Source organism: Cupriavidus sp. 207A1, from assembly GCF_057798955.1.
In genome coordinates, this window is sequence record NZ_JBYOJO010000002.1 from 1 (window position 1) to 224751 (window position 224751).

Sequence of the window (224751 nt, forward strand, 5' to 3'; positions counted from 1 at the left end):
AACTGCGTGCTGCACGGCGACGCCGCTTCCGAGCAGTTCCTCTCCGAGATCGTCGGCGCCGCGGCCTACCCGGACCGCCACATGAGCATGGAGGGCATCTACGAATACGGCTCGCGCGCCGGCGTCTGGCGCATCCTGCGCGAGTTCGAAAAGCGCGGCCTGCCGCTGACCATCTTCGGCGTGTCGATGGCGCTGCAGCGCCATCCCGAACTGACCCGCGCCTTCGTCGAGCTGGGCCACGAGATCGCCTGCCACGGCTGGCGCTGGATCCACTACCAGAACATCGACGAAGCCACCGAGCGCGAGCACATGCGCATCGGCATGCAGATCATCAAGGACCTGACCGGCGCGCTGCCGCTGGGCTGGTACACCGGCCGCGACAGCCCCAACACGCGCCGCCTCGTCGTTGAGCACGGCGGTTTCCTGTACGACTCGGATTACTACGGCGACGACCTGCCGTTCTGGACCGAGGTCGAAGTCAGCGGCGGCGAGAAGAAGCCGCACCTGGTGGTGCCGTACACGCTGGATTCGAACGACATGCGCTTCGCCACGCCGCAGGGCTTCAATACCGGCGAGCAGTTCTTCCAGTACCTCAAGGATGCGTTCGACGTGCTGTATGAAGAAGGCGATCCCGCGGGACAGGACAGCCCCAAGATGCTGTCGGTCGGCATGCACTGCCGCCTGCTCGGCCGCCCGGGCCGCTTCCGCGCGCTGCAGCGCTTCCTCGATTACGTGCAGGGACACGACAAGGTGTGGATCTGCCGCCGTGTCGATATCGCCCGGCACTGGGCCGCCACCCACCCCTACACTCCCCGGAATCAAGCATGAGCCAGACCTACACCATCGCCCAACTCAACACCATGCCGGTCGCCGAATTCGTGCAGGTGCTGGGCGGCATCTACGAACATTCGCCGTGGTTTGCCGAGACCGCCGCCGCGCAACGGCCCTTTGCCGATGGCGCCGCGCTGGCGCAGGCGCTGCGCCAGGCCGTCGATGAAGCCGGCGAAGCGGCGCAGCTGAAGCTGGTGCGCGCCCACCCGGAACTGGCCGGCAAGGCCGCCGTGCGCGGCGAGCTGACCGCCGAGTCGACGCGCGAGCAGAGCGGCGCCGGCCTGAACCAGTGCACGCCCGAGGAGTTCGACCGCCTGCAGTCGCTCAACGCGGCGTACAACCAGAAATTCGGCTTCCCGTTCATCCTGGCGGTGCGCGGCTACGACCGCCACGGCATCATCGCGGAGTTCGCGCGCCGCATTGAAAACACGCCGCAGCAAGAGTTGCAAACTTGCATCAACCAGATCCATCGCATTGCACAGTTCCGCCTCGACGACTTAGTATCCGCCTGAGAAAAAAAGCGTCACCTGTATAACAAAAACGCTGTACCCCGATGCCGCCGGCACCCAATGCAACACCACACCGAGCCCACGCCAGGCGGCACGAATAAAAGCACAAAGACATTACAAGAACCCGTCAGGGACCCAGTACACAACGTTCCAAGCAGGATCAAAACCACGGAGGTCTAACAATGCAGAAGCAGTACAAGCCGGCGCTCAAGCTGGCGGCGGTAGCGGCTACCCTTTTTTCCGGCGCGGCCATGGCCCAGTCCAGCGTCACGCTGTACGGCCAGGCTGACATGTTCGTCGGCGCCGTGAAGAGCCCGGGCTCGGGCGAACGCGCATGGGTGGCCAATTCGGGCGGGATGCAGACGTCTTACTGGGGCATCAAGGGCACCGAAGACCTGGGCGGCGGCACCAAGGCCATCTTCGACCTGAACGGCTTCTTCCGTACCGACAGCGGCAACAGCGGCCGCTTCAACGGCGACTCGATGTTCAGCCGCAATGCCTATGTCGGCCTGCAGAACGACAAGGCCGGCACCATCAAGCTGGGCCGCAACACCACGCCGTACTTCATTTCGACCATCCTGTTCAACCCGCTGGTCGACTCGTACGTGTTCTCGCCGACGATCTTCCACACCTACTTCGGCGCGGTCAGCGGCGCCGTCGCCGATCCCGGCATCATCGGCGACTCGGGCTGGAACAACTCCGTGGTGTACAGCACGCCAAACTTTGGCGGCCTGAGCGCCAACTTCATCTACGGCTTCGGCGAGCAGCCGGGCGCCGCGGGCAAGCAGAAGTTCGGCGGCAACGTCCTGTACTTCAACGGCCCGTTCGCCGCGACCGTGGCCTACCAGCAGGTGCGCTTCAACAACGTGCCGACCGACATGTCCGACCTCGGCCTGTCGCGCCAGGACGCCGCACAGATCGGCCTGTCCTATGACTTCAAGGTGGTCAAGCTGTTCGCGCAGGGCCAGTACATCAAGACCCGCGCCACCACCGCGCCGTCCGGCGACATCAAGCACATCGACGGCCAGTTCGGCGCATCGGTGCCCATCGGCGCCGGCAACCTGCTGGCTTCGTATGCCTATGGCAAGGTCGACAACTCGCTGGGCGACTTCAAGCGCAATACCTTTGCCGTCGCCTACGACTACAACCTGTCCAAGCGCACCGACGTGTACGCCGCCTACTACTACGACAAGATCACCGGCATCGAGCACGGCGACACCTTCGGCGTGGGCGTGCGCCACAAGTTCTGATGCGCTGAGCGCGTCACCGGCAGCACTGGAGCCCGCCTTTCGGCGGGCTTTTTTTATCGTGCGCGGGCGGCGCGCGCGGCACCCACCGTTGCCGCGCAATGCTGCACTGCGCCACGCAGTGCCACATGAGAAACTGCCGCTCCATAGGCGGATTCAATTGGATTGGCCCCGGCGCGCTTCCTAGATTGGTGTTCCAGGCCTCAAAAACCATGACAGCGAGGTGACACATGCGGCGATACGCGAAGACCCGTTCGGAACTGATGGCCATCCTGAACCAGTGCCTCGACAACAACCCCGAGTGCGGCGAATGCGAGCTGCACGCGGTGCGAATGCACCAGCCTGACCATACCGGTTGCAACTGGAGCGCGGAAGTCGATTTCCCGCAGGAGTCCGTCGACAACCTGGGCCACCAGCTCGCGGCGGCAAAATCGATCATCGTGGTCATGCGCGAGCAGTACAACGTGCTGCAATAGCCATCACCCCAAACCGTCCCTGGCCGCACGGATGCGGCGGGGCAACAAACAAAAAGGCCGGGTCATGGACCCGGCCTTTTGCATGGCGAAGGCTTCGCGTCGGATCAGCGCACCGCGTTGCACTCGGCCACGGCGACGGCCGTCATATTGACGATCCGGCGCGTGGTGGCCTGCGGGTTGAGGATGTGCACCGGCTTGGCCGCGCCCAGCAGGATCGGGCCCACCGTCACGCCCTGCCCGCCCGTGATCTTGAGCAGGTTGAAGGCAATGTTGGCGGCGTCCAGCGTCGGCATCACCAGCAGGTTGGCGCTGCCGGCCAGCTTGGTCGACGGCAGGAAGTGGCGGCGCACGTCCTCGACCAGCGCGGCATCGCCCTGCATCTCGCCTTCCACCTCCAGGTGCGGCGCCTCGCGCGCGAGGATCTGCGCGGCCTCGCGCATCTTGCGCGCCGACGGGCGCGTCGACGAGCCGAACATCGAGTGCGACATCAGCGCCACCTTGGGCTGCAGGCCGAAGCGCGCGATTTCTTCCGCAGCCAGCTGGGTGATGGCCGCCAGCTGTTCCGCGCTGGGGTCGTCGTTGACGAAGGTGTCGGTGATGAACAGCGTGTACTTCTCCAGCATCAGCGCGTTCATCGCCGCGAACACATGCGCGCCCGGCGCCAGGCCAATCACGTCGCGCACGTGCTCGAGGTGCGCCTCGAAGCGGCCGACCGTACCGCACAGCAGCGCGTCGGCGTCGCCCATGTGCATCAGCATGGTGCCGATCAGCGTGTTGGAGCGGCGCAGCGCCACCTTGGCCATGTCCGGGGTCACGCCGTCGCGGCCGCGCAGCGCGTGGTAGGCCTCGTGGTAGGCGCGGTAGCGCGGGTCGTCCTCGGGGTTGATCAGCTCGAAGTCCACGCCCGGCTTCAGGCGCAGGCCGGCCTTGTCGATGCGCATCTGGATCACGTGGGGGCGGCCGATCAGGATCGGGCGTGCCAGGCCTTCGTCGACCACCGACTGCACCGCGCGCAGCACGCGCTCTTCCTCGCCCTCGGCATAGGCCACGCGCTTGGGCGCGGCCTTGGCGGCCGAGAACACCGGCTTCATGATCAGGCCGGTGTGGTAGACGTAGGTCGACAGCTGCTGGCGATAGGCTTCCAGGTCCTTGATCGGGCGCGTGGCCACGCCCGACTCTTCGGCCGCCTTGGCCACCGCCGGCGCGATCTTCTCGATCAGGCGCTGGTCGAACGGCGTCGGGATGATGTAGTCGGGGCCGAACTTCAGCTCGCGGCCGCCGTAGGCCGCGGCCACGGCGTCGTTGAGCTCGGCCTCGGCCAGCTCGGCGATAGCCTTGACGCAGGCCAGCTTCATCGCTTCCGTGATCTTGGTGGCGCCGCAATCGAGCGCGCCGCGGAAGATGTACGGGAAGCACAGCACGTTGTTGACCTGGTTCGGGTAGTCCGAACGGCCGGTGGCGATGATGCAGTCCGGGCGCGCGGCCTTGGCCACTTCCGGGCGGATCTCGGGCTCGGGGTTGGCCAGCGCCAGGATGATGGGCCGCTCGGCCATGGTCTTGACCATCTCGGCGGTCAGCACGCCGGCGGTCGAGCAGCCCAGGAAGACGTCGGCGCCGTTGACGATGTCGGCCAGCGTGCGCGCCGAGGTGTCCTGCGCGTAGCGGGCCTTGTTGGCTTCCATGTTGGCGTCGCGGCCGACATAGATCACGCCCTTGGAATCGACCACCGAGACGTTCTCGCGCTTCACGCCGAGGCTGACCATGGTGTCGAGGCAGGCGATCGCGGCCGCGCCGGCGCCCGATACCGCCATCCTGACCTTGGCGATATCCTTGCCGACCACCTTCAGGCCGTTCAGCAGCGCCGCCGCCGAGATGATCGCGGTGCCGTGCTGGTCGTCATGGAAGACGGGGATGTTCATGCGCTCGCGCAGCTTCTGCTCGATGTAGAAGCACTCGGGCGCCTTGATGTCTTCCAGGTTGACGCCGCCCAGCGTGGGCTCCAGCGCGGCGACGATCTCGACGATCTGGTCCGGGTCGCGCGCATCGAGCTCGATGTCGAATACGTCGATGCCGGCGAACTTCTTGAACAGGCAGCCCTTGCCCTCCATCACCGGCTTGCCGGCGAGCGGGCCGATGTCGCCCAGGCCCAGCACGGCGGTGCCGTTGGTGACCACGGCCACCAGGTTGGCGCGCGAGGTGTACTCGGCGGCGGTGGCGGGATCCTTGGCGATTTCCTCGCAGGCGTACGCTACGCCCGGCGAATAGGCCAGCGACAGGTCGCGCTGGTTGGACAGCGCCTTGGTCGCGGTGACCTGGATCTTGCCCTTGGTCGGGCTGCGGTGGTATTCCAGCGCGGCGAGGCGCAGCTGCGCTTCAGGACTGTTCGGGGCATGTTGCGGTGCATCACCGCCGTTCTTGCTGCTCATTGGCTCGTCCGGAAAATGGCCCGGACCGAAGCGCCCCTCTCCCGCCATGGTTCGGCCGGCTCAAGCGACAAGCCGGCAGCGAAGGACAAGCTCTGGCAGCGAAACTGACGACTCCGGCAGCCAGGCCGGAAAAATCGAGCAGCTATTCTAGCCCACGCGCCCGTGCAAAGTACCACCGCGGCACGCCCGCAGGCCGCATTTTGCGCGGATTCTGGCCGTTAAACAGCTTTTACCATTGGGTATGCAATGGCGGTGCAGAAGCATGCTCCTGCATGCATCCGCACGCATGGCGCTGCGCGGCCTGCGAGGGCGGGTGGTAACTGACGGCGGCCGCCCTAGTGGGCGTCCTTCCCCACCTCCAGCGTCACGCGACGCGGACGGCCGCTGTCGGACGGGAAGTCGGTGAAGGCACTGCGGATCAGGTAGGGCATCATCGCCGGCAGGCTACTGTTCTCGGCCTGGTTCTGCGCGGTGACCTGCCAGACCCGCTTGCCGCTGGCCGCATCCTTGAAATACACCCGCAGGCTCGAGAACGTCACCGGCACGTCGCGCACCACCGTCTGCGGCGGCCAGTAGCCCGGCCCCCACGGGCCCCATGGCCCCCAGGGACCCCATGGCCGGTAGTAGCCCGGTCCCCAGTACGGGCCCCAGTACGGGCCCCACGGGCCGTACCACGGATCCGGATAGGCCGTCTCGGCCACGCGCACCAGCCCCGGCACCGAGTCGTAATCCATGCTGACCAGGTAGCGCGCCTGCCGGGCCGGGACCTGCTCGAAGCCGACGCCCGCCAGCGCGGCCGCCAGCCACTGCTCATAGGTCTGCCGGTCGAGCTGGGCCGCCTGCTCGGCGCTATGCTCGAAACTGTAGGTGCGCGGCGCGTCGTTCTGCCAGCCGGGCTGGCGGAACGACGTGACATCGGTGGTCACGGTGCTGGCGCACCCCGTCAGCAGCAGCGCCGTCAGCAGCGCCAGCGCGCCCCGCATCCTGCGCAGCCCGGGCCACCGGCCCGCTGCCCCTTGATTGCCGACACCGCCTGCGCGCTGCCACATAGTGCTACCTCGCTCTTCTGTCTACTGAAACCCTGCGTGTCTCTGAGACCACGCCGGCGCCGGGGAATTCCCGGCACCGCTTGGTGCGGCGCCCGCCAGACCGCGCCCCGACCCCTTGGCTACAATGAGGACTTCAGCGCCATGCTTTGCTTGCACGCGCGTGGCCGCCCCCCTTTTCCTAACGGTCTTCCGAAGACAGGATCCTTCCATGCTGCGCACCGACACGCCCGTTACCGTCTATCGCAAGGACTATACCCCGCCACCGTTCGCCATCGACCACGCTGCACTGGTGCTGGAACTCGATCCCCAGCGCACCGTGGTCACCAGCACGCTGCGCTTCGCGCGCACGGCGGGCGCGCCGGACGCGCCGCTGGTGCTGGCCGGCGAAGAACTCGAACTGATCGGCGTCAGCCTGGACGGCAAACCGGTGGCCAACGCCACCCAGGACGGCGGCACGCTGACGCTGCCCGGCCTGCCGGCGCAGGGCACGCTGGAAATCACCACCGCCTGCCAGCCCGCGGCCAACACCACGCTGTCGGGGCTCTATGTGTCCAACGGCAACTTCTTCACCCAGTGCGAGGCCGAGGGCTTCCGCCGCATCACCTATTTCCTCGACCGCCCCGACGTGATGGCGACCTACCGCGTCACGCTGCGCGCCGACCGCGCCGCCTATCCGGTGCTGCTGTCCAACGGCAACCTGGTGAGCCAGCGCGAACTGCCCGATGGCCGCCACGAAGCCGTGTGGGAAGACCCGTTCCCCAAGCCGTCGTACCTGTTCGCGCTGGTCGCGGGCAAGCTCGAATGCATCGAGCAACGGATCCGGTCCGCCTCCGGCAAGGACAAGCTGCTGCAGGTGTGGGTCGAGCCGCGCGACCTCGACAAGACCCGCCATGCGATGGATTCGCTGGTCCATTCGATCCGCTGGGACGAGCAGCGCTTCGGGCTGGAACTGGACCTGGAGCGCTTCATGATCGTCGCCGTGGGCGACTTCAACATGGGCGCGATGGAAAACAAGGGCCTGAACATCTTCAACACCAAGTATGTGCTGGCCAACGCGCAGACCGCCACCGATACCGACTTCGCCAATATCGAGGCGGTGGTCGGCCACGAGTACTTCCACAACTGGACCGGCAACCGCGTGACCTGCCGCGACTGGTTCCAGCTGTCGCTGAAGGAAGGCCTGACGGTGTTCCGCGACCAGGAGTTCTCGGCCGACATGATGGGTTCGGAATCGGGCCGCGCGGTCAAGCGCATCGAGGACGTGCGCGTGCTGCGCCAGGTGCAGTTCCCCGAGGACGCCGGCCCGATGGCGCATCCGGTGCGCCCCGACAGCTACGAAGAGATCAACAACTTCTACACGGTCACGGTGTACGAGAAAGGCGCCGAGGTCGTGCGCATGTACCAGACCCTGCTCGGCCGCGAAGGCTTCCGCAAGGGCATGGACCTGTACTTCCAGCGCCACGACGGCCAGGCCGTGACCTGCGACGACTTCCGCGCCGCCATGGCCGATGCCAACGGCCGCGACCTGACCCAGTTCGGGCTGTGGTACAGCCAGGCCGGCACGCCGGTGGTGACCGCACGCACCGCGTGGAACGGCGACGATGGCATCCTGACGCTGACGCTGACGCAACGCTGCCCCAAGGTCGGCATCGAGACCCGCGCCGGCACGCCCGACAAGCAGCCGTTCCATATCCCGTTCGCGCTCGGCCTGCTGGGCGCGGACGGCAACGACCTGCCGCTGCAGCTCGAGGGCGAGAGCGCGCCCGCCGGCACCACGCGCGTGCTCGACTTCACGCAGGCCGAGCAGAGCTTCCGCTTCATCAACCTGCCGCGCGGCGCGCAGGCCCCGCTGCCGTCGCTGCTGCGCAATTTTTCCGCGCCGGTGATCGTCGATGCCGAGTACACCGACGCGCAGCTGACCTTCCAGCTGTCGCACGACAGCGACGCCTTCAACCGCTGGGAAGCCGGCCAGCGCCTGGCCACGCGCGCGCTGCTGCAGCTGGTGGCCGACGTGCAGGCCGGGCGCGAGCTCACGCTCGATCCCGCGCTGGTGCGCGCCATGCGCGCGGTGCTGACCGACGACACGCTCAACCCCGCCTTCCGCGAGCAGGCCCTGGTGCTGCCGGCAGAGGCCTACCTGGCCGAGCGCATGGGCGTGGCCGATCCCGCCGCCATCCACCGCGCGCGCCAGTTCATGCGCGAAGGCCTGGCGCGCGCGCTGCAGGCCGACTGGCTGGCCGCCTATGAAGCCAATGCCACGCCGGGCCCGTATTCGCCCGATGCCGCCTCGGCGGCGAAGCGCGCGCTGCGCAACCTCGCGCTCGGCTACCTGGCCGACAGCGGCGACGCCGCGATGCAGGCGCTGGCCGACCAGCAGTACCAGCACGCCGACAACATGACCGACCGCTTCGCCGCGCTGTCGGCGCTGGTCAACAGCTTCGCCCCCGGCCGCGAGCACGCGCTGGCGGACTTCTACCAGCGCTTCGAAGACGACCCGCTGGTGATCGACAAGTGGTTCTCGCTGCAGGGCATGCAGCGCGGCAGCGTCGGCCCGCAGGCCGGTGGCCCGCACGCCGGCAAGCGCACCATCGACACCGTGCGCGCGCTGATGGAGCATCCCGCCTTCAACCTGCGCAACCCCAACCGCGCGCGCTCGCTGATCTTCAGCTTCTGCTCCGGCAACCCCGCGCAGTTCCACGCCGAGGATGGCTCGGGCTACCGCTTCTGGGCCGACCAGGTGCTGGCGCTGGACGCCATCAACCCGCAGGTGGCGGCGCGCCTGGCGCGGGTGATGGACCGCTGGCAGAAATACGAACTGGCGTTGCGCGACCGCATGCGCGCCGAGCTGGAACGCGTCGCCGCCTGCAGCACGCTGTCGCGCGACGTGCGCGAGATCGTTGGCAAGGCGCTGGCCGGCTGAGCGCGCCGGAGACGGGACAGGCAGCCCGGCCCACGCCCCCGATGCCCGGCCCCGCGCGGCCGGGCATGTAGAATTGCGGCCATCCAAGGAGAACCAACCATGACTCGCATCAGCCTGACCCGCTACCTGGTCGAGGAACAGCGCAAGCACAACACGATCCAGCCCGAACTGCGGCTGCTGATCGAAGTGGTCGCGCGAGCCTGCAAGGCCATTTCCAACGCCGTCAGCAAGGGCGCCCTCGCCGGCGTGCTGGGCTCGGCCGGCACCGGCAACGTCCAGGGCGAAACCCAGCAGAAGCTGGACGTGATCGCCAATGAAGTGCTGCTCGACGCCAACGAATGGGGCGGCCACCTGGCCGCGATGGCGTCGGAAGAAATGGAATCGTTCTACGAGATTCCCAACCGCTACCCGAAGGGCGAATACCTGCTGATGTTCGACCCGCTCGACGGCTCGTCGAACATCGACGTCAACGTCTCCATCGGCACCATCTTCTCGGTGCTGCACATGCCCAAGCCCGGCCAGACCGTGACCGAAGCCGACTTCCTGCAGCCCGGCACGCACCAGGTCGCGGCCGGCTACGCCGTGTACGGCCCGCAGACCACGCTGGTGCTGACGGTCGGCAACGGCGTGCACATGTTCACGCTGGACCGCGAGGCCGGCAGCTTCGTGCTGACCCAGTCCAACGTCACGATCCCGGAAGATACCAAGGAATTCGCCATCAACATGTCGAACATGCGCCACTGGGCCCCGCCGGTGCGCAAGTACATCGACGAGTGCCTGGCTGGCGACGAAGGCCCGCGCGGCAAGAACTTCAACATGCGCTGGGTGGCCTCGATGGTCGCCGACGTGCACCGCATCCTGACCCGCGGCGGCATCTTCATGTACCCGTGGGACAAGCGCGAGCCGGAAAAGCCCGGCAAGCTGCGGCTGATGTACGAAGCCAACCCGATGGCGATGCTGGTCGAGCAGGCCGGCGGCGCCGCCACCAACGGCGAGCAGCGCATCCTCGACGTGCAGCCGACCAAACTGCACCAGCGCGTCTCGGTGATCCTGGGCTCGAAGAACGAGGTGGAGCGCGTCACGCGCTACCACCAGGAAGCGCAAGCCAAGGCCTGATTCCGGCCACGGCCAGCCTGAAACGGGGCGCGCCGCGCCCCGTTTTTCGTGCCGGCGCCGGATGGCACCGGCGACACAAAAGGGCTTCACAAGGCCGGAAAACGCTGCTACTATTGCGGGCTGTTCCAGATCGCCGGAACATGTTGCCGAAGTAGCTCAGTCGGTAGAGCAGCTCATTCGTAATGAGAAGGTCGGGGGTTCGATTCCTCTCTTCGGCACCACCAGAATTCCAGGGCCCAGCCCGCGCAAACCCGGACAGCGTCACGCTCTCCGGGTTTTTTGTTGCGCGCGTTCCGGCGATGATGGGGGCGGATCAGGTGGCGGCAATGGCGCCGGCTGGCGCCCCAGCCGTTGCGCCCACCAGTAGCGCAAGGGGTGTTCCAGATCGGGATAGAGCACCGGCTGGCTGAAGCAGCCGGCACGCTTCATCAGGAGATAGGCGGCAAGCATGGCCGCCCAGAAAGCTAGCAGTTCCACGATCACGGCCGCCGCGGATGTCGGGGTGGCCGCTTTCATTATAGGTAGCCGCCTCCGGCATGGGGCCGATGGCGCACCCCGTGGATACCCTAGGCGCGCTGCGCCGCTCAGTACACCTCCGGCACGATCATCTCCTTCGGCACCGGCTGGCGCACGTAATCCTCGTGGCGTTCACGGCCGGGCAGCACCACCGTGGGAGACTCGACTTCGGCATACGGCACCAGGCTCAGCAGGTGATGGATGCAGTTCAGCCGCGCGCGCTTCTTGTAGTCGGCCTGCACCACCCACCACGGCGCCTCGGCGATGTGGGTGCGCTCGAGCATGATCTCCTTGGCCCGCGTGTAGTCTTCCCAGCGACGCTGCGATTCCAGGTCCATCGGGCTGAGCTTCCACTGCTTGAGCGGATCATGGATGCGGCTGAGAAAGCGCAGGCGCTGCTCGTCATGCGTGATCGAGAACCAGTACTTGATTACCTGGATGCCGGAACGCACCAGCATCTTTTCGAATTCGGGCACGGAGCGGAAGAACTCTTCGTACTGGTCGTCGGTACAGAAGCCCATCACGCGCTCGACGCCGGCGCGGTTATACCAGCTGCGGTCGAACAGCACGATCTCGCCGGCGGCGGGCAGGTGCGCGACGTAGCGCTGGAAATACCACTGGGTGCGTTCGCGGTCGTTGGGCGCGGGCAGCGCGGCCACGCGGCAGACCCGCGGGTTCAGCCGCTGGGTGATGCGCTTGATCACGCCGCCCTTGCCGGCGGCGTCGCGCCCCTCGAACAGGATCACGACCTTGTGCCCGGTGGCGGCCACCCAGCTCTGCAGCCGCACCAGTTCGCCCTGCAGCCGGAACAGCTCGCGGAAATAGCGCCGGCGGCTGTCCTGCTCGGCCTGATCGTCCAGGTGCACGGGATCGCCAAAGGCCTCGCTGGCCTCGCGATCGTCCAGTTCCAGTTCGATCTCTTCGTCGTAGTAGTCGGCCACCTCGTTGTGGATGCGCCGCACCAGCTCTGCTTCACCCGGTCTCATCTGCTTGCTCTCCCTGTGGATACAACGCGGTCGCGGCGATGCTGGCATGGCCGTATTGCAGCCGCGTGAAGGCGGAGCAGGCGGCCCTGCCCCCTGCCCCATGCGGCCCGCCACGCGATACGCCGCCTTTCAGCCCGCGGGATTGATGTTGTGGTTATGGCGGAACAGGTTGTCGGGATCGTAGCGCCGCTTCACTGCCACCAGCCGCTCGTAGTTCGGCCCATAGGCAGCGCCGACGCGGTCCACCTCCTCCTGCGTGAGGAAGTTGACATAGACGCTGCCGAGCGCGAACGGCGCGGCCGCGCGGAACACCTCGCGCGCCCAGCCGATGCAGCGGTCGTCGTCCGCGGGACTGTCCCAGCGCCCGTGCAGGTTCATGATGAATTTGGCATCGCGGTTGGCGTAGGCGGTGGCGTCGGGCGCGACGCGGTTGGTCTGCCCGCCCATGGCGCCGATAAAGACCTCGCATTGCGGCGACGGCAGCTTGCCGATCTGCTCGATCAGCATCGCGATCAGCCCGTCGTCCAGCCCGGCGAAGTTATGCGACTTCCAGTAGTTGCGCGCACCCGGCGTCAGCAGCGGATCGAAAGCCTGCTGCCACGCGGTGAGCGGCATCGGCCCCAGGTGCTCGCCATACGGGGTGCCAAGTTGGCGCAGCGGCTCCACCAGTTGCGGCCCCTGGTCCGGGGGACCGATATAGCAGATCGCCAGCGCCGCGACCGGCTTGCCGTGCGCCTCGGGCGGCAGGAACGGCAGCGGCGGCGCCTGGCGCAGCACCACCCACACGGTCAGCTCGTCGGGCATCGATTCATACAGCTCGCGATAGGCCGGCAGCACGCTGGCGGCCTGCTCCAGCGGATAGACGATCAGTCCGCCATAGACCTGCGGCCCGACCGGATGCAGGCGGAACTCGAACATCGTCACCACGCCGAAGTTGCCGCCACCGCCGCGCAGCGCCCAGAACAGATCGGCGTTCTCGTCGCTGCTGGCGCGCACCAGCTTGCCGTCGGCGGTAACGACCTGCGCCGACACCAGGTTGTCGACCGTGGTGCCGAACTTGCGGCTGAGCCAGCCGAAGCCGCCGCCCAGCGTCAGCCCGGCCACGCCGGTGGTGGAATTGATGCCGAGCGGCGTGGCCAGGCCCTGCGCCTGCGCTTCATGGTCGAAGTCGCGCAGCGTGGCGCCCGGCTCCACCCACGCGCGTTGCGCGGGGGGATCGACGCGCACCGAGCGCATCGTCGACAGGTCCAGCACCATGCCGCCCTCGCAGATCGCCAGCCCGCCGATGTTGTGGCCGCCGCCGCGTACCGACAGCAGCACCCCATGCTCGCGCGCGAAGTTCACCGCCGCTGCAACGTCGGCGGCGCCTGCGGCCTGCACGATCCACTGCGGATGGCGGTCGATCATCGCGTTCCAGATCCGGCGCGCGTCGTCATAGCCGCCGTCGCCCGGCTGCAGCAAGCGTCCGCGCAACTGCGCCTTAAGTGCTTCAATATGTTCCTGCGATGGCTGGGCCATGATCTGCCTCCCGATGCTGATTGTGAACATCGGACGACACGCGGCGTCAGGAGCAAAAAAATGGCCACGAGGACCGATGACTTCATCATTTAAGGCAGGCACCGCGCGAATGTAAATGCGCGCTGCGCGCGGCGCATTCCGCGGGTGGGGCCCGGATCCAGCCGTGGCCGCGCGGCCTATCATGGAGGCACGGCGGCACGGTGCCCGCGCGCCGTGCGCCTGCACGATGGACCCTGCCAGCCAACCTCCCCTGTTCCTGTGCGGCGACGTGATGACCGGTCGCGGCATCGACCAGATCCTGGCGCATCCCAGCCAGCCGCTGCTGCATGAATCGTACGTGCATTGCGCGCTCGACTACGTGCGCCTGGCGGAACGCAAGGCCGGCCCGATCGCACGCCCGGCCGGGTCGGACTATCCGTGGGGCGATGCGCTGGCGGAACTGGCAAGCCGCGCCGCGCGGCCGCGCATCGCCAACCTGGAAACCGCCATCACCACCAGCGACGATGCCTGGCCAGGCAAGTCCGTGCACTACCGCATGCATCCGCGCAACGTCGATTGCCTGCAGGCCGCCGGCATCGACTGCGCGGTCCTCGCCAACAACCATGTGCTGGACTGGGGCCGCGCGGGCCTGGCCGATACGCTGGACGCGCTGGACGGCGCGCACATCGCGCACGCCGGGGCCGGCGCCGACGAGGCCAGCGCGGCACGCGCCGCAGTGCTGCCTCGGCCCGGCGGCGGTCGCGTGGTGGTGCTCGCCTTCGCCATGACTAACGCCGGCACGCCGGCGGCGTGGCGCGCCACCGCCGGGCACTCGGGCGTGAACCTGCTGGACGACTGGTCCGCGGCCTCGCAGCAACACATTGCCGCGCAGGCGCGCCAACTGCGGCGCCCAGGCGATGTCATGGTGCTGTCGATCCACTGGGGCCCGAACTGGGGCTACCACATCGACCCCGCGCAGCGCGCCTTCGCCCGCGCGGTGGTCGAGCATGCAGGCATCGACATCGTGCACGGGCATTCCTCGCACCATCCGCTCGGCATCGAGCTGCATGCCGGCAAGCCTATCCTGTATGGCTGCGGCGACTTCATCAACGATTACGAGGGCATTGGCGGATACGATAGCTACCGCCCCGACCTGGCGCTGATGGCATTCGTCAGCTTCGCTGGCGGAGGCAGTGCGGAGCTGCGGCTGGTGCCTTTGCGGCGCAGCCACTTCCGGCTGGCGTATGCGCGCGAAGTCGACATGGCATGGCTGCAAGCCATGTTCGAAGCACAGGGACGCGCGCTTGGCACACGCGTGGCGCGCAGCGGACTGCACGAGTTGCGGCTATGGGCGGCATGAGCCGCAAGCCTACCCTGACACGATTCCGGTACTTGCCGGTGCTTGCCCGCACTTGCAAAAGGGCCGGCGCAAAAACAGAAAGGCCAGCGCGATGGCTGGCCTTCCCGTTCATTCAAGTGCCACGTGTGTCGGTTCGGTGTAACGCTTCCACAGAGTGCTGATCCGCTTCTGCATTCATTGCCCAACGCTAGCTCGGTCGCCCATCCTGCGGCACCCCAGGACATACCTGCAGGATAGTACAAATCCCCGCGGATCAAAGCGGGATCAACGAAGCGCACGCTTCAGCCGACCATGATGCGGTCGTCGACCAGCCGGATCTGGCCACCGGGCTTGTCTTCCATCACTTTGAGCACGCGGCTGCCCACCTGCAGCGTGACCCCGCCATGGATGCGCCGCGGGGCGTCGATGACGGCCTCGGCGGCGGGCTGCATCTGCTGCCCCAGGTCGGTCAGGCGCGCCTCCAGCTCGAACAGGTCGCGCGACAGCTTGAACAGGGTCGCGCGCGCCTTTTCGCGCAGGTCGCCGACGGCGCGCTCCGGGTGCTTGGCAAAGAAGTCCACCAGCTGCCTGACCTTGTTCTGCTCTTCCAGCATGCGCCGGCGCTCGGCCTCGAGCGCGGCGCGCTGGGCGTCGGCATAGGGATTGAGGCCGACCTGGATGCTGGTGGCGGTGCCGGCCGGCGCGCCCAGCACCGCGGCGTGCACCGCCAGCAAGGCGCGGCTGCGGCCGCCGCTGATGCTGCCCTGCACGCCGGTGCCGCCCACCACGATGCGCTGGCCGGCGGCGACATCGCTCTGGCGGATGCCGCTGTCGACGGTGACTTCGGTGCCGGCCTCGACCACCGCATTCTCGATGAAGCGCGCCTTCACCGCGCCCTTGCAGCGCACGCTGGCGCGGCTGATACCGCCTTCGGCATGGGCGCTTTCCGACTTGCCGATAATGCCGCCCTTGACGATGACGTTGCCGCCGGCCTCGACGCTGGCGGCTTCGATGGTGCCTTCGACCACCACGTCGCCGCTGACGTTGACCGACATGCCGGTGCGGATGTCGCCCGACACGCGCAGCGTGCCATCGAACGCCACGTTGCCGGAGTGCAGGTCCACCGATTCCACCTGCACCACGGGACTGACCGAGATGCCGTAGACCCCGACCACCGGCGACCCGGCTATCACCGCGCGCAGCAGCCCGGGGTCGTCCGCATCGGTCGCCGCGCCGGTCAGGCCCTCGGCAAACGGCGGGTCGTCGACCGGATCGGCGGCGATCGGCTGGCCGAACACGTCGACGCCGGCATGGCCCGGCACCGCCGCAATGCGCCGCATCAGCGGCGTGCCGGGACTGACCAGCAGCAGGTTGCCCAGCTCGCGCAGGTCCACCTTGCCGGCATCGTCGTCGCGCTGCGCCGGCTTGCGTGGCTCCAGCAGGTTGATAAAGCGCGCCGGCTCGCCCTGCCGCGGCGCCATGCCGGCGGCAATGGTGCGCAGCTCGCAGCCGCCTTCGGCCAGCGCGGCGTCCAGCGCGAGGGATTGAATCGGCGCCACCACGCCGCGCTCCGCGACGGCGCGGCGGATCTCGTCCGCGCTGACCGGCCGGCCGCCCTCCGGCGGCATCAGCGTCAGCCGCACCGCCAGGCCGTCGGCGGTGATGTCGAGCTCGAACGCGCCGTCGACCAGTGCGCCGATGGTGGCGTCGATCTCATGCTCGGCCCGCTGGCATTGCGCCAGGAACTGCGCCACCGCGCGCGCATCCAGCCGCGCGCCGGACCAGCCCAACCCCTCCAGGCACTGCTGCAGGGTGGCCAGGTCCGGCGGCAGCCGGCCCGGCTGCGGCGTGTAGCGTGCATGCACCTGTTCGCCCGGCTCGGCAAGCTCCAGGCGCAGTCCCGATTCATGCGTCATGCGTCCCCTGAATCGTCTGGCGGCGACGGCGCAAGCCGGCGCTCTGCTTGTTATCGATTCATCACCAACGGCAGGAGCGCCGGGAACTTTAGCGAACAACGGTGCCGCGGCGAGTACCGGGCGACTTTTCGGTAAACTGTCGCCATTCCGGGGGCGCGCCGCGCCCCGCAGCCTGTGCAGTCCCTCTCCATGTCAAACACCCACGAAATCCGCCCCGGCCAGTCCATCGAGCTGCTCAAGGAACTCCATATCCTGACCCGCGACGGCAAGATGAACCAGGACAGCCGGCGCAAGCTCAAGCAGGTCTACCACCTGTTCCAGTTCATCGAACCGCTGCTGCAGGAAGTCAAGGCCGCGCGCGGCCGCGTCACGCTGGTAGACCACGGCGCCGGCAAGTCGTACCTGGGCTTCATCCTGTACGACCTGTTCGTCAAGGCCCTGCAGGACGACTCGCACATCTATGGCATCGAAACCCGCGAAGAACTGGTGAAGACCTCGCAGGCGCTGGCGGCGCGGCTGGGTTTTCCGGGGATGTCGTTCCTGAACCTGTCGGTGGCGGACTCGATCACCTCGCCGCAGCTGCCGCCCACCGTCGACGTGGTCACCGCGCTGCATGCGTGCAATACCGCCACCGACGACGCCATCCGCTTCGCGCTGGCCAAGCGCGCGCAGCACATCGTACTGGTGCCGTGCTGCCAGGCCGAGGTGGCAAGCGTGCTGCGCAAGCACAAGGGCAAGCTGCTGGCGGGCAATCCGCTCACGGAGATCTGGCGCCACCCGCTGCATACGCGCGAGTTCGGCAGCCAGGTGACCAACGTGCTGCGTTGCCTGCAGCTGGAGGCGCACGGCTACCAGGTCAGCGTGACCGAGCTGGTCGGCTGGGAACACTCGATGAAGAACGAGCTGATCATCGCGCAGTACAAGGACCTGCCGCGCCGGCGTCCGGCCGAGCGGCTGGAAGAGGTGCTGGGGCGGCTGGGACTGGAAGAGCTGCGCGAGCGCTTCTTCACCGAGCCGGCAGCGGTGGCGTAACTACGGCTTCCCGGACTCGGAACCTGACTCGGTCCCGGGTTCAGCCTCGCCCGCCATCCAGCGTCGCCAGCCCTCGTGGCCAAGGCGCCGCATGACCGCCTGGTTGCGCTCGTAGATGTCCGCCGCATCTGGAAACGCCGCCGCCGCGCGCGCGATCGAATCCTCGCGCAGCAGGTGCAGGATGGGGTACGGCGCGCGGTTGGTGTAGTTCTCGATATCGTCCGGCTCGGTCCCGGCAAACTGGTAGTGCGGATGGAAGCTGGCGATCTGCAGCGTGCCTTCCAGCCCCAGGCTGGCGAGCAGGCGTTCGGCGAAGTACAGCAGGTCGTTGAAGTCGAGGAAATCGGCCACCGCGTGCGGCAGGATCAGCAGGGTGGTGTCGATCTGCGCCGGATCGGCATCGGCCAGCAGGCGCAGTTCGCGCTCCAGGTCATCCATCACATCGGGCGCCTCGGTGACAGCGCTGACCACATAGCGCACCTGCTCCTTCACGTACACGCTCTTGGCGAACGGGCACAGGTTGAGCCCGATCACCGCGCGTTCCAGCCAATGGCGGGTGGTGGCAATGACGGCATCATCGGGCTGGCTGGCGGAGTGCGTGGCGGAAGACATGATGGCAACGTGCGGCAAACCGTCATTCTAGCGCTGCCGCAGGCTCTATAATCCGCGGCGGAAACACCCCCTGTCCTGCCGAGCCCCGCCGATGCCCTCTGCCGCCACGCCCGCCCCTGACCATGCCACTCCCGACGTTGCCGTCATCGGCGGCGGCCCGGCCGGCCTGATGGCCGCCGAAGTGCTGGCGGCGCAGGGTGCCAGCGTGGCCCTCTATGACGCGATGCCGTCGGTCGGCCGCAAGTTCCTGATGGCCGGCAAGGGCGGCATGAACCTGACCCATGCCGAGCCGGAGCCGGCCTTCCTGGGCCGCTACGGCGCGCGCACCGGGCAACTCGCGCCGATGCTGGCGGACTTCGGCGCGCAGGCGCTGCGCGACTGGGTGCATGGGCTTGGCATCGAGACCTTCGTCGGCAGCTCCGGCCGCGTCTTCCCCACCGACATGAAGGCCGCGCCGATGCTGCGCGCGTGGCTGCACCGGCTGCGCGAGTCGGGCGTGCAGTTCCATATGCGGCATCGCTGGCTGGGTTGGGACGATGGAGACGGCGATGACGGCGCCCGGCATGCGCTGCGCTTTGCCACGCCGCACGGCGACACGGTCGTGCGCGCGCGCGCCGTGGTGCTGGCGCTGGGTGGCGCCAGCTGGGCCAGGCTGGGGTCCGATGGCGCATGGGTGCCGCGCCTGGCCGGGCGCGGCGTCGAGATCGCGCCGCTGCGTCCCGCAAACTGCGGGTTCGACGTGGCATGGAGCGAGGACTTTGCCGCGCGCTTTGGCGGCGCGCCGGTCAAGCCGGTGGCAATCGCGCTGAATGACCGTGACGGACACGCGCACTACCGCCAGGGCGAATTCGTCATCAGCCGCGACGGCATCGAAGGCAGCCTGGTCTATGCACTGTCGGCACCGATCCGTAACCGCATCGAAGCCGATGGCGAGGCCACCATCCATCTCGACCTGCTGCCGTCGCACAGCGCCGAACAGGTCAGTGCGCAGGTCGAGCATCCACGCGGCTCGCGTTCGTTGTCGAGCCACCTGCAGAGCCGGCTCGGCATCACCGGCGTCAAGGCCGGACTGCTGCGCGAATGCCTGTCCCGCGACGCCATGCTCGATCCCGGCACGCTGGCCCTGTCACTGAAGGCGCTGCCATTGCGCGTGCTGCGCCCGCGCCCGATCGACGAAGTCATCAGCAGCGCCGGCGGCGTGCGCTTCGAAGCGATGGATGCCAGCCTGATGCTGCGCGCCGTGCCCGGTGTGTTCTGCGCGGGCGAGATGCTGGACTGGGAAGCGCCCACCGGCGGCTACCTGCTGACGGCATGCTTCGCCAGCGGCCGCACCGCGGCGCTGGGAGCCGCGGCTTATCTCAGGACGCAGGCTTAAACCGCCCTGCCGCCGACGATGCTGAGCGCCACCGCCTCGGCCACTTCGATGCCGTCGATCGCCGCGGAATAGATGCCGCCCGCATAGCCCGCGCCCTCGCCCGCGGGGTACAAGCCCTTGACGTTGATGCTCTGGTAGTCGTCGTGGTTGCGGCGGATGCGCAGCGGCGACGAGGTGCGCGTCTCCACCCCGGTCAGCACCGCGTCATGCAGCGCGAAGCCCGGCAGCTTCTTGTCGATCTCGGGAATGCCTTCGCGGATCGCCTCGATCACGTAGTCGGGCAACGACGTGCTCAGGTCGGTCGGGGTCACGCCCGGCTTGTACGAAGGCTCGACCGAGCCCAGCGACGTCGACGCGCGGCCGGCGATGAAGTCGCCGACCAGCTGGCCCGGCGCATTGTAGTTGCCGCCGCCCAGCTCGAACGCGCGCTCTTCCCACTTGCGCTGGAACTCGATGCCGGCCAGCGGGCCGCCCGGGTAGTCTTCCGGCGTGATGCCGACCACGATGCCGGCGTTGGCATTGCGCTCGGCGCGCTTGTACTGGCTCATGCCGTTGGTCACCACGCGGCCGGGCTCCGATGCCGCCGCCACCACCGTGCCGCCCGGGCACATGCAGAAGCTGTACACCGAACGGCCGTTGCTGCAGTGGTGCACCACCTTGTAGTCGGCCGCGCCCAGCAGCTTGTTGCCCGCGAACTTGCCAAAGCGGCTGCGGTTGATCAGCCCCTGCGGATGCTCGATGCGGAAGCCCAGCGAGAACGGCTTGGCCTCCATGAACACGCCGCGCTCGTGCAGCATCTGGAAGGTATCGCGCGCGCTGTGGCCCACCGCCATGATGACGTGGTCGGCCTCGAGATACTCGCCGTTGGACAGCGTCAGGCCGCGCACCTGGCCGCCATCGATATCGATGTCGTCGACGCGGGTCTCGAAGCGGATCTCGCCGCCCAGCTCGATGATCTCGGCGCGCATCTTTTCGACCATGCTGACCAGGCGAAAGGTACCGATATGCGGGCGCGCCTTGAACAAGATGTCTTCCGGTGCGCCGGCGCGCACGAACTCGTTAAGCACCTTGCGGCCATAGTGCTTCGGGTCCTTGATCTGGCTGTACAGCTTGCCGTCCGAGAAAGTGCCGGCGCCGCCTTCGCCGAACTGCACGTTCGACTCGGGATTGAGCACGCTCTTGCGCCACAGGCCGAAGGTGTCCTTGGTGCGCTCGCGCACTTCCTTGCCGCGCTCCAGGATGATGGGGCGGAAGCCCGACTGCGCCAGGATCAGGCCGGCCAGCAGCCCGCACGGGCCCATGCCGATCACCACCGGGCGCGGATGCGTGCCGCCCTGCGGCGCGCGCGCGACGAAGTGGTACGCCATGTCGGGCGTCACGCTCCAGTTCGGCTTGCCGGCCATGCGGCGGATGGCCGCGGCCTCGTCGCTCACCTCGATATCGATGATGTAGGTCAGCTTGATATCCGAGCGCTTGCGCGCATCGTGGGCACGGCGGAATACGGTATAGCCGATCAGGCCGTCTCCCTTGACACCGATCTGCGCGGCACCGGCGCGCACGGCGGCGTCGAGGTCGCTTTCGGTATGGTCGAGCGGGAGTTTGACTTCACTTAGACGTAGCATGGGGAACCCGGGAACTGCGGCCGGGGGGTTGGGCACACCAATGTGCCAGGCCGGCCGGAGCGCAATTTTATCGTCTTTGGCGCGCCGGGTCGGGAATCCGCAGCGGAGCCGGCCCGGCGGCCGGGCGCGGACGGTGCCAGGGCAATACCAGGCACGCCCGCAACCGAGCCAGCCAACCCGGCGGCACCGTGACCGATAACGCTCCGCCCCGGCTCGCCGACACCGTCAGCCAGCCGCGCGCTGGAACGATCCAGGTGTCGCCCGCGCGCAGACGCCGCTGCGGCATGTGGCAGTGGCCGGCGAGCCATTGCATCGGCCCGGCCAGCGCCATCTCGCCGGCGGTGGCGTGCAGCACGGTGCCGGCCGCCACATGCAGCCGCAGGACCTGGCCGGCCGGCAGTGGCATCACGGTCGGGGTGTAGTCGAGATCGCTTGGCATGGCAGGACTCCGGTAGCTGGCACAGGACTCCAGCCTATCGACCGCCTCGCGCGCGCGGCAGGCACAAGGCCGCATCGCGGCGACCGGAACAGCAGCCAGGATTTCCGCCTGTTACGATACAGCGCCCCCGCCTCTGTATCTGTATCGATGCGGCCCGACACGCCACCATGCCGCCATGGACACCACACCGCTCTATCGCCAGCTTGCCGGCCATTACCGCCGCGCCATCGACTCCGGCACGCTCGCCGCCGGCGACCGCATGCCGTCGGTGCGCGCGCTGATGGCGCTGCACGGCGTAAGCCTGTCGACCGCGCTGCAGGCCTGTCGGCAACTGGAAAGCGACGGCCTGCTCGAAGCGCGGCCGCGTTCCGGCTACTTCGTTGCCGCGCCGCGGCGCGCAGCACTGGCCGCGCTGTCCGAACCCGCCGCCGCGTTGCCCGACCCGGCCCAGTATGTCGGCATCCACCAGCGCATTTCCGGCCTGCTCGCGCGCGGCCAGCACGAGCACGTGCACACCAACCTGGGCGGCGCCTACTGCGCGCCCGCGCTGTACCCGACCGAGGCCCTGCGCAGTGCAGCGGCGCGCGCGCTGCGCCGGCATCCGCAGCTGTTCGGCGAGGGCGTCGAGCCCGACGGCTACCAGCCGCTGCGCGCCGCGATCGCACGGCAGGCGCTGCGCAGCCGGGTGCAGCTGGCCCCGGAAGAGATCGTCATCACCAACGGCTGCACCGAGGCCCTGAACCTGGCCCTGCGCGCGGTGGCGGGCCCCGGCGACGTGATCGCGGTGGAGTCCCCCACCTACTACGGCCTGCTGCAGATCCTGGAAAGCCTGGGCATGCGCGCGCTGGAAATCCCGTGCAGCCCGCAGACCGGCCTCTCGCTCGAGGCGCTGGAGCTGGCGGCGCAGCACTACGACAACATCCGCGCGGTCGCGGTGGTGCCGAACCTGCAGAACCCGCTCGGCTGCATCATGCCCGACGCGCACAAGGCGCGGCTGGTGCAATGGTGCGAGACGCGCGGCATCGCGCTGATCGAGGACGACTGCTTCTCGGCCACCGCCGACAGCGACGCGCCGCCGGCCGCGGCCAAGGCCTGGGATGGCAGCGGCAACGTGATCCACTGCGCGTCGCTGCACAAGGTGCTGGCGCCCGGCATGCGGCTGGGCTGGATCGCCGCGGGCAAGTGGCAGGCGCGCGTCGAGATGCTGAAGTTCGGGCTGTCGCGGCCCAACGAGATGCTGTCGCAGATGGCCGCCGCCGATTTCCTGGCGTCGGGCGCGCATGACCGCCACCTGCGCCGGCTGCGCACGCGGCTGCGCGGGCAGCGCGAATGGTTCACGCAAACCATCGCCGCCAGCTTTCCCGCCGGCACGCGGCTGGGCGCGCCGCGCGGCGGCATGCACCTGTGGGTGGAGCTGCCCGCGCAGGTCTCGTCCGAGGCGGTGTTCGACCAGGCGCTGCAGGCCGGCATCCGCGTGATGCCGGGCGTCATGTTTTCCAACGCGGGGCGCTTCGACCACTGCCTGCGCATCAACTGCGGCGCGCCACGCTCGGCGCAGATCGAGCGCGCGCTCGGCACGCTCGCCACGATCGTGCAGCGGCTGGCGGGCTGAAGCCGAGTTGGCCGGCGCCCGGGCCGGCGCCGTTTTGCAACAACCCTGCCCTTTTACCGGCCGCTCGCCTATCCTAGTGCGCTGGCGCGCACGCGGCTGCCCGGCTGGTCCCCGGCGGCCCCGCTCGCATCGGTTGCCCACGGCCGCCGCGCGCCTGCAACAAGAACAAGGAGAATGGCCTTGACCAGTACATCCGTGGCGCCATCCGCCGGCAAATGTAGCGGCGACCCCACCCGCACCCTTCCCGACGATTACCAGGCCCTGTTCCAGCTGGCACCCGTGTCGCTGTTGCTGGAAGACTTCAGTGCGGTGCGCGAGTGCTTCGCGCAATGGCGGCAGCAGGGCATCACCGACCTGCGCGCGCACCTGCGCGACGATCCGCGGCGGGTGGCGCAGTGTTCCGCGCTGATCCGCGTGATCGCGGTGAACCGGCGCACGCTCGAGTTATTCCGCGCGGCCGACCTCGACGACCTGGTGGCCAACCTCGACACCGTGTTCCGCGACGACATGTTCGAGCAACATGTCGAAGAACTGGGCCAGCTGTGGGACGGCGCCAACGGCTTTGCCAGCCAGACCGTCAACTACGCGCTGGACGGCGCGCGGCTCGACATCCAGCTCGAGGCCACGGTGATGCCGGGGCACGAACAGACCTGGGAGCGCGTGCTGCTGTCGATCAAGGACATCACCCCGCGCCTGCGCAGCGAGCGCGAGCTGCGCCGCAGCGAGCAGTATGCGCTGGGCCTGTTCGAGCATTCGCCGGTGTCGCTGTGGGTCGAGGACTTCAGCGCGGTCAAGGTACTGATCGACGAGGTGCGCGCCGCGGGCATCACTGACTTCCGCACCTTCCTCAACGTCCACCCTGACTTTGTCTCGCGCTGCATGCAGGAAATCCGCGTGCTCGACGTCAACCAGCAGACCCTGCTGATGTTCGGCGCCGACAGCAAGGCCACGCTGCTGTCGCGGCTCGGCGACGTGTTCCGCGACGACATGCGCATCCACTTTGCCGAGCAGCTGATCGACCTGTGGCACGGCCGGCTGTGGCAGCAGCGCGAAGTCATCAACTACGCGCTCGACGGCCGCGCCGTCGACGTGTTCATGCAGTGGTCGGTGTTCCCCGGGCGCGAGGCGGACTGGGACCAGGTGCTGGTGTCGCTGACCGATATCACGGCGCGCAAGAAGGCCGAAGCCTATGTCGAGTTCCTCGGCAAGCACGACGTGCTGACCAAGCTCTACAACCGCGCCTACTATGAGGACGAACTGGCGCGGCTGGGCCGCAAGGGCCCGTGGCCGGTCAGCGTGGTGGCGGTCGACCTGAACGGGCTCAAGGTCGTCAACGACCAGTTCGGCCACGCCGACGGCGACAGCCTGCTGCGCCGCACCGGCGAGGTGCTGAAGAAGGCCGTGGGCGAGCAGGCCTGCGTGGCGCGCACCGGCGGCGACGAGTTCATGGTGCTGCTGCCCGGCCGCGACGAGCGCGGCGCCGCCACCGTGGTCGAGCAGATCGGCAAGGTGGTGGAGCTGAACAACCAGTTCTACCCCGGCACGCGGCTCAGCTTCTCCATCGGCCTCGCCACCTGCCAGGCAGGCGAACGCCTCGGCGACACCGTCAAGCTGGCCGACAGCCGCATGTACCAGGCCAAGCGCGACCACTACGCCGCGCTCGCCAACGAACGCCGCCGCGACTGAAGGCCGGGCGCTACGGCGCGACGCCTCAGCCCGGCGTGCACTCGCCGCGCAGCAGCGCCCATTCCTCGCACTGCTTGCCCGACGGGAAAGTGCAGATGCCGGTCTGGCCCGCCGGCGTCGACACGATCTGCAGCTTGCCGCCGCGCTGCGCGCAGTTGACCGAGGCGGGGTTGGCCATGCCGATGGCGGCACCAGTGCTGGCGGGGCGCTCGGCGGGCGCGGTGGTGCAGGCGGCCGCGGCAAGGCTGGCGGTCAGCCCGAGGGCTACGGGAACAAGGCGCATCGGCATCTCCGGCAGGAGCAAACAGGTCCGCAAAACGAAAGAGCCGGCTGGCGCCGGCTCTCTTGCTGCTTACAGGTAGACGATCAAACCCACGCCCAGCACGATCAGGCCGAACTTGGCCACGTAGTAGAGCTGGCGGTTCCAGGCCTTGAAGCGGCGGCGATACTGGCCGCCCAGCCAGACAAAGCGGAACAGCCGGTTGATCATGCCGGTCTGGTCGTGCTCGTCGTTGGGCGAGCTGGCCGCGGTCATGACCTTGCGGCCCATCCAGTGGTTGAATTTCGCGGCCCAGCCGTAGCGCATCGGGCGCTCGATATCGCAGAACAGGATCAGCCGGTTGGCGTCGCTGCGGTTCTCGGCCCAGTGCAGGTAGGTCTCGTCGAACACCACCCCTTCGCCGTCGCGCCAGCTGTGGCGCTCGCCGTCGACCTCGATAAAGCAGCGGTCGTCGTTGGGCGTGGCCAGCCCCAGGTGATAGCGCAGCGAGCCGGCAAACGGGTCGCGGTGGGGATTGAGCTTGCCGCCGGGCGGCAGCTCGGCGAACATCGCCGCCTTGACCGTGGGCAGCTCGCGCAGCAGCGCCACGGTCTTGGGGCACAGCTGCTCGGCCGACGGATGCTGGGCCTCATACCACTTCAGGTAGAAGCGCTTCCAGCCGTACTTGAAGAAGGAATTGAAGCCGGCGTCGTCGTTCTTGTCGGCAGCCTTGATCTTGCGCATCGCCGCCAGGGCCAGGCCTTCATCGCGGATCTCCGGCCAGGCGGCGCGCAGCTTTTCCAGGTCGGGGAAACTGTCGACCGGGATGTACGGGGTGCGCGGCACGCCCGAGAACGCGTACATGAAGCAGTTGATCGGCGCCACCAGGGCCGAATGGTCCAGCAGTTGGCGCCACAGGCGCAGGCGCACCTTGCCGCGGAAGTGCACATACAGGATGGCACCGAGGTAGCCCGCGACGATTATCCACTTGATCACCGAAATCCTCCTGGTCAGCCGCCTCCGCCGCATGGCACGCCGCGGCCCGGCCGGGTGAAAACCGGTATTTTAGCGAAATGGCTGGACCATCGCACTTTGCGACGGTTGCGGCACACGAGTGGGGCCGGCGACCGCGCCGCGTGGTTGCGCCTGAAAGCAGCGAATCAGACGTCGCCACGCGACTGGCGGGCGATGCGCTCGATCAGCGCGCGCGCGTCGTCGGGCTGGCCCTGCAGCGTCAGCAGGCGCGCGTTGAGCACCAGGTTCTCCAGCACCAGCTTGGCGGTCGAGGCCCACATCGTGGCCAGCAGTGCCTCCACCGGCAGGCCGGACGCTTCCAGCTCGCTGGAGCGCTCGGCGATCAGGCGGCAGGCCAGCCGGCGCAGCGCGGCGTCGTCGAACGGCAGGTCGGCGTAGTCGATCGGGTCTTCCTTCTCGACCTCCGTCATCAGTTGCAGCAGGGTGTCTTCGGTCATGGGCAGACTCCTGGCGAGGGGACGTCACACTCGAAACAAAGCTAAAGCAGCGCGGGCCGCCTTGTCAATCGACAAGCCGGCGCGCGCTGGTCAGGCAGCCAGGAGTGCGGGCGTCAGAGCGCCGGCGGCTGGCGGCGGAAGCCGACGCCGAAGCGGTTCCACGCGTTGATCGCCGAGATCAGCAGCGTCAGGTCGGCCATTTCCTTTTCCGAGAACTGCTCGCGCAGGGCCTGGTAGTCCGCATCCGGCGCCTGGCTTTGCGGCAGCAGCGTCAGCGCCTCGGTCCACGCCAGCGCGGCGCGCTCGCGCGGGGTGAACCAGCCTACTTCCCGCCACGCCGGCAGCAGGCTCAGGCGGCGGTCGCTTTCGCCATGCTTGCGCGCGTCGGTCACGTGCATGTCCAGGCATAAGGCGCAGCCGTTGATCTGCGAGGCGCGGATCTTGACCAGTTCCTTCAGCGTGGTTTCCAGCGAGCAGCGTGCCAGGTAGACCTCGACGCCGATCATTGCCTTGTAGGCATCCGGGGCCACGTCTTGCCAGTTCATCCGTTCTTCCATGATCGATCTCCGTAGACAGTTGGATTCAGGTTCGATTGCAACGGGCGCTGGGACGGCGCCCGACGGAATGAAAGATAGATCCCCACATTGGCCCCGTACACTGCCAATTTCCGGCAGAATCAGTAGACCAATCGTGATAGACCCCACCTACCATGGAACTGCATCTGGCCCTCGACCACGCCGGCGACCTGACCGCGCAGATCGTCCACCACATCCGCGACGCGATCCAGGGCGGCCGCCTCGAAGCCGGCGCGCGCATGCCGCCCTCGCGCCTGCTCGGCACGCAACTGGGAGTGGCGCGCAAGACCGTGACCACGGCCTATGAGCGGCTGGTGGCCGAAGGCTGGCTGCACGCGCGGGTCGGCGACGGCACCTATGTGGCGCAAGGGCTGGCGCGCCCGGCGGTGCGCATCGCCGCGGCGCCGGTGCTGCCGCCGGCGGTGCAGCGCTGGCTGGCCGTGCCCACGCCGTTCCTGGCCGCGACAGGCGGCGCCCGCTATGCCTTCCAGCCCGGGCAGGCCGATACCACCCGCTTTCCGCATGAGGCCTGGTCGCGCTGCGTGCGCGCGGCGCTGGCGGCCGAACGCACGCGCGCGCCCGGCCCGCCCGACGCCGCCGGCGAGATGCCGCTGCGCCACGCCATTGCGCGCCATATCGCCTTCACCCGCGGCGTGCAGAGCGCGCCGACCGATATCCTCGTCACCAGCGGCGCGCAGCAGGGCATCGACCTGCTGGCGCGCCTGCTGCTCGGGCCGGGAGCGGTGGTGGCGATGGAAGATCCCGGCTATCCGATGGCACGCGCCTTGTTCCAGGGCCTGGGCGCGCGGGTCGTGCCGGTACCGGTCGACAACGAAGGCCTGGTGGTGGCGGCGCTGCCCAACGACGCCACCCTGGTCTATGTCACGCCCTCGCACCAGTCGCCGCTGGGCGTGCCGATGAGCCTGGCGCGGCGCCAGGCCCTGCTCGACTGGGCCGCGCGCCGCCATGCGGTGATCCTGGAAGACGACTACGACAGCGAGTTCCGCTACGGCGGCCAGGCGCTGGACGCGCTGCAGACCCTCGACCGGCATGGCCGCGTGGTCTACCTGGGCACGTTCTCCAAGACCCTGGCGGCCAACCTGCGCGGCGGCTATCTGGTGGCGCCGCCGTGGCTGATGCCGGCGGCGCGCAAGGTCAAGCACCTGATGGACTGGTACACGCCGACGCTGCTGCAGCAGGCGCTGGCGCGCTTCCTGTCCGAAGGCCACCTGCTGCGCCATATCCGGCGTTCGCATGCGCGCCATGCCCAGCGCCGCGCGCGCCTGCTGGCGCGGCTGCAGGGCGACCTGTCGCCGTGGCTGGAGCCGCTGCCGGCGGTGGCCGGCTTCCACCTGGCGGCGCGGCTGCGGGTGCCGGTGGCCACCGAGGCGCTGGTGTCGATGGCGCGGCTGGCGGACCTGGAACTGGCCACGCTGGACCCCTGCTATGCCAGTCCGCCACCCAGTTGCGCCGGGCTGCTGCTGGGCTTCGGCGCGATCGACCTGCTGGATATCGACCCTGCCCTGGACCGGCTGGCGATGGTACTCTCTGCCTTGGCTCCCGCCCCGTCGCGCCCCGCGTGATGCGGCCGGCACCGGGAGACGCCAGCCACTCACGGCAAGCAGGTGACACACCTGCGACATGGCGCCTCAGTCATACTTGCCGGGCGAATTTGCTGTGAACAAAACGGATGTACGAAAGTCTCATTCGCTCTTCCAACCAACCCGAGTCGCGTTCATGACCAAGCGTTTGTTGTCCGCCATGCGTCAGTACGCATGGTTTGCAGGGGTGAAGCACCATGTCGTGCAGGGCGTCGAAGCCCTGGCCGAGCTGCTCAAGTCCCCGTCCGCCGCGGCGCGCGCCGTCGCGGCCATCGTTGCCGAAACCGAGCAGGGCGTACAAGTCTGGGTCTCGTATTTCGGCAAGCCGCTGGACCCGCACACCAACTATGTGCTGTGGCCGAACCGGGCGCTGCGTCCGGCGCGGCGGCGCATCCAGCCCTCTCCCATCGAACTGCTGCAGAACCAGCGACGGCGCGACGACTAGTCGCCCTGTCCATCCGCGCCGATCCAGCGCCGCGCGCCCGCCAGGGCGCGCCGGCAGCGCTCAGGCGTCGGCCCAGCGCCGCAGCAGGTTGTGATAGACGCCGGTCAGGCCGATCAAAGATTCGTGCGCCTGGCCGAGTTCCTGCGCCACCTGGCGGATGCGTCCATCCAGCACAGGCCCCGAACAAGATTCATTATTGTTTGATCCCGGGCAGGCGGCGCCTTCACTACAATGGTTCGGGTATGCCGTCATCGACAAGGAGCAGACATGTCCGAACCGCTACACGACGAAGCGCTGGTCAACCTCTACCTGGAACGCATCTCGGCCCTTTCGGTCAGCGCCTTCGATGGTGCCGACGTCAGCGGCGAACTCGATGCGGTGATGCGCGAAGCCGTGACCAAGTGCCAGGCCGCCGGCGGACCGCAGGCACAGGGAACGCTGACGGTGCTCGCCGCGCGCTTGCGCGATCGCGCCGAGGCAGCCGATCGCGAAGACCAGCCGCTGGTGCGCGATACCTTCAGGCTTGCGGCGGAACGCGTGCCGGCATGACATTGCGTGCGAGTCCATGCCCGCACAGGACGCATTGGCACCGATGTCGAAACACTAAGGGGATTTGGCCGGTCGGCCTGAGAAACAACGCTGGAAAGATTGCGGCGGTTGCCGCGGATGGCGAATGCCAGGGTGTTGGTTGCGGGGGCAGGACTTGAACCTGCGACCTTCGGGTTATGAGCCCGACGAGCTGCCAACTGCTCCACCCCGCGTCTGAAGGAGATGAATTATGGGTGATCCGACGGCGCATGGCAAGCACTATTTGCGTCGGCACAGCAAATCGTTCGCCGCCGCGGGCAAGTCGATACATCACAACGTGACATAAACCGCTGCGCGCGCAACGGCTTGCCGCGCTTACTCGGCAGGTCCCAGCAGACGGTCGACCAGCGCATAGCCGGCGCCGAACGCAGCCACCTCGGCCGCATGGCGCGTGGAGAACTGCTGCGGCCCGCTGGCCAGCAGTTCGGTATCGCCGGCATCGGCCGGATCGGCACCTTCCTGCGACACGCGCACCTCGTAACCCCAACGGCCGATGCTGCCCTGCCCCTGCGGCGACACCAGGACGTAGACGTCCATGCCGCGATATGCCTCGACGCGCCAGTCAGCGTTGTCCATGCGAGCGACTCCCGGATCCGTGATGGTTCTTCGAGACTAGGAGGCGGCACGCGCGACCGCAAGGCATAACGCGGGCGCGCGGCAAGACGGTACAGACAAACCGAGCGGCAAAGAAAAAGGGCTTCCGTTTCCGGAAGCCCTCTTCTTTCTGCATAGGTGGCGCGGCTGGCAGGATTCGAACCCACGACCCCTTGGTTCGTAGCCAAGTACTCTATCCAACTGAGCTACAGCCGCACGCGAGAAAAAGATTATAACCCAGTTTTCGTTTTTGTGAAGCCCCCCTCCAACTTTTTTGCGATCTTTATTGGGGTGGGTCGACGCCGCCGCGCCACCGGGGCGGCCCGGCAGCGGGCTTTTCCTATAATGGCAGATTGAAGAAGTGACCCGGACCATGAACAAGGCATTTGTCAAAGAGTCCTCTGGCGACGAGGACGACGATCTCCCCGAAGGCGCAGCACCGCTGCCTCCCGGCACCAAGAACTACATCACCGCTGAAGGCTATGCGCGCCTGCGCAACGAGCTGATGCAGCTGATCGATGTGGAGCGGCCCGACGTGGTACAGATCGTCTCGTGGGCCGCGTCCAACGGCGACCGCTCCGAGAACGGCGACTATCTCTATGGCAAGAAGCGCCTGCGCGAGATCGACCGCCGCATCCGTTTCCTGACGCGCCGCCTCGACAAGGCCGAAGTGGTCGACCCGTCCCTGCAGGGCGACAACGACCAGATCTTCTTTGGCGCCACCGTCACCTACGCGCATGCGTCGGGCGAAGAGACCACCATCACCATCGTCGGCATGGACGAGGTCGATCTCGACCACAACCACGTCAGCTGGATCTCGCCGATTGCCAAGGCGCTGCTCAAGGCGCGCGAAGGCGACACCGTGGCGTTGCGCACGCCGGCCGGCGTCGAGCAGATCGATATCCTGGAAGTCCGCTACCCGGCGCGCAAGCAGTAAGCCGGCGCCCCGGCGCTTCAATTGTCGTTGCGGTCGCGGAAGATGCGGATGACGTCGGGGTTGCGGCGCAGCCCGCGCATCACGTTGGCCAGGTGCAGGCGGTTCTGCACCTGGATGATGAACTGCATGTAGGTGGCTTCCTGCTGGCCGGCGTCCTGCTGTTCCATCGCCACGTGGGCAACGTTGGCGTCGGCGGCGGTCAGGTCCGCCGCCACGCGCGCGACGATGCCCTTGACGTTGCGCACCATCACCTTGATCGACACATCGAAGGCGCGCGTGGTCTTCTTTGCCCACATGACCTCGATCCAGTGCTCCGGATCCTTGCTGTGCAGGCGCTTGGCGATCTTGCAGTCCTGCACGTGGATCTGCAGCCCTTCGCCCTTGCCCAGGTAGCCGACGATTGAATCGCCGGGGATCGGGCGGCAGCACGCCGAGAAGATGATCGACATGCCTTCGTCGCCGGTGATCGGCACCGCAGGCGCTTCCTCGCCGGCAAAGGTCTGCACCGCCGCCAGCAGCGCGCTGTCGACATCGCCGGACAACTCCTGCAGCAGGATCTCCATGCGCTTGGCCACCACCGCCGGCACGCGCCGGCCCAGCGCCAGGTCGGCGAAGATGTCTTCGCGCTGCTTGTTGCCGGTCCACTGGATCATGCGGTCCCACACCGACTGCGGCACCGCCTTCAGCTCGATGCCGAGCTGGCGCGCCGACTGCTCCAGCAGGCGCTCGCCCAGCTGGATCGCCTCGTCCAGCTTGGTGGTCTTGAGGTAGTGGCGGATCGCCGCACGCGCCTTGCCGGTGCGCACGAACGACAGCCAGGCGGGGTTGGGCTTGGAGTACGGCGCCGTCACCACCTCGACGATATCGCCGCTCTTGAGCTCGGTGCGCAGCGGCAGCATCTCGTTGTTGATCTTGACCGCGACGCACTGGTTGCCCAGGTCGCTGTGCACCGCGTAGGCAAAGTCCAGCGCGGTGGCGCCGCGCGGCAGCGCGCGGATATGGCCCTTGGGCGTGAACACGTAGACCGCATCCGGGAACAGGTCGATCTTGACGTGCTCGAGGAATTCCTGCGAATCGCCGGTCTGGCTCTGGATATCGAGCAGCGACTGCAGCCACTGGTGCGCCTGCTGCTGGATATCGTTGGCGTGGTCGGCCTGATGCTTGTACATCCAGTGCGCGGCCACGCCGGCCTCGGCGATCTGGTGCATGTCGCGCGTGCGGATCTGGAACTCCACCGGCGTGCCGAACGGACCCACCAGCGTGGTGTGCAGCGACTGGTAGCCGTTGATCTTGGGGATCGCGATGTAGTCCTTGAACTTCCCTGGCATCGGCTTGTACAGGCCGTGCAGCGCCCCCATCGCCATGTAGCAGTGCATCTGCGTTTCCACCACCACGCGGAAACCGTACACGTCCAGCACCTGCGAGAACGACAGCTGCTTGTCGTGCATCTTGCGGTAGATGCTGTACAGCGTCTTCTCGCGCCCGGACAGTTCAGCGACGATGCCGGCATCGGCCAGCGCCTTCTGCGCGGCCTCGAGGATGCGCTTGACCACCTCACGCCGGTTGCCGCGCGCGGCCTTGACGGCTTTTTCGAGCGTGGCGTAGCGGAACGGCGAGCCGACCTTGAACGACAGTTCCTGCAGCTCGCGGTAGATCGTGTTGAGACCGAGACGGTGCGCGATCGGCGCATAGATCTCCATGGTCTCGAGCGCGATGCGGCGGCGCTTCTCCGGCGGCACGAAGTCGAGCGTGCGCATGTTGTGCGTACGGTCGGCCAGCTTCACCAGGATCACGCGCACGTCGCGCGCCATCGCCAGCAGCATCTTGCGGAAGCTTTCCGCCTGCGCCTGCTCGCGGCTCTGGAATTCGAGCTTGTCCAGCTTGGTCAGGCCATCGACCAGTTCGGCGACCTTGGGACCGAACTTCTCGGCCAGCTCGCTCTTGGTGATGCCCTGGTCTTCCATCACGTCGTGCAGCAGCGCCGCCATGATGGACTGCACGTCCAGCTTCCAGTCCGCGCACAGCTCGGCCACCGCCACCGGATGGGTGATGTAGGGCTCGCCGCTCTGGCGGTACTGGCCGAGGTGGGCCTCGTCGGAAAACTGGAAGGCCTCGCGTACCCGCGCCAGGTCGGGCGCCTTCAGGTACGCGAGCTTTTCCATCAGCCGGGTGATGGAAATGACCTGCTGGCGCGGCGGCACCGCCGGCTGCGAGGTCGGGCCGAAGAAGTGCCGGTATGACTGCGCCAGCACTGCATCGATAAACAGGCTGTCGGCTGCCGGCGGCGCCACTTGCTGCGCCGCGACCAGTTCGTCCTGCACGGGGGTGCCCCGGGTCTTGCCGGGCGCCAGCGCGGGCGCGACGGCGCGCTCGCCGACGACATCGTCGCCGAGCGGATCGGGAAGATTGGGAGCGCCGGTGCGCGCGTTCACGGAAGACTGGCCCGGGATGGTGCGCTTACGCGCCGCGGGCGGGGCCGCATCGCCAGGCGCCGGCACGACCGCGGTCGGCGACGGCTGGGATGGAGGCTTGGAGGGCGGATGCGGCGATGGCATGGCGGCGGCCCGGGGAATCCGGCTGGGGAGCCTGGAACAGTGCTGGCACGATGCAGGGATGAGCCATGGGCCGCCTGGTCGATCAGGTCGGGACCTTTTTCAGCATCTCGATGCCGACCTGGCCCGACGCGATCTCGCGCAGTGCCACCACGGTCGGCTTGTCCTTCGCTTCGACCTTGGGCGTGTGGCCCTGCACCAGCTGGCGCGCACGGTACGTGGCCGCCAGCGCGAGCTCGAAACGATTCGGAATGTGTTTCAGACAATCTTCGACGGTAATACGCGCCATATCAAATCCACCTTGGGACAAAACCTTACGTTGGGTTGCTATTTTACAGCACGCGGCGGGAAACGCCGGCGGCGCCCCGCGCGGCTGTCATCGGCAGGCATCGTTTCAGTGGATGCCAAGCTCGATGAACAGCTCCGCATGCCGCGCCTTCTGCGAGGAAAAGCGCAGCCGCGTGGCGCTGATGACGTTGCGCAACTGCTCCAGCGCGTCGTCGAAGACCTCGTTGATGATGACGTAGTCCGACTCCGAGGCGTGGGCCATTTCGCTGCCCGCGGCCAGCAGGCGGCGCACGATCACGTTGGGCTCGTCCTGGCCGCGCTTTTTCAGGCGCTCTTCCAGCGCGGTCAGCGACGGCGGCAGGATGAAGATCTCCACCGCGTTGGAAAAGCGCTGGTGCACCTGCTGCGCGCCCTGCCAGTCGATCTCGAGCAGCACGTCGTTGCCTTGCGCCATCTGCTGCTCGATCCACACGCGCGAGGTCGCGTAGTAGTTGCCGTGCACCTCGGCCCACTCCAGGAAATCGCCGCGATCGCGCGCGCTGCGGAAGGCATCGACGGTGACGAAGTGGTACTCGCGGCCGTCCTCCTCGCCCGGGCGCGGTGCGCGCGTGGTGTGCGAGATCGACAGGCGGATGGCCGGGTCCTGCGCCAGCAGCGCGTTGACCAGCGTCGACTTGCCCGCGCCCGAGGGCGCCACCACCATGAAGAGGTTGCCGGGGTAGACGGTGTCGATGGCGGTGTGGGAGGACGCGTGGGCGGTCGCGTGGGCGGTCGGATTGGCGGCCGTTGGAGAAGTTGGGCTCATGATGTTTCGGTGACTGTCTTACTCTAGATTCTGGACCTGCTCGCGCATCTGCTCGATCAGCAGCTTGAGCTCCATCGAGGCATCGGCCAGCTCCTTGGCGGCGGCCTTGGAGCCCAGCGTGTTGGCCTCGCGGTTGAGCTCCTGCATCATGAAGTCGAGGCGCTTGCCCACCTGGCCGCCCTTCTTCAGGATATGGCGCGTTTCGTTCAGGTGCGCCTGCAGCCGCGACAGCTCTTCGGCGATGTCGATGCGGATGCCGTAGACGGTGGCTTCCTGGCGGATGCGCTCGGCGATCTCGTCGCGGCTCATCGCCGGCATGCCGTTGGGCGCGGCCAGGTTGAAGGCTTCCTGCAGGCGCTCGGTCAGCTTTTCCTGGTGGTGCGCGATCAGCTGCGGGATGGTCGGGGTCAGGCGCTCGACGATCGCCAGCATGGCGTCGATGCGCTCGGTCAGCGTGGCCTTGAGCGCGTCGCCCTCGCGGCGGCGCGCTTCCAGCAGCTGGTCGAGCGCCTCGCGCGCGGCGCCGAGCACGGCTTCGCGCAGCGACTCCTGCGACAACTCCGGCTCGACCAGCACGCCGGGCCAGCGCAGGATCTCGCCCATGCGCAGGGTGCCGGCGCTGCTGAAGGTGGCGGCCACGGTGGTTTCGAGCGCGCGGATCTGCGCCAGCAGCCCGTCGTTGAGCGCCAGCGTGGCGCCGCCGGCATCGGTGCGCTGCAGGTTGATGCGGCATTCCAGCTTGCCGCGCGACAGCTCGGCCATCAGCATCTCGCGCAAGGCCGGCTCGAACGCGCGGCACTCCTCGGGGGCCCGGAACAACAGGTCGAGGAAACGCGAATTGACAGTGCGGAATTCCACCGAAACGGACGCGGTGCGCCCGCTGGGCTCACCCTGCGCGTTGGTCAATGGCGCCTGGCGCGTCGCCAGGCCGTAGCCTGTCATGCTGTGGATCATTGGTTGTTCTCGTGATTGGCGCCGCACCGTCGCGAAGCGGCCGCGGCCTGCCGGCGGACGCCCGCCCGGCCGGCGCGCGGCGCAGCCTGCGGGGGGCGCCCTCAAAACGTTGAAAGGCGGGCAATAACGCCCGTATTTGTGTTCTTTACAAGTGACCGATTAGCCCGGACAATCCTGAGGCAAATCCGCGGGGGCAACTCCGGTCCTATTCCCATGACAGAGCCAAAGGGCACGCCACAACCGAAGAGTGCACCGCTGCCCGTCGGCACGCTGCTGTCCAACTATCGTATTGTAAAGAAGTTGGCCAGCGGGGGGTTCAGTTTCGTCTACCTGGCCACCGACGAAACCGGCGCGCCGGTCGCCATCAAGGAGTACCTGCCGTCGTCGCTGGCGCGGCGCAACCCCGGCGAACTGATCCCCGTGGTGCCCGAGGAAAACGCCGCGGCGTTCCGGCTGGGCCTGAAGTACTTCTTCGAAGAGGGCCGCTCGCTGGCCCGCATTTCCCATCCCAGCGTGGTGCGCGTGGTGAACTTCTTCCGCGAGAACGCCACCGTCTACATGGTGATGAACTACGAGCTGGGCAAGACGCTGCAGGAACATGTGCTGGCGGCCCGGCAGCAGGGGCGCGCCAAGGTGCTGCGCGAGCATTTCATCCGCAAGGTCTTCCACGACCTGATGAGCGGCCTGCGCGAAGTGCATATCCACAAGCTGCTGCACCTGGACATCAAGCCCGGCAACATCTACCTGCGCGAGGACGAGTCCCCCATCCTGCTGGATTTCGGCGCCGCGCGGCAGACCCTGACCATGGAGGCCGCGCGCTTCCAGCCGATGTACACGCCCGGCTTCGCCGCGCCGGAACTGTACGGCAAGCACACTGACCTGGGCCCGTGGACCGACATCTACAGCCTGGGCGCGACGCTTTACGCCTGCATGGCCGGACTGCCGCCGCAGGAAGCCAACCAGCGCGAGAAGGATGACCGCATGGGCGAGGCGCTGATGCGGCTGCGCAGCAGCTATACCAACGGCCTGGTCGACCTGGTCGAGTGGTGCCTGCGGCTGGAGCCATCGGGCCGCCCGCAGAGCGTATTCCGGCTGCAGAAGGAATTGCGCGAGCAGACCAACGCGCTGGGCGAGCAGGCGCTGGCGCCTGCGACCCAGGCGCCGGCACCCGCCCCCATGCCGCCGGAAAAAGCGCCCGCGACCTCGCGCTTTCTGACGCTGCTGCGCCGGCGTGACGAGCAGGCACCCGGCGCGAGCGTCGACTGAATCACAAACCCGGCTGCGGCGCCCCCGTGCGCGCGGCCGGGCCATCGAACCCCAAGAAAGCCAACCAGCCAACATGCGATTCTCTGTCTACCAGGAAAGCAGGAAAGGCGGCCGCCGCGTCAACCAGGACCGCATGGGCTATTGCTTCACGCGCGATGCGCTGCTGATGGTGCTGGCCGACGGCCTCGGCGGCCACGCCCACGGCGAAGTCGCCGCGCAGCAAGCGCTGCAGACGCTGGCGCGCCAGTTCCAGCTGCAGGCGCGGCCCGCGGTGCGCAACCCGGCCGAGTTCCTGCAGGACACCATCATGCTGGCGCACCGCGAGATCCACCGCTATGCCGAGGCCAACCAGATGGCCGACGTGCCCCGCACCACGGTGGTCTGCTGCCTGGTGCAGCACGGCCAGATCCACTGGGCCCATGCCGGCGATTCGCGCTATTACCTGCTGCGCAAGGGCCGGCTGCTGACGCGCACGCGCGACCACTCCAAGATCGAGAACCTGCTGCAGCAGGAGCGCGTGCTGCCGATGGAGGTGGCCAACCATCCCGAGCGCAACAAGCTCTACAACTGCCTGGGCTCGCCCAACCTGCCGCTGATCGACCTGGGCGGGCCGGTGCGGCTGGAACCGGGCGACGTCGCCCTGCTGTGCTCCGACGGCCTGTGGGGCCCGCTGGACGAGCCGGTGCTGGTGGACAAGCTGTCGCGGCTGTCGGTGGTGCAGGCGGTGCCGGCGTTGATCGACCAGGCGCTGCAGCAGGCCGGCGAAGGTGCGGACAACACCACCGGCATCGCCATGATGTGGGAGCTGGACAACAACACTGCCAGCCAGGACGCGGTGATGACCGATACGCTGCCGCTCAATGCCTTCACCACGTCGATCCTGGAGCGCAACGGCACCGACAGCGACCTGCTGTCCGAGGAAGAGATCGAGCGCTCGATCGCCGAGATCCGCGCCGCCATCGACAAGACCAGCAACCTGATGCGGTGATGGCCCCGCGGGGGTCCGGCCCGCGGTGGCGGGCAGCGCGCAAGGTCCGGCAGCGGTAGAATCGCGGTCTCTCCTCCTCTACCCCTTGCGGACAAACCATCTCATGCGACCCAGCGGCCGCGCAGCCGATGCGCTGCGTTCCATCAGCCTTACCCGCCACTACACCCGCCACGCCGAAGGCTCCGTCCTGTGCGCCTTTGGCGATACCAAGGTGCTGTGCACCGCCAGCGTGCTGGCCAAGGTGCCGCCGCACAAGAAGGGCAGCGGCGAAGGCTGGGTCACGGCCGAATACGGCATGCTGCCGCGCGCCACGCATACGCGTTCCGACCGCGAGGCCGCGCGCGGCAAGCAGACCGGCCGCACCCAGGAAATCCAGCGCCTGATCGGCCGCGCCATGCGCTCGGTGTTCGACCTGGCGGCGCTAGGCGAATACACCCTCCACCTCGACTGCGACGTGCTGCAGGCCGACGGCGGCACCCGCACCGCGGCCATCACCGGCGCTTTCGTCGCCGCCCACGACGCGGTCTCGACCATGCTGCGCGACGGCCTGATCGCCGCCAGCCCGATCCGCGACCATGTCGCGGCAGTCTCGGTCGGCATGGTCGATGGCGTGCCGGTGCTGGACCTGGACTACGCCGAGGACAGCAACTGCGACACCGACATGAACGTGGTCATGACCGGCAGCGGCGGCTTTGTCGAAGTGCAGGGCACCGCCGAGGGCGCGCCCTTCAGCCGCGCCGAGCTCGACGCCATGACGCGCCTGGCCGAAGCCGGCATCGCCCGGCTGGTGCAGTACCAGCGCGAAGCGCTGGGCCTGGCCTGAGCTCCGGAGCCCGCGATGCGACGCCTGGTACTGGCCTCCAACAATCCCGGCAAGCTGCGCGAATTCGGCGCGCTGCTGGCCCCGCTCGGCTTTGACGTGGTGACGCAGGGCGAGCTCGGCATCCCCGAGGCCGAAGAACCCTTCGCCACCTTTGTCGAGAACGCGCTGGCCAAGGCCCGCCACGCCAGCCGGCTGGCCGGGCTGCCCGCGCTGGCCGACGACTCCGGCATCTGCGTGCAGGCTCTGGACGGCGCGCCCGGGGTCTATTCCGCGCGCTATGCGCAAATGGCCGGACAGGCCAAGTCGGACTCGGCCAACAACGCCTACCTGGTCTCGCAACTGGCGGGCAAGCTGAACCGGCACGCGTATTACTACTGCGTGCTGGTGTTCGTGCGCCACGCCGAAGACCCGTGCCCGATCATCGCCGAAGGCGTGTGGCATGGCGAAGTCGTCGACGCGCCGCGCGGCGCGGGCGGCTTCGGCTACGACCCGCACTTCCTGCTGCCGGCGCTGGGCAAGACCGCGGCCGAACTGCCGCCGGAAGAGAAGAACCGCGTCAGCCACCGCGCCCAGGCGCTGCGCGCACTGGTGGCCCGGCTGCAGGCCGAGGCCGCGGAGACTGGCACGCGATGATTCCGATCGTACCGGCCTCCGCGTCCGTGCCTGTCGACAGCAAGCAGCTGTGGCTCAAGCCCGGGCAGATCAGCCTGCCCGGATCGCCGCCGCTGTCGCTGTACGTGCATATCCCGTGGTGCGTGCGCAAGTGCCCGTATTGCGATTTCAACTCGCATGCCGCACCCGGCGCCGACAACCACGAGATTCCGGAAGACCTCTACCTCGACGCGCTGCGCGCGGACCTGGAGCAGTCGCTGCCGCTGGTCTGGGGACGCCCGGTGCATACCGTCTTTATCGGCGGCGGCACCCCGAGCCTGCTGTCGGCGGCGGGCATGGACCGGCTGCTGTCGGATATCCGCGCGCTGCTGCCGCTGGATGCCGATGCCGAGATCACGATGGAGGCCAATCCCGGCACCTTCGAAGCCGACAAGTTCGCCAGCTACCGCGCCAGCGGCATCAACCGGCTGTCGATCGGCATCCAGAGCTTCAATGACCGGCACCTGCAGGCACTGGGCCGCATCCACGGCGGCACCGAAGCGCGCCGCGCCATCGACATCGCCCAGGCCAGCTTCGACAACATCAACCTGGACCTGATGTACGCCCTGCCCGGCCAGACCCTGCAGGAGTGCCAGGCGGACGTCGAAGCCGCGCTGGCCTGCGGCACCACGCACCTGTCGCTGTACCACCTGACGCTGGAGCCGAACACGCTGTTCGCGAAGTATCCGCCGGCATTGCCCGACGACGACACGGCGTACGAGATGCAGGACTGGATCGAAGCGCGCACGGCCGCGGCGGGCTATCGGCACTACGAGACTTCGGCCTATGCAAAGCCGCACCGCGAGGCGCGCCATAACCTCAACTACTGGCGCTTCGGCGACTATCTAGGCATCGGCGCCGGCGCGCACGGCAAGCTGTCGTTCCCGCAGCGCGTGCTGCGCCAGATGCGGCACAAGCACCCGGCCACCTACATGGCGCAGGCCATGGCGGGCAACGCCGTACAGGAAGCGCGCGACGTCGGCGCCGACGAGCTGCCGTTCGAGTTCATGCTCAACGCGCTGCGCCTGACCGACGGCGTGCCGGCCTCGAGCTTCCACGACTACACCGGGCTGCCGCTGCACACCATCAGCAAGCAGCTGGCCGAGGCCGAGAAAAAAGGCTTGCTGGAAGCCGACCTGGCCACGATCCGCCCCACCGAACTGGGCCGGCGCTTCCTCAACGACCTGCAGGAGATGTTCCTGAAGGACTGAGCGGCCCGCACGCCGGCAACGATAAAAAAAGGCCACGCTAGCGCGTGGCCTTTGGCTTCTGGCAAACGTCAGGCTGGCAGGTCAGTACGGCGTGGCCGTGTCGTTGGCCACGCGCGCGCGCATGCCCACTTGCAGGCTGCCCAGGTTGGACTGCGTCACCGTGGCGAGGCGGCCGTCATCGAGCCGCACGTTGACGCGATAGACCGTTTGCGTATTGCTGCCCGCGCGCTTCTCGATCTGATTGCCGGCCACGGCGCCGACCACGGCACCGCCGATGGTCGCCGCGGTCTGGCCGCGCCCGCCACCGATCTGGTGGCCCAGCAGGCCGCCGGCGGCACCGCCGATCACCGTGCCCAGCAGCCCGGAGCTGCCCTGCGTGGTGGTGACCGGCTCGATCGATTCCACGCGGCCGTAGTAGACCGCGCCGGCCGGTGCCTGCGAGGTGTGGGGGTTCTGGTAACCCGGGGGCGGCGCGTTGTAGCCGGTGTTGTAGCCCTGGTCGTAGCCGCTGTTGTACGGCGCCGCACAACCGGCCAGCGCAGCCGCCGCGGCCACCGGAACGATCAGCCATGTCTTGCTTGGGATTCGCATTTTGAGTTCTCCTCTGTTGCCAGGCGAAAGCCGGGGATGCGGCACACACCGCAGTGCCCGGTACGACCATATGAGCGATGGCGCGATATGAAGGTTCCGCCATGTCAGACAGAGCCCGACAGCACAGCGCAAGTTGTGGCCGGAAATTTGCGGCTGCGCCCATGCCGCGAGGCAAGTCCCCATCGGGAAGCGTGGGGCTTGTATAATGCGCGGCCAGACCGTTGCGTCTGCATGCGGCACTGCGCCGGAGGCCCTGCGCTTTCGCGCTACAATGCCCGCACTTTCCGGAAGCGTGGCCGAGTGGTTTAAGGCAGCAGTCTTGAAAACTGCCGATGGGGTGACCCATCCGTGAGTTCGAATCTCACCGCTTCCGCCATTCCTCATTCCACCGCGTTCCGACACCCTCCAGCGAATCAGCCGGAAACCCAATAGAGGCGCGGCTTTGGGGGTATTTTTCTTCTTGCCGCCTCCACACCGCTCCGACACAATCCGACCATCGAACAGGGGTCAGAACGGGGGTGGGAAATGGCAACACGGCAACTGCATCGGCTCACGGCGCTGAAGATCGGCAAGCTGGATGTACCGGGGCATTACCCGGACGGCGGCAACCTCTATTTCCAGATCTCTCAGACTGGCTCGCGCTCCTGGATCTTCAAGTTCACGCTACGCGGCCGGTCGCGCGAAATGGGGCTGGGCCCCCTGGCTTCCGTCTCGCTGGCTGCAGCGCGCGCAGAAGCCTCAAAATGCCGGGACCTTCTTCGGGATGGAGTCGATCCGATTGAGGCGCGGAAGGCCAAGCAGCGGCAACGCATGCTCGAATTGTCAGGACCGCGCCTATTCAAGGCTGCAGCGGCCGACTACATCGCCAAGCATCGTGCCGGGTGGAAGAACAAGAAGCACGCCCAACAGTGGACAAACACGATCGCCACCTACGCAGGCCCAATCCTTGGTGATCAAGACGTGCGCGACGTCGACACGGCCATGATCTTGCAGGTGCTGCAGCCGATCTGGATCAAGAAGCGCGAAACAGCGTTCCGACTACGTGGGCGCCTCGAATGCATACTCGATGCCGAAAAGGCGCTCGGACATCGCGAGGGAGAGAATCCGGCACGCTGGCGCGGCCACCTCGACAAGCTGCTCCCCAAACAAAATCGGCGCAAAAAGATCAAGCATCACCCAGCGCTACCGTGGCAGGAAATTCCGGGCTTTATGAAGGAACTGCGCGAGCAGCGCGGGACTGCCGCTCGCATGCTCGAGCACTTAATCCTGACGGTTGTCCGCACCCAGGAGGTCCAATTTGCGAGACCCGAGGAATTCGACATGCGTTATCGCGTCTGGACTGTACCGGGCGAACGCATGAAGATGGAATTGCCCCTACGTGTGCCAATGACCGATCGCCTCGTCGAGTTGGTTGAGGCAGCATTGCCTGGCGCGCGAGACGGCTGGCTCTATCCGGGCCGGAAGAAGGGGAAGCCGCTTTCCAACATGGCTATGCTGAAGCTGCTTGAGCGAATGGGTTACGGACATGTCACCGTGCATGGCTTCCGCTCGACCTTCCGGGATTGGGTGGCGGACTGCACGGAATATGCGGACTCGCTTGCAGAAATGGCGCTGGCTCACGCCATCCAGAACGAAAGCGAAGCGGCCTACCGTCGGGGCGACATGCTTGAGCGCCGGCGCAAGTTGATGAGGGACTGGGCGCACTACTGCTCCGGCCAAACAGCAGCAGCCATTCCACTGGATCAGAGCGCCACGCCGCAATCGGCGTGCAACTGATGGGGCTGGGAGTTGCTGATTAGCGCCGAGTGAAATCTTGGCGACGGCATAGGGATACAGATGTGGTTGGGCGCTTCCCTACTCTCGAAACTGGTCAACCGATAGAGCTACCGGCACAATTTAGCGAGCACTGCCTTCGGAGTTTTGGTGACAAACCAAGACGCTTTATAAATCAAGGCCTTGCGCAACTCGCAAATTGCAAAACCAAGGTCAACCAAGGTAACCAAAGGCCAACCCAGCCCACCATAGGTGCAATTTAGGTGCAGTCCGGCTTAGGCAACTGAGCGTGAAAAGCGCCCTGGAGGCACCGCGCCCGGCCGCTTCACTGTCAGCCAGTCCCGAGAGCGCTTGCCAGATCGATAGGTGGAGCCGGCACGTTTGCCGACGACGCCCTCCAGCCCCAGCGTTAACGCATGGCCGTACAGCCAGGCGCCGTCCTCGACGCTGTCCACATAGAGCAGCCCCGGCGGCGGCTCGACAGGCTCGCGCGGGATGGTCTTACGCTCGCACAGGAGCATGGCCCGCAGCTCGGCCAGCGTCGGCGCCGGCGGCGGCCGGCTGGCCATGGCATCACCCCTTGATGTTTCGTGGGTCGTGTCCGAAGGAGTTGCGCTCACGGATCTGGCCGTCGCGGCCGTGGATCAGGAGCTCGACCTGCTCGCGCTTGGCTCGCTCAGTGCCGGCGGCAATGGCTTCGTCCTGGGTGGCGAATTTCTGTTGCTGGCCCTCCCAGCCTTCGGCCTCAACGACCCAACTGTCACCGGCGGGCACGACGTGGATGTTCTTGCCTGGCATGGCTGTCTCCTGGATGTTGATGCAGCCAGTCTCTGCTCGACGCTTGGCCGGCGCTATCAGGCGCCGTCCGACAGCAGGCAGGTGGAAGCGCCTAGAACGGCAGCTCTGGGGCGGCCACGGAAGGGGGTTCCTTGGTCTGCCGCACGATGGGCGCCGCCTCGGTGGCCATGGCTTCAGCCGGAAAGAGGGTCATGAAGGTGCGGGCGACTTCCGGGTCGCGGCACGCCAGCCAGTCGTTCCATTGCTGCCGCGGCACGATAACCACCGATCGCTTTTCCTTGCCGGAGGCGTGCATCCGATTCATGACGGGGTGCTTGTCCGCGTTCACAGTCAGCATGGTGAACGAGTAGGCGCCGTCGGGCCAGTCGCGCCAGAGGCCGGCGATGCCAAAGGCCGGCTCGCCAGGGAGCCAGATCTTGTACCGCGTCGACTTGGGCCCGGCCTCGTAGTGGGGTTCGTAGACCGCGGTGGCCGGAATCAGGCAGAGCTGGCCCTTCTTCCATGGGCCGCTGAACGTTTGCTTCTCCCCCACCGTCTCCGACCTGGCGTTCATGGTGTCGTAGGGGCGGACGCCTTGCGGAACGCGTGAGCGCGGCTCCAGGCCAAAGCTGGCCAGCACGCTGTTCCGCCGGCCGCCACCGTCCAGGCGCACGATGGGGGCAGCGTAGTCTGGCCAAGCCTCGGGCTTCCACTCGGCAGGCGGCGGCTCGACTCCGAAGATGTCCCGCAGGATCTGGCGCTGCACTGGGCCGTAGTTGGTACACATCAGCGTCTCCTTGCCAATCATGACCGCCGCCGGCGAGCACCTCGCGCGGCCGCCGTGTCTACGTTGTCGAACACCTCTTCCGCCGCGGCCTCGCCGACACCAGCTTCGCCCTGCATCATCCACGTCTCCTCGGCCAGCTCGCGCCGCAGTGCGGCCAGGATGATGTGGGCAGCCGAGCTGTTCATCATGCTGTCGTAGATCGGAAAGCATGCCGCAAACTGGGCAGCACGCCGCACCGTGCGCTGCAGCCGCGCAATCTCCCACAACAGCGCCCGAACCTCGGGGGTCCGGTTGCGCTGGTACATGGCGCGCATCTCTGTCGGGGTCAACGGCGCGCGAAAGTGATGACCAGCCGCACGCCGCGTCCGCAGCTCTGCCTGATCGCCGTCGACCAGGTCTTGCGCCCGGAATGCTGCTGTGAGCTTCGGGATCTCATCCGTCCGTCAGGAGCTACTACTGTATAAAAACACAGCATATCGAAAAGGGCGCCGCTAAAAGTCGTGGGGGGTCGGGAAAAAGGTAACCTTGGTAACCTCGACGCGGAAATCGTCCGCAAAGCCTTGTCAGATAAGGAATTCCGGGTTTCTGCAAAAAGGTAACATTGGGGTAACTTTAGGGTAACTAAATTACCTTTTCGAAAGGTAACCTCTACAGAAACCGACCTTCAATAAAATCAACGACTTAGCACCAGGTTACCTTTTTGGTTACCTCAGATTACCTTTGCAAGGTAACCACCTCCCCCTTGTAAATCAATGAGTTAGCGCCGCTTTTCGGGGCTGGTTACCGAAGTTACCTTTTTCCTGACCCCTCCCCGCTCCTTAACTTGCCGATCACGCCATATGTGTTGCATAGCGCACAATTGGGGCGGTTCCTGTCACCCTGCCTGGCGACCGCTGCCGCATAGCGAAGGCGCATAAATCCGCGTAAGGCGATGCACCCTGCCGACCGCCCGCCCCCATAGCACTGGCGCGGCTCCGCGGGCTTCATGCAACTGCATAAAAACCACTCGATGAAGCGAGCGGGTGAGGCGGGGTCTCCACCGCGCGCACTACGATGTAGACTCTGGTTCTCTTCATCTTTACTCCACGTCTTGTCCACAGCTATGCCCAATGACGCCACCCCAACGCAGCAGGCCGTCCCAAATCCTCCAGCATTGAGCTTGGAGGACGTTTTCAAGAAATCGGGTGTACCGACGCACACCTTTGTCGAGCCAAGCGAGTTCAACCGTGTCGTTGTTGCATTACGGACCCCGGGCCGCGGCCTTATCGTGGAGGGCCCGTCCGGCATTGGTAAGACTTCGTGTATCAGACGAGCAGTGGAGCGGCTGCAATATGGGGACTCCTGCACCTGGCTATCGGCACGCCGATCGGCCGACGTCGCCCGCATTGCAGGTCTCAAGGGGCAGTCAAACGTAGGCTTGGTCATCATCGACGATTTTCACCGCCTTCCGGACGAGTTGAAGCTGCAGCTGACGGACTTGATGAAGCTTGCGGCAGACGAAGAAGACGTTGGGACCAAAATTGTCTTGATCGGTATCAACAGAGCCGGCCAGTCACTTATTGACGTCGCCCCAGATCTGCTACACCGAATTGAAATTATTCGATTGGCGCGGACCAATATCGAACGGTTGATCGAACTGATCAACCGCGGTCAATATGCGTTGAACTGTGAGATCGCGGCCTGGGAAGACATCGCGGGCGAGGCCGAAGGAAGCTTTGCGATGGCACAGATTCTTTGCCACGAAGCATGTTTGCAAGCTGGCGTGATTGAGCGTTGCCAAGGGACCGTTACGATTGAGACGAGCGTGCCCGCGATGCGTGAGGCCGTAATTCGAGAACTGTCAGCGCGCTTTACCCCAGTCGCGCGGGATTTTGCTACAGGGAACCGACTTCGCCGCGAAGGCCGCGCCCCCTATTTGCATCTACTGAGATGGCTATCAACCACGGAGCAGGGTGTGTTGGATACACGTGACGCCATCGCAGCGAATCCAAAAATGAAGGGAAGTGTTTCTCAAGTGATCGAAAAAGGTCACTTGCGCACACTCATCTCTAACAATACTGAGATCGGCAACCTAATTCACTTCGATGCACAGAGCCAGTTGCTCACTGCGGAAGACCCGAAGTTTCTGTATTTCATTCGCCATCTAATTTGGTCGAATTTTTCGCGACAGATCGGTTATTTCAATCTCGACTTCACAAGCAAGTACGACTTCGCGCTATCGTTTGCGGGGGAAAATCGTGAAATTGCTGAGCGCCTTTGCGAGAAGCTCATGGAAAGAGAAATCCAGGTCTTCTACGACATGCACGAACAGCATCGCATCGTCGCAAATGACGTCGAAGAATACCTGGCACCAATCTATCGAGCGGAAGCCAGGTACGTAGTTGCGATCCTAAGCAAGGACTACCCCCGCAAGATTTGGACGAAGTTTGAATCCGGCGAGTTTGCAGAGCGTTATGGCAGCAATGTAATTTCGATCGTGTGCTCTGACTGGGTCCCAGGCGCCATCGATCCTGTTTCCGCAATTGGCTATCTTTCCTATGATTTGAACGGTGACCGAGAAGCGCAAATCGAGCATATCGCCGATGTTATCGCAGCAAAACTCACCTCGGATCGCACAGAGGAACTCGCTGCTGCAGCGAAGGAAGCGGAGAACGCAGCCAACGACCTTTTTTATGACGGATCGAAGTAGAGTCAATCGGAGAGCCGGTAGCTTGAAAAGCGTACGACCTCCTCCTCCAGCCAGTAGTTGAGTTCTTTGAGCCGCTCTTGCAGCGGCTCAATTTCATTTCGCGCGAAGACCAATGCGGCCTTCTCGGCGTCACCGAACCCGCCCGTGTTGTTCGGGATAATGCCCATCAGTTGCGGCGGCACGCGATGCGCAGCCAACTGGTCGTCGCGGGTCACATTCTTGATGTTCCAGAACTCGTCCTTGGCTGCCACCTCGGAGACCGGCAGCAGTTGGATGCCGTCCTTCTTCCCTCCTGGCGCGTACATAAACAGGTTGCGGAAGTTACCGGGCCCCTTGGACTCCTTGAGCGCTTTCCGCAGGACATCGACGTCTTCCTGCTTTTGCGCGGCATCGGTCATGTACAGGATGAAGCCGGCGTGGCTGCCATTCTTGTAATAACGCCGGCGGAAGAGCGTGGCCGATTCGTTGAGCCAGGTGGCATTGAGCGCCGACAGGTATTCGGGCAGCCCATACACCTCCTGGTTGATGTCCGGCTCCAGCAGGTGAAAGATGCTGCCGCGCTTGAAGGTGTGCTTGTCCTGCCAGTTCTGCACGAAGTGGTAGGTCTCCAGATCCACGCCGCGGCGAACGTACTTTGCCATGGCCGGCTCCAGTGCGATGGGCTGGCCCAGCACGTTGTCACGCCGCTCCAGATAGCCATTGCCGAACACCAAAAAATCCTGCACCCACCTCGCGAAGGCCGAGCGCGACAGCAGCTTGTGGGGAATGAACGTGGAGACCAGGATGTTGCGCTTCACGTAGATCGGAGAGCTGTTGTGCACGGCCGCGCGGAAGCTCCGCGCCAGGCCATCCCAGGGCAGCGGCGGCTCGTACCAGTCGCCGACGCGCATGCACTCCACGTAGTCGAGCAGCTCGCGACGATCTAGGACAGCCACCGGATCGCCGAAGCTGAACGCCTCCACAGACGCAGCGCGCGCCGGCTCGGCCGGCACAGATGCGGCGCCATGGGACGCGCCGCGGTATTTCTTGCGGGTCATGAGAACTCCAGAATGCTGGTATTGGTGGTGGTCACGCCTTCGATCGGCTCGTGCGCTAGCGCGTGCATGCAAGCCCAGGCCAGATCGGCGTGGCTGGTTTCTTCCGAGCGGCCGGCCTGGTAGGTGACCCGGCCGCCCGCAGCGGTGGTGGTCTTGCGGATCGACATGAACGACGCGGCGAAATCCGTCCAGCCGGCGTCAAACTCCAGACGCCCCTTGCTGATGACGTCGGTGGCCTTGAGCACCAGGCCGGTCTTCACGTCGACTGAATAGGTGAAGCCTTGTGCCTCCGGGCGTGTTTTGAGGACGACTTTGTAGACGGCATCGCCGACGCCGGTGCGGTCGATGCCGATGTAGGTCACGTTGTAGCGCTCGCACACCTTCAGGATGGCCGCGGCCTGCTCTTCGTAGTCGATGCCGCGGAACTGGTGTTTCTCCAGCACTCGGAACTTGCCGCCGGGCACCAGCGGCGGCGCGACCACCACTAGTGCGGCGCTGTCGCCGCCGCCACCGTTGGGGTCATAGCCCACCCACACTTCACGGTTGCCCAGCGGCCGCGGCGACCAGTGGCGGAAGTCTTCCCAGACTTCCCAGCTGTCTACCATGCAGCGCATCAGCATCGACAACGGGAAGACGGATGCCGTGTCGTCAATGAAGCCGCACATCAGCAGGTTCTCGAAGTCGGCGTCGCTGTACTCGCGGCGCAGCTGCTCCAGGTCGAACAGGTTGCAGCCGCCGCGCACCGCATCCTCGACGGTCACCACCTGGCGCCACTGCCCGTCCGCGCAGCGCCGGCCTGCCTGAAGATGCGCGTGGCTCACGTCTACCTGCACATGCTGATCTTTCCTGCGTCCGCGGTTGAACAAGGCGCCTGACCAGAAGGGATACGCCTCATGCGCCAGGCTTGATGGCGTCGAGAAATACGTCTGCCGCCACTTCGCATGGATGGCCATGCCGGAAGCCACCTTGCGCAGCTCCTGGAAGCGTTGAATCCAGAAATACTCGTCCAGATACAGGTTGCCGTGGTAGCTCTGGGCCGTGCGCGCATTGGTGCCGAGGAAGTACAGCGTCGCCCCATTGGGCAGCACCAGCGGATCGCCCTTCAACTCCACGCCCGCGGAATCCTTGGCAAACTGGATGATGTAGTGCTTGAAGACGTGGGCCTGCGCCTTGCTGGCCGACAGGAAAACCTGGTTGCGGCCGGTGGTCAGTGCGTCGATGAAGGCTTCGCGGGCGAAGTACCAGGTCGCGCCGATCTGGCGGCTCTTCAGGATGTTGCGGATGCGCTCGACCAGGCCGGCCTCGTACCAGACGCGCTGATAGTCGAACATCGAATCCATGAAGGCGTCGACCAGCTGGTCCTGCTCCTCGTCGCTGATCGCATTGCGCTCCGGCTTCTTGCGCGGGCCTTTGTTGCGGTTGGCCACCTTCGGATTGAGATCGGCCTCGTTGCCGGTGCACTCGTATCGGCGCACGCGCGCCAGGCGCTCGATCTGCCGGCCCAGCAGATCGATCTCCTTGTAATCCTTCCCTTCCTTCTTCTCCTTGGCCACCAGCAGCGCCATGCGCGCTTCGATGCTGGTCCCGATGCGCTCCACGGCATCAGCCTTGTCCCACTCGTCGCGCCGCTTCCAGCTGTGCACGGTCACGGGCTTCACGCGAAGCATTTCCGCGATGCGCGCGACCCGATAGCCCTGCCAGTAGAGCGCGCGCGCGATGCGCCGCGGCTCCATTTCTGGATCGAATGAATGGATGGAAAGAGGCGGAAGCGTAGTCATGCCGCAACGCTACCGGTCGCGCGCGCGCGTGCCACGTGAGCGGTGTTGTGGCGCTGTTTCGCACAACACGATTGCGTTGCCCGCGCGTGGCGGCCCGCCCAACATGGCAGCACGACGTAACCACACGGAACCACGACCGAAGAGGAACCCATGGCCGGCAAGAACCCGAAGTTTTTCCGCATTGCCACCGAAGGCGCGACCAGCGACGGCCGCGTGATTGACCGCGAGATGCTGGTGCAGATGGCGGCGAGCTACGACCCGGACACCTACGGGGCGCGCATCAACCTGGAGCACATCCGCGGCATCGTGCCCGATGGCCCGTTCAAGGCGTACGGTGACGTGCTGGCGCTCAAGACCGAGGAGGAAGGCGGCAAGATGCGCCTCTATGCGCAGCTGGACCCCACCGCCGAGCTGATCGCCTTCAACAAGGCGCGGCAGAAGGTGTTCTGCTCCATGGAAGTGAACCCGGATTTCGCCGACACCGGCGAAGCCTATCTGGTTGGCCTGGCCGTCACCGACAACCCGGCAAGCCTGGGCTGCGAAATGCTTCAGTTCAGCGCCAAGGCGAAGACCAACCCGCTGGCCGAGCGCAAGCAGGATCCGAACAATCTGTTCTCCGAAGCCGTGCCGGTCGAACTGGACTTCTCCGCCGACACACCCAGCGCCGCGCCGGGGGCCGGTTTTGCCGCCAGCATCAAGAAGCTCTTCGCGCGCCAAGACAGGTCCGAAGCCGGCAACGATGCGCGCCACGCCGATACCCAGGAAGCCGTCCAGACCATCGCCAGGGAAGTGCAGTCGCTGGGCGAGACGTTTGCCAAGGCCATCGACGGTATGACACAGCGCCTGGATGCCTTGCAGGCCGACCAGGCCAAGGACAAGGAAGCGTTCAGCGCGCTCAAGGGCGCGCTGGAGAAGAAGGAAGACTTCCGCCGTCGCCCGCCCGCCACCGGCGGCGATGGCAGCGCCATCGAAACCGACTGCTGAGCCTGCCCCCGGACAGCGACACAACAACCCACCGGAGCCAACTCAATGCGCAACGATACCCGCCGCAAGTACGCGGCATACGAAGCCAAAATCGCCGAGATCAACGGCGTCGAGCGCGTGGACCGCAAGTTCAGCGTGCAGCCCAGCGTCCAGCAGAAGCTCGAAACGAAGGTGCAGGAATCCAGCGAATTCCTGGGCAGGATCAACGTCTACGGGGTGACCGAGCAGGAAGGCGAGAAGATCGGCCTCGGCGTGTCGGGTCCGGTGGCCAGCACCACTGACACCGCGGCGCAGGACCGCCAGACCCGCGACATTGCGACGCTGGATGACCGCAACTACCGCTGCGAGCAGACCAACTCGGACACCCACATCACTTACCGCATGCTGGATGCCTGGGCCAAGTTCCCCGACTTCCAGACCCGTATCCGCGACGCCATCCTGCGTCGCCAGGCGCTGGATCGCATCATGATCGGCTTCAACGGCGTGAGCCGCGCCGCCACGTCAAACCGCGCCACCAACCCGATGCTGCAGGACGTCAACAAGGGCTGGCTGCAGCACCTGCGCGAGGAAGCCCCGGAGCGCGTGATGAAGGATGGCAAGGCGGTGGGCAAGATCATCGTCGGCGGCCCGGACACCGATGCCGCGCGCGACTATGCCAGCCTCGACGCCCTGGTGTTCGACCTGTGCAGCCACCTGGTGGCGCCGTGGTACGCCGAAGACCCCGACCTGGTGGTGGTGTGCGGCCGCCAACTGCTGGCCGACAAGTATTTTCCGCTGCTGAACAAGGACCGCGACCCGACGCAGAAGCTGGCGACCGACATCATCATGAGCCAGAAGCGTATCGGAAACCTGCCGGCTGTGCGGGTGCCCTACTTCCCGCCGGCTGCCCTGCTGGTCACGCGCCTGGACAACCTGTCGATCTACTACCAGGAAGGCTCGCGCCGGCGCACGATCGTCGACAACGCCAAGCGCGACCGCATCGAGAACTACGAGTCCAGTAACGACGCGTACGTCATCGAAGACCTGGCGTGCGCCGCCATGGCCGAGAACATCGAGGTGGCCGCCGAATGACGAGCCCCGCCCGAAATCATTTCCTGCGCGTGAGCGCGCAGCGGGCGGCAGCCGCCGCCGAGGCCGACAACCCGCTGCACCACGCTTCGGGCCATGAGCTGATGCTGGCGCAGCTGGCGGAGCACAAGCGCCAGCTCAAGCAGATCCAGTCGATCGAGCGCAAGGCCGATGCCAAGCGCGCCATGCTGCCCGCCTATGCGGCCTGGGTGCAGGGTGTGCTGGACGCCGACACTGGCGTGCAGGACGAGGTCTTCATGCACGTGATGGTCTGGCACATCGACGTGGGCGACTTCGCCGGCGCCCTGCCGCTGGCCAGCTACGCCATCCGCCACGGCCTGGTGATGCCTGACCAGTACCAGCGCACCACGGCGTGCCTGATCGCCGAGGAGTATTCGGCCATGACGATCAAGGCCGTGGAAGCCGGACAGCCGGTCGACGTCGACGCCCTAGGCGAGGTCGGCATGCTGGTCAACGACCAGGACATGCCCGACGAAGTGCGCGCCAAGCTGCACAAGGCGGTCGGCTACGCCCATGCCGCACTGGTCGACACCACGCCGGCCGAGCGCCAGCAGGAGCGCCGCGAGTTCGCGCTGCGCAACCTGCGCCGTGCACTGGAGCTGCACGACAAGGTCGGCGTCAAAAAGGATATCGAGCGCCTCGAGCGCGAAATCAAGAACGCAGCAGCAGCCGGCGCCAAGGAGGGCGACGGCCGCAGCTGACACCGAGCGTGACCCCGCGCATCAGGCGGCACGGGGCATCCCATGGGCGCACCGGCCACATGCCGGCCAACCCTGACGATTGCCCCGTCCACCGCCTCCACGACCAGCGAACCCATGTCATCTTTCATCGCCACCGCTGCGGCAGCCGCCGGCCAGAACCTGATCGCCAACGATGGATTCTTCCCGGACATCGACGTCGACCAGGCTTCGGCCGCCATGCGTCAGGACGGCACCGTGACACCGGATCGCCTGCGCGCGGCGCTGATCGAGGCCGCCTTGTCGGTCAACGCCGAACTGGCTGGCTGGAAGGCAGCCCAGCAAGCCTTTGGCCATGCCTCCCTGGAGTCGGTACCCGCCGGACAGGTCGACGGCAGGTCTGCCAATCTGCACCGCTACCTGCGCGCGCTGTATTGCCAGGCCCGTGCCGGGCTGATTGAGCGATACCGCGACTACGACGCCACGGCGGCCGGCAACAAGACGGCCGAGGCGCTGCTGCAAGCGGTGGAAGACCTGCGGCGCGACGCGCGGTGGGCCATCAGCGACCTGCTGGGCATCACCCGTACCACTGTGGAGCTGATCTGATGCGCGTGCGAACCCTCCAAGGTGACACCGTCGACGCGGTCTGCCAACGCGTCTACGGGCGCACCGCCGGCGTTACCGAGGCCGTACTTGCGGCCAATCCCGGCCTGGCCGATCTCGGTCCGGTTCTACCCCACGGCACGGTCATCGACCTGCCCGACACCTCTCCACAGCCAGCCGTCCAGCGCGTGCAGCTGTGGGACTGATCCAAGGATTCGACCATGGCTGAACCCATTTCCACCGGCACCACCACCGCCATTGCCGTGACCGGCGTTGGGGCCATCACCCTGCTGCCGGGCGTGGACGCGGCGACGGTGCTGGGCGCCTTTGCCGGCGCCGCGGTATTCGCGCTCAATTCCGACGACATGTCGACAGCCAAGAAGCTCGCTTTCCTGGTGCTGTCCATCGTGGCGGGCTGCCTGGCCGCACCGTTGGCTGCTGCGCTGATCGCCAAGGCGCTGCCCACCGACGCAGAGGTGAGCCACGGCGTCGGCGCGCTGGTGGCCTCCGCGGTGATCGTCAAGCTGCTGTTGGTGCTGATCCGCGTGGCCGGCAATGGAGACCGCCTCGTCGGCTACTTCCGCGGTAACGGACAAGGAGGCAACAAGTGACGATACTCTTCTTCATCCAGGCAGCGCTGTGCGCGCTGATCGCCATGCGCCTGCTGCTCTTCCGACGCGCAGGCGCCGCTCACCGGCCTTGGGCCGCGCGTCTGGCCTATGTGCTGATCGTGCTGGCGGGCGCCGTGACCATCGGCGTGCTTTTCGGCCGCTACGAGTGGGCCATGCTCGCTCAGAACGGTATCACCGCGGTGCTGTGCCTCGCCTTGTATGCCGTGCGGGGCAACGTGGTGGAGCTGTTCCGCATGGCGGAGGCCGACGGTGGCGGCTCTTGGCTCGTTCGCTTCCTACGGAGTTCCTGCGATGACCATCCTGCGAGCCGGTGACGTTGGCGCGGATGTACGCGAGCTGCAGCGCCTGCTGCGCGAGCGTGGCGCCCAACTGGAGATGACTGGCGACTTTGACGCCGCGACACTCGCAGCCGTGCGGGCCGCGCAGGCACGATACGGCCTGGTGGTCGATGGTATCGCCGGGCCAAAAACGCTCCTGGCCCTGCAGCGCGACACGCGGCAACCGGCGCATCTGAGCGCCGCCGATCTGCAGCGTGCCGCCGACGTGCTGGAGGTGCCCCTGGCGGCATTGCGGGCGGTGAATGAGGTGGAAAGCCGCGGTTCCGGCTTCCTGGCGGATGGCCGCCCGGTGATCCTGTTCGAGCGGCACATCATGTTCCGGCAACTAAAGGTGGCTGGCCGTGACGCTGACGCGCTGGCACGCCAGTACCCGAACCTGATCAACGCCGCACGGGGCGGCTATGCAGGCGGTGCCGCGGAGCACATGCGGCTCGCCCGAGCCGCTGACATCGATGAAGCGTGCGCGCTGGCTGCGGCCAGCTGGGGACTCTTCCAGGTGATGGGCTATCACTGGGAGCGCCTGGGCTACCCCAGCGTGCAGGCGTTTTCAGCTTGCATGCGCGACAGCGAAGCCGCCCAGCTCGACGCGTTCGTCCGGTTCATCCTCGCGGATCCGGCACTGCACAAGGCGCTCAAGGCTCGCCGCTGGCCAACGTTCGCCAGCCTTTACAACGGCCCGGCATACCGCGAGAACCTCTATGACGTGAAGCTGGCACGCGCCTTCGCGCGCTATGACGCCGAAGAAAAGGAGCCGGCATGAATCGCACCCTGGCCCTCTTCCTCGCCGTCGGCGTGCTGCTGCTGGGTGTCGCCGGCACCGGCGCCTGGATGACGGATCGCTACCAGGCCGCGCAGAAGCGCGCCAGCGACGCCGAAGCAATGACGGCCAGTCTAAGGTCACAACTCGACAGCACCGAGGCCGGCGTCATCAAGGTGACCGAGTATGTCGACCGAGTGCATACGGTCTATGTCAAGGGCGACACCATCATCAAGGAGATCCCGCGCTATGTCCCTGCTCAAGCTGACGCCTCTTGCACTATTCCCATTGGCTTTGTGCGCCTGCATGACGCCGCCGCTGCCGGCACCGTGCTCGGTCCGGGTGCCGGAGATACTGATGCGGCCAGCTCGGGAATTGCACTCTCTGCCGTCTCCCGCGCCATTGCCGGCAACTACACCGTCTGCCACGCAAACGCCGAGCAACTGAACGCCCTGCAGCAGCTGCTCCGTGACCAGGGCGCGATCATCATCGGGGAGGCCCCCGCGCCATGATGAAGCCCAACAGCCTGCGCGAAGCGCTGACGGCGGCGGTGCCGGATCTGGCCCGCCATCCGGAGAAGCTCCATGTGTTCGTGGACGAAGGCCGCCTGGTGGCTACTGGCGCCAGGTCGCTATCCTTCGAGTACCGGTACACGCTGACACTGATCGTGACTGACTTCGCGGCCGGATCCGACGAAATCATGGTGCCGGTTCTGGCCTGGCTGCGCGTCAATCAGCCCGAGTTATTCTTCAGCCCGGCACAGCGAGAGGACGGTGTGAAGTTCGAGGCCGATATCCTGAACCACACCACCGTGGATCTGGCCCTGAAGCTGCCGCTGACCGAGCGCGTCACGGTGCGTGTCAACGGGACCGGATACCAGGTAGAGCACCATCCGGAACCTGTCAACGAAGACGACGATCCGTCTACGTGGCGGCCGGCAGCGCCATGAGCGACTTGCGCGCCCTGGAGGCGTGGGCAGGCGTCCTGCTGGCGAACCTGGGCGCACCAGCCCAGCGCGCGCTGGCGCGGGCCGTGGCCACGGAGATGCGCCGCCGCCAGGGTGCGCGCATCGCCGAGCAGCGCAATCCCGACGGGTCGGCCTATGAGCCGCGCAAGCCTCAGCTGCGGCTACGGCCGGGGCGCGTGCGCCGCGCGATGTTCGCGCGCCTGCGCACTACCCGCTTTCTCAAGATGGAGACGAGTCCGGACGCCGCCGTGGTGACCTTTGTCGGCCGCGCGCAGCGCATCGCCGCAGTCCACCAGTTCGGGCTGCGTGATCGGGTCAACCGGGCCGGCCTCGAGGTCACGTACCCACAGCGCGTGCTGCTCGGCTTTGACGACGCCGACGTGGACCGCATCACCGATCTCGTGCTCGCACACCTCACCGCCTGAGACTGGCTGTTGTACAGCCGGATCTCACAACACCCGCCGCGTGACCGGTTCGCGCGCGCACGGCACGCTGGCGGGCATGGACTCCACCACCGAACTCGCCCGCCTGATCGAGAATCTAATCCGCCTCGGCACCGTTGCCGAGGTTGATACGGCCACCCCGCCGCGCGTGCGCATTGCCACGGGCGGCATCACCACCGATTGGCTGCCTTGGCTTGAGCGGCGCGCTGGCGCCACCCGCACCTGGAACCCACCGACCGTAGGCGAACAGGTGGTGATGCTGTGTCCAAGCGGTGAGCCGCGCAACGGCGTCATCCTGACGGGTCTGCCGTCCGACGCACGAGATGTGCCCAGCCACAGCGCCGACGAAACCGTCACCCTCTACCCGGACGGCGCCATCACGCGCTACAACCACGTCGCCGGCGCGCTAGAGGTGTCCGATGTCAAGACCGTGCTGCTCCGGGCCGGGCAGCAGGTGGTGGTGGAGTGCCCGCAGACCACCTTCAAGGGCAAAGTCACCGTCGAAGGTCTGTTCAGCTACCAGGGCGGTATGTCCGGTGAGGATGGCAGTGGTGGCGCGGGCACGCAAATCCGCGGCAACATCACGCACACCGGCGGCAGCCTGTCGTCCAACGGCGTGGTCCTGGACAGCCACGACCACGGCGGCGTCCTGCGGGGCGGCGACTGGACGGAGCGCATCCAGTGAGCTACCGCGGCATGAACGCCGGCACCGGTCGGACGCTGACCGACCGCGAGCACATCGCGCAATCGGTGCGCGACATCCTCACCACGCCGATCGGCACGCGTGTCATGCGGCGCGACTACGGCTCCCTGCTGCCGCAGCTGGTCGACCAGCCACTGCACCGCGGCACGCTTCTGCGCGCCATGTCGGCGTCGGTCATGGCCTTGGTCCGGTGGGAACCCCGACTGCGTGTCACCCGGGTGGCATTCGAGGCCGGGGCAAATGGCGCCCTATCCATCGACATCGAGGCCGAGCGAGTGGACGGACCGCGCGCTGAGGCAACCCGCCTGCACATCCCCCTGCGCGGAGGCACCCCATGACCACCACGCCCATCGACCTGTCCCGCCTGCCTGCGCCGAACGTGGTCGAGGTGATCGACTACGAATCCCTGCTGGCCGAACGCAAGGCGCATTTCGTTTCGCTGCATCCCGTGGCCGAACGTGCGGCGGTCGAGGAAACGCTCAAGCTCGAATCCGAACCGATCGTCAAAGCGCTGCAGGAATCGGCCTATCGCGAGATGGTGCTGCGCCAGCGCGTGAACGACGCGGCGCGCGCCGTCATGCTGGCCTACGCCGAGGATGCCGACCTGGACCACCTTGGTGCGCTGTTCGGCGTCAGGCGCTTGACCCTGACCCCTGCGGATCCCGAAAACGGCATTGCCGCGGTGATGGAGAGCAACTCGGACTTCCGCAAGCGCATCCAACTGGCGCCGCAAGGCTTTTCGGTAGCAGGCCCGGCCGGCGCCTACCGCTCGCATGCGCTCGGCGCCGACGGCCGCGTTCTCGACGCACTGGCCACCAGCCCGGCGCCCTGCGAGGTGGTGGTGACGATCCTTTCGCGTGAAGGCAACGGCCAGGCGCCACAGGACTTGATCGACGCGGTGGCCGGCGTGCTGGGCGCGGATGACGTGAGGCCGCTCACTGATCTGGTCACAGTTCAATCGGCGGAGATCGTGCCCTACCGGGTACGCGCGAAAATTTACACCTTTCCCGGTCCGGATTCGGGTGTGGTGCTGACCGAGGCCAATGCACGCCTGGCAGCCTATACCGCGGAGACGCACCGCATCGGCCGTGAAGTCACGCTGTCGGGCCTGTACGCGGCCCTGCATGTGGACGGGGTCGAGCGCGTAGAGCTGCTGGAGCCCCTAGCCAACGTCAACGCGTCGCAGACCCAGGCAACCTACTGCAGCGGCACCGATGTTCAGCATGGTGGCATCTATGGCTAACCTGCTGCCCCCCAACACGACGCCGCTCGAGCGCTACCTGGCCGAGGCCAACACCCGGCTGGGCGCCGTCCCGTCTCCCCTTCGCACGTTGATGCGGCCGGACGAAGTCCCGGCGTCCGTCCTGCCCTGGCTCGCCTGGCACATGGGCGTGGACGCCTGGAAAGCCTATTGGCCCGACCAAGTCAAGCGCGCCCGTGTCAAGGCCGCGATCCCGATTGCACGCAAGAACGGCACCGCCGCAGCCGTCCGGGAGGTCGTTGCTGCCTTCGGCGCCAACATCGCTCTGCGCGAGTGGTGGCAGGAGACCCCGAAGGGCACGCCCGGCACGTTCTCGCTGGTTCTGACCATCAGCGGCCGCGACGGCCAGGCCGCGACCGCGGCATTCGTCGCTGACGTGATCGCGGAAATCGACCGTACCAAGCCAGTACGCGCGCACTACACCGTCACCCAGGGCCTGCAGGCGCAGGGTGGCCTCGCATTCGGCGGTGGGGCGCGCGCCGCCATCTACACCCGCCTCTCTCTTTCGGACGCCTGAGACATGCCAGGACTACTTTTCAAGCTCACCAGCGCTGGCCGCGCCGCCCTGGTCAACTCGGAGAACACCGGCACCGTATCGCGCCAGGTGGTGTCGGTCGGCATCGCAACCGCACCGTTTGCGCACAATGATGGCCTGACCGCGTTGCCCAACGAGCGCGCGCCGCGCTTGACCACCGTGGCGGGCGATACCGTCGCGGACGACACGATTCACGTGACCATGACGGACAACTCGGCCGACCAGTACACCATGTACGGGTTCGGCCTGTACCTGGACAACGGCGTGCTGCTCGGCACCTACGGCCAGGACACGCCCATCGTGGAGAAGTCGCCGGCGGCGATGATGCTGCTGGCGACCGATATCCTGCTGACCACGGTCGACACCGCGGCGCTGACGTTCGGCAACACATCGTTCCTCAATCCGCCCGCCACCACCACGGTAAAGGGTGTGGTCGAGCTCGCCGACAACACCGAAACGCAAATCGGCACGGACGCAACGCGGTCCGTCACGCCGGCAGGCCTCTCGTCGCGCACCGCAACCGATACGCGCACCGGCCTAGTCGAGCTGGCCACCAACAGCGAAACCCAAGCCGGCACGGACGCAACGCGGTCCGTCACGCCGGCCTGCCTCTCGTCGCGCACCGCGACCGAAACGCGCACCGGGCTCTTGGAAATTGCCACGCAGACGGAGGTAGACCAGGGAACCGATGATGCTCGCGCCGTGACCGCCAAGAAGCTGCTCGCGCGACTAAAGCTGCTGGGATTCGGCGGGGTCGGCACCGAGGGCGCCATCACCGATATGGATGACGCCAGCGTGCCCGGCGGTTTGCTCTATGTTCCCGGCGCAGCAATCAATGTCCCGCTGAACCTCGGGCCAGGTGTGGCGCTGCATCGCCCGTACGGAACCGCTGGCTTTCAGCTCTTCTCTCCCTATAGCTCCGACCGCATCGTATTTCGCCGTCGCACCAGCAATGCGTGGCAGGCTTGGAAGGAACTCGCCCTTCTCGATAGCCCAACCTTTGTCGGCACTCCGCTGGTCCCGACTGCAGCCAAGGGCACAACCACCAAGCAAGCCGCGAGCACTGAATTCGTGATGGCGGCTATCGCCGACCTGGTCGCCTCGTCTCCGGGCACCCTCGACACGCTCAAGGAGCTGGCCGAGGCGCTGGGGAACGACCCGAATTTTGCGACCACCGTCACGACGCAGCTCGGCAACAAGTTCGACAAGGCCGGCGGCGTGATCGGCCTGCAAACGTCCGGCTGGCCCGCCATCAACGCGCCGACCGCTCGAATCATCGACGGGGGGAATACGCAAGCTGCGAACGGGCCCAGTGGCGGCTTGGCTATCGAGTCATACGGGCCTGGCGTGCAGCTCATTGACCGGTCCGCAGGCGCTCGCAATGCTCGGTTGATGGCGGACGGCAGCATTCTGTCAGTGTCCTTCGACACCACTGCCGCGCCTGGCAGCTACGCATACCAGTTCCTGTTCAGCGCCGATGGATACATGGCAGTCGGCGGGCCGCTTTCGTCCGCTGCAGCCATTCGTATGGGGCTGCCGATACCTGGCGGAGCCGTTTCGCAGCATGGCATCTACAACAACGTGGAGTTCAACGAAACGGCCACGAGCACCGGAGCCACCTATTCGTCGATCCCGAGGGTCAAGGACGCCGCCTTCACGATGGCAAACCTTGTCGGCTTCTTCGCACCCACGCCAGTGGTTGGCGACAGTGCGACCGTGACAGAGTACGCCGGTCTTATGGCAAATGACGTGACGGTGCCGAACATTCTGCGCAAGATCGGCGCGCGGCTTCGCATGGGCGCAGGCCCTGACAAGTGGAACCTGTATGGGGACGGTACCGCATCGAACCACCTCGCAGGCAAGCTGCTGCTCGGCACTACTGCGGACAACGGCAATCTGCTGCAAGTCGCTGGGTCGGCCAGCATCGCTACCCGCCTATACCGCGGCCTGGACGCTGACCTTGCGGTCGGGGCAACCTCCATTGCAGGAATCCAGAATGCTGCCACCGGCAACGACAGCTACATCAACACGGCCCGGTTTTCGAACGACACGCAACCGGCCGGCATCAACATTGGCAAGTCGCGCGGCGTCACCGTAACGACCCAGGGCGCCGTCCTGTCCGGCGACCCGCTCGGCCATGTCAATTTCTGTGGCTCGGATGGCACCGCCATGAACGTCGCTGCCCAGGTCGAGGTTGTCGCGAGCGAGAACTACACGACCACGGCCCGCGGCGCGCATATGGATTTCCGCACCACCGCGCCGGGGACCACTGCGCGGGCCGTGAAGATGCGCCTTGCAGACAACGGCGAGCTGCGCATCGGCAACACCGCGACCGATGGAAGCGGCGCGAAACTGCAGGTAACCGGCTACGCGACGGCTGACACCCCGCCGGCCGGCGACAGCACGCGCAAGCTGGCGACGACCGCTTGGGTCATGTCGACTCTGCTAACCGCCTCTGTTGGGCAAATCATCATCGAGCCGCGCACCACCGCGCGCGCAGGCTGCTTGAAGCTGAACGGCGCGCTACTTAAGCGTGCGGACTACCCCGAGCTGTGGGCCTACGCTCAGGCAAGCGGCGCAATCGTGACGGATGCCGCATGGCTCGCCGGCTCCTGGGGATGCTTCTCCCACGGCGATGGCAACACGACGTTCCGCATCCCTGAGTATCGCGGCGAATACCTGCGGTTTTGGGACGACGCACGCGGCGCGGACGCTGGCCGGGGCATCGGTGTGTTCCAGGACAGCCAGAACAAGACGCACGCGCACGCCGCGTCCGCTACACCAGTCGGCGACCACAACCACGGTGCCTGGACCGATGCGCAAGGCTGGCACGGTCACGGCGTCAACGATCCCGGCCATGCCCACAGCTTCCAGACCTGGACCGGCGGAGGGGCCACCGGCGCGGGACGCGTCTCTGGTTCTTACGTAACGAACGCCGACGCGTGGGCCGGTACATCCGCCTCATATACCGGCATCTCGATCGCCGGCGATGGCTCGCACGCACACAACGTAGGGATCGGCTACGCCGGCAATCACAGCCACACCATCACGGTCAATGCAGACGGCGGCGCAGAAGTTCGGGTTCGCAATATCTCCGCGCTCGCCATGATCCGTGCCTTCTAAGGAGATTTCCGCAAATGATGATCCACCACTACGACAGCCATACCGGCCAGTACATCAGCAGCGCGCTCGCCGACCCGGACCCGCGCAACCCCACCGCCTGGCTGCAGCCGGCCTTTACCACGCTCGTACCGCTGCCGGAGCGCAATCGCTACGAATGGCCATTTTTCCACGATGGCGCATGGGTCATGCTGCCGGATTACCGGGGGGTCATTCTGTACCGCACTGAAAGCGGCGAGCCGGCCGAGCTGGGCGTCCCAGGCGTTACGCCCCAGGAGGCGGGCCTTACTCCGGATCCGCGGCCGTCCGAGCTGCACCGCTGGACCGCCGAAGGCTGGGCGCTCGACGCTGCCCTCGTCGCCGAGCGCACCCGTGCTTCCGCGATGGCCGAGTTCGACCGCCTGATGGCGATCGCCAGGGAAGCAAACGCTGGCAAGGCAGACGCCTACGCGGCGGGCTTGCTGGACGCCGTAGGGACCGCCCTGTTCAAAGCGTGGTCCGCCTATCAGCTGGACCTGGTGCGCGTGGTCAATTCGACTGACTTCCCCGTCGTGGCCGACTGGCCCGAGGCGCCGAACGTCGAAGCCATCACGGCAGCCATTGAGGCAGAGGAAGCGGCAAAGGCTGCAGCCCGCGCCGAGTATGACGCCCTTCTGGCCCTGGCAAACGAAGCGACGGCAGGCAAAGCGGAGCCCTACGCGGCAGGGCAACTCGACGCCGTGCAGAAGGCGATCTACGAGGCCTGGGTGTCCTTCCTGCTGCAGCTGCAGCACGTCGCGTTGGCGCCGACATTCCCCCTCGGTGTCACGTGGCCCACGCAACCAGATGAGGCAGCCATCGAGGCAGGGGTTCATGCCAAGGACGGTGCGGCCAGTGCCGACGAGGGCTCGTAACCACTGACCGCCGGGGCGCCAAGGCGTAGCGCCCTCAACTATTCGTTGTGCGGCTTCTGCCTACAACAGGAACCGCACGACAACCTCGCGCGTGCGCAGCATCCTGCCGGGACGATGCTTTCCATCGTCTGCCAATCTCCCGGAGGACTGCATGGCAACCGACTACCACCACGGCGTACGCGTCATCGAGGTCAACGATGGCACCCGCCCAATCCGCACTATCGCCACGGCCATTCCGGGCCTGGTGACCGTCGCCGAGGACGCCGATGCCACGGCGTTCCCCCTCGACACCCCCGTATTGCTGACGAACCCGCAGGCAGCCATCGGCAAGGCCGGCACCAAAGGCACGCTGCGCGCGAGCCTCGAGGCCATCACCGACCAGGCCAACCCGATGACGGTGGTCGTTCGTGTCGCCGAGGGCGCCACCGAAGCAGAGACCACCAGCAACCTGATCGGTACCACCAACGCCGCCGGCCGCTACACCGGCATGAAGGCCCTGCTGGCGGCGAAGACGCGTTTCGGCGTGACGCCGCGCATTCTGGCCGTGCCTGGGCTCGATAAGCTGGAGGTCGCCACGGCGCTCGCTTCGATCTGCCAGAAGCTGCGGGCCTTCGGCTATGTCAGCGCGCATGGCTGCGCCACCAAGGAAGAGGCGGTGGCCTACCGCGAGAACTTCGGCCAGCGCGAGCTGATGCTGCTGTGGCCAGACTTCGTGGGCTGGGACACAGCCAACAACGCCGAGCGCAACCTGTGGGCAACCGCCCGGGCGCTGGGCTTGCGCGCAAAGCTGGACGAGACGGTCGGGTGGCACAAGACAATCTCCAACGTCCCGGTCAACGGCGTCACCGGCGTCTCGAAGGACATCTACTGGGATCTGCAGGATCCGGCGACCGATGCCGGCTACCTCAACAGCAACGAGGTCACCACGCTGATCAATTTCGAGGGCTTCCGCTTCTGGGGCTCGCGCACCTGCAGTTCCGAGCCGCTGTTCGCCTTCGAGAGCGCCACCCGCACCGCGCAGATCCTGGCAGACACCATGGCCGATGCCCACGCCTGGGCCATCGACCTGCCGCTCACGGCTTCGCTGGCCCGCGACATCGTCGAGGGCCTCAATGCAAAGTTCCGCGAGTGGACGCGTCTTGGCTACCTGATGGGCGGCACCGCTTGGCTGGATGGCGGCATCAACACCAAGGACACGCTCAAGGACGGCAAGCTGTGGATCGACTACGACTACACGCCGGTCCCGCCGCTGGAAAACCTGCAGCTGCGCCAGCGCATCACCGACCGCTACCTGATGGACTTCGCCGCGTCGGTGAACGGCTGATAGCGGGCATTCAAGAGAGGAAACCACCATGGCAATGCCACGCAAACTCAAGAACTTCAACGTCTTCGCCGACGGCGTGAGCCACGTCGGCGAATGCGAGGAGATCATCCTGCCGAAGCTGACGCGCAAGCTCGAGGAATACCGCGCGGGGGGCATGAACGGCCCCATCGACCTGGACTTCGGTAACGAGAAGCTGGAGCTGGAAACCACCTACGGCAGCATCATGCGCGAGATCCTGAAGCAGTACGGGGTGACGCGAGCCTCTGCCGCGATGGTGCGCTTCGCCGGCGCCTACCAGCGCGACGACACGGGCGACATGGACGCGGTCGAAGTCGTCGTGCGCGGTCGCCACACCGAGCTTGACTTCGGCACCGGCAAGGTCGGTGACAGCAGCCAGTTCAAGGTCAAGTCGTCGCTCGCCTACTACAAGCTGACGATCAACGGCGAAGTATGGGTCGAGATCGACCACGAGAACTTCATCGAGGTCGTGTTCGGCGTAGACCGTCTGGCCGAGCAGCGCCGCGCGATGGGCCTGTAACGCCAGCCTGCTGACAGTCCGCTGGCCCGCTCTGGGCCAACTAGCCAACCTTTTCGAGAGCCATCATGAACGAAGTGAAATCCGAAACCATCACCCTGGATACCCCGATCAGCCGCGGCAAGGAACTCATCACCGCCATCACCGTGCGCAAGCCTGCTGCAGGCGAGCTGCGCGGCTGCAGCCTGGTCGACCTGATGCGCATGGAGGTCACCGCGCTGCACACGGTGCTGCCCCGCATCACCACGCCGACCCTGACCGCCCATGACGTGAGCCAGCTGGATCCGGCGGACATGACGCAGCTGGCCACGGCGGTGAGCGGTTTTTTGCTGCCGAAGGCGGCGAAGGCCGAGGCCTACCCGCCCGAGTCGAAGACGCCATCGCCGACGTTGCAGTGATTTTTCATTGGCCGCCTGACCGTCTGTTTGAGATGGGGGTGGCCGAACTGATGGAGTGGCGCGAGCGCGCCAGGCAACGAAGCGGATCCGACGAATGAGCGTGCCACGCAACCTGAGACTGGAGGTCGTCCTGCAGGCGGTGGACCGCCTCACCCGACCTTTCCGCAATGCCATGGGCAGCAGCACCGAGCTGGCCCGCACGGTGCGCGCCGCGCGCGACCAGCTGAAGGAGCTGAACCGGACCCAGGCCAACATCGACAGCTTCCGCAAGCTGTCCAAGGACGCTGCGATCGCGGGCAACCAGCTGCGTGCCGCGCAGGCCCACGTCAAAGCGCTGGCACAGGAAATGGACAGCGCGGAGCGGCCCTCGGCCGCCATGACGCGCAACTTCAACGCGGCGGTCCGCGAAGCCCAGATGCTCAAGCAGCGTGGCGTCGAGCTGCAGCAGAGCCTGGAAGGGGTGCGCGGCCGGCTGCAGGCTGCCGGCATCAGCACCACCTCGCTGCGGCAGGCCCAGGGCGACCTGCGCAGCCAGATCGCCCTGGCCACCCAGGCGCTGACGCAGCAGGAGGCGCGGCTGAAGGCAGTCGGGGAGCACCAGCGCCGTCTGGCCGCCGCCCAAGCGGGCTATGTGAAGGGAATGGCTACCCGCAATGCCATGCTGGGTGCCGGCGTTTCGGTGTCCGCGGCAGGCGGCGTGGCCCTGACGCCAATCGCCAAGGCGGTGAAGGACTATGTGTCCTTCGAGGACGCCATGCTTGGCATTGCCCGGCAGGTCCAGGGCGCGCGTGACGAAGGTGGCAACCTGACCGCCGTGTACTACGACATGGCCAGGCAGATCAAGCTGTTGGGCGAGGAGCTGCCCATTCCCACCACGGCCATCGCCGAGATGGTAACCGCCGGAGCGCGCATGGAAGTGCCTCGCGAGGAGCTGGTCGCCTACACCCGAACCGTCGCCATGATGGCCACCGCCTTCGACGCGGTGCCGGACGAGATTGCCGAGAGCATGGGCAAGGTGGCGAAGAACTTCCGCATCCCGATCAACCAGGTCCAGGCGCTCGCCGATTCGATCAACTACCTGGACGACAACGCCATCAGCAAGGGCGGGGACATCATCGATGTGCTGAATCGGATCTCCGGCGTCGTGTCGACGGTCAAGATGTCCTCGTCGGACGCCGCCGCGCTGGCCTCGACGCTGTTGACGCTGGGCGAGCGCCCGGAGACCGCCGCCACCGCCGTCAACGCCATTGTCCAGAAGTTCGCCGCGGCCGAGAAGGGCACCAAGAAGTTCCAGGCGGCGATGAAGGAAATCGGGCTGTCCAGCGCCGCCGTTCAGCAGGGCATGGCCACCGATGCCACCGGCACCCTCTTCCAGGTGATCCAGGCGGTGCAGAAGTTGCCAAAGGACAAGCGCATCGGCGTGATGGTGGAGCTGGTCGGCATGGAGCATTCCGACACGCTGGCCAAGCTGGTCGACAAGCCGGACGAGTTTCGCCGCCAGCTGGAGCTGGCCAACGGCCGCGGCGCCGAAGCATCCATGTCGCGCGAGTTCGCCGCGCGCCAGGAGACCATCTCAGCCCGCTGGCAGCGGCTGCAGAACCAGCTGTTCAACGGCAGCAGCGCTGCCGGAGAGGCGATGCGCTCGACCATAGTCGGGCTGATGGACACCGTGGGAGAGCTGGTCAGCCGCTTCAACGCCTTCGCCCAGGCAAATCCGACGCTGGTCGGGTGGTTGATGAAGGGCGCCGCGGCGGCAGGCGTGCTGCTGGCCGCCATGGGCGCACTGACGCTCGCGATGGCTGCGACATTGGGGCCGCTGGTGATGACGCGCTATGGGCTGCAGATGCTGGGTATTCGGCTCTCCACGCTGGTGCCATCGCTTGCGCGCGCCTCGGCGGCCTCCTCCCTGCTGGCGCGTGGCGCACAGGTGCTGGGAAGCGTTGGCGGCCGGCTGGCGCCGGTGTTTAGCGCCGCCACCAGCGCGGCCGGCCGCTTCGGCGCACTGCTGGCCGGCGCAACGAGCCGGGCCGGGGCACTCTTCAACGTCCTGCGAGGGCTGGCACTCCTGCCGTTTGCCTGGCCGATTCTGGCCACAGTGGCGGCATTGGCCGCGGGCGCCGCGCTGGTCTACAGGTATTGGGCACCCATTCGCGCCTTCTTCACCGGCCTGGGCAGCGGCATCGCCAGCGCCTTGGGCCCGACGGCCGCCGGCTTCGCTGACGCTTTCATGCGCTCGGTGGCGGCGGCGTGGCGGCTGGTGACCGCCATTGGAAGCGTGGTCATGGCCATTCCGGGCGTCAGCGCTGCGTTCGGCCTGGTGCGGCAGGTCGTTGGGCCGCTGCTCTCCAACCTGTGGGGCTGGCTGACGCGCCTCATCGCGCCGGTGCAAGACATTGGCGGCGCCGCACAGTCCATGGGACAAAAGATCGGCCAGGCCATCGGCACGGTGCTCGGCATGCCGCTGCGTCTGGCGACGGCCTTCTATGACGCCGGGGCGCAGGTCATGGCTGGCTTTGCCAATGGCATCACCAGCGGGCTCGCCCGCGTGCGCGACGCCGTATCCAGCGCAGCCGGCGCGGCGGTGACCTGGTTCAAGAAGAAGCTGGGGATCCACTCCCCCAGCCGCGTCTTCGCCGAGCTGGGCGGCTTCACCATGGCGGGGCTCGAGCGCGGGATCAACCAAGGCCAAGGCGGGCCCATGAGCGCCATTGCCCGGATCACACAGGCACTGGCCAGCGTTGGCGCTGGCGTGGCGGTGGGGACCACCCCCGCGGTGGCCGCCGTGAAGTTCGATACGCGGCCGCCCGTGTCGGCGATGGCGGGCACCGCGGCGCCGGCCCCGGTGCAGCAGGCCGCGCCCATCACCATCAATGTCTACGCGGCACCGGGCATGGACGAACGGGAGATTGCGCGCCTGGTGGACGAGAAGCTGCGGCAGGCCGAGACTCAGCGCGCCGCCCGCGACCGCTCCCGACTTACCGACAGGGATTGACACCATGATGATGGCCCTCGGGCAATTCGTGTTCAGCCTGGACACCGCGCCCTACCAGGACTTCCAGCAGCAGATCGGGTGGCGGCATCCGGCAAACAGCCGCACCGGCCGCCGGCCGGCCCGCCAGTTCCTCGGTCCGGACGACGAGACGATCACCCTTGCCGGCGTGCTGGCGCCGGAACTGACAGGCGGCGACGACTCGATCGATGACCTGCGCAAGCTTGGCGACAGCGGCGAGGCCCACGTGCTCATCGAGGGCACCGGGCGGTACTACGGCCTTTTCGTGGTGGAGACCATGCAGGTCACGCGTACCTACTTCTTCCAGGACGGCAAGGCCCGACGCATCGAGTTCACCCTCAAGCTGACCCGGGTGGACGACGAGGCCGAAGCGCTGATCGGCAGCGGCCTGGGCGAGGAGGCGGAATGATGTTCTCAGCCGTCCGAGCCGAGCCGCGCACAGCCACCGGTCGGGAGCCGCGCCCGGTCTACCAGCTGGTCCACAACGGGACGAACATCACCTCTCGCTTCCAGGGGCGGCTGATGTCCCTCACCCTGGCGGACAACCGCGGCTTCGAGGCTGACCAGCTCGACATCGAGCTGGACGACCACGACGGCATGCTGGACCTGCCCGAGAAGGGTGTGCGGCTGGCGCTCGCGCTTGGCTGGAGCGACGCGGGGGTGGTCGACAAGGGCATCTTCAAGGTGGACGAGATCGAGCACAGCGGCCCGCCCGACCGGCTCACCATTCGCGCGCGCAGCGCCGACCTGGGCAGCGACCTGACGACGCGCAAGGAGCGCAGCTTTCGCGACAAGACCATCGGCGCCCTGGTGCGCGCCATCGCCAGCCGCAACCAGCTCGCGGCAGTGGTGGCGCAGCAGCTGGCCGACCAAGTCATCGAGCACCTGGATCAGACTGGCGAGTCGGATGCCAATCTGCTGTCCCGGCTGGCGAAGGACTACGACGCGATCGCGACGGTGAAGCAGGGAAAGCTGCTCTTCATAAAGGCCGGCGAGGCATTGAGCGCGTCCGGTATTGCCCTGCCGATGGTCACCATCACGCGATCGTCCGGGGACACCCATTCGTTTGGCATTGCCGACCGTGACAACTACAACGGCGTCAAGGCGTTCTACCAGGACACACGCGGCGCGAAGAAGGGTGAGGTGGTCATCGACGCGTCGAATGCCGCAGCGGTCAGTGAGAAGCCGGCCAAAGGCAAAAGGGAGCAGTCCGTTGCTACGGCGCCCAACCCGGACAACGTGAAGGTGCTGCGGCATACCTACGCCTCGAAAGCCAACGCAGAACGGGCGGCGCGAGCGGAATGGGAGCGGATTCAGCGGGGCATGGCGACCTTCACGGTCACGCTCGCCCGCGGGCGGCCGGATCTGTTTCCCGAGCTGCCCGCTGCCGTGCGCGGTTGGAAGCCGCAGATTGATAACACCAGATGGGTCATCACCAAGGTCACGCATCAGCTCACAGACCGGGGATACACGACTGCGTTGGAATTGGAAATCAAGCCGTCGTCGCTCGCCGAGGCAGATCAGGGATAGAGGGAACGCCGCCTCGTTCGAGGTGAGCCGAATAACACCAGGCTGAGGTGCTTCACGGGCGTGCGACGCATCATTGCAACGCCTTATCTGGAAGCAACGACGTAGGACCGTTGTCGGCCAGTTTGAGCCAATCAGCCTCAGAATTCGATGACTGAAACGAGCGCTTGAGCGGCCATTGACACCACCATCCGTCGAATATCGGCCGCAATCGGAATATGGCGGAAAGGAGACGCCGCGTGCTTCCTTCACCGGAGCGGCCTGGGTTTCGCGAAGCGGGCGACCGTTAGGAGCGGCAGCAGATCATTGATGACTTGAGCTGTCTCGACATGATGTCTCCTCTCTCTTTCGTTCAGACCCTGCGGCATGAACGCCGAGCCTACCTCGCCTTGACGAAGGTGGACAAGCCGTCGATCACGTCCCTGGCCGATGACAAGGCCAATGCAATGGCAGTGTGCGGCGCGCTGGCGAAATGCTGGATCATGGGTGGCAGCCGCCTGCGGGAACCCATTCCTGTACTGACTCGCGTGATCGTTACGGTAGCGAGGAAGCGCGGGTGGACCAGGTCGCCGCCGGGGTCTGCACCGGATACGTGACGCACCCTCGCAGATACCCTGAAGCCTTTGTAGATTGCGTTGTTCTGAGACATGTTCGGTCTCCGTTTATCACCGGGCATACGCGGATATCCCGGGAGGTGTCCGATTTGCTTTCGGCGTCAAGGTAGCGATGTCATCGCGAGCCTTTGCCTCTCCATAGTCAAACGCCGCATCGAGGCTGTGAAAGTAGCCGGTACCATCCATGAGCTCGTAGGAATGTACGCTGAGAAGATTGCCTCTGACGGGCCGGCGGTCCGTACGAGCAATCGAGTAGCGTACGACGTAACCGATCGTTCCAACCAACTGGGTGGGACCGAGGTGTTGCTCAACTTCGATCAACACTTCGTATTCACCGATCGTGACGCGTCTTTGCATATCTGACCTCCGCTCTCGGCCTCCGTTCATTCATCCGGACCAAGAATAACGTCCACGGCGGCGCGCCCTGCCAGTTCCGCCACGAGGTAAGCCCAACGCCTGGAATACGGTCCGCCAAAGACTTTGATTCGCCTACCAATCGCCGCGACGCCCGGCGGCCTCATGGGTCCCTCGACCTGGAACCAGATATCGAACATGTCCTTGGATGACATATGGAGATCGACATGGATATCGAACCCACGATACTCGGTCACGCGCTCCATAGCCATCTTCAATATTCCTGGAGTGAATTTGTCAACGTAATGCTCTACCCAGTAGCAATCAAAGCTGATCTGAGTCCGGAGCAGCAGGATCGAACCATAGGCACCTGCCCACTAGGTCGCCAAACTTCCCGGAGACAGTTTGGCTTCGCTGAGTAACATACGTTTCCGGGAGGGCATTGGCACGGCCGAACCGAAGCGGCAATCATACCCACCTGAAGTTCGGCATCACGTCACGATGCTCGTCTACCCCGACTCCGCCCAATTCGTTGATGACCTGCTTCAAGGCCTCCTTAGATTTCGAATCGCAGCTGGCTATCATCAGGAAGTGGCCGGGTGTCGTTTGCGCATTCTGCCGCCACAGCCCAAGGCGGCCGATCCTGACGCCGACCAATCCGCCGGCCCACCAGCCGATGATCGCGCCAAGCATGACAGCACCAACATACGCAACGGCCGTGGCACCGGCGCCCACGGAGACTCCATATCGCAAGATGACAAGCGCGCCCACAACCGCGCCGACGAATATTCCGGCGAGCGCCGCCTCTTCGCGGTACGTAGTCTGGCCGATGTCGGTCGCAGGAAAACCCTCAACTGGCTGATTGTCGCGCTGGACAAACCACGGCCCTTTGACGCGGGCCGGGGTACCGGCCAAATCGCCGCATCGCACTTGTGCCAGTCGTGCCGTGGCGGTGTCTTTCAGACTGAAATACAACAGCGTACGCATGAAGTCACCTCAATCTCGGTTTCCATTTCTAGCGAGCCGGCGGATGCCAGCCTGACTACCGCGACCGATGCTCCTGATGGCCCTGGTTCGAGTACAGGACGGTGAGCGCAGGTCTGGCCAGCCTTCGTTGACAGCGCGATCCCAGTCAATCAGCAGCGTGATGGCCTGATGCCATCTTGACGCTGCCAATCGCATGACGCCGAATCGCTGGGTGTTGCTTCCCTTCTGCGGCCTGCCTTCCAGGCGGTCGCGTAGAAGGCGCGTGACATGGATCGTCCGGTAAGTGGTCTCGGTGGATTCTCTCGGCACGATATCTTCCTTCATTGCCTGCCAGGGTGGCATGGGAACGGCAGTGTTGAACAGCTGTCACCGTTGTGGGCGCTGATCTTCCAGTGCCGACGGGTAATCATTTCCACCCATAGCGCATTGCTCAGGATCGTTACGGCATCTTCATTACGATGAGAGCACGGCTGCGCCAACCTGAAACGCGGAAGCGCAGCAACGAAGGCGGACACCAGCTTTTCGATCGGACTTGCGGAGAGGCGTCTCTCTCGCCAGACCTCGATTGCACCGATCCTGGCGAAAGATTGTCTTGCGTGGCTAATGGGGGATTGGGCGAACGGCGGTCGCCTCGTGGCATCTTGCATGAATGTTCCCGGAATCCCCATGAGTGACTTCAGGAGTCACCAGTCCTAAGACGTCATCGAGGGGGAGAGCCCGGAAACGAGTGCTTGGCAGACCAGAAGCACTTCGCTTCTGAAACGCTGCACCTAGTAGTATAGAGGGGTGATGCACATCGCCCTAACCCGCTTACAAATTGGCCAGGCTGGAGGCGCTGCGTCACGCACCTGCGGTGCCTGCTGGCGCGGACCGTTCGCCCGCTTCTGACGCTACACTGAATTGAATGGCCAGAGCCGTTGCCCCGGACGACATCGTCTCCGCCTCCATGTAGCCACAAGGTCCGAAATGAACCGCCTTCGGTACTCGGTGAACCTGTCCTATGAGATCCTGGATCCCACGGCAGACTTTCTGTTGCTTGTCGAAGCGGCAAAAACTGCAAGACAGTTCGTCGTCTCCGAGCATCTGGCGCTCACGCCACCGTTGCACGCCGCTCGCCACACGGGCCCACTCTGCAACCGCCTGCTCAGAATACGTGCGAATACGGGCCCGCTGGCCATCCGCTATGAAGCGGTGGTGGACATCGACCATCGCCTGGACGACGGCATGTCATTGACAGAGGTACCCGTCGCCGAACTCCCCTTCGAGGTACTTTCCTACCTGGCCCCGAGCCGGTATTGCGAATCCGACCGCATGATGGAATTCGCCATGCGCGAGTTTGGCGCCATGCGCCCCGGCTATTTGCGTGTGTACGCGATCCGGGAGTGGGTGCGCAACCATGTGCGCTTTCTTTCGCGATGCACCAATGAGCGCACCTCGGCGATCGATACGATTGTCGAGCGCACCGGCGTATGCCGGGATTTTTCTCACCTGATGATCGCGATCTGCCGCGCCCTGAGTATTCCCGCCCGTATGTCCAGCAGCGTGGACTATGGCGCCGATCCTGCCTTGGGCGCGCCGGACTTTCACGCCGTGGTCGAGGTGTTCCTGTCGGGCGGCTGGTACCTGCTCGATCCCTCGGGAGTGTCCATTCCGACTGGCCTGCTGCGCATCGGCACCGGCCGGGATGCCGCCGACATTCCGTTTGCCGCCATATTCGGCAAGGTCGCGTCGGAGCGGCCTTTTATCGAGATCCAGCCAATAGCTGACCCGGCTGCCGGCATTGGCCTGCCACTCGCAACGACAAGCGCCATCTCCACCTGGTGACCGGCATTAGCGCGCTTCGCCTTTATCCCCTCGATCTCCATGGCGGCGTTCCAGTCTTCGTATGCTTCAATCGGTTCCATGGCCTCGTCGACGAACGATGCCGCACGTTCCGCGGCAGCGGTCGGTCCCAGAAGAACATCTTCCCGACCGCCATCCTCCGTCTTCGGCGGCAGCAACATGTCTTCGAGAATGCCGCGAAGTTCCGAGGTATCCCATGACTTGCCAAGCCTCGTTTTTCTGTGCTGATAGTGGCGAACTTCCGAGTCTTGCTCGGCGGTAAGTGGCAAGCCTGGGAACGTCTGGCCTGAGTCAGGGTGGATCATGGTGCGCCTCCCTATCGGTCGGCTTACGTGGAATGAAGAGGTATCACCTTGCCGTGATATCGCGACTTGCCAGGCCCTTGCCCGGCTTACGACTTCCTCTTGGCGAGACCGTCGGTCCGCACCCGCGACTGAACAGTGCTAAACGGCGTTGCCGGTGCGACAGGCTTCTTCGGTTGCTTTGGTTTTTTCGCTTCGCGGTTGCCGCGTAGTTGGCTTTTTGCCATGAGAACTCCTATTGTGTTGCTTGCCGGTTGGCAACCCCAGCATACGCGCATAATCCTTGGCAAAGGGAATTACTTCGTCGAACTTCGTATGGCGCCAAGGCGTGAGAGTCCCTGTCCCTCGCGTCGCGACTGAACCCTTCCGCCTCGACCCAGTTGAGTACCCACCATCAGCAAAGTTTTGCTGGTTGTTCCTGCCCGAGGCTTCGCGCAGCCTTCGCCAGGTGCTCAGCTTGCGAGCTCATTGAGCGCGCATGAGGATCCGCGAGTGATAGCTGCAGAGGCTGCCCCGTCAATACCGGTCATTGCTTCTGGCCCCCGTGGGCGACCGAATAGGGTCGAGAGGCGTCTCCGGCGCCAAGCCGCCGGCAACAGGAGATGCCGGCGGCCGAGACCGGTTATCAAGAGCCACTGAGCAACCCAGCGGCAGGTCATCCCCGCGGTATTCCCGCACCGCCGAGATTGCGCGCAGGGGCCCAGTATGGGTCTCCGGCGCTTTCTGTCATGCACTCATACACATCCGACGTGGCCATGGTTGCGAGGGAGCCCACCGAGAATTCCTTGCCGCTCCACCGGCAAACGGCTGGAGGATTCGGTTGCAGCAGCCAGGCTGCCAGCACCACGCTCGCGAAGAGGGTCAGGATGATGGCGAATTGGGCAAATAGCAGCATGTGACACGCCGTGCCACTGCTTTGCCTGCAATCTGGCAATTGCCGTTGACCGGACCGCGATGCAGGCCTGATGTTCGGGCCGTTGAGATGGTCTAGCCATTCATCGAGATCGCGCACGATGCTGCGATAGTGGGCGCGTGAGATGTCGCTGGGAATTTGGCCGCCATAGTCCTCCAGCAAAACACGATAAATCGCCGCGGTTTCAACGCCTTCTGCAGCGGCAATGCGCTCGACGCGTCGTCCGATATTGAAACGTTGGCGTAGCAGCAACGGTCGGTCGTCTGGCGCCTCCGCGCTCAGTGTCACATGGTTGGTTTGATTAAACGTTGGTGCGGCAAACGTTGCACTGCCGCCGATGACCTGGCCTACGTTCCCGAGAAATTTGAAGCGCGATTCCATGCTCTTTTGAGACGGTCGCGCAGGTGCCAGTGAGGCGTGTCGCCACGCCACCGCCCTGGTGGTTGAAGCGAGAACCGCTATTTGACGGCATGTTGCACGCAGCATGTGTGCCACCAAAGTAGGGGGTGCGGCAGCACTTCCTACTTTGTGCGCTTCTTCTTTCCGCCGACATTGATAGTCACCGGCTCGTTCTGCTGGTAGTCGCCCTCGATGTTCTTCACTTCGCCAACTTGGCCATGGAACACCATGCCAGTGCGGCCCGGCGTAGCAACTGGCGGTTGCATGCCGCTGATCAGCGCTAGTACGCCAGTCCGGCCTCGGGCGTCGAGCATTCGATACCCAGCAATTACAGCCTCTTCCTCTGCTGCCAGGCTGGACATGTTGCGGCGGCCGGTCACAACGTAAAGAACGTCCACGCCAACTGACGCTGCGATGTGCAGGAATTCCGCATTAGGCATAGCCGAGCCCTTCTCCCAAGCCAACTGGGAACCCTTCGAAGCGCCGCCCAGAGCGGCAAAGGCAGGTTGAGAGTAGCCAAGACGCTCACGTTCCTCTTTTAGTCGAGCGCCGATGCCGACTCTAATTTCTGTACCATCGCCGTTGACCATATCAGTTTTCTGTACCATAATCGGCGTGTAGTGCATCACTATCCCGCACAAGTATATCCGCCATGCACCGCGCCAAAGTCCCTGTCTCCCGTGCCCCGCGGGGCGTTGATTCAAAGAATCGGGTCACTGTCAGCCTGATGCCCGACGAATTGGAACGCCTCGCGAAGCGGGCAAAGCTGGAAAACCGCTCCGCATCGAGCCTGGCCCGTCTCTTCATCGTGGCAGGCATGGACGCCGAAGACGGCCGCGCTCCCAGCGCGTCGTGACCATTCCCCTTTCTGTCGAGGACAGCATGTATCCCGATCCGAAACGAGTGCGCGACAACCGCATCACCCTCCGCCTCGATGATTACGAGTTCGCCTTGGTCACCGCGCTGGCCAACTATGTCGGCGAGCAACCCGCGACGCTGGTCCGTGAAACGTTGCTTAACCAAGCGCGGCTTCTACTGCCCGTCGAGGCCAATGTAGAGCCTCGCCGCGCCTGACCCAAGACGACGAAGAGCCGCTCAAAAGATGCCGGAAATCGACCTGCACTTCACCGACCAGGAACTGGCCGCGTTGGAGCGCCTGCGTCAGCAGCAAGGGCTGGCGTCCCTGCAGCAAGCTGCCGAATGGCTTGCGAAGACATCCATCCGGCACGCCGCCGAGCGTATGACGGGCAAACGACGTGCTTTCAAATTGGTAGTACCTCCGGGGAAAACGCTGTGAAACTGACCTGCCCACATTGCGAATCGCGCATGAAGATCCGCACTAGCCGCGTGATATCGCTGCTCTCGAAAGAGAGCTACTGGCAATGCCCCAACATCGAGTGCGCCTACACCTGCAAGGCCATCACCTCGGTGATCTCTACCATCGCGCCCAGCATGCGCCCCAACCCCAAGGCGTACCTGCCCGTCGGCAAGGTACGTCCGGGGCTGATGGACGAGCGGCAGATGGACCTGCTGCCGACCTGACCCCGGCCTAGCCCCTCTCCCTGTTGATTCCTGGCTTCATGCCCCTACCCCCGGGGCGTGTGGGACTCTTTTTGCCTGAAGATTCATGAACCCATCCCTGCACAGCGAAGTCACCGGTCGCCTGCTGCGCGACTATGCCTTCAAGTCGAAGCGCGGCGGCGAGAAGCTGGAGGACGGCAAATGCCCGGCCTGCGGCAAGAAAACGCTGTGGGCGTTCGGCAATGCACCGTGGGTCGTGCGCTGCAACCGCCTGAACCATTGCGGCGCCGAGCTGCACATCAAGGAGCTCTATCCCGACCTGTTCGAGAGCTGGAGCGACCGCTTCCAGTCCACGCCCGAGAACCCCAAGGCCGCCGCCGACGCCTATATGCGCGACAGCCGCGGCTTCGACCTCGCCAAGGTACGCGACTGGTACGCCCAAGAGAGCTACTACAGCCACGAGCTGAGGATCGGCAGCGCCACCGTGCGCTTCGCGCTGGGCGCCGGCATCTACTGGGAACGCATCATCGACCAGGCGTACCGCTTCGGCTCGCGCAAGGCCACGTTCCAGGGCAGCTACAGCGGTATGTGGTGGCAGCCGCCGGTGCTGCAAACATCCAGCGCCGACGAGCTGTGGATCGTGGAAGGCGTGTTCGACGCGATCGCCCTCTGGCACCACGACGTGCCGGCAGTGGCGGCCCTGTCCTGTGTCAACTACCCGGGCACGGCGCTGGCCGCGCTGGCCGAGCAATGCGCCGCAGCTGGCCGGGCCCGTCCGAAGCTGGTCTGGGCTCTCGATGCCGACCCCGCTGGCACCCGCTACGGCAAGCAGTGGCTCAAGCGCAGCCGCGAGGCCGGCTGGGAAGCCTCGATCGCGCTGCCCAAGCAGATCGGCGCGAAGAAGCGCGACTGGAACGACCTGCACCAGCTCGGCAAGCTGTCCGCACAGGACCTGGATGAGTACCGCCACCTGGGCGCGCTGGTGGCCGCGCCGAGCGCGGCGGAGAAGGCACGGCTCATCTATGGGCGCACCGGCGTGAGCCAGTTCCCCTTCGACTTCGACAGCAAGCTGTACTGGTTCAAGATGGATCTGGAAGCGCTCAACCGCGAGATGGATGCCGTGCGCAGCGCGCACGACGACATGGATGAGTCGGAGATCCGCGACGAGGCCATGCTCAAGGCCGGCGTGGTGACGAACATCGCCACCTGTCTGCCCACCGTTCTGTACTACCAGGCCAACGCCGCCACCGACGAGGCCTGGTACTACTTCCGCGTCGCCTTCCCCCACGAATCGGAGCCGGTCAAGAACACCTTCACCAGCTCGCAGATCGCCTCGGCGCCCGAGTTCAAGAAGCGGCTGCTGGCCGTCGCGCCGGGCGCCTTCTACACCGGCACCGGCGGGCAGCTGGACGCCTACCTCAAGGAACAGATGCACCGCATCAAGAGCGTGCAGACGATCGACTTCGTGGGGTACAGCAAAGAGCACGGCTGCTATGTGTACGCGGATGTCGCAGTCAAGGACGGCAAGCTGTACACACTCAACGACGAGGATTTCTTCGACGTGGGGCGCCTGTCGATCAAGACTATCGGCGGCTCCGCCGGGCTCTCGCTGAACTCGGACCTGAAGGGATTCCGTCATGACTGGCTGGAGCTGATCTGGCGCGCCTTCGGCGCCAAGGCGATCGTGGCGCTGGCCTTCTGGCTGGGCAGCCTGTTCGCCGAGCAGATCCGCGAGGGCGAAGGGGTCAAGCAGAAGAGCTTCCCGTTCCTCGAGGTGGTTGGCGAGCCCGGCGCCGGCAAATCCACGCTAATCGAGTTCCTGTGGAAGCTGTGCGGCCGCCGCGACTACGAGGGCTTCGACCCGTCCAAGTCCTCGCTGGCGGCGCGCGCGCGCAACTTTGCCCAGGTGTCCAACCTGCCGGTGGTGCTGATCGAAGGCGACCGTGGCGAGGATGGCGCCAAGGTCAAGGGCTTCGACTGGAACGAGCTGAAAACCGCCTACAACGGCCGCAGCACGCGAGCCCGTGGCGTCAAGAACGCCGGCAACGAGACCTACGAGCCGCCCTTCCGCGGCGCGGTAGTCATCAGCCAGAACGCCGAGGTCAACGCCAGCGAGGCCGTGCTGCAGCGGATCGTTCACCTGTACTTCGACCGGGCCGGCCAGAACCCGGACACCTTTGCCGCGGCGCGGGCGCTGGAGCAGATGCCGGTGGAAGACGTCTCCGGCTTCCTGCTCACCGCGATCCTCAAGGAGCGCGAGATCCTCGCCTCCTACGTCGAGCGCATGCCGGTCTACCAGGACCACCTGGTCAAGCACCCCGACGTCAAGCACCAGCGCCTGGTCAAAAACCACGCCCAGGTGATGGCGCTGGTCGACTGCCTCGGACACGTGGTGCCGCTGCCCAAGGAATACCGCGATGCGGCGATCAAGCAACTGGTGACCATGGCGGTGGAGCGCCAGCAAGCTATCGGCGCCGACCACCCGCTGGTGCAGGAATTCTGGGAACTGTACGACCACATCGAATCGGCGGAGGAAGACCACGCCGTTCTCAATCACGCCCGGGGGGATGGCGGAACCATCGCCATCAGCCTGCGGCACTTCGAACAGGTGGCGAACGACCGTCGCCTCAACATGCCTCCGCTCACTGAGCTGAAGCGGGTGCTGCGCACCTCGCGGCAACGCAAGTTCATCGAGCTGAGGGTTGTCAACAGCGCGATCAATGCGCGCCACAACGCCGAGTATCCCGCCGCGCCAAAGCGGCCGACCACGGTCAAGTGCTGGGTCTTCGAGGATCGCTCGGGCAATAAAGGAGCTTGAGCATGAATGCCTTTCTCGTCTATGTCGTCTCGCACAGCGGCGTGCGCATGCAGTTCGCCGCAATCGCGCGCAGCCGCCTTGATGCGCAGCTCGGCGCGCTGGACCGCCTGACCGAGCCGCCCCGCTTCTGCTGCGCGCGCGCTATCGGGAGGGTCGCCTGATGCTCCCGCTTCTCAATCTCTGGATGATTGCTACAGCGATCGGCTCGATCTACCTGCTCAACGCGGGTGCCAAGCGCGCCCGCTGGGGCTCCCTGGTAGGACTGCTGGGCCAGCCGGCCTGGCTGTACCTGACGGCCGCGACCGGCGAGCCCGGCATGTTCTGGGTGAGCCTGTTCTTTACCGTGTGCTACGGCCGCGGCGTGTGGGATGGCTTCGTTCGCCGCGGAGCCCTCCATGGATAAGCCAGCCATCACCGATGCCGACCTGCGCCGCGCCCATCGCGCCATGCGAATCGCTACGCCGTTCGACGCCATGTCCGACCTGCTGCGCACCGCCCTGGCGGCGGCGGCTCGAGCCATGGCCAGCCGCGAACGGCAGCGGACGACACGCTGCTCCGCAGGGCGCATTTCTGACCTGAAGTGCCGCGCCGCCGGCGACTTCGACGATTGACCCAGCACTGGAGACACCATGCCAGCCAGCAAACACCGCAAGTCTCGCCGGCCGCGCCCCGCGCGCACCTGCGGCTTGCCTGTGATGTTCCGCTTCAGCCGCAACGCCGAGGTGGACCTGCAGCTCATCCCGCATGTCGAGCTGAGCAAGATCCTCGACGGTACTGCCACCGAGGCCGCATGGCACACGCTCGCCTTCCGCATCAATGTCGGGCAGGTGGTGGCTTCCCTCTATTACGCCGACAACCAGGCGCTGCGCGATGCCATGGATGCTGCCGTGATGGCGGTGTCCGCAGTGGGCAAACGGTTGGCGAGCCGTGGCGCGCTTGGCGTCACTGGCGACGAGTTCCGCGCGATCGGCCAGGGCCTGAACCTGACCGACGACATGCAGCGCGCCTGCACCCGCCGCCAATTGCTGGCGGCAACGCTGCGGGCAGAACGCCGCGCAACCGCCCAAGGCCCGGTAGCAGCCGGCCAGATCATTCACCTCGCAGAAGCAGCATGACCGACATCACGACCTCCCCCAAACCTGTGCCCTATGTCCAGCGCGTGGCGCAAATTATCTGCACCGGCCTGTACCCCGAGGCCGACGCGGCCGGCAAGACGCTGGCGGATTTCCCGAAATCGACCCGCGAAAACCTGTTGACCATCGCCGAGGCGATCCTGCTGGAAACCGCCACGGAAGCGCAGTCGGCGCAGCGCTACGCCTGGTGGGTGACGGCCCGCGACGAACTCGACGGCTTGGCGCCAGCGCAGCTAATCATTGGCGGGGCGCTCGACACGACTGAAGGCACGCCGCTGGCGATCGATGCCCACCAGCGCAAGCACTTCCTGAAGCCATGGCGCGAGAGACTTGCCATGCTGCTGCAGTTGCTGGTGTTGCCGCAGCATGAGGCTGGCGCCTTGGCCGCCTTCGCGCCGTCGCGTTCGTGGAGCGGCGCCGGACTGGAAGCGGCCCTGGGCTTGACCCAGTGCATCGGGGGGTCGAAATGAGAGCAATTCGCATCAAAGACGTAATCCAAAAGGTCAGCCTGAGCCAGTCGACGATCTACGCGATGATCGCCAAGGGACACTTCCCAAAGCCTTTTGAGTTGACTGCGGGACGTGTCGCATGGCTTGAAGAAGATATCGACGCGTGGCTGGCAGAAAAGGCTGGCCGCGCGGCGGCAGCGGCTGGTCCGCAGCGGATTTCCGGGATGGCGCAGGCACAACTGGGGTGAAAACTGGGGTTGGGGTAGGCTGACGATGCGAGACCCAAACCAGATAAGGTTTGGCGGGAGGTGTTAGACCCCCACCGCTTCCGCCAGACGAAGAAAACGGCCCGCACCAGCGACTGGTGCGGGCCGTTTTCATTCGGCCTCGTCGTGCAGGCCTTGCTTCAGCAGCCGGTAGGCCTCGGCCTCCGATATCCGGAGCCGGTACTTGGTGGCCAGCACACGCGCCAGCCCGCGCGCCGCGCCCGGAGGGCTGTGGCGCAGCTGCTCGCGGTAAGCCTCGACCTCATAGCGCAGACGCCAGCGCCGGCTGGCCAGGTAGAGCACGCCCATCAGGCCCCAGCTGCGCCAGAACTGGCGCACGTGGACCTTCTCATGTTCGATCAGCGCCTGGCTGGCGCCGGGGCGCAGCAGGATCAGCGGGCCGGGCGTGAAGCCGTCAAACCCGCGCGGGATCAGCCAGCGGGTTTCGATGACCAGGCACAGGGGTGAGCGGCAGCAGCGGAGCATGCTTCTAGCATAGCGCGCCGGCCGCGCTCGCGCCGTGGCGTGGTGACGCGATCAGGCGGCTGCGCGCAGCGGCGCGGCCGGGGTCGCCGGCGCGCCGGCCTGGCCGCGCGAACGGCCGGAACTGAGATAGCCCGCGATCGATTCCTGCGTGACCTCGCCCAGGTAGTCGCCGTCGGCGCCCATCACCGGCAGCCAGCTGGTGTTGTGCTGGTACATGCGCGACAGCACGATGCGCAGGTGCTCGTCGAACGCCGCGGTCACCGCGAACGGGCGCATCACCTCGCTGCACAGGCCCTTGCCCGCGCGCGCGTCGCGGCGCGTGACATAGCCCAACGCGCGCTGCGCGTCGTCCACCACCGGCAGGTGGCGCACGTCGGCATCGTCCATCACGCCCAGTGCCTCGGCCAGCGGCATGTCCGGGCGGCAGCTCGGCGGCATGGTGGCGGCGTCGCCGGCGCGCACCAGCAGCAGGCGCTTGAGCGTGTTGTCGTGGCCGACGAAGGCCTGCACGAACTCATCGGCCGGGTGCGCCAGCAGCGCGTCGGGGTGGTCGAACTGCACCAGCTTGCCGCGGCGGAACACCGCGACCTTGTCGGCCAGCTTGATCGCCTCGTCGATATCGTGCGAGACCATGATCACGGTCTTGCCGAGCTGGCGCTGCATCTGCAGGAATTCGTTCTGGATGCTCTCGCGGTTGATCGGGTCGACCGCGCCGAAGGGCTCGTCCATCAGCAGCAGCGGCGCGTCGGCCGCCAGCGCGCGGATCACGCCGATGCGCTGCTGCTGGCCGCCGGACAGCTCGCGCGGATAGCGCGACAGCAGCCGGTTGGGGTCGAGCTGCACCATCGCCATCAGCTCGCGGGCGCGCTCGCGGCACTGCTTCCGGTCCCAGCCCAGCAGGCGCGGCACCACCATGATGTTCTCTTCGATGGTCATGTTGGGGAACAGGCCGATCTGCTGGATCACGTAGCCGATCTTGCGGCGCAGCGTCACGCCGTCGAGGCCGCGCGTATCCTCGCCTTCGATGCGCACCGTGCCCGAGGTCGGCTCGATCAGCCGGTTGATCATCTTCAGCGTGGTGGTCTTGCCGCAGCCCGACGGGCCCAGGAAGACGCAGATCTCGCCGCGCGGCACCGTCAGCGACACGGCGTCGACGGCGCGCATCTCGGTGCCGTCTTTCTGCGGGAAGGACTTGGTGAGTTGGTCGAGTTCGATCATAGACGGATCCCCTTCGGCGTCAGCGCCCGCTGCAACCACTGCAGGAAGGCGTCCGCCACGATGGCGAGCAGGCTGACCAGGACCGCGCCCACCGCCAGCTTGCTCATGTTGCTCTGGCTGATCGCCTGCAGGATCAGCACCCCAAGGCCACCCGCGCCGATGATGGCGGCAATGGTGGCAACCCCGATATTCATCACCACGGCGGTGCGCACCCCGCCGAGGATCACCGGCACCGCCAGCGGCAGGTCGACCAGCCGCATGCGTTGCCAGGTGGTCATGCCGATGCCGCGGCCCGCTTCCTGGATGCCGGGGTCGACATTGGCCAGCGCGGTATAGGTGTTGCGCATGATCGGCAGCAGCGAGTACAGGAACACCGCCGTCACCGCGGGCACGTAGCCGAGCGCATGGCCGAAGCGCGCGAAGATGGGGATCATCAGCCCGAACAGCGCGATCGACGGCAGCGTCAGCACGATCGTCGCCAGCGCCAGCAGCGGCGTGGCCAGCGCGCGGAAGCGCGTGATCAGGATGCCCAGCGGCACCCCGATCAGGATCGCCAGCCCCACCGCCGAGCCCACCAGCGCGAGGTGCTCGCCGGTCATTTTCAGCAGCGTGGGCCAGCTGTGCTGCAGGTATGCGAACAAGTCCATGCGACCCTCCTCAGATCAGTCCGTGGCCGCGCAGGAAGTCCTCCGCCACCTTGTCCACCGGCTGCTGGCCGATGTCCACCTTGTAGTTCATCTCGGTCATGCTCTGGTTGTCGAGCTTCGCCGCGAGCGCGTTGAGCAGGCCCGCCAGTTCCGGATGCTGGTCGAGCACCGGCTTGCGCACCACCGGCGCCGCGTTGTACGGCGGGAAGAAGTGCTGGTCATCCTCGAGCAGCACCAGGTCGAAGCCCTTGACGCGGCCGTCGGTGGCGTACACCAGCCCCAGTTCCACCTGGTTGTTCTTCAGCGCGGTGTAGACCAGGCCCGGATCGAGCTGGATCACGTCGCGGCGCGAGAACGGCAGCTGGTACAGCGCCTTGAGCGGCTCCAGCCCGTCCGGGCGCGCGGCGAATTCCATGTCGACGGCGAACGGGTGGCTGGCGTCGGCGCCGGCCTTGCGCATCTGCTCGGCAAAGGCCGACAGCGTGGTCGCGCCGCTGGCGGCGGCGCGCTCCTTCGGCATGGCCAGCGCGTAGGTATTGTTGATGCCCGAGGCATCGAGCCACACCAGCCCTCGCGCACCGTCCATCTGCTTGACGCGCGCATAGCTTTCCCGGGCATCGAGCTTTTCTTCGACCTTGTTGAACACGATCAGCGCGGTGCCGGTGTAGTCCCACACCACGTCGAGCTGGTCGTTCTCCATGGCCTGGCGCATCAGCGTGCTGCCCAGGCCGGCGGTCAGCTCGGCGTCGAAGCCCTTGGCGCGCAGGTACCTGGTGGTCATCGACGACAGCAGCAGCTGTTCGGTGAAGTTCTTGCCGCCCACGCGGATGGCGGCGCCCGCGGCCCGGGCCTCGGGCGCGGTGGCCAGCGCCAGGCCGGCGGCGAAGGCGGTGACCGCCGCCACCAACAGCACCGCCCGGCGGGCGCGGCGGCGGAGGTATTGCATCTGCTTTTCCATTTCGGTCTCCCCAGTTCAGCGCGCCAGGCCGCGGCGGCGCAGGTACAGCTGACCGGCGGCGGCGAACAGCGCATCGAGCGCCAGCGCCAGCAGCGCCGTGGCGGCGGCACCCAGCAGCAGCAGCGGCTGGTTGTTCAGGTAGATGCCCGGGAAGATCAGCTCGCCCAGGCTGTTGGCGCCGATCAGAAACGACAGCGGCACGGTGCCGACGTTGATCACCAGCGCGATGCGGATGCCGGCCAGCATCACCGGCAGCGCGTTGGGCAGTTCCACGCGCACCAGGCGCTGGGCCGGGGTCATGCCGATGCCGCGCGCCGCCTCCAGCAGCGTGGGCGAGACATTGCGCAGGCCCTCGTAGGTGTTGCGCACGATCGGCAGCAGCGAGGCCAGCCACAGCGCCAGCACGGCAGGCCGCTCGCCGATGCCGAGCACGGCCAGTGCCAGCGCCAGCACCGCCAGCGACGGCACCGTATTGCCGACGTTGAAGACCTGCATCAGCCGGTCGGCCCAGCGGCGCATGCACGGCCGGCTCAGCGCGATGCCGGCCGGGATGCCGGTGGCCAGCGCCAGCGCCATCGACAGCACCACCAGGCGCAGGTGGTCGGCGACGTCGTAGAGCAGGCGCTCCTGGTACTGGCGGATCACGTCGACGCCGATCCACGCCACCAGTGCGGCCAGCGCGGCAAGCGTCAGTCCCGCCCAGGCCAGCGCCCGTGCCGATTGCTTTGACATACTCTCCCCTTCTCCGGGCCGAAAAGCGCGCAGCACGCCACTTTCCGGCGACGGAAAACAATATGGGCTGGTGCGTGCGGAGATGGGGCGCCACCAGTCCCGGTTCAGATTGCATTGCCGCCATGACCGGCACGATTGCCGGCGGACGGTCTGTGGATTCGTCCGCCATGGGCGGGGAATCGCGATTGACGGGATGCCGTTGGACGGCAGTCCCTGAAGCGGCGCAACCGGCGGTGCAAGCACATTGCGAGCGGTTGGCCAGTGGCAGCGCAAGTATTGAAGTTTTCCGACGCGCCGCCGGTCCATCGGCCGTTGACTGGCAAGGGCTGGCGGGTCTTCTCCCACCTTGCTTTCTCGCATCAACGGATGACAAAGAGAGCGCTATTATAGCGATCTTCATCGATCTTGTCATCTTTGCCCTTTCCCGGGGCGATCTGGCAATGATCTTCGGCCTTCACGGCGCTGTTGCCGGAGGCTCCCGACACCGCACCCGCCGCGCTCCCATCGTTCCGAAATCAATGCAGCACCTTGATGGATTTGACGCGCCGGCAGAACAATCTGTTGCCCGGACGCCATCTACTCTTTCCCCGCCAAACCACTAAATTGACGAGGTAGCTGAAACGACGGACCGCCGCCATCGCGGCCGCGGACCGCCCCACAGGAGCAAGACATGGACACCCGTACCCTCGCCACCATTCCCGCCGCCGCCGCCGAAAGCGTGACGCGCTCGCGCACCGTCGACCGCGTGGTGCGCGGTATCGCCACCTCGGACGGCGCCGGCGTCAAGCTGACCCGCGTGCTGACGCAGAACCTGCAGCGCCGGCTCGATCCGTTCCTGATGCTCGATGCCTTCGGCACCGACAGCAAGGACGACTACATCGGCGGCTTCCCCGATCACCCGCACCGCGGCTTCGAGACCATCACCTACATGCTGGCCGGGCGCATGCGCCATCGCGACAGCGCCGGCAACGAGGGCCTGCTGCAGAACGGCGGCGCGCAATGGATGGTGGCCGGCGCCGGCGTGGTCCACTCGGAAATGCCCGAGCAGGAAGACGGCCGTATGGAAGGCTTCCAGCTGTGGCTGAACCTGCCGGCCGCCGACAAGATGACGGCGCCGTGGTACCGCGACCTGCCCGCCGCCGAGATCCCGACGGTGGCGCTGGAGCATGGCGCCACGGTGCGCGTGCTGGCCGGCGCCAGCCATGGCGTGGCCGGCGCGATCACGCGGCCGGTGACCGAGCCGGTCTACCTGGACGTCGAACTGCCGGCTGGACAGGACTTTGCGCAGGCCCTGCCGGCCGGGCATAACGCCTTTATCTACGTGTACCGGGGCGAAGTCTCGGTCGGCGCGGGCGACGACCGCGCCGTGGTCGAGGCGCAGCGCATGGGCGTGCTGGACAACGCCGGCCAGGCTGATGGCGTCATCGTCAGGGCCGAGGCCGACGCGCGCTTCCTGCTGATCGCCGGCCGGCCGCTGAACGAGCCGATCGCGCAGTACGGCCCGTTCGTGATGAACACGCAGGAGCAGATCTACCAGACCCTGGCGGATTTCCGGGATGGAAGGTTTGCGACGGCGACGAGCGCGTAACCCGTCGCCCGATCTGCTCGCGGGCGTTACAAGACCGCCGCCTCCGGCAAGGAGGCGGCGGTTTTTTTGTGCTTGCGCCGGCATGCGATTTGCAACCACCCGCCAACCGTTGCACAGACTGGACACGAGCCCGATTCAGGCCTTCCAGCCCGCGCACACTTATATAATTCGTCACCAATATCCGGCATCACGAACCCATGATGAATGCTGCAATGCGTCGCGGCGATGCTGCGCCACGCACTGCCGCGCTTTGACGCATTCGCCGTTGCTGCCACAACAACAACCCGAGCCGCCTCAGTGACACCACAACTCCCTCCCCGGCTGGCGCTGGCCCATATCAGCAAGCGCTACCCGGGCGTCGTCGCCAACGACGACGTCAGCCTCAGCGTTGCCCCCGGCGAGATCCATGCCGTGCTCGGCGAGAACGGCGCTGGCAAGTCCACCCTGATGAAGATCATTTTCGGCGCGGTCCGTCCGGATGCCGGCGAGATGCACTTCAACGGGGCGCCGGTCAGCATCGGCAGCCCGCACGACGCCCGCAACCTGGGCATCGCCATGGTGTTCCAGCATTTCTCGCTGTTCGACACGCTGACCGTGGCGGAGAACATTGCGCTGGGCCTGCCGGCCGCGCAGCAAGGCAACATGAAGCAGCTGGCCGAGCGCATCCGCGCCACCGCCGAGCGCTACGGCCTGCCGCTGGAGCCGAACCGCCATGTGCACACGCTGTCGGTGGGCGAGCGCCAGCGCGTCGAGATCGTGCGGGCGCTGCTGGCCAGCCCGCAACTGCTGATCCTGGACGAGCCCACCTCGGTGCTGACGCCCCAGGCCGTGGACACGCTGTTCGTCACGCTGCGCCAGCTGGCCGCCGAAGGCACCAGCATCCTCTATATCAGCCACAAGCTCGACGAGATCCGTGCGCTGTGCCATCACGCCACCGTGATGCGCATGGGCAAGGTCACCGGCGTCTGCGATCCGCGCCAGGAGACCGCGGCGTCGCTGTCGCGCCTGATGATCGGCGGCGAACCGCCCCGCGAGACGCGCGTGGCCGCGCAGCGCGGGCCGGTGCGCCTGAGCGTGCAGGGCCTGTCGCTGCCGCGCGCGCATGCGTTCGCGACCGAGCTGAGCCAGGTTGCGCTCGACGTCCACGCGGGCGAGATCGTCGGCATCGCCGGGGTGTCGGGCAACGGCCAGCAGGAGTTGCTGGCCGCGCTGTCCGGCGAAGACACGCGCGCCGATGCCACCTCGGTGCAGATCGATGGCAAGGCGGCGGGCCGCCTCGATGCGCGCCGGCGCCGCCGCGCCGGGCTGGCCTTCGTGCCGGAAGAGCGCCTGGGCCGCGGCGCGGTGCCGGGCATGAGCCTGGCCACCAACATCCTGTTGTCGCACCAGACCCCGCCCTATGTCCGGCAAGGCATGATCTCGCCCGGCGCCGCCAGCGGGCTGGCGTCGGCGGTGATCAACCGCTTCCGCGTCAAGGCCAGCGGTCCGCAGGCGCTGGCGCGCAGCCTGTCGGGCGGCAACCTGCAGAAATTCATTGTCGGCCGCGAGATCGAAAGCGGCCCGAGGGTACTTATCGTGGCGCAACCCACCTGGGGTGTGGACGTGGGCGCCGCGGCGCAGATCCACAACGAGATCCTGGCGCTGAAGGCCACCGGCTGCGCCATCCTGGTGGTATCGGAAGAGCTCGACGAGCTGTTCGCGATCTGCGACCGGCTGCATGTGATCGCCAAGGGCCGGTTGTCGCCCTCGGTGGCGACCGAGACCGCCACGCGCGAGCAGGTGGGGCTGTGGATGAGCGGCTTGTGGCCAGGCGGACCGGCCCAGGCCCATGCCGGAGGGGAGGTGGCAAGCCATGGCTGATGTGCGCACCCTGCTGCCCCGTTCCCCCCTGACGCTGGCGCCGCGCGGCGTGCCCTCGCGCGCGATGGCCTATGCCTCGCCGGTGCTGGCGCTGGCGCTGACGCTGCTGTTCGGGGCGCTGCTGTTCCTGGCGCTCGGCAAGGATCCGGTGGCGGCGCTCAAGGTGTTCCTGGCCGATCCTCTGCGCGACAAGCGCGCGATCGGCGAGGTGCTGCTCAAGACCGTGCCGCTGGTGCTGTGCGCGCTGGGCCTGTCGGTGTGCTACCGCGCCAACGTGTGGAATATCGGCGCCGACGGCCAGCTGGTTGCCGGCGGCATCTGCGCCGGCGCGGCGGTGCTCTATTTCGATGTGCCGGGGCAGACCATGAACGGCACCGTGGTGCTGGTGCTGGCGTCGCTCGCCGGCATCGCCGGCGGCATGGCGTGGGCCTCGCTCACCGCGCTGCTCAAGGACCGCTTCAACGCCAACGAGATCCTGGTATCGCTGATGCTGACCTATATCGCGCAGCAGTTGCTGCTGTGGGTGGTCAACGGGCCGCTGAAGGACCCCAACGGCATGAACTTCCCGCAATCGAAGGTGTTCTCGTCCGAGTACCTGCTGCCCAACCTGATGTCGGGTTCACGGCTGCACGCCGGCTTTGTCGTGATGCTGGTGCTGGTGGCGGTGATGACCGTGTTCGTGTTCCGCAGTTTCGCCGGCTACCGGCTGCAGGTCGGCGGGACCGCGCCGGCGGCGGCGCGCTATGCGGGCTTCTCGGCGCGCAGCGCGCTGTGGAGCGCGCTGCTGATCTCGGGCGCCACCGCCGGCCTGGCGGGCGCGTTCGAGGTGGTCGGTCCGATCGGACAGCTGCTGCCGTCGATCTCGCCGGGCTACGGCTTTACCGCCATCATCGTCGCCTTTATCGGGCGGCTGCATCCGGTCGGCACCGTGTTCGGCGGCATCATGATGTCGCTGTTCTATATCGGCGGCGAGATGGCGCAGTCCCGGCTGGGCCTGCCATCGGCGATCGGCTGGGTGTTCCAGGGCATGCTGCTGTTCTTCCTGCTGGCGTGCGACACGCTGATCGACAACCGCCTGCGCTGGCGCGCCACCACGGCCTGAGCGGAGCACACCAAGACCATGGAACAACTCGCCCCCCTCATCGCCACCGCCATCAACGCCGGCACGCCACTGCTGCTGGCCGCGCTGGGCCTGCTGATCAACGAACGCTCGGGCGTGCTCAACCTGGGCGCCGAAGGCATGATGCTGGTGGCCGCGGTGGCCGGCTTCATGGTCGGCTACCAGACCCAGTCGCCCATGCTCGGCTTTGCCGCCGGCGCGCTGGCCGGCATGCTGATGGCCACCCTGTTCTCGTGGCTGGCGCTGGTGCTGGCCACCAACCAGGTCGCCACCGGGCTGGCGCTGTCGATCTTCGGCACCGGCCTGTCGGCCTTCATGGGCCAGCGCTTCGTCGGCTACGCCATGCCGGCGCAGGCCAAGGCCGTGCCGGGCCTTGCCGACCTGCCCTTTGTCGGGCCGGCCTTCTTCCAGCATCACTGGATGGTGTATTTCAGCCTGCTGCTGTGCTTCGCCATCATGTGGTTCCTGTTCCGCACGCGCGCCGGGCTGACGCTGCGCGCGATCGGCGAATCGCCGGAGTCGGCGCATGCGCTGGGCTACCCGGTGCGCACCATCCGCTTCGGCGCGCTGCTGTTCGGCGGCGCCTGCTGCGGGCTGGCGGGCGCCTACCTGTCGCTGGTCTATACCCCGATGTGGGTCGAGAACCTGGTGGCGGGCCGCGGCTGGATCGCGCTGGCGCTGACCACCTTTGCCACCTGGCGCCCGGGCCGCGTGCTGGTGGGCGCGTGGCTGTTCGGCGCCGTGACCATCCTGCAGTTCTACCTGCAGGGGATCGGCGTAGCAGCGCCACCGCAGTTCCTGTCGATGCTGCCGTACGCCGCCACCATCGTGGTGCTGGCGCTGATTTCGCGCAATCCCGCGTGGATACGCCTGAACATGCCGGCGTCGCTGGGCAAGCCGTTCCGCCCCGGCAACGCCTGATCGTTTTTTTGACGGAAATCCCCGAGCTACAACCATTCTCACAAGGAGAAATCATGATCGTCACGCGCAGGAAGACCCTGGCGGCGCTGGCCGCCACCGCCGTGCTGGCCCTGGCCGGCTGTGGCAAGAAAGAAGCCGACAAGCCCGCCGAGCCCGCCGGCGCCGCTTCCGCGCCCGCTGCCGGGCAGGCAGCCGAGCCGCTCAAGGTTGCGTTCGTCTATATCGGCCCGGTCGGCGATGCCGGCTGGACCTTCGCGCATGACAACGGCCGCAAGGCCGTGGAAGAAAAGTTCGGCAGCAAGGTCAAGACTACCTTCGTCGAAAACGTGCCGGAATCCGCCGCCGACGCCGAGCGCGTGTTCCGCGACCTGGCCAGCCAGGGCAACAAGCTGATCTTCGGCACCACCTTCGGCTACATGGAGTCGATGCTCAAGGTGGCGAAGGAATTCCCGGACGTGAAGTTCGAGCACGCCACCGGCTTCAAGACCGCCGACAACCTGGCCCAGTACGACGTGCGCACCTATGAAGGCGCCTACCTCGCGGGCGTGGTCGCCGGCAAGATGAGCAAGACCGGCAAGATGGGCGTGGTGGCCTCGGTGCCCATCCCCGAAGTGATCCGCAATATCGACTCGTTCACGCTGGGCGCGCGCAGCGTCAACCCGAACGCCACGGTCAAGGTGGTGTGGGTCAACAAGTGGTTCGATCCGGGCAAGGAACGCGAAGCCGCGACCACGCTGATCGGCCAGGGCGTCGACATGCTGATGCAGAACACCGACTCCGCCGCCGTGGTGCAGACCGCGCAGGAGAAGGGCGTCCATGCCTTCGGCTGGGACAGCGACATGACCAAGTTCGGCGACAAGGCCCACCTGGCCGCGTCGGTGATCTCGTGGGGCGTCTACTACAACAAGGTGGTCGAGGACGTACTCAACAACCAGTGGAAGAACAGCACCACGTGGTGGGGCCTGAAGGAAGGCATGATCGACCTGAAGAGCTACAACGCCGACGTGCCGGCCGACGTCAAGGCGCTCGTCGACGAGCGCAAGAAGGGCATCATCGACGGCACCGCGCCGATCTGGAAGGGCCCGATCAAGGACAACACCGGCAAGGAACAGCTGGCCAAGGACCAGGTCGCGGACGACAAATTCCTGCACGGCGTGAAGTTCTATGTCGAGGGGGTGGAAGGGAAGATCCCGGGTTGAGCACCTTCCCGCACCTCCGGAACTTGAAGCCTGCGAGACCGGCCCAACCTCTCTGCGTATGCGCCAGAGTCTGGCGCCCGCCATGTGAAGGAGGCCTCTCATGTTGAAGCGTTTTTCGGCCCTGTGGACGCTGGTTCGCCGCGACGGGCGCCTGTTCTGGTATGCGCTGCGCCACCCGGATGCCCCGGCATGGCTGAAGCCGGCTGCGCTCGGCCTGTTGCTGTACGCGATTTCGCCGATCGACCTGGTACCTGACGTGGTCGCGGGCCTCGGCATCATCGACGACGTGGTGCTGATCCCGCTCGCAGTCCACCTGATCCTCAAGCGCCTGCCGCCGCATATCCTGCGCCAGGCGCAGGCGCGCGCGACTGCGACCACGGTGCGGCCGCACTGACGCCCCCAACAAAAAATCCCCGGGACACCGAGTGCCCCGGGGATTTTTCTTGCCCGCGCAGAACCGCTTTCAGTGCGGCAGCAGGATGGTCGAGCCGGTGGTCTTGCGCGATTCCAGGTCGCGGTGCGCCTGCGCCACTTCAGACAGCGCGTAGCGCTGGCGGATGTCGACCTTCACCTTGCCGGTGGTGACGGCATCGAACAGGTCCGCCACCATCGGCTCTAGCAGTTCGCGGTGCACCACGTAGGTCATCAGCGTCGGCCGCGTCAGCCGCAGCGAGCCCTTGTTGCCCAGCACCGACAGGTCGAACGGCGGCACCGGACCCGAGGCGTTGCCGAAGCTGACCATGGTGCCGCGCGGCGCCAGGCAGTCGAGCGAGCCGCGGAAGGTATCGGCGCCGATCGAGTCATAGACCGCCGGCACGCCCTTGCCGTTGGTGATCTCACGGACCCGCTCGACGAACGACTCGCGCGTATAGACGATGGTGTGGGCGCAGCCGTTGGCGCGCGCCAGCTCGGCCTTTTCGTCGCTGCCGACGGTGCCGATCACGGTCACGCCCAGCGCCTTCAGCCACTGGCACGCGATCAGGCCCACGCCGCCCGCGGCCGCGTGCAGCAGCACGGTGTCGCCCGGCTGCACCTTGTAGCTGTCGCGGATCAGGTACTGTGCCGTCAGGCCTTGCAGCATCATCGCCGCGGCGGTATCGAACGGGATCGCATCGGGCAGCCGCACCACGATGTCGGCCGGCATCACCCGCACCTGCGCATAGGCACCGGTAGGACGGCCGGCATAGGCCACGCGGTCGCCCACGGCCACGTGGCGCACGCCCTCGCCCACCGCCTCGACCACGCCGGCGCCTTCCATGCCCAGCCCGCCCGGCAGCGGCTGCTTGTACAGCCCGGTGCGGAAATAGACATCGATGTAGTTCAGGCCCACCGCCTCGTGGCGCACGCGCACTTCGCCGGGGCCGGGGTCGCCCACCTGTACATCGACCCACTGCATGACTTCGGGACCGCCGGTCTGCTCGATCCGGATGGCTTTGCTCATCTGCGTCGCTCCTTGTTTTGGTGAGGCATCGATCGGGAATGCGGAGTACTTCAGCCGGCCTGCGCCGCGCCGTTCTCGCGCGCAAGCCCCGCCAGCAGCAGCTCGGCGCTGGCCACGTTGGTCGCGCACGGCACGTTGTGCACGTCGCAGGCGCGCACCAGCGCGTTGATATCGGGTTCGTGCGGCTGCGGCGTCATCGGGTCGCGCAGGAACACCACCGCGCTGACGCGGCCTTCGGCCAGCTGCGCGCCGATCTGCAGGTCGCCGCCCCACGGGCCCGACAGCATGCGCGTGACGTCCAGCCCGACTTCGTCGATCAGGCGCCCGCCGGTGGTGCCGGTGGCAAGCAGTTCGCACTGCGACAGGAAGTCGCGATAGCGTGCGGCGAAGGCGACGATGTCGTCCTTCTTGTGGTCATGGGCGATCAGCGCGATACGGGGCCGGGTCATCAGGGCTTCCTTTGCGGGGTACGGGTAAGGTCAGGACACTGCCGATCAGAACGTGCCAGGGAAGGCGCCGCCGTCGAGCAGGATGTTCTGGCCGGTGATGTAGCCGGCGTGGCGGCTGCACAGGAAGGCGCAGGTGGCGCCGAACTCGGCCGGGTCGCCGAAGCGGCGCGACGGGTTGGCCGCGGCGCGGCGCTGCGCCACTTCCTCGACGCTCAGGCCGGCCTTCTTCGCGCCGCCTTCCATGGTCTTGAACAGCCGGTCGGTATTGAACGGACCGGGCAGCAGGTTGTTGATGGTGACGCCGTGCTGCGCCACTTCGCGCGCGACGCCGGCAACGAAGCCGGTCAGGCCGGAGCGCGCGCCGTTGGACAGGCCCAGCACATCGATCGGCGCCTTGACCGCGCCGCTGGTGATATTGATGATGCGGCCCCACTTGCGCGCGATCATGCCGTCGACGGTGGCCTTGATCAGCTCGATCGGGGTCAGCATGTTGGCGTCCAGCGCGGCCAGCCAGTCGCTGCGTTCCCAGTCGCGGAAATTGCCCGGCGGCGGGCCGCCGGCGTTGTTGACCAGGATGTCGAGGTCGCCGAGCTTGGCGGCGGCATCCAGCGCCGCCTTGCGGCCCTCGGGCGTGGTGATGTCGGTCGCCACCGCGATCACGCGGCGGCCATGGCGCGCGCGCAGGTCGGCCGCGGCCTTTTCCAGCGCCTCTGCGCCGCGCGCCACGATCACCACGTCGACGCCCTCGGCGGCCAGCGCATCGGCGCAGGCAAAGCCCAGGCCCTTGCTGGCGCCGCATACCAGCGCATGCTTGCCGCGCAGTCCCAGATCCATGTGATTCTCCCTAGTTTGTTGTCTGCGACGAACCCGCGCCGGGCGGGTCCGCCAGAATCAGTTCTTCCTTGCCGACAGCAAGTACATGCCGCCCATCACCAGCGCGCTGCCGGCCAGCTGCACGCCGCTGACGGGCTCGCCGAGCAGCCAGAAGGCCAGCAACAGCGTCGACACCGGCCCGATCATGCCGGCCTGCGATGCCATCGGCGCGCCGATGCGAGAAACCGCCACCATGGTCAGCGACACCGGCAGCACGGTGCAGAACACCGCGTTGACGAGCGACAGCCACATCACCGGCGCCGGCTGCGCCAGCTCCGCCACGGGCCGGCCCAGCACCAGGTACTGGATCACGCAGCAGGCGGTCGACACGCACATGGCATAAGCCACCAGCCGCAGGGAGCCGATGCGCCGCACCAGCTCGCCGCTCAGGATCAGGTAGATACCATAGGTGATGGCGCTGCCCAGCACCAGCGCGCCGCCCAGCCACACCTGGCTGCCGCTGACATCGAGGTCATGCGCGAACACCAGCACGATGCCGGCATAGGCCAGCAGCAACGACATCCACTGGCGCGTGCCGATGGGCCGGCGGAACACCAGCGCGGTGACCAGCAGCACGAACGATGGCGTCAGGAACAGGATCAGCCGCTCCAGCCCGGCAGTGATGTACTGCAGGCCGATGAAGTCAAGGAAGCTGGACAGGTAGTAGCCGATAAAGCCGAGGAACACCACCCGGCCCCGGTCGGCCCACGACAGCGGCGCCAGCCGGCGCGACTGCCACCAGCCGATGGCCATGAACAGCGGCACCGCGAACAGCATGCGCAGCGTGATCACCATCACCGCATCGACGTTGTAGCGATACATCAGCTTGGCGACGATGGCCTTGGCCGAGAACAGCACCGCGCCCACGGCGGCGATGACAAGACCCGAGCGCTGCGGCGAGGGCAGCGCGACCGGCACGGCGAGAGACTTCTGGGAGGCGGGCACGAGGGATACGGGGGAAAGCGGGCCGGCACGGCGGCCCCGCAAAACGACCCGACGATTGTATTCGAAAAGCCGCGAGGGCATCGGACGCCGCCCCGGCCGGCGGCTGCCCTGTTCCGGGGCCTTCCTCGGTATACTCTGGGTCACCTTCAGCCACCGCGCCTGCTTCGTGCCCCAGCCCGCCGACACGCCTTCCGGCAAGCCTGCCGCCGACTATGACTTCACCGAGCAGGTGGGCCATCTGCTGCGGCGCGCCTACCAGCGCCATGTGGCGATCTTCCAGCAGACCATCCCCGATTCGCAGCTGACCGCGGCGCAGTTCGTGGTGCTGTGCGCGGTGCGCGACCGGCAGCCGTGTTCGATGAACGAGGTGGTGCGCGCGACCGCGATCGACCAGGCCACGGTGCGCGGCATCATCGACCGGCTCAAGTCGCGCAAGCTGATAGCGGTCTCGCATGATCCCAACGACCGGCGCAAGGTGGTGGTGACGGTCACGCCCGCCGGGCTGGCCCTGATCGACGAGACCGTGCCGTTCGCGAAGGAGATTTCGGAGCAGACCTTCGGCAGCTTGAATCCGGCCGAGCGCGTGGCCGTGACTTACCTGCTGCGCAAGATGAGCGAGATCGACGAGGGGAATGGCGGCTAGCGCGGCGCTGCAGGCTCACTGACGCGCGCGGGTTTCTCCCCTCCCCCGCAAGCGGGAGAGGGAGTACACAATCAGCCTTTGGTTGCGGCCATCGCCGCCAGCACCGTCTCCGGCACGAACGGCGGCCGGCGCAGGCGCACCCCCAGCGCATCGAACAGCGCGTTGGCGATCGCCGGCGCGCCCGGCAGCGAGGCGGATTCGCCCGCGCCCAGCGGCGGCTCTGACTGGCGCGGCATCAGCAACACCTCGATCGGCGGGATTTCCGGGAAGGTCAGCAGCGGATAGCTGCCCCATTCGCGGCTGGCGACGCCGTCGGCATCGAAGCGGACCTGCTCCTTCAGCACGCGGCTGAGGGTCTGCACCACATTGCCGTGGATCTGGTGGCGCACGCCGTCGGGATTGACGACCATGCCGGTGTCCTGCCCCACCACCACCTTGTCGATGGCGATGCGGCCGGTGCCCGCGTCCACGGACAGGTCCACCACCCACGCGGCCCAGGCCGCGCCGAAGCCGGGAAAACGGCTGTGGATATAGCGCGCATAGGCCACGCCCCGGCCGCGCAGCCGTCCGTCGGCATCCGGCACGCCGCGCGCTCCGGCTGCGCCGCACTGCCAGCCGGCCGCATCGGCGACGGCCCGCAGCAAATCCGCGGCGCGTTCATCCGGCAGGTGGCGCAAGCGGAATTCCACCGGATCGGCGCCAGCCTCCATCGCCAGCTCGTCGATCACGCACTCGTGCGCGAACGCATTGGGCAGCGCCGACACGCCGCGCAGCCACGACGCGCGCACGATTGCCGGCGTGTCGTCGCAGCCGATGCGGCGCGCGGCATACGCGTAGGGCGGCACCGCGGTGCGGTCGCCCATCTCCAGCGTGCGCGGGGCATTGGACACGGCGCCGGTCAGCACCAGCGCCAGCGTGGGCGCGTCGTTGGACGGATAGCGGCTGGTGAAGTCATAGCCGAGCAGCGCGCCATCGGCACCAAGCGTGGCGCTGACGTCCATCAGTTGCGCCGCGCCCTTGGGCTCCCACAGGTGCTCCTGCTCGCGCGACAGCTGCACGCGCACCGGCCGCCCCACTGCGCGCGACAGCAGCGCCGCGTCGGCGCAGACGTCGTCGGCGCAATTGCGCCCGTAGCAGCCGGCGGCCTCCATGCGCACGATCTCGATGCGGTCCTCGCCCAGGCCGCACAGCCGGGACAGGTCGATGCGCAGCATGTGCGGGTTCTGCGTGCCGGACCATACCGTCAGCCCCTCTTCATGCCAGTCGGCCACGGCGCAGGACGGGCCGATGGAGCCGTGCATCTGGTACGGCCACACGTACCGCCGCTGCAGTACCGTGCCGGCGCCGCCGGCGGGCAGCTCGCCCTCTGTCAGCAGCTCGCGCCGCGTGGCGGGGTTGTCGCGCAGCGCCGGCTCCGGATCGTCCAGCGCGGGCAACGGCGGCACCGGCTTCCAGCGCACGCGCAGCCGGCGCGCGGCCTGCACCGCATATTCCTCGCGCTCGGCCACCACGCCGACGAAGTCGCCCTGCACCACCACCTCGACCAGGCCGGGCACGTCGCGCACCGAATCGCGGTCGATGGCCAGCAGGCTGTTGCCGACGAAGGCGCCGCTGTCGCGCCCGGCATACGGCGGGCGCACCACGCGGCCGTGCAGCATGCCGGGCACGCGCACGTCGTGGACGAAGGTCAGCGCCCCGCGCGCCTTGTCGGGGATATCGACGCGCGGCGCCGCGCGGCCGACGATGCGGTAGGACTCGACCGGCTTGACCGGCATGTCGTCGGCCAGCGGCAACTCCACGTGCTCGCCGGCGACCAGCGCGGCGTAACCGAGGCTGGCCTGCGTGCCGCGCACCCGGAATACGCCGTTCTCCGCTTCCAGCGCGGAGGCGTCGACGCCGAGCTGCAGCGCCGCGCGCGCCTGCAGCCACGCGCGCGCCTGTGCCGCCGCGCGGCGCAGCGGCAGTGCCGAGATCTGGATCGAGGCGCTGGCGATGGTCGGGCCCTGGTTGGGCGTGGCCTCGGTATGGCCCAGCACCATGCGCACTTGCGCGAGCGGCACGTCGAGTTCTTCGGCGACGATCTGCGCCAGCGCGGTGCGGATGCCGGTGCCCAGGTCGACGTGGCCGTTGAATGCGAGCACCTCGCCGCTGTCGCGCACGGCGATAAACAGGTCCGGCAGCGCCGGCACATAGTCCGACGCCGCGCCGGGCTGGCCAGGCGCCGGGCGCGCGGCCGGCTGCGGGGCGCGCGTCACCAGCAGCACGCCGGTGGCCTGCAGCAGCGTCAGCCGCAGTGCGCGCGGCGTGGCGGCGTCGGCCTGCGCCGGGGGTTGCAGCTGGGTTGCCGTCATCGTTCTACTCTCTTCATCATCGGCCGCCGCGCGGGGCCGCCGCGCATGTCAACGTTATACTGCCAGCCAACAGGCACACGGCAAGAACACCCACCATGACCACCAAGACTGCGGCCGCGCCCGCCACCCGTCGGGCGGCAGCCGGCACCCGGGCCCGGCAAGCGCAGGACAGCCGCGAGCGCATCCTCAAAGCCGCCATCAAGGTGTTCGCCCAGCGCGGCTACGACGGCGGCCGCATCGAACGCATCTCGTCGCTGGCCAAGACCTACGACCGGATGATCTACTACTACTTCGGCAGCAAGGAGAAGCTGTTCGTCGAAGTACTGGAGACCATCTACCTGCAGCTCAACCAGGCCGAGCAGCAGCTGGAGCATGAGCTCGACGCCGCCGACCCCGTGCGCGCGCTGTCGCAACTGGTCGACTTCGTCTGGCAGTACTACCTGGACCATCCCGAGTTCGTCGCCATCCTGACCAGCGAGAACATGAGCCAGGGCAAGCACGCGAAGAAGTCGGTGCGGCTGCGCGAGATCTCCAGCTATGCGCTGTCGGTGCTCGACGGCATCCTCGCGCGCGGCAAGGCCGCCGGGCTGTTCCGCGCGGACGCCGGCGCGCGCGACGTGTATATGGTGATCGCTTCGCTTGGCTACTTCTATAACTCCAACCATCATACGCTCAGCGCCTTCCTGGGCGAGCCCATGATGAGCCCGCCCGCGCTGGCGCACTGGCGCGATGTGATCCAGCAGACCGTGCTGCGCACGGTGGCCGTGCCCGGCGCCGTGCCGGAGGCGCATGTGCCACCCGCCGCCGCGCCGCGCAAGGCGGCACGCGCCAGGCGCGCGACGGCGGGCTGAGACCGGCACGGGCGCCATCGGCCAGGCTCAGGCGGCGGCGCGCACGCCCGCCACCTGCGCCAGCGCCAGCGCCTCGTCGCGCGTCAGCACCGTGGCGTACTTCTGCGCCATGTCGAACAGGTTGGCATCATGCGGCCCGAGCGCGCGGTCGCCCACGCAATCCGACACCACCAGCGGGCGAAACCCCAGCGACATCGCATCGACCACGCTGGCGCGCACGCAGCCGCTGGTGACGCAGCCCGCCACCAGCAGCGTCTGCACGCCGCGCTGCGTCAGCCATGCCGCCAGCGAGGTGCCGAAGAACGCCGACGGCACCGTCTTGCGCACCACCAGCTCGCCCGCCGCGGGGGCCAGCTCGGGCACGATCTGGCTGTTGTGGCCATCTTCCTTCAGTGTCAGCATGCCCGGCACCTTCAGCGTGAAGATGTTGTGGTCGCTGTCGTCGTCGGCGAACACGATGCGGCTGTGCGCCACCGGCCAGCCGTGCTCGCGCGCGGCGCGCAGCAGCGGCTGGGTGTTGCGGATGGCTTCGGGGATATTGCCGCCGCCGAACACCGCCGGATCGGCAAAGCCGTTGACGAAGTCGATGATCAGCAGGCCGTACGGCGCCTTGAGCTCCATCGAAGCGCCAAAGCCCTGGCGCTGGTAGGTCTGCACTGCGTCATCCATGGCGCGAATCCTTGTAGAGCGATGCCGCGGGAGCGTGGTGCCCGTCCATCACCTTGCCGCGCACCACCACCGGCTCGCCGTCGAGGCTGACGGTGCAGTGGCGCACGGGAATATCGATATGGCAGGCGGTGGTGCGGCTGCCGCCGGCTTCATTGTTGGGGCCGAACGAGCACAGGAAGTTGCCCTCGTAGGCGCGCGCGTCCATGCCGATGGTGGCCTCGCGGTCATACATCGCCAGCGCCGACCAGCTCGCGCGCGGCTGCAGGCCCCAGCCGATATGCGACATGGCATACGCTTCCGGATCGTTGAACGAGGCCATGTAGTCGGCCAGCAGCTCGGCATCGACGCCGCCCTCGATGCGACGCACGTAGCCGGCCTCGACCGTGATGCGGATCGGCGCCTGCAGGTAAGACTTCATCGGCAGCAGGATGTCGCCGCGGTCCAGCACGATGGTGCCGTCGGTGCCGCCCTCGTCGGGCCAGGTCAGCACGAAGCCGCTCGGCCAGTGGTCCCAGCGCCCGGGCTCGTCGACAAAGCCATACTCGCTGATCGCGGGGAATTCGCCCAGGCGGCAGCGCAGGTCCATGCCGGCGTCGGACACGATATGCATCTCGCGCGCGCGGCCCAGCCGCTGCGTGGCGGCCTTGACGCGGGCGCGGTCGGCCTCGGTCGGCACCAGCCGCGCCAGCACTTCCGGCGGCTCCACCGCCAGCAGGATCTTGGTGCCGCCGGACAGGATCTCGTGCTGTTCTGCCGAGAACAGCAGCGTCATCAGGTCCAGCACCAGGTCGCTCGCCTTCAGCGCGGCGATCGCCGCCGGATTGCCGGTCAGCGGCGTGGTGCCCAGGTAGGCCAGCGCATCGCGGCTGAGCGCCTTCTCGCCGTTGACGGGCGGGAGGTCGAGCCGGTTGACGATGGCGCCCATCGACTGCGCCGCCACCATTGCCGTGCGCAGCGTCTGCGGATGCGTGGCGGCGCCGGTGAGCACGGTGACGGTCTGTCCCGGCTGCAGCTTCGACAGCGTCAGCACCTGCTTCCACGCTGCCGTCAGGTCGTAATCGCTTACGGGCATGTTCGCTCCTTATCCATCAATTCAGCGCTCAATTCAACGGCGCGCCGAGGAAATCGCCGAAGGCGCGGTAAAAGCCGGCCTCGTCGTCCCACGGGATCATGTGGCCGGCGTTGGCAACGTGCGCGACCAGCAAGGCCGGCAGCAGCGTGCGCATTTCCTGCACGTCTTCCGCGCGGATCACGTCGCCGCGGCCGGCGGTCATCAGCAGCGCCGGCACGGCTAGCCGCGGCAGGTCGGCGTGGATGTCGTCCTCGTGGAAGCCGTTGAAGCTGGCCAGGATCGCGCGCTCGTCGCAGGTATGCAGCCATTGCGCGCGCAGGCGCAGCTGGTCTTCGGTCCAGGTCGGGCAGAAGCGGCGCATGCCTTCGGCATCGATGCCCTGCTGCGCCAGCCGGATCGAGTCGATGTACCAGGGCAGTTGCGACGGATAAGCGCGGCGCCCCGGGCCGGACACCGGCGGATCGACCAGCACCAGCCGCGTCAGGCCCGCGGGCTTGGCGCGCGCGGCGCGGATGCCGATGCGCGCGCCCATCGAATGGCCGACCACGGCATAGCGCTGCAGTCCCAGCGCCGCGGCAAAGGCGACCACGTCGGCGGCCTGCGCATCGAGGCTGTAGTCCAGCTCGGCACCGGCCTGCGACAGGCCGCGGCCGCGCACGTCGAGCACATAGGTATCGAACTGCTGCCCGAAGCGCTCGCCGACAAAGCCCCAGGTCACCGCGGGGCTGGTGATGCCCGGCACGATGATGACGGCATCGCGCTGCGCGCGCGCGCCCGCCTGCCCGCCATAGCGCAGGTAATGCTGGCGGATGCCGTTGGCGTGGACGTTGGCGCCGTAGAGAAAGGTGCTTTCTGCCATGGCCTGCCCCTTCAGTACGCGCCCGACAGCAGCGCGCCGGCGCCCGGCACCACCGGCTCCAGCCCCAGGCGCTTGAGCAGCGCATAGGTGGTGGCAACGGCGGCGGTGACGACCGGCTTGCCGGTCATGGCCTCGACCTTCGCAATCGCCGGCAGCGACGGCATCTGTACGCACGCCGACAGTACGATCACGTCGGCATCGGCGGTGTTCATCTGCGCGACGATCTCCGGCAGCCTGGCCGGGTCATGGCGGCCGACCTCCAGGTTGTCGGGGATCTCCAGCGCGCGGTAGTCGACCACCTCGTAGCCTTCGTTGCGGATGTAGTCGACCACCAGCTCGGTCAGCGGCTTCATGTACGGCGCCACCACCGCGATGCGCTTCGCGCCCATCACCTTGAGCGCATCGACCAGCGCGCCGGCGCTGGTGATCACCGGCGCGTCGCCGCCGTTCTCGGCGGTATGCGCCTGCAGGCGCTGCTCGGAGACGCGGTGGTAGCCGTGGCCCATCGCCATGATCGCCACCAGGCAAGCGTAGCCGAGCACGTCGACGCGGGCGTCGCTCAGTTCCACCGCGCAGCGGTCGGATTCCGCATCCATGGCGGCCAGTTCTTCCTTGACCACTTTCTTCATCCGCATCCGGCTCGAGTGGAAGGTGAAGCGCTCCGGGCGCACCAGCTGGCGCGCGGCCAGCATCGCCGGGATCTCGGTTTCCATGGTGGTGTTGGAGCTCGGCACGATCTGGCCGATTCGGAAAACTTTCTGCACTGTCGACTCCGTCATCTGTTTGTCTGCCCTTGGTTGCGCTTTGGTCGCGCTGTCGGTCTGGCTGCCTGCAGCGGCCCATGGGCCTGCATGCTGCGTTCGATTGTAGTGTACACACTTTATATAGGCAAACAGATTCTGCAGCGGCCGCGATTCACTCGTTCAGTGCACACTGAATCCATGAATCCCTGTTTTTGCTCATGTTTTCGCCATTGCAGCGCATCATTGCGACGCGGTCACATCGGCATCAGGGTTTTCCATAAGATCGTCAAGTTTCGCCTTTACCTCGATATTTTGAGTGTGTACACTCGTTTTAACGGTCGGCCACATGGCCGCCCCAACCCCCATCGACCTTGTGTCATTGCCAGGAGAAATAACGTGCAAGGCAAACCGCGAATCGCAGTTGTCGGCGCCGGACTCGGAGGAACGGCCGCGGCCGCCCTGCTGCAGCGAGCCGGCTTCCAAGTCAGGCTGTATGAGCAGGCACCGGCGTTCTCGCGCCTGGGCGCGGGCATCCATGTCGGGCCCAACGTGATGAAGATCATGCGGCGCATCGGCATCGAGGACGCGCTCAACGACATGGGTTGCCACCCCGACTACTGGTACAGCCGCGACGGCCTCACCGGCGAGGTGATCGCGCAGATCCCGCTGGGCGACTATGCGGTGCGCCACTACGGCGCCAGCTACCTGACCGTGCACCGCGGCGATTTCCACAAGCTGCTGACCGACGCCGTCGCGCCCGGCACGCTGTTCTTCAACAAGAAGCTGGAAAGCGTCACCGACCAGGGCGATGTGGTGCAGCTGCGGTTCACCGACGGCACGGTCGAGGAAGCCGATATCGTGATCGGCGCCGACGGCGTCAATTCGCGCATCCGCGAGACCCTGCTGGGCGCCGAGCCGCCCAAGTACACCGGCTACGTGGCGCACCGCGCGGTGTTTCCGATCGCGCGCGTCAAGGGCTTCACGCACGAGCGTTGCACCAAGTGGTGGACCGATGACCGCCACATGATGGTCTACTTCGACACCAGCAAGCTCGACGAGATCTACTACGTCACCGGCGTGCCCGAGCCCGAATGGGACATGAGCAAGAGCTGGGTGCCGAGCAGCATCGAAGAGATGCGCGCGGCCTTCGACGGCTGGCATGAAGGCGTGCAATCGCTGATCGAAGGCACGGTCGAAGTGACCAAGTGGCCGCTGCTGGAGCGCGACCCGCTGCCGCTGTGGAGCCGGGGCCGCCTGGTGCTGCTGGGCGATGCCTGCCACCCGATGAAGCCGCACATGGCGCAGGGCGCCGCGATGGCGATCGAGGATGCCGCCATGCTGACGCGCTGCTTCACCGAAGCCGGCACCGACGACTACGCCGCCGCCTTCGCGCTGTACGAGGCCAACCGCGCCGAGCGCGCCGGCAAGGTCCAGCTGGTTTCGCACAACAACACCTGGCTGCGCAGCAACGAGAACCCGGACTGGTGTTTCGGCTACGATGTGTTCAACGTGCCGCTGGTGTCGGCCGGGAGCAAGCCGCTGTCCGAAGCCGCCTGATCGCCTGACCGCCCTGCCCGCCGCCGCCCCTCGCCAGAATGGGGCGCGGCGCTGCGATGCGTGATGTTCAAACCGCCCCCAGCCCCCGATGAACACGCCCCGCCCCCTGACCCTGCAGGTCAACCACGCCGAGCACACGCTGGACGTGGCGCCTGACACGCCGCTGCTCTACATCCTGCGCAACGACCTGTGCTGCAACGGGCCCAAGTACGGTTGCGGCCTGGGCCAGTGCGGCGCCTGCACGGTGCTGGTGGACGGCCTGCCGGCGCGTTCATGCGTGCTGCCGGTCAAGGCCGTGGTGGGGCACGCGGTGACCACGCTCGAGGGCCTGGGCACGGCACAGCATCCGGACCCCGTGCAGCAGGCGTTTATCGAAGAACAGGCCGCGCAATGCGGCTACTGCCTGAACGGCATGATCATGACCGCCAAGGCGCTGCTGGCGCAGAACCCCGATCCCGACGAAGCGCAGATCCGCGAAGCCTTGCGCTTCAACCTGTGCCGTTGCGGCACGCATGTGGAAATCGTGCGCGCGGTCAGGCGGGCCGCGGTGCTGCAGCGGCAGGCCGCGCAAGGGGCGGCGTCGTGAGCGCGGGAATCGTGCAAGCCGCCACGCAAGCGACGGCACTGGCCGCCGGCCTGCCGCCGCACGGCGCCGATTGCCTGGTGGCTCATGTGCTGACACCGCCGGGCCTGCGCTGGGTCGGCGGCGAGCCGCTCGCGGCGCGCCTGCTGCAGGCCGAGCGCGACGCCGCGCTGGCGCTGCCCGGCATCCGCGCGGTGGTGGTCCGCAACAACTTTGCCGGCGTGGCCGCGGTCTCTGCCGCCCAGGCCGCCGCGGCGGCGCGGGCCCTGCGGGCGCGCTGGTCTGGTCCGCCGCGCGCCGACGCCACCCCTGCGCCGCGCCACACAGTGGCGCAACGCGGCGATGCCGCAGATGCGCTCGAACACGCCCGCGCATCCCACACGCAGCACTACCAATGGCCACTGGCAGGCACCCGCGACGATGCCTGCTGCACCGTTGTCGCCGACTGGCGCGACGGCACGCTGACCGTATGGCTGCCCGCCACGCGCCCCGGCGCCCTGCGCGCCGAACTCGCTGCACTGCTGGGCATCGCGCCAACACAAGTGCAACTGGTCTGCTGGCAAGCACACGACGACCGCGCCGACCCCGCGCTGCTGGCGCCGCACGCCGCCGCCGACGCGGCGCTGCTGGCCCATGCCAGCGGGCAACCGGTGGTGCGCCGGCTGCGCGCCGCCGAGGTGGGCCTGGCCGATGCCGCGCTCGCTATCCGCGTCGAGACTGCGCGCAGCGGCGCCACCGTCGACGCCTACGCCGCCACGCTGGCGGGTACGCCGCCGCCGGCAACGCCCCTGGCGCTGTGGCTCACGCACACGCCGGCGCCGGTGGCCGACCGCATCGAGGCGAACCATGGCGGCGACGCGGCGCTCCCGCCGTATGGCATCCCGCATATCGAGCTGGCCGTGTCCGGCGACCCGGCGGCATTCGCCGCCGCGCCGCTGACGGCAGCCCGCGCGCAGGTGTTCGCACGCGAATCCCATCTCGACGAGCTTGCCGCCGCCAGCGACGCCGACCCGGTGGCGCTGCGCCTCGCGCATCTGGACGACCCGCGCGGCGCCGCGCTGGTGCGGCAGGTGGCCGAGCGCGCCGGCTGGGACCTGGACGCCAATGCCGCCACGCCACGCGCCAGCTCTGCGGCGGGCAATGTGCGGCGCGGCCGCGGCTTTGCCTACGCCCACACCATCGACCACGATGCCGGCCAGAGCTGGTCGGCGTGGGTCGCTGAAGTCGAGGTCGACGGCAGCACCGGCGAGCTGGCGGTCACGCGCGTGACGGTCGGCCACGACAGCGAATCGCTGCCGCCACCGCAAGCCGCCGCGATGACGCGATCGATGCCGCGCTCGATCGAGCGGGACGTCGCAGCCGCAGCGCTGCAGCTGACCGCCGCCACGCCGGCGTTCGACACCTGGCCGGCGGACGCGCGTGCTGCCGGCGAACACTTGCCGGCCATGCCGGCACAGGCCCTGCCGGAAGTGCGGCTGGCCGGCACGCTGGCCACGCACGACGCGCTCGCTGCCGGTCCCACCGATGCGCTGCCGGCCGCCGCCGCGGTGGCCAATGCCATCTTCGACGCCACCGGCGTGCGCCTGCGCAAGCCACCATTCAGCGCCGAACGCATTCGCCTGGCATTGGCCGAGGCAAGTCCCGGCAAGCAACGCAAGAAGCGCGGCTGGATCGCCGCGGCCGCCGCCGCCGCGGCCGGCGTGTGCGCCACGCTGTTGCCGTGGCGCGCATCGATCGCGCCGGTGGCGCCGCCCGAGGCCGGCTTCTATTCCGCCGCCACGCTCGAGCGCGGCCGGCTGGTCGCCGCCGCCGGCGACTGCGCGGTCTGCCATACCGCGCCGGGCGGCGTGAAGAACGCCGGCGGCCTGCCGCTGGAAACGCCCTTCGGCACGGTCTACAGCACCAACATCACGCCGGATGTGCAGACCGGCATCGGCAACTGGTCCTTCGCCGCGTTCGAGCGCGCCATGCGCGAAGGCATCCACCGCGACGGGCGGCGCCTGTATCCGGCGTTCCCGTACACCGCCTTCGCCAAAATCAGCGACGGCGACATGCAGGCGCTATACGGCTACCTGATGTCAGCCGAGCCGGTGACATCCATGGTGCCGCAGACGCAACTCGCGTTCCCGTTCAACATGCGGCCGCTGCTCGCCGGCTGGAACCTGCTGTTCCATCGCAATGAACGCTTTACGCCGGACCCGTCGCGCTCGGCGCAATGGAATCGCGGCGCGTACCTGGCCGAGGGGCTGGGCCACTGCAGTGCCTGCCATTCGCCGCGCAATGCGCTCGGCGCCGAGCAAGGCGGGCGCCGCTACCTGACCGGCGGCAGCGCCGAAGGCTGGGAAGCGCCGGCGCTGACCGCGCTGTCGCAGGCGCCGGTGCCGTGGACCGAGGCGGCGCTGTTCACCTACCTGCGCGGCGGCTATGCGCCGCACCACGGCGCGGCGGCGGGACCGATGGCGCCGGTGGTGGAAGAGCTCGCGCAACTGCCCGAGGACGACGTGCGCGCGATCGCGCATTACGTGGCCTCGTTCGGCGCGCCCGCGCCGGCACCGTCGGTGCTGGCGGCGCAGGCGGCACAGGTCGAGCAACGCAGCCAGCAGGCCGCGCGCACCCTGGGCGGTCCCGCCGATCGCCTGTACCAGAGCGCCTGCGCGGTCTGCCACCAGTCGGACCAGGGCATTGCGCAATTCGGCGTGAAGCCGTCGCTGGCGCTCAATACCAACCTGCACAGCAAGCTGCCGGACAACGTGATCCAGGTGCTGCTGCGCGGCATGCCGGCACCGCCCAACGGCGAGCTGGGCGCGATGCCGGCCTATGCCGACACGCTCGACGACCAGCAGATCGCGCAACTGGCGCAGTACCTGCGCGCGCGCTTTGCGCCCGACAAACCCGCCTGGCAGGACCTGGAGAACACCGTCGCGCGGTTGCGCGCGGGGCCTGCCCACTGAACCACCGGAACCGTGCACCACGCTGGCGGGCCTTGCGCAGCGGCGCGGGCGCGCGGGCGTGACCGACCCTGCGCCAGCCGGCCTGCGCGCGGGAAAACCCCGAGGAGAGAAACGCAATTCGGCCTTGCCCGCCAGTTTCATGTAGCTTACGCTGAACGATCATGTAGTGCGCACTACATGAGTGCCAAGCGGGCACGCAGCGGTGCCTCCCCGCACAAGGACGGCGCGCCGCAAGCGGCGGACAAGAACACAAAACCATAAAACCGGCCCGATAGATCACCGGACGCGCTGGCGCGGGGCTTGCATGGTTCCGCCAGACCACCGGGACACCGGGCCTGACCAAACCAAGGGTAGACAACCAGGAGTGACTATGTCGTATCAGACCAAGCAAGCAGTTGCAGGCGTGCTACCGGGCTAGTTCCAGCCTCGCCAGGCGGAAGCCATCGTCCCCGCCGGATCCCGCAGCGGCCCGCATCACGTGCCAGCCTGCGTCGCGCCGCGCGTGCTTCCGAGTTCCAGAACCAGCCTATAACGAGACAGGTAGACAAACATGTCGTCATCCATTTCATCCATGGCCACAACGACCATCCCGGAGGCCGCGCTAGGCTCGCCCCCCCAGCCCAGCGCGCGCGCAGCGTCGTCGCAACCGATCACGATCGAGCAAGGCATCCGCGCCGCCGGCGTCGGCCGCTTCCAGTATCGGCTGTTCGTCATATTCGGCCTGGTGTGGCTCGCCGACGCGATGCAGGTACTGTCGATCGGCTTCACCGCGCCGTCGATCGCGGCGACCTTCGGCATCCCGGTGCCGACCGCGCTGCAGACCGGCACCATGTTCTTCGTCGGCATGCTGATCGGCGCGTTCGTGTTCGGCCGGCTGGCCGACCGCATCGGCCGCCGCCCGGTGCTGATGATGGCGGTGGTCATCGATGCGATCTGCGGCGTGGCCTCGGCCTTCGCGCCGGACTTCCAGTGGCTGTTGCTGCTGCGTTTCCTGACCGGCATCGGCGTCGGCGGCACCCTGCCGGTCGACTACACCATGATGGCCGAATTCCTGCCGTCGGACCGGCGCGGCCGCTGGCTGGTGCTGCTGGAGTCGTTCTGGGCGGTCGGCACCATCCTGCTGGCGATCCTGGCGCTGATCGCGGTGTCGCGCGGCAATGATGCGTGGCGGCTGATCTTCCTGGTCACCGGCATCCCGGCGCTGGTTGGCGTGGTGTTCCGCTTCTTCGTGCCCGAGTCGCCGCTCTACCTCAATAAATCCGGGCGCTCGGACGAGGCCCGCGCGGTGCTGCAGCGGGTGGCCGCGGCCAACCGCGTGCCGGTGGAGATCGGCGCGCTGCAGCCGCAGAAGATGGAGCGCAAATCGGTGTTCGCGCTGTTCGCCGCCGGCTGCCGGCGCCGCACCATCTGCCTGCTGGCGGCGTGGATGCTGATCTCGATCGCCTACTACGGGGTCTTCGTCTACCTGCCGGTGAAGCTGGCGGGCCAGGGCTTCGGCTTCATGCGCGGCCAGGTATTCCTGATCGTGCTGGCGCTGGTGCAGCTGCCCGGCTTCGCGCTGGCCGCGCACGGCGTCGAGCGCTGGGGCCGCAAGCCGACCCTGATCGGCTTCCTGCTGCTGAGCGCGGCGGGCTGCATGCTGTACAGCCTGGGCCAGGCCCCTGCGCTGGTGATCGGCTCGACGCTGCTGATGAGCTTCTCGCTGCTCGGCACCTGGGGCGCGCTGTACGCCTTCACGCCCGAGGTGTATCCGACCGACCTGCGCGCCAGCGGCATGGGCACCGCGGGCGCGATGGCGCGTTTCGGCGGCCTGTTCGCCCCGTCCATCGTCGCGCCGATCATGGCCAGCCAGTTCACGCTGGCACTGGCGCTGCTGTCCTCGTTCCTGGCCGTGGCGGCGCTCGCCATCTTCCTGGTGGATATCGAGTCGAAGGACCGCGCGCTCGACTAGCCCGGGGCGCCACCGGGCCGCTGCCTGGCGCCGCGGCCCGCTTCCATTACAATCCGGCTGCAACGGCGCGGCGCGCGCGTCCCAACCGGCCTCGCGCGCCCGCTTCACTCGCCATCCCGCCGAGCCCTCGCCGCCAGCCATGAAACAAGATCCGCGCTTTCCCAACCTCTTTATCCTCGACCACCCGCTGATCCAGCACAAGCTCTCGCACATGCGCGACAAGGAAACGTCGACACGCACGTTCCGCGAGCTGCTGCGCGAGATCACTCTGCTGATGGGCTACGAGATCACCCGCAACCTGCCGCTGACCACGCGCCGCATCGAAACCCCGCTGGTCGAGCTGGACGCCCCGGTGATCGCCGGCAAGAAGCTGACCATCGTGCCGGTGCTGCGCGCGGGCGTGGGCATGAGCGATGGCCTGGTCGAGCTGATCCCGTCGGCGCGCATCGGCCATATCGGCGTGTACCGCGACGAGCAGCACCGCCCGGTGGAATACCTGGTGCGCCTGCCGGCGCTGGAAGACCGCAGCTTCATCCTGTGCGATCCGATGGTCGCCACCGGCTATTCGGCCGCGCACGCGGTGGAAGTGCTCAAGCGCCGCGGCGTCAAGGACGAGGCCATCACCTTCGTCGCGCTGGTGGCCGCCCCCGAGGGCGTGGAAGTGTTCCAGAAGGCGCATCCGGGGGTAAAGCTGTTCGTCGCCTCGCTTGACAGCCACCTGGATGCCGATGCCTATATCGTCCCCGGACTGGGCGATGCGGGCGACCGGCTGTTCGGCACCAAGAACTGACCGTGGACTGACAATGCCCGGGCGGGCTGGCCGGCGCTTGACCGGCCTCAATAGCCTGCCTGATGCGGCTCCCTACACTGGCGGCAAGCCGGCGAGATCTCGCCGCGTGCCAGCGTCCACACATAAAGGGAGCCACGCATGGAAGCCTTCAAGATCCTGTTCAATACCAGCACCGGGCTGATGAGCCTGGGCGTGATCGTCTTCATCATCGGCATGGGCTGGTTCTTCGCCCGCCTGTTCGCGCGCAAGATGCGCGAGGATGCCGATGCGGCGAAGGCGCGCGACGCGACGCAGCAGCGCTGACCGCGTGAATGACCGCCGGTGTACTCCCTCTCCCACCGGAGGGAGAGCGGAACAAGCCGGCACAACTCGCTTACTTCTTCTTCCCCAGCAAACTCCCCAGCACCCCCCGGATCAGCTCGCGCCCGACCTGCGAGCCCACCGTGCGCGCGGCCGACTTGGCCATCGATTCCAGGATCGAATCGCCGCGGCCGCTCTTGCCGGTGCCCTTGGTCAGCGTGCCGAAGATTTCGCCGGCGGTGCCGAGCCAGCCGCTGTCCTGCTCGCCCGCCGGCTGCCCGGCGGCCGTGCCGCCTGCGCCCTTGCCGCCATTCGCCACGGTAGGCACGCTGCCGCGCAGCTTTTCGTAGGCGGACTCGCGGTCGACGGTCTTCTCATAGGTGCCCGCCACCAGCGAGTTCGCGATCAGCTGCTTGCGCTCGTCCTCGGTCGCGGGGCCGATGCGGCTGCCGGGCGCCAGCACCCAGGCGCGCTCGGTCACGCAGGGCGTGCCCTTGGCGTCCAGGAACGACACCAGCGCCTCGCCCACGCCCAGTTCGCCGATGGCGGTTTCCAGGTCCAGCTTCGGATTGGCGCGCATGGTGGTGGCCGCCACCTTGACCGCCTTCTGGTCGCGCGGGGTGAAGGCGCGCAGCGCATGCTGGACGCGGTTGCCCAGCTGCCCCAGCACGGTGTCGGGGATATCGACCGGGTTCTGCGTGACGAAGTACACGCCCACGCCCTTGGAACGCACCAGGCGCACCACCTGCTCGATCTTGTCGAGCAGCGCCTTGGGCGCATCGTTGAACAGCAGGTGGGCCTCGTCGAAGAAGAACACCAGCTTGGGCTGGTCCAGGTCGCCGGCCTCGGGCAGCTTCTCGAACAGTTCGGACAGCATCCACAGCAGGAAGGTCGCGTACAGCCGCGGCGAGTTCATCAGCTTGTCGGCGGCCAGGATATTGACCACGCCCTGGCCCTTGTCGGTCTGGATAAAGTCTTCCAGGTTCAGCATGGGCTCGCCGAAAAAGACGTCGCCGCCCTGCGATTCCAGCGCGATCAGCCCGCGCTGGATCGCGCCGACCGAGGCGGCCGAGATATTGCCGTATTCGGTGGTGAACTGGCCGGCATTGTCGCCGACGTATTGCAGCATCGCGCGCAGGTCCTTGGCGTCGAGCAGCAGCAGGCCGTTGGCGTCGGCAATGCGGAACACCAGGTTCAGCACGCCCTGCTGCGTGTCATTGAGCTCGAGCATGCGCGACAGCAGCAGCGGCCCCATGTGCGAGACCGTGGCGCGCACCGGGTGCCCCTTCTCGCCGAACACATCCCATAGCGCGGTGGGGCAGGCGCCCCAGACCGGCTCGGGCAGGTTCAGGTCGGCCAGCCGCTGCTTGAGCTTGGCCGAAGGCTGGCCGGGCTGTGAAATGCCGGTCAGGTCACCTTTGACATCCGCCATGAACACCGGCACCCCCAGGCGGGAGAAGCCCTGTGCCAGCGTCTGCAGCGTGACCGTCTTGCCGGTGCCGGTGGCGCCGGTGATCAGCCCGTGCCGGTTGCCCATCTGCGGCAGCAGCACCAGTTCATGTTCGGCATTCTTGGCGATGAGGATGGGGTCGGCCATGATGTTCCTGGAATCCGTGAGGGTCGGTTGGGTCTGGACGGCGCAGGCAGGCCCGCGTGATAAAATCCTGGGCTGATTATAGCCAGCCGCCAGGCATATCCGTCACCTGGCGCGCGCTGCCCGCCCGCCTTGCGGATGCCGCCGCGGCGCGCCTGGCGACCCCGCACAACATCACAGCAGATCACCGCATTCCGCTTCGGAGAGAATCATGGCCGGTCACTCGAAATGGGCCAATATCAAACACAAGAAAGCCGCCGCCGACGCCAAGCGCGGCAAGATCTGGACCCGCCTGATCAAGGAAATCACCGTGGCCGCCAAGCTCGGCGGCGGTGATCCCGACTCCAACCCGCGCCTGCGCCTGTCCATGGACAAGGCCATGGACGCCAACATGCCCAAGGACAACATCCAGCGCGCGATCCAGCGCGGCGTGGGTGGCCTGGAAGGCGTGAACTACGAGGAAATCCGCTACGAAGGCTACGGCCTGAGCGGCGCCGCGATCATCGTCGACTGCCTGACCGACAACCGCACCCGCACCGTCGCCGAAGTGCGCCACGCGTTTTCCAAGCACGGCGGCAACATGGGCACCGAGGGTTCGGTGGCGTTCATGTTCACGCACTGCGGCCAGTTCCTGTTTGCCCCCGGCACGCCCGAAGACAAGCTGATGGACGCCGCGCTGGAAGCCGGCGCCGACGATGTCGTCACCAACGATGACGGCTCGATCGAAGTCACCTGCCCGCCCAACGATTTTTCGGCGGTCAAGGCGGCGCTGGAAGCCGCCGGCTTCAAGGCCGAAGTTGCCGACGTGGTGATGAAGCCGCAGAACGAAGTCAGCTTCAGCGGCGACGACGCGGTCAAGATGCAGAAACTGCTCGACGCCCTGGAAAACCTGGACGACGTGCAGGAAGTCTTCACCAACGCGGTGATCGAAGACTAAAACGGTAACAAGCTCCCCAACGGCGGCAGCCCGGCTTTCAAGACCCAGCTGCCGCCTTTTTGCATGCGTTTCTTTTCTGGCAGTGGATCATGAAAGTATTGGTTGTCGGCTCGGGTGGACGTGAACACGCGCTGGCCTGGAAATTGGCCCAGTCGCCCAAGGTGCAGGTCGTGTACGTCGCGCCGGGCAACGGCGGAACCGCGCTCGACAAGCGCCTGCAGAATGTTCCGCTGACCGATCCCGAGGTCATCGCGGCCTTTGCCGAGCGGGAAGGCGTGGCCTTCACCGTGGTCGGCCCCGAGGCCCCGCTGGCGGCGGGCATCGTCGATATCTTCCGCGCCAAGGGCCTGCGCATCTTCGGCCCCACCCAGGCCGCGGCGCAGCTGGAATCGTCCAAGGATTTCGCCAAGGCGTTCATGCAGCGCCACGGCATCCCCACCGCCGCCTACCAGACCTTTGCCGACGCCGCCCAGGCGCACGCCTACATCGACGCGCAGGGCGCGCCGATCGTGATCAAGGCCGACGGCCTGGCCGCGGGCAAGGGCGTGGTGGTGGCGATGACGCTGGAAGAAGCGCACCAGGCGGTCGACATGATGCTCGACGGCAACAAGCTGGGCGACGCCGGCGCACGCGTGGTGATCGAAGAGTTCCTGGAAGGCGAGGAAGCCAGCTTTATCGTGCTGGTCGACGGCAAGAACGTGCTGGCGCTGGCCACCAGCCAGGACCACAAGCGCCTGCTCGACGCCGACGCCGGCCCCAACACCGGCGGCATGGGCGCGTACTCGCCGGCGCCGGTGGTCACGCCCGCGCTGCACGCGCGGGCGCTGCGCGAGATCATCCTGCCGACGGTGCGCGGCATGGAAAAGGACGGCATCCCGTACACCGGCTTCCTCTACGCCGGCCTGATGATCGACCAGGACGGCAACCCGAAGACGCTGGAATTCAACTGCCGCATGGGCGATCCGGAAACCCAGCCGATCCTGGCGCGCCTGAAGACCGACCTGGTCGACGTGATGGAAGCCGCCGTCTCCGGCAAGCTCGACAGCATCGAGCTGGACTGGGACCGCCGCACCGCGCTGGGCGTGGTGATGGCCGCCCATGGCTACCCGGACGCCCCCCGCAAGGGCGATGCCATCACCGGCATCCCGGCCGAGACCGACGACAGCGTGACCTTCCACGCCGGCACCACGCTCAAGGACGGCACCCTGCTGACCTCGGGCGGGCGCGTGCTGTGCGTGGTCGGCCTGGCCGATACCGTCAAGGCCGCGCAGCGCGCCGCCTATGCCGCGGTCGAGCAGATCCGCTTCGACGGCATGCAATACCGCACCGACATCGGCTACCGCGCCATCAAGCGCTGACCGGCGCCGGCGGCCCCTGGCGACTAACAGGCCGCCCAGCCGGTACAATCGTGACAATGCTGTGACGCAACCGGCAGCCGACTGGCTGCCGGAGTGCCATCCGGCCGGTCCCTTCGTCGGTTTATCCGATTCAGCCCACCATGATCGATTCCCAGGCAGTCCGTGCCTATCTGCTCGGTCTGCAAGACCGCATCACCGATGCCATCGGTGCCATCGACGGCCAGCCGTTCCTGACCGACGCCTGGGAGAAACCGCCCACCGAACGCCTGCGCGGCAGCGGCCGCACCCGCATCCTCGAAGGCGGCGCGGTGATGGAGCGCGCGGGCGTGGGCTTCTCGCACGTCAGCGGCGACACCCTGCCGCCATCGGCCACGGCCAACCGGCCGGAACTGGCGGGGCGCAGCTTCGAGGCCATGGGCGTGTCGCTGGTGTTCCATCCGCGCAACCCCCATGTGCCGACGGTGCATATGAACGTGCGCTGCTTCCTGGCGCTCAAGCCCGGCGCGGAACCGGTCTGGTGGTTCGGCGGCGGCATGGACCTGACGCCCTACTACGGCAACGCGGGCGACTGCACCCACTTCCACCGCACCTGCCAGCAGGCCCTGGCGCCGTTCGGCGACGAGCTGTATCCGCGCTTCAAGCAGTGGTGCGACGAGTATTTCTTCCTGAAGCACCGCAACGAGGCGCGCGGCATCGGCGGGATCTTCTTCGACGACTTCTCGGCGCTCGGCTTCGAGCGCAGCTTCGCCATGATGCAGGCGGTCGGCGACGCCTTCCTGGACGCCTACCTGCCCATCCTGCAGGGCCGCAAGGACACGCCCTTCGGCGAGCGCGAGCGAGATTTCCAGGCCTACCGGCGCGGACGCTACGTCGAATTCAACCTGGTGTTCGACCGCGGCACGCTGTTCGGCCTGCAATCGGGCGGACGCGCCGAATCCATCCTGATGTCGATGCCGCCGCTGGTAACCTGGCGCTATGACTGGCAACCGGAACCGGGCAGCCCCGAAGCGGCGCTGTACACCGATTTCCTGCCGGCGCGCGACTGGGCCTGACGGCTGACCCATGGCCCATCCCGAGCACCCCCGCAAGCCCGCCGCCGACGCGGGCACCTCGCCACAGCCCCGCGCCGCCCGCCCCTATCGCCTGGGTATCCTGGGCGGCACCTTCGATCCGCCCCACGTCGGCCACCTCGCGCTGGCGCGGCTTTGCATCGACCACCTCGGCCTGGACGAGCTGGTGTGGATTCCCACCGGCCAGTCCTGGCAAAAGGGCGACGACGTGACCCCCGCCGCCGACCGCCTGGCGATGACCGAGCTGGCCGCGGCGGCGCTCGGCAACAGCGGCGCCACGGTCCGTGTCAGCCGCATGGAAGTGGATCGCGCCGGCCCCAGCTACACCATCGACACGGTGCGCCAGCTGCGCGACGAATACGGTCCCGAGGCCTCGCTGTGCTGGCTGATGGGCGCCGACCAGCTGCTGCGCCTGCATACCTGGCACGGCTGGCAGGAGCTGTTCGCGCACGTGCACTTGTGCACCGCGACACGGCCGCGCTTTGCCCTGTCGGCGCTGGAGGGTCCGGTGCTGGCCGCGCTGGCCGAGCGCCAGGCCGACACGCAACTGATACAATGCACGCCCTCCGGCCGGATGTGGATCGACCAGACGCTCGCCGTCGACCTCTCTTCCACCCATCTGCGCCAGCGGCTGGCGGCCGGCCAGCCGGCAGATGACCAACTGCCGCCCGGCGTGGCACACTACATTGCCAGCCACGGGCTGTACCGCAACGCCCCGGCCCGGGCATGACCAGGGTCGCATCGACCCCGGCGCCCACCCCCAAACCGATCTGAGCTGAACAAGAAGACACCCATGGATATTCGTAAACTGCAACGCGCCATCGTCGACGGCCTCGAGGATGTCAAAGCGCAGGACATCAAGGTGTACGACACCAGCCACCTGACGGAACTGTTCGACCGGGTGGTGATTGCCAGCGGGACATCCAACCGCCAGACCAAGGCGCTGGCAGCGTCGGTGCGGGATACGGTGAAGGAAGCGGGCGGCCATATCGTGGCGGTCGAGGGCCTGGAAACCGGCGAATGGGTGCTGGTCGACTGCGGCGATGCCGTGGTCCACATCCTGCAGCCGCAACTGCGCCTGTACTACAACCTGGAAGAGATCTGGGGCGACAAGCCGGTGCGCATGAAGCTGGCCACCGGCGCCCGCCTGGCCAAGGCCAGCGAGCCCATCGACGAAGACGAGGACGAGGCCCCGGTGCGCACCGTGCGCCGTGCCAGCAACCTGCGCCCGGCGCTGGCGCGCCTGCCCGAAGGCATGAAGGAGCCGTCGCCGCCGATGGGCCACGAGGACACCGACGCGGACGCCATCGCCACCATCCGCAAGCCGGCCCGCAAGACCGCCGCCAAGACCCCGGCCAGCAAGACCGCCGGCACCCGCGCCGCCGCGCCGCGCAAGACCGCCGCCGGCACCACCGCGCGCAAGACCGCGACCAAGACGGCCACCAAGACCGCGGCGAAGAAGGCTCCCGCCAAGAAGGCACCCGCCAAGACTTCCGCAGCCAAGCCGGCCGCGCGCAAGCGCGCCACCCGCTCGGCCTGAGCCCGTGCGCGGCCGCTCGCCAAGTCCGGCGGCCGCGCCGCATCACCGCATCGTCTGACCCATGCAACTGGTGATCGTGGCCGTCGGCCACAAGATGCCCGGCTGGATCGAAACCGGCTTCAGCGAGTACGCCAAGCGCATGCCGCCCGAGCTGCGCATCGAGCTGCGCGAGGTCAAGCCCGAAACCCGCTCTTCCAGCAATAACGCCGCCACCGTGATGCAGCGCGAAGCCGCGCGCATCGAGACGGTGCTGGGCAGCCTGTCGAAGCAATGCCGCATCGTCGCGCTGGACGAGCGCGGCCGCGACTTCACCACGGTGCAGCTGGCCGCGCAGCTGACCGACTGGCAGCGAGAGGGCGGTGACGTGGCCTTCCTGATCGGCGGCGCCGACGGGCTCGATCCCGCGCTCAAGGCCCGCGCCAGCACGCTGATCCGGCTCTCCAGCCTGACCCTGCCGCACGGCATGGTGCGGGTGCTGCTGGCCGAGCAGCTGTACCGCGCGTGGTCCGTCACGCAGAACCACCCCTACCATCGGGCCTGATTCCACTGATCTCCGGCCGTCGCCGGATGGCCCCCGCCGCGATGCCCGACACCCTGCACGACTACCTCTACCTCGCCTCGCAAAGCCCGCGCCGGCGCGAGCTGCTGACCCAGCTCGGCGTGCGCTACGAACTGCTGCTGGCCGACGACGACGAAGACGCCGAAGCGCTCGAAGCCGTGCTGCCGGGCGAGACCCCCGACGACTATGTCCAGCGCGTGTGCGCGCTCAAGGCCGAGGCCGCGCTGCGCCGGCGCGAACGCCGCGCGCTGCCGGATGCGCCGGTGCTGACCTCGGACACCACGGTCTGCCTCGGCGGCCGCATCCTCGGCAAACCCGCCGGCGGCGCCGACGCCGCGGCCATGCTGGGCGCGCTGGCGGGCACCACCCACCGCGTGCTGACCGCGGTGACGGTGGTATCGACCACCGGCATGCGCCATGCGCTGTCGGTTTCCGAAGTCACCTTCCGCCCGCTGCAGCCCGCCGAGATCGAGCGCTACGTCGCCAGCGGCGAGCCGCTGGGCAAGGCCGGCGCCTACGGCATCCAGGGCCGCGCGGCCGAGTTCGTGGCGCGGATTGCAGGCAGCTATTCAGGTATCATGGGCTTGCCCTTGTTTGAGACGGCGGCGTTACTTCGCCAGGCCCGGCTGCGGTTCTGAGCCGCGGCCTCCGTGCCCAGACAAGACCCGGCCCCGCGCCGGGCCACCCTCTACAGCCGGGCCACCGGCGACGCGTTTCACCCGCTATGACTGAAGACATACTCGTCAACATCACGCCCCAAGAGACCCGCGTCGCCATCGTGCAGCAGGCCGCGGTCCAGGAACTGCATGTCGAACGCACGCTCACGCGCGGGCTGGTCGGCAACATCTACCTGGGCAAGGTGGTGCGCGTGCTGCCCGGCATGCAGTCGGCCTTTATCGACATCGGCCTGGAGCGCGCCGCCTTCCTGCATGTCGCCGACATCTGGCATCCGCGCGACCCGGACCGCAACAACTCCACGCCGCAGCTCGCCATCGAGAAGACCCTGTTCGAGGGCCAGGCGCTGATGGTGCAGGTGATCAAGGACCCGATCGGCACCAAGGGAGCGCGGCTGTCGACCCAGGTCAGCATCGCCGGGCGCACCCTGGTGTACCTGCCGCAGGACCCGCATATCGGCATCTCGCAGCGCATCGAAGGCGAGGTCGACCGCGAGGCGCTGCGCAGCCGCGTGCAGGGGCTGGTGCCCGCAGACGAGCGCGGCGGCTTTATCGTGCGCACCATCGCCGAGGAAGCGACCGACGAGGAACTCGGCAACGATATCGCCTACCTGCGCAAGATCTGGGGCGCGATCCGCCAGAACGCCACCACCCTGCCCGCGCCCAGCCTGCTCTACCAGGACCTGAACCTGGCCCAGCGCGTGCTGCGCGACTTCATCAACGACGCCACCGGCGTGATCCAGATCGACTCGCGCGAGAACTACCAGATGCTGCTGGAGTTCGCCAAGGAATACACGCCGGCGGTGCTGCCGCGGCTGTCGCACTACACCGGCGAGCGCCCGATCTTCGACCTGTTCAATATCGACGCCGAGATCGAGAAGGCGCTGTCGCGCCGGGTCGACCTGAAGTCGGGTGGCTACCTGATGATCGACCAGACCGAGGCGATGACCACCATCGACGTCAACACCGGCGGCTACGTGGGCGCGCGCAATTTCGACGACACCATCTTCAAGACCAACCTGGAGGCGGCCCACACCATCGCGCGCCAGCTGCGGCTGCGCAACCTCGGCGGCATCATCATCATCGATTTCATCGACATGGAGAACGCCGAGCACCGCGACGCGGTGCTGTCCGAACTCAAGCGCGCGCTGTCGCGCGACCGCACCCGCATCACCGTCAACAGCTTCTCGCAGCTGGGCCTGGTGGAGATGACGCGCAAGCGCACGCGCGAGTCGCTGGCGCATGTGCTGTGCGAACAATGCCCGGTGTGCCAGGGCAAGGGCCAGGTCAAGACCCCGCGCACGGTCTGCTACGACATCCTGCGCGAGATCATGCGCGAATCGCGCCAGTTCAACCCGCGCGAGTTCCGCATCCTGGCCTCGCAGGAAGTGATCGACCTGTTCCTGGAAGAAGAAAGCCAGCACCTGGCGATGCTGGGCGATTTCATCGGCAAGCCGATTTCGCTGCAGGTGGAATCGACCTTCCACCAGGAGCAGTACGACATCATCCTGATGTGAAGCGGCCGGCGCGCATTTTTTCGCCGCGTTTTCCGCCACCATAGCAAGACAGCCCGCCAACTGGCGGGCTGTCCTGCTTTACGGCCGGATCACCACGTGCGGACTGATCACCAGCGCCGGTTCGGGCTGGTAATACACCGGCGGCGGTGGCGGCGGCTGGTACACCACCGGGCGGTCCTTGCACTTGCGTTCTTCCTTGTACTCGCCGTTGTCCTTCCACTTGCGCTTGATCTTGCAGTTGCCGACCCAGAATTCTTCCTTGTAGTCGTCGCCTTTGTGATAGCGGCCATGGTGTCGCCCGTAGTAACGGTCATCGTCGTCCCAGTCGTCATCGGCATGGGCGGTGGCACCGAAGGCGCCGAGGAACACGGGCAGGACCACGAGGGATAACAGGAGACGGGGCTTCATGTCGGAACGGGCAAGAACAGGTTGGGGCGAGGCTAGCACGCGCGCGCGCACCGCAGTGTTTCAAGCTGTTTAATTACGTAACCGCGAACTTAAGCGCGACGCATCGACGGCGCTTGTCCGCTGGCTGGCGCACGCGGGATTTCGGACTCGGTAATGGCCCTAGCCCATTTCCGTTTGCCATCCGCTATAACTAAACGAAGGTAGTCAGCGGCCTTCGCACGGAGGCCGCGCCCGGCTGTCCGCGCGAGTTGTTCTGCCGCGGCACCGCCGGTCGGCAAGCGAGGAGTCCGGCATGAACGCCACGAACCATGGGGCCTGTGTGCTGGCCCTCCTGTTATCGGTCGCGTGCGCGCCATTGCCGATCGCCAGGCGCGCGCCGGCGCCGCCGCCCCAGGCCAGGGTCGAAGTCCCCCAGGCGCCCAAGGAGCGCGCCACGCCGATCGCGCCCAAGGTCATCAACATTGCCGCGGCATGCAAGCGCACCGAGGACGACGGCTTCCGCGAAGACGCACTGATGGACGTCCAGGCCAACGAGGTGCGCGCGCTGAAATGGAAGCTGTGGGTATCGCGGCGCGGCAGTTGCGAATTCAACCTGGTGCAGTTCCGCCAGGTCCGCGCGACGCCGCACATCGAGCTGCAGGCGATCGACGGCAGCCAGTGCAAGCTGCTGGTCTGGCAGGATCCGCGCCGCGTCACGCTGGCGCATAACCGCTGCGAGAAGTACTGCACGCCCGGCATCTACGAGCAGGCGTGGCCGGTGCTGTTCGATCCCAAGAGCGGTGCCTGCGCCGAAGTGCGCTGAGCAAGGGACCCTGAGCCACGCGGCACTGCGGCGCCGCTACTTCGCCTTCGGCACCCGGCCCATCAGGTAGAACTCGTCGTTCGGGCGCATGCCGATGGTATTGGCCATGCGGTTGGACAGGCCGAAGAACGCGGTGATCGCGGCGATATCCCAGGCATCCTCGTCGGAAAAGCCATGTGCGCGCAGCGCGTCGAAATCGGCCTCCTCGATTTCGTGCGAGGCCGTGCAGACCTTCATGGCAAAGTCGAGCATGGCGCGCTGGCGCGGCGGGATGTCGGCCTTCAGGTAATTCACCGCGACCTGGTCCGCGACCAGCGGCTTCTTCTCGTAGATGCGCAGGATCGCGCCATGCGCCACCACGCAGTACAGGCATTGGTTAACCCCGGAGGTGGCCACCACGATCATTTCGCGCTCGCCCTTGGTCAGGCCGCCGTCCTTGAGCATCAGCGCATCGTGATAGGCAAAGAAGGCGCGGAACTCGTCGGCACGGTGCGCCAGCGCCAAAAACACATTGGGAACGAAGCCGGCTTTTTCCTGGACTTCCAGGATGCGCGCGCGGATATCGTCGGGGAGGTCGGCCAGCGCCGGGATGGCGTAGCGGCTGATCGGGAATGCCGTGTCGGACATGGTGGTCTCCGGTTGGGATTGGCGTCATCGTCGTGAGGCTTCTGCACCAATACTAACGGATCGCGCGCAAGCCGGCGGGCCGCATGTCGACCATCCATCGCACGGACAGATGCCGGCCGGATCAGGCATACTACGCACCTTCCGAACCAGGCGGGCCCCTGACCGCACGACTGTTCCCGATGAAACGCATTCTCATCGTCAAGCTGACTTCGCTCGGCGACATGGTGTTCACCCAGCCGCTGGTGGCTGACCTGCAGCGCGCCTTTCCCGGCGTCAAGATCGACTGGATCGCCGACTCCTACTGCGCCGACGTGCCGCGCTGGAACCCCAACATCGATCGCGTGATCGCCGCACCGCTGCGCGGCTTCAAGAAGGCGCGCAGCTGGGCCGGACTGCGCGAGATCTTCACTGCCCTGCGCGCCTTGCGCCGCGAGAAGTACGATGCGGTGCTGGATGTCCACGGCGTCTACAAGAGCGCCATCGTCACCTTCCTCGCCCGCACCCGCCGTCGTTACGGCCTGCCGGTCCAGGAACTGGGCGAGAGTGGCGCACGCTTCGCCTACAACCATGTGTTCCAGCCGTTCGTGGAAGAGGACTGCGCGCGCAACCGCATGCGCCGCGCCGTCAGCCGCGCGCTCGGCTACGAAATGACCCGCGAGATGGACTACGGCCTGAAAATGCCGGCCGACACGCCCGCTGCCGCCGGCAAGGGCCCCTATGCGATGCTGTTCCACGCCACTTCCAGCGAGGAAAAGAAGTGGCCGGTGGCCGACTGGATCAGCGTCGGCAGCGCCATCTCGGCGCGCGGCCTGCGCGTGCTGGTGCCCTGGGGCAATGACGCCGAGCGCCTGGAAGCCGAGACCATCGCCGCCAGCGTGCCCGGCGCCGAGGTGATGCCGCGCCTGAGCATCACCGGCGTGGCGCAGATGGTGGGCAAGGCGTCGCTGGTGGTCGGCATGGACACCGGCTTCGTGCATATTGCCGACGCGCTGCGCCGGCCCACGGTGATCCTGTTCACCACGACCTCGCGCCACCTGTACGGCGTCGATGCGCCCGGCCGCGCGGTGTCGCTGGGCGGCGGCGGCGTGGTGCCGCAACGGGCCGAAGTGCTGGCGGCCATCGACGAGGTGATGCCCCGGGTCACTTCGACCCACTGATGCCCGAGGCACGGGAATAAAAAAGGGCCGGCGCAAATGCGCCGGCCCTTTTTCTTGATGGTTCCCCGCCGCCTACTGGCTGGCGAACTGGATCCGGTGCAGCCCGGCGTACAGGCCATTGGCCGCCAGCAGCTGCGCGTGGCTGCCGGTCTCGGCGACGCGGCCATGGTCGAGCACGGCGATGCGATCGGCATTCTCGATGGTCGACAGCCGGTGCGCGATCACCAGCGTGGTGCGGCCCTTCATCAGCTCCTCCAGTGCCGCCTGCACCTGCCGCTCGGATTCCGAGTCCAGCGCCGAGGTGGCCTCGTCCAGGATCAGGATCGGCGCATCCTTGTACAGCGCGCGCGCGATCGCCAGGCGCTGGCGCTGGCCGCCGGACAGCTTCATGCCGTTGTCGCCGATATTGGTCTGCACGCCCTCGGGCAGGCCCTTGACGGTTTCGGTCAGGTAGGCTGCCGCCAGCGCGCGCTCGACACGGGCCATGTCGATCTCGCTGCCGGGTTGCGCGCCATAGGCCACATTGGCCGCGACCGTGTCGTTGAACAGCACCACGTCCTGGCTGACAAAGGCGATCTGGTTGCGCAGGTCCTTGAGCGCCAGCTCGGTCAGCGGCACGCCGTCGAGCAGGATGCGCCCCGAGGTGGGATCGAAGAAGCGCGGCACCAGGTTGACCAGCGTGGTCTTGCCGCTGCCCGACGGGCCCACCAGCGCCACCACCTCGCCCGGGCTGACGCGCAGGTCGATGCCTTCCAGCGCGGCGCGCGGCGCCTCGCCATAGCGGAAGCCGACCTGCTCGAAGGCCAGTTCGCCGCGGGCGCGGGCAAGCGGCTTGCCGCCGTCCTGCGGCTCGACCGGTTCGTCGATCAGCCGGAAGATCATCTCGGCGGCGGTGATGCCGCGCGTCAGCGGCTGGTTGATGTCGGTCAGGTGCTTGAGCGGCGAGATCAGCAGCAGCATCGCCATCACAAAGCCGGTAAAGCCGCCCACCGTGGTCTGGTTGGCCTGCGCCTGGACCATGGCGATGGTGATGATCACCGACAGCGCCAGCGCCGCCAGGAAGGCCGTGACCGGCTGGTTCAGCCCGCCCGCCACCGCCATCCGCATCGAGTAGTTCTTGAGCCGCTCGGCCACGGTGCGGAAGCGCCGCAGTTCATAGGCCTCGCCGCCATGCAGCTTGACCACCTTGTAGCCGCCCACGGCCTCTTCGACCACGTAGGCGGCGTTGTTGGTATAGGTCTGGTGATCGCGGTTGAGCTTGCGCAGCCGGCGGTTGATCTTCGACATCAGGTAGCCGATCACCGGCAGGATCACCGCGACGATCAGCGTCAGGCGCCAGTTGGTATAGAACAGGTAGATCAGCAGCGCGACCACGGTCAGCGAATCGCGCACCAGCGTGATGAACACGCTGGTCAGGATCTGCAGCACCTGGTTGACCTCGAAGATCACCGCGTTGATCAGCGACGCCGCGGTATTGCGGTGGTAGAACGACGCCGGCGCCTGCAGCAGGCGCTCGAACATCTGCAGCCGCATCTTCAGCAGCACGCGGTTCGAGATCAGGTTGAGCAGGTAGCCCGACGTGAACTGCGCCACGCCGCGGATCAGCGCCACGCCGGTCAGGATCGCCGGCACATGCCACAGCGTGCCGGCATAGTCGCCGCCGAAGCCCTTGTCGAGCAGGTCGTTGACGACCTTGGGGATCACCCCTTCGCTGGCGGCCACCACCGCCATCGCGAGGATGGCGCCGATGAAGATGCGCAGCTCGGGGCGCAGGTAAGACCAGAGCCGGCTGGCCATGCTGGACGGCACGGCGGCACCTGGCGAAATGGGCGGTTTGGATGTGGTCACTGAGTTTTCTTCTGGGTGAAGGCGGCGTTGCGGCACCAGGGCGCGGCGCTAGCCCGGCCGCTTCTGGCGCGCGACGCGCAGGAAGGGCCTGACGAAGACCTGGAACAGGAAGCGCTGGTAGACATAGCGGCGCAGATAATAGCCGACACTGCGGCGCGCCTTGTCGGTGGCGTCGAGGTCGGCGCGATGCGTTTCCAGCGACGAGGCCTCGGCCAGTTCGGTCAGGCCGATGCAATACGGGACCACGGCGCGCACCGAGACCAGCCCGCGCCGCTCGAACGCGGACCAGTAGTCGGCCGCGCACCAGGTCGGCTGCAGCCCGGCAAGCAGCCGCTCTGCGGCCGCGCGGGTGACGACGTAGCCATGCGCGCGCCACCATTCGCCATAGCGGCGCACCAGCTTGCGTCGTTGGCCGAGCGGCCTGGTGCCCCAGCGGGTGAATTTATCGACATGCGACAGCAGCACGACCTCCGGTCGGGCAGGGTCCAGCTGCGACGCCAGCGCCTCGAGCACCGCCGGCACGTCATCGCCCAGCAGTGCATCGTCTTCCAGCACCAGCGCCAGGCTGGCGCCGTCCTCTAGCATCTTGCGGTAGACCCCGAGATGGCTCAGCGCGCAGCCGATCTCTCCGCGGCTCATCGGGCGGTAGCTGGTGCTGGCGGCCTGCGCATCATAGCGGCGCGCGACCTCGTCCTCGGCCAGCGCGCGTCCATTCACGGCGGCAAACACCTGGAACGGCACGCCCAGGCGCGTCAGCTGGCCGGCAATGCGCTCGCGGCGCGCCTGCGCGGTTTCGAGGTTGATCACATAGGCGCCGATCATGCCGCCACCGCCCGTGCGTGCTGGCCGGTCCGGCGTGAAAGGGAGATCGATGCGGCGGCGATCGATGCGGCACATGCCACCAGGGATAAAACCGTTTCCATCCCTGCGAATCGGGACCAATGTGCTCGTGTCATCAATTTGGCAACTGAGATCTGGGCTTCGGCGCGCGCCGGTGCGCACCGGCAATCGCGGGCAGGCGGCTGCGGGGCCACTGCGTCGGTGCGGTAGAATACGCGCTCTTCCATCAGCGCCCGGCTGGCGGCGACGCCGGCGGCTGGCCGGCCTGGCCCGGACGGGGCGCGCCCCTACGTTCCATGAAAGTCTCCGCCGTCATCATTACCAGGAATGAAGCTCACAATATCGGGCCATGCCTTGAAAGCGTGTCCTGGTGCGAAGAGGCGATTATAGTGGATTGGGCCAGCACGGACGATACGGTGGCGATCGCGCGTGCCGCCGGCGCCACCGTGATCCAGACCGACGACTGGCCAGGTTTCGGCCCGCAGAAAAACCGCGCGGTCCAGGCCGCCAGCGGCGACTGGATCCTCAGCCTGGACGCCGATGAACGCGTCCCTCCGGCGCTGCGCGATGAAATCCTGAAGCACTTGCCGCAGGCAGACGCCCGCGCGCTGGCGCTGCCGCGCCTGTCCGCTTTCTGCGGCACCTTCGTGCGCCACGCCGGCTGGTATCCGGACTACGTCACCCGCGTCTTCCGCAAGGGCCGCGGCCGCTTCACCGACGATCTGGTGCACGAGCACCTCAAGGTGGACGACCCGGTCACGCGGCTGCGCGAGCCGCTGGTGCACTACAGCTACCGCTCGCTGTCAGACGTGCTGCGCAAGATCGACAGCTATTCCAGCGCCGGCGCGCAGCAGGCCTACGCGCGCGGCAAGCGCAGCTCGGTTGCATCGGCGGCGGGCCACGGCCTGTGGGCGTTCGTGCGCACCTACCTGCTCAAGCGCGGCTTCCTCGACGGCGGCGCCGGCTTCGGCGTCGCGCTGATGAATGCGCAGGCCAGCTACTACAAGTACGCCAAGCTGGCGCAACTGCACGCCGCGGCCGAAAACAAGGCTGCCGGCTGAAGCGCCCCACGCGGCCGCGCGGCGCCCCACCCTTACCTTCTCGATCGATGAAAGTTGGCATCTCCTGCAATCGCTTCGGCGCCGGCGGCGGCCTGGAGCGCTACGCGCTCGACATCAGCCGGGCCATGGCGAAGCGCGCCGATACCGAAGTCTCGGTCTACGCACGCCGCTTCGACGCCGGCGTGGCGGCGTCCGCGGGCGTTGCCGCGCATCGGATCGTGGTGTCGTGGCTGCCCGGCAAGCTGCGCGACCGCTATTTCTCGTGGCGGCTGCAGGGGCTGCGCGATGCCGGCGAAGCGCTGATCGGCTGCAACCGCGTGCGCGGTTCCGATATCGCCATCTGCGGCGGCACGCATCGCGGCTACCTCGCCGCGCGCGGCACGCCGGCGCGGCGCTCGGACCAGTGGCAGATCGACCTCGAAAGCGCGCAATATGCCGGCGCGCAGCGCGTGGTGGCGCATTCCGCGCTGATGCGGCGCGAAGTGATCGAGCTGTACGGCATCGCGCCCGAGCGCGTCGAGCTGGTCTACCCGCCGGTCGACACGCAGCGCTTCACGCCGGTCGATGACGGTGCGCGCGCCGAGCTGCGGCGCGAATTCGGCTTCGGCGACGACGAGATCGTGTTCCTGTTTCCGTCGTCGGGCCATGCGCGCAAGGGCTTCGACCTGCTCGCCGATTATTTCTCCCGCTCGGACCTGCCGATCACGCTGGCCGTGGCCGGCCGCCCGGTCGGGCGCACCATCCCGCGCGTGCGCGAGCTGGGCTACAGCAGCCGCATCGACGCACTCTACCGCGCCGCCGACTTCACCATCCTGGCCTCGGGCTATGAGCCGTTCGGGCTGGTGGGGGTGGAATCGGTGCTGTGCGGCACGCCGCTGGTATTTGCCGACAATATCGCCTGCCTGGAAGTGATCCGGCCGCAGGCGGTGCATGCGTTCTCGCGCGCGCGCGGCGAGACCCTGGACCATGCCATCCGCGCCGCGGTGGCGTCGGTGCGCAGCGGCCGGGCGCGGCTGGCGAACCCGCTCGCGCTGCTCGACTACGATCCGGATATCGAGGTCCATGTCGACACCCTGCTGCGGCTCGCCGCCGACGCGCGCGCCGCCCGGCACGCCGCCTGAAGCGGCGTCGGCAACGAATTCAGGCCGCGCTTATTCGTAGACCGTGCTGACGGCATCCGCCGACAGCACCTGGCGCAGCGCGGTCAGCGCCTCGTCCGACGGCACTACCTGCCAGTCGGGGCCGAGCATGGCCTCGCAGCTGGCAGACTTCGCCTCGTAGCGGATCCGCACCGGCAGGCCCTGCACGCCGCTGGCACGGGCCAGGTGGGGCATCAGCAGCTCGCGCAGCATGCCGGTCGAGGAATTGCCGTTCATCGACAGCCGCACCGCGCTGGCAAAGCGCACCCGCGCGGCGACCAGGTCCATCACCGATTCGGCGGTGAAGCGCACGCCGCCGGTGAAGGTATCGTGGCGCGCATTGCCGGTGGCGATCAGCAGTTCGTCCTCGCGGAACATCTGCCGGTTGGCGTCGAAGACTTCGTTGAACACGGTCATCTCGACCAGGCCGGTGCCGTCGTCGAGCGTGACGATCAGCATCTTGCCGCGCTGGGTCATCTGTGTGCGCATGCCGCTGATCACGCCGGCGATGGTCTTGCCGCGCACGTCGCGGCCGAAGCCGCCGCCGTTGCCCTGCACTTCCTTTTCCAGCCCGGCCAGCGTGCCCTTGTTGAAGCGGCGTACCTCGTCGCGGTAGGCGTCGAACAGGTGGCCCGAGAAGTAGTAACCGAGCGCCTGCTTCTCTTCCTGCAGCGTGCGCTTGGGGCTCCAGCGCGGCTCGTCGAGCAGCTCCGGGCGGTGCGCGTCGCCGGCGTCGCCCATCAGGTCGAACAGCGACACCTGGTTGGCCGATTCTGCCTTCTGCTCGGCGGCTTCCATCGCGATCGGCACCGACGCGAGCAGCTGCGCGCGGTTGTCGTTGAGGCTGTCGAAGGCGCCGGCGCGGATCAGCGCCTCGATGGTGCGTCGGTTGACCTGGCGGCGGTCGACCCGCTCGCAGAAATCGAACAGGTCGGTGAAGGGCCGCTCCTCGCGCGCGCGCAGGATGTCCTCGATCGCGCCCTGCCCGCTGCCCTTGATGCCGCCGAGGCCGTAGCGGATGGTCTTCGGATCGGTCGGCGCGAAGCGGTACTCGCTGGCGTTGACATCGGGCGGCAGCACCGCGATCTTGTTGAGCTTGCAGTCCTCGTAGAGGATCTTGACCTTGTCGGTGTCGTCCATGGCCAGCGACATGTTGGCTGCCATGAATTCGGCCGGATGGTGGGCCTTGAGCCACGCGGTGTAGTACGCCAGCAGTGCATAGGCGGCCGCGTGCGACTTGTTGAAGCCGTAGCCCGCGAACTTCTCCATCAGGTCGAAGATATCGTCGGCCTGCTGCGCGGACAGCCCGTTCTTGTCGGCGCCCTCGCGGAACATGACGCGGTGCTGCGCCATTTCCTCGGGCTTCTTCTTGCCCATGGCGCGGCGCAGCAGGTCGGCGCCGCCCAGCGAGTAACCGCCGATGATCTGCGCCATCTGCATCACCTGCTCCTGGTAGACCATGATGCCGTAGGTCTCTTTCAGGACGGGTTCGACGCGCGGATCGGGATACTCCACCTTCTCGCGGCCGTGCTTGCGCGCGCAGAAGCTGGGGATCAGGTCCATCGGGCCCGGGCGGTACAGCGCCACCAGCGCGATGATGTCCTCGAAGCGGTCAGGCTTGGCATCCTTCAGCATGCCCTGCATGCCGCGGCTTTCCAGCTGGAACACGGCGACCGTGTTGGCGGTCTTGAGGATGTCGAAGGCGGGGCCGTCGTCGAGCGGGATATGGCTGCAGTTCCAGTCGGCCTTGCTCGGGTCCAGGCGGCGGATATAGCGCTCGGCCCAGTCCAGGATGGTCAGCGTGGTCAGGCCCAGAAAGTCGAACTTGACCAGCCCGGCGGCCTCGACGTCATCCTTGTCGTACTGGCTGACCACGCCGCTCATGCCGTCGTTCTGCCCGCCCTGCGTGTACAGCGGACAGAAGTCGGTCAGCCTGCCCGGCGCGATCAGCACGCCGCCGGCGTGCATGCCGACGTTGCGGGTCATGCCCTCGACGCGCTGCGCCAGCTCCAGCAACTGGCGCACTTCTTCCTCGTTGCGCTCGCGCTCGGTCAGCAGCGGCTCTTCCTTCTTGGCTTCTTCGATGGTGACCAGCTTGCCCGGCTTGAACGGGATCAGCTTGGCGATGCCGTCGACGAAGCCGTAGCCGAGGTCGAGCACGCGGCCCACGTCGCGCACCGCAGCCTTGGCTGCCATGGTGCCGAACGTGGCGATCTGCGACACCGCGTCCTTGCCGTACTTTTCCTTCACGTACGTGATCACGCGATCGCGACCGTGCTGGCAGAAGTCGATGTCGAAGTCGGGCATCGAGACCCGTTCCGGGTTCAGGAAACGCTCGAACAGCAGCGCGTACTTGAGCGGGTCCAGGTCGGTAATGCCCAGCGCATAGGCGACCAGCGAGCCCGCACCCGAGCCGCGGCCCGGGCCCACCGGCACGCCGTTGTTCTTGGCCCAGTTGATAAAGTCCGCGACGATCAGGAAGTAGCCGGGGAAGCCCATCTTGATGATGGTGCCGGTCTCGAACTCCAGCCGCGCGTAGTATTCCGGGCGCTTCGCCTCGCGCACCGCCTCGTCCGGGAACAGCACCGCGAGGCGCTTCTCGAGGCCGTCCTTGGCCATGAACACGAGGTAGTCGTCGAGCGACATGCCGTCCGGCGTCGGGAACAGCGGCAGGCGCGGCTTGCCCAGCTCCAGCGTCAGGTTGCAGCGGCGCGCGATCTCGACCGCGTTCTCCAGCGCCGACGGAATGTCCGCGAACAGCGCGCACATCTCGTCCTGGGTCTTGAAGTACTGGTCGGTGGTGAAGCGCCGCGTGCGGCGCGGGTTGGCGAGCAGTTCGCCCTCGGCGATGCAGACGCGCGCTTCATGCGCGGTGTAGTCGTCCGGCGTCATGAACTGCACCGGATGCGTGGCAACCACCGGCAATTGCAGCTCGGCCGCCAGCTGCACGGCCTGCTGCACATAGGCATCGCTGCCGGCGTGGCCGGCGCGCTGCAGTTCGATATAGAAGCGCTGCGGGAACACCGAGGCCCAGTGCTGCGCGGCACGGCGCGCGCCGTCGGCATTGCCGTTGGCCAGCGCCATGCCGATATCGCCGCCCATCGCGCCCGACAGCGCAATCAGGCCGGTGGCCAGCGGCAGGTCGTCTTCGCCCGGTTCCAGGAACCACGACGGATCGATCTCGGCGCGGCCGCGATGCTGGTTGCCCAGCCACGCGCGCGAAAGCAGCATGCACAGGTTCAGGTAGCCGCGCCGGTCCTGCACCAGCAACAGCAGGCGCGCGGGCTTGTCGCGGTCCTCGGCGTTGGTCAGCCACACGTCGGCGCCGACCACCGGCTTCACGCCCTTGCCACGCGCTTCCTTGTAGTAGCGGATCAGCCCGAAGGCGTTGGCAAGGTCGGTCAGGGCGAGCGCGCCCATGCCATCGGCGGCGGCGGCCTTGACGGCATCATCGAGGCGGACAATGCCGTCCACGACGGAGTATTCGGAATGCAGGCGGAGGTGGACGAAGCGGGGTGCGGACATGGGCGACATTGTACCGGCTCGGCCCGCCCGCATGCCGCCAATGTTGCGCGCCACCGGAGCGCGCAGCGCGCGCGCATAGCGGCGTGGCGTGCTTGGGAATGCGCCACACGCAGGGTCCGGGCACGCTATAATTTCGCCTTTCCAATCAGGCAGTTATCGCAAGCTGTCGGCGCCCTTCGGGACGCCGCCGCGGCGGCGCAGTGTCCCATGCAGATCGTCAATATTTCCGCTTACAAGTTTGTCTCGCTGGACGACATCGAGACCCTGCGCCCGGCCATGCGCGAGCGCTGCGAGGCGGCGGGCCTGAAGGGCACGATCCTGCTCGCGCCGGAAGGCATCAACCTGTTCCTGGCCGGTCCGCGCGAAGCCATCGACAGCTTCATGGCGTGGCTGCACGCGGACGCGCGCTTTGCCGATATCGCCCCCAAGGAAAGCCTGTCGGACCATCAGCCCTTCAAGCGCATGCTGGTGCGCGCCAAGAAGGAAATCATCACCATGAAGATGCCGCTGATCCGCCCCGAGGCGGGCCGCGCGCCGTCGGTGCGGCCGGTGGACCTGAAGCGCTGGCTGGACCAGGGGCACGACGATGAAGGCCGTCCGGTGGTGATGCTCGATACCCGCAATGATTTCGAGGTGGCGGTCGGCACCTTCGAGGACGCGGTCGAGTACGACATCGCCAAGTTCAGCGAATTTCCCGACGCCGTCGCCGCGCACAAGGCAGACCTGGCGGGCAAGACCGTGGTCTCGTTCTGCACCGGCGGCATCCGCTGCGAGAAGGCCGCGATCCATATGCAGGAAGTCGGCATCGAGCGCGTCTACCAGCTCGAAGGCGGCATCCTGAAGTACTTCGAGGAAGTCGGCGGCAGCCACTATCGCGGCGATTGCTTCGTCTTCGACTACCGCACCGCGCTGAACCCCAGCCTGGAACCGGCCGGGCCGAAGCAGTGCTTTGCCTGCCGCGCCGTGGTCACGCCCGAACAGCAGCAAAGCCCGCACTATGTGGTCGGCAAGAGCTGCCCGCACTGCATCGGCGGCAAGGACCGGGCCGCCGCCTGAGGGCTGCCCGCGTACGCGGCTCAGGCCGCGAGCAGGTGGTAGAGGTTGCGCAGCATGCCGGCGGTGGCGCCCCAGATAAAGCGCTGGCCGCCGTTCTCGCGCGGATAGGGCATGGCGTAGAACATGCGTTCGCCGTCGACCCAGCGGAACAGGCGCCGCTCATGGTGGGACGGATCCATCAGGAAGGCCAGCGGCACTTCGAAGACATCGGCCACTTCCGAAGCGTCCGGCCGCAGCGTGAAGCCATCGCGCACCAGGCCCACCACCGGGCTCACATGGAAGCCGGTGCCGGTGATGTAATCCGGCAGCGCGCCCAGCACCTCGACATAGTCGCGCTCCAGCCCGACTTCTTCTTCCGTCTCGCGCAGCGCGGTGTCGATGCGGTTGACGTCCCACGACTCCTGCCGCCCGCCGGGAAAGCTGATCTGACCGGCATGCGCGCTGAGATTGGCATTGCGCTGCGTCAGCAGCACCGTCAGGCCATCGCTGCGCTCGACCAGCGGCACCAGCACCGCGGCATCGCGCAGCCCGCGGCTGCGATCGTAGACCCGCGACTCGTCGGTCAGCTCGGGCGCCCACGCCGGCGGCGCCCGGAAGCGGTGCCGGATAAAGTCGACCTGCAGGCGCGGCGCGCTCAGCGCGCCGTTGCGCAGGTCGGTATCGATGACGGGAAGGGATTCGGGATCGAAGGCGGGACGCATAACATCGCAAGTATGACAGAAGCGCGCCATCTGGCGCCGCAGCAAAGCGCGGCAGTCGCCCCGCGCCACCATGCAAAAAGGGCACCCTGGGGTGCCCTTCCTGAGGAAACGCTGGCCGGGTCGCCCCGGCCGGCACGTCCGGCTTACTCCGCGGCCTTGGCAGCGGCGGCAGCCTTCGACACCAGCTTTTCCTTGATACGTGCGGACTTGCCCGAACGCTGGCGCAGATAGTACAGCTTGGCGCGACGCACGTCGCCGCGGCGCTTCACTTCGATGCCGGCGATCAGCGGCGAGTACAGCTGGAACGTACGCTCCACGCCTTCACCCGACGAGATCTTGCGCACGATGAAGGACGAGTTCAGGCCGCGGTTGCGCTTGGCAATCACGACGCCTTCGTAGGCCTGCACGCGCTTGCGGTTACCTTCGACCACATTGACGCTGACGACGACGGTGTCGCCGGGCGCGAATGCGGGGATGGTCTTGTTCGCGGTCAGGCGCGCGATCTCTTCCTTCTCGATCTGTTCGATGAGGTTCATCGTTTTTTCTCCGTAACCATCGTGCCGGCGTTGTATGCCCCAGGACTTCCCGGGCCCCGGCAGAGGATGGGGTTTTACCTGGCGGGAGTTTCCCCCCGCCCTTCTTTCACCGCCCACTCCGACAGGAATTTCTCGTCGGCACGGGTCAGCAAACCTTGTTCGCGGGCCGCCTCGATCAGGTCGGGACGCTTGCGCGCGGTATTGGCCAGCGCCTGCTGGCGCCGCCATTTTTCAATCTCGGCATGATGGCCACCGAGCAGGATGTCGGGGACCCGCACGCCTTCATATTCTTCCGGCCGGGTGTAGTGCGGGCAATCCAGCAGGCCGTTGACAAAGCTGTCCTGCACCGCCGATTGCGCGTCGCCCAGCACCCCGGGCAGGTGGCGCACCACCGCATCGATCAGCGCCATCGCCGGCAGTTCGCCGCCCGACAGCACGAAATCGCCGAGGCTGATTTCCTCGTCCACGCGGCGATCGATCAGCCGCTGGTCGATCGCCTCATACCTGCCGCACAGCAACACCAGGCCCGGCCGCTGGGCCAGCTCCATGACCTTGGCATGCGTCAGCGTCTTGCCCTGCGGCGACATCAGCACCACATGCGGCTTCGCCACGCCGGCTTGCGCCTGCGCCGCCACCGCGGCATCGATGGCATCGTCCAGCGGCTTGGCCAGCATCACCATGCCGGGACCGCCGCCATAGGGCCGGTCGTCGATGGTGCGGTAGTTGTCGACGGTGAAATCACGTGGATTCCAGCTGCGCAACGCATACCGCTGCTGCTTGGCTGCCCGGCTGGTAATGCCCCAGTCGGTCAGCGCGCGAAACATTTCGGGAAACAGCGTGATCACGTCGAACTGCATCCGCTCTCTCCCTTCCTTATCCCGCATCCACGCAGGCACTGCTCAGTAATCGAGCCCCCAGTCCACCACGATGCGCTTGCCCGCGGTATCCACCGTGCGCAGGAACGCGTCGACAAATGGAATCAGCCGTTCGCCGGCCTTGCCGTCGGGCTGCACGAAGGCAACCTGCAGGATCTGGTGGGCACCGTTGTCGATCAGCCCGGACACCTCGCCCAGCAACTCGCCTTGCTCGTTGCTGACGCTGCAGCCGATCAGGTCGACCCAGTAGAACTCATCTTCTTCCGGCACCGGAAAATCCGCGCGCCGGATCCACACGCGACGGCCACGCAGCGCTTCCGCAAGATTGCGGTCGGCTACGCTGGCCGCCTGCGCCACCACCGTGCCGCTGTGCTCGCGCGACTGCGCGATCTTCACGCAGACGGGCTCGGCCCGCGCCGCGTCGGCGGCCACCAGCCCCGCCTGAGGCGGGCTCAGCAGCCACCAGCGGCGCGCATGCAACAATGCCGACGCGTCGTCGGCATGCGGCTGGACCTTGATCCAGCCGCGGATGCCATAGGCAGCGCTGACATAGCCGACTTCCACCAGGTCTTCGGGCAGCGGATCGGTATACCGCAGCGCCGCGGGCAACCTGAGTGCCTTGGCGGGCTCGCCCTGCGGCCGGTTCATGGACCGGTTCAGCGGCGGCCGCGTCGGCCGCCCGGCGTCCTGCTTTGGCTCAGTCACGGGTGCGCGTGGTCTTAATGCAAACGCGCCCCGCCGGTTACGGCAGGGCGCGTTGCAGACGGCAATCAGGCAGCAGCCTTGGTGCCTTGCTTGACCAGGCGGGCAACGGTCGGCGACAGCTGGGCGCCGACGCCTTGCCAGTAGGCCAGGCGGTCTTGCGACAGGCGCAGGCCTTCTTCACCTTCGGCTGCCAGCGGGTTGTAGAAACCAACGCGCTCAATGAAACGACCATCGCGACGGTTGCGCGAGTCGGTGGCGACGATGTTGAAGAACGGGCGCTTCTTGCTGCCGCCGCGAGCCAGACGGATAACGACCATGGAATGATTCCTCAGAAAACGGGGTGTTCAAGGGCGTTCGAACACGAAACGCAAGAGTATAGCCCAATTCCCGAGGCCAAACAAACACTTAGGTGGTTGACGCGTGAACGCGGCGCAGGCATCGTGGCAAAAACCGCGACAGGAGGCCATACATGCGCCCCGCTCTGCACTTCATGTTCGGCATGGTATCGCGTACGCTGCTGGCGCTGATGGTACTGGCAACGAGCCAGTCCGCGCTGGCCGCGCTGCCGCTGGACCAGCTGCGCCTGCCGCCCGGCTTCCGCATCGAGGTGCTGACCGACGACGTGCCGGGCGCGCGCGCCATGGCGATCTCGCCGTCCGGCACGCTGTTCGTGGGATCGCGCAGCGAAGGCAAGCTCTATGCGGTCAGCGATGCGCTCGGCACGCGCCAGCGGGTACGCACTGTCGCCACCGGCTTGCGCAATCCGCTCGGCGTGGCCTTCCATGACGGCAGCCTGTACGCGTCCTCGGTCTCCAGGATCGTGCGGCTCGACCAGATCGAGTCCCGCCTGGACCAGCCGCCCGCGCCCCGGGTGGTGAGCGACCGCTTTCCGTCGGACGGGCACCACGGCGGCAAATTCATCGGCTTCGGCCCGGACGGCTACCTGTACGTCGCCACCGGCGCCCCCTGCAACGTGTGCGAGCCCGACGAAACCCGCTATGCCAACATCGTCAGGATGAAGCCCGACGGCAGCGGCCTGCAGGTGGTGGCGCGCGGCGTGCGCAACACCGTCGGCTTCGACTGGCACCCCGCCACGCGCGAACTGTGGTTCACCGACAACGGCCGCGACCGCATGGGCGACGACGTGCCCGACGACGAACTGAACCGCGTCACCGCGCCCGGCCAGCATTTCGGCTACCCCTACTGCCATGCCGGCAACGTCGCCGACCCGGAATTCGGCGGCAAGCGCCCGTGCTCCGAATTCGTGCCGCCGGTGGCGCGCCTGGGCGCGCACGTCGCCGCGCTGGGCATGCGCTTCTACACCGGCACGCAGTTCCCGCCGGACTACCGCAACAACGTCCTGATTGCCGAACACGGCAGTTGGGACCGCAGCGAGCCCTCCGGCTACCGCGTGGTCCGCGTGGTGCTGGACGGCGCCGGCAAGGCCGTGCGCCAGGAGGTGTTCGCGCAGGGCTGGCTGCGCGGCGGCAGGGCCTGGGGCCGGCCCGCCGATGTCCTGGTCGCGCCTGACGGTTCGCTGCTGGTCAGCGACGACCATGCAGGGGCGATTTACCGCATCCGCTACCAGCCCTGAATCCGGCTGAAAGCCCCGCCCGGCGCGGCTTTGTGCGGGCGAAACAATCCGTTACACCGGTAACGGGATTGGCATAGGCGCCCCGATGCCCCATGCGTACCATGAACCCATCTTCCAACAGCAACACAGCGCGACAGGACCCTGGGAATCCGCATGCTCACCCGCTCTCTCCTGCGCGACCTGGTGGCTGGCATCCTGGTGGCCTCGGGCCTGGTCGGCGCGGTAGGCGCCAGCCATGCCCAGGTCGCGTTCTGGCAACAAGTCCGTTCCGATGGCCGGCCCGCCCGGATCCAGTCCGGCGATGGCTGGCAGATGGCCAGCGTGCGCGCCGAAAGCCGTGAACACGTGCAGGCGCAGATCGACCGGATGGAGGCGCGCGCCCGCGCCGACGACCGCCTCAGCGGCCGCCGCGCCGCGCTAGCCGGCGCCCGCGACGACAACCGCGGCCGCGGCCAGGAGCGCAATCCCCCCAATGACGCCCGCAACGAGCCGCGCCAGGGCCAGGTCGGCCCCGGCTGGCAAGCGCGCGGCCGCGACCACGGCCGCTGACCGCAGCTGACGCCGCTTCCCTGGCGGCTGAATACCGCGGCGCCCGTCGCTCGCTGCGGAACTCCGCCCCCGCCCGGCCTGTCTCTACTTAAGTGTGTGCCCCGATTCCGGGCGCGCGCACAGGCTGCCGCCCGGCGCTGTCCGGGGCTCACAGCGTGCCGTCATGTGCAGACGGCAATCGAACTGACCTGCCTCTGCCCGACACCTCCTGCCGGACCCGACCAAGACGGCCCGGGCGCAGCCTCCAGAATGACAATAATTCTGTGAGGTTTGTCATGTCACCCCTGCTTAGCGACCTGGCCGAACATGCGGGCCAGTTATCGCTGTCGATTCTGTTCATGGGCATCCTGACCCTGGTTCTCTACAGCGAAACCCATATCAGCGAGCACGCCTCGGCCCTTATCCGCGGGCTGATCGCCGGCGGCTGGCATTAGCGCCGCTGGCGCCTTTTGACGCACTTCCCTTCCCTGCGCTGACTGCCGGCGTACAATGTGGGCCGGCCGGTACCCTTGTGCCGCCACTTCCATGCCGGCGCAACGCCGGCCTGCACCCAGGCCCGAAACTCTATTTCCGACCATGCCCGCAGCCACGCCAGCCCGCCCCGCCTCTCCGCTCGCCGCGCCGTCTGCACGTGGCAAATCGAAGCTGCTGACCGTGGTGCTGGCGTTCCTGTTCGGCAGCCTGGGCGCGCACCGCTTCTACCTGGGCGGACTGCGCGACGTGTATGGCTGGATGCACCTGCTGGCGTTGCTGGCCGGCGCCATCGGCGTGGCCTCGATGGCCGCCGGCGCGGGCAGCCCGGCACTGAACTGGACCTTTGCCGTGGCCGGCGGCATTTCCGTCATCAGCGCCTTCCTGGCGGCGATCGTCTACGGGCTGCGCCCCGACGACAAATGGGATGCCCGCTTCAACCCGCACGGCAAACCCACGCGTTCGGGCTGGCCGGTGGTGATCCTGGTGATCCTGTCGCTGCTGATCGGTACCGGCCTGCTGATGGCGGGGCTGGCGATCAGCTTCCAGACCTTCTTCGAGTCGCAGGTGGAAGCCGCGCGCGAACTGTCGCAGTAGGCTCCCAGCGCATCGTCTCCCTCGATCATCTTTTGTGCGCGGTCAATGCGGCCGCAATCGCCGGTTTCGCTTTCCGCCAATTCGCCCATACTGGTAGAGCCGTCCGATCCTGGCGGCGCGACGCGCGGCGAGGCCATGCCCCGGCAGCGCAAAGGAGCAAGAATCGACATGCCAAGCTATGAGGAAGGACGCCTGGCGGCGATCGCCGTCCGGCTGGCGCTGTCCTCGGGACTGCCGCCATCGAGCGCCAAGGCCGCGCTGGAACTCGCCAGCAGCATGATCGGCGACCAGCAGGCCACCGCAGCCGCTCTGAAGGCTCAGAACAGCGAACCCTGCGGATCGTCCTTGCCGCTGGGCTCCGCCGCCGGCGGGCGAAAACGCGAAGTATCCAGTTCAAACCGGTTGTAGCGGAAGCCGAGCCGTTCGGCGGCCTTGTAGAAGCGCTGGCGCAGCAAGTCCGCCCACACACCGGTTCCGCGCATGCGCGTGGCAAAGTTCGCATCGTAGGCTTTGCCTTCGCGCATGTCCCGCACTCGGTTCATGACGCGTTCGGCCCGGTCGGGGAAGTGTGCCTGCAGCCATTCCTCGAACAGCGGCCGCACCTCCCACGGCAACCGCAGCACGATGTAGTTCGCATAGACGGCGCCCGCCTCGCGCGCCGCTTCCAGCACGCGCTCCAGGTCAGGCTCGGTGATGAAGGGGATCACCGGGGCGATGCTGACCCCAACCGGGATGCCGGCGTCGGTCAGCGTGCGGATGGTGCGCAGCCGGCGCGACGGCGTCGCCGCACGTGGCTCCAGCGTGCGCGCAATGCCGGCGTCGAGCGTGGTGATGGTCAGTGCCGCCACCGCCAGCCGCTTGGCCGCCATCGGCGCGAGCAGGTCGATATCGCGCTCGATCAGCGACGACTTGGTGATCAGCGCCACCGGGTGGTCGCATGCGTGCAGCACTTCGAGCAGGCTGCGCGTGATGCGCTGTTCACGCTCGATCGGCTGGTATGCGTCGGTGTTGACGCCCAGCGCGATGGTCTCGCAACGGTATGACGGCCGCGCCAGCGTTTCGCGCAGGCGCTCGGCGGCATTGGTCTTGGCATAGAGCTGGGTTTCGAAGTCCAGCCCCGGCGACAGGTCCAGGTAGGCGTGCGTCGGCCGGGCGAAGCAATAGATGCAGCCGTGCTCGCACCCGCGGTAGGGATTCAGTGAAACGTCGAACGGGACATCCGGCGAAGCATTGCGCGTCAGCACGGAGCGGGCGCGCTCGAAATGGACTTCGGTGCGCAATGGCGGCAGCGGCGCGTCGTCGGTGAGCGCAATGGCTTCCGGCACCGCAGCGGTGTCTTCCGGCACCGGGCCCCAGCCATCGTCGAACGCCTCGCGCTGGTCGCGCTCGAAACGCCCCTGCAGGTTGCTGACGGCGCCGCGGCCCTTGCGCGCCGCGGGCGGCCGCGCGCCGGCCTGCGGCGCCTGCGCGTCGGCATCGGCCTCGCGCCGCGTCGCGCCGGCGAGCGGCCTTGCGGGGGATTTGGGTTTTGGCGGGGGGCGCACCATGCTGGCCTTCGTTACGCGGCCTGGCTCTTCTCCTCTACCGAGATGGCCAGTGTCTCCTTGATCTCTTCCATCACCACATAGCTCTTCGACTGTGCCGCGCCCGGCAGCTGCAGCAGGATGTCGCCCAGCAGCCGGCGGTATTCGCCGATCTCGCGGATGCGCGCCTTGATCAGGTAGTCGAAATCGCCCGACACCAGGTGGCATTCCAGCACTTCCGGAATCCGCAGCACCTCGCGGCGGAACTGCTCGAACATATTGCCCGATTTGTTGCCCAGCGAGATCTCCACGAACACCAGCAGCGCACTGCCCAGCAGCGCCGGGTTGAGCCGTGCGTAGTAGCCCATGATGACACCATCGCGCTCCAGGCGCTTGACGCGCTCGATGCACGGCGTGATGGTCAGCCCGACCGCCTCGGCCAGGTCTTTCATCGACATCCTGCCGTCGCTCTGCAGCGCCGTCAGGATCTTGCGGTCGAGCCGGTCGAGCGTGCGCTGGGGCTGGCGACTCGTTCTCATTAGTTTTTCCTGTTTTCCTGAGAAATTCGGTAACTATGACTGGAATGCATTCAATAGTATAGAGACAAATCCTCTATACCGTAGTCATCGCAGTTGGAGCCCCCGAAATGCGCGTTCTCGTACTTGGCAGTGGCGTGATTGGCGTCACCAGTGCGTGGTACCTGGCCAAGGCTGGCCATGAAGTGACCGTGGTCGACCGCGAGGCCGGCCCCGCGCTCGGCACCAGCTTTGCCAATGCGGGCCAGATCTCGCCCGGCTACGCGTCGCCGTGGGCCGCGCCCGGCGTGCCGCTGAAGGCGATCAAGTGGATGTTCCAGGAACACGCGCCGCTCAGCATCCGCCCGGACGGCACGCTGTTCCAGCTGCAATGGATGTGGCAGATGCTGCTGAACTGCAGCGCCGGGCGCTATGCCGTCAACAAGGAGCGCATGGTGCGGCTGGCCGAATACAGCCGCGACTGCATCCGCGCCCTGCGCGCGGAAACCGGCATTGCCTACGAAGGCCGCCAGCAAGGCACGCTGCAGGTGTTCCGCACCGACGAGCAGCTGCACGGCGCGGCCAAGGACATCGCCGTGCTGGAAGAAGCCGGGGTGCCCTACCAGTTGCTTTCGCGCGAGGAACTCGCCGCGAGCGAACCGGCGCTGGCCGCTGTCAGCCACAAGCTGGCCGGCGGCCTGCGCCTCCCCAATGATGAAACCGGTGACTGCCAGCTGTTTACCCAGCAGCTGGCAGGCATGGCCGAATCTCTGGGGGTCAGGTTCCTGTACAACCGCTCGATCGACAGCCTGGTGACCCAGGGCGACGCCGTCATCGGCGCCATGGTCAATGGTGAGCCGATGATGGCCGACCTGGTGGTGGTGGCGCTGGGCAGCTGGTCGACGCAGCTGGTCAAACCCTTCCTGCGCGGCATGTCCAACCTGCCGGTGTATCCGCTCAAGGGCTTCTCGATCACCGTGCCGCTCAGCGATGCCTCGCGCGCGCCGGTCTCGACGGTGCTCGACGAGACCTACAAGGTGGCGCTGACCCGCTTCGACGACCGTATCCGCGTGGGCGGCATGGCGCAGATCGTCGGCTATGACCGCAGCCTCGACCCGGCCAAGCGCCGCACGCTCGAGCATGTGGTGACCGACCTGTTCCCGGGCGCCGGCGATGTCAGCCAGGCCACCTTCTGGACCGGCCTGCGCCCGATGACGCCGGACGGCACCCCGATCGTCGGCCCGACCCAGGTGCGCGGCCTGTGGCTGAACACCGGCCACGGCACGCTCGGCTGGACCATGGCCTGCGGCTCGGGCAAGCTGCTGTCGGACCTGGTCTCGGGCAAGTCGCCGGCGATCCGCGCCGACGACCTGTCGGTCAGCCGCTACCTGAAGCCGGCACGCCATCACCTGGCGCCGCGCCCGGCAGCCGCCTGATACAAGGCCGGTTTTCCCAAGCAAAAAAGGGCGACCTTGCAGGTCGCCCTTTTTTATCCGCGCGCCGCGCGCAACGCTCAGAACTGCTCGGCGCTCAAGGCATTGGCCGGCGCCCCGCCGCCGACCACGGCATCGCGCAGCGCCGGTGCCTGCGACAGGATGTGCTCGGCGAAGAAATGCGCGGTGGCGATCTTGGCCTCGTGGAAGGCAGGATCGTCGGCCCGTTTTGCGTCAGCGGCCAGCATGGCGCGGCCGACCTGCCAGCCGGAGAACACGATGCCGCACAGCTTCAGGTAAGGCACGCTGCCGGCAAACACGGCGTTCGGATCCGACTTGGCATTGGCGACGACGAACTCGACCACGGCCTCCAGCGCGGCGCGGCCCTTGGCCAGCTGCGCCTGCACCGCGGTGAATGCCGCGCCGCCGTGCCGGCCGAGCGCGGCCTCGGTCTCGGCAATCTGCGCGCAGATCTCGCGTGCCACGGCGCCGCCGTCGCGCAAGGTCTTGCGGCCGACCAGGTCGTTGGCCTGGATTGCCGTGGTGCCCTCGTAGATCGGCAGGATGCGTGCGTCGCGGTAGTGCTGCGCCGCGCCGGTTTCCTCGATAAAGCCCATGCCGCCGTGCACCTGCACGCCGAGGCTGGTGACATCGATCGACAGCTCGGTGCTCCAGCCCTTCACCACCGGCACCATGAATTCGTAGAGCGCCTGGTTCTGCCGGCGCACGGCTTCGTCGGGATGCTGGTGCGCCGCATCGCTGGCGGCCGCGGCCACGTACGCCACCGCGCGCGCGCCTTCGGTCAGCGCGCGCATGGTCATCAGCATGCGCTTGACGTCGGGATGGTGGATGATGGTCACCGCCTCGCGCGCCGAGCCATCCACGGGGCGGCTCTGCACGCGCTCGCGCGCATACGCTACCGCCTGCTGGTAGGCGCGCTCGGACACCGCGATGCCCTGCATGCCGACCGAGAAACGCGCCGAGTTCATCATGATGAACATGTACTCGAGGCCCCGGTTTTCTTCGCCCACCAGCGTGCCGATCGCACCGCCATGGTCGCCGAACTGCAGCACCGCCGTGGGGCTGGCCTTGATGCCCAGCTTGTGTTCGATCGAGACGCAATGCACGTCGTTGCGCGCCCCGGTGCTGCCATCGTCATTGACCAGGAACTTGGGCACGATGAACAGCGAGATGCCCTTCACGCCCTCGGGCGCGTCGGGGGTGCGGGCCAGCACGAGATGGACGATGTTCTGCGCCATGTCGTGCTCGCCGTAGGTGATGAAGATCTTGGTGCCGAACACCTTGTAGGTGCCGTCGCCCTGCGGCTCGGCGCGGGTGCGCACCGCGGCCAGGTCCGAGCCCGCCTGCGGCTCGGTCAGGTTCATGGTGCCGGTCCACTCGCCCGAGATCAGCTTCGGCAGGAAGGTGGCCTTCTGCGCGTCGGAACCTGCCGTCAGCAGCGCCTCGATGGCGCCGTCGGTCAGCAGCGGGCACAGCGCGAACGACAGGTTCGCGCTGTTCAGCATCTCGTTGCACGCCGTGGCGATCAGCTTGGGCAGGCCCTGGCCGCCGAATTCCTGCGGATGCAGCACGCCCTGCCAGCCACCCTCGCCGAACTGGCGGAAGGCTTCCCTGAAGCCGGGCGTGGTGGTGACCACGCCATCCTTCCAGCTGCTCGGATCGAGGTCGCCGGCGCGGTTCAGCGGCGCCACCACCTGTTCGTTGAACTTGGCCGCCTCGTCGAGCACGGCCTCGGCCGTCTCGGGGGTGGCTTCCTCGAAGCCGGGCAGCTGGCTGACGGCCTCAAGGCCGGCCAGCTCGTTCATGACGAACAGCATGTCCTTGATCGGCGCACGGTAGGTCATCGATGTCTCCCAACATGTATGAAAAAGCCGTTCGCGGGTCGCCCCCGGAACGGCTCGATACTTGCTGCCTGCTGCTATCCGTGCCGGCCGCAATGCGGTCGGCACGGCCGGCGCGGCATCAGCCCAGTGCCGCCACCAGCTCCGGCACCACGGTGTTCAGGTCGCCCACCAGGCCGTAATCGGCCACGGAGAAGATCGGGGCTTCGGCGTCCTTGTTGATCGCGACGATCACCTTGGAGTCCTTCATGCCGGCCAGGTGCTGGATCGCGCCCGAGATGCCGACGGCGATATACAGCTGCGGCGCGACGATCTTGCCGGTCTGGCCGACCTGGTAGTCGTTCGGCACGAAGCCGGCGTCCACCGCGGCGCGCGAGGCGCCCAGCGCGGCGTTCAGCTTGTCGGCCAGCGGCGTCAGCACCTTGGTGTAGTTCTCGCCCGAACCCACGCCACGGCCACCCGAGACGATGATCTTGGCGGCGGTCAGTTCCGGACGGTCGCTCTTGGCCACTTCGCGCGAAACGAATTGCGAAACGCCCGCGTCGGCCACGGCCGGCAGGGTCTCGACGGCGGCCGAGCCACCTTCGGCAGCGGCGGCGTCGAAGGCGGTGCCGCGCACGGTGATGACCTTGATCTTGTCTTCCGACTTGACCGTGGCGATGGCGTTGCCGGCGTAGATCGGACGCTCGAAGGTGTCCGGGGCGTCGACCTTGGAGATTTCCGAGATCTGGGCCACGTCCAGCTTGGCGGCCACGCGCGGCAGGATGTTCTTGCCGTACGGGGTGGCCGGGGCCAGGATGTGCGAGTAGTCGTTGGCGATGGCCAGCGCCTGCTCGGCCACGTTCTCGGCCAGGCCGTCGCCGAAGTAGGCGGCATCGGCCAGCAGGACCTTGGTCACGCCCGCGATCTTGGCGGCGGCATCGGCCGCGGCCTTGGCGTTGGAACCGGCCACCAGCACGTGCACGTCGCCGCCGCACTGGGCTGCGGCGGTCACGGTGTTGAGCGTGGCGCCCTTGATCGATTGATTGTCGTGTTCAGCAATGACGAGTGCAGTCATGTTCTCTCTCCCCCGCGCTCAGATAACCTTGGCTTCGTTCTTCAGCTTCTGCACCAGCGTCGCGACGTCCGGCACCATCACACCCGCGCTGCGCTTGGGCGGCTCGACCACTTTCAGGGTCGACAGGCGCGGCTTGACGTCGACGCCGAGGTCTTCCGGCTTGACGGTGTCGAGCGGCTTCTTCTTCGCCTTCATGATGTTCGGCAGCGTGACGTAGCGCGGCTCGTTCAGGCGCAGGTCGGTGGTCACCACCGCCGGCAGGCTCAGCGACAGCGTTTCCAGGCCGCCGTCGACTTCACGCGTGACCGAGGCCTTGCCGTCGGCCACCACCACCTTCGAGGCGAACGTGGCTTGCGGCAGGTTGGCCAGCGCGGCGACCATCTGGCCGGTCTGGTTGGAGTCGTCGTCGATGGCCTGCTTGCCCAGGATCACCAGTTGCGGCTGTTCCTTGTCGATCAGCGCCTTCAGCAGCTTGGCCACGGCCAGCGGTTGCAGGTCTTCGTTCGATTCCACCAGGATGCCGCGGTCGGCACCGATGGCCATCGCGGTGCGCAGGGTTTCCTGGCACTGCGTGACACCGCACGACACGGCGACCACTTCGGTGGCAACGCCGGCTTCCTTCAGGCGCACGGCCTCTTCCACGGCGATTTCGTCGAAGGGGTTCATGCTCATCTTGACGTTGGCCAGATCGACGCCCGAACCGTCCGCCTTGACGCGGACCTTGACGTTGTAATCCACCACCCGCTTGACTGCGACGAGTACTTTCATGCGCTCACTCCACTGATAGCTGATAGTCAGAAATTTTGTTCGCTCGTCATTATAACCACCGGGTTGGCGGCTCTCCTATTTTTCGAACGATCGTACTATTTTATCGGCAAAATGATGCCGGGCATAGGCCCGGCACCTTTTTTACCGGTCAGGCGATTGTGCCGCAAAGCCACGCCGGCAGGCTTCGTCCGATTGGATGAAACCCTCGAGTGACGCCGGCTTACCAGGAAATTACCAGGCGGTGATGACCGAATCCTTGAAGGTCGATGTGACGTATTGCTTGATTTCAGGCGAATGGTAGGCCTTCACCAGCTTGGCCACCCAGGGCTTGCTCTTGTCGGCGTCGCGGATCGCAATCAGGTTGGCGTACGGCCCCTTCGGGCCTTCCATGGCGATCGCGTCCTTGGTCGGCGACAGGCCCGCTGACTCGGCATAGTTGCCGTTGATCGCGGCTGCATCCAGGTCGTCCAGCGAACGCGGCAGCTGCGCGGCGTCGAGCTCGACGATGCGGATCTTCTTTGGGTTTTCCGCGATGTCCAGCGGCGTGGCCTTCAGGCCCGCGTTGGGCTTGAGCTTGATCACGCCCTGGCTCTGCAGCAGCAACAGCCCGCGGCCACCATTGGTGGGATCGTTGGGCACGCCCACGCGCGCGCCCTGCTTGAGCTGGTCGAGCGACTTGATCTTCTTCGAGTACACGCCCATCGGGAACGTCACCGTGTAGGCGATATGGGTGAACTTGTAGCCCCGGTCCTTGATCTGGGCTTCCAGGTACGGCAGGTGTTGGTAGCTGTTGGCATCCAGGTCGCCGGCGGCCAGCGCGGCGTTGGGCTGGATGTAGTCGCTGAACTCGACCACCTGGATATTGAGGCCGTCTTTCGCGGCGACCTTTTTCACCTGTTCCATGATCTGGGCGTGCGGGCCGCCGGTGACGCCGATCTTGATCGGCTTGTCCTGGGCGATCGCGCCGGTGGCCAGCGAGGCGCCGAGCACGGCGCCGAGCATCCATTGCAGCAGGTTGCGACGTTGCATGATGTACGTTCCTATCTCGAAAAAGTCTGGGTTCAACGGTGGCTGATGCGGCGGACCAGCCAGTCGCCGAAGCTCTGCACCGCCTGCACGAACACGATCAGGATCACCACCACCGCGACCATCACCTCGGTGATGTAGCGCTGGTAGCCATAGCGGATGCCCAGGTCGCCCAGGCCGCCGCCGCCGATCGCGCCGGCCATGGCCGAATAGCCGACCAGGCTGACGAAGGTGATGGTCAGGCCGGCGACGATGCCGGGCATGGCCTCGGGCAGCAGCACCTTCCACACGATCTGGCGCGTGGTGGCGCCCATCGACTGCGCCGCCTCGACCAGGCCCTTGTCGACCTCGCGCAGCGCGCTTTCGACCAGGCGCGCGATAAACGGGATCGCCGCGATGGTCAGCGGCACGATCGCCGCAGTGGTGCCTATCGACGAGCCGACGATAAAGCGCGTAAACGGAATCACCACCACCAGCAGGATGATGAACGGGATCGAGCGCACCGCGTTGACCACCACGCCGATGGTGCGGTTGAACAGCGGGTGCGACAGCACGCCGCCGCGGTTGGTCAGGTGCAGCAGCACGCCCAGCGGCACGCCCAGCAGCGCGCCGACCACGCCCGAGATCGCCACCATCAGCAGGGTCTCGTTGAACGACGTCAGGAACAGGTCAAACATTTCAGACCACATGTTCGAACTCCTCCACCACGACGCCTTGCGCCTGCAGGTATTCCATTGCTGCCTTCACATCGGCCAGTTCGCCGGTGGCCATGATCGCCAGCGAGCCGAAGGCCTGGCCCTGGATCTCGTCGATATGGCCGTGCAGGATGTTGAAATCCAGCCCGTAGCGGCGGATCGCCTGCGCCAGCACCGGCTGGTCGACACCCTCGCCGGTGAAGGCGAGGCGGTAGACGTGGTCGCGCCCGTTGCCGAGCCGGCTTTCGACGCGCTTGAGCACGCTCGCCGGCAGCTCCTGCGAGATGACGTCGCCGATCATGGCGCGCGTGACCTCGTGCTGCGGCCGCAGGAATACGTCGATCACGCGCCCGCTCTCCACCACCTGGCCGGCCTCGAGCACGGCGACGCGGTCGCAGACCTGCTTGATGACTTCCATCTGGTGCGTGATCATCACGATGGTCAGGCCCAGCTCGCGGTTGATCTGCTTGAGCAGGTCCAGGATGGAACGGGTGGTCTCCGGGTCCAGCGCGGAAGTGGCTTCGTCCGACAGCAGCACCTTGGGCTGGCTTGCCAGCGCGCGCGCAATGCCCACGCGCTGCTTCTGCCCGCCGCTGATCTGCGCCGGGTAGCGGTCCTTCAGCGCCGACAGCCCGACCAGCTCCAGCAGCGGCAGCACGGTGGCGGCAATTTCAGCCCTGGGCTTGCCGGCCAGCTCCAGTGGCAGCGCCACGTTGTCATAGACGGTGCGCGACGACAGCAGGTTGAAGTGCTGGAAGATCATGCCGATCTCGCGCCGCGCCAGGCGCAGCGCGCCGTTGTCCAGCGCGGTCAGGTCCTGGCCGGCGACGACGACGCGGCCGCTGGTAGGCCGGTTCAGCAGGTTGATGGCGCGGACCAGCGTGCTCTTGCCCGCGCCGCTGCGCCCGATGATGCCGAAGACTTCGCCCGCCGCAATCGACAGGCTGACGTCCCGCAATGCATGCACGTCGCCAGACGCGCCCGGGAAGCGCTGCGACAGTCCTTGCAGTTCGATCATGGAAAAGGTGACCAAAAGAAAACGGCAACAGGCGAGGGATCTCCAGCGCTGTTGCCGCTCGTTATTTTTCTGAAGCGCGTATTTTATGCGATTCGCTTCATACCTTAAACGACTTTTTGCCGATGTCTTTATACGTTCCTGGCATATAAAGACCCATAAAGTCGATCAGGAGGCACGCCACGACGGCGACCGCTTGTCGATGAAGGCTTGTACCCCTTCCAGCGCCGACTCGTCCATCATGTTGCAGGCCATGGTCTGGCCGGCAAGCTGGTAAGCCGCCTCGATGCCCATCTCGAGCTGGCGGTAGAACAGCCCCTTGCCGGCGGCGACGGCGGCGGCCGGCTTGGCGCAGATGCTGGCGGCCAGCCGCGCCACTTCGGCGTCCAGTTCGCCGGCCGGCACCACCCGGTTGACCAGTCCGCGTTCGCGCGCACCGGCGGCGTCGATCATGTCGCCGGTCAGCAGCATCTCCATGGCCTGCTTGCGGTGCAGGTTGCGTGACAGCGCCACGCCCGGGGTCGAACAGAACAGGCCCAGGTTGACGCCCGACACGGCAAAGCGCGCATCGTCGGCGGCCACCGCCAGGTCGCACATCGCCACCAGCTGGCAGCCGGCCGCGGTGGCAATGCCATGGACCCGCGCGATCACCGGCTGCGGCATCTGCTGGATCGCCATCATCATGCGCGTGCAGCGGTCGAACAGGCGCCGGTAGTAATCGTGCGACGGCGCCGCGCGCATTTCGCGCAGGTCGTGGCCGGCGCAGAAGGCCTTGCCGGCGCCCGCCAGCACCACCACGCGCACGCTGGGGTCGGCAGCGAGCCGGCGCAGCGCTTCGGTGAGCGCATCGAGCAGCCCTTCGGACAAGGCGTTGAACGCCTGCGGCCGGTTCATGGTCAGGCGCGCCACGCCCGGGGCATCGCGCGATTCGGTCAGCAGCGGCGCGTCGACGCGCGCATCGTTCTCGGCCATGGCGGCGGTCTCCTAGTGCTCCAGCAGCACCTTCAGGTGGGCCAGCACGCTGCGGCCCAGCGCGCTGAGGTTGTAGCCGCCCTCGAGGCAGCTGACGATGCGGCCCTGCGCATGGGTGCGCGCGACGTCGACCAGCTGGCCGGTGATCCAGGCGTAGTCCTGCTCCACCAGGCCCATCTGGCCCAGGTCGTCCTCGCGGTGCGCGTCGAAGCCGGCCGAAATGAACAGCATCTGCGGACGGAATTCATTGAGGCGCGGCAGCCAGATGGTCTCGACCACCTCGCGCACCGCCATGCCGTTGCTGTAGGCCGGCAGCGGGATGTTGACCATGTTCGGCGCCAGGTGCTCGGTGCCGCTGTAGGGGTAGAACGGGTGCTGGAAGATGCTGCACATCATCACGCGCTCGTCGCCGCGGAACGCCGCCTCGGTGCCGTTGCCGTGATGGACGTCGAAGTCGATGATCGCAACGCGCTCAAGCCCGTGCGCCTGCAGCGCATGGCGCGCGGCAATGGCCACGTTGTTGTAGAAGCAGAAGCCCATGGCGCGGCCGGGCTCGGCGTGGTGGCCGGGCGGGCGCACGCAGCAAAAGGCGTTCTCGAACTCGCCGGCGATCACCGCATCGGTGGCCGCCACCGCCGCGCCCGCGGCCAGCGTCGCGGCGGCGAGCGTGTGCGCGTTCATCGAGGTGTCCGGATCGATCGCGTGGTAGCCGCTCGACGGGCTGGCGCTTGCAAGCGCGTCGACGTGCTCGGGCCGGTGCACGCGCTCGAGCTGCTCGCGCGTGGCGGGCGGCGCCTCGCGGCGCTCCAGCAGCCCGTCCAGGCCATGCGAAATCAGGTGATCCTCGATCGCCTGCAGGCGCTCCGGACACTCGGGGTGGAAGTGCCCCATCTCGTGCCGCTGGAACTCGGGGTGCGTGTAATAGCCGGTCGGCATCTCTTATCGTCGCAATGGGTTGCAGTGCGTCGCCATGTTGTCTCCAAACGTTACGTTAGCACAGGCCACGCCAAGGGACCCAGCAGCGCCGGCGCTCCATGCCGCACCCGCCGCGCCACGGATGCCGCGGTGGCATCCGCTATACTCGGTGCGACTTGCAAAGGACACCATGACCGACACCCAGCGCTCACTGCGACGCCCCCTGCTGGGCGCCGCGCTTTCCGCTGCCGCACTCGGACTCTGCGGCCTCTCTCCCAGCCTGCTCGCCGCCGGCAAACGCCGCGTCAGCGTGCGCGAGGAGGAAATCGAACCCGGCCGCTACCGCGACAACCCGCAAGCACGTGCCTTTATCGACGAGATGGTGGCGCGCCACGGCTTTGACCGTGGCATGCTGCAGGAATGGTTCGGGCAGGCGGTCTACTCGGCCACCGTGGTACGGCTGATCATGCCGCCCGCCACCACCGGGCGCAAAAGCTGGCGCACCTACCGCTCGCGCTTTATCGAGCCGATCCGCATCAATGCCGGCGTGCGCTTCTGGCAGGACAACCGCGACACGCTGCGCCGCGCCGAGGCCGAATTCGGCGTGCCGGCCTCGGTCATCGTCGGCATCATCGGCGTCGAAACCATCTATGGGCGCGACATGGGCTCGTTTCGCGTGCTCGACTCGCTGTCGACGCTGGCGTTCGACTACCCGGCCACGCCCAACCGCGAAGCCCGCAGCACGCTGTTCCGCAACCAGCTGGCCGACTACCTGCTGTGGTGCCGCGACACCCGCACCGACGTCTACTCGGTGCTGGGCTCGTATGCCGGCGCCATCGGCATTCCGCAGTTCATGCCGACCAGCCTGCGCGAATACGCCCTCGACTACGACAACAACGGCCACATCGACCTGCGCAACAGCCCCACCGATGCCATCGGCAGCGTGGCGCGCTTCCTGCAGCTGCACGGCTGGGAGCCGGGCCGTCCGGTGGTGTGGCGCATCGCCCCCGACACTGGCAGCCTGGGCATCGCCACCGCGGCTGCCGATGGCGAGCCGTGGCCGACCCGCACCCTCAACCAGCTGACCCGCGCCGGGCTGCGCGTGGACGAGCCCATCAACCTGGGGCGCGAAGGCGAAACCGGGGTGCTGGTGGTGGACCTGCCCACGCCCGACCAGCCTACCGAGTACCTGCTGGGCCTGCGCAACTTCTATGTGCTGACGCGGTACAACCGCAGCTTCTTCTATGCGCTGGCGGTGTACCAGCTGGGCGAGGCGGTCAAGGCGGCGATGGGCTGAGGCGGCACGGCCACAGCAAAAAAGGCCTCGCATCAGCGAGGCCTTTTTGTTTGCAGCGCTGTGGATCAGGCCGGGAACACGCCGGTCGACAGATAGCGGTCGCCGCGGTCGCACACCACGAAGACGATGGTGGCGTTCTCGACTTCCTCGGCGACGCGCAAGGCCACGCACAGCGCACCGGCGGCGGAAATGCCGCAGAAAATGCCCTCTTCCGATGCCATGCGGCGCGCCATGTGCTCGGCATCGCCCTGGCTCACCGGCTCGGTTCGGTCGATGAACTTGGGATCGTAGATCTTGGGCAGATACGCTTCGGGCCATTTGCGGATGCCCGGGATGCGCGAGCCTTCGGCTGGCTGCGCGCCGACGATCTGGATCGCGGGATTCTGCTCCTTGAGGAAGCGCGACACGCCGGTGATGGTGCCGGTGGTGCCCATCGCGGAAACGAAATGGGTGATGCGGCCGTCGGTATCGCGCCAGATTTCGGGGCCGGTGCCCTCGTAGTGGGCCTGCGGATTGTCCGGGTTGGCAAACTGGTCGAGGATCACGCCCTTTCCGTCGCGCTCCATCGAATCGGCCAGGTCGCGCGCATATTCCATGCCGCCCTTGACCGGCGTCAGGATGATCTCGGCGCCGTAGGCCGCCATGCTCTGGCGGCGCTCGAGGCTGAGGTCCTCGGGCATGATCAGCACCATCTTGTAGCCGCGGATGGCGGCTGCCATCGCCAGCGCGATGCCGGTATTGCCCGAGGTCGCTTCGATCAGCGTATCGCCCGGCTTGATGCGCCCGCGCGCTTCGGCCCGCGCGATCATCGACACCGCCGGGCGGTCCTTGACCGAACCGGCAGGATTGTTGCCTTCGAGCTTGCCGAGGATCACATTGCCGCGCGCGTCGTTGGCGGCGCCGGGGATGCGCTGCAGTCTGACCAGCGGCGTGTTGCCGATGGTGTCTTCAATTGTCTTGTAGGCCATGGGGCGAAGGAAGGTCGCAAACGGGGGAATCCAATTCGCCGGCCATTGTAATCCAGACCCCTATCCCCCGCCGGCAGGCGGGAATTGCGCGGCACCGGCCGCAACCGCCTGCCTGCGCCCGCCGTGCCTCAGTCTTCTTCGCGGTTGCCTTCGCCCAGCAGGTGGTACAGCAGGATGCAGCCGAAGGTGGCGGTGCCGATGCCGCCCAGCGTCATGCCGCCCAGCTTCAGCGTCAGGTCGCCGGCCGCCACCGTCAGCGTCGCGCCCACCGTGATCAGGTTGCGCGAGCTGGAGAAGTCCACGTGGTTCTGCACCCAGATCCGGCCCGCGGTAGCGGCGATCAGTCCGAACACGACGATGGTCAGGCCGCCGATCACCGGCCCCGGGATGGTCAGGATCAGGGCGCCGAACTTGGGCGAAAAGCCCAGCAAGATGGCCACCGCGGCCGCCACCACGAAGATCAGCGTCGAATAGATCTTGGTGACCGCCATCACCCCCATGTTCTCGGCATAGGTGGTCACGCCGGTGCCGCCGCCGCTGGCCGACAGCATGGTGGCAATGCCGTCGCCGATAAAGGCGCGGCCGATGTACGGATCCAGGTTGCGGCCGGTCATCACGCCGATGGCCTTGATATGGCCGAGGTTCTCGGCCACCAGCACGATCGCCACCGGCGCGATCAGCAGCATCGCCCCCAGTTCGAACGTCGGCGCGGTGAACGCCGGCAGGCCGAACCAGCTGGCGGCGGCCACGCCGGAGAAATCGATCGGCTTGCCCAGCCCCATCACGTTGGTGCCCAGGTAGTAGGCAACGTAGCCGGCCAGGCCGCCGATCAGCACCGGCAGGCGCCCGATCATGCCGGGCGCGCGCACCGCCACCAGCCCCACCGCGACCACCGTCAGCAACCCCACCCAGGTATCGAGCGCCGCGCCGCTGACCGCCTTCACCGCCACCGGGGCCAGGTTCAGCCCGATCGCCGCGACGATGGCGCCGGTCACCACCGGCGGCATCAGCTTTTCCACCCAGGCGTAGCCCGCCGCCTGCACCACCAGGCCGATCACGGTGTACAGCGCACCGGCGGCAATGATGCCGCCCAGCGCCACCGGGATATTGAGGTTGGGGCCGCTGCCGGCATAGCCGGTGGCGGCGATCACCACCGCAATGAAGGCAAAGCTGGAGCCCAGGTAGCTGGGCACCCGGCCGCGCACGCACAGGAAGAAGATCAGCGTGCCGATGCCGGAAAACAGGATGGCGATATTCGGGTTGAAGCCCATCAGGATCGGCGCGATGGCGGTCGAGCCGAACATCGCCACCACGTGCTGGATCCCGGCCAGCAGTGTCTGCCCCGCGGGCAGCCGCTCATCGGGGCCGATCACGCCCTCGGTCTTGAGCCGCCATTGCGGCAGGAATCCCGCGTCCTCGCCATTCGCCATATTGTCTTGCTCCCTGTGGTCCGGGCTGGCCACCGGATCGGCGGCCGCCGCGCTTGTGCCTGCTTGTTAGGTTGTGGAATGCCGGTCGGCAGCCGCGCGGCAGGTGCTGCCTGCGCGGCGTCCGCATGATACTCCGCCGCCACGGGGGCTGCGAAGCCGACAAGCTTTAGCACAACGCATACCAGCCACAACGCGCCCGGCCGCAGCACGACCGGGCACAGGGCAGCAGTGGCGGTGCTAGCGGGCCGGCTTTGCCGGTGCAGGCGTTGCCTTTGCCCCCTTGGCGGGCGCCGGCGTGGCCGCCGGTGCAGCAGATGGCGTGGCGGGGGACGACCCCTTGCCGGCAATGGTCAGGCCGGCGTCCTGCAGCTTGGCCACGGACTTGGGCCCGATGCCGCTGACGCGCTCGGCCAGGTCGGCGGCGTCCTTGTACGGCCCGCGCTTGTTGCGCTCTTCGACGATGTGGCGGGCCGTGGCCGGGCCCACGCCCTTGACCGAGGTCAGCGCCGCCTCGTCGGCGGTGTTGACGTCGACCGCGGCACGCGCGGTGCCGCCGGCAAGCAGGCACAAGGCTGCCGCGAGGGAGATCAGGGAAAAACGCCGGGCAAGCTGCCGGATCCAGTGCATGGCCATGAAGGCTCTCCTTTCCTGTGGATGGTCTGAGGTACCACCCCCGCCAGGGCGGCGAGGTCAGGTCAGGATAGGGGCGCGCCTTGATGGCGGCGCATGCGGCAACAAAAGTTGACACCGGCCGCACGAAAGCGTGTCAGCCGGCGCGAGGCAGGGACGATGCGGGGTTCAGCCGTTGCGCTCGAGCAGCCAGCGGCAGTAGCGCGCCACGCCTTCCTCGACGGTCAGGAAGCGCTCGCCGTAGCCGGCGCCGCGCAGCTTGGACACATCCGACTGCGTGAAGCACTGGTACTTGCCGCGCAGCGCGTCGGGAAACTTGACGTACTCGACCAGCCCTTCCTGCACCAGGTCGTCCAGCGACAGCGGCGGCTTGCCTTCGGCCTCGCGCAGCGTGTTGACCACGGTCGCGGCGATGTCGTTGAACGGCTGGGCACGGCCGGTGCCCAGGTTGAAGATGCCGGACTTCTCCGGATGGTCGAAGAAGAACAGGTTGACCTTGACCACGTCCTCGACCGAGATGAAATCGCGGCTCTGCATGCCGGGACCATAGCCGCCGTAGTCGCCGAACAGCTTCACCGTGCCGTCGGCACGGAACTGGTTGAAGTTGTGGAATGCCACCGACGCCATGCGGCCCTTGTGCGTTTCGCGCGGCCCGTACACGTTGAAGTAACGGAAGCCGACGATCTGCGACAGCGCCGACGGCAGCCGGCGCCGCACGATCTGGTCGAACAGGAACTTGGAGTAGCCGTACACGTTGAGCGGACGCTCGAACTCGCGGTCTTCGCGGAACACCTGCGAGGCGCCGTAGGTCGCCGCCGACGATGCGTAGAGGAACTGCGTGCCCTGCTCCAGGCAGCTCTCCATCAGCGACAGCGTGTAGCGGTAGTTGTTCTCCATCATATAGCGGCCGTCGGTCTCCATGGTGTCGGAGCAGGCGCCTTCATGGAACACCGCGCGGACCTTGCCGAACTCGCCGCGGGCAAAGCGCGCGAGGAAGTCCTGCTTGTCCAGGTAATCGGAGATCTCGCAGTCGACCAGGTTGTGGAACTTGTCGGCGCGGGTCAGGTTGTCGACGGCGATGACGTTGGTCTCGCCGCGTTCGTTCAGGCCCTTGACGAGATTGCTGCCGATGAAACCCGCGGCGCCGGTGACGATGATGGTCATGGTCGGATCAGGATGGGGCGCCGCGCCTCAGGCAGCGGCACCGAACAATTCGGGATAAGTGACGACGGCGGTGCCCAGCTTGCCGACCACGATGCCGCCGGCGCGATTGGCATGCTGCACGGCTTCCTTGAGCGGCACGCCCGCACCCATCATGGTGGCGAGCGTGGCGATCACGGTGTCGCCGGCACCGGATACATCATAGACCTCGCGGGCCTGCGCGGAGACGTGCAGCACTTCGGCTTCGGTATAGAGCGTCATGCCCTCTTCCGAGCGCGTCAGCAGCAGCGCTTCGAGCTGCAGCGCGCGGCGCAGGTTCTGCGCGCGGATGGTCAGGTCGGCCTCGGTCTTCCAGGCGCCGACCACGGCACGCATCTCGGCGCGGTTGGGGGTGATCAGCGTGGCGCCGCGGTAGCGCGAGTAGTCGTCGCCCTTGGGGTCGACCAACACCTTGCGGCCGGCCGCGCGGCCGGCGTCGATCATGCGCGTGACGTGGGTCAGCCCGCCCTTGCCGTAGTCGGACAGCACCAGCACCTGGTAATCGTTGACCAGGCCCTGGAACTTGTCCTGTACCGCGAGCAGCACTTCATGCGCCGGCGTGTTCTCGAAATCCACGCGCAGCAGTTGCTGCTGGTGTGCCACCACACGCAGCTTGATGGTGGTGTTGATCTTGGCGTCGCGGTGCAGGTAGGGCTGCACGTGGCTTTCGGCCAGCAGCGCCTCGAGCGTGCGCGCCGGCTCGTCGTCGCCGACCACGCCCAGCATGCCGACGCGCGCGCCCAGCGCCGCGGCGTTGCGGGCCACGTTGGCGGCACCGCCCAGGCGCTCGTCGCTGCGCTTGACCTGCACCACCGGCACCGGCGCTTCCGGCGAAATGCGCTCGACGTCGCCGAACCAATACCGGTCCAGCATCATGTCGCCGACCACCAGGATATGGGACTGCCGGATCTGCTCCTGCGGAATGACGGTCTTGTTCATGAAGATCCTTGGCAATATCGCGGCGGCCGCGGCAGCCGCGTTAGCTTATCGATTGATGAGTCCGTTGACCCACGTACGCCTTATTCGTTCGCCGGCGGCGCAGCCTTGCGGGCCGGGCGGCCGATGGCGTGGTATTCCACGCCGGTCTCGCGCATCGCCTCGGGCTCATACAGATTGCGTCCATCGAAGATCACCGGCGACTTCAGCCGCCGTTTGATCTGACCGAAGTCGGGGCTGCGGAACACTTTCCATTCGGTCACGATCGCCAGCGCGTCGGCGCCGTCGAGCGCATCCATCTGGTGCTGGTGGAAGCTCACGCGCGCGGCGCCGCCCGGCACATCGGCCAGGTCTGCCTCCAGCACCCGGCGCGCCTCGGCCATCGAGACCGGGTCATGCACCCGCAGCGACGCGCCGCGCGACACCAGCTCGCGCGCCAGCACGCGCGACGGCGCCTCGCGCATGTCGTCGGTATTGGGCTTGAAGGCCAGACCCCAGAGCGCAAAGACGCGGCCGGTCAGGTCGTCGCCGAAGCGGCGTACGATCTTTTCGCCCAGTACGCGCTTCTGCGCGCCGTTGACGGCTTCCACCGCCTCCAGCACGCGCAATGGCTTGCCATGGTCTGCGGCGGTGCGCATCAGCGCCTGGACGTCCTTGGGAAAGCACGATCCGCCATAGCCTGCGCCGGCATACAGGAAACTGTAGCCGATGCGCGGGTCCGAGCCGATGCCCATGCGCACCAGCTCGATATCGGCGCCGACCTCGTCAGCCAGGTTGGCGAGCTCGTTCATGAACGAGATGCGCGTGGCCAGCATCGAATTGGCCGCGTACTTGGTGAACTCGGCCGAGCGCACGTCCATGTAGAAGGTGCGCTCATGGTGGCGGTTGAACGGCGCATACAGCTGCCGCATGGTGGCCTGCGCGTGGCGGCCGGCGGCGTCGGCATTGCAGCCCAGCACGATGCGGTCGGGGCGCATGAAGTCTTCGACCGCGGCGCCCTCTTTCAGGAATTCCGGGTTCGACACCACCGAGAACTGCAGGTCTTCCAGTCCGCGCGCGGCCAGCTCCTCGCGAATCGCGGCGGTGACGCGGTCGCCGGTCCCCACCGGCACGGTCGACTTGTCGACCACCACCTTGAAGCCGGTCATGTGGCGGCCGATATTGCGGGCCGCCGCCAGCACGTACTTGAGGTCGGCCGAGCCGTCCTCGTCCGGCGGCGTGCCCACCGCGATGAACTGCACGTCGGCATGCTCGACGCTGGCTGCCACGTCGGTGGAAAAGATCAGGCGGCCGGCCTCGCGGTTGCGCTGGATCAGTTCCTGCAGGCCCGGCTCGTAGATCGGCACGCCGCCCGCGTTGAGCAGCGCGATCTTCTGCTCGTCCAGGTCCAGGCAGAACACGTCGTTGCCCTGCTCCGCCAGGCAGGCGCCGGTGACGAGACCGACGTAGCCGCTGCCGATAATGGTGACTTTCATAGCTTCAATTCACATCCGTTGCACGGCCACCGGAAATCAGCCGAGCGTTTCGGAACGCCGCGGGGCATAGGTCTCCCAGCGGTTGCAACCAGGGCACTGCCAATAGAACAGCCGCGCACGGAAACCGCATTCGCGGCAGGTATAGCGCGCCAGGTTGCGCGTTCGCAGTTGCAGCAGGTCGCGGATGGCAGTGGTTTCCTTCGCCTCGTCGTCCGCTTCCGCGCCCTCGGACTGGCCAGTCGCGGCCTCGACCACAGCAGCCTGCGCGGCGGGCGCGGTGGCGGCCACCGCCGACTGCGCCTCGAAGTACTTGGTCAGCGCCAGCAACGTGGGCTGGCGGCGCAGCTGTTCGCGCATCAGGCGCGCCGCGGCCTCGGGGCCATTCACCTCCAGTTCGGCCTTGTACGCGGTGTCGAGCACCTCGGGCGCGAGCTTGCCCTTGAGCAGGCCGCGCAGCCACTCCAGCGCCACCCCTTGCTCGTCCAGGGCGGCATAGGCCTTGACCACGCGCTCGGCCACCAGCGGCAGGAAGGCAGCGTCCTGCTGCTCGATGCCGAGCCAGTGGCCCAGCGCCGCGCGCGCATCGCCCGCCGCCGCGGCGACGTCGCCGAGCAGGATCGGCGCGCGCACGTTGGCGGGATTCTCGGCCACGGCCTGGTTCAGCCATTTCACCGCGTCTTCGGGGCGCTTGCGCTGCAGCGCGTCCTGCGCCAGCTCGCAGCAGAACTGCGCGATCTGCAGGCTGTAGCTCTTCTGCTCCAGCGTCTGCAGCTCACGCGCGGCATCGATCGCCTTCTGCCACTCCTTTTCGACCTCGTAGAGCTCGAGCAGCACGCGCTTGGCCGACGCCGCGTAAGGCCCCGACATCAGCCGGCGCAGCGATTCCTCGGCACGGTCGAGCAGGCCCGCGCGCAGGTAGTCTTCGCCCAGCTCGAACAGCGCGTGCTCGCGTTCGGGCTCGGGCAGGTCGGGGCGCGTGGCCAGGTTCTGGTGCACGCGGATGGCGCGCTCGGTTTCGCCGCGGCGCCGGAACAGCGCGCCCAGCGCAAAGTGCAGCTCGGTGGTTTCCGGGTCCAGCCGGGCGACTTCGACAAAGGCGTCGATGGCCTTGTCGGGCTGCTCGTTGAGCAGGAAATTGAGTCCCTTGAAGTAGGAGCGCGGCAAGGCCCCCTGCTCGCTGATCATCTGGCGCACGTCGAAGCGCGCCGCCATCCAGCCAAGGCCAAAGACAAGTGGCAGCACCAACAGCCACCAGGTTTCGAACATCATGGATCAGACTTTCGGGCCGACTACGTTATAGGGAGACTTGCCGTCGCGGGGCACCGGGGCGGCGCTCGCCGCTGCCGCCGACGGCGCCGCCGTCGACGCCCGTGCGTCCGCGGCCGCGCGCCGCAGCCTGGCCAGTTCCACGCGCTGGCGCATCAGCCCAGGCGCCACCGAGGCCAGCGCCGCCACCGCGCCCAGCGCGAAGGCGGCAAACAGGATCAGGATCAGCGGCGCATGCCAGACGGCATTGAAGAACAGCTGCAGCGAGGCTTCTGCGGTATTGCGCAGGGCCAGCACGAACAGCAGCACGAATACGACGATGCGGACGATCCAGGCAAACAGTTTCATGCGGGTAGGCGGCGAAGCGGCATGGCGTTGAGGCGGGCAAGCACAAAGCCTGCGGCTGGCAGGACGTCCAGTGCAAGGCCCGGCCAAGACCCCGGCATTGTAACGGAATCACTTCACGGATTCGGTAACGTGGCGGTAACGGCCTGCCGGGGCGCGTCTCATAGGTGTCGGCGCTCCGGCTTGCAGACGCTGCCGCATGCCGTTCCGCCAGCATCGAGCATAAAAAAAAGCGCCCCAAGGGGCGCTTTTTTGACAAATCAGTAGCAGGCAGTGCCAGTCGAAGTCACGAGCGAATGAAATCCAGTCCGCTCTCGTGCAACCCCGTCGGTGCGGCGGATGCCGCGCCCTGGCCTGCCTTGCCCGGCAGGGCTTGCGCCGTGCCGCCGGAATGGCCGTTGCCGTTGGCGCCCGCGGGCGCCGGCTGGCTACGGTCAACCCGTTCGCGCAATTCCTTGCCCGCCTTGAAGTGCGGCACCCGTTTTTCAGGTACCAGCACCCGCTCGCCGGACTTGGGATTGCGCCCCACGCGAGGCGGACGCCGGTTCAGACCAAAACTGCCGAATCCGCGGATCTCGATGCGGTGGCCGTCGGCCAACGCTTCGGACATCGCGTCGAGTATCGTTTTCACCGAGATGTCCGCATCCCGCAGCAGCAGCTGGGGGAAGCGGGCAGCCAGTTTTTCGACGAGCTCCGACTTGGTCATGGGCATACGCGCAAGCGCGGGGGCCTGCGATTACTGGTTGTCCTGGCCGAGCTTGGCCTTCAGCAGGGCGCCGAGGTTGGTCGTGCCAGCCGTGCCGGTGTCGGCCTGGAACTTCTGCATCGCTTCCTGCTGCTCTGCGCTGTCCTTGGCCTTGATCGACAGGTTGATGTTGCGCGACTTGCGGTCGACGTTCACCACCAGGGCGGTGATCTGCTCGCCTTCCTTCAGCACGTTGCGGGCGTCTTCCACGCGGTCAGCGGAGATTTCCGATGCGCGCAGGTAGCCTTCGACGTCGTCGGCCAGCTGGACCACGGCGCCCTTGGCGTCAACGGCCTTGATCGTGCCCTGAACCAGCGAGCCCTTGTCGTTGGCCGAGATGAAGTTGTTGAACGGATCGCCCGACAGCTGCTTGATGCCCAGCGAGATGCGTTCCTTGTCGACGTCGATGCCCAGTACCACGGCTTCGACTTCGTCGCCCTTCTTGTACTTGCGCACGGCCTCTTCGCCGGACTCTTGCCAGGACAGGTCGGACAGGTGCACCAGGCCGTCGATGCCACCAGGCAGGCCGATGAACACGCCGAAGTCGGTGATCGACTTGATCTGGCCGGCGAGCTTGTCGCCCTTCTTGTGGTTACGCGAGAAATCGTCCCACGGGTTGGCCTTGCACTGCTTCATGCCCAGGCTGATACGACGCTTGTCTTCGTCGATATCCAGCACCATGACTTCGACTTCGTCGCCCAGCTGGACCACCTTGGACGGGGCCACGTTCTTGTTGGTCCAGTCCATTTCCGACACGTGCACCAGGCCTTCGATGCCGGCTTCGATCTCGACGAACGCGCCGTAGTCGGTCAGGTTGGTCACCTTGCCGAACAGGCGGGTGCCTTGCGGGTAGCGGCGCGAGATGCCGACCCACGGATCTTCGCCCAGCTGCTTCACGCCCAGCGAGACGCGGTTCTTTTCCTGGTCGAACTTGAGGATCTTGGCGGTGATTTCCTGGCCAACCGACAGCACTTCGCTCGGGTGGCGGACACGGCGCCAGGCCAGGTCGGTGATGTGCAGCAGGCCGTCGATGCCGCCCAGGTCAACGAACGCACCGTAGTCGGTGATGTTCTTGACGATACCGTTGACGATGGCGCCTTCCTTCAGGGTTTCCATCAGCTTCTGGCGCTCTTCGCCCAGCGTGGCTTCGACCACGGCGCGGCGCGACAGCACAACGTTGTTGCGCTTGCGGTCCAGCTTGATGACCTTGAATTCCAGGGTCTTGCCTTCGTACGGGGTGGTGTCCTTGATCGGACGCACGTCAACCAGCGAGCCCGGCAGGAACGCGCGGATGCCGTTGACCATCACCGTCAGGCCGCCCTTGACCTTGCCGGTCACGGTACCCGAGATGATTTCGCCGTCTTCCAGTGCCTTCTCGAGGTTCAGCCACGAGGCCAGGCGCTTGGCCTTGTCGCGCGAGAGGATGGTGTCGCCATAGCCGTTCTCGAGTGCGTCGATGGCCACGGAGACGTAGTCGCCGGCCTGCACTTCGAGTTCGCCCTGGTCGTTCAGGAACTCCTCCACCGGCACAAATGCCTCGGACTTGAGGCCGGCGTTGACGACCACGAAATTGTGGTCGATGCGCACGACTTCAGCGGAGATCACTTCGCCAGCCTTCATATTGGAGCGGGCGATCGATTCCTCGAACAGTGCGGCAAAGGATTCGTTAGTTTGCAGGTCGGACATAAACGTAAGGTGAAATCCGCAATACGCTGGCCGGCGCGACGATCGCGCTCAGTCTGCCAGGGCAGCGGGGTCAGGTTTGACAAAAGCCAGCCAGGGCACAGGCCCGGACTGACGCCATCGGGTACGGAAGGGGCGCGCCGCTTCTACGGATGCGCCCGCTGCATGTCATGCATCGGGCCGCACAGCGGCAAACCACTCCAGCACCTGCGCCACTGCCTGATCCACCGTCATGTCGGAGGTATCGAGCAGCTTTGCATCCTCGGCGGGACGCAGCGGCGCGGCGGCACGGGTACGATCCCGCGCGTCGCGCGCCTCAAGGTCACGCAAAAGGTCTTCGATATTAGCAGAAATTCCCTTATCAATCAATTGTTTATAGCGCCTGCGCGCACGCGCCTCGACGCTCGCGGTCAGGAACACCTTGAGCTGGGCGTCCGGGAAGATCACGGTGCCCATGTCGCGGCCGTCCGCCACCAGCCCGGGCAGCTTGCGAAAGCTGCGCTGCAGCTGGGTCAGCGCGTCGCGCACCGGCTGGTGCACGGCGATGGCCGAGGCGCGGTTGCCGATCGCCTCGGCGCGGATGGCCAGACTCACTTCCTCGCCTTGCAGCCAGACGCGGTCGGGCCCGAACTTCACATCGAGGCGCGAAGCGATCCGCGCCAGGGCGTCCATGTCGGCCAGGTCAACACCCAAGCGGTCGCTGGCCAGCGCTACCAGCCGGTACAGCGCACCGCTGTCGAGCAAGTGGAAGCCCACCGCATCGGCAACCTTGTGCGCAACCGTGCCCTTGCCAGAGGCGGTCGGTCCGTCAATGGTGATGACGTTGACGATAGTCATTGCTTATGGCATCCAGTGAAACGATTGATTGTTAATTCTATTGAGAATCATTATCATTTGATCCATGGCATCGTGCCGCGGCAAGCGCGATGCATCCCTCAGTATTGGTCGCGAGGCAATCTACCATGGCAAAAACCCTGACGTTCGGCATCATGCACCTCGGCATCGCGTTCAGCGTGACCTATGCGCTGACCGGCAGCCTGGCCGTGAGCGGCGCCGTCACTTTTATCGAACCGGCCATCAATACCGTGGCCCACTACTTCTTCGACAAGTACTGGGACAAGCGCCAGCATCGCCAGGCGCCGGCCACCGGCGACAGCGCCGCAGCCTCCGCCGGCAACGGTGCCAACGCAGGCCTGCTCAGCGCGTGACGCCGGCGAACACGCTGAAGTAGTCCGGGAAGGTCTTCGCCACGCAGCCCGGATCATTGATCCGCACCGGCAACGGGCCGAACGCCGCCAGCGAGAAACACATCGCCATGCGATGGTCATCATAGGTGCCAATGCCGTCGGCCGGGGTCTGCCACGGCTGCGGCGGCGTCACGCGCAGGTAGTCGGCGCCCTCCTCGACCACGGCGCCCAGCTTGCGCAGTTCCGTCGCCATCGCGGCGATGCGGTCGGTTTCCTTGACGCGCCAGCTGGCGATATTGGTCAGCGTGGTGGTGCCTTCGGCAAACAGCGCCGCCACCGCCAGTGTCATGGCGGCATCGGGAATGTGGTTGCAGTCCAGTTCGATGCCGTGCAGGCGCCCGTCGTCGCGCTCGGTGCCGCGCACCTCGATCCAGTTGTCGCCCGCCATCACATTGGCGCCCATGCGGTTGAGCGCATCGGCAAAGCGCACATCACCCTGGATGCTGGCCATGCCGACGCCTTCCACGCGCACCGGACCACCGCCGATCGCGCCGGCGGCCAGGAAATACGAAGCCGACGATGCGTCGCCCTCGACAAAGATCTCGCCCGGCGAGCGGTAAGCCGCCCCTGCGGGCAGGATGAAGCGCTCCCAGCCCTGCCGCTCAACATCGATGCCGAAGCGCGCCAGCAGGTTCAGCGTGATCTCGATATACGGCTTCGAGATCAGTTCGCCCACCACTTCGATCTCGATGCGGCCGCTGGGCGACTGCGCCAGCGGCAGGCTCATCAGCAGCGCGGTCAGGAACTGGCTCGAGACGTCGCCGCGCACGCGGATCGGCGCGTCGATGCGCAGGCTGGCCGGCTGGATATGCAGCGGCGGGAAACCTTCGTTGCCAAGGTAGTCGATCACCGCGCCGACCTGGCGCAGGCCGTCGACGAGGTCGCCGATCGGCCGCTCATGCATGCGCGGCACGCCGGACAGCTTGTAGCTGCCGCCCTGCAGCGCCAGCGCGGCGGTCAGCGGACGGATCGCGGTGCCGGCGTTGCCCATGAACAGCTCGGCCGACTTGTTGGGGAAGTTGCCGCCGGCGCCGGTGACGATGTAGTCGGCGCCTTCCTGCCGCCAGGCCACGCCCAGCGTGCGCAGCGCCTGCAGCATCACGCGGGTGTCGTCGGAATCGAGCAGGTCGCGCACGCGGGTCTCGCCGTTGGCCAGCGCAGCCAGCAGCAGCACGCGGTTGGAGATGCTCTTCGAGCCCGGCAGCCGAACGGTGCCGTGGGCGCGGGTCAGGGGGCCTAGCGTCAGGTGTTCCATGGATGTCGTGGGCGCCGGGGCGCCGCGTTCAGGCGATGGGCCGAGGCCATCAGGGTTCGATATGGTTGTTGCCCGCGGCACGCTCGGCACCCCAGGCCAGGCGGGTCTTGCTGGCGCGCGTGAAGATGCGCTCGAGCGCGTCGCCGTCGCCTTTCTCGATCAGCGTCTTCAGGTGCGCCAGCACCGACTGGTAGGTATTCAGCTCGCGCAGCAGCGCGTCGCGGTTGGCGACGCAGATGTCGCGCCACATCTCAGGGGACGAGGCTGCGATCCGCGTGAAGTCGCGGAAGCCGCCGCCGGCGAAATCCAGCTTCAGCGCCGCATCTTCGGCGTTGGCCACCTGCGCCACCAGCGCGTACGACAGCACGTGAGGCAGATGGCTGACCGCGGCAAACACGGCGTCGTGCTGCACCGCCGACATCACGTGGCAATACGCGCCGGCGCTTTCCCACATGGCGCGCACCGCGGCAACATCTGCGCGCGCGTTTTCCTGCAGCGGACACAGCACGGTCTTCTTGCCGTCGTACAGGTCCGGCAGCGCGGCCTCGACGCCGTTGAGCTCGCGCCCGGCGATCGGATGGGCCGGCACGAACTGCGCGGCCTTGTCGCCCAGCGCGGTCTTGGCGGCGATGATCACGTCGGACTTGGTGCTGCCAGCATCGGTAACGATGGTGCCCGGCTGCAGGTGCGGCTCGAGCGCGTGCAGCAAGGCAAAGTTCTGCGCCACCGGCGCGCACAGCACGATCACGCTGGCGCCGCGCGCGGCATCGGCCAGCGTCGCGGCCTCGTCGATCACGCCCAGGTCCAGCGCCTTCTGCAGCGAGGCAGCCGAGCGCCCCACCCCGACCACCGTTCCCACCACGCCGGCGCGCTTGAGCGCCAGCGCGAGCGAGCCGCCGATCAGGCCGACGCCGACAATGACAACACGGGAAAAATGCAATGCACTCACAATCACAGGCCGCAAGCGGCGGTAGTTCGGTTCAGACCGAGGTCAGTCAAGGGGCGGCACAACCATTCGCTTCTGCGGCGGCCGGCCTCAGGCCAGCACCCGCTCCAGCGCCGCGATAAACGCCGCGTTCTCTTCCGGCAAGCCGATGGTCACGCGCAGCCAGCGCGGCAGGTTGTAGTTGCCCACCGGGCGCACGATCACGCCCTGCCGGAGCAACGCCAGGTTCACGCGCGCGCCGGCGCCGTCATCGTCGCCCACGCGCACCAGCACGAAATTGCCGGACGACGGCACGTATTCCAGGCCGAGCCGGTCGAATGCTTCGGTCAGTTGCCGCTTGCCGTCGCGGTTCAGCTCTGCACTGCGGCGCAGGAAGGCGGTATCGGCCAGCGCGGCGATGGCGGCGGCCTGCGCCACGCTGTTGACATTGAACGGCTGGCGGATGCGGTTCAGCAGGTCGGTCAGTTCCGGCTGCGCCACCGCATAGCCGATGCGCAGGCCCGCCAGGCCATAGGCCTTGGAGAACGTGCGCGACACCATCAGGTTGGGATAGCTGCGCACCCAGGCAATCGCGTCGTATTGCTGGCCGGCATCGAGGTACTCGTTGTAGGCCTCGTCCAGTACCACCACGACATGGCGCGGCACCCGCTGCAGGAACGCCTCGATCTGCGCCGCCGGCAGGAAGGTGCCGGTGGGGTTGTTCGGGTTGGCGATAAAGACCAGGCGCGTATCCGGCGCAATCGCCGCCGCCATCGCGTCGAGGTCATGGCCGTAGTCGCGCGCGGGCACTTCGATGGCACGGGCGCCGATCTCCTGCGTGGCCAGCGCGTACACCGCGAACGAGTACTCGGCATAGACGATCGACTGGCCCGGCTCCACCAGCGCGTGCGCGGCCAACTCCAGGATGTCGTTGCTGCCGTTGCCCAGTGTCAGCCAGTCGGCGGGCACGCCGAGGCGCGCCGACAACGCGCCCTTCAGTGCAAAGCCGTTGCTATCGGGATAGCGGCCCAGTTCGGCGACCGCCGCGGCCACTGCAGTGCGCGCCGATTCCGGCATGCCCAGCGGATTCTCATTGGAGGCGAGCTTGACGATGCCGGCCTCGTCCAGGCCGAACTCGCGCGCGACTTCCGCAATCGGCTTGCCCGCCACGTAGGGCGAAATCGCCCGCACATAATCCGGCCCGAAACCCGGTGCGCCGCCCTGCTTGCCCTGCTCTGCCATCTTGTCTCCTTGTGCGATCCGGCTGCCTTACTTGCTCGATGGATACGAGCCCAGCACCTTCAGGTAGGCCGCGTTGCGGCGCAGCTCTTCGATCGCGCGCGCCACCGCGGGCTCATGCTGGTGCCCTTCCACGTCGACGTAGAAGTAGTATTCCCACGCGCCGCTGCGCGCCGGACGCGACTCGAAGCGGCACATCGACACGCCGTTCGCGGCCAGCGGCGCCAGCAGCTGGTACACCGCGCCGGCCTTGTTGGGCACCGACAGGATCAGCGAGGTCTGGTCGCTGCCCGAGGGCTCGGTCTCATAGCGGCCGATCACGGCAAAGCGCGTGCGGTTGTGCGGATCGTCCTGGATATGCGTGCGCACCAGGTGCAGATGGTAGCGGTTGGCGGCCGATTCACCGGCGATCGCGGCCACGGTCGGGTCTTCGCTGGCCATGCGCGCCGCTTCGGCATTGCTCGACACCGCCTGGCGCTCGAGGTGCGGATAGTTGGCGGTCAGCCAGTGCTGGCACTGCGCCAGCGCCTGCGCATGCGCGCGCACCACCGTGACGCCCTTCATGTCGGGGGTCGACGCCATCAGGTTGTGGTGCACCTTGAGCGCGATCTCGCCACTGATTTTCAGAGAGGTCTGCAGGAACAGATCGAGCGTGCGCGACACCGCGCCCTCGGTGGAATTCTCGACCGGCACCACGCCGTACTCGACCGTGCCCGCCTCGACCGCGCGGAACACCTCGTCGATGCTGGGGCAAGGCACGCCTGATACCTCGTGGCCGAAATGCGCGTACAGCGCCTGCTCCGAGAAGGTGCCGGCCGGGCCCAGGAACGCCACTTCCAGCGGCTTCTCCAGCCCGCGGCAGGCGGACATCACCTCGCGCCAGATGGCGGCCACGCTTTCGCCCAGCAGCGGACCCGGGTTGGCGCCCTGCACCTTGCGGATGACCTGCAGCTCGCGCTCCGGACGGAACACCGGCGCGCCGTACTTCTTCTTGACCTCGCCCACCTCGAGCGCCAGCTTCGCGCGGCGGTTCAGCATCGCCAGCAGCTCGCGGTCCACGGTATCGATCTGCTCGCGCAGCGGCCCCAGCTCGACCGACAGCTGGCGCTCGGCATCACTCAGATGGCTGTCGCCGTTCTGCGGCGCATTTGGCGGCGTCTCCTCGCGCGCGGGGGTGCGGTCTTGTCTTGTCATGTTGTATCAATCCGGTGGGCCGCCGGGCGCGGCGGCCAGGAAACTGCCCGCGCGGCCCGGCATGCCGTGGCTGGCATGCGTGGACCCGCAGCGGGAATGCGCGTCAGGCGGAGGTCCGCTCGAACTCGCGCATGAATTCGATCAGCGCCATCACGCCTTCCAGCGGCATGGCGTTGTAGATGCTGGCGCGCATGCCGCCCACGGTCTTGTGCCCTTTCAGTTGCACCAGGCCGTTGGCCCGGGCCTGCTGCAGGAAGGCCTCGTTGCGCGATTCGTCGCCCAGGAAGAACGGTACGTTCATGCGCGAGCGGCAGCTGGGATGGATTTCGTTGCGATAGAAATCGCTCTGGTCGAGGTAGTCGTACAGCGCCGACGCCTTGGCGATATTGCGCTGTTCGATCGCAGGCACGCCGCCCTGGCGCTTGAGCCACTGGAACACCAGGCCGGCGATATAGATCGCATAGGTCGGCGGGGTGTTGTACATCGAGTTGTGCTCGGCCACCAGGCGCCAGTTGAACGCCGACGGGCACAGCGGATGGGCATGGCCGATCAGGTCTTCGCGCACGATCACGATGGTGACGCCGGCCGGGCCGATGTTCTTCTGCGCGCCGCCGTAGACCACCTGCACGCGCGACCAGTCGATCGGGCGCGACAGGATGTGGCTGGAGGCATCCGCCACCACCACGCGGTCGCCCTTGACCTGGCCGATATCGGGGATGTCCTGGAACTCCACGCCGACGATGGTCTCGTTGGTGCACAGGTGCACGTAGCCGGCGTCGTCCGACAGCTTCCAGTCGGCCACGTCCGGAATGCGGTGGTATTTCTGCGCCTCGCTGCTGGCGGCGATATTGACCGCGCCGTAGCGGCGGGCCTCCTGCTCGGTCTTGACCGACCAGGTGCCGGTGACGACGAAGTCGGCCTTGGGCGCGTCGGCATGACGCAGGCGCATCAGGTTCAGCGGCACGATGCCGTTTTCGCCGATGGCGCCCCCCTGCAGGAACAGCACGCGGTAGTTGGCCGGAATATGCAGCAGTTCACGCAGGTCGGCGATGGCCTGGTTGTGGATGCCTTCGAACTCGCGGCTGCGGTGGCTCATCTCCATCACCGACACCCCGGTCCCGCGCCAGGACAGCATCTCCTCGGCGGCCTGTTGCAGCACTTCGGCAGGCAGCGCTGCCGGGCCGGGCGAGAAGTTGTAGACGCGTTCGGCCAATGCACGCTGCATCATGCCGGCAAGAGCGGGATTCTGGGGATCGTTCATGAGACGGGGGATGGAAAAATGGCTGCCGGTGTTACCCAAGCAGCCATTATCCCTCAAACCCGCGCCCCGTAGGGCGCCGGGGGTTAGCCCCCGGTTTGCGCGCCGGCCCGAACGCGATCGGACGGGCAGCGGGCGGATCCGTTGCGGATCACGCCGGCATCACTTCGAAGCGGCGGTGATTTCCTTCTCGGCGGCGTCGCGCATCGACTTGCCAACCTGCGGGCCGTACTTCTGCATCATCGAGCCCCAGATCTCCTGGGTCGCCTTGCCCTGGTTGGCCATGAACTTCTGGCCGGTCGGCGACTTCAGGAAGGTGGTCAGGTCCTTCAGTTCCTGCGTGGTGTAGTACTTGCCGAAGGCATCGTAGTGCGCCTGGATGGCATCCTTGCGGAAGCCGTCGGTCGTAAACGCCGTGCCGGCGCCGTCCACGACGCGCTGCACCGCGCCGTTCTTCTTCAGCTTTTCAACCGCGGCCTGCTTCTGCTTGTCGCTCAGGGTCTTGTTTTCGACCAGCACCTGCTCGAGGACCAGCGGCGCTTCCTGCTTGGCGCCTTGCTGCCAGTTCTCTGCCTGGCCCTTCACAGCCTGGTCTGCCTGCATGACGGAAAGCAGTTCCTTGATGGCTGCCGTCTTTTCCGCGTCCTGTGCGTGGGCATGCTGCGCCATCATGAAGGTCGGAACAAAAGCAGCCAGAACAGCGATACGTCGATAGGTTTTGAGCATTGTGACTCCCTGGTAAATACGTCCGTTTTAGTCCGGACAGCCGCGAGGCGAGTTCCGGCTGGCGTCCTATTGTTGCAACAATTTACGTTTGGTCTTAAGGATTCGCGTCGGCATCTGCACCTGCGGCACCTTCGGTGCCCTCGGCGCCTTCCGCACCCTCGGCCTCGTCCGGCTCCTCGCCATTGCCGCCGTTGTCGGCATCGCTTTCAACGATGCGCTGCAATCCGGACAGCTTGGTGCCCTCGTCCACGTTGATCAGCGTGACACCCTGGGTGGCGCGACCCATTTCGCGGATTTCCGCCACACGGGTACGGATCAGCACGCCGCCGGTGGTGATCAGCATGATCTCGTCCTCGGGCGAAACCAGTGCAGCAGCCACCACACGGCCGTTGCGCTCGCTCGTCTGGATCGCAATCATGCCCTTGGTGCCGCGGCCATGTCGAGTGTACTCGGCGATGGGGGTACGCTTGCCGTAGCCGTTCTCGGTCGCGGTCAGCACGCTGCCGCGCACGCCCGCATCGGCCGCTTCTTCAGCGGTCTCGGCCGGCGCCACCAGCATCGCGATCACGGCCTGGCCGTCTTCCAGGTTCATGCCGCGCACGCCGCGCGCCTGGCGTCCCATCGGACGCACGTCGTTCTCGTCGAAGCGCACGGCCTTGCCGGCGTCCGAGAACAGCATCACGTCGTGCTGGCCGTCGGTCACCGCCGCACCGATCAGGTAGTCGCCTTCGTCGAGGTCAACCGCGATGATGCCGGCCTTGCGCGGGTTGGAGAACTCCGTGAGTGCAGTCTTCTTGACCGTGCCGCGCGCGGTCGTCATGAAGATGAAGTGCTCGGCGTCGAACTGCCGCACCGGCAGGATGACGTTGATCTTCTCGCCCTCCGACAACGGGAACATGTTGACGATCGGCCGCCCGCGCGAGTTGCGCGAGCCCTGCGGCACCTCGTAGACCTTCAGCCAGTACAGCCGGCCGCGGTTGGAGAAGCACAGGATGTAGTCGTGGGTATTGGCCACGAACAGCGTATCGATCCAGTCGTCTTCCTTGGTCGCGGTGGCCTGCTTGCCCCTGCCGCCACGCTTTTGCGCACGGTATTCGGAGATTGGCTGGCTCTTCATATAGCCGCTGTGCGACAGGGTGACCACCATGTCCTGCGGGGTGATCAGATCCTCGGTATCCAGCTCGGTCGCGTTCAGTTCGATTTGCGAACGGCGCTCATCACCAAATTCGGCGCGAATCGCCGTCAGTTCGTCGATGATGATGGACGTAATCCGCTCGGGGCGCGCCAGGATATCGAGCAGGTCGGCGATTTCGGCCATGATGTCGCGATATTCCTGGACGATCTTGTCCTGTTCGAGCCCAGTGAGGCGTTGCAGGCGCATTTGCAGGATTTCCTGCGCCTGGCCGTCCGACAGCCGATACAAGCCGTCGGTCTGCATGCCGAACACGGCCGGCAGCCCGTCCGGCCGGTACGACGCCCGCCCGCCGGGGGTTTCACCCTCGGCGCGGGCCAGCATTTCACGCACCAGCCCCGAATCCCACGCCTTGCTCATCAGTTCCTGCTTGGCGATCGGCGGCGTCGGCGCGGCCTTGATGATGGCGATGAACTCGTCGATATTGGCCAGCGCGACCGCCAGGCCTTCCAGCACATGGCCGCGCTCGCGCGCCTTGCGCAGTTCGAACACCGTGCGGCGGGTAACGACCTCGCGGCGATGCGCCAGGAAGTACTCCAGCATCTGGCGCAGGTTCAGCAGGCGCGGCTGGCGGTCGACCAGCGCCACCATGTTCATGCCGAAGGTGTCCTGCAGCTGGGTGTTCTTATATAGGTTGTTGAGAACGACCTCGGGCACCTCGTTGCGCTTGAGCTCGATCACCACCCGCATGCCGGACTTGTCCGACTCGTCGCGGATATCCGAGATGCCTTCGATCTTCTTCTCGGTGACCAGCTCGGCAATGCGCTCCAGCAGGGTGCGCTTGTTGACCTGGTACGGCAGCTCGTCGACGATGATGGCCTGGCGCTGGCCCCGGTCGATATCCTCGAAGTGCGTCTTGGCGCGCATCACCACGCGGCCGCGGCCGGTGCGGTAGCCTTCGCGGACGCCCTGAATGCCATAGATAATGCCGGCGGTCGGAAAATCCGGAGCCGGAATCAATTCAATCAGCTCGTCCACCGTCGCCTGCGGGTTGCGCAGCAGATGCAGGCAGCCGTCGACGATTTCATTCAGGTTATGCGGTGGGATATTGGTGGCCATGCCCACTGCAATACCCGACGAACCGTTGATTAGCAGATTGGGAATACGCGCCGGGAGAATCGAGGGCTCTTTTTCAGAGCCGTCGTAGTTGCTGTCGAAATCGACGGTTTCCTTGTCGATGTCGTGCAGCATCTCGTGGGCGATTTTCGACAGCCGGATTTCGGTATAACGCATGGCCGCGGCGTTATCCCCGTCCACCGAACCAAAATTCCCCTGGCCGTCGACCAGCATGTAGCGCAGCGAGAAGTCCTGCGCCATGCGCACGATGGTGTCATAGACTGCGGTATCGCCGTGCGGGTGGTACTTACCGATCACATCCCCGACGATACGGGCCGACTTCTTGTAGGCGCGGTTCCAGTCGTTGTTGAGCTCGTGCATCGCATACAGCACGCGCCGGTGCACCGGTTTCAGGCCATCCCGGACATCCGGAAGCGCGCGCCCGACGATCACGCTCATGGCGTAATCGAGGTAGGAGCGGCGCATTTCCTCTTCTAGGGAGACCGGAAGGGTTTCTTTTGCGAATGGATCCATTGCGGCGTGGTTTATGCGGCAGGTTTAAGCAAATGACAGGCCTTTGGCACGCGGCGCCGGTAGGCGCCTGACGGCCGGGCAACGTGCCATTCTAACATGCCGGCACCCCCTGCCCGGCGCTCTCCGGACAGGCCCCGCAGCGGCCCGCCGAGGCCGCTGCTGAAACCCGGAATCCCTGATGCCACAAGGCTTTGCGGGCGATACAAGACCCATGTTGCACAAACACCACAGGCCCAAAACCCATGCGGCGAATCGAATATATTTACTTCTTAGGAAACGACCCTTGTGGCACAATTCCCCAGCGAAGAGCCAGACATTGTTCGAAGTGGAGCATCCGCCACATCGAGAATGTTATACTCCGAAGAATGTATGACTTGTTTTCGTCCATTTGCTCGCAGTAACCCTGCGGTGATCTCATCCTGAGAGGAGAAATATGAAAAAATTTGCCAAGCTCGCGCTCGTTGCAGCTACCGCAGTAATGGCTGCATCCGCTCAAGCTCAGTCCGTCCCTTATGAAAAGAAGGCAGTGAACGACAACTGGGGCAACGGTACGAGCGAGTACGTGTGGAAGAATGGCACGAACGAGCTCTGCTGGCGCGACAGCTCCTGGACCCCGGCCACGGCCAACGCGCTGTGCGACGGCGCCCTGGCTCCGGCTGTGGCCGCTCCGGCTCCGGCTCCGGTGGCTCCTCCGGTGGTTTCGAGCGAGAAGGTCACTTTCGCTGCTGACACCCTGTTCGACTTCGACAAGGCTGTGCTGAAGCCCGAAGGCAAGGCCAAGCTGGACGACCTGGTCTCGAAGCTGCAAGGCATCACCCTGGAAGTCATCATCGCCGTTGGCCACACCGACTCGTTCGGCTCGGACAAGTACAACGATCGCCTGTCGATCCGCCGCGCTGAATCGGTCAAGGCTTACCTGGTGAGCAAGGGCGTTGAAGCCAACCGCGTCTACACCGAAGGCAAGGGCAAGCGCCAGCTGAAGGTCGATCCGAAGTCGTGCAAGGGCAACCGCAAGTCGCAGATCGCCTGCCAGCAGCCGAACCGCCGCGTGGAAGTCGAAGTGGTCGGCACCCGCAGCGCACGTTAATCGGAACCCTTCCGATCCAAGAAGCCCAGCGCAAGCTGGGCTTTTTTTTTGGTACAGTTGCCCGGACTGTCCCCTTCCTCCACCCGCCGCGGCCAGCGCCGCCGGACCCGCATACGATGACGTTGCAATCGCAAACCCTCCCCGCAGCCGACGCCGCCAGCCAGCACCCGCCGCGCCGGAATGCCGACCCCAAGGAAATCGATAAATTCAGCGAGTTGGCCCACCGCTGGTGGGATCCGCAAAGCGAGTTCAAGCCGCTGCACGAGCTGAACCCGCTGCGCCTGGGCTGGATCGATGGCATCGCCGCACTGGCGGGCAAGCGGGTGGTCGACGTGGGCTGTGGCGGCGGCATCCTCTCCGAGAGCATGGCACGCCTCGGTGCCACCGTGCGCGGCATCGACCTGTCCAGCAAGGCGCTCAAGGTGGCGGACCTGCACAGCCTGGAGTCCGGCGTTGCCGTGACCTACGAGGAGATCGCCGCCGAAGCGCTGGCCGCGCGCGAGCCGGCCAGCGTGGATGTGGTCACTTGCATGGAGATGCTCGAACACGTGCCGGATCCGGCTTCGATCGTGCAGGCATGCACGACGCTGGTCCGTCCGGGCGGCCATGTGTTCTTCTCGACCATCAACCGCAACCTGAAGGCCTACCTGCTGGCCATCGTCGGCGCCGAATACGTGCTCAACATGCTGCCGCGCGGCACCCACGACTACGAAAAGTTCATCACACCCTCAGAGCTGGCCCGCTTCGCGCGCCAGGCCGGCCTGGACCTGGTCGAGATGCGCGGCATGACCTACAACCCGCTGTCGCAGGTCTATAGCCTGGGCCGCGACACGGACGTGAACTACCTGATGGCATTCCGCCGGGTGGCGGCATGACCGCGGCGATCGCAGGGGTCTTCTTCGATCTCGACGGCACCCTCGCCGACACCGCGCCTGACCTGGCTGCCGCGGCGAACCGGCTGGTGGTCGAACGCGGCCGCCCGCCGGTGGCCTACGACAAGCTGCGCCCCGTGGCCTCGCACGGCGCGCGCGGACTGCTGGGCGCGGCGTTCGGCTTGCGCCCGGAGGACGCCGAATTTCCGGCCCTGCGCGATACCTTCCTGGATTACTACGAGGCCGACATCGCGGTGCATACGCGCCTGTTCGACGGCATGCCGCAGGTGCTGGCCGCGCTCGAGGCGGCGGGGATCCCGTGGGGCATCGTGACCAACAAGATCGCGCGCTTCACGGTGCCGCTGGTCGCCGCGATCGGCCTGGCGCCCCGCGCCAGCGCCGTGGTCAGCGGCGACACCACGCCGCACGCCAAGCCCCACCCCGCCCCGCTGCTGCATGCCGCCGCGAGTGCCGGCGTCGACCCGAGCCGCTGCGTCTATGTGGGCGACGACCTGCGCGACATCCAGGCCGGCAAGGCCGCGGGCATGATCACAGTGACCGCCGCCTACGGCTACTGCGGCGACGGCGACCCGCCCGAGGCCTGGGGCGCGGACCACCTGATCCGCCACCCGGCGGAGCTGATTCCGCTGCTGGTACCCGCCGCGATCGCCTGAAAGTGCGCTGGCAGTATCCAGGCACCGGGCCTGGAACTCCCCAAGACAGCTTGCGTCCAACCGGGTACAATCCAGCTTCCTCACTGGGGCCGACCTGGTTTCGACGTGGGTTACAAAGCAGTGGAGGGCATACCGAGGACCCGTCACCTCGTTAATCAATGGGAATGCAATAACTGCTAACGACGAACGTTACGCACTGGCAGCCTAAGGGCCGCCGTCCTCGCACTGGCTCGCTGACGGGCTAGGGTCGCAAGACCACGCGAGGTCATTTACGTCAGATAAGCTCCGGAAGGGTCACGAAGCCGGGGACGAAAACCTAGTGACTCGCCGTCGTAGAGCGTGTTCGTCCGCGATGCGCCGGTTAAATCAAATGACAGAACTAAGTATGTAGAACTCTCTGTGGAGGGCTTGCGGACGCGGGTTCGATTCCCGCCGGCTCCACCAGTATTCAGTCCGACGCAGTACCAGCAGGACCAGAAACCCGCGACAGCTCAGGCTGCGCGGGTTTTTTCTTTGCCCGGCGCCGTTGCTGGCATGCGCCGGGAAAAAACAACATCCCCAGATTTGGGGATGCCGGGCCCGCCATGCAGGCCCATGATGCGATGCGGGCGATCCGCGACTCGCCCGCTGCCACTTCGAGCCCTCGTCCACCCGGCCGAGGGCTTTTTCTTTTGGTGCGACGGTCAGGGACGGGAAAATTTCCGACCCCAAAATAGGCCAAGCCTTATCGCTTCACGAGTGTGCCGATCCTATCGTAGCAAGGAACTTTGACCGGCATGTCGCTGGTTGTCATTGGCCTGCTTCGCACTCGCCGCGGGAGCTGCGCGCGGCAAGCCGCATTCCTGACCCTGCTATGAACCGATCCCAACTCTTCCATTTCCTGCGCCGCTGGCTGGTCATAGTGGCGAGCTTCGGGGCACCGCACCTGGCCCATGCGAAGTGCACTGCCACGCCATCGTTGCCTTATGACCAGACCCTCGACAGCATGGCGATCGCGGTCAACCTTGCCGAGGGCAGCACGATTCCCGGAACGGTACGCAGCTACCAGTTCAGCGGCAGCTGCACCAACGTGCTGCCCTGGGTGGTGCCTGGCGCCCCGATCGTCTCGTGCTACTACGGGTCCGGTACCGAAGTAAGGCCGGGCGTCTATTCCACCGGTGTCCCGGGCGTTGGCATCCGCCTGCGCAATGCCGCTGGCCAGCCGATGACCAATGCTTCGGGCGTCTGGTGCGACACCCGCTCGGCCAACCTGGGCCTCCTCAATGCCGACCTGACCTATTCCGTATCGGTGACCATCGAGTTCGTCAAGACCGGGCCGATCTCGCCCGGCAACCTCGACCCCGCCCAGACCCGCTTCGGCTTCGGGGTCTATAACGGGTCGGTGGAAGGCGCGCTGAGCGGCACGGGAAACCGCGACAACTACATCGGCTTTTCCGGCACCATCGCAACGCGCGAAATCGCCTGCAATGTCGTCGCGCCCACCACGGTGAACCTGCCTGCGATCAGCGCCAGGACGCTTGCGACGCAAGGCTCCGGCGGCAACACGCCATTCGCCATCCAGTTGAGCTGCAACAGTGCGGCCATCGTCGGCATGACGCTGGACGCCGCCGCCGGCACGCCGGTGATGTCGACCGCGTCCGGCATCCTCGGCCTCAGCAATGCCGGGACCCCCGGCGCGGCGGGCGGCGCGGGCGTGCAGATCATGAATGCCAGCGGCACCGCGCCGGTACCGCTGCAGATGCGCAATGCCATGGGGAGCATCCAGGCCAACGTACCCGCCACCTATCGCTTCGGCGCCCGCTATGCCAGCCTCGGCGGCACCCCTTCGCCGGGTAACGTCAGCAGTTCGATGGTGTTTACGCTGGACTACCAGTAAGCGCTATCGCGGCAGTGACGTACCGGAGGCATGGTTCATCGCTACATCCCGGAACCGAAGGACTACAATAGCCCGCTGCAGTCCTTCAAGGCTTTCGCGATGTCCGACCATCCCCGCTTCACCATCAACCGCTCCATGATCGCCCTGGTTCCGGAACAACCGTTCCTGGACTGGATCCAGGCGGTCGATCCCCAGCCTGTGGCCGGCCTCACGCTGGAGCAGGTGCGCGAAGACCAGAGCGTGTTCCTGCTGCCCGAGGAGCTGGCTGACACGCACGAGAACGCCGTCCGCTGGGTCGAGAAGCGCTGGCAGGAATTCTTCGAATTCATGCTCGGCGAATGGTTCGACGACTCGGCATGGCCCGAGGAACTGTCGCTGAAGATGTTTCGCGAGTGGTTCAGCGTGCGCTATCACTCGATGGTGTTCGACATGGCACCCGACGTGCCGGTGATGCACGACGACTGGGACGACGAGGACGATTCGTCGGAGCTGCTGCACTGACCTCCCGGCCGCCCTTCAAAGGAATCGGTCAAGTATCTTGCGGCTGTGCTTGTCCAGCGCCATCAGGTCGCGGATCAGGTAGTGGATGCCGTGCGTGTCCGAGATCAGCAGCGTGCTGCCAGCCAGGCGCCGGATCGCCTCTTCGCCGCGCAGCACCAGGTCGGTCTGGCCGCGGTCGGTCTTGACCGTCCACACGCTGGGTGTGGCGTAGGTCGACACACTGACGATGCGCTCGATTTCCGGCATGAACTCGCGCGAGGCCAGCTCCGCCTCGATCATGTCGCGCTCGGCGATCGGCAGGTCTTCCAGCCGCGGAATCCATACCACCTCGTGCCCGTCGGCGCTCATCATGCCGATGCCGCCCTGCGGCGCCGAGATCGGGAAGGCACGCACCGGCACCACGCCTTCATGGACAGTGCCGTCCTCGGCGATCAGCACCAGGCGGCCGAACGGGTTGCGGTCCAGCGTGAACACGGGGGTCGGCGCGGCGGCGGCAATGTCATTGGGCATGGGCGGTCTCGGGGATCTGGATCGGCTCTTCGGCGTCGTCGTCTTCGGTATCGACATTGCGCGCCTGCGCCTGGTAAAGCTTGTAGTACGCGCCTTCGCGCAACAGCAGCTCGTCGTGGCTGCCCACTTCGACGATCTGGCCGCGGTCCATCACCACCAGCCGGTCGGCCTTGCGCAGCGTCGACAGGCGGTGCGCGATGGCAATGGTGGTGCGGCCCTGCACCAGGTTGTCGAGCGCCTTCTGGATTTCCTTCTCGGTGGCGGTGTCGACCGACGAGGTGGCCTCGTCCATGATCAGGATGCGCGGGTTGATCAGCAGCGCGCGCGCAATCGAGATGCGCTGGCGCTCGCCGCCCGACAGCGCCTGGCCACGCTCACCCACCAGCGAGTCATAGCCGTGCGGCAGCCGCAGGATGAACTCGTGCGCATGCGCGGCGCGCGCGGCGGCGATGATCTCCTCGCGCGTGGCGTCCGGCTTGCCGTAGGCGATGTTGTCGGCGATCGTGCCGAAAAACAGGAACGGCTCCTGCAGCACCAGGCCGATATGGCGGCGGTACTCCGATACCGGCAGCGAGCGGATATCGACCCCGTCGACCCGGATCGCGCCCTCCGAGACGTCGTAGAAGCGGCAGATCAGGTTGACCAGCGTGCTCTTGCCGGAGCCGCTGTGGCCGACCAGCCCGATCATCTCGCCCGGCGCGATCGACAGGTTCAGCCCGCGGATCACCGCGCGGTTGCCGTAGCGGAAGCCCAGGTCGCTCATGTCGATGGCGCCTTCGACCTGGTCCAGCTTCGCCGGGCGCACCGGCTCGGGCACGCTCGACACATGGTCGAGGATGTCGAAGATGCGCTTGGCGCCGGCAGCGGCCTTCTGCGTCACCGAGACGATGCGGCTCATCGAATCCAGCCGCGTATAGAAGCGGCTGATATAGGTCAGGAACGCCACCAGGACGCCCACCGTGATGGCGCTGTGCGACACCTGCCAGATGCCGAACACCCACACGATCAGTAGACCGATCTCGGTCAGCAGCGTCACCGTCGGCGTGAACAGCGACCACACCGCGTTGACGCGGTCGTTGATCGCGAGGTTGTGCTTGTTGGCCTCGCCGAAGCGCGTGACTTCGCGCTTTTCCTGGGCGAACGCCTTGACCACGCGGATGCCGGGGATGGTGTCGGCGAGCACGTTGGTGATCTCCGACCAGATCCGGTCGATCTTCTCGAACCCGTGGCGCAGGCGGTCGCGCACCAGGTGGATCATCCAGGCGATAAACGGCAACGGCACCAGCGTCACCAGCGCGAGCCACGGGTTGATCGAGACCAGGATCACCGCCGTCATCAGGATCATCAGCACGTCGGTGGCGAAGTCCAGCAGATGGAGTGACAGGAACACGCAGATGCGGTCGCTTTCCGAACCGATGCGCGCCATCAGGTCGCCGGTGCGCTTGCCGCCAAAATACTCCAGCGACAGCTTTAGCAAATGTTCATACGTGGTCGTGCGCAGATCCGCGCCGATGCGCTCCGATACCCGCGCCAGCAGGTAAGTTCGCGCCCATCCCAGCGACCACGCCACCAGCGCGGCGCCGAGCAGCCCCGCCAGGTAAAGCCGCACCAGCCCATAGTCGATCGGCACGCCGTTCTGGAACGGGATCAGCACCTTGTCCATCAGCGGCATGGTCAGGTATGGCGGCACCAGCGTGGCGGCGGTCGACAACAGCGTCAGGAGAAAGCCGCCCAGCAGTTGCCAGCGGTATGGCTGGGCGAAGCGCCATAGCCGCAGCAGCGCCCAGGTCGACGGCGGCGTTTCCAGCTCGCGACTGCATTGCGGACACTGTTCCTCGTCCGGCGGCAGCGGCGCCTTGCAGGTCGGGCACAACACCTCGCCGGCGACAGTGACCGGACGCGAGGCGGCGGCGTCGCGCTGGGCCTCGAACTGGTCCGCCAGCCGCAGAGCGGCGGGATTGTAACCAAGCGTATATCGCCAGGTGGCGAGCCGGCCGGCCGGGCCGGTCAGTTCCAGCGTGCCCACCCCCGCGTGGTCGGTATGCGACAGGCGTAGCGCAGGGGCGATGTTCCATTCCCGCACATTTTTTTCGCCGGGGGCGCGGGCAACGATGCGCTGGTCGGTCACAACCAGCCACCCTTGGGTAAAATGCAGCCTCGCGTCGAGGTCCAGCGCCAGTCCGGCCAGGACAGTCTCGCCGGGTCGGAGCCACGATCCGGCTTCAGTCCGCCAGGGTTCATCGGCGGCGGTGGCGGTAGGGACAGGCAGGGAGGACTGGGTCATGGATGGCGCGGCGTGCGTCCAGGGAATGCGGACATAACTTGAAACAATTTAGACCGGGCACGCGCTGGCGGCCCGCGAATTCGCCCGCAGTATACATAACGACGAACGCGCGGGTAGCCCTGATGCATTGCACAATCACTTTTACACCAAGAAAGTCAACCCGCTCCGTGCTGTAACGTTACTGAAAGGTTAGGCTTCCATTTCTCGGGCGTTCCGCCCACTGCCTCAAGCTAATTCAATGAAAAAGAAGGACATTGAGATTTTCGATGTCATGTCGCTGCGCGGCCCGAATATGTGGACATATCGGCCCGTTCTGGAGGCATGGGTCGATATCGGGGAACTGGAGGACTTTCCCTCCAACACGATTCCGGGGTTCTACGAGCGCCTGTCGGCCTGGCTGCCGTCGCTGATCGAGCATCGCTGCAGCATCGGCGAGCGCGGCGGCTTCCTGCAGCGGCTGAAGGAAGGCACCTGGCCGGGCCATATCCTGGAACACGTGACGCTTGAGCTGCAAAACCTGGCGGGGATGCCGGGCGGCTTCGGCAAGGCGCGCGAAACGCCGGTGCGCGGCATCTACAAGGTGATCGTGCGTGCCTGGCACGAGGAAGTCACCCGCGCCGCCCTGTTCGGCGCGCGCGACCTGGTCATGGCCGCGATCGAGGACCGCCCCTACGACGTCGCGGCCACGGTGGAGCATCTGCGCCGCCTGGTCGACAAGCATTGCCTGGGCCCCAGCACCGCCTGCATCGTCGATGCCGCAGACGACCGCGACATCCCGGCGATCCGCCTGTCGGACGGCAACCTGGTGCAGCTGGGCTACGGCGCGCGCCAGCGCCGCATCTGGACCGCCGAGACCGACCGCACCAGCGCCATCGCCGAAAGCATCTCGCGCGACAAGGACCTGACCAAGAGCCTGCTGGAATCCTGCGGCGTGCCGGTGCCGGAGGGCCGCCTGGTCGAATCGCCGGAAGACGCCTGGGACGCCGCCGAGGACATCGGCGTGCCGGTGGTGGTGAAGCCCTATGACGGCAACCATGGCCGCGGCGTGTTCACCAACCTGATGACCCGCGAGGAAGTGGAAACCGCCTATGGCGTGGCCATCGACGAAGGCAGCGGGGTCATCGTCGAGCGCTTCATCCCGGGCAACGAGCACCGCCTGCTGGTGGTGGGCGGCCGCCTGGTGGCCGCTGCCATGGGCGAGACCGCCAGCGTGGTCGGCGACGGCAAGTCCACCATCGACGAGCTGATAGAGCTGCAGATCAATTCCGATCCGCGCCGCGGCAGCACCGAGGACCACCCGCTCAACCGCGTGCGCCTCGACTCCGCCGCGCGGCTGGAGCTGAAGCGCCAGGGCATGGACGGCAGTTCGGTGCCGCCGGAAGGCCGCACCGTGCTGATCCAGCGCAATGGCAACGTCGCCTTCGACGTCACCGACCGCGTGCACCCCAGCGTGGCCGCGCATGCCGCGCTGGCCGCGCGCGTGGTGGGGCTGGACATTGCCGGCGTGGACCTGGTGGCCGAGGACATCTCGCGCCCGCTGCATGAACAGCGCGGCGCCATCGTCGAAGTCAACGCCGGCCCCGGCCTGCTGATGCATATCAAGCCCGCCGAGGGCACGCCGCGCCCGGTGGGCCGCGCCATCGTCAACCACCTGTTCCCCGAGTCGGAAGACGACCAGGGCCGCATCCCGGTGGTGGGCGTGACCGGCACCAACGGCAAGACCGTGGTGGCGCGGCTGGTGGCACGGCTGCTGCAACTGTCGGGCAAGCATACCGGCCTGGCCTGCAGCGACGGCCTGTTCCTGGACCGCCGCCAGGTCGAAAGCGGCGACCGCGCCAACTGGGAAGCCGGCCACCGCATCCTGATGAACCGCGCGGTCGAGGCCGCCGTGTTCGAGAACGACAGCGGCAGCATCCTGTCCGAGGGCCTGGCCTATGACCGCTGCCAGGTCGGCGTGGTCACCAATTTCGACCAGCCCGACCATCTCGGCGACTATTACGTCGAAGACGAAGACCGCATGTACAACGTGCTGCGCACGCAGGTAGACGTGGTGCTGCAGAACGGTGCCGCCGTGCTCAACGCGCGCGACGCGCGCCTGGTCGAGATGGCCGAACTGTGCGACGGCGACGTGATCTTCTTCGGCCTGACCCCGGAACTGCCTGCGATCATCTCGCACCGCGCCGCCGGCAAGCGTGCGGTGTACGTGCGCGAAGGCAAGATCGTGCTGGCCACCGGCACCAGCGAGACCGCGCTGGTCGACGTGGCCGCGGTGCCGCTGACCTACGCCGGCCGTGTCGCATTCCAGATCGAGAACGTGCTGGCCGCGGTCGCCGCCGGCTGGGCGCTGGGCATCTCCAATGACCTGATCCGCGCCGGCGTGGTGACCTTCGATGTGGGCCAGGTCGACGTGCCGGGCCGCTTCACGCTGTTCGAGCGCAACGGCGCCACGGTGGTGGTCGACGACGCCCACAACGCCCCCGCGCTGGAAGCGCTGGCGACCGCGCTGGAGCGCTTCCCGGCCGAGCGCCGCATGGTGGTCTACGGCGCCGGCGTGCAGCGCCGCGACGACGACCTGGTGCGCCAGGGCAAGGTCCTGGGCCAGCATTTCGACCGCGTGTTCCTGTGCGAGGATCGCAGCGTCAAGCGCGCCCTGCCCGACGCCGAGGCGCGCGCGCTGCTCAAGCAGGGCCTGTACGAAGGCCGGCGCGTGACCAAGATCATCGACGAAGGCACCCGCGCCAGCGCCATCGAAGCCGCCCTCGGCCAACTGGTGCCGGGCGACCTGCTGGTCCTGCAGTGCGACGAGGCCGCCACCGGCGCCACCGTCGACCTGGTGCACCACTGGATGGGCCAGCCCGCCCGCCGCGCCTGACGCCCCCAGCCCAACCGCGCATAGAAGACACGGAAACCGTTCTATGGAAGTCTCCCGAATCCGGGCCCTGCGGGGCCCGAACCTGTGGTGCCGCCACACCGCCATCGAGGCGATCGTGGCGTGCCAGGACACCGCCAACATGCTGTCGGCCCTGCCCGGCTTTGAAGACCGGCTGCGCGCCCGCTTCCCCGAGATCGGGCCGCTGCGCCCGGACGAGGAATCGGTCGAGCTGTCGCTGGCCCACGTACTGGAAGTGACGGCGCTGCGCCTGCAGGCGGCCGCCGGCTGCCCGGTCACGTTCAGCCGCACCGCGCAGACGGTCGAGCCCGGCATCTACCAGGTGATCGTGCAATACAGCGAGGAAGAAGTCGGCCGGCTCGCCTTCGAACTGGCCGAGGCGCTGTGCCAGGCCGCGCGCCACGACACCCCGTTCGACCTTGCCGACGCGCTGCACCGCCTGCGCGAGCTGGACGAGGACGTGCGCCTGGGGCCGAGCACCGGCTCGATCGTCTACGCCGCGGTCGCACGCGGGATTCCGTACCGGCGCCTGACGCAGGGCTCGATGGTGCAGTTCGGCTGGGGCAGCAAGCAGCGCCGCATCCAGGCGGCCGAGACCGACCGCACCAGCGCCGTGGCCGAGTCGATCGCGCAGGACAAGGAACTGACCAAGAGCCTGCTGCACGCCGCCGGGGTGCCGGTGCCGCTGGGCCGCTCGGTGCGCAGCGCCGACCAAGCCTGGGCCGCGGCGCAGGAGATCGACGCGCCGGTGGTGGTCAAGCCGCGCGACGGCAACCAGGGCAAGGGCGTGGCGGTGCGCATCCGCACCCGCGAGGAAGTGATGACGGCCTACGAGGTCGCCTCGGACATCAGCTCCGACGTGATCGTCGAGCGCTATATTCCGGGCCATGATTTCCGCCTGCTGGTGGTCGGCAAGCAGCTGGTCGCGGCCGCGCGCCGCGATCCGCCGCAGGTGATCGGCGACGGCGTGCACACCGTGCGCCAGCTGGTCGAGGAAGTGAACCGCGACCCGCGCCGCGGCGAAGGCCATGCCACCTCGCTGACCAAGATCCGCTTCGACGATATCGCGCTGGCCACGCTGGCCAAGCAGAACCTGACCGCCGATTCCGTGCCGGCCGCCGGTACCCGCGTGGTGCTGCGCAACAACGCCAACCTGTCCACCGGCGGCAGCGCCACCGACGTGACCGACGACGTCCACCCGGACATCGCCGCGCGCGCCGTGGCCGCGGCGCAAATGGTGGGCCTCGACATCGCCGGCGTCGACGCGGTGTGCGAGACCATGCTCAAGCCGTTCGAGGAACAGGCCGGCGGCATTGTCGAGGTCAACGCCGCGCCGGGCCTGCGCATGCACCTGCAGCCGTCGTACGGCAAGGGCCGCGCGGTCGGCGAAGCCATCGTCTCGACCATGTTTGCCGACGGCGACGATGGCCGCATCCCGGTGGTGGCGGTCTCCGGCACCAATGGCAAGACCACCACGGTCCGCCTGATCACCCACATCATGGCCAGCAGCGGCCTGCGCATGGGCATGACCGGCACCGACGGCGTCTATATCCAGGGCGAGCGCATCGACACCGGCGACTGCAGCGGCCCGCGCAGCGCGCGCAACGTGCTGCTGCACCCGGACGTGGACGCCGCCGTGTTCGAGACCGCGCGCGGCGGCCTGCTGCGCGAGGGCCTGGCCTTCGACCGCTGCGACGTGGCGGTGGTGACCAACGTCGGCGAAGGCGACCACCTGGGCCTGTCCTACATCAACTCGGTGGAAGACCTGGCGGTGCTCAAGAGCGTGATCGTGCAGAACGTCGCGCCGCACGGCATGGCCGTGCTCAACGCCGCCGATCCGATGGTGGTGCGCATGGCCGACGCCTGCCCGGGCAGCGTCACCTTCTTCGCGCACGATCCCGACCAGCCCGCCATGGCCACGCACCGCGCGCAGGGCAAGCGCGTGGTGTTCGTCGACGGCGCCGACATCGTCGCCGCCGAAGGCGATGCCGAAATGCGCATCGCGCTGGCGGAGATCCCGCTGACGCGCAACGGCACCATCGGCTTCCAGGTCGAGAACGCGATGTCGTCGATCGCCGCGGCGTGGGCGCTCGGCATCGACTGGGCGGTGATCCGCCGCGGGCTGGCGACCTTTGTCAACGATGCGCAGACCGCGCCCGGACGCTTCAATGTGTTCGACTACCGCGGCGCCACGCTGATCGCCGACTACGGCCACAACCCGGATGCGATCCTGGCGCTGTGCAACGCGATCGAATCCATCCCGGCCACGCGGCGCGTGGTGGTGATCAGCGGCGCGGGTGACCGCCGCGACGACGACATCCGCCGCCAGACCCAGATCCTGGGCGGCGTGTTCGACGAGGTCGTGCTGTACCAGGACCAGTGCCAGCGCGGCCGCGCCGACGGCGAAGTGCTGGCGCTGCTGCGCGAAGGCCTGCAGGGCGCCCAACGCGCCAGCCAGGTCGAGGAAATCCGCGGCGAGTTCCTCGCCATCGATACCGCGCTGTCGCACCTGCAGCCGGGCGACCTGTGCCTGATCCTGGTGGACCAGGTGGAAGAGGCGCTGGGGCATATCGCCGGGCGCATCGCGCAGGGCTGAACGGTCCGCTGATGCACAAAGGCCAGCTCCGTGGAGCTGGCCTTTTGCTTTGGCGCGGGTCTCAATGCCGCCCCGGCAGCGACAACCTCCGCTCCAGCCGGTGCTGCAGCCCTGACAAGCCCGTGCTCAAGATCCAATAGATCGCCGCCACCGCCAGATACAGCGGCAAAGGCTGGTAGGTGGCGGCAATCACCTCCTGCGCGGTGCGCAGCAGCTCGGTGACGGTAATGACCGATACCAGCGACGTATCCTTGATCAGGCTGATCAGGCTGTTCGACAGGCTTGGCACCGCCAGCCGCAGCGCCTGCGGGCCCACCACGTAGCGCAGCGCCTGCGCCGGCGTCAGGCCCAGGCTGTAGGCCGCCAGCCACTGCCCGCGGGCCACGCCCAGGATGGCGCCGCGCATGCTCTCAGACAAATAGGCGCCGACGTTCAGGCTGAGCGTCAGCACGCCCGCGGGGGTCGGCTCCAGCGCGATGCCGATGCCGGGCAGCCCGTAATAGACCACGAAGATCTGCACCAGCAGCGGCGTGCCGCGCATGATGCTGACATAGCCCCGCGCCACCCCCTTGAGCGCACGGCTATGGCTGATGCCCATCAGCGCCACCACCGTGCCCAGCATCAGCCCGAACACCATCGACCACAACGCGAACTTGATGGTCAGCAGCGTGCCCTGCAGCAACACGGGCAGGGAGTCGATGACGAGCTGGAGAGCGGGCATGGCGTGGCGGCGCGAAAAGGATCAGCAATAAAGGGCACAAAGCAAAGCGGCGCGGCAGCCATGCAGGCCGCCGCGCCGCGACATGATAACGCCCTGCCGGTCGGCTTACTTGATCGGCTTGCCGGCGGGCTTGGTCACATCGGTGCCGAACCACTTCACCGACAGCTTGCCGAGCGTGCCGTCCTTGGCCAGTTCATCCAGCGCGTGGTTGATCGCCTGCGCAAACTTGGGGTTGTCCTTGCGGAACGGGATCGCCACCTGCGTGGTGGCACCCGCCACGATCGCGCCAGGGCGCAGCGGCAGGTTTGCGGTCTTGACCAGGTACGCGACCATCAGCCGGTCGTTCAGCGCGGCGTCGACGCGCTGTGCCGCCAGGTCGCGCAGGTACTCGGGCGCGCCGGGATAGGTCTTGACGTCGATGCCGGCCACGGACTTGGCCAGGTCGTTGTAGTTGCTGCCCAGGCTGACGCCGAGCTTGTGGCCTTTCAGGTCTTCCAGCGACTTGAACTGGCGCTTGTCATCCTTGCGCTGGATCAGCTGCGCATCCGAGTAGACGTAGGGCGTGGAAAAATCCAGCACCTGCTGGCGCTGCGGCGTGACGTTGACCTGGTTGACGATGACATCGAACTTGCCCGCCTGCAGGCCGGCGATGATGCCGCTCCATTCGGTGGTGACGAACTCCGACTTGACGCCGAGCTTGCCCGCCACCGCCCGCGCCACGTCGACGTCGAAGCCTTCCAGCTCGTTCTTTGCGCCACGGAAGCCGAACGGGGGATAGGTGCCCTCCAGCCCGATCTTCAGCACACCGGCCTGCTTGACGGTGTCGAGCAGGTCGGCGGCATGGGCCGCGGTGGCCGCCAGGCCGGCGCCGGCCACCAGGGAAGCGGCCAGCAGGGATTTGAACCAGCCAGTACGAAGCGATCGCATATGTTCTCCAGTCGATGCGGATAAGCAGTGTGGGGCAGCGCCGGCCGGCCTCTTTTGGAGCGCCGCCGGCTGTTGTGCTGCTATGAGCCTATATCGGGCTCAACACTACCGCAAACACTATCGAATGCTAAATATCGATTCATCATGGCTAAATAACCGCGGGGCCCGGTTCCACCCCCGCGGCCCGCCCCGCCCTACTGGTAGGCCTTGTCGTTGGGCGCCGCGAACAGCGCCTTCATGTCGGCCGACAGCGGGTAATTCATATTGATGCCGCGCGGCGGGATCGGCGCCATGAACCACTTGTTGTACAGCTTCTCGGCGCGGCCGCTGGTCTGCAGGTCGGCGATCACGCCATCGGCCAGCTTCTTGAACGAGGGATCGTCCTTGCGGAACATGCAGGCGTAGTTCTCGGTCTGCAGCGGCGCGCCCACCACCACCCAGTCGGCGGCGTTCTTGGCCTTGGTGCGCTCCCCGTAGAGCAGCGGCTCATCCATCACGAAGGCCGCGGCACGGCCGGTTTCCAGGATCAGGAAGGACTGGCCGTGGTCCTTGGTGCTGATCAGGTTCATGTTCATGGCCTTCTCGCCGTTCATCTTGACCAGCAGGCGCTCGCCGGTGGTGCCGGCGGTGGTGACCACGTTGCGGTCCTTCAGGTCGGCAAACTCCTTCACGCCCGAATCCTTCTTGGTCAGCATCTTGATGCCGTAGACGAACAGGCTGTTGGAGAACGCCACCTGCTTCTGCCGCTCGAGGTTGTTGGTGGTGCTGCCGCATTCGATGTCGATGGTGCCGTTCTGCACCAGCGGGATCCGGTTCTGCGAGGTGATCGGCGTCAGGCGCACCTGCAGGTTGGGCATCTTCAGCTCGCTCTTTACCTTGTCGACGATCTGCAGCAGGATCTCGTGCGAGTAGCCCATGACCTCCTTGCCGTCGGTGTACGAGAACGGGATCGACGATTCGCGGTAGCCAAGCGAGATCACCCCGCTGTCCTTGATCTTCTTCAGCGTGTCGCCGTCGGCGGCATGGGCGGCGCCGGCGGCCAGCAGCAGCGCGGCTGCCGCAAGCGCGCGGCGGGTGGCGGATCGGTGGGGGTGCAGCGTTTGCATGTGGCGCTCCTTGTAGTGGGGCTTGGTCATCGAGGCATGCTTCATGGACAGCTTCAGGTACTGCAGACTTACCGGTACGGCAACAACCCATGCTCGGCCGCAGCGCTAGGCGCGGGCGGCGTCGAAATCTTCTGCGTCGATGGCGGGACGGCGCCCCGCCAGGCGGTCGGCCAGCAGGCCGGCACTGCCCATCGCCAGCGTAAAACCCAGCGCGCCGTGGCCCAGGTTGAGCCACAGCCCCGACACCCGCGACGGCCCCACCAGCGGCAGGCCGTCCGGTGTGGCCGGTCGCAGCCCGGCCCACGGCTGCAGCTGCGCCAGCGGCTGGTCCGGCACGATGCCGGGAAACAGCGCGCGGGTCTGCGCCACCAGCGTGCCGACCCGTTCCGGGTCGATGCGAGTGCCGCCGCGCACCAGGTCGGCCATGCCCGCCACCCGCAGTGTATTGCCGATCCGGGCATAAACGATCTTGTTGGCAAAATCCGTCACGCTGACATGCGGCGCGGGCGCACCGCCGGCCAGCGGCACCGTGATGCTGTAGCCTTTGAGCGGCCACAGCATCGGCCGTACCCCGAGCGGACGCAGCAGCGGCACGCTGCCGATGCCGCCCGACATGATCACCACGTCGGCGGGCACGACCCCGGTCGGCGTGCGCACCCCGGTGACGCGGCCGCCCTGCTGCACCAGCCCTTGCACCACGGTGCCAAAGCGCAGCGACACGCCCGCGTACGCGCCATCTTGCAGCAAGCGTGCCAGCGACAGGCAGAAGCGATGGCAGTCGCCCACCTCCTCGCTCGGGGTATGGATGGCGCCGGCGATGTCGTCGCGGATGCCGGCCAGCGCGGGCTCCAGCGCCACGCAGGCAGTACGGTCCAGCGCCTGCTGTTCGCAGCCCAGGCTGGCCTGGTAGTCCAGCAGCCGGCAGGCCGAATCGAACGCCGCCGCGTCGCGGTGCACCACCAGCTTGCCGCGCCGCGCAAAATTGAAACCGGCGCCGCCGTCGTCATGCTGGTGCCGGGCCACGAAGGCCTGCATCAGGTCGCGCGAATAGAAGCCCAGCCGCAGCAGCTTGCGCGTGGTCGCCTCGCTGGTGGCGGTGTTGCAGGCGGACATGAAGGCAGCCAGCCAGCGCCATTGCGCCGGGTCTGCCGCCGGGCGAAAGCGCATGGGCGAATCGCGCCGCAGCAGCCAGCCCGGCACCTTGGCCATTACGCCCGGCCCCGCCAGCGGCGCCACGTAGCTGTAGCTGAGCTGCCCGCCATTGGCAAAGCTGGTTTCCTCGCCGGGGCCGTCGTGGCGCTCCAGTACCGTCACCTGGTGGCCTTCCTCGGCCAGGCGCCATGCCGTCGTCATCCCCACCACGCCCGCGCCCACGATCACCACCTGCATTGCCTTTCCCTTGCTTGCGTCCATCAGGCAGAGCGTAGTGCAAGCGCGCCGGCTTGCCCAATGCGAATACGTGCCAGAATATGTCTTCAGGCTATGGCTGCCCCCCGCAGCCTTGCGCCCCCTCTCCACTACCCCGCGATGCCATGCGCCTGCGCCAGATCGAAGTGTTCCGCGCCGTGATGCTGACCGGCACCGTCAGCGAGGCCGCGCGCCTGCTGCACGTATCGCAGCCGGTGGTCACGCGCGTGCTGCAGCATGCCGAGGCCTCGCTCGGCTTCCGCCTGTTCGAGCGCGTGCGCGGACGGCTGCAGGCCACGCCCGAGGCCAACGCGCTGTATGGGGATGTCGAAAGGCTATATGGCGAGATCGAACGCGTGCGCCGGGTCTCGGAAAGCCTGCGCCACAAGGGCGCGGGCCGGCTGCGCGTGGCCGCCACGCCGAGCCTGGCCAACCCGCTGCTGGTGCCGGCGGTGCGCAGCTTCTGCGCGCGCCACCCCGACACCCAGGTGCAGGTGCTGACGCACCATACCGACGAGATCGTCGGCGCGCTGCTGGCCAACCAGATCGACCTGGGCTTTGCCTTCGCCCCGCCCCGCCACGAGGCCATCTCGAGCGAGCCGGTGGCGAGCGGCCGCATGCTGCTGGCGGTGCCACGCGCGCAGCCGCTGCCCGCGGGCGGGCGCCGCCGCGTGGTGCCGATGCAGCGGCTGATGGAGCGCCCCTTTATCGGCTATGACGACAACAGTTCGCTCGGCCTGCTGGTGCGCCAGACCCTGGCACGGCACGCGCTGGAGCCGCGCTCGACGCTGGAGGTGCAGACCTACTCGCTGGCGCTGGCGCTGGTCGACGCCGGCCTGGGCCTGACGCTGCTGGACCAGTACACCGCGCTCAGCGCCAGTCCGGAGCGCGTCGCGCTGCATGACGTGGCGCCGGTGCTGCCGTTCGAGATCCAGATGCTGCGCGCCAGCCACCGCGCCGGCTCGAGCCTGGCCGACGACCTGCGCGCGCAGTTCGCGCAGGCCGCCGCGGCGCTGGCGGCAACGCTGCCGCAACGGCTGGAAGCGCCGACGGCAAGCTTCGACGCCGCCCCCGCCAGGCGCCGCGACTGAGCGGAGCACAGATTGACAGCCGCGCGCGCCGTGCACCATCATCAAGCCGCCTGCAGGCACAACCTGCCAGCGCAATCCTGCCTATGTTCGTCCTGACCCTGATCGTGCTCGTCCTTGTCAGCGCCTTTTTCTCGATCTCCGAGATCGCGCTGACCGCTGCCCGCCGCACCAAGCTGCAAGTGCTGTCCGAGCGCGGCGACGGCCGCGCCACGCGCGTGCTGCTGCTCAAGGAAGAGCCCGGGAATTTCTTCACCATCGTGCAGATCGGCGTGAACAGCGTCGCCATCCTGGCCGGTATCCTGGGCGAAAAGCATGTGTCCGACCTGCTGCTGGACGCGCTGTCGCCCTACATGCAGGTGGTGCACGCGCAGCGCGCCGCCAATATCGGCTCGTTCCTGATCGTGACGCTGCTGTTCATCCAGTTCGCCGACCTGATCCCCAAGCGCATCGCCATGACCTTTCCCGAGGCCTGCGCGCTGGCGGTGATCGACCCGATGCTGACGCTGCTGCGCGTGCTCAGGCCGCTGGTGTGGGTCTTCAACGCCGCCGCGGATGCCATGCTGCGGCTGCTGCGGCTGCCGACCAAGCCGGTCGACCAGATCACCACCGAAGACATCGCCGCGATGGTCGATGCCGGCGCCGAGGCCGGCGTGCTGCACAAGCATGAGCTGCATCTGATCGAGAACGTGTTCGAACTCGACTTCAAGGGCATCACCGCGATCATGACGCCGCGCGACGAGGTGGTCTACCTGAGCCTGGACGAACCCGCCGACAGCGTGCGCCGCAAGCTGGTCAACCAGCCGCACGCGCAATATCCGGTGTGCGGGCACGACCTCGACGACGTGCAGGGCTATATCGATTCCAAGGACATCCTGCAGCTGCTGCTGGCCGATGAAAGCGCCGCGGTGATGGGCAACATCGGCCGCCACCACGACAAGAACGTGCTGGTGATCCCCGACACGCTGACCCTGTCCGAATCGCTGACGCGTTTCCGCGAGATGCACCAGAGCTTCGCCGTGGTCATGAACGAGTACGGGCTGGTGGTAGGCATCGTCACGCTGGACGACATCGTCGGCGCGCTGATGGGCGACATCCTCTATTCCAGCGAAGACGAGCAGATCGTGCGGCGCGACGACAGCTCGTGGCTGGTCGATGGCCTGACGCCGCTGGTCGACCTGAAGAAGGCGCTGGAGCTGGATACGCTGCCAGGCGAGGACTACGTCGATACCGCGGCCGGGCTGGTGATCTATGCGCTCAAGCGCATCCCGAAGAAGTCCGAGTCGATCACCGTGGCGGGCTATCGCTTCGAAGTGCTGGACATCGACCATCACAAGATCGACCAGCTGCTGGTGTCGCGCCTGCCGCCAGCACCCGAGGCGGAAGCGGCGGCGACGCCAGCGTAGCCGCGCCGGCCTGGCGATAGCGCTCGAGCGTGTCCGGCAGCCGGAACCACGCCACGTAGCCGAACGCCGCCACCACTGCAACCGCCGCCACTACACCGAGCCGCGACGGCGCCACCGAGCCCCGCGGCGCCGGCCCGTGCAGCGTGCGGTAGGCCGTGCCCAGCAGCGCGATCCACGCCAGCCCGAGCGCATAGCCCGCGGCCACGTCGGACAGCCAGTGCATGCCCAGGTACAGCCGCGACACGCCGATCGCCGCCACCGCCACCACGGTCAGCGCCAGCACCGGAATGCGCACGCGCCACGGCTGGCGCAGGCACATCAGGAAGGCCAGGAAGCCGTAGGTGACCATGCTGCTGGTGGCGTGGCCGCTGGGGAAGGAGTACGACTCGAGGCCGCTGTAGATGCTGGCCGGACGCACCCGCGCCATGCCGAGCTTGAGCGCCATCACGCAGGCGCGCGCGCCGAGCAGCGCGGCCGCCCAGTACAGCGCCACGATCCAGGCCCGGCGCCAGCACAGCCACGCGAACACCGCCACGCCCACCGCCACCGAAATGCGCCCGCCGCCGAGCTCGGTCACGGCCACCATTGCCAGGTCGAGCCAGTCGCTGCGCAAGGCGCGCAGGCCCGCGTACACCTGCTGGTCGAGGCGCACCACGTCCGCGTTTTCCGCAACCTCGCCGGCCAGCCAGAACAGCGCGCTGCCGCACGCCAGCAGCACGGCGCCGGCGAGCAGCACCAGCAGCAGCTCGGCCACGTCGCGCTCCAGCACGCGCAGCGTAAGCGCGTCCAGCCGCCGCGGCCGCGCCGCCACGCGCGCCGACAGTGCGCCCGCGCCCCACACGCGCCAGCGGTCCAGCCAGCGCACCACGGGCCGCAACAGCGCCACCAGCAGCGGCACCAGGCCCAGCAGCAGCAACGTCACCAGCGCGAACAGCGCAAGCAGGCCCAGCGCCGTGCCCGGCGTAAGCCAGGCCTGCACCAGGTCGCCCGCGCGCGCCGGCGCGTCAGCCACCGGGGGCCTCCGCGGTGCCGGCGCTGGCGCCGATCCTGGCGAGATTGGCACGGGCCGGGGCCTCGCAATCGGCGAACGCCGCGGTCAGGAACAGTCGCGGGCGCTGCGCCAGGTGGCCCAGGAATGCCGCGCGGCGGCGCATGAACTCGTCCCACAGCGCATCGCCCTGCAAGCCGGTGCGCGCGGCCAGCAAGGCGCGGTTCTCAGCGAAGACGTCGAGGCTGTGGGCGTCGAACGCGTCCGGCGGCGCGGCCAGCCTGAGCAGGTCGAGATCGAGCACGGTGTCCGCGCCCGCGCAGCTGGGTCGATGGTCGCGCGTATCGAGCACGATCCGCGCAGCCCGATCCAGCACCGCGAGCGCCTCACCTGGCGCAACGGATTCGATCATGGCGGCCGAGGCAGCCTCGTTGTGCTCGCAGCCCGGCACATAGACCGCGTCGTGGCACAGCACCGCCAGCGCCTGCGCCCGGTCCAGCACCACGCCGCGCGTATGGGCGGCCTCGAACATTTCCAGGATATGGCGGCGGTCGTGGTAGCGGCGGTACGGCGTGTCGTGCAGCGCCAGCACGTCGAGCACCGCCTGGCGCGGCAGGAAATCCAGGCAAGCCAGCGCCGCGGGCCAGTCGGGCGCGAAGCGCGGCACCTCGCCCTGCGGCGTCGCCACCGGCTCGCTGAACACATCGGCGCGGCGCACCCACAGCAAGGACGGATCGCGCATGGCGCGGTAGACCACCACCGGCGCCAGGTCGGCCTCGAAGCGCCCGACGCCTACCGCCGTATAGGCGCCGCCCTTGTAGTGCCGGTACGGCATGCCGTAGACCAGGCCGGCATCGGCCGGCAGTTCGGACGGATCGCCATGAAAGACCTGGGAGGCCGGAGCGGCGGCTGCTTTGTCGGGGGGCTGGGTCATGATGCGGCATCCTGCGTTGCGGATCGCCATGATAGTGCACCGGCCGGCGCGTACGGCGGCACCCTGGCGCCCCTCGCAGCCGCGGCACCAAACCGGCCGCGGAAAAAACAAAACCGACGCGCACTTTCGTGGGCGTCGGCCTGAGTTTTACTACGCTGTTGTTGCCTGCCGGTGGTCGATGCCGACAGCTTCTTGTTTTGGCGGAGAGGGTGGGATTCGAACCCACGGTACCGTCGCCGGTACGCCTGATTTCGAGTCAGGTACATTCGACCACTCTGCCACCTCTCCGGTAACTTGTTGCCGTGTGGCGAAACCGAGATTATAGCCACGCTCCGCCAGCCGATGCAAGAGGCTGGCGGCAGATTTTTTCGGCGCCTTATTGCCGCGCCTTATTGCCGCGCCTTATTGCCGCGCCTTAGAGTTCCGGCTCCAGGCGGGTGGTGCCGCCCATGTACGGCTGCAGCGCGGCCGGCACCGTGACCGAGCCGTCGGCGTTCTGGTAGTTCTCCAGGATCGCCACCAGCGTACGGCCGACGGCCAGCCCCGAGCCGTTCAGCGTGTGCACCAGTTCCGGCTTGCCCTGCCCCGTGCGCATGCGGGACTGCATCCGGCGCGCCTGGAAATCGCCCATGTTGGAGCACGAGCTGATCTCGCGGTAGGTGTTCTGCGCGGGAATCCAGACTTCCAGGTCGTAGGTCTTGGTGCTGCCGAAGCCCATGTCGCCGGTGCACAGCACGATGGTGCGGAACGGCAGCTCCAGCTTCTTCAGGATCGCCTCGGCGTGGCCGGTCAGCTGCTCCAGTGCGTCGAAGGACTGGTCGGCGGGCACCACCTGGACCAGCTCGACCTTGTCGAACTGATGCTGGCGGATCATGCCGCGGGTGTCCTTGCCGTACGAACCCGCTTCGGAGCGGAAGCACGGCGTATGCGCGACGAAGCGCAGCGGCAGCTTCTCGCTGGCGATGATGGCGTCGCGCACGATGTTGGTCAGCGGCACCTCGGCGGTGGGGATCAGGTAGAAGTTCTCGATGCGCTCGCCTTCCTCGCTACCCACCTTGCGCGGCACCTTGAACAGGTCTTCCTCGAACTTGGGCAGCTGGCCGGTGCCGCGCATCGACGCGGCGTTGACGATGTACGGCACGTACATCTCGGTGTAGCCGTGCTCCTGCGTATGGGTGTCGAGCATCAGCTGCACCAGCGCGCGGTGCAGGCGCGCCATGCCGCCGCGCAGCATCGAGAAGCGCGACCCGGTGACCTTGACCGCGGTGTCGAAGTCCAGCCCCAGCTTCTCGCCCACGTCGACGTGGTCGCGCACGGCGAAGTCGAACTGGCGCGGCTCGCCGACGCGGCGCACCTCGACGTTCTGGGTCTCGTCATTGCCCACCGGCACGCTCTCGTGCGGCAGGTTGGGAATCGACAGCATCAGCTCGCCCAGGTGCGCCTGGATCTCGTCCAGCCGCGCGGCCGAGGCCTTGAGCGTGTCGCCGATGCCGCCCACTTCCGCCATCACGGCCGAGGCATCCTCGCCCTTGCCCTTGAGCATGCCGATCTGCTTGGACAGGCTGTTGCGGCGCGCCTGCAGTTCCTCGGTCTGGGTCTGCAGTTGCTTGCGTTCGGCCTCGAGTGCCTGGAACGCCGCCACGTCGAGTTGGAAGCCGCGCGTGGCAAGGCGTTGCGCCACGGCGTCGATGTCTTTGCGGAACAGCTGGATGTCGAGCATGTTGCTAGGGTGAAGTGCAGGGCCAGCGACATGCCGGCGGACCCGCCATTTTACTGCACCCGCATGGCCCGGCACGAGCGAACTGTGCCCGACCGCCTGCCTACTCCCCGGACTTGCCGCCCTTGCCACCGTCCTTCGCCTTCGCGGCGCGCTGTTCGCGATGCCAGGCGTCGTCCAGCTCGCGCAGGTGGCGCAGCTTCTCGGCGATCTTGCCTTCCAGCCCGCGCGGCACTGGCTGGTACCAGCCCTGCGCCTTGAGGTCGTCCGGGAAGTAATGCTCGCCGGCGGCGTAAGCCTCGGGCTCGTCGTGCGCGTAGCGGTAGGCGTGGCCGTAACCCAGCTCCTTCATCAGCCGGGTCGGCGCATTGCGCAGGTGCACCGGCACCGCGCGCGACTTGTCCTTGGCAACGAAGGCGCGCGCCGCGTTGTAGGCGTTGTAGCCGGCGTTGGACTTGGGCGCGACCGCCAGGTAGATCAGCGCCTGGCCCAGCGCCAGTTCGCCCTCGGGCGAGCCCAGCCGCTCGTAGGTCTCGGCTGCGTCCAGCGTGATGCGCGCGGCGCGCGGATCGGCCAGGCCGATATCCTCCCACGCCATGCGCACGATGCGGCGCGCCAGGTAGCGCGGGTCGGCGCCGCCGTCGATCATGCGGCAGAACCAGTACAGCGCGGCGTCGGGATCCGAGCCACGCACCGACTTATGCAGCGCGCTGATCTGGTCGTAGAAGGCATCGCCGCCCTTGTCGAAGCGACGCAGGTTCTCCGACAGGGCACTGCCCAGCAGCGCGGTGTCGATCTGCGCGGCGCCGGCCGTGCGCGCGGCGCGCGCGACGATCTCGATGTTGTTCAGCAGCTTGCGCCCGTCGCCGTCGGCGGAGGCGACGATCAGCTGCAGCGCCTCATCCTGCCAGCCGATGCCGCCCAGTTCCTCGGAGGCGCGCAGCGCCAGCTGGGTCAGTTCGGCATCGTCCAGGCTCTTGAGCACGTAGACCGCCGCGCGCGACAGCAAGGCGCCGTTGACCTCGAACGACGGGTTCTCGGTGGTGGCACCGATAAACGTGAACAACCCGCTTTCCACATGCGGCAGGAACGCGTCCTGCTGGCTCTTGTTGAAGCGGTGCACCTCGTCGACGAACACCAGCGTGCGCCGGCCATGGGCGCGGAACTGCTCGGCGCGCTCGACCGCCTCGCGGATGTCCTTGACCCCCGACAGCACCGCCGACAGCGCGATGAATTCGGCGTCGAACGCGTCGGCCATCAGCCGCGCCAGCGTGGTCTTGCCCACCCCGGGCGGTCCCCACAGGATCATCGAATGCGGCTCGCCCGACTCGAACGCCACGCGCAGCGGCTTGCCCGCGCCGAGCAGGTGCTGCTGCCCGATCACCTCGTCGATGGTGCGCGGGCGCAGGCGCTCCGCCAGCGGTTGCCGGGAACGGTCGGGAGATTCGGAAAACAGCGTGTCCGCCACGGTAGTCAGGCCCTGTCAGTGCGCAAGATGCAGAACGCCACAGTGTAGACCATCGGCACCGGCGCGATTGCGCGCGCTCAGGCGGCAAACGCCACCACGTCCTCGATCTCGACGCGGATGCCGATGCGCTCGCCCACGGCGTGGTTGTGGTGCGAGGGCACCAGCGCCAGCACGCGGCCACCGCTGGCCAGGCGCAGCGTGTACAGGATCTCGGCGCCGCGGAAGGCCTTGTGCACCACCTCGGCACGCATCGGGCTGGCGTCGTCGTGGATGATGTCGTCGGGACGCACCAGCACGTCGACCGCCGCGCCGGCCGGCAGGTCCAGCGGCACGGCCGGGCGCAGCAGCCCCAGTTCCAGCTCGATCTGCGCGGTATCGCGCACGCGCCCCGCCATCAGCACGCCCTGGCCGATAAAGCCGGCGACAAAGCGCGACGCCGGACGGTGGTACAGGTCGTGCGCGCTGCCCCATTGCTCGATCACGCCGTCGTGCATCACGCCGATCTCGTCGGCCATGGCGAAGGCCTCGTGCTGGTCATGCGTGACCAGGATGGCGGTGGTGCCCTGCGCCTTCAGGATCGCGCGAACTTCCAGGCTCAGGCGTTCGCGCAGGTCGACGTCGAGGTTGGAGAACGGCTCGTCGAGCAGCAGCAGTTCCGGGCGCGGCGCCAGCGCGCGTGCCAGCGCGACGCGCTGCTGCTGGCCGCCGGACAGTTCGTGCGGGTACTGGCGGCCGGCGCCGTCCAGGCCCACCAGCCGCAACACCTCGTCCACCCGCGCCGCGCGCTCGGCCCGGCTGGCGCGGATCAGGCCGAAGCCGACGTTGGCAGCCACGTCCAGGTGCGGAAACAGCGCGTAGTCCTGGAACACCATGCCGATGCGGCGCTGCTCCGGCGCCAGCAGCGTGCCGGAAGAGGACACGGTCTGCCCGTCCAGCAAGATGCGTCCGTCCTGCAGCGGCTCGAAGCCCGCGATCGCGCGCAGCACCGTAGTCTTGCCGCAGCCGCTGGGCCCCAGCAGGCAGGCGATATGGCCGCGCGCCACCGAGAAAGACAGGCCCTTGACCACGGCATGGCGGCCGAAGGCGTGACGGATACGCTCCACCTCGATGACAGCCGGAGCGGGGACGGCCGCATCCGGAGCATCGGCACGGGTAGCCGGCCGGGTGCGGGCCTGGGTGCCGGGCAGGCGTGAATAGGAATCGGTTCGCATGTGCGCATTATAGGGACGTGCCGGCCCGTGCGGCCGGTGTCCGAGCTTCGTCCGGCGCGCCTACATCGCCGGCATTGCTAGAATGCGTCAGCCCGCACACCGCGCCGCCAGGCAAAGGTTCGGCGGGCGGCACTTTGCTCACCATTCCCGCGCATGCTCCTGTCCAGCCGCCGCCGCTTCCATCCCCTGACCCTGGCCACCGTGGCAATGGCGCTGCTGATTGCCGTGCCGGTTCTGGTGATCGCCTCGGCCGTGCTGCTGCCCGCCGGCGACACCTGGCGCCACCTGCTCGACACGGTGCTGGCCGAATACGTGCTCAATACCGTCTGGCTGCTATGCGGCGTGGCCGCGGGCGTGCTGCTGCTGGGCGTGACCACCGCGTGGCTGGTCTCGACCTACCGCTTTCCCGGCCATGCCGTGATGGAATGGGCGCTGGTGCTGCCGATGGCGATGCCGGCCTACGTGATCGCCTACGCCTACACCGACGCGCTGCAGTTCGCCGGCCCGGTGCAAGGCTGGCTGCGCGAGCTGACCGGCTGGCGCGCCCGAGACTACTGGTTTCCCGAAATCCGCTCGCTCGGCGGCGCGATCGCGCTGTTCTCGCTGGTGCTGTACCCGTACGTCTACCTGACCGCGCGCGCCGCCTTCCTGCAGCAGACCCAGAACACGCTCGAGGCCGCGCGCCTGCTCGGCCATGGCGCCTGGAGCCGGCTCTGGCGCGTGGTGCTGCCGCTGGCGCGACCGGGCATCGTCGCCGGCACCGCGCTGGCGATGATGGAAACGCTGGCGGACTTCGGCACCGTCGCCTATTTCGCTATCCCGACTTTCTCCACCGGCATCTACCGCGCCTGGTTCTCGCTGGGCGACAAGAACGCCGCGGCGCAGCTGTCGGCCTGCATGCTGCTGTTCGTCGCCGCGATCCTGCTGATGGAGCGCGCCAGCCGCGGCCGCGCGCAGGTGTTCGGCAACCAGCGCCGCGCCGCGGCCTGGACGCTGGACGGCGCGCAAGGCTGGCTGGCGCTGGCGGCATGCCTGGTGCCGGTGCTGCTGGGCTTCGTGGTGCCCGCGCTGATGCTGTGCCGCATGGCCTTTACCGATGGCGACGCACAGTTCGGCCCGCGCTTTGTCGGCCTGGTGCGCAACAGCTTCCTGCTGGCCAGCGCCACCGCGCTGGCGGCGGTGGCGGTCGCGCTGGCGGTTGGCTATGCCGCGCGCGCCGTCAACGGCAAGCGCAGCTGGCTGATGCGCGGCCTGACCCGGGTCTGCGGCATGGGCTATGCGCTGCCGGGCTCCGTCATCGCGGTGGGCGTGCTGGTGCCGGTGGCGCGGCTGGACAATGCGCTGTCGGCCTGGCTGCAGCAGCAGTTCGGGGTCTCGGTGGGGCTGCTGCTGACCGGCGGCATCGCGGCGCTGGTCTATGCGCTGCTGGTGCGCTTCCTGGGCGTGGCGCTGCAGACCGTCAATGCCGGGCTGGGCAAGATCACGCCCAGCATGGACGCCGCCGCGCGCAGCCTGGGCCACGGCCCCGGCGCCACGCTGCGGCGCGTGCATTTGCCGATGCTGCGCGGCAGCCTGCTGACCGCCGCGCTGATCGTCTTTGTCGACGTAATGAAGGAATTGCCGGCGACCTTCGTGATGCGGCCGTTCAATTTCGACACGCTGGCGGTGCAGGCCTACAACCTGGCCGCCGACGAACGCCTGACCGAGGCCGCCACCGCCTCGCTGGTGATCGTCGCGGTCGGGCTGCTGCCGGTGATCGTGCTGTCGCGCACGATCCGCCGCCAGGCGCAGCACTGAGCCGCCCCGGTCTCGCTAAAGTCGCGCGCGTCCCGCGCCGATAGCCTCTTATGGCCCGGCATCCGCCCGGGCGCGACCCGCGGCATGCCCGCCGCGCAAGAGCCTATGCTGCGATATCACATCCTGCTGTTCAAGTTGAACCGGCTCAGCCGCAACAAGCTGAGCGGCGTGGAAGAAGTCTCGCTGGCCGGACAGCTGGCCGAGATGATCGGCGCGGCCGACGCCGCCGCGCGCGTGATCGACGACCTGTTCGACCACGCCAACCCGCAGGTACGCCGCATCGCCCTCAATGCGATCCGCCGCGCGCGGCAATTCTCGGCACCCGCGCTGCAGCCCGCGCTGGTGCGCCGCATGGCCGATGCCGAGGCAGCGGTGCGCCACGATGCCGTGTGGATCGTGCAGGAAACCCGCATGGACAGCGCCGAACTGCGCGCCGCGCTGCGCCGCCTGGCCGGCAAGGTGCAACTGCCATGGGATGCCGAGCGCGCCCGCGCCAACCCGGGCGATACCGCGCTGGCGGCACAGGTGCGGGCACGCATGGCGCTGGACAAGCTGCTGGAGAAGAGCGCCGCGGAGCGCAACCAGGCGCTGGCGGCAATGGCGCTGGGCTCGACCTCGGACCAGCCCTATGCCGAAGGCACGGTCGGCCACAAGGGACTGCTGCATCGGGCGCTGGTGCGGCGGCAGGCGGGGCGCCGGCTCAACAGCAGCGTCAAGCTGACGTTCCGCAAGGTCGAACCGACGCAGGTGACGGGGAACAAGCGGTTCTTGCTGTGACCGCAAGGTCTGGCTGCCGACAACTCAGCAACCGCTTGTTTGCTCCCTCTCCCGCGCGCGGGAGAGGTGAGAAAACCAGAGTCAAGCCATCCTTCGGCTTTACTTGAACCCCGCCCGATCCACCAGCTTCTGCGCCTGCGGCTGGTACTTGCCCAGCTCGGCCACGTTGATGGTGTCGGACTTGAACTCGCCCAGCGCTTCGAGCACGGGGTTGCTGACCTTCACGCCCTTCACCACCGGCCATTCGTTGTTGCCGTCGGCAAAGTAGCGTTGCGCCTCGTCGCTGGCCAGGTACTCCAGGAACTTGACCGCCGCTTCCTTGTTGGGCGCGTGCTTGAGCATGCCGCCGCCGGAGACGTTCATGTGCACGCCCTGGCTCGACTGGTTGGGCCACACCACGCCCAGCTTGTCGGCCACGGCCTTGTCTTCGGGCTTGGTCGACTTCAGCAGCCGCGCGATGTAGTAGGTGTTGGCGATGGCCACGTCGCACTCGCCCGCGGCAACGGCCTTGAGCTGGTCGGTGTCGCCGCCCTTGGGCACGCGTGCCAGGTTGGCGGCCACGCCGCGCGCCCATTGCTCGGTGCGGGCCTCGCCGTCGTGGGCGATCAGGCTGGAAATCAGCGACAGGTTGTAGACATGGCCGCTGGAACGCGTGCAGACCTTGCCCTTCCACTTGGGATCGGCCAGGTCTTCATAGCTGGCGATGTCGCCGGCCTTGACCGCGGCCTTGTTGTAGGCGATCACGCGGCCGCGGGCCGAGAAGCCGAACCACTCGCCATTGGGATCGCGGTAGTTGGCCGGGATGCGCGACTCCAGCACCTTGGACTTCACCGGCGCGAACACGCCGGCCTGCTGGGCGCGCCACAGGCGCCCGATATCCACCGTGATGAACACGTCCGCCGGGCTGTTGGCGCCTTCGTTGCGGATGCGCTCCAGCAGCGGATCTTCCTGGCCTTCGATGCGGTTGATCTTGATGCCGGTCTGCTTGGTGAAGTTGGCGTACAGCGCCTCGTCGGTCTGGTAGTGCCGTGCGGTGTAGAGGTTGAGCACCTTTTCCTGGGCCGCCGCGGCAAGCGGCAGCGTCAGCAGGGCCAGTGCCGCGGCGCGCGGCAGCAAGGTTCGGATGGTGGTTTTCACGCGGTTGGCTCCCCAGCATGGTTTGGGCAGCCGCCGGGCACCCCCAAGGCCGCCCGGTGTTTGGATTCCGGTTAGCGGAAAACAATATTGATTCTTGTTCAGGCGGTCAAATTACATTTCTGTCATGTTTGACGGCGCTTGCGCCGGGTCAAGGTGACCCGTCAACTCCGGGATGAACGCGGCCTCAGCCGCGCCGCACCCACACCACCTTGCCGGCCTTGATCCCCAGCGTGCGCCGCTGCGGGTTGTAGTCCATGGTGCCAGGGAACTGCTGGGCGTCGCGTTCGCCCAGGCGCCACGTGCAGCCTTGCAGCAGGCCGATGGCTTCGGCCTCGGGCTTGCCGACCAGTGCGTCGTCGGCCAGCTTGTCCGCGGCGCAGCCGGCCGTCGTGCCGAGCGAGCCTTGCGGGCCCGGCGCCGGTGCCGGCGCTGCCGGCTCCGTCGGCGCGGCCGCGCAGCCGGCCAGCAACGCGCCGCCCGCGGCCAGCCACAGCAGTTGATGGGTGCGGCTGCGCATGGTGGCAAGCATCGCGATCATGGGGGCTCCTGTCAGGGTTGGCGAGTCAGAGGATTCTGGGACACATGGCCCGTATAGGGTTCAGGCCGCACTGAGCGGCGCCGGCGATGCCTTAGCCCCTGGCGCGCTTGGCCAGGGTCTTCATCGCATCGGCCGGCAACGGGCCGTGGCAGGTGCGCTCGCCGCCGGCCTCGCTGACCACCAGCCATACCTGGCCTGGCTGGTCCTTCGGGTGCAGCAGCCAGGCCGGGCCGCGCGCGTTGCTGCTCGGTGGCAGGTCTTCCAGCACGCCGGTGCTGGCCGATTGCAGCATCACCGCGCATTCGTTGGCCGGCACGCGCGTGGCCGAGAGAAAGGCCGGATTGCCGACCACCTCCGGCAACGCCGAGTCCGGCGCGCGCAGGAAGGCGTCGACATCGAACTTGCTGGCGCCGCCGCCGCTGCTGGCGCATGCCGCCAGCGCCAGCACGCCGGCGCAGGCCAGCACCATCCGGCCAGGACGACGATAGGTTGCGTCAGCGGGTGCCGACCCTTCGCGCGCATCGATCATGGCGGCCCTCATTGCTTCATCACGTCGGCGCCCTTGGGCACCGTGAACCGGAACGCATCGGCCGCCAGCGGCGGGTTTTTCTGCATGCCGGTGAAGGTCAGCAGCGTGGTGTTGCCGAACGCGTCGCGCAGTTCCATGGCTTCGAGATTGCCGGCCTTGAAGCCGATGCCGATGCGCTCGAACTGCGTGTCCTTGGCCTTGGGCGTCAGCTCCAGCCATTCCACGCCGTCGCGCGTCGGCCCGTTCCTGACCACGAAGTTCTTATCGAGGTCGTTGCTGCCGAACAGGATCGCCGCCGGGCTGGAACCGAGCGCGCCGTCGAGCTTGCGCTCGGTGACCTGGTTCAGGTCCTTGTCATAGATGTACAGGGTCTGGCCGTCGGCCTGCAGCAGCTGCTCGTAGGGCTTGGTATAGCGCCAGGTGAACTTGCCCGGACGCGAGAACACGAAGGTGCCGCTGGAGGTGCCGGTCACCTTGACGTTGGCGCCCTGCCCCTTGACCTGGCGCTGCGTGAATTCGCCGCGCGCGCTCTTCACGCCGGTAACAAAGCTCTGCAGCTGGTCGGTGGCGGCGGCGTGGGCCGGCGCCTGCAGCGCAAACATCGCCAGCGCGGCGCACGCCGACACGAGGATGCGGTTTGGCATGGTTGGGGTCCTGGTAGTTGTAGGGTTGGTGCTGCGCCCCGCCGTATCGCATACGGGCCGGGCGCGTGCGACCTGTCCTTTTAGAGGCGCCGTCAGCGCGGGGATTCCGCGCACCGCGCGCCGCCGGGTAACGGGATATTACGAGGCCCGCGCGAGCGGCGCTCAGTCATCTTCGCGCGCGGCGCCCCCACCCTGCACCAGGATGTCGCGGTTGCCGTTGCCCGACATGGCCGAGACCAGTCCGGCCTTCTCCATATCCTCGAGCAGCCGCGCGGCGCGGTTGTAGCCGATGCGCAGATGGCGCTGCACCAGCGAGATCGACGCGCGCCGGTTCTTCAGCACCACCTCGACCGCCTGGTCGTACAGCGGATCGGCTTCGCCGCCGCCACCGCCGATGCCGGCGCCGCCGCCGAAACCGTCGCCACCGCCGCCGTCATCGGTCAGCCCGCCTTCGAGGATGCCCTCGATGTAGTTGGCCTCTCCCGACTCCTTGAGCTTTTCCACCACCCGGTGGACTTCGTCGTCCGAGACGAAGGCGCCGTGCACGCGCACCGGCAGGCCGGTGCCCGGCGCCAGGTAGAGCATGTCGCCCATGCCCAGCAGCGTCTCGGCGCCCTGCTGGTCGAGGATGGTGCGCGAATCGATCTTGCTGCTGACCTGGAAGGCGATGCGGGTCGGCACGTTGGCCTTGATCAGGCCGGTGATCACGTCCACCGACGGGCGCTGCGTGGCCAGCACCAGGTGCAGGCCGGCCGCGCGCGCCTTCTGTGCGATCCGTGCGATGAGTTCTTCCACCTTCTTGCCGACCACCATCATCAGGTCGGCCAGCTCGTCGATGACGATGACGATGGTGGGCAGCTTTTCCAGCGGCTCCGGTGCGTCCGGGGTCAGGCTGAACGGGTTCGGGATCTTCTCTTCCTTCGCCGCGGCCTCGTCGATCTTCTTGTTGTAGCCGGCCAGGTTGCGCACGCCCAGCTTGCTCATCAGCTTGTAGCGGCGCTCCATCTCGCCGACGGCCCAGTTCAGCGCGTTGCCGGCCTGGCGCATGTCGGTCACCACCGGGCACAGCAGGTGCGGAATGCCCTCGTAGACGCTCATTTCAAGCATCTTCGGGTCGATCAGGATCAGGCGCACGCTTTCGGGCTTGGCCTTGTACAGCAGCGACAGGATCATCGCATTGATGCCCACCGACTTGCCCGAGCCGGTGGTGCCCGCCACCATGCAGTGCGGCATGCGCGCCAGGTCGGCCACCATCGGCTTGCCGGCAATGTCCTTGCCCAGCGCCATGGTCAGGCTGGAGGCGCTCTCGTTGTAGACCTGCGAGCCCAGGATTTCCGACAGGCGCACGGTCTGGCGTTTCGGGTTGGGCAGCTCCAGCCCCATGTAGTTCTTGCCCGGGATGGTCTCGACCACGCGGATCGACACCAGCGACAGCGAACGCGCCAGGTCGCGCGCCAGGTTCACCACCTGGCTGCCCTTGACCCCGGTGGCGGGCTCGATCTCGTAGCGGGTGATGACCGGGCCCGGGTAGGCCGCCACCACCTTGACCTCGACGCCGAAGTCCTTGAGCTTTTTCTCGATCAGGCGCGAAGTGAACTCCAGCGTCTCGGCGCTGACGGTTTCCTGGTGCGGCGGGATCGGATCCAGCAGCGACAGCGGCGGCAGGTCCGAATCCTGGATATCGGCGAACAGCGGCTGCTGCTTCTCGCGCTCGACGCGCTCGTGCTTGGGCACCGCCTGCGGGCGCACGATCTGCACCGGCGCCGCCTCTTCGATGCGCACGCGCTGCACTTCGACGGTTTCCTTGCGCTCGGTCTTGGCGGCCTCGCCGATGATGCGGTCCTGCTTGCTCTCGCGGCGGGCCTTGAAGCCCAGGAACAGGGTCTCGACAAAGCCGCCGATCTGCTCGGCCACGGTCAGCCACGAGAAATGGAAGAACAGCGACAGCCCGATCGCCAGCAGCAGCAACAGCAGCAGGGTCGCGCCGGTGAAGCCCAGCGCCACCTGCAGCCAGCCGCCGAGCAGGTCGCCCAGCACCCCGCCGGGTGCGCGCGGCAGCGCGGCGCGCAGCGGATACATGCGGATCGCCTCCAGGCCCATGCTGGAGAACAGGGTCAGCACGAAGCCGATCCAGCTGACGGTCACGCCCTGGCGGTGCAGGCCGTGGTCGGTGCGTTCGGGCAGCTCGGCGGTCAGCGTGCGCCAGCCGCGCCAGCAGCGGCGCACCAGCAGCACCGCCAGCCAGTAGGCGGAAAAGCCGAAGATGAAGAACAGCACATCCGCCACCCAGGCGCCGACGCGGCCGCCCAGGTTATGGATATCGGCCACCTGGTTGGCATGGGACCAGCCGGGATCGGTCTTGCTGTAGCTGGCCAGCACGCACAGGAAACCCAGCGTGACGGCCAGCAGCAGGAACCAGCGGACTTCGCCCAGCAGTTTGCCGATGCGGGATGGCAAGGCTGAGGGATCGGTGCGGGTGGTCGTGGTAGCTCGGGCCATGCCTGGTTGAAACTCGCGTGTTAGGGGATTCCGGATCGGTTTCGGACCGATGCCGCCGGCGGCCGGCGTTCTTTCGCCGGGTGACGGACAGGCATCGTGGCGGCCATTTTAACGTGGCCCGAGACTATCGCACCCATTGGAATTTGCAACAGTGAGCAAATGCGGCTCCTCTTATAATGTCGCTTTCGAGCAATGCCGGTGGGCATCATGCCGCACCGGCCACAGGAACGCATCATGGCAAAACACGCAAAAGTGCTGATTCTCGGTTCCGGTCCCGCCGGCTACACCGCCGCGGTCTACGCGGCCCGCGCCAACCTGGAGCCGGTGCTGATCACCGGCCTGGCACAGGGCGGCCAGCTGATGACCACCACCGACGTCGAGAACTGGCCGGGCGATGCCAAGGGCGTCCAGGGCCCCGAACTGATGCAGCGCCTGCTGGCGCATGCCGAGGAATTCAAGACCGAAATCATCTTCGATCACATCCATACCGCGAAGCTGGTGGACGACAAGGGCCAGCCGGCCCGCCCCTTCACGCTGATCGGCGACGCCGGCGAGTACACCTGCGACGCGCTGATCATCGCCACCGGCGCCTCGGCACAGTACCTGGGCCTGCCGTCGGAAGAATCGTTCATGGGCCGCGGCGTGTCGGCCTGCGCCACCTGCGACGGCTTCTTCTACAAGAACCAGGAAGTGGCCGTGGTCGGCGGCGGCAATACCGCCGTGGAAGAAGCACTGTACCTGTCGCATATCGCCAGCAAGGTCACCGTGATCCACCGCCGCGACAGCTTCCGCGCCGAGCCGATCCTGGTCGACCGCCTGCTGCAGCGTGAAAAGGAAGGCCGCGTGGTGATCCGCTACGACAGCGTGCTGGACGAAGTGCTGGGCGACGACTCCGGCGTGACCGGCATCCGCGTGCGCGGCACCAAGACCGGCCAGACCGAAGACCTGAAGCTGGCCGGCGTGTTCATCGCCATCGGCCACAAGCCCAACACCGACCTGTTCACCGGCCAGCTGGCCATGGAAAACGGCTACCTGGTGACCAAGTCGGGCCTGCAGGGCGATGCCACCGCCACCAGCGTGCCGGGCGTGTTCGCCGCGGGCGACGTGCAGGACCACGTCTACCGCCAGGCCATCACCAGCGCCGGCACCGGCTGCATGGCCGCGCTGGACGCCCAACGCTTTGTCGAAGCCCTGAAGTAAACAACCCCTGCGCCGGCGGCCATCACCGCCGGCGCGTCACACGGGCGCGGGCCCGCCCGCGGCCCCGCCAGTCGATATAATCGGCGCCGAGCCTCCGGAGATTTTTTTAATGACGCACGGCGCCCGCAAACCCGACCGACCGCCCCAACGCCTCGGCCTGAACGACCTTGCCAGGCTGCGCGACACCCTCAAGGCCGACACCGAGCGTCGCGAAGCCGAGCGCGTCGCCGCCGAGCAGGCAGCCGAGCGCGCCCGCGCCGAAGCCGATGTGTTCCGCGCCAGCGTGGGCCAGGTCAGCCAGCTGCGCGACCGCAACCGCGCCCACCATCCCCCCAGCAAGCCCGCACCCGTGCCGGTGCAGTCGCAGCGCAACGACCAGGCGGTGCTGCAGGCGTCGCTGTCGGACGAGTTCGATGTCGAAAGCCTGCTCGAGACCGACGAGACGCTGTCGTTCCGCCGGCCCGGCATCGGCATGGACGTGGTGCGCAAGCTGCGCCGCGGCGAATGGGTGCCGCAGGACAAGGTCGACCTGCACGGCCTGCGCAGCGACGAGGCGCGCGAGGCGCTGGCCGAGTTCCTGCGCCGTTCGGTGCGCAACGGCGTGCGCTGCGTGCGCGTGATCCACGGCAAGGGCCTGGGCTCGCCCGACAAGCTGCCGGTGCTCAAGGGCAAGGTGCGCAGCTGGCTGGTGCAGAAGGAGGAAGTGCTGGCCTTCGTGCAGGCGCGCGAAGCCGAAGGCGGCGCCGGCGCGCTGATGGTGCTGCTGCGCCAGCCGCGCGCCTGACGCCGCGTCCCGGATGCACGTTCCGCTCGAATTGCTGATGGGGCGGCTGCCCCTGATCCTCCACATCATGGAGGTGATCGGCGTGCTGGCCTTCGCGGTCTCGGGGGTGGTCGATGCCCGCAAGCAGCGCCTGGACGTGGTCGGCACCTTCGTGGTGGCCTTTGCCACAGCCTTCGGCGGCGGCACCGTGCGCGACGTGCTGCTCGACCGGCGCCCGTTCTACTGGGTCGACCATGAAGGCTATGTGCTGCTGATCTTCGTGATGTCGTTCGGCGCGTCGTTCGTGCTGCGCGTGGTCAGCCGGGTGGCTTCGGACCGGGCCATGATCGTGGCCGACGCCATCGGCCTGGGGCTGTTCTCGGTGACCGGCGCCTCGCTGGCGCTGGTGGCGCAGATGACGCCGACCGTGGCGGTCATGATGGGCATCATCTCGGCGGTGTTCGGCGGCGTGGTGCGCGACGTGCTGTGCAATGAAGTGCCGATGATCCTGCGCGACCGCTCGCCCTATGCCACCTGCTCGTTCATCGGCTGCTGGATCTATATCGGCCTGACCTGGGTCGAGGTGCAGCAGGAGGCGGCGCTGCTGACCGGCGCGCTGGCGATCATCGCCATGCGCCTGGCGTCGGTGCGCTATGGCTGGAAGCTGCCCAGCTGAGCGGCGGCTAAGGCGGACCCACCAATGAAAACGCCGCCCTGCAGGGCGGCGTGTCGCTGCGCTGGCCGAACCGGCCGATGGCTCAGACGGCGGCTTCGTCCTGCTCGCCGGTGCGGATGCGGATCACACGCTCGATCTCGGTGACGAAGATCTTGCCGTCGCCGATCTTGCCGGTGTGGGCGGCCTTGACGATGGCGTCCAGCACGGTGTCCAGCTGGTTCTCGGCCACCACCACTTCAATCTTGATCTTGGGCAGGAAGTCGACCACGTACTCGGCGCCGCGGTACAGCTCGGTATGCCCTTTCTGGCGGCCAAATCCCTTTACTTCGGTCACCGTCAGCCCGGTCACGCCGACGTCAGCCAGGGCTTCACGCACCTCGTCGAGCTTGAACGGTTTGATGATGGCGGTAATCTGCTTCATGACTGGCCCCTGTTTATCGTTTGTTCACGCCGCCCGGCGGCGCATCGCCGCGGACGCGGCGCTCTCCGGAGGGCATTTTAACAGCCCTTGGGCGCTTGCATTTCCGCCACGCCCGCTGCCGGCGCCGCTGCTGCGTGGGGTGGCGCGCATCCGCCGTCGTCCGCGCCTGTGGATAACCCTGTGGGCAGCCACTGGAGAACCTGTGCGCAAACCGGCACTCCCGCGCCATGTCCCTCGGGCCAGGCCCTCAGTCCGGCACCTTTTCCAGATCCGCCAGCCACACCACCGATTCCGAATCGCTGGGCGCGCGCCAGTCGCCGCGCGGCGACAGCGAGCCACCCGAGCCCACCTTGGGCGCATTCGGCACGCATGATCGCTTGAACTGGCTGGTGCGGAAGAAGCGGTCCAGGAAGATGGCCAGGTTGCGCTTGATGTCGGGCAGGCCGTACTGGTTGCGCACGACGTGCGGGCCGTTGGGCCAGATGCCGCGCTCGCGGTCGCCCCAGGCATGCTGCGCCAGGAAGGCGATCTTGGACGGGGCAAAGCCGAAGCGCAGCGTGTAGTAGAGGTTGAAGTCCTGCAGCTCGTACGGGCCGATGGTGCTCTCGGTCTTCTGTTCCGGACCGTGGTTGCTGTCGCCGGGGATCAGCTCGGGGCTGATGTCGGTGTCGAGCACCGCCAGCAGCACGTCCGAGCCGCCCTCGCCCACCTGCCCGGTCTCTGCGACCCAGCGCACCAGGTGCGAGATCAGCGTCTTGGGCACGCTGGCGTTGACGTTGTAGTGCGACATGTGGTCGCCCACGCCATAGGTGCACCAGCCCAGCGCCAGCTCGCTCAGGTCGCCGGTGCCGATGACGATGGCATGGTTGTAGTTGGCCAGCCGGAACAGGTGGTTGGTGCGCTCGCCCGCCTGCACGTTCTCGAAGGTTACGTCGTAGACCTTCTCGCCGGCGGCATAGGGATGGCCCAGGTCCTTCAGCATCGCCAGGCACGACGGCCGGATATCGATCTCGGTCGCGCTGCAGCCCACCACCTGCATCAGCTGGCGCGCCTGCTGCAGCGTGCGCCCGCTGGTGGCAAAGCCGGGCATGGTGTACGCGAGGATATTGGCGCGCGGCAGGCCCAGCCGGTCCATCGCCTTGGCGCAGACCAGCAGCGCGTGGGTGGAATCGAGCCCGCCCGAGACGCCGATCACCACCTTGCTGATCTTGCTTGCCGACAGCCGCTGCACCAGCGCCTGCACCTGGATGTTGTAGACCTCCATGCAGCGTTCGTCGCGCTGGCGCGGATCGGCCGGCACGTACGGGAAGCGCGCCACGTTGCGCTCCAGCGGCAGCGACTTTTCCAGGGTCAGGTCGAGCGGGAAGCGCACCACGCGGAAGCGCTCCACCTCGTCCTTGTGCCGGCGCACCGAGTGGCCGAAGGTGACCTGGTGCATGCGCTCGCGCGACAGCCGTTCGACGTCGATATCGGCGAACAGCAGGTGCGAGGTGTCGGCAAAGCGCTCGGACTCGGCCAGCAGCTCGCCGTTCTCGCAGATCAGCGCCTGGCCGTCCCAGGCCAGGTCGGTGGACGACTCGCCCTTGCCGGCCGAGGTGTACAGGTAGGCTGCCAGGCAGCGCGCCGATTGCTGCGACACCAGCTGGTGCCGGTAGCCGGACTTGCCCACCACGATATTCGATGCCGACAGGTTGACCAGCACCGTGGCCCCGGCCAGCGCCGCGAACGACGACGGCGGGATCGGCACCCATACGTCCTCGCAGATTTCGGCGTGGAAGCGGAAGTCGGGGATGTCCTCGAGCTCGAACAGCAGGCCGGCGCCGAACGGCACCTGCTGGCCCAGCAGTTCGATCGAATCGACCGCGGCGTTGTCGGCGGCGCTGAACTGGCGTGCCTCGTAGAACTCCCAGTAGTTGGGCAGGTAGGTCTTGGGCACCACGCCCTGGATGCGCCCGCGCGCCACCACCACGGCGCAGTTGAACAGCTGGTGCTCGACCCGCAGCGGCATCCCCACCACCATTGCCGCCGGCAGCTTGCGTGAGGCCTCGACGATGGTGGCCAGCGCCGCCTGGCAGGCATCCAGCAGCGCGCGCTGGTGGAACAGGTCGTCGCAGGTGTAGGCCGACAGCCCCAGTTCCGGGAACGCGACCAGCACGGCGCCGCGCTGCGCCGCCTGCGTCGCCAGGGCAATGGTCTCGTTGGCGTTGAAGGCCGGGTCGGCCACGCGGCAGACCGGCACGCCCACCGCGACGCGCGCAAAGCCGTGCGAATACAGGTTGAAAAACAGGTTTTTCATATCGGGCCTTGGTGTTGGGAGTCGTGCGGTGGGCCGTTGAACCAGCCGCAAGCGTGCGGGTCGTCCGCAGCATCCGTGGATGCCTGGGAAAGCACTATTGACCAGGAGGCTCCATTTTACGACGCCGGCCCTGGGGCGGGGTTTCCGGTAGACTCGACCGGTCCACAGAGGGAACTGGTGCAATGCAGTCTGAATCATGCGTGCCCGGACAGGGCCAGCCGGCACGGCAAACGCGCAGCGAAGCGGGCGACGCCGCCCCGGAATACCGTACCGAGATCGTCTCCGACCTGGGCCAGGTCGATGCCGCCGCCTGGGACGCCCTGGTGGCCCGTCATGCCGACGCCACGCCCTTCCTCAAGCATGCCTTCCTGCACGCGCTGCACGCCAGCGGCAGCGCCTGCCCGGATACCGGATGGCATCCGCGCTACCTTACGTTATGGGCGCCGCCCGCGGCGGGCCGTCCGCAACGGCTGGCCGCCGCCATGCCGCTGTACGCCAAGGCGCATTCCTATGGCGAGTATGTCTTCGACTGGGCCTGGGCCGACGCCTATGCGCGCAACGGCATCGAGTACTACCCCAAGTGGCTGGCGGCGATTCCGTTCACGCCGGTGCGCGGCGCGCGGCTGCTGGCCGAAGACGCCGAGGCGCGCCGGCTGCTGCTGCAGGTGGCGCTGGCGCTGGCCGCCGACAGCCAGATGTCGTCGCTGCACATCCTGTTTCCGGACGAGGCCGAAGCCGCGCTGATGGCGCAGGCCGGCATGCTGATGCGGCACGGCGTGCAGTTCCACTGGACCAATGAAAACTACGGCGGCTTCGACGACTTCCTCGCCACGCTGTCGCAGAAGAAGCGCAAGAACATCCGCGCCGAGCGCCGGCAGGTGGCCCAGGCGGGCATCAGCTTCCGCCGGCTGCGCGGCGCGGAGATCGACGACGAGGCGTGGAAGTTCTTCAACCGCTGCTATCGCCAGACCTACCGCGAGCACCATTCCACGCCTTACCTGAACCTGGATTTCTTCCGCCGCATCGGCGCCGCGATGCCGCAGCACCTGCTGCTGGTGATCGCCGAGCGCGCGGGCCAGCCTATCGCCGGCTCGCTGCTGGTCTATGACGCTGCGCCGGAAGTCAGCACGCTCTACGGGCGCTACTGGGGCGCGCTGGAATACCACCCGTGCCTGCATTTCGAGACCGCGTACTACCAGCCGCTCGAGTTCTGCATCGAGCACGGCATCGGCACCTTCGAGGGCGGCGCGCAGGGCGAGCACAAGATGGCGCGCGGCTTCCTGCCGGTGGCCACGCGCTCGGCCCACTGGCTGGCGCACCCGGCCTTTGCCGATGCGGTCGAGCGCTTCCTCGCACGCGAGCGCCAGGGTATCGACGCCTACCTGGACGAGCTGGGCGAGCGCAACCCGTTCGCGCGTGCCTGACGCCTGCGTCGCTCAGCGCCACATGCGCCGCAGCGTGTCGTCGCCCAGCATGTAGTGATGGAACAGCGATGCCATCGCATGCAGGCCAATGACCAGGTAGAACGCGGTGCCGAGGGTTTCGTGGAGCTCTTTGACGCTGTCCTTCAGCGCCGGGTCGGGCGCGACCAGTGCCGGCACTTCGATGCCGAGCGCAGGCAGCGCCAGCAGATGGCCGCCGGCATTCATCGCCAGCAGGCCAAGCAGCGGCTGGGCCAGGATGAACAGGTACAGCAGCCAGTGCATGGCCGCGCCGGCCAGTTGCATCCAGCGCGCGCCCGGCTCCGGCGCCGGGGCGCCGCGCACCAGCCGCCACAGCAGCCGCGGTACCGCCAGCACCAGCACCAGCGCGCCGGCCCATTCATGCACCGCCATGGCCAGCGCGCGCGGCGGCGTGCCCCTGGCTAAGCTGCCCTTCAGCTCGATCGCGGCATAGGCCAGTGCCACCAGCACGAACACCGCCCAATGGAAGGACACCGCCAGCCGGTCATAGCGGCGCGACGATGGCAGGGTCTGCGGCAACGGCTGGATTTCGGTGATGGGATGCATGGGGACTCCTCTTGTTTGTACCCGCCTAGCGTAGCCCAGGCCACTTTGCCGGGTGCTAACGCGCATCAAGCGCTCGGCAATAAAAAACCCCGCCGGAGCGGGGTCTGTTCAGCGGGCGTTCAGCTTACTTCTTGTAGTTGGCCACGCCGTCGGTGATTTCCTTGTGGGCTTCCTCGATGCCGGCCCAGCCTTCCACCTTGACCCACTTGCCGGCTTCCAGTGCCTTGTAGTGCTCAAAGAAGTGCTTGATCTGGTCCAGCAGATTTTGCGGCACGTCGGACAGGCCCTTCATGTAGGCGGTGGCCGGCGACAGCTTGTCGACCGGCACGGCGACCAGCTTGGCGTCGACGCCGGACTCGTCGGTCATCTTCAGCATGCCGAGTGCGCGGCAACGCACCACGGCGCCGGCCAGGATCGGGAACGGCGACAGCACCAGCACGTCGACCGGGTCGCCATCGCCCGACAGGGTCTGCGGGATGTAGCCATAGTTGGCCGGGTAACGCATGCCGGTGCCGATGAAGCGGTCGACGAACAGCAGGCCGGTTTCCTTGTCGGCCTCGTACTTCACCGGATCGCTCTGGGCCGAGATCTCGATGATGACGTTGAAATCGTTGGGGATGTCCTTGCCCGGGGATACGAGGTTGAAGCTCATGCGGTTCTCCAGATGCCTGCGCTGTGTTGTCGGATGGCGGGCATTATAGCGGCTCGCGCCTGACCGGTTGCTGACAAGCCGTCGCCGGTCCTGGCTTCGCCAGCCCGCTGCAACGCGTTGCAGCGACGCCGGCGTCGGCGATAATGGCGCATTCTTCAGCCGACACTGAATAGCCGCAGCCCCTGCGCTGCCTAACGCTGCCCTAACGCTGCCCCTATGCTGCCCCGGAGCCACCCATGCACGCCCAGCACTTCGTCGCCAACCGCCTGATCGCGCCCGACAACGGCCTGCGCATCAAGGTTTTCGATCCCTCCAACGGCGAGCCCTTCGCCGAGATTGCGCGCGGCAACGCCACCGATATCAACGTCGCCGTCCATGCGGCACGCCAGGCCGCCGACGGCGCCTGGGGCCAGATGGCCCCGGCCGAGAGGGTGCGCCTGCTCAACCGCGTCGCCGTGGCGCTGATCGCCCATGAAGAGCAACTCGGCGCGCTCGAGGCCCGCGACACCGGCAAGCCGCTGCGCCAGGCCCGCGCCGACGCGCGCGCGGTGGCGCGCTACTTCGAGTTCTACGCCGGCGCGGTCGACAAGCTGCACGGCCAGACCATTCCCTACAACCCCGGCTACACCGTGCTGACGGTGCGCGAGCCGCACGGCGTGACCGGCCACATCATCCCGTGGAACTACCCGCTGCAGATCTTCGGGCGCAGCGTCGGCGCGGCGCTGGCAGCCGGCAACGCCTGCGTGGTCAAGCCGGCCGAGGACGCCTGCCTGTCGCTGCTGCGCGTGGCCGAGATCGCCGCCGAGGCCGGCCTGCCCGAAGGCGCGCTCAATATCATCACCGGCTACGGCCACGAGGCCGGCGCCGCGCTGGCGCGCCATCCGGGCATCAACCACATCTCGTTCACCGGCTCGCCGCAGACCGGCAAGCTGGTGTCGCAGCTTGCCGCCGAGAACCACGTGCCGGTCACGCTGGAACTGGGCGGCAAGTCGCCGCAGATCGTGTTCGCCGATGCCGACCTCGACGCGGTGGTGCCGGTGGTGGTCAACGGCATCGTGCAGAACGCCGGCCAGACCTGCTCGGCCGGCAGCCGCCTGCTGGTGGAGCGCCCGGTCTACGACCTGCTGCTGGACCGGCTCGCATCGGTGTTCGAATCGCTGCGCGTGGGCCCGTCCGAGCTCGACCTGGAATGCGGCCCGCTGATCAGCCGCAAGCAGCAGCAGCGCGTGTGGGATTTCGTCTCGGACGCGCAGCACGCCGGCGTGGCGGTGATGGCGCAGGGCCAGATCGTGGCCGAGGCCCCGGAGGCCGGCTACTACCAGGTGCCGATGCTGTTCCGCGACGTGCCGCCCGCGCACCGGCTGGCGCAGGAAGAGGTGTTCGGCCCGCTGCTGGCGGCGATGCCGTTCGACACCGAGGCCGAAGCCATCGCGCTGGCCAACGGCACGCCCTACGGGCTGGTCGCCGGGGTCTGGACCCGCGACGGCGGGCGCCAGCTGCGCCTCGCGCACAAGCTGCGCGCGGGCCAGGTCTTCATCAACAACTACGGCGCCGGCGGCGGCGTGGAGCTGCCCTTCGGCGGCAGCGGCCAGTCCGGCTACGGCCGCGAAAAGGGCTTCGAGGCCCTGTACGGATTCACCACCCTGAAAACCATCGCCATTCAACATGGGTAACATCAATTTCCTGTCGGTCGCCTTCGCCATCTTCTTTTTCTGGATGGCCTGGCATGTGCGCAACAAGCGCGCCACCAATCCTTCCGGCATGCCGCGGCTGCAGGTGTTCAAGCGCAAGTGGGGCGACGTGGTCGGCGACCGCGTGCACTGGTGCCTGTATGTCGCGCTGCCGTTCCTGCTGGCGCTGATGATGGTGGCGAATGCCCTGAGGGGGCGCGGGCCGTTTTCGCACTAGTCCCGCCCTGCACCGAACATCACCAAAACACTGAGGAGACAAGCCATGAGACTGGCCAACAAGGTAGCGATCGTCACCGGCGGCGGTTCCGGCTTCGGCGAAGGCATTGCCCATACCTTTGCGCGCGAAGGCGCCAACGTGGTGGTGGCCGACCTGCGCGAGGAAGCCGCCGAGCGCGTCGCCGCGGCGATCCGAGATGCCGGCGGGCGCGCCCGCGCGGTGCGCGCCGATGTCTCGCGCGAAGCCGACACCGAGGCCATGCGCGAAGCCGCCCTTGCCGTCTTCGGCGATGTGCATATCGTGGTCAACAACGCCGGCACCACGCATCGCAACAAGCCGATCCTGGAAGTCACCGAAGACGAGTTCGACCGCGTCTACGCCGTCAACGTCAAGAGCATCTACTGGTCGGCGCGCGCTTTCGTACCGCATTTCCGCCGGCGCGGCGGCGGCGTGTTCGTCAATATCGCTTCCACCGCCGGCATCCGGCCACGGCCGGGGCTGGTCTGGTACAACGGCAGCAAGGGCGCGGTGATCACGGCGAGCAAGGCCATGGCCGCGGAGCTGGGCCCCGACAATATCCGCGTCAACTGCGTCAACCCGGTGATCGGCGCCACCGCGCTGCTCGAGGAATTCATGGGCATGCCCGACACGCCCGAGAACCGCGCACGCTTCCTCGCCACCATCCCGATGGGGCGCATGTCGACGCCGCAGGACGTGGCCAACGCCTGCCTGTACCTGGCTTCGGACGAAGCCGCCTTCATCACCGGCACCTGCATCGAAGTGGACGGCGGCCGCTGCGTCTGAAGCCGCGCGCCGGTCCTGCTTCCCCAGTCGTACGGTAGCTGCAAGAACGCGTCATACAGAAACGCCAATTCCTCAGGAGACAGCATGACAACGACCGCAGTGAACCCCGGCGTCGGCGACGCCGCCTTTGAAGACGCCACCTATCGCAAGGTCAGCTGGCGCCTGGTGCCCTTCCTGCTGCTGTGCTACGTGGTGGCCTACCTGGACCGCGTCAACGTGGGCTTCGCCAAGCTGCAGATGCTGAACGACCTGCAGTTCAGCGAGACCGTCTACGGCCTCGGCGCCGGCATCTTCTTCATCGGCTACTTCCTGTTCGAAGTGCCGAGCAACGTGATCCTGCACAAGGTGGGCGCGCGCATCTGGATCGCGCGCATCATGATCACCTGGGGCGCGATCTCGGCGGCGATGATGTTCGTCACCACGCCGACCATGTTCTACGTGCTGCGCTTCCTGCTCGGCATTGCCGAGGCCGGCTTCTTCCCGGGCATCATCCTGTACCTGACCTACTGGTACCCGGCCAACCGGCGCGGGCGCACCACCACCTTCTTCATGACCGCGATCGCGCTGTCGGGCGTGATCGGCGGGCCGCTGTCGGGCTGGATCATGCAGTCCTTCGACGGCCACAACGGCTGGGCCGGCTGGCAGTGGATGTTCCTGCTGGAAGGCATTCCATCGATCCTGGTGGGCCTGTGGGTGCTGGCCTACCTGGATGACCGCATCGCCCACGCCAAATGGCTGTCGGCCGATGAGAAGGCGCTGCTGGAGCGCAATATCGCCAGCGAGAACGCGCACAAGGAAGACCCGCCGATCCGCACCGTGTTTGCCAGCCCGCGCGTCTGGCTGATGAGCGCGATCTACTTCTGCTTCGTGATGGGCCTGTACGGCGTCAGCTTCTGGCTGCCGACCATCATCAAGCAGACCGGCGTCAAGGGCGCGCTCGATATCGGCCTGCTGACCGCGATCCCCTATGGCTGCGCGGTGATCGGCATGGTGCTGGTGGCCTACAGCGCCGACCGCAGCGGCGAGCGCCGCTGGCATATCGCGGTGCCGGCGCTGGCCGGCGCTGTCGGGCTGCTGTTGTCGGTGCAATGGCACGGCGACACCACGCTGGCGATGGTGGCGCTGACGCTGGCGACGATCGGCATCCTGACCACGCTGCCGCTGTTCTGGAGCCTGCCCACGGCGTTCCTGGCCGGCACCGGCGCGGCCGCGGGTATTGCGCTGATCAATTCGCTCGGCAACCTCGCCGGCTTTCTCAGCCCGTACGCGGTGGGCTGGCTCAAGGACCTGACCCACAGCACCGATTCCGGCATGTACCTGCTGGCCGCATGCCTGGTGGTCGGCGCGGCGCTGACGCTGTCGGTACCGAAGCGGCTGGTAAGCCGGAAGTGAAGTCGCGCGCGCGCCGCTTGCCGGCGCGAATGCGCCGTCGGCTGACGCGGATGTAGGACCACGCCCGGCAGTGTCGCCTATTCCTGGGCCCTAGCATGGAAAAGAGACACCCGGAGTGATCCCGACGGGGTCCTCCGGGCATCTGATTCCCAAGCTTGCCAAGGAGGCCACGATGCCGCAATTGCTCCCGTTTGCCCCTACCCGTTCGCTGAAGATCATCGAAGCGCGCCTGGCGCGCCGCTCGCGCGTGAAGCGCCTGGTGCTCGCGCTCAGCGCCGGCGTGGTCGCGCTGCTGGCCCTGGTGCCCGCCGCCAGCCATGCGCAGGCACCCGTGGTCGATGCCAACCCCGCGCCGGCAACCCCGGCCGCGCCAGCGACTGCCGCACCGGCCCCTGCGCCGGGCACCATGGCACCGACGCCGGGCGTCGCCACGCCGCCCGCCACGACCATGCCCCCGGCCGCCACCGTGCCGCCCGCCACCACAGTGCCGCCAGCGGCCACCATGCCGCCTGCCACCCAGCCCGCGCCCGGCATGACGGCGCCGGCCACGGCGGCGCCGCCGCCAACCGCTTCACCGATGCCCGCACCTACCGGCACGCCGCCCGCGGTGCCCGCGCCGCCGCCGGTGGCAGCCCCGTCGCAGCCACGGCCGCCCCTGACCGCGCCGCCCCCGCCGCCGCCGCGTGACGCGATGGTGCAGCGCCAGGCCGGCCCGGTCGCCTATATCTGCGGCGGCGTGGCCGAGGACGAGCAGGTCGCGCTGCAATCGCAGGCGCGCAAGTACAACATGAGCCTGCTGTTCACACAGGGCGAGCGCGGCGAATTCCTGTCGGATGTCGACGTCAAGCTGATGCGTGGCGGCAAGGAAGTGGCGAGCTTTGTCGCCGACGGGCCGCGCTGCCTGCTGAAGGCGCCGTCCGGCACCTACAACGTGCGTGCGACCTATCAGGGCCGGACCAAGAACATGACGGTCAGCACCAACAGCAAGAATGCGCAAATGCGGTGGTAGTGGGGCTGAAGCACTGATGCGCTTTGCATGACCGCTTGGGTACGCCCTCTCCCGCTTGCGGGAGAGGGCTGGGGTGAGGGCGGGAGTATCCACGAAGTGAAGGTTGTCGCTATTGCCACCGCTCGCCCTCACCCCCGCCCCTCTTCCGCACGCGGGAGAGGGGAGCAAACCCTCAGCCTGGTGGCCCGTCCCCCAGCATCTGCGCCACCGACCCCGCTGTTCCCGCCGCCCGTTCACCCAGCAAACGGTGCAGCGTCCCCAGCAGTTCATCCTCGTTATACGGCTTGCCCAGGTACACGTTGACCCCGATTTCCTCCGCGTAGCGGCGGTGTTTTTCCGCGGTGCGCGAGGTGATCATCACCAGCGGCAGGTGCGCGGTGCGCGCGTCGGAGCGCACGTTGCGGGTCAGGTCGAAGCCGTCCATGTGCGGCATCTCGATATCGACCAGCATCGCGTCCGGCATCACGTCCTGCAGCTGCTTGAGCGCGTCGACGCCGTCGCGCGCCAGCACCACGTGGTAGCCGGCGCGGCCCAGCAGGCGCTGGGTGGCCTTGCGCACGGTCAGTGAATCGTCGACCACCATCACGGTAGGCTGGGCCGCCAGGCCGGCCACTGGCTCGGCGGTGCCGTCGCGCGCCAGTTCCGCGACCGCGCCTGGTTGCGGCGCGACCGCCGGCTGCTGGGTCGATTGCGGCAGTGCCGGCGGATCGAGCGGCAGCGAGCGGCCGCGCTCGCGCACGAAGCGCTGCGCCAGCACCACCGGGTTGTAGATCAGCACGATCTCGCCGTCGCCGAGCGTGGTCGCGCCGGCGATGCCCTCCAGCCGCGCCAGGTGCGGACCGATGTGCTTGACCACCACTTCGCGGTTGCCGACCACGTCGTCGACATGCACGGCGACGCGCTCGGCGCCGCTGCGCACCACCACCACCGGCGAATACTTGCGCCCCGCGGGCGCGGCCTCGCCCTGTTCCAGCAGCGCGCCGAAGTAGAAGAACGGCACCTCGGCGCCGGCCACCGCCAGGCGGCCGTGGTTGTACGCATCCAGCAGCGCCGGCGCGCGCAGTTGCTGCACCTGGTCGATCATGCCGCTGGGCACCGCATAGCGGCGCGCGCCCAGTGCGATCACCAGCACCTGCGTGATGGCGGTGGTCAGCGGCAGGTGCACGGTGAAGGTGGTGCCCTGCCCCGGCTGCGATGCCAGCGTGATGCGCCCGCCGAGCGCCACGGTTTCGGCGCGCACCACGTCCATGCCCACGCCGCGGCCGGCCAGTTCGGACACCGCTTCCGCGGTGGAAAAGCCGGGAGTGAAGATCAGCTCGGTCAGGCGCGCCTCGCCGGCATCGTCGTCCGGCGCCAGCAGCCGGCGCTCGACCGCGCGCGCGCGGATGCGCGCCAGGTCCAGCCCGCCGCCGTCGTCGATGAAATGCAGCACCACCTCGTTGCCTTCCTGCTGCACTTCCAGCGTGAGCGCGCCGGTGGCGGGCTTGCCCGCGGCGCGGCGCTGCGCGGCGGGCTCGATGCCGTGCGCCACCGCGTTGCGGATCAGGTGCTCGATCGGGCCCGCCATGCGGTCCAGCACCGAGCGGTCGATCTCCACCGTGCCGCCCTTGATCAGCAGCCGCACTTCCTTGCCGGTCTCGGCCGCGGCCTGCCGCGCCACGCGGTAGAGCCGCTCGGCCAGCGCGTCGAACTGCACCATGCGCGCCTGCATCAGGCCGCGCTGCAGCCCGCGCGTCAGCCGCGCCTGCGCGGCCAGGTCGCCGGCGGCGCGGTCGAAGCCGCGCTGCAGGTTCTGCTCGACGGTGGCCACGTCGTTGACCGACTCGGCCATCATCCGCGTCAGTTCCTGGAAACGCGTGAAGCGGTCGAACTCGAGCGGATCGAATTCCTGCTTGTGCTGCGCATCCGCAATGCGCGACGCCATCTGCGATTCGGCCTGGATCTCGATCTCGCGCAGCTGTCCGCGCAGGCGCGCGACGTTGTCGTTCAGTTCGCCCAGGTAGGCGCGCATCGACTCCAGCTCGCTGTCCAGGCGCGCGCGCGTGGCGCCGACCTCGCCGGCCTCGTTGATCAGCGTGTCGAGCGCGCGCGCCTGCACGCGCACCAGCGCGCGCTGCGGCTCCGCCGATGCCAGCGGTGCAAGCGCAGCCAGCGGCGCGGCCGGCGGCATCGGCACCATCACGTCGGACGGCCCCGGCACCGCGGGCAGTTCGGGCGCAAACGCCTCTGCGGCGCAGGCGCCGGGAGCTTCGGCGTCTTCGGGCTGAGGCACAGCGGCGGCGGACGGCTGCTGCGGTTCTGCCAGGCCGCTGACCACATCAGGGTCGTCGGCCGGCAGCAGCCGGCCGACCTGCAAGGCCTCGGCATGCGCCAGGATGCGGTCGTACCAGGCGTAGAGCCGCTCGAACACCTTCGGCGCAACCGGCTGCTGCCCCTGCCCGCGCAGCGTGCCGTCGAGCAGCGTCTCCATTTCGTGCGCAGCCTGCCCCAGCGCCATCGCGCCGGCCATGCGCGCGCTGCCCTTGAGCGTATGCAGTGCGCGCAGCACCAGCCCGCCATGGCGCGCGTCGTCGGGCGCGGCTTCCCAGCCGCGCAACAGCCTGCCCAGTTCGGGCAGCGAGCCCTGCGCCTCTTCCAGGAAGATCTGCACCAGCGCTGGATCCGGTGCGGCGCCGACGTCGACGGCGGGCGCCTCGGGCGCGCGCGGCACCGTCGGCAGCGCGATCACCACCGCGTCATGGGCGGTGACAGGCGGCGCCGCAGGCGGTGCCCCGGCCTCGTCCGCCGGCGGCACATCGGATGCGGACTGTGCCGCGGGCGGCAGCCGGCCGAATACCTGCGCCATCGCGTCATCGGCCTCGGCCGGCGGCGGCGCGGGCAGCGCCACGCGCGGACGCAGCAGGGCGCGCTCGCCGAACTCGACCAGGCTGCGGCGCAGCCCGGCGTCCGCCTGCGGCCAGATGCCGGCGGCAAACTGGTGCAGCATGCCGCGCATGCGCTCGGCGGCCTGCTCCAGCAGCCGGAAATCGCCTGCATGCATTGCCACCGGATGCGCGCCCAGCTGCAGCAGCAACGCTTCCAGCGCCTCGGCGATTTCGCGCACCGGCTCCAGGCCCACGGTCGACGCACTGCCCTGCAGCGTGTGGGCGACGCGCAGCGCCAGCTCGCTCGGGCACGGGTGGGCTTCGTGCCGCCATTCGGAGATATCGGTGGCGAACTGGCGCAGCAGGCCATCGGCCTCCTGCAGGTAGACGTTGTACAGCGCCAGGCCGATGCGCACCGGGCCGATGACCTTGTAGTGGTCGTCTTCGTCCGACAGGCCGCCGGCCAGGCGGAACGGGATTACGTTGTGGTCGGGCGTACCGGTGTCGGCTGGCGCATCAGTATCGACGTCCGTTGCCGCTGCGTCCGGATACTCGTTCGGCGCATCCTCTACAACCACGTCGGGCGCGGCCTGCGCCGTCTCCGCGGCGGTGCCGGCATCGCGCACCGCCTCGGCGGCTGCCACCAGCGGCGC

At 67.2% G+C, this 224751-nt stretch carries 219 protein-coding genes, 5 tRNA genes, 1 other RNA gene and 1 pseudogene (1 of these 226 only partly in view); 116 read left to right on the forward strand and 110 right to left on the reverse strand.

Features of this window, described 5'->3' with window-relative positions; translation table 11 throughout:
- From puuE to AC3FMM_RS02690, 4 genes are all read left to right on the forward strand, one after another.
- Positions 1-828 (forward strand): allantoinase PuuE (puuE, locus tag AC3FMM_RS02675; RefSeq protein ID WP_488686093.1); only part of this gene is annotated, 828 nt, incomplete at its 5' end.
- On the forward strand, positions 825-1343 hold the full coding sequence (gene uraD, locus AC3FMM_RS02680) for a 2-oxo-4-hydroxy-4-carboxy-5-ureidoimidazoline decarboxylase (protein ID WP_092308361.1): 519 nt from the start codon (positions 825-827) through the stop codon (positions 1341-1343). The genes puuE and uraD, both read left to right, overlap by 4 nt.
- Before the next feature lie 179 nt (positions 1344-1522).
- On the forward strand, positions 1523-2590 hold the full coding sequence (locus tag AC3FMM_RS02685; RefSeq protein WP_115708717.1) for a porin: 1068 nt from the start codon (positions 1523-1525) through the stop codon (positions 2588-2590).
- Positions 2591-2817: 227 nt separating this feature from the next.
- On the forward strand, positions 2818-3063 hold the full coding sequence (locus tag AC3FMM_RS02690; protein WP_012352285.1) for a hypothetical protein: 246 nt from the start codon (positions 2818-2820) through the stop codon (positions 3061-3063).
- A gap of 104 nt (positions 3064-3167) precedes the next feature.
- Here AC3FMM_RS02690 and AC3FMM_RS02695 read toward each other — a convergent pair whose 3' ends face one another.
- Positions 3168-5489, reverse strand: a complete 2322-nt coding sequence (locus tag AC3FMM_RS02695) for an NADP-dependent malic enzyme (RefSeq protein WP_115708715.1) — start codon at positions 5487-5489, stop codon at positions 3168-3170.
- Between the two features lie 335 nt (positions 5490-5824).
- Positions 5825-6472 carry a DUF4136 domain-containing protein gene (locus AC3FMM_RS02700; protein WP_488686094.1) on the reverse strand — a complete coding sequence of 216 codons (648 nt, stop codon included), beginning with the start codon at positions 6470-6472 and terminating at the stop codon, positions 5825-5827.
- 274 nt (positions 6473-6746) lie between these two features.
- Here AC3FMM_RS02700 and pepN point away from each other — a divergent pair, with 274 nt between their 5' ends.
- The 3 genes from pepN (at position 6747) to AC3FMM_RS02715 (ending at position 10795) form a co-directional block, all read left to right on the forward strand.
- A complete protein-coding gene (pepN, locus tag AC3FMM_RS02705) occupies positions 6747-9458 on the forward strand; it encodes an aminopeptidase N (protein ID WP_488686095.1) in 2712 nt (903 codons plus the stop codon).
- A 99-nt stretch (positions 9459-9557) separates the two neighbouring features.
- Positions 9558-10574, forward strand: a complete 1017-nt coding sequence (locus AC3FMM_RS02710) for a class 1 fructose-bisphosphatase (protein WP_018006958.1) — start codon at positions 9558-9560, stop codon at positions 10572-10574.
- A gap of 145 nt (positions 10575-10719) precedes the next feature.
- Positions 10720-10795, forward strand: a tRNA-Thr gene (locus AC3FMM_RS02715).
- Between the two features lie 40 nt (positions 10796-10835).
- Here AC3FMM_RS02715 and AC3FMM_RS02720 read toward each other — a convergent pair.
- The 3 genes from AC3FMM_RS02720 to AC3FMM_RS02730 all read right to left on the reverse strand — a co-directional run bounded on the left by AC3FMM_RS02720 (position 10836) and on the right by AC3FMM_RS02730 (position 13594).
- On the reverse strand, positions 10836-11090 hold the full coding sequence (locus tag AC3FMM_RS02720) for a hypothetical protein (protein WP_115708709.1): 255 nt from the start codon (positions 11088-11090) through the stop codon (positions 10836-10838).
- Between the two features lie 68 nt (positions 11091-11158).
- Positions 11159-12076 (reverse strand): polyphosphate kinase 2, encoded by a 918-nt coding sequence (ppk2, locus tag AC3FMM_RS02725; RefSeq protein WP_473703795.1) that lies wholly within the window; start codon positions 12074-12076, stop codon positions 11159-11161.
- A 129-nt stretch (positions 12077-12205) separates the two neighbouring features.
- Entirely contained in the window at positions 12206-13594 is a 1389-nt protein-coding gene (locus tag AC3FMM_RS02730) for an FAD-binding oxidoreductase (protein ID WP_488686096.1), read from the reverse strand.
- Between the two features lie 226 nt (positions 13595-13820).
- Between AC3FMM_RS02730 and AC3FMM_RS02735 the strand changes: the two genes are divergently transcribed.
- On the forward strand, positions 13821-14933 hold the full coding sequence (locus AC3FMM_RS02735) for a CapA family protein (protein WP_240991246.1): 1113 nt from the start codon (positions 13821-13823) through the stop codon (positions 14931-14933).
- A 281-nt stretch (positions 14934-15214) separates the two neighbouring features.
- Here AC3FMM_RS02735 and AC3FMM_RS02740 read toward each other — a convergent pair whose 3' ends face one another.
- Positions 15215-16828, reverse strand: a complete 1614-nt coding sequence (locus AC3FMM_RS02740) for a flagellar assembly protein A (protein ID WP_488686097.1) — start codon at positions 16826-16828, stop codon at positions 15215-15217.
- Positions 16829-17017: 189 nt separating this feature from the next.
- Between AC3FMM_RS02740 and AC3FMM_RS02745 the strand changes: the two genes are divergently transcribed.
- Positions 17018-17860 (forward strand): class I SAM-dependent methyltransferase, encoded by an 843-nt coding sequence (locus AC3FMM_RS02745; protein WP_488686098.1) that lies wholly within the window; start codon positions 17018-17020, stop codon positions 17858-17860.
- Here AC3FMM_RS02745 and AC3FMM_RS02750 read toward each other — a convergent pair whose 3' ends face one another.
- A complete protein-coding gene (locus tag AC3FMM_RS02750; protein WP_488686099.1) occupies positions 17861-18472 on the reverse strand; it encodes a DUF1415 domain-containing protein in 612 nt (203 codons plus the stop codon).
- Positions 18473-18563: 91 nt separating this feature from the next.
- On the opposite strand from AC3FMM_RS02750, the gene AC3FMM_RS02755 reads away from it, so the two are divergent.
- Positions 18564-19847 carry a TIGR03862 family flavoprotein gene (locus AC3FMM_RS02755; protein ID WP_488686100.1) on the forward strand — a complete coding sequence of 428 codons (1284 nt, stop codon included), beginning with the start codon at positions 18564-18566 and terminating at the stop codon, positions 19845-19847.
- Here the strand turns inward: AC3FMM_RS02755 and AC3FMM_RS02760 are convergent.
- Both AC3FMM_RS02760 and AC3FMM_RS02765 read right to left on the reverse strand, forming a co-directional pair.
- Entirely contained in the window at positions 19844-21469 is a 1626-nt protein-coding gene (locus AC3FMM_RS02760) for an NAD(P)/FAD-dependent oxidoreductase (RefSeq protein WP_115708697.1), read from the reverse strand. The two genes, AC3FMM_RS02755 and AC3FMM_RS02760, sit on opposite strands and share 4 nt — an antisense overlap.
- A gap of 67 nt (positions 21470-21536) precedes the next feature.
- The gene (locus AC3FMM_RS02765) at positions 21537-21908 is read right to left on the reverse strand and encodes a hypothetical protein (protein ID WP_488686101.1); all 372 of its coding nucleotides are present in this window, start codon (positions 21906-21908) and stop codon (positions 21537-21539) included.
- Positions 21909-22083: 175 nt separating this feature from the next.
- Between AC3FMM_RS02765 and AC3FMM_RS02770 the strand changes: the two genes are divergently transcribed.
- Both AC3FMM_RS02770 and AC3FMM_RS02775 read left to right on the forward strand, forming a co-directional pair.
- A complete protein-coding gene (locus AC3FMM_RS02770; RefSeq protein ID WP_488686102.1) occupies positions 22084-23520 on the forward strand; it encodes an aminotransferase-like domain-containing protein in 1437 nt (478 codons plus the stop codon).
- Between the two features lie 180 nt (positions 23521-23700).
- The gene (locus AC3FMM_RS02775; protein ID WP_488686103.1) at positions 23701-25206 is read left to right on the forward strand and encodes a sensor domain-containing diguanylate cyclase; all 1506 of its coding nucleotides are present in this window, start codon (positions 23701-23703) and stop codon (positions 25204-25206) included.
- A gap of 25 nt (positions 25207-25231) precedes the next feature.
- On the opposite strand, the gene AC3FMM_RS02780 is transcribed toward AC3FMM_RS02775, so the two are convergent.
- The 4 genes from AC3FMM_RS02780 to AC3FMM_RS02795 all read right to left on the reverse strand — a co-directional run bounded on the left by AC3FMM_RS02780 (position 25232) and on the right by AC3FMM_RS02795 (position 27494).
- Positions 25232-25489, reverse strand: a complete 258-nt coding sequence (locus AC3FMM_RS02780; RefSeq protein ID WP_115708691.1) for a putative hemolysin — start codon at positions 25487-25489, stop codon at positions 25232-25234.
- Between the two features lie 69 nt (positions 25490-25558).
- Positions 25559-26461, reverse strand: coding sequence for a lipid A hydroxylase LpxO (lpxO, locus tag AC3FMM_RS02785; protein ID WP_115706358.1), 903 nt, complete (start codon positions 26459-26461; stop codon positions 25559-25561).
- 164 nt (positions 26462-26625) lie between these two features.
- Positions 26626-26937: a hypothetical protein gene (locus AC3FMM_RS02790; RefSeq protein ID WP_326346738.1), complete on the reverse strand. Its 312-nt coding sequence runs from the start codon at positions 26935-26937 to the stop codon at positions 26626-26628.
- 113 nt (positions 26938-27050) lie between these two features.
- The gene (locus AC3FMM_RS02795; protein ID WP_488686104.1) at positions 27051-27494 is read right to left on the reverse strand and encodes a carboxymuconolactone decarboxylase family protein; all 444 of its coding nucleotides are present in this window, start codon (positions 27492-27494) and stop codon (positions 27051-27053) included.
- A 152-nt stretch (positions 27495-27646) separates the two neighbouring features.
- On the opposite strand from AC3FMM_RS02795, the gene pdxR reads away from it, so the two are divergent.
- Both pdxR and AC3FMM_RS02805 read left to right on the forward strand, forming a co-directional pair.
- The gene (pdxR, locus tag AC3FMM_RS02800; RefSeq protein WP_326347427.1) at positions 27647-29095 is read left to right on the forward strand and encodes a MocR-like pyridoxine biosynthesis transcription factor PdxR; all 1449 of its coding nucleotides are present in this window, start codon (positions 27647-27649) and stop codon (positions 29093-29095) included.
- A 154-nt stretch (positions 29096-29249) separates the two neighbouring features.
- The gene (locus AC3FMM_RS02805; protein ID WP_018006974.1) at positions 29250-29558 is read left to right on the forward strand and encodes a hypothetical protein; all 309 of its coding nucleotides are present in this window, start codon (positions 29250-29252) and stop codon (positions 29556-29558) included.
- 60 nt (positions 29559-29618) lie between these two features.
- Here AC3FMM_RS02805 and AC3FMM_RS02810 read toward each other — a convergent pair whose 3' ends face one another.
- Complete coding sequence (locus tag AC3FMM_RS02810; protein ID WP_240987651.1) at positions 29619-29732, reverse strand: hypothetical protein; 114 nt, start codon at positions 29730-29732, stop codon at positions 29619-29621.
- Between the two features lie 93 nt (positions 29733-29825).
- On the opposite strand from AC3FMM_RS02810, the gene AC3FMM_RS02815 reads away from it, so the two are divergent.
- Complete coding sequence (locus tag AC3FMM_RS02815) at positions 29826-30107, forward strand: hypothetical protein (RefSeq protein WP_115708683.1); 282 nt, start codon at positions 29826-29828, stop codon at positions 30105-30107.
- Positions 30108-30243: 136 nt separating this feature from the next.
- On the opposite strand, the gene AC3FMM_RS02820 is transcribed toward AC3FMM_RS02815, so the two are convergent.
- The 3 genes from AC3FMM_RS02820 to AC3FMM_RS02830 all read right to left on the reverse strand — a co-directional run bounded on the left by AC3FMM_RS02820 (position 30244) and on the right by AC3FMM_RS02830 (position 30956).
- A tRNA-Met gene (locus AC3FMM_RS02820) sits at positions 30244-30319 on the reverse strand.
- 142 nt (positions 30320-30461) lie between these two features.
- A complete protein-coding gene (locus tag AC3FMM_RS02825) occupies positions 30462-30722 on the reverse strand; it encodes a hypothetical protein (protein WP_062797485.1) in 261 nt (86 codons plus the stop codon).
- A gap of 157 nt (positions 30723-30879) precedes the next feature.
- Positions 30880-30956, reverse strand: a tRNA-Arg gene (locus tag AC3FMM_RS02830).
- 157 nt (positions 30957-31113) lie between these two features.
- On the opposite strand from AC3FMM_RS02830, the gene greB reads away from it, so the two are divergent.
- Positions 31114-31677 (forward strand): transcription elongation factor GreB, encoded by a 564-nt coding sequence (greB, locus tag AC3FMM_RS02835; protein ID WP_115679771.1) that lies wholly within the window; start codon positions 31114-31116, stop codon positions 31675-31677.
- A 17-nt stretch (positions 31678-31694) separates the two neighbouring features.
- Here the strand turns inward: greB and AC3FMM_RS02840 are convergent, their stop codons facing one another.
- From AC3FMM_RS02840 to AC3FMM_RS02855, 4 genes are all read right to left on the reverse strand, one after another.
- Positions 31695-34109 carry a RelA/SpoT family protein gene (locus AC3FMM_RS02840; RefSeq protein WP_115711590.1) on the reverse strand — a complete coding sequence of 805 codons (2415 nt, stop codon included), beginning with the start codon at positions 34107-34109 and terminating at the stop codon, positions 31695-31697.
- Positions 34110-34314: 205 nt separating this feature from the next.
- Entirely contained in the window at positions 34315-34518 is a 204-nt protein-coding gene (gene rpoZ / locus AC3FMM_RS02845) for a DNA-directed RNA polymerase subunit omega (protein ID WP_006578656.1), read from the reverse strand.
- Positions 34519-34623: 105 nt separating this feature from the next.
- A complete protein-coding gene (gmk, locus tag AC3FMM_RS02850; RefSeq protein ID WP_373429534.1) occupies positions 34624-35220 on the reverse strand; it encodes a guanylate kinase in 597 nt (198 codons plus the stop codon).
- A 120-nt stretch (positions 35221-35340) separates the two neighbouring features.
- A complete protein-coding gene (locus tag AC3FMM_RS02855; protein WP_062797481.1) occupies positions 35341-36276 on the reverse strand; it encodes a YicC/YloC family endoribonuclease in 936 nt (311 codons plus the stop codon).
- Between the two features lie 213 nt (positions 36277-36489).
- Between AC3FMM_RS02855 and AC3FMM_RS02860 the strand changes: the two genes are divergently transcribed.
- The 5 genes from AC3FMM_RS02860 to hemW all read left to right on the forward strand — a co-directional run bounded on the left by AC3FMM_RS02860 (position 36490) and on the right by hemW (position 41215).
- Positions 36490-37542 carry a serine/threonine protein kinase gene (locus AC3FMM_RS02860; protein WP_115679769.1) on the forward strand — a complete coding sequence of 351 codons (1053 nt, stop codon included), beginning with the start codon at positions 36490-36492 and terminating at the stop codon, positions 37540-37542.
- A gap of 73 nt (positions 37543-37615) precedes the next feature.
- Complete coding sequence (locus AC3FMM_RS02865; RefSeq protein ID WP_115679768.1) at positions 37616-38530, forward strand: PP2C family protein-serine/threonine phosphatase; 915 nt, start codon at positions 37616-37618, stop codon at positions 38528-38530.
- A gap of 103 nt (positions 38531-38633) precedes the next feature.
- Complete coding sequence (rph, locus tag AC3FMM_RS02870; RefSeq protein ID WP_115679767.1) at positions 38634-39353, forward strand: ribonuclease PH; 720 nt, start codon at positions 38634-38636, stop codon at positions 39351-39353.
- 15 nt (positions 39354-39368) lie between these two features.
- Positions 39369-39986, forward strand: a complete 618-nt coding sequence (gene rdgB / locus AC3FMM_RS02875) for an RdgB/HAM1 family non-canonical purine NTP pyrophosphatase (RefSeq protein WP_115679766.1) — start codon at positions 39369-39371, stop codon at positions 39984-39986.
- Positions 39983-41215, forward strand: coding sequence for a radical SAM family heme chaperone HemW (gene hemW / locus AC3FMM_RS02880; RefSeq protein WP_115708680.1), 1233 nt, complete (start codon positions 39983-39985; stop codon positions 41213-41215). The genes rdgB and hemW overlap by 4 nt, the downstream gene beginning before the upstream one ends.
- Positions 41216-41296: 81 nt before the next feature.
- Here hemW and AC3FMM_RS02885 read toward each other — a convergent pair whose 3' ends face one another.
- Complete coding sequence (locus AC3FMM_RS02885; RefSeq protein WP_115679764.1) at positions 41297-41806, reverse strand: outer membrane lipoprotein; 510 nt, start codon at positions 41804-41806, stop codon at positions 41297-41299.
- Between the two features lie 286 nt (positions 41807-42092).
- Between AC3FMM_RS02885 and AC3FMM_RS02890 the strand changes: the two genes are divergently transcribed.
- Positions 42093-42182, forward strand: a tRNA-Ser gene (locus tag AC3FMM_RS02890).
- Between the two features lie 149 nt (positions 42183-42331).
- Complete coding sequence (locus tag AC3FMM_RS02895; protein WP_373379624.1) at positions 42332-43582, forward strand: tyrosine-type recombinase/integrase; 1251 nt, start codon at positions 42332-42334, stop codon at positions 43580-43582.
- Between the two features lie 272 nt (positions 43583-43854).
- Here AC3FMM_RS02895 and AC3FMM_RS02900 read toward each other — a convergent pair whose 3' ends face one another.
- The 4 genes from AC3FMM_RS02900 to AC3FMM_RS02915 form a co-directional block, all read right to left on the reverse strand.
- Positions 43855-44148, reverse strand: a complete 294-nt coding sequence (locus tag AC3FMM_RS02900; protein WP_198036349.1) for an ATP-dependent DNA ligase — start codon at positions 44146-44148, stop codon at positions 43855-43857.
- A 4-nt stretch (positions 44149-44152) separates the two neighbouring features.
- Positions 44153-44377: a DUF2188 domain-containing protein gene (locus AC3FMM_RS02905; RefSeq protein WP_116378359.1), complete on the reverse strand. Its 225-nt coding sequence runs from the start codon at positions 44375-44377 to the stop codon at positions 44153-44155.
- A gap of 91 nt (positions 44378-44468) precedes the next feature.
- Positions 44469-45143 carry an SOS response-associated peptidase gene (locus tag AC3FMM_RS02910; protein WP_373379623.1) on the reverse strand — a complete coding sequence of 225 codons (675 nt, stop codon included), beginning with the start codon at positions 45141-45143 and terminating at the stop codon, positions 44469-44471.
- A gap of 17 nt (positions 45144-45160) precedes the next feature.
- Positions 45161-45448, reverse strand: a complete 288-nt coding sequence (locus tag AC3FMM_RS02915) for a hypothetical protein (protein ID WP_116378358.1) — start codon at positions 45446-45448, stop codon at positions 45161-45163.
- A gap of 854 nt (positions 45449-46302) precedes the next feature.
- On the opposite strand from AC3FMM_RS02915, the gene AC3FMM_RS02920 reads away from it, so the two are divergent.
- Entirely contained in the window at positions 46303-47832 is a 1530-nt protein-coding gene (locus AC3FMM_RS02920) for a TIR domain-containing protein (RefSeq protein WP_373379622.1), read from the forward strand.
- Positions 47833-47834: 2 nt separating this feature from the next.
- On the opposite strand, the gene AC3FMM_RS02925 is transcribed toward AC3FMM_RS02920, so the two are convergent.
- Both AC3FMM_RS02925 and AC3FMM_RS02930 read right to left on the reverse strand, forming a co-directional pair.
- Positions 47835-48869 carry a phage portal protein gene (locus AC3FMM_RS02925; protein ID WP_373379621.1) on the reverse strand — a complete coding sequence of 345 codons (1035 nt, stop codon included), beginning with the start codon at positions 48867-48869 and terminating at the stop codon, positions 47835-47837.
- Positions 48866-50647, reverse strand: coding sequence for a terminase ATPase subunit family protein (locus AC3FMM_RS02930; RefSeq protein ID WP_373379620.1), 1782 nt, complete (start codon positions 50645-50647; stop codon positions 48866-48868). The genes AC3FMM_RS02925 and AC3FMM_RS02930 overlap by 4 nt, the downstream gene beginning before the upstream one ends.
- A 150-nt stretch (positions 50648-50797) precedes the next feature.
- Here AC3FMM_RS02930 and AC3FMM_RS02935 point away from each other — a divergent pair, with 150 nt between their 5' ends.
- The 24 genes from AC3FMM_RS02935 to AC3FMM_RS03050 all read left to right on the forward strand — a co-directional run bounded on the left by AC3FMM_RS02935 (position 50798) and on the right by AC3FMM_RS03050 (position 70446).
- On the forward strand, positions 50798-51631 hold the full coding sequence (locus tag AC3FMM_RS02935) for a GPO family capsid scaffolding protein (protein ID WP_373379619.1): 834 nt from the start codon (positions 50798-50800) through the stop codon (positions 51629-51631).
- Positions 51632-51676: 45 nt separating this feature from the next.
- On the forward strand, positions 51677-52702 hold the full coding sequence (locus tag AC3FMM_RS02940; RefSeq protein WP_373379618.1) for a phage major capsid protein, P2 family: 1026 nt from the start codon (positions 51677-51679) through the stop codon (positions 52700-52702).
- Positions 52699-53421 carry a phage terminase small subunit gene (locus AC3FMM_RS02945; protein ID WP_373379617.1) on the forward strand — a complete coding sequence of 241 codons (723 nt, stop codon included), beginning with the start codon at positions 52699-52701 and terminating at the stop codon, positions 53419-53421. Before AC3FMM_RS02940 ends, AC3FMM_RS02945 begins: the two co-directional genes overlap by 4 nt.
- A 114-nt stretch (positions 53422-53535) precedes the next feature.
- On the forward strand, positions 53536-54003 hold the full coding sequence (locus tag AC3FMM_RS02950; RefSeq protein WP_373379616.1) for a head completion/stabilization protein: 468 nt from the start codon (positions 53536-53538) through the stop codon (positions 54001-54003).
- Positions 54003-54206 carry a tail protein X gene (locus tag AC3FMM_RS02955; RefSeq protein WP_174078761.1) on the forward strand — a complete coding sequence of 68 codons (204 nt, stop codon included), beginning with the start codon at positions 54003-54005 and terminating at the stop codon, positions 54204-54206. Before AC3FMM_RS02950 ends, AC3FMM_RS02955 begins: the two co-directional genes overlap by 1 nt.
- Positions 54207-54221: 15 nt before the next feature.
- Positions 54222-54611 carry a putative holin gene (locus AC3FMM_RS02960; RefSeq protein WP_326347414.1) on the forward strand — a complete coding sequence of 130 codons (390 nt, stop codon included), beginning with the start codon at positions 54222-54224 and terminating at the stop codon, positions 54609-54611.
- Complete coding sequence (locus AC3FMM_RS02965; protein WP_373379615.1) at positions 54608-54946, forward strand: phage holin family protein; 339 nt, start codon at positions 54608-54610, stop codon at positions 54944-54946. Before AC3FMM_RS02960 ends, AC3FMM_RS02965 begins: the two co-directional genes overlap by 4 nt.
- On the forward strand, positions 54924-55730 hold the full coding sequence (locus tag AC3FMM_RS02970) for an N-acetylmuramidase domain-containing protein (RefSeq protein WP_373379614.1): 807 nt from the start codon (positions 54924-54926) through the stop codon (positions 55728-55730). The genes AC3FMM_RS02965 and AC3FMM_RS02970 overlap by 23 nt, the downstream gene beginning before the upstream one ends.
- Positions 55727-56239 (forward strand): hypothetical protein, encoded by a 513-nt coding sequence (locus AC3FMM_RS02975; RefSeq protein ID WP_373379613.1) that lies wholly within the window; start codon positions 55727-55729, stop codon positions 56237-56239. Before AC3FMM_RS02970 ends, AC3FMM_RS02975 begins: the two co-directional genes overlap by 4 nt.
- Positions 56236-56676 carry a phage tail protein gene (locus tag AC3FMM_RS02980; RefSeq protein ID WP_373379612.1) on the forward strand — a complete coding sequence of 147 codons (441 nt, stop codon included), beginning with the start codon at positions 56236-56238 and terminating at the stop codon, positions 56674-56676. The genes AC3FMM_RS02975 and AC3FMM_RS02980 overlap by 4 nt, the downstream gene beginning before the upstream one ends.
- Positions 56673-57119 carry a phage virion morphogenesis protein gene (locus AC3FMM_RS02985; protein WP_373379611.1) on the forward strand — a complete coding sequence of 149 codons (447 nt, stop codon included), beginning with the start codon at positions 56673-56675 and terminating at the stop codon, positions 57117-57119. The genes AC3FMM_RS02980 and AC3FMM_RS02985 overlap by 4 nt, the downstream gene beginning before the upstream one ends.
- 76 nt (positions 57120-57195) lie before the next feature.
- Entirely contained in the window at positions 57196-57822 is a 627-nt protein-coding gene (locus AC3FMM_RS02990) for a phage baseplate assembly protein V (RefSeq protein WP_488686105.1), read from the forward strand.
- 11 nt (positions 57823-57833) lie between these two features.
- A complete protein-coding gene (locus AC3FMM_RS02995; RefSeq protein WP_373379609.1) occupies positions 57834-58178 on the forward strand; it encodes a GPW/gp25 family protein in 345 nt (114 codons plus the stop codon).
- Entirely contained in the window at positions 58175-59083 is a 909-nt protein-coding gene (locus AC3FMM_RS03000) for a baseplate J/gp47 family protein (protein WP_373379608.1), read from the forward strand. The genes AC3FMM_RS02995 and AC3FMM_RS03000 overlap by 4 nt, the downstream gene beginning before the upstream one ends.
- Positions 59076-59618, forward strand: a complete 543-nt coding sequence (locus AC3FMM_RS03005; protein ID WP_373379607.1) for a phage tail protein I — start codon at positions 59076-59078, stop codon at positions 59616-59618. The genes AC3FMM_RS03000 and AC3FMM_RS03005 overlap by 8 nt, the downstream gene beginning before the upstream one ends.
- Before the next feature lie 3 nt (positions 59619-59621).
- Positions 59622-62759, forward strand: coding sequence for a hypothetical protein (locus AC3FMM_RS03010; RefSeq protein WP_488686106.1), 3138 nt, complete (start codon positions 59622-59624; stop codon positions 62757-62759).
- Between the two features lie 14 nt (positions 62760-62773).
- Positions 62774-63649 carry a tail fiber assembly protein gene (locus AC3FMM_RS03015; protein WP_373379605.1) on the forward strand — a complete coding sequence of 292 codons (876 nt, stop codon included), beginning with the start codon at positions 62774-62776 and terminating at the stop codon, positions 63647-63649.
- Positions 63650-63800: 151 nt separating this feature from the next.
- Positions 63801-64973, forward strand: coding sequence for a phage tail sheath protein (locus AC3FMM_RS03020; RefSeq protein ID WP_326347401.1), 1173 nt, complete (start codon positions 63801-63803; stop codon positions 64971-64973).
- A 28-nt stretch (positions 64974-65001) separates the two neighbouring features.
- A complete protein-coding gene (locus AC3FMM_RS03025) occupies positions 65002-65511 on the forward strand; it encodes a phage major tail tube protein (RefSeq protein WP_373379604.1) in 510 nt (169 codons plus the stop codon).
- 65 nt (positions 65512-65576) lie between these two features.
- The gene (locus AC3FMM_RS03030) at positions 65577-65906 is read left to right on the forward strand and encodes a phage tail assembly protein (protein ID WP_373379603.1); all 330 of its coding nucleotides are present in this window, start codon (positions 65577-65579) and stop codon (positions 65904-65906) included.
- Between the two features lie 32 nt (positions 65907-65938).
- Positions 65939-66004 carry a GpE family phage tail protein gene (locus AC3FMM_RS03035; protein WP_373380265.1) on the forward strand — a complete coding sequence of 22 codons (66 nt, stop codon included), beginning with the start codon at positions 65939-65941 and terminating at the stop codon, positions 66002-66004.
- Positions 66001-68898: a phage tail tape measure protein gene (locus AC3FMM_RS03040; RefSeq protein WP_488686107.1), complete on the forward strand. Its 2898-nt coding sequence runs from the start codon at positions 66001-66003 to the stop codon at positions 68896-68898. The genes AC3FMM_RS03035 and AC3FMM_RS03040 overlap by 4 nt, the downstream gene beginning before the upstream one ends.
- A 4-nt stretch (positions 68899-68902) precedes the next feature.
- On the forward strand, positions 68903-69325 hold the full coding sequence (locus tag AC3FMM_RS03045; RefSeq protein WP_326347399.1) for a phage tail protein: 423 nt from the start codon (positions 68903-68905) through the stop codon (positions 69323-69325).
- Positions 69322-70446 (forward strand): phage late control D family protein, encoded by a 1125-nt coding sequence (locus tag AC3FMM_RS03050; protein ID WP_373379601.1) that lies wholly within the window; start codon positions 69322-69324, stop codon positions 70444-70446. The genes AC3FMM_RS03045 and AC3FMM_RS03050 overlap by 4 nt, the downstream gene beginning before the upstream one ends.
- 376 nt (positions 70447-70822) lie before the next feature.
- On the opposite strand, the gene AC3FMM_RS03055 is transcribed toward AC3FMM_RS03050, so the two are convergent.
- The 4 genes from AC3FMM_RS03055 to AC3FMM_RS03070 form a co-directional block, all read right to left on the reverse strand.
- Entirely contained in the window at positions 70823-71092 is a 270-nt protein-coding gene (locus tag AC3FMM_RS03055; RefSeq protein ID WP_116378373.1) for a GTP cyclohydrolase, read from the reverse strand.
- Positions 71093-71108: 16 nt separating this feature from the next.
- Complete coding sequence (locus AC3FMM_RS03060) at positions 71109-71414, reverse strand: hypothetical protein (protein ID WP_240988806.1); 306 nt, start codon at positions 71412-71414, stop codon at positions 71109-71111.
- 26 nt (positions 71415-71440) lie between these two features.
- Entirely contained in the window at positions 71441-71677 is a 237-nt protein-coding gene (locus tag AC3FMM_RS03065; RefSeq protein ID WP_373379600.1) for a hypothetical protein, read from the reverse strand.
- Between the two features lie 202 nt (positions 71678-71879).
- Positions 71880-72398 (reverse strand): hypothetical protein, encoded by a 519-nt coding sequence (locus AC3FMM_RS03070; protein ID WP_326347394.1) that lies wholly within the window; start codon positions 72396-72398, stop codon positions 71880-71882.
- Between the two features lie 966 nt (positions 72399-73364).
- Here AC3FMM_RS03070 and AC3FMM_RS03075 point away from each other — a divergent pair.
- Positions 73365-74222, forward strand: coding sequence for a transglutaminase-like domain-containing protein (locus tag AC3FMM_RS03075; RefSeq protein ID WP_326347393.1), 858 nt, complete (start codon positions 73365-73367; stop codon positions 74220-74222).
- A gap of 20 nt (positions 74223-74242) precedes the next feature.
- Here AC3FMM_RS03075 and AC3FMM_RS03080 read toward each other — a convergent pair.
- The 3 genes and pseudogenes from AC3FMM_RS03080 to AC3FMM_RS03090 all read right to left on the reverse strand — a co-directional run.
- Positions 74243-74545 (reverse strand): annotated as a pseudogene (locus AC3FMM_RS03080) (hypothetical protein); the annotation flags it as partial.
- 652 nt (positions 74546-75197) lie between these two features.
- Positions 75198-75836 (reverse strand): hypothetical protein, encoded by a 639-nt coding sequence (locus AC3FMM_RS03085; RefSeq protein ID WP_373379599.1) that lies wholly within the window; start codon positions 75834-75836, stop codon positions 75198-75200.
- A 140-nt stretch (positions 75837-75976) separates the two neighbouring features.
- Entirely contained in the window at positions 75977-76480 is a 504-nt protein-coding gene (locus AC3FMM_RS03090; protein WP_157877116.1) for a helix-turn-helix domain-containing protein, read from the reverse strand.
- Between the two features lie 101 nt (positions 76481-76581).
- Here AC3FMM_RS03090 and AC3FMM_RS03095 point away from each other — a divergent pair, with 101 nt between their 5' ends.
- From AC3FMM_RS03095 to AC3FMM_RS03145, 11 genes are all read left to right on the forward strand, one after another.
- Complete coding sequence (locus AC3FMM_RS03095) at positions 76582-76710, forward strand: hypothetical protein (protein ID WP_277915533.1); 129 nt, start codon at positions 76582-76584, stop codon at positions 76708-76710.
- 26 nt (positions 76711-76736) lie between these two features.
- Entirely contained in the window at positions 76737-76928 is a 192-nt protein-coding gene (locus AC3FMM_RS03100) for a hypothetical protein (protein ID WP_041232294.1), read from the forward strand.
- A 28-nt stretch (positions 76929-76956) separates the two neighbouring features.
- Positions 76957-77151 carry a hypothetical protein gene (locus AC3FMM_RS03105; RefSeq protein ID WP_012352201.1) on the forward strand — a complete coding sequence of 65 codons (195 nt, stop codon included), beginning with the start codon at positions 76957-76959 and terminating at the stop codon, positions 77149-77151.
- Positions 77148-77396 carry an Ogr/Delta-like zinc finger protein gene (locus AC3FMM_RS03110; protein ID WP_012352200.1) on the forward strand — a complete coding sequence of 83 codons (249 nt, stop codon included), beginning with the start codon at positions 77148-77150 and terminating at the stop codon, positions 77394-77396. Before AC3FMM_RS03105 ends, AC3FMM_RS03110 begins: the two co-directional genes overlap by 4 nt.
- An 85-nt stretch (positions 77397-77481) precedes the next feature.
- Positions 77482-80193, forward strand: a complete 2712-nt coding sequence (locus tag AC3FMM_RS03115; RefSeq protein ID WP_373379597.1) for a toprim domain-containing protein — start codon at positions 77482-77484, stop codon at positions 80191-80193.
- Positions 80194-80195: 2 nt separating this feature from the next.
- Positions 80196-80354: a hypothetical protein gene (locus AC3FMM_RS03120; RefSeq protein WP_326347388.1), complete on the forward strand. Its 159-nt coding sequence runs from the start codon at positions 80196-80198 to the stop codon at positions 80352-80354.
- The gene (locus AC3FMM_RS03125) at positions 80354-80596 is read left to right on the forward strand and encodes a hypothetical protein (RefSeq protein ID WP_326347387.1); all 243 of its coding nucleotides are present in this window, start codon (positions 80354-80356) and stop codon (positions 80594-80596) included. The genes AC3FMM_RS03120 and AC3FMM_RS03125 overlap by 1 nt, the downstream gene beginning before the upstream one ends.
- A complete protein-coding gene (locus AC3FMM_RS03130) occupies positions 80589-80804 on the forward strand; it encodes a hypothetical protein (RefSeq protein WP_373379596.1) in 216 nt (71 codons plus the stop codon). Before AC3FMM_RS03125 ends, AC3FMM_RS03130 begins: the two co-directional genes overlap by 8 nt.
- Before the next feature lie 18 nt (positions 80805-80822).
- Positions 80823-81308, forward strand: coding sequence for a hypothetical protein (locus AC3FMM_RS03135; protein ID WP_373379595.1), 486 nt, complete (start codon positions 80823-80825; stop codon positions 81306-81308).
- Positions 81305-81796: a hypothetical protein gene (locus tag AC3FMM_RS03140; RefSeq protein ID WP_373379594.1), complete on the forward strand. Its 492-nt coding sequence runs from the start codon at positions 81305-81307 to the stop codon at positions 81794-81796. The genes AC3FMM_RS03135 and AC3FMM_RS03140 overlap by 4 nt, the downstream gene beginning before the upstream one ends.
- Positions 81793-82023 (forward strand): AlpA family transcriptional regulator, encoded by a 231-nt coding sequence (locus AC3FMM_RS03145; protein WP_116378361.1) that lies wholly within the window; start codon positions 81793-81795, stop codon positions 82021-82023. Before AC3FMM_RS03140 ends, AC3FMM_RS03145 begins: the two co-directional genes overlap by 4 nt.
- 129 nt (positions 82024-82152) lie before the next feature.
- On the opposite strand, the gene AC3FMM_RS03150 is transcribed toward AC3FMM_RS03145, so the two are convergent.
- Genes AC3FMM_RS03150 through AC3FMM_RS03170 form a run of 5 tightly spaced genes read right to left on the reverse strand, consistent with a single transcriptional unit; the run spans position 82153 to position 86082 of the window.
- Entirely contained in the window at positions 82153-82527 is a 375-nt protein-coding gene (locus tag AC3FMM_RS03150; protein WP_115679763.1) for a hypothetical protein, read from the reverse strand.
- 51 nt (positions 82528-82578) lie between these two features.
- Positions 82579-83745 carry an osmoprotectant ABC transporter ATP-binding protein OsmV gene (locus AC3FMM_RS03155; RefSeq protein WP_116378332.1) on the reverse strand — a complete coding sequence of 389 codons (1167 nt, stop codon included), beginning with the start codon at positions 83743-83745 and terminating at the stop codon, positions 82579-82581.
- Positions 83742-84392 carry an ABC transporter permease gene (locus AC3FMM_RS03160; protein WP_115708676.1) on the reverse strand — a complete coding sequence of 217 codons (651 nt, stop codon included), beginning with the start codon at positions 84390-84392 and terminating at the stop codon, positions 83742-83744. The genes AC3FMM_RS03155 and AC3FMM_RS03160 overlap by 4 nt, the downstream gene beginning before the upstream one ends.
- A gap of 10 nt (positions 84393-84402) precedes the next feature.
- Complete coding sequence (locus AC3FMM_RS03165; protein ID WP_116313242.1) at positions 84403-85338, reverse strand: glycine betaine ABC transporter substrate-binding protein; 936 nt, start codon at positions 85336-85338, stop codon at positions 84403-84405.
- Between the two features lie 27 nt (positions 85339-85365).
- Positions 85366-86082 (reverse strand): ABC transporter permease, encoded by a 717-nt coding sequence (locus AC3FMM_RS03170; RefSeq protein WP_115679761.1) that lies wholly within the window; start codon positions 86080-86082, stop codon positions 85366-85368.
- Between the two features lie 122 nt (positions 86083-86204).
- Between AC3FMM_RS03170 and AC3FMM_RS03175 the strand changes: the two genes are divergently transcribed.
- From AC3FMM_RS03175 to AC3FMM_RS03205, 7 genes are all read left to right on the forward strand, one after another.
- Complete coding sequence (locus AC3FMM_RS03175) at positions 86205-86684, forward strand: hypothetical protein (RefSeq protein ID WP_488686108.1); 480 nt, start codon at positions 86205-86207, stop codon at positions 86682-86684.
- A gap of 68 nt (positions 86685-86752) precedes the next feature.
- Positions 86753-87670, forward strand: coding sequence for a pirin family protein (locus tag AC3FMM_RS03180; protein WP_115708674.1), 918 nt, complete (start codon positions 86753-86755; stop codon positions 87668-87670).
- Positions 87671-87967: 297 nt separating this feature from the next.
- Positions 87968-89530, forward strand: a complete 1563-nt coding sequence (locus AC3FMM_RS03185; protein ID WP_116312298.1) for an ABC transporter ATP-binding protein — start codon at positions 87968-87970, stop codon at positions 89528-89530.
- The gene (locus tag AC3FMM_RS03190) at positions 89523-90632 is read left to right on the forward strand and encodes an ABC transporter permease (protein ID WP_115708670.1); all 1110 of its coding nucleotides are present in this window, start codon (positions 89523-89525) and stop codon (positions 90630-90632) included. Before AC3FMM_RS03185 ends, AC3FMM_RS03190 begins: the two co-directional genes overlap by 8 nt.
- Before the next feature lie 18 nt (positions 90633-90650).
- Positions 90651-91571 carry an ABC transporter permease gene (locus tag AC3FMM_RS03195; RefSeq protein ID WP_115708668.1) on the forward strand — a complete coding sequence of 307 codons (921 nt, stop codon included), beginning with the start codon at positions 90651-90653 and terminating at the stop codon, positions 91569-91571.
- A gap of 53 nt (positions 91572-91624) precedes the next feature.
- Positions 91625-92770, forward strand: a complete 1146-nt coding sequence (locus AC3FMM_RS03200; protein ID WP_115679756.1) for a BMP family ABC transporter substrate-binding protein — start codon at positions 91625-91627, stop codon at positions 92768-92770.
- A 100-nt stretch (positions 92771-92870) separates the two neighbouring features.
- Positions 92871-93164 carry a YkvA family protein gene (locus AC3FMM_RS03205; protein ID WP_012352181.1) on the forward strand — a complete coding sequence of 98 codons (294 nt, stop codon included), beginning with the start codon at positions 92871-92873 and terminating at the stop codon, positions 93162-93164.
- A gap of 69 nt (positions 93165-93233) precedes the next feature.
- Here AC3FMM_RS03205 and AC3FMM_RS03210 read toward each other — a convergent pair whose 3' ends face one another.
- From AC3FMM_RS03210 to AC3FMM_RS03225, 4 genes are read right to left on the reverse strand one after another with little or no spacing between them, the layout of a single operon-like run.
- Positions 93234-94211 (reverse strand): quinone oxidoreductase family protein, encoded by a 978-nt coding sequence (locus AC3FMM_RS03210; RefSeq protein ID WP_414249654.1) that lies wholly within the window; start codon positions 94209-94211, stop codon positions 93234-93236.
- Positions 94212-94261: 50 nt separating this feature from the next.
- Positions 94262-94663: a methylglyoxal synthase gene (locus AC3FMM_RS03215; RefSeq protein WP_488686217.1), complete on the reverse strand. Its 402-nt coding sequence runs from the start codon at positions 94661-94663 to the stop codon at positions 94262-94264.
- Positions 94664-94705: 42 nt separating this feature from the next.
- On the reverse strand, positions 94706-95494 hold the full coding sequence (locus AC3FMM_RS03220) for an SDR family oxidoreductase (protein ID WP_115679754.1): 789 nt from the start codon (positions 95492-95494) through the stop codon (positions 94706-94708).
- A 57-nt stretch (positions 95495-95551) separates the two neighbouring features.
- Positions 95552-96439, reverse strand: a complete 888-nt coding sequence (locus tag AC3FMM_RS03225) for a DMT family transporter (RefSeq protein WP_115681414.1) — start codon at positions 96437-96439, stop codon at positions 95552-95554.
- Positions 96440-96644: 205 nt separating this feature from the next.
- Here AC3FMM_RS03225 and AC3FMM_RS03230 point away from each other — a divergent pair, with 205 nt between their 5' ends.
- A complete protein-coding gene (locus AC3FMM_RS03230; protein WP_018007004.1) occupies positions 96645-97121 on the forward strand; it encodes a MarR family winged helix-turn-helix transcriptional regulator in 477 nt (158 codons plus the stop codon).
- A gap of 71 nt (positions 97122-97192) precedes the next feature.
- Here AC3FMM_RS03230 and AC3FMM_RS03235 read toward each other — a convergent pair whose 3' ends face one another.
- Complete coding sequence (locus AC3FMM_RS03235) at positions 97193-99472, reverse strand: xanthine dehydrogenase family protein molybdopterin-binding subunit (RefSeq protein WP_326347377.1); 2280 nt, start codon at positions 99470-99472, stop codon at positions 97193-97195.
- 95 nt (positions 99473-99567) lie between these two features.
- Between AC3FMM_RS03235 and AC3FMM_RS03240 the strand changes: the two genes are divergently transcribed.
- Positions 99568-100323 (forward strand): TetR/AcrR family transcriptional regulator, encoded by a 756-nt coding sequence (locus AC3FMM_RS03240; protein WP_326347376.1) that lies wholly within the window; start codon positions 99568-99570, stop codon positions 100321-100323.
- A gap of 27 nt (positions 100324-100350) precedes the next feature.
- On the opposite strand, the gene AC3FMM_RS03245 is transcribed toward AC3FMM_RS03240, so the two are convergent.
- From AC3FMM_RS03245 to AC3FMM_RS03260, 4 genes are read right to left on the reverse strand one after another with little or no spacing between them, the layout of a single operon-like run.
- On the reverse strand, positions 100351-100992 hold the full coding sequence (locus AC3FMM_RS03245) for an N-carbamoylsarcosine amidohydrolase (protein WP_326347375.1): 642 nt from the start codon (positions 100990-100992) through the stop codon (positions 100351-100353).
- Positions 100985-102064: a 2,5-dihydroxypyridine 5,6-dioxygenase NicX family protein gene (locus AC3FMM_RS03250; RefSeq protein WP_488686109.1), complete on the reverse strand. Its 1080-nt coding sequence runs from the start codon at positions 102062-102064 to the stop codon at positions 100985-100987. Before AC3FMM_RS03250 ends, AC3FMM_RS03245 begins: the two co-directional genes overlap by 8 nt.
- A 28-nt stretch (positions 102065-102092) precedes the next feature.
- Positions 102093-102923, reverse strand: coding sequence for an alpha/beta fold hydrolase (locus AC3FMM_RS03255; protein WP_116312293.1), 831 nt, complete (start codon positions 102921-102923; stop codon positions 102093-102095).
- An 11-nt stretch (positions 102924-102934) separates the two neighbouring features.
- Positions 102935-103687 carry a maleate cis-trans isomerase family protein gene (locus AC3FMM_RS03260; protein ID WP_115708656.1) on the reverse strand — a complete coding sequence of 251 codons (753 nt, stop codon included), beginning with the start codon at positions 103685-103687 and terminating at the stop codon, positions 102935-102937.
- Positions 103688-104062: 375 nt separating this feature from the next.
- On the opposite strand from AC3FMM_RS03260, the gene AC3FMM_RS03265 reads away from it, so the two are divergent.
- The 6 genes from AC3FMM_RS03265 to AC3FMM_RS03290 all read left to right on the forward strand — a co-directional run bounded on the left by AC3FMM_RS03265 (position 104063) and on the right by AC3FMM_RS03290 (position 111801).
- Entirely contained in the window at positions 104063-105223 is a 1161-nt protein-coding gene (locus AC3FMM_RS03265; protein WP_115708654.1) for an FAD-dependent monooxygenase, read from the forward strand.
- Positions 105224-105311: 88 nt separating this feature from the next.
- Positions 105312-105809, forward strand: a complete 498-nt coding sequence (locus AC3FMM_RS03270) for a (2Fe-2S)-binding protein (protein WP_115679747.1) — start codon at positions 105312-105314, stop codon at positions 105807-105809.
- Complete coding sequence (locus tag AC3FMM_RS03275) at positions 105806-108757, forward strand: c-type cytochrome (protein ID WP_488686110.1); 2952 nt, start codon at positions 105806-105808, stop codon at positions 108755-108757. Before AC3FMM_RS03270 ends, AC3FMM_RS03275 begins: the two co-directional genes overlap by 4 nt.
- A gap of 550 nt (positions 108758-109307) precedes the next feature.
- Complete coding sequence (locus AC3FMM_RS03280; RefSeq protein WP_240987650.1) at positions 109308-110708, forward strand: MFS transporter; 1401 nt, start codon at positions 109308-109310, stop codon at positions 110706-110708.
- A gap of 139 nt (positions 110709-110847) precedes the next feature.
- A complete protein-coding gene (gene upp / locus AC3FMM_RS03285) occupies positions 110848-111498 on the forward strand; it encodes a uracil phosphoribosyltransferase (protein ID WP_012352165.1) in 651 nt (216 codons plus the stop codon).
- A 138-nt stretch (positions 111499-111636) separates the two neighbouring features.
- Positions 111637-111801 (forward strand): DUF3149 domain-containing protein, encoded by a 165-nt coding sequence (locus tag AC3FMM_RS03290; protein WP_115708650.1) that lies wholly within the window; start codon positions 111637-111639, stop codon positions 111799-111801.
- Between the two features lie 70 nt (positions 111802-111871).
- Here AC3FMM_RS03290 and AC3FMM_RS03295 read toward each other — a convergent pair whose 3' ends face one another.
- Positions 111872-113395, reverse strand: coding sequence for a helicase HerA-like C-terminal domain-containing protein (locus AC3FMM_RS03295; protein ID WP_116312290.1), 1524 nt, complete (start codon positions 113393-113395; stop codon positions 111872-111874).
- Positions 113396-113603: 208 nt separating this feature from the next.
- Between AC3FMM_RS03295 and AC3FMM_RS03300 the strand changes: the two genes are divergently transcribed.
- The 8 genes from AC3FMM_RS03300 to rng all read left to right on the forward strand — a co-directional run bounded on the left by AC3FMM_RS03300 (position 113604) and on the right by rng (position 121047).
- Positions 113604-114329, forward strand: a complete 726-nt coding sequence (locus AC3FMM_RS03300) for a YebC/PmpR family DNA-binding transcriptional regulator (RefSeq protein ID WP_115679743.1) — start codon at positions 113604-113606, stop codon at positions 114327-114329.
- A gap of 89 nt (positions 114330-114418) precedes the next feature.
- Positions 114419-115687 (forward strand): phosphoribosylamine--glycine ligase, encoded by a 1269-nt coding sequence (gene purD, locus AC3FMM_RS03305; RefSeq protein ID WP_026164314.1) that lies wholly within the window; start codon positions 114419-114421, stop codon positions 115685-115687.
- A gap of 140 nt (positions 115688-115827) precedes the next feature.
- A complete protein-coding gene (hemF, locus tag AC3FMM_RS03310) occupies positions 115828-116739 on the forward strand; it encodes an oxygen-dependent coproporphyrinogen oxidase (protein WP_115708646.1) in 912 nt (303 codons plus the stop codon).
- A gap of 10 nt (positions 116740-116749) precedes the next feature.
- On the forward strand, positions 116750-117487 hold the full coding sequence (locus tag AC3FMM_RS03315) for a nicotinate-nucleotide adenylyltransferase (RefSeq protein WP_488686111.1): 738 nt from the start codon (positions 116750-116752) through the stop codon (positions 117485-117487).
- Positions 117488-117550: 63 nt separating this feature from the next.
- Entirely contained in the window at positions 117551-118297 is a 747-nt protein-coding gene (rsfS, locus tag AC3FMM_RS03320) for a ribosome silencing factor (protein ID WP_115708642.1), read from the forward strand.
- Between the two features lie 61 nt (positions 118298-118358).
- Positions 118359-118838 (forward strand): 23S rRNA (pseudouridine(1915)-N(3))-methyltransferase RlmH, encoded by a 480-nt coding sequence (gene rlmH, locus AC3FMM_RS03325; protein ID WP_022533932.1) that lies wholly within the window; start codon positions 118359-118361, stop codon positions 118836-118838.
- A 41-nt stretch (positions 118839-118879) separates the two neighbouring features.
- Positions 118880-119494, forward strand: coding sequence for a Maf family protein (locus tag AC3FMM_RS03330; protein ID WP_115706321.1), 615 nt, complete (start codon positions 118880-118882; stop codon positions 119492-119494).
- 86 nt (positions 119495-119580) lie between these two features.
- Positions 119581-121047, forward strand: coding sequence for a ribonuclease G (gene rng / locus AC3FMM_RS03335; RefSeq protein ID WP_092308241.1), 1467 nt, complete (start codon positions 119581-119583; stop codon positions 121045-121047).
- A 78-nt stretch (positions 121048-121125) separates the two neighbouring features.
- Here the strand turns inward: rng and AC3FMM_RS03340 are convergent, their stop codons facing one another.
- Positions 121126-121455, reverse strand: a complete 330-nt coding sequence (locus AC3FMM_RS03340) for a hypothetical protein (protein ID WP_115708638.1) — start codon at positions 121453-121455, stop codon at positions 121126-121128.
- A gap of 292 nt (positions 121456-121747) precedes the next feature.
- Between AC3FMM_RS03340 and AC3FMM_RS03345 the strand changes: the two genes are divergently transcribed.
- A complete protein-coding gene (locus AC3FMM_RS03345) occupies positions 121748-122257 on the forward strand; it encodes a hypothetical protein (RefSeq protein ID WP_115679735.1) in 510 nt (169 codons plus the stop codon).
- A 36-nt stretch (positions 122258-122293) separates the two neighbouring features.
- On the opposite strand, the gene AC3FMM_RS03350 is transcribed toward AC3FMM_RS03345, so the two are convergent.
- A complete protein-coding gene (locus AC3FMM_RS03350) occupies positions 122294-122884 on the reverse strand; it encodes a peroxidase-related enzyme (RefSeq protein ID WP_115708636.1) in 591 nt (196 codons plus the stop codon).
- Between the two features lie 179 nt (positions 122885-123063).
- On the opposite strand from AC3FMM_RS03350, the gene waaC reads away from it, so the two are divergent.
- On the forward strand, positions 123064-124041 hold the full coding sequence (gene waaC / locus AC3FMM_RS03355; protein WP_115708635.1) for a lipopolysaccharide heptosyltransferase I: 978 nt from the start codon (positions 123064-123066) through the stop codon (positions 124039-124041).
- 72 nt (positions 124042-124113) lie between these two features.
- Here the strand turns inward: waaC and msbA are convergent, their stop codons facing one another.
- Complete coding sequence (msbA, locus tag AC3FMM_RS03360; protein ID WP_473703810.1) at positions 124114-125838, reverse strand: lipid A export permease/ATP-binding protein MsbA; 1725 nt, start codon at positions 125836-125838, stop codon at positions 124114-124116.
- Between the two features lie 99 nt (positions 125839-125937).
- Complete coding sequence (locus tag AC3FMM_RS03365; RefSeq protein ID WP_116313240.1) at positions 125938-126711, reverse strand: glycosyltransferase family 25 protein; 774 nt, start codon at positions 126709-126711, stop codon at positions 125938-125940.
- 314 nt (positions 126712-127025) lie between these two features.
- Here AC3FMM_RS03365 and AC3FMM_RS03370 point away from each other — a divergent pair, with 314 nt between their 5' ends.
- Together AC3FMM_RS03370 and AC3FMM_RS03375 are read left to right on the forward strand one after the other, a co-directional pair.
- A complete protein-coding gene (locus AC3FMM_RS03370; RefSeq protein WP_488686112.1) occupies positions 127026-127790 on the forward strand; it encodes a glycosyltransferase family 2 protein in 765 nt (254 codons plus the stop codon).
- Positions 127791-127837: 47 nt separating this feature from the next.
- Positions 127838-128911 (forward strand): glycosyltransferase family 4 protein, encoded by a 1074-nt coding sequence (locus AC3FMM_RS03375; RefSeq protein ID WP_488686113.1) that lies wholly within the window; start codon positions 127838-127840, stop codon positions 128909-128911.
- A gap of 30 nt (positions 128912-128941) precedes the next feature.
- Here AC3FMM_RS03375 and dnaE read toward each other — a convergent pair whose 3' ends face one another.
- Entirely contained in the window at positions 128942-132454 is a 3513-nt protein-coding gene (gene dnaE / locus AC3FMM_RS03380) for a DNA polymerase III subunit alpha (RefSeq protein ID WP_488686114.1), read from the reverse strand.
- 207 nt (positions 132455-132661) lie between these two features.
- On the opposite strand from dnaE, the gene AC3FMM_RS03385 reads away from it, so the two are divergent.
- Entirely contained in the window at positions 132662-133510 is an 849-nt protein-coding gene (locus tag AC3FMM_RS03385; RefSeq protein WP_115708627.1) for a sulfurtransferase, read from the forward strand.
- Between the two features lie 20 nt (positions 133511-133530).
- On the opposite strand, the gene AC3FMM_RS03390 is transcribed toward AC3FMM_RS03385, so the two are convergent.
- The 5 genes from AC3FMM_RS03390 to rpsP form a co-directional block, all read right to left on the reverse strand.
- Entirely contained in the window at positions 133531-134211 is a 681-nt protein-coding gene (locus AC3FMM_RS03390) for a CoA pyrophosphatase (RefSeq protein ID WP_115679727.1), read from the reverse strand.
- A gap of 143 nt (positions 134212-134354) precedes the next feature.
- Positions 134355-134747, reverse strand: a complete 393-nt coding sequence (gene rplS / locus AC3FMM_RS03395) for a 50S ribosomal protein L19 (protein WP_012352117.1) — start codon at positions 134745-134747, stop codon at positions 134355-134357.
- A 74-nt stretch (positions 134748-134821) separates the two neighbouring features.
- Complete coding sequence (gene trmD, locus AC3FMM_RS03400; protein WP_116312284.1) at positions 134822-135604, reverse strand: tRNA (guanosine(37)-N1)-methyltransferase TrmD; 783 nt, start codon at positions 135602-135604, stop codon at positions 134822-134824.
- Positions 135605-135646: 42 nt separating this feature from the next.
- A complete protein-coding gene (rimM, locus tag AC3FMM_RS03405; protein WP_488686115.1) occupies positions 135647-136270 on the reverse strand; it encodes a ribosome maturation factor RimM in 624 nt (207 codons plus the stop codon).
- 122 nt (positions 136271-136392) lie between these two features.
- A complete protein-coding gene (gene rpsP, locus AC3FMM_RS03410; protein WP_111518953.1) occupies positions 136393-136644 on the reverse strand; it encodes a 30S ribosomal protein S16 in 252 nt (83 codons plus the stop codon).
- Positions 136645-136796: 152 nt separating this feature from the next.
- Here rpsP and AC3FMM_RS03415 point away from each other — a divergent pair, with 152 nt between their 5' ends.
- The 4 genes from AC3FMM_RS03415 (at position 136797) to AC3FMM_RS03430 (ending at position 139538) form a co-directional block, all read left to right on the forward strand.
- Positions 136797-137921, forward strand: a complete 1125-nt coding sequence (locus tag AC3FMM_RS03415) for a PQQ-dependent sugar dehydrogenase (protein WP_488686116.1) — start codon at positions 136797-136799, stop codon at positions 137919-137921.
- Between the two features lie 153 nt (positions 137922-138074).
- Positions 138075-138470, forward strand: coding sequence for a hypothetical protein (locus tag AC3FMM_RS03420; RefSeq protein WP_326347363.1), 396 nt, complete (start codon positions 138075-138077; stop codon positions 138468-138470).
- A gap of 275 nt (positions 138471-138745) precedes the next feature.
- Complete coding sequence (locus AC3FMM_RS03425) at positions 138746-138904, forward strand: hypothetical protein (RefSeq protein WP_018007039.1); 159 nt, start codon at positions 138746-138748, stop codon at positions 138902-138904.
- A gap of 142 nt (positions 138905-139046) precedes the next feature.
- The gene (locus AC3FMM_RS03430) at positions 139047-139538 is read left to right on the forward strand and encodes a TM2 domain-containing protein (RefSeq protein ID WP_116312281.1); all 492 of its coding nucleotides are present in this window, start codon (positions 139047-139049) and stop codon (positions 139536-139538) included.
- A gap of 317 nt (positions 139539-139855) precedes the next feature.
- Here AC3FMM_RS03430 and AC3FMM_RS03435 read toward each other — a convergent pair whose 3' ends face one another.
- Positions 139856-141085, reverse strand: coding sequence for a PA0069 family radical SAM protein (locus tag AC3FMM_RS03435; RefSeq protein ID WP_115708613.1), 1230 nt, complete (start codon positions 141083-141085; stop codon positions 139856-139858).
- Positions 141086-141096: 11 nt separating this feature from the next.
- A complete protein-coding gene (locus AC3FMM_RS03440) occupies positions 141097-141600 on the reverse strand; it encodes an Lrp/AsnC ligand binding domain-containing protein (protein WP_012352108.1) in 504 nt (167 codons plus the stop codon).
- A gap of 107 nt (positions 141601-141707) precedes the next feature.
- On the opposite strand from AC3FMM_RS03440, the gene AC3FMM_RS03445 reads away from it, so the two are divergent.
- The gene (locus tag AC3FMM_RS03445; RefSeq protein WP_326347362.1) at positions 141708-143012 is read left to right on the forward strand and encodes a D-amino acid dehydrogenase; all 1305 of its coding nucleotides are present in this window, start codon (positions 141708-141710) and stop codon (positions 143010-143012) included.
- A gap of 77 nt (positions 143013-143089) precedes the next feature.
- Here the strand turns inward: AC3FMM_RS03445 and AC3FMM_RS03450 are convergent, their stop codons facing one another.
- The 8 genes from AC3FMM_RS03450 to AC3FMM_RS03485 all read right to left on the reverse strand — a co-directional run bounded on the left by AC3FMM_RS03450 (position 143090) and on the right by AC3FMM_RS03485 (position 151340).
- The gene (locus tag AC3FMM_RS03450) at positions 143090-144874 is read right to left on the reverse strand and encodes an acyl-CoA dehydrogenase (protein WP_488686117.1); all 1785 of its coding nucleotides are present in this window, start codon (positions 144872-144874) and stop codon (positions 143090-143092) included.
- A 118-nt stretch (positions 144875-144992) separates the two neighbouring features.
- Positions 144993-145928, reverse strand: a complete 936-nt coding sequence (locus tag AC3FMM_RS03455; protein ID WP_018007045.1) for an electron transfer flavoprotein subunit alpha/FixB family protein — start codon at positions 145926-145928, stop codon at positions 144993-144995.
- Between the two features lie 18 nt (positions 145929-145946).
- Positions 145947-146696: an electron transfer flavoprotein subunit beta/FixA family protein gene (locus AC3FMM_RS03460; protein WP_062797375.1), complete on the reverse strand. Its 750-nt coding sequence runs from the start codon at positions 146694-146696 to the stop codon at positions 145947-145949.
- Positions 146697-146927: 231 nt separating this feature from the next.
- Entirely contained in the window at positions 146928-147725 is a 798-nt protein-coding gene (locus AC3FMM_RS03465) for a MetQ/NlpA family ABC transporter substrate-binding protein (RefSeq protein WP_326347361.1), read from the reverse strand.
- Positions 147726-147757: 32 nt separating this feature from the next.
- Positions 147758-148411, reverse strand: coding sequence for a methionine ABC transporter permease (locus AC3FMM_RS03470; RefSeq protein ID WP_092308203.1), 654 nt, complete (start codon positions 148409-148411; stop codon positions 147758-147760).
- Positions 148401-149435 (reverse strand): methionine ABC transporter ATP-binding protein, encoded by a 1035-nt coding sequence (locus AC3FMM_RS03475; protein ID WP_115711579.1) that lies wholly within the window; start codon positions 149433-149435, stop codon positions 148401-148403. The genes AC3FMM_RS03470 and AC3FMM_RS03475 overlap by 11 nt, the downstream gene beginning before the upstream one ends.
- A 165-nt stretch (positions 149436-149600) precedes the next feature.
- The gene (locus AC3FMM_RS03480) at positions 149601-150404 is read right to left on the reverse strand and encodes an enoyl-CoA hydratase (protein ID WP_115708605.1); all 804 of its coding nucleotides are present in this window, start codon (positions 150402-150404) and stop codon (positions 149601-149603) included.
- A 12-nt stretch (positions 150405-150416) separates the two neighbouring features.
- Positions 150417-151340 (reverse strand): histone deacetylase family protein, encoded by a 924-nt coding sequence (locus AC3FMM_RS03485; RefSeq protein WP_115679712.1) that lies wholly within the window; start codon positions 151338-151340, stop codon positions 150417-150419.
- 169 nt (positions 151341-151509) lie between these two features.
- Here AC3FMM_RS03485 and mltB point away from each other — a divergent pair, with 169 nt between their 5' ends.
- On the forward strand, positions 151510-152616 hold the full coding sequence (gene mltB / locus AC3FMM_RS03490; protein ID WP_115708603.1) for a lytic murein transglycosylase B: 1107 nt from the start codon (positions 151510-151512) through the stop codon (positions 152614-152616).
- A gap of 65 nt (positions 152617-152681) precedes the next feature.
- On the opposite strand, the gene cysM is transcribed toward mltB, so the two are convergent.
- The 11 genes from cysM to cmk all read right to left on the reverse strand — a co-directional run bounded on the left by cysM (position 152682) and on the right by cmk (position 164131).
- Positions 152682-153584, reverse strand: coding sequence for a cysteine synthase CysM (cysM, locus tag AC3FMM_RS03495; protein ID WP_326347360.1), 903 nt, complete (start codon positions 153582-153584; stop codon positions 152682-152684).
- A 128-nt stretch (positions 153585-153712) separates the two neighbouring features.
- Entirely contained in the window at positions 153713-155014 is a 1302-nt protein-coding gene (locus AC3FMM_RS03500) for a solute carrier family 23 protein (RefSeq protein ID WP_115679709.1), read from the reverse strand.
- 237 nt (positions 155015-155251) lie between these two features.
- The gene (locus AC3FMM_RS03505) at positions 155252-155647 is read right to left on the reverse strand and encodes a ComEA family DNA-binding protein (RefSeq protein ID WP_115679708.1); all 396 of its coding nucleotides are present in this window, start codon (positions 155645-155647) and stop codon (positions 155252-155254) included.
- Positions 155648-155812: 165 nt separating this feature from the next.
- On the reverse strand, positions 155813-156808 hold the full coding sequence (gene rfaD / locus AC3FMM_RS03510; protein WP_115679707.1) for an ADP-glyceromanno-heptose 6-epimerase: 996 nt from the start codon (positions 156806-156808) through the stop codon (positions 155813-155815).
- A gap of 27 nt (positions 156809-156835) precedes the next feature.
- On the reverse strand, positions 156836-157783 hold the full coding sequence (gene rfaE1 / locus AC3FMM_RS03515; RefSeq protein WP_062797352.1) for a D-glycero-beta-D-manno-heptose-7-phosphate kinase: 948 nt from the start codon (positions 157781-157783) through the stop codon (positions 156836-156838).
- 80 nt (positions 157784-157863) lie between these two features.
- Positions 157864-159255, reverse strand: coding sequence for a UDP-glucose dehydrogenase family protein (locus tag AC3FMM_RS03520; RefSeq protein ID WP_116312277.1), 1392 nt, complete (start codon positions 159253-159255; stop codon positions 157864-157866).
- 36 nt (positions 159256-159291) lie between these two features.
- Positions 159292-160524 carry a lipopolysaccharide assembly protein LapB gene (lapB, locus tag AC3FMM_RS03525; RefSeq protein WP_116312276.1) on the reverse strand — a complete coding sequence of 411 codons (1233 nt, stop codon included), beginning with the start codon at positions 160522-160524 and terminating at the stop codon, positions 159292-159294.
- 3 nt (positions 160525-160527) lie between these two features.
- Complete coding sequence (locus AC3FMM_RS03530) at positions 160528-160869, reverse strand: lipopolysaccharide assembly protein LapA domain-containing protein (RefSeq protein WP_115679704.1); 342 nt, start codon at positions 160867-160869, stop codon at positions 160528-160530.
- 283 nt (positions 160870-161152) lie between these two features.
- Positions 161153-161572: an integration host factor subunit beta gene (locus AC3FMM_RS03535; RefSeq protein WP_115706574.1), complete on the reverse strand. Its 420-nt coding sequence runs from the start codon at positions 161570-161572 to the stop codon at positions 161153-161155.
- Positions 161573-161602: 30 nt separating this feature from the next.
- A complete protein-coding gene (gene rpsA, locus AC3FMM_RS03540; protein WP_062797346.1) occupies positions 161603-163297 on the reverse strand; it encodes a 30S ribosomal protein S1 in 1695 nt (564 codons plus the stop codon).
- Positions 163298-163462: 165 nt separating this feature from the next.
- Positions 163463-164131: a (d)CMP kinase gene (gene cmk, locus AC3FMM_RS03545; RefSeq protein ID WP_116312275.1), complete on the reverse strand. Its 669-nt coding sequence runs from the start codon at positions 164129-164131 to the stop codon at positions 163463-163465.
- Positions 164132-164256: 125 nt separating this feature from the next.
- On the opposite strand from cmk, the gene AC3FMM_RS03550 reads away from it, so the two are divergent.
- On the forward strand, positions 164257-164502 hold the full coding sequence (locus AC3FMM_RS03550; RefSeq protein WP_116312274.1) for a DUF2061 domain-containing protein: 246 nt from the start codon (positions 164257-164259) through the stop codon (positions 164500-164502).
- Here AC3FMM_RS03550 and aroA read toward each other — a convergent pair.
- From aroA to gyrA, 7 genes are all read right to left on the reverse strand, one after another.
- Positions 164492-165796 carry a 3-phosphoshikimate 1-carboxyvinyltransferase gene (aroA, locus tag AC3FMM_RS03555; protein ID WP_115708593.1) on the reverse strand — a complete coding sequence of 435 codons (1305 nt, stop codon included), beginning with the start codon at positions 165794-165796 and terminating at the stop codon, positions 164492-164494. The genes AC3FMM_RS03550 and aroA overlap by 11 nt on opposite strands.
- Before the next feature lie 49 nt (positions 165797-165845).
- Positions 165846-166745, reverse strand: coding sequence for a prephenate dehydrogenase (locus tag AC3FMM_RS03560; protein WP_116313238.1), 900 nt, complete (start codon positions 166743-166745; stop codon positions 165846-165848).
- 87 nt (positions 166746-166832) lie between these two features.
- A complete protein-coding gene (hisC, locus tag AC3FMM_RS03565; protein ID WP_488686118.1) occupies positions 166833-167963 on the reverse strand; it encodes a histidinol-phosphate transaminase in 1131 nt (376 codons plus the stop codon).
- A gap of 27 nt (positions 167964-167990) precedes the next feature.
- Entirely contained in the window at positions 167991-169154 is a 1164-nt protein-coding gene (pheA, locus tag AC3FMM_RS03570) for a prephenate dehydratase (RefSeq protein WP_326347356.1), read from the reverse strand.
- 103 nt (positions 169155-169257) lie between these two features.
- On the reverse strand, positions 169258-170415 hold the full coding sequence (gene serC / locus AC3FMM_RS03575) for a 3-phosphoserine/phosphohydroxythreonine transaminase (protein WP_115679699.1): 1158 nt from the start codon (positions 170413-170415) through the stop codon (positions 169258-169260).
- 159 nt (positions 170416-170574) lie between these two features.
- Positions 170575-171138 (reverse strand): DUF2059 domain-containing protein, encoded by a 564-nt coding sequence (locus AC3FMM_RS03580; protein ID WP_092308167.1) that lies wholly within the window; start codon positions 171136-171138, stop codon positions 170575-170577.
- Positions 171139-171232: 94 nt separating this feature from the next.
- Complete coding sequence (gene gyrA / locus AC3FMM_RS03585) at positions 171233-173920, reverse strand: DNA gyrase subunit A (protein ID WP_115708587.1); 2688 nt, start codon at positions 173918-173920, stop codon at positions 171233-171235.
- A 433-nt stretch (positions 173921-174353) separates the two neighbouring features.
- On the opposite strand from gyrA, the gene ompA reads away from it, so the two are divergent.
- From ompA to AC3FMM_RS03615, 6 genes are all read left to right on the forward strand, one after another.
- Positions 174354-175007, forward strand: a complete 654-nt coding sequence (ompA, locus tag AC3FMM_RS03590; protein ID WP_012352078.1) for an outer membrane protein OmpA — start codon at positions 174354-174356, stop codon at positions 175005-175007.
- 116 nt (positions 175008-175123) lie between these two features.
- Positions 175124-175882, forward strand: coding sequence for a bifunctional 2-polyprenyl-6-hydroxyphenol methylase/3-demethylubiquinol 3-O-methyltransferase UbiG (gene ubiG / locus AC3FMM_RS03595; protein WP_116312271.1), 759 nt, complete (start codon positions 175124-175126; stop codon positions 175880-175882).
- Complete coding sequence (gene gph, locus AC3FMM_RS03600; protein WP_115679696.1) at positions 175879-176553, forward strand: phosphoglycolate phosphatase; 675 nt, start codon at positions 175879-175881, stop codon at positions 176551-176553. Before ubiG ends, gph begins: the two co-directional genes overlap by 4 nt.
- 85 nt (positions 176554-176638) lie before the next feature.
- Positions 176639-176997, forward strand: a transfer-messenger RNA (tmRNA) gene (ssrA, locus tag AC3FMM_RS03605).
- A 409-nt stretch (positions 176998-177406) separates the two neighbouring features.
- Positions 177407-178429, forward strand: coding sequence for a fimbrial protein (locus tag AC3FMM_RS03610; protein WP_488686119.1), 1023 nt, complete (start codon positions 177407-177409; stop codon positions 178427-178429).
- A 99-nt stretch (positions 178430-178528) separates the two neighbouring features.
- Positions 178529-178930, forward strand: a complete 402-nt coding sequence (locus AC3FMM_RS03615) for a hypothetical protein (protein ID WP_115681406.1) — start codon at positions 178529-178531, stop codon at positions 178928-178930.
- 15 nt (positions 178931-178945) lie between these two features.
- Here the strand turns inward: AC3FMM_RS03615 and AC3FMM_RS03620 are convergent, their stop codons facing one another.
- Both AC3FMM_RS03620 and AC3FMM_RS03625 read right to left on the reverse strand, forming a co-directional pair.
- Entirely contained in the window at positions 178946-179440 is a 495-nt protein-coding gene (locus AC3FMM_RS03620) for a cyanophycin metabolism-associated DUF1854 family protein (protein ID WP_115708583.1), read from the reverse strand.
- On the reverse strand, positions 179430-181724 hold the full coding sequence (locus AC3FMM_RS03625) for a cyanophycin metabolism-associated ABC transporter (RefSeq protein WP_115708581.1): 2295 nt from the start codon (positions 181722-181724) through the stop codon (positions 179430-179432). The genes AC3FMM_RS03620 and AC3FMM_RS03625 overlap by 11 nt, the downstream gene beginning before the upstream one ends.
- Positions 181725-181962: 238 nt before the next feature.
- Here AC3FMM_RS03625 and cphA (AC3FMM_RS03630) point away from each other — a divergent pair, with 238 nt between their 5' ends.
- Complete coding sequence (cphA, locus tag AC3FMM_RS03630) at positions 181963-184596, forward strand: cyanophycin synthetase (RefSeq protein ID WP_326347353.1); 2634 nt, start codon at positions 181963-181965, stop codon at positions 184594-184596.
- Between the two features lie 43 nt (positions 184597-184639).
- Entirely contained in the window at positions 184640-187210 is a 2571-nt protein-coding gene (cphA, locus tag AC3FMM_RS03635) for a cyanophycin synthetase (RefSeq protein ID WP_115708577.1), read from the forward strand.
- Between the two features lie 61 nt (positions 187211-187271).
- Here cphA (AC3FMM_RS03635) and AC3FMM_RS03640 read toward each other — a convergent pair whose 3' ends face one another.
- From AC3FMM_RS03640 to AC3FMM_RS03655, 4 genes are all read right to left on the reverse strand, one after another.
- Entirely contained in the window at positions 187272-187931 is a 660-nt protein-coding gene (locus AC3FMM_RS03640) for an amino acid ABC transporter permease (RefSeq protein WP_115706275.1), read from the reverse strand.
- A gap of 105 nt (positions 187932-188036) precedes the next feature.
- Positions 188037-188858 (reverse strand): transporter substrate-binding domain-containing protein, encoded by an 822-nt coding sequence (locus AC3FMM_RS03645; RefSeq protein WP_488686120.1) that lies wholly within the window; start codon positions 188856-188858, stop codon positions 188037-188039.
- 194 nt (positions 188859-189052) lie between these two features.
- The gene (locus AC3FMM_RS03650) at positions 189053-189964 is read right to left on the reverse strand and encodes a glutamate/aspartate ABC transporter substrate-binding protein (protein WP_115711574.1); all 912 of its coding nucleotides are present in this window, start codon (positions 189962-189964) and stop codon (positions 189053-189055) included.
- Between the two features lie 105 nt (positions 189965-190069).
- Positions 190070-191353, reverse strand: coding sequence for a D-amino acid dehydrogenase (locus AC3FMM_RS03655; RefSeq protein WP_116312269.1), 1284 nt, complete (start codon positions 191351-191353; stop codon positions 190070-190072).
- A gap of 143 nt (positions 191354-191496) precedes the next feature.
- On the opposite strand from AC3FMM_RS03655, the gene AC3FMM_RS03660 reads away from it, so the two are divergent.
- Together AC3FMM_RS03660 and paeA are read left to right on the forward strand one after the other, a co-directional pair.
- Positions 191497-192462, forward strand: a complete 966-nt coding sequence (locus AC3FMM_RS03660) for a LysR family transcriptional regulator (protein ID WP_116378294.1) — start codon at positions 191497-191499, stop codon at positions 192460-192462.
- An 83-nt stretch (positions 192463-192545) separates the two neighbouring features.
- Positions 192546-193865 carry a polyamine export protein PaeA gene (gene paeA, locus AC3FMM_RS03665; RefSeq protein WP_115708567.1) on the forward strand — a complete coding sequence of 440 codons (1320 nt, stop codon included), beginning with the start codon at positions 192546-192548 and terminating at the stop codon, positions 193863-193865.
- Here paeA and AC3FMM_RS03670 read toward each other — a convergent pair.
- From AC3FMM_RS03670 to AC3FMM_RS03695, 6 genes are all read right to left on the reverse strand, one after another.
- Positions 193747-194877, reverse strand: coding sequence for a phosphatase PAP2 family protein (locus AC3FMM_RS03670; protein ID WP_473703861.1), 1131 nt, complete (start codon positions 194875-194877; stop codon positions 193747-193749). The two genes, paeA and AC3FMM_RS03670, sit on opposite strands and share 119 nt — an antisense overlap.
- Positions 194870-195817, reverse strand: coding sequence for a DUF1653 domain-containing protein (locus AC3FMM_RS03675; RefSeq protein ID WP_488686121.1), 948 nt, complete (start codon positions 195815-195817; stop codon positions 194870-194872). The genes AC3FMM_RS03670 and AC3FMM_RS03675 overlap by 8 nt, the downstream gene beginning before the upstream one ends.
- A gap of 168 nt (positions 195818-195985) precedes the next feature.
- A tRNA-Ser gene (locus AC3FMM_RS03680) sits at positions 195986-196075 on the reverse strand.
- 127 nt (positions 196076-196202) lie between these two features.
- On the reverse strand, positions 196203-197507 hold the full coding sequence (serS, locus tag AC3FMM_RS03685) for a serine--tRNA ligase (RefSeq protein ID WP_326347350.1): 1305 nt from the start codon (positions 197505-197507) through the stop codon (positions 196203-196205).
- Positions 197508-197607: 100 nt separating this feature from the next.
- Complete coding sequence (locus tag AC3FMM_RS03690; RefSeq protein ID WP_326347349.1) at positions 197608-198972, reverse strand: replication-associated recombination protein A; 1365 nt, start codon at positions 198970-198972, stop codon at positions 197608-197610.
- A gap of 77 nt (positions 198973-199049) precedes the next feature.
- Positions 199050-200183 carry an ABC transporter ATP-binding protein gene (locus AC3FMM_RS03695; protein WP_488686123.1) on the reverse strand — a complete coding sequence of 378 codons (1134 nt, stop codon included), beginning with the start codon at positions 200181-200183 and terminating at the stop codon, positions 199050-199052.
- Positions 200184-200336: 153 nt separating this feature from the next.
- Between AC3FMM_RS03695 and AC3FMM_RS03700 the strand changes: the two genes are divergently transcribed.
- Positions 200337-201980 carry an ABC transporter permease gene (locus AC3FMM_RS03700; protein ID WP_115708556.1) on the forward strand — a complete coding sequence of 548 codons (1644 nt, stop codon included), beginning with the start codon at positions 200337-200339 and terminating at the stop codon, positions 201978-201980.
- Positions 201981-202085: 105 nt separating this feature from the next.
- Entirely contained in the window at positions 202086-202757 is a 672-nt protein-coding gene (locus AC3FMM_RS03705) for a hypothetical protein (RefSeq protein WP_116312263.1), read from the forward strand.
- Positions 202758-202856: 99 nt separating this feature from the next.
- On the opposite strand, the gene AC3FMM_RS03710 is transcribed toward AC3FMM_RS03705, so the two are convergent.
- The 5 genes from AC3FMM_RS03710 to AC3FMM_RS03730 form a co-directional block, all read right to left on the reverse strand.
- Entirely contained in the window at positions 202857-203894 is a 1038-nt protein-coding gene (locus AC3FMM_RS03710; RefSeq protein ID WP_488686124.1) for a Fe(3+) ABC transporter substrate-binding protein, read from the reverse strand.
- Positions 203895-204078: 184 nt separating this feature from the next.
- A complete protein-coding gene (locus AC3FMM_RS03715; RefSeq protein WP_488686125.1) occupies positions 204079-204432 on the reverse strand; it encodes a hypothetical protein in 354 nt (117 codons plus the stop codon).
- A 91-nt stretch (positions 204433-204523) separates the two neighbouring features.
- Entirely contained in the window at positions 204524-204901 is a 378-nt protein-coding gene (locus AC3FMM_RS03720) for a hypothetical protein (RefSeq protein ID WP_240991288.1), read from the reverse strand.
- 68 nt (positions 204902-204969) lie between these two features.
- Entirely contained in the window at positions 204970-205605 is a 636-nt protein-coding gene (gene lolA, locus AC3FMM_RS03725; protein WP_115708546.1) for an outer membrane lipoprotein chaperone LolA, read from the reverse strand.
- A 162-nt stretch (positions 205606-205767) separates the two neighbouring features.
- Positions 205768-208104: a DNA translocase FtsK gene (locus AC3FMM_RS03730; protein ID WP_473703867.1), complete on the reverse strand. Its 2337-nt coding sequence runs from the start codon at positions 208102-208104 to the stop codon at positions 205768-205770.
- A gap of 234 nt (positions 208105-208338) precedes the next feature.
- Here AC3FMM_RS03730 and trxB point away from each other — a divergent pair, with 234 nt between their 5' ends.
- From trxB to AC3FMM_RS03745, 3 genes are all read left to right on the forward strand, one after another.
- On the forward strand, positions 208339-209304 hold the full coding sequence (trxB, locus tag AC3FMM_RS03735) for a thioredoxin-disulfide reductase (RefSeq protein WP_115681404.1): 966 nt from the start codon (positions 208339-208341) through the stop codon (positions 209302-209304).
- Between the two features lie 109 nt (positions 209305-209413).
- Positions 209414-210088: a Smr/MutS family protein gene (locus AC3FMM_RS03740; RefSeq protein ID WP_115708543.1), complete on the forward strand. Its 675-nt coding sequence runs from the start codon at positions 209414-209416 to the stop codon at positions 210086-210088.
- 13 nt (positions 210089-210101) lie between these two features.
- Positions 210102-210743 (forward strand): trimeric intracellular cation channel family protein, encoded by a 642-nt coding sequence (locus AC3FMM_RS03745; RefSeq protein WP_115679673.1) that lies wholly within the window; start codon positions 210102-210104, stop codon positions 210741-210743.
- A gap of 82 nt (positions 210744-210825) precedes the next feature.
- Here the strand turns inward: AC3FMM_RS03745 and glnK are convergent, their stop codons facing one another.
- Together glnK and AC3FMM_RS03755 are read right to left on the reverse strand one after the other, a co-directional pair.
- The gene (glnK, locus tag AC3FMM_RS03750) at positions 210826-211164 is read right to left on the reverse strand and encodes a P-II family nitrogen regulator (protein ID WP_006162803.1); all 339 of its coding nucleotides are present in this window, start codon (positions 211162-211164) and stop codon (positions 210826-210828) included.
- Between the two features lie 247 nt (positions 211165-211411).
- The gene (locus AC3FMM_RS03755) at positions 211412-213460 is read right to left on the reverse strand and encodes an NAD(+) synthase (RefSeq protein WP_115708541.1); all 2049 of its coding nucleotides are present in this window, start codon (positions 213458-213460) and stop codon (positions 211412-211414) included.
- Positions 213461-213642: 182 nt separating this feature from the next.
- Here AC3FMM_RS03755 and AC3FMM_RS03760 point away from each other — a divergent pair, with 182 nt between their 5' ends.
- Complete coding sequence (locus AC3FMM_RS03760; protein ID WP_488686126.1) at positions 213643-214884, forward strand: GNAT family N-acetyltransferase; 1242 nt, start codon at positions 213643-213645, stop codon at positions 214882-214884.
- Between the two features lie 12 nt (positions 214885-214896).
- On the opposite strand, the gene AC3FMM_RS03765 is transcribed toward AC3FMM_RS03760, so the two are convergent.
- Together AC3FMM_RS03765 and ppa are read right to left on the reverse strand one after the other, a co-directional pair.
- Entirely contained in the window at positions 214897-215469 is a 573-nt protein-coding gene (locus tag AC3FMM_RS03765) for a cytochrome b (RefSeq protein WP_116312258.1), read from the reverse strand.
- Between the two features lie 124 nt (positions 215470-215593).
- Positions 215594-216121: an inorganic diphosphatase gene (gene ppa, locus AC3FMM_RS03770; RefSeq protein ID WP_012352043.1), complete on the reverse strand. Its 528-nt coding sequence runs from the start codon at positions 216119-216121 to the stop codon at positions 215594-215596.
- A 236-nt stretch (positions 216122-216357) separates the two neighbouring features.
- Between ppa and AC3FMM_RS03775 the strand changes: the two genes are divergently transcribed.
- From AC3FMM_RS03775 to AC3FMM_RS03795, 5 genes are all read left to right on the forward strand, one after another.
- On the forward strand, positions 216358-217794 hold the full coding sequence (locus AC3FMM_RS03775) for an aldehyde dehydrogenase family protein (RefSeq protein WP_115708533.1): 1437 nt from the start codon (positions 216358-216360) through the stop codon (positions 217792-217794).
- Positions 217787-218029, forward strand: coding sequence for a hypothetical protein (locus AC3FMM_RS03780; RefSeq protein WP_010813008.1), 243 nt, complete (start codon positions 217787-217789; stop codon positions 218027-218029). The genes AC3FMM_RS03775 and AC3FMM_RS03780 overlap by 8 nt, the downstream gene beginning before the upstream one ends.
- A gap of 45 nt (positions 218030-218074) precedes the next feature.
- Positions 218075-218833 carry an SDR family oxidoreductase gene (locus tag AC3FMM_RS03785; RefSeq protein ID WP_115708531.1) on the forward strand — a complete coding sequence of 253 codons (759 nt, stop codon included), beginning with the start codon at positions 218075-218077 and terminating at the stop codon, positions 218831-218833.
- A gap of 84 nt (positions 218834-218917) precedes the next feature.
- The gene (locus AC3FMM_RS03790) at positions 218918-220225 is read left to right on the forward strand and encodes an MFS transporter (RefSeq protein WP_116312257.1); all 1308 of its coding nucleotides are present in this window, start codon (positions 218918-218920) and stop codon (positions 220223-220225) included.
- A 172-nt stretch (positions 220226-220397) separates the two neighbouring features.
- A complete protein-coding gene (locus AC3FMM_RS03795) occupies positions 220398-221234 on the forward strand; it encodes a hypothetical protein (RefSeq protein WP_326347342.1) in 837 nt (278 codons plus the stop codon).
- Positions 221235-221406: 172 nt separating this feature from the next.
- Here the strand turns inward: AC3FMM_RS03795 and AC3FMM_RS03800 are convergent, their stop codons facing one another.
- Positions 221407-224751: the 3' portion of a hybrid sensor histidine kinase/response regulator gene (locus AC3FMM_RS03800; RefSeq protein WP_488686127.1), read on the reverse strand. Its footprint extends 2574 nt past the window's final position; only the last 3345 of its 5919 coding nucleotides appear in the window; its start codon lies off the right edge, out of view; its stop codon occupies positions 221407-221409.

Coding starts and splice junctions, on each gene's coding strand:
- hisC (WP_488686118.1), bottom strand. CDS start 167,963: ATGGCAGAGCAGGGCAAGCAGGGCGGCGCACCGGGTTTCGGGCCGGAT.
- upp (WP_012352165.1), top strand. CDS start 110,848: ATGAAACAAGATCCGCGCTTTCCCAACCTCTTTATCCTCGACCACCCG.
- AC3FMM_RS03050 (WP_373379601.1), top strand. CDS start 69,322: ATGATGTTCTCAGCCGTCCGAGCCGAGCCGCGCACAGCCACCGGTCGG.
- hemW (WP_115708680.1), top strand. CDS start 39,983: ATGATTCCGATCGTACCGGCCTCCGCGTCCGTGCCTGTCGACAGCAAG.
- AC3FMM_RS03115 (WP_373379597.1), top strand. CDS start 77,482: ATGAACCCATCCCTGCACAGCGAAGTCACCGGTCGCCTGCTGCGCGAC.
- AC3FMM_RS03000 (WP_373379608.1), top strand. CDS start 58,175: ATGACCACCACGCCCATCGACCTGTCCCGCCTGCCTGCGCCGAACGTG.
- AC3FMM_RS03775 (WP_115708533.1), top strand. CDS start 216,358: ATGCACGCCCAGCACTTCGTCGCCAACCGCCTGATCGCGCCCGACAAC.
- AC3FMM_RS03520 (WP_116312277.1), bottom strand. CDS start 159,255: ATGAAAGTCACCATTATCGGCAGCGGCTACGTCGGTCTCGTCACCGGC.
- lapB (WP_116312276.1), bottom strand. CDS start 160,524: ATGATGTTCGAAACCTGGTGGCTGTTGGTGCTGCCACTTGTCTTTGGC.
- serC (WP_115679699.1), bottom strand. CDS start 170,415: ATGAACGATCCCCAGAATCCCGCTCTTGCCGGCATGATGCAGCGTGCA.
- msbA (WP_473703810.1), bottom strand. CDS start 125,838: ATGGCCAGCCGGCTCTGGTCTTACCTGCGCCCCGAGCTGCGCATCTTC.
- AC3FMM_RS03235 (WP_326347377.1), bottom strand. CDS start 99,472: ATGACGGCAACCCAGCTGCAACCCCCGGCGCAGGCCGACGCCGCCACG.
- AC3FMM_RS03055 (WP_116378373.1), bottom strand. CDS start 71,092: ATGTCTCAGAACAACGCAATCTACAAAGGCTTCAGGGTATCTGCGAGG.
- AC3FMM_RS03205 (WP_012352181.1), top strand. CDS start 92,871: ATGTTGAAGCGTTTTTCGGCCCTGTGGACGCTGGTTCGCCGCGACGGG.
- AC3FMM_RS03755 (WP_115708541.1), bottom strand. CDS start 213,460: ATGAAAAACCTGTTTTTCAACCTGTATTCGCACGGCTTTGCGCGCGTC.
- AC3FMM_RS03640 (WP_115706275.1), bottom strand. CDS start 187,931: ATGCCCGCTCTCCAGCTCGTCATCGACTCCCTGCCCGTGTTGCTGCAG.
- gmk (WP_373429534.1), bottom strand. CDS start 35,220: ATGGTGGTGGCGCCCTCGGGCGCGGGCAAGTCGACGCTGGTCAACGCG.
- AC3FMM_RS03470 (WP_092308203.1), bottom strand. CDS start 148,411: ATGTGGTCTGAAATGTTTGACCTGTTCCTGACGTCGTTCAACGAGACC.
- AC3FMM_RS03530 (WP_115679704.1), bottom strand. CDS start 160,869: ATGAAACTGTTTGCCTGGATCGTCCGCATCGTCGTATTCGTGCTGCTG.
- mltB (WP_115708603.1), top strand. CDS start 151,510: ATGACCGACACCCAGCGCTCACTGCGACGCCCCCTGCTGGGCGCCGCG.
- AC3FMM_RS03650 (WP_115711574.1), bottom strand. CDS start 189,964: ATGCAAACGCTGCACCCCCACCGATCCGCCACCCGCCGCGCGCTTGCG.
- AC3FMM_RS03155 (WP_116378332.1), bottom strand. CDS start 83,745: ATGATCGAACTCGACCAACTCACCAAGTCCTTCCCGCAGAAAGACGGC.
- AC3FMM_RS02860 (WP_115679769.1), top strand. CDS start 36,490: ATGACAGAGCCAAAGGGCACGCCACAACCGAAGAGTGCACCGCTGCCC.
- waaC (WP_115708635.1), top strand. CDS start 123,064: ATGAAACGCATTCTCATCGTCAAGCTGACTTCGCTCGGCGACATGGTG.
- AC3FMM_RS03220 (WP_115679754.1), bottom strand. CDS start 95,494: ATGGATCTGGGACTGCGCGGCAAGCATGCGCTGGTATGCGGCGCCAGC.
- AC3FMM_RS03165 (WP_116313242.1), bottom strand. CDS start 85,338: ATGCAATACCTCCGCCGCCGCGCCCGCCGGGCGGTGCTGTTGGTGGCG.
- AC3FMM_RS02765 (WP_488686101.1), bottom strand. CDS start 21,908: ATGCCAAGCGATCTCGACTACACCCCGACCGTGATGCCACTGCCGGCC.
- AC3FMM_RS03415 (WP_488686116.1), top strand. CDS start 136,797: ATGCGCCCCGCTCTGCACTTCATGTTCGGCATGGTATCGCGTACGCTG.
- AC3FMM_RS03315 (WP_488686111.1), top strand. CDS start 116,750: ATGGCCCATCCCGAGCACCCCCGCAAGCCCGCCGCCGACGCGGGCACC.
- AC3FMM_RS03435 (WP_115708613.1), bottom strand. CDS start 141,085: ATGGTGCGCCCCCCGCCAAAACCCAAATCCCCCGCAAGGCCGCTCGCC.
- AC3FMM_RS02995 (WP_373379609.1), top strand. CDS start 57,834: ATGAACGCCGGCACCGGTCGGACGCTGACCGACCGCGAGCACATCGCG.
- AC3FMM_RS02895 (WP_373379624.1), top strand. CDS start 42,332: ATGGCAACACGGCAACTGCATCGGCTCACGGCGCTGAAGATCGGCAAG.
- AC3FMM_RS02740 (WP_488686097.1), bottom strand. CDS start 16,828: ATGACGCATGAATCGGGACTGCGCCTGGAGCTTGCCGAGCCGGGCGAA.
- AC3FMM_RS03240 (WP_326347376.1), top strand. CDS start 99,568: ATGACCACCAAGACTGCGGCCGCGCCCGCCACCCGTCGGGCGGCAGCC.
- AC3FMM_RS03020 (WP_326347401.1), top strand. CDS start 63,801: ATGGCAACCGACTACCACCACGGCGTACGCGTCATCGAGGTCAACGAT.
- cmk (WP_116312275.1), bottom strand. CDS start 164,131: ATGACTATCGTCAACGTCATCACCATTGACGGACCGACCGCCTCTGGC.
- purD (WP_026164314.1), top strand. CDS start 114,419: ATGAAAGTATTGGTTGTCGGCTCGGGTGGACGTGAACACGCGCTGGCC.
- AC3FMM_RS03130 (WP_373379596.1), top strand. CDS start 80,589: ATGGATAAGCCAGCCATCACCGATGCCGACCTGCGCCGCGCCCATCGC.
- AC3FMM_RS02925 (WP_373379621.1), bottom strand. CDS start 48,869: ATGACCCGCAAGAAATACCGCGGCGCGTCCCATGGCGCCGCATCTGTG.
- AC3FMM_RS03210 (WP_414249654.1), bottom strand. CDS start 94,211: ATGAGCAAAGCCATCCGGATCGAGCAGACCGGCGGTCCCGAAGTCATG.
- AC3FMM_RS03580 (WP_092308167.1), bottom strand. CDS start 171,138: ATGCTCAAAACCTATCGACGTATCGCTGTTCTGGCTGCTTTTGTTCCG.
- AC3FMM_RS03790 (WP_116312257.1), top strand. CDS start 218,918: ATGACAACGACCGCAGTGAACCCCGGCGTCGGCGACGCCGCCTTTGAA.
- AC3FMM_RS02730 (WP_488686096.1), bottom strand. CDS start 13,594: ATGGCCCAGCCATCGCAGGAACATATTGAAGCACTTAAGGCGCAGTTG.
- AC3FMM_RS03060 (WP_240988806.1), bottom strand. CDS start 71,414: ATGCAAAGACGCGTCACGATCGGTGAATACGAAGTGTTGATCGAAGTT.
- AC3FMM_RS03170 (WP_115679761.1), bottom strand. CDS start 86,082: ATGTCAAAGCAATCGGCACGGGCGCTGGCCTGGGCGGGACTGACGCTT.
- AC3FMM_RS02780 (WP_115708691.1), bottom strand. CDS start 25,489: ATGCGCCTTGTTCCCGTAGCCCTCGGGCTGACCGCCAGCCTTGCCGCG.
- AC3FMM_RS03075 (WP_326347393.1), top strand. CDS start 73,365: ATGAACCGCCTTCGGTACTCGGTGAACCTGTCCTATGAGATCCTGGAT.
- AC3FMM_RS03135 (WP_373379595.1), top strand. CDS start 80,823: ATGCCAGCCAGCAAACACCGCAAGTCTCGCCGGCCGCGCCCCGCGCGC.
- AC3FMM_RS03095 (WP_277915533.1), top strand. CDS start 76,582: ATGCCCGACGAATTGGAACGCCTCGCGAAGCGGGCAAAGCTGGAAAAC.
- AC3FMM_RS03480 (WP_115708605.1), bottom strand. CDS start 150,404: ATGGCCGAGAACGATGCGCGCGTCGACGCGCCGCTGCTGACCGAATCG.
- AC3FMM_RS03430 (WP_116312281.1), top strand. CDS start 139,047: ATGCCCGCAGCCACGCCAGCCCGCCCCGCCTCTCCGCTCGCCGCGCCG.
- AC3FMM_RS03505 (WP_115679708.1), bottom strand. CDS start 155,647: ATGGCCATGCACTGGATCCGGCAGCTTGCCCGGCGTTTTTCCCTGATC.
- AC3FMM_RS03485 (WP_115679712.1), bottom strand. CDS start 151,340: ATGCCGACCGGCTATTACACGCACCCCGAGTTCCAGCGGCACGAGATG.
- AC3FMM_RS03655 (WP_116312269.1), bottom strand. CDS start 191,353: ATGCAGGTGGTGATCGTGGGCGCGGGCGTGGTGGGGATGACGACGGCA.
- AC3FMM_RS02905 (WP_116378359.1), bottom strand. CDS start 44,377: ATGCCAGGCAAGAACATCCACGTCGTGCCCGCCGGTGACAGTTGGGTC.
- AC3FMM_RS02945 (WP_373379617.1), top strand. CDS start 52,699: ATGACGAGCCCCGCCCGAAATCATTTCCTGCGCGTGAGCGCGCAGCGG.
- AC3FMM_RS02685 (WP_115708717.1), top strand. CDS start 1,523: ATGCAGAAGCAGTACAAGCCGGCGCTCAAGCTGGCGGCGGTAGCGGCT.
- ppa (WP_012352043.1), bottom strand. CDS start 216,121: ATGAGCTTCAACCTCGTATCCCCGGGCAAGGACATCCCCAACGATTTC.
- AC3FMM_RS03160 (WP_115708676.1), bottom strand. CDS start 84,392: ATGGACTTGTTCGCATACCTGCAGCACAGCTGGCCCACGCTGCTGAAA.
- AC3FMM_RS02940 (WP_373379618.1), top strand. CDS start 51,677: ATGCGCAACGATACCCGCCGCAAGTACGCGGCATACGAAGCCAAAATC.
- AC3FMM_RS03245 (WP_326347375.1), bottom strand. CDS start 100,992: ATGGATGACGCAGTGCAGACCTACCAGCGCCAGGGCTTTGGCGCTTCG.
- AC3FMM_RS02700 (WP_488686094.1), bottom strand. CDS start 6,472: ATGCGGGGCGCGCTGGCGCTGCTGACGGCGCTGCTGCTGACGGGGTGC.
- AC3FMM_RS03370 (WP_488686112.1), top strand. CDS start 127,026: ATGAAAGTCTCCGCCGTCATCATTACCAGGAATGAAGCTCACAATATC.
- AC3FMM_RS03715 (WP_488686125.1), bottom strand. CDS start 204,432: ATGATCGCGATGCTTGCCACCATGCGCAGCCGCACCCATCAACTGCTG.
- AC3FMM_RS03440 (WP_012352108.1), bottom strand. CDS start 141,600: ATGAGAACGAGTCGCCAGCCCCAGCGCACGCTCGACCGGCTCGACCGC.
- AC3FMM_RS03200 (WP_115679756.1), top strand. CDS start 91,625: ATGATCGTCACGCGCAGGAAGACCCTGGCGGCGCTGGCCGCCACCGCC.
- AC3FMM_RS03040 (WP_488686107.1), top strand. CDS start 66,001: ATGAGCGTGCCACGCAACCTGAGACTGGAGGTCGTCCTGCAGGCGGTG.
- AC3FMM_RS03250 (WP_488686109.1), bottom strand. CDS start 102,064: ATGCCCGTAAGCGATTACGACCTGACGGCAGCGTGGAAGCAGGTGCTG.
- AC3FMM_RS02990 (WP_488686105.1), top strand. CDS start 57,196: ATGGACTCCACCACCGAACTCGCCCGCCTGATCGAGAATCTAATCCGC.
- uraD (WP_092308361.1), top strand. CDS start 825: ATGAGCCAGACCTACACCATCGCCCAACTCAACACCATGCCGGTCGCC.
- AC3FMM_RS02770 (WP_488686102.1), top strand. CDS start 22,084: ATGGACACCACACCGCTCTATCGCCAGCTTGCCGGCCATTACCGCCGC.
- AC3FMM_RS03070 (WP_326347394.1), bottom strand. CDS start 72,398: ATGCGTACGCTGTTGTATTTCAGTCTGAAAGACACCGCCACGGCACGA.
- AC3FMM_RS03385 (WP_115708627.1), top strand. CDS start 132,662: ATGCAGATCGTCAATATTTCCGCTTACAAGTTTGTCTCGCTGGACGAC.
- AC3FMM_RS03195 (WP_115708668.1), top strand. CDS start 90,651: ATGGAACAACTCGCCCCCCTCATCGCCACCGCCATCAACGCCGGCACG.
- pepN (WP_488686095.1), top strand. CDS start 6,747: ATGCTGCGCACCGACACGCCCGTTACCGTCTATCGCAAGGACTATACC.
- AC3FMM_RS03365 (WP_116313240.1), bottom strand. CDS start 126,711: ATGATCGGCGCCTATGTGATCAACCTCGAAACCGCGCAGGCGCGCCGC.
- trxB (WP_115681404.1), top strand. CDS start 208,339: ATGGCAAAACACGCAAAAGTGCTGATTCTCGGTTCCGGTCCCGCCGGC.
- AC3FMM_RS03015 (WP_373379605.1), top strand. CDS start 62,774: ATGATGATCCACCACTACGACAGCCATACCGGCCAGTACATCAGCAGC.
- AC3FMM_RS03465 (WP_326347361.1), bottom strand. CDS start 147,725: ATGCAACGTCGCAACCTGCTGCAATGGATGCTCGGCGCCGTGCTCGGC.
- AC3FMM_RS03150 (WP_115679763.1), bottom strand. CDS start 82,527: ATGCTCCGCTGCTGCCGCTCACCCCTGTGCCTGGTCATCGAAACCCGC.
- rpsP (WP_111518953.1), bottom strand. CDS start 136,644: ATGGTCGTTATCCGTCTGGCTCGCGGCGGCAGCAAGAAGCGCCCGTTC.
- AC3FMM_RS03005 (WP_373379607.1), top strand. CDS start 59,076: ATGGCTAACCTGCTGCCCCCCAACACGACGCCGCTCGAGCGCTACCTG.
- AC3FMM_RS03645 (WP_488686120.1), bottom strand. CDS start 188,858: ATGCGATCGCTTCGTACTGGCTGGTTCAAATCCCTGCTGGCCGCTTCC.
- serS (WP_326347350.1), bottom strand. CDS start 197,507: ATGCTCGACATCCAGCTGTTCCGCAAAGACATCGACGCCGTGGCGCAA.
- AC3FMM_RS03350 (WP_115708636.1), bottom strand. CDS start 122,884: ATGTCCGACACGGCATTCCCGATCAGCCGCTACGCCATCCCGGCGCTG.
- AC3FMM_RS02975 (WP_373379613.1), top strand. CDS start 55,727: ATGAATCGCACCCTGGCCCTCTTCCTCGCCGTCGGCGTGCTGCTGCTG.
- AC3FMM_RS02750 (WP_488686099.1), bottom strand. CDS start 18,472: ATGTCTTCCGCCACGCACTCCGCCAGCCAGCCCGATGATGCCGTCATT.
- AC3FMM_RS03085 (WP_373379599.1), bottom strand. CDS start 75,836: ATGGAATCGCGCTTCAAATTTCTCGGGAACGTAGGCCAGGTCATCGGC.
- AC3FMM_RS02885 (WP_115679764.1), bottom strand. CDS start 41,806: ATGCGAATCCCAAGCAAGACATGGCTGATCGTTCCGGTGGCCGCGGCG.
- AC3FMM_RS02960 (WP_326347414.1), top strand. CDS start 54,222: ATGGCTGAACCCATTTCCACCGGCACCACCACCGCCATTGCCGTGACC.
- cysM (WP_326347360.1), bottom strand. CDS start 153,584: ATGGCCTACAAGACAATTGAAGACACCATCGGCAACACGCCGCTGGTC.
- AC3FMM_RS03615 (WP_115681406.1), top strand. CDS start 178,529: ATGTCCGACCATCCCCGCTTCACCATCAACCGCTCCATGATCGCCCTG.
- AC3FMM_RS03065 (WP_373379600.1), bottom strand. CDS start 71,677: ATGGAGCGCGTGACCGAGTATCGTGGGTTCGATATCCATGTCGATCTC.
- greB (WP_115679771.1), top strand. CDS start 31,114: ATGAACAAGGCATTTGTCAAAGAGTCCTCTGGCGACGAGGACGACGAT.
- AC3FMM_RS03445 (WP_326347362.1), top strand. CDS start 141,708: ATGCGCGTTCTCGTACTTGGCAGTGGCGTGATTGGCGTCACCAGTGCG.
- AC3FMM_RS03295 (WP_116312290.1), bottom strand. CDS start 113,395: ATGGCCGACCCCATCCTCATCGCCAAGAATGCCGAACATGAACTGGTG.
- aroA (WP_115708593.1), bottom strand. CDS start 165,796: ATGGAACACCTGACGCTAGGCCCCCTGACCCGCGCCCACGGCACCGTT.
- glnK (WP_006162803.1), bottom strand. CDS start 211,164: ATGAAGCAGATTACCGCCATCATCAAACCGTTCAAGCTCGACGAGGTG.
- rplS (WP_012352117.1), bottom strand. CDS start 134,747: ATGAACCTCATCGAACAGATCGAGAAGGAAGAGATCGCGCGCCTGACC.
- ubiG (WP_116312271.1), top strand. CDS start 175,124: ATGACGTTGCAATCGCAAACCCTCCCCGCAGCCGACGCCGCCAGCCAG.
- paeA (WP_115708567.1), top strand. CDS start 192,546: ATGTTCGTCCTGACCCTGATCGTGCTCGTCCTTGTCAGCGCCTTTTTC.
- AC3FMM_RS03610 (WP_488686119.1), top strand. CDS start 177,407: ATGAACCGATCCCAACTCTTCCATTTCCTGCGCCGCTGGCTGGTCATA.
- AC3FMM_RS03270 (WP_115679747.1), top strand. CDS start 105,312: ATGAACACGCCCCGCCCCCTGACCCTGCAGGTCAACCACGCCGAGCAC.
- AC3FMM_RS03045 (WP_326347399.1), top strand. CDS start 68,903: ATGATGATGGCCCTCGGGCAATTCGTGTTCAGCCTGGACACCGCGCCC.
- dnaE (WP_488686114.1), bottom strand. CDS start 132,454: ATGTCCGCACCCCGCTTCGTCCACCTCCGCCTGCATTCCGAATACTCC.
- AC3FMM_RS03460 (WP_062797375.1), bottom strand. CDS start 146,696: ATGAAAGTACTCGTCGCAGTCAAGCGGGTGGTGGATTACAACGTCAAG.
- AC3FMM_RS03475 (WP_115711579.1), bottom strand. CDS start 149,435: ATGATCGAACTGCAAGGACTGTCGCAGCGCTTCCCGGGCGCGTCTGGC.
- AC3FMM_RS03280 (WP_240987650.1), top strand. CDS start 109,308: ATGTCGTCATCCATTTCATCCATGGCCACAACGACCATCCCGGAGGCC.
- AC3FMM_RS03375 (WP_488686113.1), top strand. CDS start 127,838: ATGAAAGTTGGCATCTCCTGCAATCGCTTCGGCGCCGGCGGCGGCCTG.
- rph (WP_115679767.1), top strand. CDS start 38,634: ATGCGACCCAGCGGCCGCGCAGCCGATGCGCTGCGTTCCATCAGCCTT.
- AC3FMM_RS02695 (WP_115708715.1), bottom strand. CDS start 5,489: ATGAGCAGCAAGAACGGCGGTGATGCACCGCAACATGCCCCGAACAGT.
- AC3FMM_RS03125 (WP_326347387.1), top strand. CDS start 80,354: ATGCTCCCGCTTCTCAATCTCTGGATGATTGCTACAGCGATCGGCTCG.
- AC3FMM_RS03795 (WP_326347342.1), top strand. CDS start 220,398: ATGCCGCAATTGCTCCCGTTTGCCCCTACCCGTTCGCTGAAGATCATC.
- AC3FMM_RS03390 (WP_115679727.1), bottom strand. CDS start 134,211: ATGCGTCCCGCCTTCGATCCCGAATCCCTTCCCGTCATCGATACCGAC.
- AC3FMM_RS03780 (WP_010813008.1), top strand. CDS start 217,787: ATGGGTAACATCAATTTCCTGTCGGTCGCCTTCGCCATCTTCTTTTTC.
- AC3FMM_RS03450 (WP_488686117.1), bottom strand. CDS start 144,874: ATGACCTACCGTGCGCCGATCAAGGACATGCTGTTCGTCATGAACGAG.
- AC3FMM_RS03695 (WP_488686123.1), bottom strand. CDS start 200,183: ATGCGAACCGATTCCTATTCACGCCTGCCCGGCACCCAGGCCCGCACC.
- AC3FMM_RS03090 (WP_157877116.1), bottom strand. CDS start 76,480: ATGCACTACACGCCGATTATGGTACAGAAAACTGATATGGTCAACGGC.
- AC3FMM_RS03330 (WP_115706321.1), top strand. CDS start 118,880: ATGCCCGACACCCTGCACGACTACCTCTACCTCGCCTCGCAAAGCCCG.
- AC3FMM_RS03745 (WP_115679673.1), top strand. CDS start 210,102: ATGCACGTTCCGCTCGAATTGCTGATGGGGCGGCTGCCCCTGATCCTC.
- AC3FMM_RS03300 (WP_115679743.1), top strand. CDS start 113,604: ATGGCCGGTCACTCGAAATGGGCCAATATCAAACACAAGAAAGCCGCC.
- AC3FMM_RS03140 (WP_373379594.1), top strand. CDS start 81,305: ATGACCGACATCACGACCTCCCCCAAACCTGTGCCCTATGTCCAGCGC.
- AC3FMM_RS03120 (WP_326347388.1), top strand. CDS start 80,196: ATGAATGCCTTTCTCGTCTATGTCGTCTCGCACAGCGGCGTGCGCATG.
- AC3FMM_RS03785 (WP_115708531.1), top strand. CDS start 218,075: ATGAGACTGGCCAACAAGGTAGCGATCGTCACCGGCGGCGGTTCCGGC.
- AC3FMM_RS02915 (WP_116378358.1), bottom strand. CDS start 45,448: ATGTACCAGCGCAACCGGACCCCCGAGGTTCGGGCGCTGTTGTGGGAG.
- AC3FMM_RS03345 (WP_115679735.1), top strand. CDS start 121,748: ATGAACGCCACGAACCATGGGGCCTGTGTGCTGGCCCTCCTGTTATCG.
- AC3FMM_RS03105 (WP_012352201.1), top strand. CDS start 76,957: ATGCCGGAAATCGACCTGCACTTCACCGACCAGGAACTGGCCGCGTTG.
- AC3FMM_RS03675 (WP_488686121.1), bottom strand. CDS start 195,817: ATGGCGATCCGCAACGCAGGATGCCGCATCATGACCCAGCCCCCCGAC.
- rfaE1 (WP_062797352.1), bottom strand. CDS start 157,783: ATGAACAAGACCGTCATTCCGCAGGAGCAGATCCGGCAGTCCCATATC.
- AC3FMM_RS03720 (WP_240991288.1), bottom strand. CDS start 204,901: ATGGTGCTGGCCTGCGCCGGCGTGCTGGCGCTGGCGGCATGCGCCAGC.
- AC3FMM_RS02910 (WP_373379623.1), bottom strand. CDS start 45,143: ATGTGTACCAACTACGGCCCAGTGCAGCGCCAGATCCTGCGGGACATC.
- AC3FMM_RS02955 (WP_174078761.1), top strand. CDS start 54,003: ATGCGCGTGCGAACCCTCCAAGGTGACACCGTCGACGCGGTCTGCCAA.
- AC3FMM_RS03145 (WP_116378361.1), top strand. CDS start 81,793: ATGAGAGCAATTCGCATCAAAGACGTAATCCAAAAGGTCAGCCTGAGC.
- AC3FMM_RS03620 (WP_115708583.1), bottom strand. CDS start 179,440: ATGCCCAATGACATTGCCGCCGCCGCGCCGACCCCCGTGTTCACGCTG.
- AC3FMM_RS03010 (WP_488686106.1), top strand. CDS start 59,622: ATGCCAGGACTACTTTTCAAGCTCACCAGCGCTGGCCGCGCCGCCCTG.
- AC3FMM_RS03425 (WP_018007039.1), top strand. CDS start 138,746: ATGTCACCCCTGCTTAGCGACCTGGCCGAACATGCGGGCCAGTTATCG.
- AC3FMM_RS03030 (WP_373379603.1), top strand. CDS start 65,577: ATGAACGAAGTGAAATCCGAAACCATCACCCTGGATACCCCGATCAGC.
- AC3FMM_RS03550 (WP_116312274.1), top strand. CDS start 164,257: ATGGCAAAAACCCTGACGTTCGGCATCATGCACCTCGGCATCGCGTTC.
- AC3FMM_RS02755 (WP_488686100.1), top strand. CDS start 18,564: ATGCCCTCTGCCGCCACGCCCGCCCCTGACCATGCCACTCCCGACGTT.
- AC3FMM_RS03255 (WP_116312293.1), bottom strand. CDS start 102,923: ATGGCAGAAAGCACCTTTCTCTACGGCGCCAACGTCCACGCCAACGGC.
- AC3FMM_RS02795 (WP_488686104.1), bottom strand. CDS start 27,494: ATGGAAGAACGGATGAACTGGCAAGACGTGGCCCCGGATGCCTACAAG.
- AC3FMM_RS02935 (WP_373379619.1), top strand. CDS start 50,798: ATGGCCGGCAAGAACCCGAAGTTTTTCCGCATTGCCACCGAAGGCGCG.
- AC3FMM_RS03740 (WP_115708543.1), top strand. CDS start 209,414: ATGACGCACGGCGCCCGCAAACCCGACCGACCGCCCCAACGCCTCGGC.
- AC3FMM_RS02855 (WP_062797481.1), bottom strand. CDS start 36,276: ATGATCCACAGCATGACAGGCTACGGCCTGGCGACGCGCCAGGCGCCA.
- AC3FMM_RS03180 (WP_115708674.1), top strand. CDS start 86,753: ATGGACACCCGTACCCTCGCCACCATTCCCGCCGCCGCCGCCGAAAGC.
- AC3FMM_RS02985 (WP_373379611.1), top strand. CDS start 56,673: ATGAGCGACTTGCGCGCCCTGGAGGCGTGGGCAGGCGTCCTGCTGGCG.
- AC3FMM_RS03765 (WP_116312258.1), bottom strand. CDS start 215,469: ATGCATCCCATCACCGAAATCCAGCCGTTGCCGCAGACCCTGCCATCG.
- AC3FMM_RS03700 (WP_115708556.1), top strand. CDS start 200,337: ATGCTCCTGTCCAGCCGCCGCCGCTTCCATCCCCTGACCCTGGCCACC.
- AC3FMM_RS02950 (WP_373379616.1), top strand. CDS start 53,536: ATGTCATCTTTCATCGCCACCGCTGCGGCAGCCGCCGGCCAGAACCTG.
- cphA (WP_115708577.1), top strand. CDS start 184,640: ATGGAAGTCTCCCGAATCCGGGCCCTGCGGGGCCCGAACCTGTGGTGC.
- AC3FMM_RS02805 (WP_018006974.1), top strand. CDS start 29,250: ATGACCAAGCGTTTGTTGTCCGCCATGCGTCAGTACGCATGGTTTGCA.
- AC3FMM_RS03500 (WP_115679709.1), bottom strand. CDS start 155,014: ATGGCGAATGGCGAGGACGCGGGATTCCTGCCGCAATGGCGGCTCAAG.
- AC3FMM_RS03420 (WP_326347363.1), top strand. CDS start 138,075: ATGCTCACCCGCTCTCTCCTGCGCGACCTGGTGGCTGGCATCCTGGTG.
- AC3FMM_RS03025 (WP_373379604.1), top strand. CDS start 65,002: ATGGCAATGCCACGCAAACTCAAGAACTTCAACGTCTTCGCCGACGGC.
- AC3FMM_RS02970 (WP_373379614.1), top strand. CDS start 54,924: ATGACCATCCTGCGAGCCGGTGACGTTGGCGCGGATGTACGCGAGCTG.
- cphA (WP_326347353.1), top strand. CDS start 181,963: ATGAAAAAGAAGGACATTGAGATTTTCGATGTCATGTCGCTGCGCGGC.
- AC3FMM_RS02815 (WP_115708683.1), top strand. CDS start 29,826: ATGTCCGAACCGCTACACGACGAAGCGCTGGTCAACCTCTACCTGGAA.
- AC3FMM_RS03455 (WP_018007045.1), bottom strand. CDS start 145,928: ATGACTGCACTCGTCATTGCTGAACACGACAATCAATCGATCAAGGGC.
- gyrA (WP_115708587.1), bottom strand. CDS start 173,920: ATGGATCCATTCGCAAAAGAAACCCTTCCGGTCTCCCTAGAAGAGGAA.
- AC3FMM_RS03705 (WP_116312263.1), top strand. CDS start 202,086: ATGCTGCGATATCACATCCTGCTGTTCAAGTTGAACCGGCTCAGCCGC.
- AC3FMM_RS02865 (WP_115679768.1), top strand. CDS start 37,616: ATGCGATTCTCTGTCTACCAGGAAAGCAGGAAAGGCGGCCGCCGCGTC.
- AC3FMM_RS03100 (WP_041232294.1), top strand. CDS start 76,737: ATGTATCCCGATCCGAAACGAGTGCGCGACAACCGCATCACCCTCCGC.
- AC3FMM_RS02720 (WP_115708709.1), bottom strand. CDS start 11,090: ATGAAAGCGGCCACCCCGACATCCGCGGCGGCCGTGATCGTGGAACTG.
- AC3FMM_RS02980 (WP_373379612.1), top strand. CDS start 56,236: ATGATGAAGCCCAACAGCCTGCGCGAAGCGCTGACGGCGGCGGTGCCG.
- AC3FMM_RS03175 (WP_488686108.1), top strand. CDS start 86,205: ATGACCGGCACGATTGCCGGCGGACGGTCTGTGGATTCGTCCGCCATG.
- rsfS (WP_115708642.1), top strand. CDS start 117,551: ATGGATATTCGTAAACTGCAACGCGCCATCGTCGACGGCCTCGAGGAT.
- gph (WP_115679696.1), top strand. CDS start 175,879: ATGACCGCGGCGATCGCAGGGGTCTTCTTCGATCTCGACGGCACCCTC.
- AC3FMM_RS02710 (WP_018006958.1), top strand. CDS start 9,558: ATGACTCGCATCAGCCTGACCCGCTACCTGGTCGAGGAACAGCGCAAG.
- ppk2 (WP_473703795.1), bottom strand. CDS start 12,076: ATGAGACCGGGTGAAGCAGAGCTGGTGCGGCGCATCCACAACGAGGTG.
- rpsA (WP_062797346.1), bottom strand. CDS start 163,297: ATGTCCGACCTGCAAACTAACGAATCCTTTGCCGCACTGTTCGAGGAA.
- pdxR (WP_326347427.1), top strand. CDS start 27,647: ATGGAACTGCATCTGGCCCTCGACCACGCCGGCGACCTGACCGCGCAG.
- AC3FMM_RS03730 (WP_473703867.1), bottom strand. CDS start 208,104: ATGGCCCGAGCTACCACGACCACCCGCACCGATCCCTCAGCCTTGCCA.
- AC3FMM_RS02790 (WP_326346738.1), bottom strand. CDS start 26,937: ATGACCGAAGACACCCTGCTGCAACTGATGACGGAGGTCGAGAAGGAA.
- AC3FMM_RS02760 (WP_115708697.1), bottom strand. CDS start 21,469: ATGCTACGTCTAAGTGAAGTCAAACTCCCGCTCGACCATACCGAAAGC.
- AC3FMM_RS03340 (WP_115708638.1), bottom strand. CDS start 121,455: ATGAAGCCCCGTCTCCTGTTATCCCTCGTGGTCCTGCCCGTGTTCCTC.
- rng (WP_092308241.1), top strand. CDS start 119,581: ATGACTGAAGACATACTCGTCAACATCACGCCCCAAGAGACCCGCGTC.
- rpoZ (WP_006578656.1), bottom strand. CDS start 34,518: ATGGCGCGTATTACCGTCGAAGATTGTCTGAAACACATTCCGAATCGT.
- rfaD (WP_115679707.1), bottom strand. CDS start 156,808: ATGACCATCATCGTCACCGGCGCCGCGGGTTTCATCGGCAGCAATCTC.
- rdgB (WP_115679766.1), top strand. CDS start 39,369: ATGCGACGCCTGGTACTGGCCTCCAACAATCCCGGCAAGCTGCGCGAA.
- AC3FMM_RS03290 (WP_115708650.1), top strand. CDS start 111,637: ATGGAAGCCTTCAAGATCCTGTTCAATACCAGCACCGGGCTGATGAGC.
- AC3FMM_RS03625 (WP_115708581.1), bottom strand. CDS start 181,724: ATGACCCAGTCCTCCCTGCCTGTCCCTACCGCCACCGCCGCCGATGAA.
- AC3FMM_RS03190 (WP_115708670.1), top strand. CDS start 89,523: ATGGCTGATGTGCGCACCCTGCTGCCCCGTTCCCCCCTGACGCTGGCG.
- AC3FMM_RS02745 (WP_488686098.1), top strand. CDS start 17,018: ATGTCAAACACCCACGAAATCCGCCCCGGCCAGTCCATCGAGCTGCTC.
- AC3FMM_RS02690 (WP_012352285.1), top strand. CDS start 2,818: ATGCGGCGATACGCGAAGACCCGTTCGGAACTGATGGCCATCCTGAAC.
- AC3FMM_RS03760 (WP_488686126.1), top strand. CDS start 213,643: ATGCAGTCTGAATCATGCGTGCCCGGACAGGGCCAGCCGGCACGGCAA.
- AC3FMM_RS03535 (WP_115706574.1), bottom strand. CDS start 161,572: ATGACCAAGTCGGAGCTCGTCGAAAAACTGGCTGCCCGCTTCCCCCAG.
- ompA (WP_012352078.1), top strand. CDS start 174,354: ATGAAAAAATTTGCCAAGCTCGCGCTCGTTGCAGCTACCGCAGTAATG.
- rimM (WP_488686115.1), bottom strand. CDS start 136,270: ATGAACCGGCCGCAGGGCGAGCCCGCCAAGGCACTCAGGTTGCCCGCG.
- rlmH (WP_022533932.1), top strand. CDS start 118,359: ATGCAACTGGTGATCGTGGCCGTCGGCCACAAGATGCCCGGCTGGATC.
- lolA (WP_115708546.1), bottom strand. CDS start 205,605: ATGCCAAACCGCATCCTCGTGTCGGCGTGCGCCGCGCTGGCGATGTTT.
- pheA (WP_326347356.1), bottom strand. CDS start 169,154: ATGACAAGACAAGACCGCACCCCCGCGCGCGAGGAGACGCCGCCAAAT.
- AC3FMM_RS03660 (WP_116378294.1), top strand. CDS start 191,497: ATGCGCCTGCGCCAGATCGAAGTGTTCCGCGCCGTGATGCTGACCGGC.
- AC3FMM_RS02900 (WP_198036349.1), bottom strand. CDS start 44,148: ATGGCCAGCCGGCCGCCGCCGGCGCCGACGCTGGCCGAGCTGCGGGCC.
- AC3FMM_RS02735 (WP_240991246.1), top strand. CDS start 13,821: ATGGACCCTGCCAGCCAACCTCCCCTGTTCCTGTGCGGCGACGTGATG.
- AC3FMM_RS02825 (WP_062797485.1), bottom strand. CDS start 30,722: ATGGACAACGCTGACTGGCGCGTCGAGGCATATCGCGGCATGGACGTC.
- hemF (WP_115708646.1), top strand. CDS start 115,828: ATGATCGATTCCCAGGCAGTCCGTGCCTATCTGCTCGGTCTGCAAGAC.
- AC3FMM_RS02930 (WP_373379620.1), bottom strand. CDS start 50,647: ATGACTACGCTTCCGCCTCTTTCCATCCATTCATTCGATCCAGAAATG.
- trmD (WP_116312284.1), bottom strand. CDS start 135,604: ATGCAGTTCGACGTGATCACGCTGTTTCCCGAAATGTTTCGCGCGCTG.